General features: G+C 60.1%; 182 protein-coding genes, 3 tRNA genes, 1 other RNA gene and 4 pseudogenes. 117 read left to right on the forward strand and 73 right to left on the reverse strand.

All coding sequences use genetic code 11. The features are described from left to right. The first annotated feature begins 220 nt into the window (after positions 1-220). The 6 genes from recC to EIY71_RS11870 all read left to right on the forward strand — a co-directional run bounded on the left by recC (position 221) and on the right by EIY71_RS11870 (position 11,924). On the forward strand, positions 221-3,673 hold the full coding sequence (gene recC / locus EIY71_RS11845; protein WP_134021775.1) for an exodeoxyribonuclease V subunit gamma: 3,453 nt from the start codon (positions 221-223) through the stop codon (positions 3,671-3,673). Continuing rightward, a complete protein-coding gene (gene recB / locus EIY71_RS11850; protein WP_134021777.1) occupies positions 3,670-7,359 on the forward strand; it encodes an exodeoxyribonuclease V subunit beta in 3,690 nt (1,229 codons plus the stop codon). Before recC ends, recB begins: the two co-directional genes overlap by 4 nt. Next, on the forward strand, positions 7,356-9,464 hold the full coding sequence (gene recD, locus EIY71_RS11855; RefSeq protein WP_085746834.1) for an exodeoxyribonuclease V subunit alpha: 2,109 nt from the start codon (positions 7,356-7,358) through the stop codon (positions 9,462-9,464). The genes recB and recD overlap by 4 nt, the downstream gene beginning before the upstream one ends. Before the next feature lie 119 nt (positions 9,465-9,583). After that, entirely contained in the window at positions 9,584-10,159 is a 576-nt protein-coding gene (locus EIY71_RS11860; protein ID WP_134021779.1) for a YfiR family protein, read from the forward strand. Beyond that, on the forward strand, positions 10,156-11,424 hold the full coding sequence (locus EIY71_RS11865) for a diguanylate cyclase domain-containing protein (RefSeq protein WP_085746836.1): 1,269 nt from the start codon (positions 10,156-10,158) through the stop codon (positions 11,422-11,424). The genes EIY71_RS11860 and EIY71_RS11865 overlap by 4 nt, the downstream gene beginning before the upstream one ends. Continuing rightward, positions 11,424-11,924, forward strand: coding sequence for an OmpA family protein (locus EIY71_RS11870; protein ID WP_170844893.1), 501 nt, complete (start codon positions 11,424-11,426; stop codon positions 11,922-11,924). The genes EIY71_RS11865 and EIY71_RS11870 overlap by 1 nt, the downstream gene beginning before the upstream one ends. Here EIY71_RS11870 and EIY71_RS11875 read toward each other — a convergent pair. Next, positions 11,921-12,868 (reverse strand): LysR family transcriptional regulator, encoded by a 948-nt coding sequence (locus EIY71_RS11875; RefSeq protein ID WP_039772937.1) that lies wholly within the window; start codon positions 12,866-12,868, stop codon positions 11,921-11,923. The genes EIY71_RS11870 and EIY71_RS11875 overlap by 4 nt on opposite strands. 149 nt (positions 12,869-13,017) lie before the next feature. On the opposite strand from EIY71_RS11875, the gene EIY71_RS11880 reads away from it, so the two are divergent. Together EIY71_RS11880 and mmsB are read left to right on the forward strand one after the other, a co-directional pair. Next, positions 13,018-14,544, forward strand: a complete 1,527-nt coding sequence (locus EIY71_RS11880; RefSeq protein WP_011332335.1) for a CoA-acylating methylmalonate-semialdehyde dehydrogenase — start codon at positions 13,018-13,020, stop codon at positions 14,542-14,544. 9 nt (positions 14,545-14,553) lie between these two features. Then, the gene (gene mmsB, locus EIY71_RS11885) at positions 14,554-15,441 is read left to right on the forward strand and encodes a 3-hydroxyisobutyrate dehydrogenase (RefSeq protein ID WP_134021781.1); all 888 of its coding nucleotides are present in this window, start codon (positions 14,554-14,556) and stop codon (positions 15,439-15,441) included. Between the two features lie 94 nt (positions 15,442-15,535). Here the strand turns inward: mmsB and EIY71_RS11890 are convergent, their stop codons facing one another. Next, positions 15,536-15,880: a cupin domain-containing protein gene (locus EIY71_RS11890; RefSeq protein WP_007953863.1), complete on the reverse strand. Its 345-nt coding sequence runs from the start codon at positions 15,878-15,880 to the stop codon at positions 15,536-15,538. A gap of 705 nt (positions 15,881-16,585) precedes the next feature. Between EIY71_RS11890 and EIY71_RS11895 the strand changes: the two genes are divergently transcribed. Genes EIY71_RS11895 through rfbA form a run of 5 tightly spaced genes read left to right on the forward strand, consistent with a single transcriptional unit; the run spans position 16,586 to position 22,966 of the window. After that, the gene (locus EIY71_RS11895; protein WP_256656668.1) at positions 16,586-17,416 is read left to right on the forward strand and encodes a DapH/DapD/GlmU-related protein; all 831 of its coding nucleotides are present in this window, start codon (positions 16,586-16,588) and stop codon (positions 17,414-17,416) included. Then, complete coding sequence (locus EIY71_RS11900; protein WP_007953861.1) at positions 17,413-18,663, forward strand: hypothetical protein; 1,251 nt, start codon at positions 17,413-17,415, stop codon at positions 18,661-18,663. The genes EIY71_RS11895 and EIY71_RS11900 overlap by 4 nt, the downstream gene beginning before the upstream one ends. Positions 18,664-18,685: 22 nt before the next feature. Then, on the forward strand, positions 18,686-20,863 hold the full coding sequence (locus EIY71_RS11905) for a prenyltransferase/squalene oxidase repeat-containing protein (protein ID WP_134021783.1): 2,178 nt from the start codon (positions 18,686-18,688) through the stop codon (positions 20,861-20,863). A gap of 54 nt (positions 20,864-20,917) precedes the next feature. Further along, a complete protein-coding gene (rfbB, locus tag EIY71_RS11910; RefSeq protein ID WP_218568796.1) occupies positions 20,918-22,000 on the forward strand; it encodes a dTDP-glucose 4,6-dehydratase in 1,083 nt (360 codons plus the stop codon). 42 nt (positions 22,001-22,042) lie between these two features. Beyond that, positions 22,043-22,966 carry a glucose-1-phosphate thymidylyltransferase RfbA gene (rfbA, locus tag EIY71_RS11915; RefSeq protein ID WP_085746840.1) on the forward strand — a complete coding sequence of 308 codons (924 nt, stop codon included), beginning with the start codon at positions 22,043-22,045 and terminating at the stop codon, positions 22,964-22,966. Positions 22,967-23,002: 36 nt separating this feature from the next. On the opposite strand, the gene EIY71_RS11920 is transcribed toward rfbA, so the two are convergent. Beyond that, a complete protein-coding gene (locus EIY71_RS11920) occupies positions 23,003-24,139 on the reverse strand; it encodes an LLM class flavin-dependent oxidoreductase (RefSeq protein WP_085746841.1) in 1,137 nt (378 codons plus the stop codon). A 125-nt stretch (positions 24,140-24,264) separates the two neighbouring features. On the opposite strand from EIY71_RS11920, the gene EIY71_RS11925 reads away from it, so the two are divergent. From EIY71_RS11925 to EIY71_RS11955, 7 genes are all read left to right on the forward strand, one after another. Beyond that, positions 24,265-25,170, forward strand: a complete 906-nt coding sequence (locus tag EIY71_RS11925; RefSeq protein ID WP_256590565.1) for an NAD(P)-dependent oxidoreductase — start codon at positions 24,265-24,267, stop codon at positions 25,168-25,170. Between the two features lie 230 nt (positions 25,171-25,400). Further along, positions 25,401-26,558 (forward strand): oxidoreductase, encoded by a 1,158-nt coding sequence (locus EIY71_RS11930; RefSeq protein WP_102687314.1) that lies wholly within the window; start codon positions 25,401-25,403, stop codon positions 26,556-26,558. A 135-nt stretch (positions 26,559-26,693) separates the two neighbouring features. Then, complete coding sequence (locus EIY71_RS11935; RefSeq protein WP_085607993.1) at positions 26,694-27,794, forward strand: efflux RND transporter periplasmic adaptor subunit; 1,101 nt, start codon at positions 26,694-26,696, stop codon at positions 27,792-27,794. Next, positions 27,791-30,868, forward strand: a complete 3,078-nt coding sequence (locus tag EIY71_RS11940) for a MexW/MexI family multidrug efflux RND transporter permease subunit (RefSeq protein WP_064593301.1) — start codon at positions 27,791-27,793, stop codon at positions 30,866-30,868. The genes EIY71_RS11935 and EIY71_RS11940 overlap by 4 nt, the downstream gene beginning before the upstream one ends. Before the next feature lie 9 nt (positions 30,869-30,877). Next, entirely contained in the window at positions 30,878-32,329 is a 1,452-nt protein-coding gene (locus EIY71_RS11945) for an efflux transporter outer membrane subunit (RefSeq protein WP_134021785.1), read from the forward strand. Positions 32,330-32,459: 130 nt separating this feature from the next. Continuing rightward, the gene (locus EIY71_RS11950; RefSeq protein WP_102687318.1) at positions 32,460-32,825 is read left to right on the forward strand and encodes a helix-turn-helix transcriptional regulator; all 366 of its coding nucleotides are present in this window, start codon (positions 32,460-32,462) and stop codon (positions 32,823-32,825) included. 74 nt (positions 32,826-32,899) lie between these two features. Beyond that, positions 32,900-33,457 carry a chorismate lyase gene (locus EIY71_RS11955; RefSeq protein WP_134021787.1) on the forward strand — a complete coding sequence of 186 codons (558 nt, stop codon included), beginning with the start codon at positions 32,900-32,902 and terminating at the stop codon, positions 33,455-33,457. Between the two features lie 52 nt (positions 33,458-33,509). Here EIY71_RS11955 and EIY71_RS11960 read toward each other — a convergent pair whose 3' ends face one another. From EIY71_RS11960 to EIY71_RS11980, 5 genes are all read right to left on the reverse strand, one after another. After that, positions 33,510-33,785 (reverse strand): LysR family transcriptional regulator, encoded by a 276-nt coding sequence (locus EIY71_RS11960; RefSeq protein ID WP_007953837.1) that lies wholly within the window; start codon positions 33,783-33,785, stop codon positions 33,510-33,512. Between the two features lie 59 nt (positions 33,786-33,844). Continuing rightward, positions 33,845-34,354 carry a flavin reductase gene (locus EIY71_RS11965; RefSeq protein ID WP_007953834.1) on the reverse strand — a complete coding sequence of 170 codons (510 nt, stop codon included), beginning with the start codon at positions 34,352-34,354 and terminating at the stop codon, positions 33,845-33,847. A gap of 146 nt (positions 34,355-34,500) precedes the next feature. Then, positions 34,501-34,878 carry a MerR family transcriptional regulator gene (locus EIY71_RS11970; protein ID WP_134021789.1) on the reverse strand — a complete coding sequence of 126 codons (378 nt, stop codon included), beginning with the start codon at positions 34,876-34,878 and terminating at the stop codon, positions 34,501-34,503. Between the two features lie 51 nt (positions 34,879-34,929). Next, positions 34,930-35,505: an NAD(P)H-dependent oxidoreductase gene (locus EIY71_RS11975; RefSeq protein ID WP_134021791.1), complete on the reverse strand. Its 576-nt coding sequence runs from the start codon at positions 35,503-35,505 to the stop codon at positions 34,930-34,932. Positions 35,506-35,550: 45 nt separating this feature from the next. Continuing rightward, on the reverse strand, positions 35,551-36,432 hold the full coding sequence (locus EIY71_RS11980) for a LysR family transcriptional regulator (protein ID WP_134021793.1): 882 nt from the start codon (positions 36,430-36,432) through the stop codon (positions 35,551-35,553). An 82-nt stretch (positions 36,433-36,514) separates the two neighbouring features. Here EIY71_RS11980 and EIY71_RS11985 point away from each other — a divergent pair, with 82 nt between their 5' ends. Next, positions 36,515-37,279, forward strand: a complete 765-nt coding sequence (locus tag EIY71_RS11985; RefSeq protein WP_134021795.1) for a sulfite exporter TauE/SafE family protein — start codon at positions 36,515-36,517, stop codon at positions 37,277-37,279. Here the strand turns inward: EIY71_RS11985 and EIY71_RS11990 are convergent. Then, positions 37,269-37,583: a putative quinol monooxygenase gene (locus EIY71_RS11990; RefSeq protein ID WP_129972410.1), complete on the reverse strand. Its 315-nt coding sequence runs from the start codon at positions 37,581-37,583 to the stop codon at positions 37,269-37,271. The genes EIY71_RS11985 and EIY71_RS11990 overlap by 11 nt on opposite strands. 201 nt (positions 37,584-37,784) lie before the next feature. Here EIY71_RS11990 and EIY71_RS11995 point away from each other — a divergent pair, with 201 nt between their 5' ends. The 7 genes from EIY71_RS11995 to EIY71_RS12025 all read left to right on the forward strand — a co-directional run bounded on the left by EIY71_RS11995 (position 37,785) and on the right by EIY71_RS12025 (position 44,763). Beyond that, positions 37,785-38,375, forward strand: a complete 591-nt coding sequence (locus tag EIY71_RS11995; protein WP_102687324.1) for an NAD(P)H-dependent oxidoreductase — start codon at positions 37,785-37,787, stop codon at positions 38,373-38,375. 60 nt (positions 38,376-38,435) lie between these two features. Continuing rightward, on the forward strand, positions 38,436-39,347 hold the full coding sequence (locus tag EIY71_RS12000) for a LysR family transcriptional regulator (RefSeq protein ID WP_134021797.1): 912 nt from the start codon (positions 38,436-38,438) through the stop codon (positions 39,345-39,347). A 103-nt stretch (positions 39,348-39,450) separates the two neighbouring features. Further along, entirely contained in the window at positions 39,451-40,344 is an 894-nt protein-coding gene (locus EIY71_RS12005; RefSeq protein ID WP_134021799.1) for an NAD-dependent epimerase/dehydratase family protein, read from the forward strand. 248 nt (positions 40,345-40,592) lie between these two features. Beyond that, positions 40,593-41,942 carry a GntP family permease gene (locus EIY71_RS12010; RefSeq protein WP_134021801.1) on the forward strand — a complete coding sequence of 450 codons (1,350 nt, stop codon included), beginning with the start codon at positions 40,593-40,595 and terminating at the stop codon, positions 41,940-41,942. 15 nt (positions 41,943-41,957) lie between these two features. Continuing rightward, the gene (locus EIY71_RS12015) at positions 41,958-42,818 is read left to right on the forward strand and encodes a MurR/RpiR family transcriptional regulator (RefSeq protein WP_007953817.1); all 861 of its coding nucleotides are present in this window, start codon (positions 41,958-41,960) and stop codon (positions 42,816-42,818) included. A 1-nt stretch (position 42,819) separates the two neighbouring features. Then, complete coding sequence (locus tag EIY71_RS12020; protein WP_134021803.1) at positions 42,820-44,277, forward strand: D-aminoacylase; 1,458 nt, start codon at positions 42,820-42,822, stop codon at positions 44,275-44,277. Between the two features lie 117 nt (positions 44,278-44,394). After that, positions 44,395-44,763: a glyoxalase superfamily protein gene (locus tag EIY71_RS12025; RefSeq protein WP_011332360.1), complete on the forward strand. Its 369-nt coding sequence runs from the start codon at positions 44,395-44,397 to the stop codon at positions 44,761-44,763. A gap of 221 nt (positions 44,764-44,984) precedes the next feature. Here EIY71_RS12025 and EIY71_RS12030 read toward each other — a convergent pair whose 3' ends face one another. Beyond that, the gene (locus tag EIY71_RS12030) at positions 44,985-46,016 is read right to left on the reverse strand and encodes an AraC family transcriptional regulator (protein WP_134021805.1); all 1,032 of its coding nucleotides are present in this window, start codon (positions 46,014-46,016) and stop codon (positions 44,985-44,987) included. 163 nt (positions 46,017-46,179) lie between these two features. Here EIY71_RS12030 and EIY71_RS12035 point away from each other — a divergent pair, with 163 nt between their 5' ends. Further along, on the forward strand, positions 46,180-46,407 hold the full coding sequence (locus tag EIY71_RS12035; protein ID WP_134021807.1) for an Arc family DNA-binding protein: 228 nt from the start codon (positions 46,180-46,182) through the stop codon (positions 46,405-46,407). 95 nt (positions 46,408-46,502) lie between these two features. On the opposite strand, the gene EIY71_RS28920 is transcribed toward EIY71_RS12035, so the two are convergent. After that, entirely contained in the window at positions 46,503-47,366 is an 864-nt protein-coding gene (locus EIY71_RS28920) for a methyl-accepting chemotaxis protein (RefSeq protein ID WP_371857340.1), read from the reverse strand. After that, positions 47,361-48,422, reverse strand: a pseudogene (locus tag EIY71_RS28925) (methyl-accepting chemotaxis protein); the annotation flags it as partial. The gene EIY71_RS28920 and the pseudogene EIY71_RS28925, both read right to left, overlap by 6 nt. A 244-nt stretch (positions 48,423-48,666) precedes the next feature. On the opposite strand from EIY71_RS28925, the gene EIY71_RS12045 reads away from it, so the two are divergent. After that, positions 48,667-49,338 carry a histidine phosphatase family protein gene (locus tag EIY71_RS12045; protein WP_134021811.1) on the forward strand — a complete coding sequence of 224 codons (672 nt, stop codon included), beginning with the start codon at positions 48,667-48,669 and terminating at the stop codon, positions 49,336-49,338. Further along, positions 49,335-50,156, forward strand: coding sequence for a phosphatase PAP2 family protein (locus EIY71_RS12050; RefSeq protein WP_134021812.1), 822 nt, complete (start codon positions 49,335-49,337; stop codon positions 50,154-50,156). Before EIY71_RS12045 ends, EIY71_RS12050 begins: the two co-directional genes overlap by 4 nt. A 65-nt stretch (positions 50,157-50,221) precedes the next feature. Here the strand turns inward: EIY71_RS12050 and EIY71_RS12055 are convergent, their stop codons facing one another. Beyond that, positions 50,222-51,655: a glycosyltransferase family 39 protein gene (locus EIY71_RS12055; RefSeq protein ID WP_134021814.1), complete on the reverse strand. Its 1,434-nt coding sequence runs from the start codon at positions 51,653-51,655 to the stop codon at positions 50,222-50,224. A gap of 68 nt (positions 51,656-51,723) precedes the next feature. Then, positions 51,724-52,312 (reverse strand): annotated as a pseudogene (gene rimJ, locus EIY71_RS12060) (ribosomal protein S5-alanine N-acetyltransferase). 143 nt (positions 52,313-52,455) lie between these two features. Between rimJ and EIY71_RS12065 the strand changes: the two are divergent. Beyond that, a complete protein-coding gene (locus EIY71_RS12065) occupies positions 52,456-53,034 on the forward strand; it encodes a GNAT family N-acetyltransferase (protein ID WP_134021816.1) in 579 nt (192 codons plus the stop codon). Positions 53,035-53,128: 94 nt separating this feature from the next. Here EIY71_RS12065 and EIY71_RS12070 read toward each other — a convergent pair whose 3' ends face one another. Beyond that, positions 53,129-53,497: a DUF6124 family protein gene (locus EIY71_RS12070; RefSeq protein WP_074691942.1), complete on the reverse strand. Its 369-nt coding sequence runs from the start codon at positions 53,495-53,497 to the stop codon at positions 53,129-53,131. A gap of 138 nt (positions 53,498-53,635) precedes the next feature. After that, positions 53,636-54,118, reverse strand: coding sequence for an isochorismatase family protein (locus EIY71_RS12075; RefSeq protein ID WP_134021818.1), 483 nt, complete (start codon positions 54,116-54,118; stop codon positions 53,636-53,638). Between the two features lie 574 nt (positions 54,119-54,692). On the opposite strand from EIY71_RS12075, the gene EIY71_RS28735 reads away from it, so the two are divergent. The 4 genes from EIY71_RS28735 (at position 54,693) to EIY71_RS28560 (ending at position 62,438) form a co-directional block, all read left to right on the forward strand. Next, positions 54,693-56,903, forward strand: a complete 2,211-nt coding sequence (locus tag EIY71_RS28735; protein ID WP_236676589.1) for a hypothetical protein — start codon at positions 54,693-54,695, stop codon at positions 56,901-56,903. Between the two features lie 437 nt (positions 56,904-57,340). Next, positions 57,341-59,758, forward strand: a complete 2,418-nt coding sequence (locus EIY71_RS12090; protein WP_134021884.1) for a DEAD/DEAH box helicase — start codon at positions 57,341-57,343, stop codon at positions 59,756-59,758. Between the two features lie 288 nt (positions 59,759-60,046). After that, the gene (locus EIY71_RS12095; RefSeq protein ID WP_134021820.1) at positions 60,047-62,221 is read left to right on the forward strand and encodes a Z1 domain-containing protein; all 2,175 of its coding nucleotides are present in this window, start codon (positions 60,047-60,049) and stop codon (positions 62,219-62,221) included. Positions 62,222-62,291: 70 nt separating this feature from the next. Then, a complete protein-coding gene (locus tag EIY71_RS28560) occupies positions 62,292-62,438 on the forward strand; it encodes a hypothetical protein (RefSeq protein ID WP_166673424.1) in 147 nt (48 codons plus the stop codon). A 213-nt stretch (positions 62,439-62,651) separates the two neighbouring features. Here the strand turns inward: EIY71_RS28560 and EIY71_RS12100 are convergent. The 8 genes and pseudogenes from EIY71_RS12100 to EIY71_RS12135 all read right to left on the reverse strand — a co-directional run. Then, positions 62,652-62,825: pseudogene (locus tag EIY71_RS12100) on the reverse strand (M48 family metallopeptidase); the annotation flags it as partial. 194 nt (positions 62,826-63,019) lie between these two features. Next, positions 63,020-63,409: a transfer-messenger RNA gene (gene ssrA / locus EIY71_RS12105) on the reverse strand. Between the two features lie 95 nt (positions 63,410-63,504). Next, complete coding sequence (locus EIY71_RS12110; RefSeq protein WP_007953788.1) at positions 63,505-63,783, reverse strand: hypothetical protein; 279 nt, start codon at positions 63,781-63,783, stop codon at positions 63,505-63,507. A gap of 130 nt (positions 63,784-63,913) precedes the next feature. Next, positions 63,914-66,736 carry an FAD-binding and (Fe-S)-binding domain-containing protein gene (locus EIY71_RS12115; protein ID WP_134021822.1) on the reverse strand — a complete coding sequence of 941 codons (2,823 nt, stop codon included), beginning with the start codon at positions 66,734-66,736 and terminating at the stop codon, positions 63,914-63,916. Further along, entirely contained in the window at positions 66,733-67,404 is a 672-nt protein-coding gene (locus EIY71_RS12120; RefSeq protein WP_134021824.1) for a lactate utilization protein C, read from the reverse strand. The genes EIY71_RS12115 and EIY71_RS12120 overlap by 4 nt, the downstream gene beginning before the upstream one ends. Continuing rightward, on the reverse strand, positions 67,404-68,858 hold the full coding sequence (locus tag EIY71_RS12125) for a LutB/LldF family L-lactate oxidation iron-sulfur protein (RefSeq protein ID WP_134021826.1): 1,455 nt from the start codon (positions 68,856-68,858) through the stop codon (positions 67,404-67,406). Before EIY71_RS12125 ends, EIY71_RS12120 begins: the two co-directional genes overlap by 1 nt. Continuing rightward, on the reverse strand, positions 68,855-69,679 hold the full coding sequence (locus EIY71_RS12130) for a (Fe-S)-binding protein (protein ID WP_039769136.1): 825 nt from the start codon (positions 69,677-69,679) through the stop codon (positions 68,855-68,857). Before EIY71_RS12130 ends, EIY71_RS12125 begins: the two co-directional genes overlap by 4 nt. 150 nt (positions 69,680-69,829) lie before the next feature. Next, positions 69,830-71,524: a lactate permease LctP family transporter gene (locus EIY71_RS12135; RefSeq protein ID WP_134021828.1), complete on the reverse strand. Its 1,695-nt coding sequence runs from the start codon at positions 71,522-71,524 to the stop codon at positions 69,830-69,832. A gap of 262 nt (positions 71,525-71,786) precedes the next feature. Here EIY71_RS12135 and EIY71_RS12140 point away from each other — a divergent pair, with 262 nt between their 5' ends. Then, entirely contained in the window at positions 71,787-72,554 is a 768-nt protein-coding gene (locus EIY71_RS12140) for an FCD domain-containing protein (protein ID WP_039769141.1), read from the forward strand. Between the two features lie 49 nt (positions 72,555-72,603). On the opposite strand, the gene smpB is transcribed toward EIY71_RS12140, so the two are convergent. Next, complete coding sequence (gene smpB / locus EIY71_RS12145; RefSeq protein WP_007953781.1) at positions 72,604-73,086, reverse strand: SsrA-binding protein SmpB; 483 nt, start codon at positions 73,084-73,086, stop codon at positions 72,604-72,606. A 119-nt stretch (positions 73,087-73,205) separates the two neighbouring features. On the opposite strand from smpB, the gene EIY71_RS12150 reads away from it, so the two are divergent. Genes EIY71_RS12150 through EIY71_RS12160 form a run of 3 tightly spaced genes read left to right on the forward strand, consistent with a single transcriptional unit; the run spans position 73,206 to position 75,358 of the window. After that, positions 73,206-74,609: a sodium-dependent transporter gene (locus tag EIY71_RS12150; RefSeq protein WP_134021830.1), complete on the forward strand. Its 1,404-nt coding sequence runs from the start codon at positions 73,206-73,208 to the stop codon at positions 74,607-74,609. A gap of 7 nt (positions 74,610-74,616) precedes the next feature. Next, positions 74,617-75,051, forward strand: coding sequence for a type II toxin-antitoxin system RatA family toxin (locus EIY71_RS12155; protein ID WP_129972375.1), 435 nt, complete (start codon positions 74,617-74,619; stop codon positions 75,049-75,051). Then, on the forward strand, positions 75,044-75,358 hold the full coding sequence (locus tag EIY71_RS12160; protein WP_085746877.1) for an RnfH family protein: 315 nt from the start codon (positions 75,044-75,046) through the stop codon (positions 75,356-75,358). The genes EIY71_RS12155 and EIY71_RS12160 overlap by 8 nt, the downstream gene beginning before the upstream one ends. Positions 75,359-75,418: 60 nt before the next feature. Here EIY71_RS12160 and EIY71_RS12165 read toward each other — a convergent pair whose 3' ends face one another. Beyond that, on the reverse strand, positions 75,419-75,946 hold the full coding sequence (locus EIY71_RS12165) for an outer membrane protein assembly factor BamE (protein WP_085746878.1): 528 nt from the start codon (positions 75,944-75,946) through the stop codon (positions 75,419-75,421). A 97-nt stretch (positions 75,947-76,043) separates the two neighbouring features. Between EIY71_RS12165 and fur the strand changes: the two genes are divergently transcribed. After that, a complete protein-coding gene (gene fur, locus EIY71_RS12170) occupies positions 76,044-76,448 on the forward strand; it encodes a ferric iron uptake transcriptional regulator (RefSeq protein ID WP_039769149.1) in 405 nt (134 codons plus the stop codon). 75 nt (positions 76,449-76,523) lie between these two features. Here the strand turns inward: fur and recN are convergent, their stop codons facing one another. Beyond that, positions 76,524-78,197 (reverse strand): DNA repair protein RecN, encoded by a 1,674-nt coding sequence (gene recN / locus EIY71_RS12175; protein ID WP_085608031.1) that lies wholly within the window; start codon positions 78,195-78,197, stop codon positions 76,524-76,526. A 239-nt stretch (positions 78,198-78,436) separates the two neighbouring features. On the opposite strand from recN, the gene grpE reads away from it, so the two are divergent. The 8 genes from grpE (at position 78,437) to EIY71_RS12215 (ending at position 88,910) form a co-directional block, all read left to right on the forward strand. Beyond that, on the forward strand, positions 78,437-79,006 hold the full coding sequence (grpE, locus tag EIY71_RS12180; RefSeq protein WP_085746879.1) for a nucleotide exchange factor GrpE: 570 nt from the start codon (positions 78,437-78,439) through the stop codon (positions 79,004-79,006). Between the two features lie 102 nt (positions 79,007-79,108). Then, positions 79,109-81,025: a molecular chaperone DnaK gene (dnaK, locus tag EIY71_RS12185; RefSeq protein WP_129972373.1), complete on the forward strand. Its 1,917-nt coding sequence runs from the start codon at positions 79,109-79,111 to the stop codon at positions 81,023-81,025. A gap of 297 nt (positions 81,026-81,322) precedes the next feature. Further along, positions 81,323-82,447 (forward strand): molecular chaperone DnaJ, encoded by a 1,125-nt coding sequence (gene dnaJ, locus EIY71_RS12190; RefSeq protein WP_102687344.1) that lies wholly within the window; start codon positions 81,323-81,325, stop codon positions 82,445-82,447. A 9-nt stretch (positions 82,448-82,456) separates the two neighbouring features. Continuing rightward, the gene (gene dapB / locus EIY71_RS12195) at positions 82,457-83,263 is read left to right on the forward strand and encodes a 4-hydroxy-tetrahydrodipicolinate reductase (protein ID WP_085746881.1); all 807 of its coding nucleotides are present in this window, start codon (positions 82,457-82,459) and stop codon (positions 83,261-83,263) included. 256 nt (positions 83,264-83,519) lie between these two features. Beyond that, positions 83,520-84,656 carry a glutamine-hydrolyzing carbamoyl-phosphate synthase small subunit gene (carA, locus tag EIY71_RS12200; protein WP_007953761.1) on the forward strand — a complete coding sequence of 379 codons (1,137 nt, stop codon included), beginning with the start codon at positions 83,520-83,522 and terminating at the stop codon, positions 84,654-84,656. A gap of 126 nt (positions 84,657-84,782) precedes the next feature. After that, positions 84,783-88,004 carry a carbamoyl-phosphate synthase large subunit gene (gene carB, locus EIY71_RS12205; RefSeq protein ID WP_039769162.1) on the forward strand — a complete coding sequence of 1,074 codons (3,222 nt, stop codon included), beginning with the start codon at positions 84,783-84,785 and terminating at the stop codon, positions 88,002-88,004. Beyond that, entirely contained in the window at positions 88,001-88,477 is a 477-nt protein-coding gene (greA, locus tag EIY71_RS12210) for a transcription elongation factor GreA (protein WP_007953757.1), read from the forward strand. The genes carB and greA overlap by 4 nt, the downstream gene beginning before the upstream one ends. A gap of 28 nt (positions 88,478-88,505) precedes the next feature. Beyond that, complete coding sequence (locus EIY71_RS12215; RefSeq protein ID WP_085746882.1) at positions 88,506-88,910, forward strand: MFS transporter; 405 nt, start codon at positions 88,506-88,508, stop codon at positions 88,908-88,910. A gap of 9 nt (positions 88,911-88,919) precedes the next feature. On the opposite strand, the gene EIY71_RS12220 is transcribed toward EIY71_RS12215, so the two are convergent. After that, the gene (locus EIY71_RS12220) at positions 88,920-89,228 is read right to left on the reverse strand and encodes a YhbY family RNA-binding protein (RefSeq protein WP_007953753.1); all 309 of its coding nucleotides are present in this window, start codon (positions 89,226-89,228) and stop codon (positions 88,920-88,922) included. A 101-nt stretch (positions 89,229-89,329) separates the two neighbouring features. Here EIY71_RS12220 and rlmE point away from each other — a divergent pair, with 101 nt between their 5' ends. The 17 genes from rlmE (at position 89,330) to EIY71_RS12305 (ending at position 105,377) form a co-directional block, all read left to right on the forward strand. Continuing rightward, on the forward strand, positions 89,330-89,959 hold the full coding sequence (gene rlmE, locus EIY71_RS12225) for a 23S rRNA (uridine(2552)-2'-O)-methyltransferase RlmE (protein WP_007953751.1): 630 nt from the start codon (positions 89,330-89,332) through the stop codon (positions 89,957-89,959). A 202-nt stretch (positions 89,960-90,161) separates the two neighbouring features. Beyond that, the gene (gene ftsH, locus EIY71_RS12230; protein ID WP_011332403.1) at positions 90,162-92,069 is read left to right on the forward strand and encodes an ATP-dependent zinc metalloprotease FtsH; all 1,908 of its coding nucleotides are present in this window, start codon (positions 90,162-90,164) and stop codon (positions 92,067-92,069) included. 8 nt (positions 92,070-92,077) lie between these two features. Next, positions 92,078-92,929 carry a dihydropteroate synthase gene (gene folP / locus EIY71_RS12235; RefSeq protein WP_085746883.1) on the forward strand — a complete coding sequence of 284 codons (852 nt, stop codon included), beginning with the start codon at positions 92,078-92,080 and terminating at the stop codon, positions 92,927-92,929. Between the two features lie 16 nt (positions 92,930-92,945). Beyond that, the gene (glmM, locus tag EIY71_RS12240; RefSeq protein ID WP_085746884.1) at positions 92,946-94,283 is read left to right on the forward strand and encodes a phosphoglucosamine mutase; all 1,338 of its coding nucleotides are present in this window, start codon (positions 92,946-92,948) and stop codon (positions 94,281-94,283) included. A 65-nt stretch (positions 94,284-94,348) separates the two neighbouring features. Continuing rightward, on the forward strand, positions 94,349-95,104 hold the full coding sequence (gene tpiA, locus EIY71_RS12245) for a triose-phosphate isomerase (RefSeq protein ID WP_007953744.1): 756 nt from the start codon (positions 94,349-94,351) through the stop codon (positions 95,102-95,104). Positions 95,105-95,108: 4 nt separating this feature from the next. Further along, complete coding sequence (secG, locus tag EIY71_RS12250) at positions 95,109-95,492, forward strand: preprotein translocase subunit SecG (protein WP_011332406.1); 384 nt, start codon at positions 95,109-95,111, stop codon at positions 95,490-95,492. 22 nt (positions 95,493-95,514) lie between these two features. Next, positions 95,515-95,600, forward strand: a tRNA-Leu gene (locus EIY71_RS12255). 97 nt (positions 95,601-95,697) lie between these two features. Beyond that, positions 95,698-95,774: transfer RNA gene (locus EIY71_RS12260), tRNA-Met, on the forward strand. 138 nt (positions 95,775-95,912) lie between these two features. Beyond that, complete coding sequence (gene rimP, locus EIY71_RS12265; protein ID WP_039769696.1) at positions 95,913-96,371, forward strand: ribosome maturation factor RimP; 459 nt, start codon at positions 95,913-95,915, stop codon at positions 96,369-96,371. Between the two features lie 47 nt (positions 96,372-96,418). Continuing rightward, the gene (nusA, locus tag EIY71_RS12270) at positions 96,419-97,900 is read left to right on the forward strand and encodes a transcription termination factor NusA (RefSeq protein WP_003221546.1); all 1,482 of its coding nucleotides are present in this window, start codon (positions 96,419-96,421) and stop codon (positions 97,898-97,900) included. A 27-nt stretch (positions 97,901-97,927) separates the two neighbouring features. After that, positions 97,928-100,444, forward strand: a complete 2,517-nt coding sequence (gene infB, locus EIY71_RS12275) for a translation initiation factor IF-2 (RefSeq protein WP_007953742.1) — start codon at positions 97,928-97,930, stop codon at positions 100,442-100,444. A gap of 159 nt (positions 100,445-100,603) precedes the next feature. After that, the gene (gene rbfA / locus EIY71_RS12280; protein WP_007953741.1) at positions 100,604-101,005 is read left to right on the forward strand and encodes a 30S ribosome-binding factor RbfA; all 402 of its coding nucleotides are present in this window, start codon (positions 100,604-100,606) and stop codon (positions 101,003-101,005) included. A 4-nt stretch (positions 101,006-101,009) separates the two neighbouring features. Beyond that, positions 101,010-101,927 (forward strand): tRNA pseudouridine(55) synthase TruB, encoded by a 918-nt coding sequence (truB, locus tag EIY71_RS12285; protein WP_129972371.1) that lies wholly within the window; start codon positions 101,010-101,012, stop codon positions 101,925-101,927. Positions 101,928-102,068: 141 nt separating this feature from the next. Beyond that, the gene (rpsO, locus tag EIY71_RS12290; protein WP_011332409.1) at positions 102,069-102,338 is read left to right on the forward strand and encodes a 30S ribosomal protein S15; all 270 of its coding nucleotides are present in this window, start codon (positions 102,069-102,071) and stop codon (positions 102,336-102,338) included. Positions 102,339-102,532: 194 nt separating this feature from the next. Next, positions 102,533-104,638 carry a polyribonucleotide nucleotidyltransferase gene (gene pnp / locus EIY71_RS12295; protein ID WP_011332410.1) on the forward strand — a complete coding sequence of 702 codons (2,106 nt, stop codon included), beginning with the start codon at positions 102,533-102,535 and terminating at the stop codon, positions 104,636-104,638. A gap of 129 nt (positions 104,639-104,767) precedes the next feature. After that, positions 104,768-104,843 (forward strand) — tRNA-Thr (locus EIY71_RS12300). A 234-nt stretch (positions 104,844-105,077) separates the two neighbouring features. Beyond that, on the forward strand, positions 105,078-105,377 hold the full coding sequence (locus EIY71_RS12305; protein WP_134021832.1) for a DUF6388 family protein: 300 nt from the start codon (positions 105,078-105,080) through the stop codon (positions 105,375-105,377). 88 nt (positions 105,378-105,465) lie between these two features. Here the strand turns inward: EIY71_RS12305 and nadC are convergent, their stop codons facing one another. Further along, positions 105,466-106,314, reverse strand: coding sequence for a carboxylating nicotinate-nucleotide diphosphorylase (nadC, locus tag EIY71_RS12310; RefSeq protein ID WP_007953729.1), 849 nt, complete (start codon positions 106,312-106,314; stop codon positions 105,466-105,468). A gap of 255 nt (positions 106,315-106,569) precedes the next feature. Between nadC and EIY71_RS12315 the strand changes: the two genes are divergently transcribed. The 4 genes from EIY71_RS12315 to EIY71_RS12330 all read left to right on the forward strand — a co-directional run bounded on the left by EIY71_RS12315 (position 106,570) and on the right by EIY71_RS12330 (position 112,402). After that, a complete protein-coding gene (locus EIY71_RS12315) occupies positions 106,570-108,759 on the forward strand; it encodes a DUF1631 domain-containing protein (protein ID WP_134021834.1) in 2,190 nt (729 codons plus the stop codon). A 64-nt stretch (positions 108,760-108,823) separates the two neighbouring features. Continuing rightward, positions 108,824-109,384 carry a 1,6-anhydro-N-acetylmuramyl-L-alanine amidase AmpD gene (gene ampD / locus EIY71_RS12320; protein ID WP_011332414.1) on the forward strand — a complete coding sequence of 187 codons (561 nt, stop codon included), beginning with the start codon at positions 108,824-108,826 and terminating at the stop codon, positions 109,382-109,384. Further along, positions 109,381-110,214 carry a regulatory signaling modulator protein AmpE gene (ampE, locus tag EIY71_RS12325; protein ID WP_134021836.1) on the forward strand — a complete coding sequence of 278 codons (834 nt, stop codon included), beginning with the start codon at positions 109,381-109,383 and terminating at the stop codon, positions 110,212-110,214. The genes ampD and ampE overlap by 4 nt, the downstream gene beginning before the upstream one ends. 157 nt (positions 110,215-110,371) lie before the next feature. Next, positions 110,372-112,402: a methyl-accepting chemotaxis protein gene (locus EIY71_RS12330; protein ID WP_134021838.1), complete on the forward strand. Its 2,031-nt coding sequence runs from the start codon at positions 110,372-110,374 to the stop codon at positions 112,400-112,402. A 17-nt stretch (positions 112,403-112,419) separates the two neighbouring features. On the opposite strand, the gene EIY71_RS12335 is transcribed toward EIY71_RS12330, so the two are convergent. Continuing rightward, positions 112,420-113,196 carry a TatD family hydrolase gene (locus EIY71_RS12335; protein ID WP_102687351.1) on the reverse strand — a complete coding sequence of 259 codons (777 nt, stop codon included), beginning with the start codon at positions 113,194-113,196 and terminating at the stop codon, positions 112,420-112,422. 3 nt (positions 113,197-113,199) lie between these two features. Then, complete coding sequence (cra, locus tag EIY71_RS12340) at positions 113,200-114,195, reverse strand: catabolite repressor/activator (RefSeq protein WP_108559555.1); 996 nt, start codon at positions 114,193-114,195, stop codon at positions 113,200-113,202. 306 nt (positions 114,196-114,501) lie between these two features. Between cra and ptsP the strand changes: the two genes are divergently transcribed. The 4 genes from ptsP to EIY71_RS12360 are packed head-to-tail and all read left to right on the forward strand — an operon-like array spanning position 114,502 to position 121,650. Then, positions 114,502-117,363 (forward strand): phosphoenolpyruvate--protein phosphotransferase, encoded by a 2,862-nt coding sequence (gene ptsP, locus EIY71_RS12345; RefSeq protein WP_102687352.1) that lies wholly within the window; start codon positions 114,502-114,504, stop codon positions 117,361-117,363. After that, entirely contained in the window at positions 117,363-118,304 is a 942-nt protein-coding gene (pfkB, locus tag EIY71_RS12350) for a 1-phosphofructokinase (RefSeq protein WP_102687353.1), read from the forward strand. The genes ptsP and pfkB overlap by 1 nt, the downstream gene beginning before the upstream one ends. An 11-nt stretch (positions 118,305-118,315) precedes the next feature. Beyond that, on the forward strand, positions 118,316-120,049 hold the full coding sequence (locus tag EIY71_RS12355; protein WP_134021840.1) for a PTS fructose-like transporter subunit IIB: 1,734 nt from the start codon (positions 118,316-118,318) through the stop codon (positions 120,047-120,049). A 59-nt stretch (positions 120,050-120,108) separates the two neighbouring features. Continuing rightward, positions 120,109-121,650 carry an alkaline phosphatase gene (locus tag EIY71_RS12360; protein WP_085746894.1) on the forward strand — a complete coding sequence of 514 codons (1,542 nt, stop codon included), beginning with the start codon at positions 120,109-120,111 and terminating at the stop codon, positions 121,648-121,650. 54 nt (positions 121,651-121,704) lie between these two features. Here the strand turns inward: EIY71_RS12360 and EIY71_RS12365 are convergent, their stop codons facing one another. Beyond that, on the reverse strand, positions 121,705-124,233 hold the full coding sequence (locus EIY71_RS12365) for a sulfite reductase flavoprotein subunit alpha (protein ID WP_134021842.1): 2,529 nt from the start codon (positions 124,231-124,233) through the stop codon (positions 121,705-121,707). A gap of 132 nt (positions 124,234-124,365) precedes the next feature. After that, entirely contained in the window at positions 124,366-126,687 is a 2,322-nt protein-coding gene (locus EIY71_RS12370) for a TonB-dependent siderophore receptor (protein WP_134021843.1), read from the reverse strand. A 207-nt stretch (positions 126,688-126,894) separates the two neighbouring features. Here EIY71_RS12370 and EIY71_RS12375 point away from each other — a divergent pair, with 207 nt between their 5' ends. Continuing rightward, positions 126,895-127,575, forward strand: coding sequence for a Fe2+-dependent dioxygenase (locus EIY71_RS12375; protein ID WP_085746897.1), 681 nt, complete (start codon positions 126,895-126,897; stop codon positions 127,573-127,575). Next, on the forward strand, positions 127,576-128,334 hold the full coding sequence (locus tag EIY71_RS12380) for a tetratricopeptide repeat protein (RefSeq protein ID WP_256661089.1): 759 nt from the start codon (positions 127,576-127,578) through the stop codon (positions 128,332-128,334). 60 nt (positions 128,335-128,394) lie between these two features. Here the strand turns inward: EIY71_RS12380 and EIY71_RS12385 are convergent, their stop codons facing one another. The 5 genes from EIY71_RS12385 to EIY71_RS12405 form a co-directional block, all read right to left on the reverse strand. After that, positions 128,395-129,558: a type III PLP-dependent enzyme gene (locus tag EIY71_RS12385; RefSeq protein WP_007953693.1), complete on the reverse strand. Its 1,164-nt coding sequence runs from the start codon at positions 129,556-129,558 to the stop codon at positions 128,395-128,397. 846 nt (positions 129,559-130,404) lie between these two features. Continuing rightward, complete coding sequence (locus EIY71_RS12390) at positions 130,405-131,559, reverse strand: betaine/proline/choline family ABC transporter ATP-binding protein (protein WP_039769215.1); 1,155 nt, start codon at positions 131,557-131,559, stop codon at positions 130,405-130,407. Then, positions 131,556-132,209 carry an ABC transporter permease gene (locus EIY71_RS12395; protein WP_007953690.1) on the reverse strand — a complete coding sequence of 218 codons (654 nt, stop codon included), beginning with the start codon at positions 132,207-132,209 and terminating at the stop codon, positions 131,556-131,558. Before EIY71_RS12395 ends, EIY71_RS12390 begins: the two co-directional genes overlap by 4 nt. A gap of 13 nt (positions 132,210-132,222) precedes the next feature. Next, a complete protein-coding gene (locus EIY71_RS12400; protein WP_134021845.1) occupies positions 132,223-133,116 on the reverse strand; it encodes a glycine betaine ABC transporter substrate-binding protein in 894 nt (297 codons plus the stop codon). A 20-nt stretch (positions 133,117-133,136) separates the two neighbouring features. Continuing rightward, entirely contained in the window at positions 133,137-133,826 is a 690-nt protein-coding gene (locus tag EIY71_RS12405) for an ABC transporter permease (protein ID WP_172667905.1), read from the reverse strand. 356 nt (positions 133,827-134,182) lie between these two features. Between EIY71_RS12405 and EIY71_RS12410 the strand changes: the two genes are divergently transcribed. Continuing rightward, positions 134,183-135,766, forward strand: coding sequence for a peptide chain release factor 3 (locus EIY71_RS12410; RefSeq protein ID WP_011332431.1), 1,584 nt, complete (start codon positions 134,183-134,185; stop codon positions 135,764-135,766). 257 nt (positions 135,767-136,023) lie between these two features. Next, positions 136,024-136,284 carry a hypothetical protein gene (locus EIY71_RS12415; protein ID WP_134021847.1) on the forward strand — a complete coding sequence of 87 codons (261 nt, stop codon included), beginning with the start codon at positions 136,024-136,026 and terminating at the stop codon, positions 136,282-136,284. Positions 136,285-136,391: 107 nt separating this feature from the next. On the opposite strand, the gene EIY71_RS12420 is transcribed toward EIY71_RS12415, so the two are convergent. The 9 genes from EIY71_RS12420 to EIY71_RS12460 all read right to left on the reverse strand — a co-directional run bounded on the left by EIY71_RS12420 (position 136,392) and on the right by EIY71_RS12460 (position 149,034). Then, a complete protein-coding gene (locus EIY71_RS12420; RefSeq protein WP_085746899.1) occupies positions 136,392-137,372 on the reverse strand; it encodes a peptide ABC transporter ATP-binding protein in 981 nt (326 codons plus the stop codon). Beyond that, a complete protein-coding gene (locus EIY71_RS12425; RefSeq protein WP_011332433.1) occupies positions 137,372-138,340 on the reverse strand; it encodes an ABC transporter ATP-binding protein in 969 nt (322 codons plus the stop codon). The genes EIY71_RS12420 and EIY71_RS12425 overlap by 1 nt, the downstream gene beginning before the upstream one ends. Before the next feature lie 10 nt (positions 138,341-138,350). Continuing rightward, positions 138,351-139,277: an ABC transporter permease subunit gene (locus tag EIY71_RS12430; RefSeq protein ID WP_039769224.1), complete on the reverse strand. Its 927-nt coding sequence runs from the start codon at positions 139,275-139,277 to the stop codon at positions 138,351-138,353. 11 nt (positions 139,278-139,288) lie between these two features. Then, entirely contained in the window at positions 139,289-140,299 is a 1,011-nt protein-coding gene (locus tag EIY71_RS12435) for an ABC transporter permease subunit (protein WP_007953665.1), read from the reverse strand. 74 nt (positions 140,300-140,373) lie between these two features. Continuing rightward, positions 140,374-141,969, reverse strand: coding sequence for an ABC transporter substrate-binding protein (locus tag EIY71_RS12440; protein ID WP_134021849.1), 1,596 nt, complete (start codon positions 141,967-141,969; stop codon positions 140,374-140,376). Positions 141,970-142,048: 79 nt separating this feature from the next. After that, entirely contained in the window at positions 142,049-143,470 is a 1,422-nt protein-coding gene (locus EIY71_RS12445) for an OprD family porin (RefSeq protein ID WP_038357507.1), read from the reverse strand. Positions 143,471-143,647: 177 nt separating this feature from the next. Further along, on the reverse strand, positions 143,648-145,246 hold the full coding sequence (locus EIY71_RS12450; RefSeq protein WP_085746902.1) for an ABC transporter substrate-binding protein: 1,599 nt from the start codon (positions 145,244-145,246) through the stop codon (positions 143,648-143,650). A 300-nt stretch (positions 145,247-145,546) separates the two neighbouring features. Then, the gene (locus EIY71_RS12455; RefSeq protein WP_129972358.1) at positions 145,547-147,172 is read right to left on the reverse strand and encodes an ABC transporter substrate-binding protein; all 1,626 of its coding nucleotides are present in this window, start codon (positions 147,170-147,172) and stop codon (positions 145,547-145,549) included. A 260-nt stretch (positions 147,173-147,432) separates the two neighbouring features. Continuing rightward, on the reverse strand, positions 147,433-149,034 hold the full coding sequence (locus EIY71_RS12460; RefSeq protein ID WP_134021851.1) for an ABC transporter substrate-binding protein: 1,602 nt from the start codon (positions 149,032-149,034) through the stop codon (positions 147,433-147,435). 970 nt (positions 149,035-150,004) lie between these two features. Between EIY71_RS12460 and EIY71_RS12465 the strand changes: the two genes are divergently transcribed. Beyond that, positions 150,005-150,364, forward strand: a complete 360-nt coding sequence (locus EIY71_RS12465) for a DUF6124 family protein (RefSeq protein WP_134021853.1) — start codon at positions 150,005-150,007, stop codon at positions 150,362-150,364. 73 nt (positions 150,365-150,437) lie between these two features. Here the strand turns inward: EIY71_RS12465 and EIY71_RS12470 are convergent, their stop codons facing one another. Next, on the reverse strand, positions 150,438-151,154 hold the full coding sequence (locus EIY71_RS12470) for an SIMPL domain-containing protein (protein WP_134021855.1): 717 nt from the start codon (positions 151,152-151,154) through the stop codon (positions 150,438-150,440). A gap of 278 nt (positions 151,155-151,432) precedes the next feature. On the opposite strand from EIY71_RS12470, the gene EIY71_RS12475 reads away from it, so the two are divergent. From EIY71_RS12475 to EIY71_RS12490, 4 genes are all read left to right on the forward strand, one after another. Next, entirely contained in the window at positions 151,433-152,695 is a 1,263-nt protein-coding gene (locus EIY71_RS12475) for an ATP-binding protein (RefSeq protein ID WP_064593366.1), read from the forward strand. Further along, on the forward strand, positions 152,688-153,248 hold the full coding sequence (locus EIY71_RS12480) for a response regulator transcription factor (protein ID WP_003221630.1): 561 nt from the start codon (positions 152,688-152,690) through the stop codon (positions 153,246-153,248). The genes EIY71_RS12475 and EIY71_RS12480 overlap by 8 nt, the downstream gene beginning before the upstream one ends. Before the next feature lie 96 nt (positions 153,249-153,344). After that, positions 153,345-155,072 (forward strand): ABC transporter ATP-binding protein/permease, encoded by a 1,728-nt coding sequence (locus EIY71_RS12485; RefSeq protein ID WP_134021856.1) that lies wholly within the window; start codon positions 153,345-153,347, stop codon positions 155,070-155,072. Positions 155,073-155,192: 120 nt separating this feature from the next. Continuing rightward, the gene (locus EIY71_RS12490; protein WP_134021858.1) at positions 155,193-155,939 is read left to right on the forward strand and encodes a FadR/GntR family transcriptional regulator; all 747 of its coding nucleotides are present in this window, start codon (positions 155,193-155,195) and stop codon (positions 155,937-155,939) included. A 7-nt stretch (positions 155,940-155,946) separates the two neighbouring features. Here the strand turns inward: EIY71_RS12490 and EIY71_RS12495 are convergent, their stop codons facing one another. Beyond that, complete coding sequence (locus EIY71_RS12495; protein ID WP_085746908.1) at positions 155,947-156,297, reverse strand: hypothetical protein; 351 nt, start codon at positions 156,295-156,297, stop codon at positions 155,947-155,949. Positions 156,298-156,545: 248 nt separating this feature from the next. Here EIY71_RS12495 and EIY71_RS12500 point away from each other — a divergent pair. Beyond that, a pseudogene (locus EIY71_RS12500) lies at positions 156,546-156,809 on the forward strand (FadR/GntR family transcriptional regulator); the annotation flags it as partial. A gap of 22 nt (positions 156,810-156,831) precedes the next feature. Here the strand turns inward: EIY71_RS12500 and EIY71_RS12505 are convergent. The 4 genes from EIY71_RS12505 to EIY71_RS12520 all read right to left on the reverse strand — a co-directional run bounded on the left by EIY71_RS12505 (position 156,832) and on the right by EIY71_RS12520 (position 159,292). Then, positions 156,832-157,179, reverse strand: coding sequence for a hypothetical protein (locus tag EIY71_RS12505; protein WP_085746909.1), 348 nt, complete (start codon positions 157,177-157,179; stop codon positions 156,832-156,834). A 134-nt stretch (positions 157,180-157,313) separates the two neighbouring features. Continuing rightward, positions 157,314-157,688: a hypothetical protein gene (locus EIY71_RS12510; protein ID WP_085746910.1), complete on the reverse strand. Its 375-nt coding sequence runs from the start codon at positions 157,686-157,688 to the stop codon at positions 157,314-157,316. 102 nt (positions 157,689-157,790) lie between these two features. Continuing rightward, positions 157,791-157,982 carry a hypothetical protein gene (locus EIY71_RS12515; RefSeq protein ID WP_085746911.1) on the reverse strand — a complete coding sequence of 64 codons (192 nt, stop codon included), beginning with the start codon at positions 157,980-157,982 and terminating at the stop codon, positions 157,791-157,793. Between the two features lie 11 nt (positions 157,983-157,993). Further along, a complete protein-coding gene (locus EIY71_RS12520; protein WP_134021860.1) occupies positions 157,994-159,292 on the reverse strand; it encodes a phospholipase in 1,299 nt (432 codons plus the stop codon). A 236-nt stretch (positions 159,293-159,528) separates the two neighbouring features. Here EIY71_RS12520 and kdgD point away from each other — a divergent pair, with 236 nt between their 5' ends. From kdgD to EIY71_RS12545, 5 genes are all read left to right on the forward strand, one after another. Then, positions 159,529-160,440 carry a 5-dehydro-4-deoxyglucarate dehydratase gene (gene kdgD / locus EIY71_RS12525; protein ID WP_011332448.1) on the forward strand — a complete coding sequence of 304 codons (912 nt, stop codon included), beginning with the start codon at positions 159,529-159,531 and terminating at the stop codon, positions 160,438-160,440. Positions 160,441-160,501: 61 nt separating this feature from the next. Beyond that, on the forward strand, positions 160,502-161,941 hold the full coding sequence (locus tag EIY71_RS12530; RefSeq protein WP_085746913.1) for an aldehyde dehydrogenase family protein: 1,440 nt from the start codon (positions 160,502-160,504) through the stop codon (positions 161,939-161,941). 99 nt (positions 161,942-162,040) lie between these two features. Beyond that, positions 162,041-163,405, forward strand: a complete 1,365-nt coding sequence (locus EIY71_RS12535; protein WP_039769701.1) for an MFS transporter — start codon at positions 162,041-162,043, stop codon at positions 163,403-163,405. Positions 163,406-163,416: 11 nt separating this feature from the next. Further along, positions 163,417-164,970 (forward strand): galactarate dehydratase, encoded by a 1,554-nt coding sequence (garD, locus tag EIY71_RS12540; protein WP_134021862.1) that lies wholly within the window; start codon positions 163,417-163,419, stop codon positions 164,968-164,970. A 179-nt stretch (positions 164,971-165,149) separates the two neighbouring features. Beyond that, positions 165,150-166,091, forward strand: a complete 942-nt coding sequence (locus tag EIY71_RS12545; protein ID WP_007953620.1) for an AEC family transporter — start codon at positions 165,150-165,152, stop codon at positions 166,089-166,091. 9 nt (positions 166,092-166,100) lie between these two features. Here EIY71_RS12545 and EIY71_RS12550 read toward each other — a convergent pair whose 3' ends face one another. From EIY71_RS12550 to gatC, 6 genes are all read right to left on the reverse strand, one after another. Beyond that, positions 166,101-166,481, reverse strand: a complete 381-nt coding sequence (locus EIY71_RS12550) for a carboxymuconolactone decarboxylase family protein (protein WP_011332452.1) — start codon at positions 166,479-166,481, stop codon at positions 166,101-166,103. Then, positions 166,478-167,539, reverse strand: a complete 1,062-nt coding sequence (locus EIY71_RS12555; protein ID WP_134021864.1) for a calcium/sodium antiporter — start codon at positions 167,537-167,539, stop codon at positions 166,478-166,480. Before EIY71_RS12555 ends, EIY71_RS12550 begins: the two co-directional genes overlap by 4 nt. Positions 167,540-167,585: 46 nt before the next feature. After that, positions 167,586-167,960 carry a septal ring lytic transglycosylase RlpA family protein gene (locus EIY71_RS12560; RefSeq protein WP_039769262.1) on the reverse strand — a complete coding sequence of 125 codons (375 nt, stop codon included), beginning with the start codon at positions 167,958-167,960 and terminating at the stop codon, positions 167,586-167,588. A 145-nt stretch (positions 167,961-168,105) separates the two neighbouring features. Continuing rightward, a complete protein-coding gene (gatB, locus tag EIY71_RS12565; protein ID WP_039769265.1) occupies positions 168,106-169,551 on the reverse strand; it encodes an Asp-tRNA(Asn)/Glu-tRNA(Gln) amidotransferase subunit GatB in 1,446 nt (481 codons plus the stop codon). 10 nt (positions 169,552-169,561) lie between these two features. Then, positions 169,562-171,013 (reverse strand): Asp-tRNA(Asn)/Glu-tRNA(Gln) amidotransferase subunit GatA, encoded by a 1,452-nt coding sequence (gene gatA / locus EIY71_RS12570; RefSeq protein WP_134021866.1) that lies wholly within the window; start codon positions 171,011-171,013, stop codon positions 169,562-169,564. A gap of 16 nt (positions 171,014-171,029) precedes the next feature. Next, positions 171,030-171,317, reverse strand: a complete 288-nt coding sequence (gatC, locus tag EIY71_RS12575; RefSeq protein ID WP_085698446.1) for an Asp-tRNA(Asn)/Glu-tRNA(Gln) amidotransferase subunit GatC — start codon at positions 171,315-171,317, stop codon at positions 171,030-171,032. Positions 171,318-171,528: 211 nt separating this feature from the next. Here gatC and mreB point away from each other — a divergent pair, with 211 nt between their 5' ends. From mreB to tldD, 8 genes are all read left to right on the forward strand, one after another. Next, a complete protein-coding gene (gene mreB, locus EIY71_RS12580) occupies positions 171,529-172,566 on the forward strand; it encodes a rod shape-determining protein MreB (protein ID WP_002555108.1) in 1,038 nt (345 codons plus the stop codon). Between the two features lie 140 nt (positions 172,567-172,706). Beyond that, positions 172,707-173,831, forward strand: coding sequence for a rod shape-determining protein MreC (gene mreC, locus EIY71_RS12585; RefSeq protein ID WP_085746918.1), 1,125 nt, complete (start codon positions 172,707-172,709; stop codon positions 173,829-173,831). Beyond that, a complete protein-coding gene (mreD, locus tag EIY71_RS12590) occupies positions 173,831-174,322 on the forward strand; it encodes a rod shape-determining protein MreD (RefSeq protein ID WP_064593386.1) in 492 nt (163 codons plus the stop codon). The genes mreC and mreD overlap by 1 nt, the downstream gene beginning before the upstream one ends. Before the next feature lie 63 nt (positions 174,323-174,385). Continuing rightward, positions 174,386-174,982 (forward strand): nucleoside triphosphate pyrophosphatase, encoded by a 597-nt coding sequence (locus EIY71_RS12595; RefSeq protein ID WP_134021868.1) that lies wholly within the window; start codon positions 174,386-174,388, stop codon positions 174,980-174,982. A 57-nt stretch (positions 174,983-175,039) separates the two neighbouring features. Continuing rightward, a complete protein-coding gene (gene rng / locus EIY71_RS12600; protein ID WP_007953605.1) occupies positions 175,040-176,497 on the forward strand; it encodes a ribonuclease G in 1,458 nt (485 codons plus the stop codon). Positions 176,498-176,572: 75 nt separating this feature from the next. Beyond that, positions 176,573-180,376 (forward strand): YhdP family protein, encoded by a 3,804-nt coding sequence (locus EIY71_RS12605; protein ID WP_134021870.1) that lies wholly within the window; start codon positions 176,573-176,575, stop codon positions 180,374-180,376. Between the two features lie 58 nt (positions 180,377-180,434). Further along, complete coding sequence (locus tag EIY71_RS12610; protein ID WP_085746921.1) at positions 180,435-181,295, forward strand: carbon-nitrogen hydrolase family protein; 861 nt, start codon at positions 180,435-180,437, stop codon at positions 181,293-181,295. A gap of 5 nt (positions 181,296-181,300) precedes the next feature. After that, positions 181,301-182,743 (forward strand): metalloprotease TldD, encoded by a 1,443-nt coding sequence (gene tldD, locus EIY71_RS12615; protein WP_085711794.1) that lies wholly within the window; start codon positions 181,301-181,303, stop codon positions 182,741-182,743. 51 nt (positions 182,744-182,794) lie between these two features. On the opposite strand, the gene yjgA is transcribed toward tldD, so the two are convergent. Next, positions 182,795-183,319, reverse strand: coding sequence for a ribosome biogenesis factor YjgA (gene yjgA, locus EIY71_RS12620; RefSeq protein WP_007953598.1), 525 nt, complete (start codon positions 183,317-183,319; stop codon positions 182,795-182,797). 108 nt (positions 183,320-183,427) lie between these two features. Here yjgA and pmbA point away from each other — a divergent pair, with 108 nt between their 5' ends. The 6 genes from pmbA (at position 183,428) to EIY71_RS12650 (ending at position 188,706) form a co-directional block, all read left to right on the forward strand. Continuing rightward, positions 183,428-184,774, forward strand: coding sequence for a metalloprotease PmbA (pmbA, locus tag EIY71_RS12625; protein WP_085746923.1), 1,347 nt, complete (start codon positions 183,428-183,430; stop codon positions 184,772-184,774). A 162-nt stretch (positions 184,775-184,936) separates the two neighbouring features. Then, positions 184,937-185,344, forward strand: a complete 408-nt coding sequence (locus tag EIY71_RS12630; RefSeq protein WP_085711791.1) for a FagA protein — start codon at positions 184,937-184,939, stop codon at positions 185,342-185,344. After that, on the forward strand, positions 185,325-186,701 hold the full coding sequence (locus EIY71_RS12635; protein ID WP_134021872.1) for a lyase family protein: 1,377 nt from the start codon (positions 185,325-185,327) through the stop codon (positions 186,699-186,701). The genes EIY71_RS12630 and EIY71_RS12635 overlap by 20 nt, the downstream gene beginning before the upstream one ends. 27 nt (positions 186,702-186,728) lie before the next feature. After that, entirely contained in the window at positions 186,729-187,169 is a 441-nt protein-coding gene (locus tag EIY71_RS12640; RefSeq protein ID WP_085711789.1) for a hypothetical protein, read from the forward strand. A 1-nt stretch (position 187,170) separates the two neighbouring features. Next, a complete protein-coding gene (locus EIY71_RS12645; protein ID WP_102686870.1) occupies positions 187,171-187,782 on the forward strand; it encodes a superoxide dismutase in 612 nt (203 codons plus the stop codon). Positions 187,783-187,812: 30 nt separating this feature from the next. Continuing rightward, entirely contained in the window at positions 187,813-188,706 is an 894-nt protein-coding gene (locus tag EIY71_RS12650; RefSeq protein ID WP_102717158.1) for a ZIP family metal transporter, read from the forward strand. Positions 188,707-188,743: 37 nt separating this feature from the next. Here the strand turns inward: EIY71_RS12650 and EIY71_RS12655 are convergent, their stop codons facing one another. From EIY71_RS12655 to EIY71_RS12700, 10 genes are all read right to left on the reverse strand, one after another. Continuing rightward, positions 188,744-189,019: an HPr family phosphocarrier protein gene (locus tag EIY71_RS12655; protein WP_085711786.1), complete on the reverse strand. Its 276-nt coding sequence runs from the start codon at positions 189,017-189,019 to the stop codon at positions 188,744-188,746. A gap of 15 nt (positions 189,020-189,034) precedes the next feature. Then, positions 189,035-189,892, reverse strand: coding sequence for an RNase adapter RapZ (gene rapZ / locus EIY71_RS12660; RefSeq protein ID WP_085746928.1), 858 nt, complete (start codon positions 189,890-189,892; stop codon positions 189,035-189,037). A 2-nt stretch (positions 189,893-189,894) separates the two neighbouring features. Next, the gene (ptsN, locus tag EIY71_RS12665; RefSeq protein ID WP_007953580.1) at positions 189,895-190,359 is read right to left on the reverse strand and encodes a PTS IIA-like nitrogen regulatory protein PtsN; all 465 of its coding nucleotides are present in this window, start codon (positions 190,357-190,359) and stop codon (positions 189,895-189,897) included. 11 nt (positions 190,360-190,370) lie between these two features. Continuing rightward, on the reverse strand, positions 190,371-190,679 hold the full coding sequence (gene hpf, locus EIY71_RS12670) for a ribosome hibernation-promoting factor, HPF/YfiA family (RefSeq protein ID WP_011332471.1): 309 nt from the start codon (positions 190,677-190,679) through the stop codon (positions 190,371-190,373). Positions 190,680-190,752: 73 nt separating this feature from the next. Then, positions 190,753-192,246 (reverse strand): RNA polymerase factor sigma-54, encoded by a 1,494-nt coding sequence (locus tag EIY71_RS12675; RefSeq protein ID WP_085746929.1) that lies wholly within the window; start codon positions 192,244-192,246, stop codon positions 190,753-190,755. A gap of 186 nt (positions 192,247-192,432) precedes the next feature. Continuing rightward, positions 192,433-193,158 (reverse strand): LPS export ABC transporter ATP-binding protein, encoded by a 726-nt coding sequence (gene lptB / locus EIY71_RS12680; RefSeq protein ID WP_007953572.1) that lies wholly within the window; start codon positions 193,156-193,158, stop codon positions 192,433-192,435. After that, positions 193,158-193,703, reverse strand: coding sequence for a lipopolysaccharide transport periplasmic protein LptA (lptA, locus tag EIY71_RS12685; protein ID WP_074691817.1), 546 nt, complete (start codon positions 193,701-193,703; stop codon positions 193,158-193,160). The genes lptB and lptA overlap by 1 nt, the downstream gene beginning before the upstream one ends. Further along, complete coding sequence (gene lptC / locus EIY71_RS12690; protein ID WP_007953568.1) at positions 193,690-194,262, reverse strand: LPS export ABC transporter periplasmic protein LptC; 573 nt, start codon at positions 194,260-194,262, stop codon at positions 193,690-193,692. The genes lptA and lptC overlap by 14 nt, the downstream gene beginning before the upstream one ends. Positions 194,263-194,270: 8 nt before the next feature. Continuing rightward, the gene (locus tag EIY71_RS12695; RefSeq protein ID WP_039769294.1) at positions 194,271-194,795 is read right to left on the reverse strand and encodes an HAD family hydrolase; all 525 of its coding nucleotides are present in this window, start codon (positions 194,793-194,795) and stop codon (positions 194,271-194,273) included. Then, positions 194,796-195,770: a KpsF/GutQ family sugar-phosphate isomerase gene (locus EIY71_RS12700; RefSeq protein WP_064593399.1), complete on the reverse strand. Its 975-nt coding sequence runs from the start codon at positions 195,768-195,770 to the stop codon at positions 194,796-194,798. A gap of 276 nt (positions 195,771-196,046) precedes the next feature. Between EIY71_RS12700 and EIY71_RS12705 the strand changes: the two genes are divergently transcribed. The 10 genes from EIY71_RS12705 (at position 196,047) to hisC (ending at position 203,999) form a co-directional block, all read left to right on the forward strand. Continuing rightward, entirely contained in the window at positions 196,047-196,859 is an 813-nt protein-coding gene (locus EIY71_RS12705) for an ATP-binding cassette domain-containing protein (RefSeq protein WP_085746930.1), read from the forward strand. After that, positions 196,859-197,656 carry a lipid asymmetry maintenance ABC transporter permease subunit MlaE gene (gene mlaE, locus EIY71_RS12710; RefSeq protein WP_007953561.1) on the forward strand — a complete coding sequence of 266 codons (798 nt, stop codon included), beginning with the start codon at positions 196,859-196,861 and terminating at the stop codon, positions 197,654-197,656. Before EIY71_RS12705 ends, mlaE begins: the two co-directional genes overlap by 1 nt. Further along, a complete protein-coding gene (mlaD, locus tag EIY71_RS12715) occupies positions 197,656-198,123 on the forward strand; it encodes an outer membrane lipid asymmetry maintenance protein MlaD (protein WP_085746931.1) in 468 nt (155 codons plus the stop codon). Before mlaE ends, mlaD begins: the two co-directional genes overlap by 1 nt. 11 nt (positions 198,124-198,134) lie before the next feature. Then, positions 198,135-198,785 carry a phospholipid-binding protein MlaC gene (locus EIY71_RS12720; RefSeq protein ID WP_085608079.1) on the forward strand — a complete coding sequence of 217 codons (651 nt, stop codon included), beginning with the start codon at positions 198,135-198,137 and terminating at the stop codon, positions 198,783-198,785. Further along, positions 198,782-199,087 carry a lipid asymmetry maintenance protein MlaB gene (locus EIY71_RS12725; RefSeq protein ID WP_085698468.1) on the forward strand — a complete coding sequence of 102 codons (306 nt, stop codon included), beginning with the start codon at positions 198,782-198,784 and terminating at the stop codon, positions 199,085-199,087. The genes EIY71_RS12720 and EIY71_RS12725 overlap by 4 nt, the downstream gene beginning before the upstream one ends. A 115-nt stretch (positions 199,088-199,202) precedes the next feature. Then, entirely contained in the window at positions 199,203-199,442 is a 240-nt protein-coding gene (locus EIY71_RS12730) for a BolA family protein (protein WP_039769303.1), read from the forward strand. 22 nt (positions 199,443-199,464) lie between these two features. Further along, positions 199,465-200,730, forward strand: a complete 1,266-nt coding sequence (gene murA, locus EIY71_RS12735; protein ID WP_085746933.1) for a UDP-N-acetylglucosamine 1-carboxyvinyltransferase — start codon at positions 199,465-199,467, stop codon at positions 200,728-200,730. 127 nt (positions 200,731-200,857) lie between these two features. Beyond that, a complete protein-coding gene (hisG, locus tag EIY71_RS12740; protein WP_085746934.1) occupies positions 200,858-201,493 on the forward strand; it encodes an ATP phosphoribosyltransferase in 636 nt (211 codons plus the stop codon). Positions 201,494-201,618: 125 nt separating this feature from the next. Then, the gene (gene hisD, locus EIY71_RS12745; RefSeq protein ID WP_007953552.1) at positions 201,619-202,944 is read left to right on the forward strand and encodes a histidinol dehydrogenase; all 1,326 of its coding nucleotides are present in this window, start codon (positions 201,619-201,621) and stop codon (positions 202,942-202,944) included. A 2-nt stretch (positions 202,945-202,946) separates the two neighbouring features. Beyond that, complete coding sequence (gene hisC, locus EIY71_RS12750; RefSeq protein WP_134021874.1) at positions 202,947-203,999, forward strand: histidinol-phosphate transaminase; 1,053 nt, start codon at positions 202,947-202,949, stop codon at positions 203,997-203,999. Between the two features lie 48 nt (positions 204,000-204,047). On the opposite strand, the gene EIY71_RS12755 is transcribed toward hisC, so the two are convergent. The 3 genes from EIY71_RS12755 to algW all read right to left on the reverse strand — a co-directional run bounded on the left by EIY71_RS12755 (position 204,048) and on the right by algW (position 208,130). After that, complete coding sequence (locus tag EIY71_RS12755; RefSeq protein ID WP_134021876.1) at positions 204,048-204,767, reverse strand: DUF4198 domain-containing protein; 720 nt, start codon at positions 204,765-204,767, stop codon at positions 204,048-204,050. A 12-nt stretch (positions 204,768-204,779) separates the two neighbouring features. Further along, positions 204,780-206,885 carry a TonB-dependent siderophore receptor gene (locus EIY71_RS12760; RefSeq protein WP_134021878.1) on the reverse strand — a complete coding sequence of 702 codons (2,106 nt, stop codon included), beginning with the start codon at positions 206,883-206,885 and terminating at the stop codon, positions 204,780-204,782. Between the two features lie 87 nt (positions 206,886-206,972). Next, positions 206,973-208,130: a Do family serine endopeptidase AlgW gene (gene algW, locus EIY71_RS12765; protein ID WP_085746938.1), complete on the reverse strand. Its 1,158-nt coding sequence runs from the start codon at positions 208,128-208,130 to the stop codon at positions 206,973-206,975. 103 nt (positions 208,131-208,233) lie between these two features. Here algW and EIY71_RS12770 point away from each other — a divergent pair, with 103 nt between their 5' ends. From EIY71_RS12770 to cysN, 4 genes are all read left to right on the forward strand, one after another. Continuing rightward, entirely contained in the window at positions 208,234-208,992 is a 759-nt protein-coding gene (locus EIY71_RS12770; protein ID WP_085746939.1) for a Nif3-like dinuclear metal center hexameric protein, read from the forward strand. 148 nt (positions 208,993-209,140) lie between these two features. Next, positions 209,141-210,058 carry a sulfate adenylyltransferase subunit CysD gene (cysD, locus tag EIY71_RS12775; RefSeq protein ID WP_007912374.1) on the forward strand — a complete coding sequence of 306 codons (918 nt, stop codon included), beginning with the start codon at positions 209,141-209,143 and terminating at the stop codon, positions 210,056-210,058. 104 nt (positions 210,059-210,162) lie between these two features. Next, positions 210,163-210,504 (forward strand): four helix bundle protein, encoded by a 342-nt coding sequence (locus tag EIY71_RS12780; RefSeq protein WP_039769318.1) that lies wholly within the window; start codon positions 210,163-210,165, stop codon positions 210,502-210,504. A gap of 53 nt (positions 210,505-210,557) precedes the next feature. Further along, on the forward strand, positions 210,558-212,456 hold the full coding sequence (gene cysN / locus EIY71_RS12785; RefSeq protein ID WP_085666894.1) for a sulfate adenylyltransferase subunit CysN: 1,899 nt from the start codon (positions 210,558-210,560) through the stop codon (positions 212,454-212,456). Positions 212,457-212,768: the final 312 nt, after the last annotated feature.

A 212,768-nucleotide genomic window follows, 5' to 3' on the forward strand; every position in this document is an offset into this window, starting at 1 on the left:
AGTGAAACGATGCATCGCCGATGGTAGTGTGGGGTTTCCCCATGTGAGAGTAGGTCATCGTCAAGATTAAATTCCGAAACCCCAATTGCGAAAGCAGTTGGGGTTTTGTTTTGCCCGCAGGAAAGTTCTTACAGCATTCTCAGCCGCCTTGCGGCTGTCGCCGCCGGCCGACAATGCTAAGGTTCAGCCCTAGCTTTTGTACTTTTCCAAGGAAGCCTTCATGCCGGACACCCAGTCCCTCAACGCTGCATTCATGGTCGTTCAGAGCAACAGCCTGGATGAACTGCGCAGCCTTGTGATCAGCATCATGCGGCGCTATCCACTGGCTCCCCTGGAGAACGAAATCGCGCTCGTACAGAGCAACGGCATCGCTCAATGGCTCAAGCTGGCACTGGCTGAGGACCCTGAAGAGGACGACTCCGGCGGCTGTGGTATCGCCGCTGCTATTGATGTGCAACTGCCGGGCAGTTTCATGTGGCAGCTTTACCGGATGGTTCTGGGACGAGAGGAAATTCCGGCAAAGTCGCTGCTCGACAAGGCACCGTTGACCTGGCGTCTGATGCGCCTGTTGCCACAGGTCATCACCCGTCCGCATTTCGAACCGCTACAACGCTTTCTCACCCATGACAGTGATCTGCGCAAACGCTACCAGTTGTCCGAACGTCTGGCAGACCTCTTCGACCAATACCAGGTTTACCGCGCTGATTGGCTTGAGGACTGGGCAGAGGGGCATCATCAACTCCGAAATGTAAGAGGTGAAGCGAAGCCGCTCTCGCCGACCAGTTGCTGGCAGGCAGAATTGTGGCGCGCTCTGCTGGACGATGTGGGCGAGCAAGGCATGGCCCAGAGTCGCGCGGGCGTGCACCAGCGGTTCATGGAGCGCATCAACAGTCTTGAACGCGCACCGACCGGACTTCCACAGCGAGTGATCGTTTTCGGAATTTCCTCGTTGCCCGCCCAGGTACTGGAAGCATTGGCCGGGTTGTCTCGTTTCAGCCAGGTTTTATTGTGCGTCCATAACCCCTGTCGTTATCACTGGGCCGATATCGTTGCCGACAAGGATCTCTTGCGTCATCAGTACAAGCGGCAGGCCCGAAAAAACGGCATGCCTGTGGTGCTGGATTCGGAATCGCTCCACCAACATGCTCACCCGCTCCTCGCAGCGTGGGGCAAGCAAGGTCGCGATTACATCAACCTTCTCGACAGCTACGACGAGCCGGACAGCTATCGCGCAGCATTTCGCAACGGACGTATCGATCTGTTCAGCGAAAACCAGCCGAAGAACATGCTCAATCAGTTACAGGACGACATTCTGGAGCTGCGGCCGCTCAGCGAGACTCGAACGCTCTGGCCGGCAGTCGATCTGACTCAAGACGATTCGATCCGCTTTCACATAGCTCATAGCGCCCAGCGCGAAGTGGAGATTCTCCACGACCAACTCCTGGCCCGTTTCAGTGCCAACCCTCAATTACGCCCTCGCGATGTGATCGTGATGGTGCCTGACATCGATAGTTATGCGCCGCATATCCGCGCCGTATTTGGCCAACTGGATCGTCAGGATCCACGCTTCATTCCTTTCACCATGGCCGATCAGGGGCAGCGCGGACGGGATCCATTACTGATCGCTGTCGAGCATCTGCTCAAGCTGCCGGACAGTCGTTTCCCCGTCAGTGAAATTCTCGACCTGCTCGACGTTCCTGCGTTACGCGCCAGGTTTGGTGTGCAGGAGCGAGACTTGCCGACTCTGCATCGCTGGATCGAAGGGGCCGGCGTACGTTGGGGCATCGATGCCGGGCAACGGGCCGAACTGGGATTGCCCGACGAACTGGAGCAAAACAGTTGGCGCTTCGGCCTGCGTCGGATGCTGCTCGGCTATGCCGTCGGCAGTTCCGGAGCCTGTGGGGATATCGAACCCTACGATGAAATCGGTGGTCTCGATGCCGCGTTGATCGGCCCGTTGGTAGCGTTGCTGGATGCACTGGAACTCTCGCATCAGCAACTGATGAAACCCGCGCAACCGCAGGAATGGGGACATCGGCTTCAGGCGTTGATGCAGCTGTTTTTCAAGCCTGAAGATGAGCATGACGACTATCTGCTGGCTCAACTCGAGGAGTTGCGCGAAACCTGGCTGGAAACTTGTGAAACCGTCGCTCTGCTGGACGAGCTGCCACTGACCGTCGTCCGCGAGGCCTGGCTGGCGGGACTGGATCAGGGGCGTCTGTCGCAGCGCTTCCTGGCCGGTGCCGTGAACTTTTGCACACTGATGCCGATGCGCGCGATCCCGTTCAAGCTGGTTTGCCTGTTGGGAATGAACGATGGCGATTATCCACGCGCTCAACCGCCGCTGGACTTCGATCTCATGGGCAGCGACTACCGGCCGGGAGATCGATCCCGTCGGGAGGATGATCGCTATCTTCTGCTCGAAGCGCTCTTGTCCGCCCGTCATCAGCTTTACATCAGTTGGGTGGGCCGCAGCATTCGCGACAACAGCGAGCGGCCAGCCTCTGTGTTGATCGGCCAGTTGCGCGATCATCTCGCCAATGGATGGCGATCGGTCGACGACAACGAAGATCTTCTGATTGCCATGACTCAGGAGCATCCGTTGCAGCCATTCAGTTCGCGCTACTTCCATGAGGAAGACAAACTGTTCAGCTATGCCAGCGAATGGCAAGTGCTGCATCAGCATCACGAGCAGAATGACGTCGCAACAATGCTTGCCCCCCATGTTCAGGAGGAACCGTTGAGTCTGGAGCTGCTGCAGGACTTCCTGCGCAATCCGGTTCGACACTTTTTCACTCAGCGACTCAAGGTTTACTTTGAAGCGGCGCAGGTACCTCAGGCTGACGAGGAACCCTTTGTGCTGGATGCGTTGCAGCGATACATGCTCAGCGACAGCTTGCTCGGGGCAGCCTTGAGACACCCGGACAATGTTGATCAGGCGCTCGAGTCTCAAGCCCGACGCCTGCAGAACAGCGGACTGCTGCCCATGGCCGGGTTCGGTGAATGCCTTCAACGAGAGTTGATCGAGCCTTTGCCAGACTTGTTGCAACGATATCAACAGCTGTTGGCGTTATGGCCGACACCGCTAACCAACGCGCTACCGATCAATTTTGAATGGCAGGAACTGCGCCTTGAAGGATGGCTAGGCGGTTTGCACCGGCGCGCCGATGGCGGCGTACTGTCGGTCACAACAATCCCCAACAGCATAGGCTCGATCAAGAGCCGCAAATGGCATCGCATGACCAAGCCCTGGGTCAGCCATCTCGTCGCGTGCGCCAGTGGACTCTCCCTGACGACCGCACTGGTGGCCAGTGATGACACGCTCCTTCTTGAACCTCTGGAACAGACTCGAGCGGGGCGAATTCTCGAGGATCTGCTGCTCGCCTGGCAGACGGGCATGTGCCAGCCACTTCCGGTCGCGGTGAAAACGGCTTTTGCATGGCTGGCCCAGACCGATCCGGTCAAGGCTGAAGCGGCTGCCCGTAAAGCCTATGAGGGCGATGGTCAGACCAGCGAAGGCGAGCGGCGTGAAAGTCCGGCTCTGTCCCGACAATTCGCCGACTTCGATGCACTGCAGGCGGATGAAACCTTCTCCGGTTGGTGTGATGCACTGTATCGCCCTCTGCTTGAGGCACCGTGGCGCTCATGGATCCACGAGGAGGCAGGCGCATGAGTAACCAGCCGCCACTCGCCCTGGCATTCCCGTTAAAGGGCAGCCAACTGATTGAAGCCAGTGCGGGCACTGGCAAGACGTTTACCATTTCGGCGTTGTATCTGCGGTTGATCCTCGGCCACGGAGGCGAGGCGAGTGGTTTCGGTCGAGAGCTGTTGCCCCCGCAGATTCTCGTGGTGACCTTCACCGACGCGGCCACCAAAGAACTGCGCGAACGTATACGCACGCGTCTGGCCGAGGCCGCCCGTTTCTTTCGTGACGAGACGCCTCCCCCTGATGCGCTGATCGATGAACTGCGTGCAGAGTTCGATCCGCAACAATGGCCCGGTTGCGCGAACCGCCTGGATATCGCCGCGCAATGGATGGACGAAGCCGCCGTTTCGACGATCCACAGTTGGTGTCAGCGAATGTTGCGCGAGCATGCGTTCGACAGCGGCAGTCTGTTTACCCAGACCCTGGAAACCGATCACAGCGACCTGCTCGGCGAAGTGCTGCGCGATTATTGGCGGCTGTTCTGCTATCCGATGCAGGGCGATGCATTGAGCTGGGTCCGCAGTCACTGGGGAGGTCCGGCGGCCCTGTTACCGCGAGTGCGTGGGCTGTTTGGCACCGAGCGCGAAGCGGACTCTGACAAGACCCCCTCCGAGCTGATCGAAGAATGCCTGCAGGAACGCCGTGCGGCATTGGTGGAGTTGAAGGGACCATGGCGGCAGTGGGCCGATGAGTTGCTCGCGATCTGTCATCAGGGCGTCGCCAACAAAACCGTGGACGGGCGCAAGATGCAAGCCCGCTATTTCGAACCCTGGTTCGAAAAGCTCAAGGCCTGGGCCGAGGACGAGTCGTTCGAGCAACTGGATATCGGCACCGGGTTCGCCAGGCTCACGCCGGAGGGCATGGCTGAAGCCTGGAAGGGCGAGCCGCCGAGTCACCCGGGCCTGGGTGCCATGCCTGTGCTCAAGTCGAGCCTCGACAATTTGCCGACGCCCGATGCGGCCGTGCTGCAGCATGCTGCCAAATGGGTCGGTGCCCGCTTTGAAGACGAGAAGCGCCGTCGAGCCGAAATGGGTTTCGACGACATGCTATTGCGTCTGGACTCGGCCTTGCAATCCGACGGTGGGGAGCGGCTCGCCACGCTCATCCGCGAGCAGTTCCCGGTCGCACTGATCGATGAGTTCCAGGACACGGACCCGGTGCAGTACCGGATCTTCGAAAGCATCTATCGCATTGAAGAGAATAACCCCGAGACCGGGCTGTTCCTGATTGGCGACCCCAAGCAGGCGATCTATGCCTTCCGTGGCGCGGACATCTACACCTACCTGCGAGCCCGCCAGGCCACAACCGGACGCCTGCATACCCTGGGCACCAACTTCCGTTCCAGTCACGGGATGGTCAGTGCGGTCAACCATGTTTTCGAACGTGCCGAGTCCCGTGAGCAAGGGCGCGGAGCATTTCTGTTCCGAGAGAAAAGTGGCGATAACCCAGTACCGTTCCAGCCTGTGGAGGCTCAGGGTCGTAAAGAACATTTGCAGGTATCCGGGCTGGACGTACCGGCGCTGAACATCTGGCATTTATCCACCGACAAACCACTGTCCGGGGCGGTTTATCGCCAGCAGTTGGCGGCGGCCTGCGCCAGTGAGATCACGACTCTGCTCAATGGCGGGCAAACCGGTCGTGCCGGGTTTGCGCAGGACGGCAAGGATTGGCGTGGGCTGCGGCCAGCGGACATTGCGATCCTGGTGCGCGATGGTAAAGAGGCGCAGGCGGTACGCGGTGAGCTTGCGGCGCGCGGAGTCCGCAGCGTTTATCTGTCGGACAAGGACTCGGTCTTTGCCGCACAGGAAGCCCATGACCTGTTGTCGTGGCTCAAGGCGTGCGCCGAGCCGGATGTCGAACGCTCCCTGAAAGCGGCGCTGGCGTGCATCACGCTGAACCTGCCGCTGGCTGAGCTGGAACGTCTGAATCAGGACGAGTTGGTCTGGGAAACCCGGGTCATGCAGTTCCGAGGTTATCGTGAGCTCTGGCGCAAGCAAGGGGTGCTGCCGATGTTGCGGCGCCTGCTGCACGACTTTCAACTGCCGCAGATGCTCATCGCCCGCAGTGATGGCGAGCGGGTGCTGACCAACCTGTTGCATCTGTCGGAGTTGTTGCAACAGGCCGCGTCGGAACTCGATGGCGAGCAGGCACTGATCCGTCATCTGGCCGAGCATCTGGCGCTGTCAGGGCAGGCAGGTGAAGAGCAGATCCTGCGTCTTGAGAGCGACGAGCAACTGGTCAAGGTCGTGACCATTCACAAGTCCAAGGGGCTTGAATACCCGTTGGTGTTCCTGCCTTTCATCTGCTCGGCCAAACCCGTGGATGGCAGTCGATTGCCGCTGCATTACCACGATGAGTCCGGCAAGGCCCGCATCAGTCTGAAGCCCGACGCCGAACTGATCGCCCTGGCGGACAACGAGCGCCTGGCGGAGGATCTGCGTTTGCTCTACGTCGCGCTGACTCGCGCACAACATGCGTGCTGGCTCGGGGTGACGGATCTCAAGCGCGGTAACCACAGCAGCTCGGTACTGCATCTTTCTGCGCTGGGCTATCTGTTGGGCGGTGGCGCAACGTTGGGTGAATCCAGCGGATTGGCCCGTTGGCTGGACGATCTGCAACAGGGTTGTTCGGCGCTGAGCGTTGTTGAAATGCCGGCGGCCACCAGCGAGGAGTATCAGCCTCCGCGTAACGAAGCCATGCTACGTGCCACCCTTTTACCGAGCCGCAGGGCCAGCGAAAACTGGTGGATCGCATCGTACAGCGCCTTGCGCATCAGTGACGTGCTGAGCGTCGGCAATGACGAAGCTCCTGACAGTCCGCAAGCGCAAAAACTGTTCGACGACGAACGCCTCGATCCTGAAGCTCCGCGCGAGATCATCGCCGGCGGGGCCGATATTCACCGCTTCCCTCGCGGGCCGAATCCGGGAACGTTTCTTCACGGTTTGCTGGAGTGGGCAGGGGAGGAAGGGTTCGCGGTCACCCGCGAGTCGCTGGACGATGCGATCGCCCGGCGTTGCAATCGGCGGGGTTGGGAAGGCTGGATCACCACCCTCGGCGACTGGTTGCAACACTTGCTCAAACTGCCACTGCCCGCAGGGCTCGACCAACCGCCAGTGGTGCTTGAGCAATTGAAGCAGTATCGGGTCGAGATGGAGTTCTGGTTTGCCAGCCACAAAGTCGACGTGCTCAAGCTCGACGAACAGGTGCGTCAGTTCACCCACAACGGCGTGGCCCGGGTCGACGCCGAAGCGGTGCAGCTCAATGGCATGTTCAAAGGCTTTATCGACCTGACGTTCGAGCACGAGGGTCGTTACTACGTGGCCGATTACAAATCCAACTGGCTGGGCGTCGATGACGCTGCGTACACCGAGCGGGCCATGGAGCAGTCGATCCTCGACAACCGTTATGACCTGCAATACGTGCTGTACCTGTTGGCACTGCATCGTCAGCTCAAGGCGCGGCTCGCCGATTACGACTACGACCGGCATATCGGCGGCGCGTTGTATCTGTTCCTGCGCGGGACACGGGCCCCTGGCGGTGGCGTTTACTTCGCGCGACCACCAAGGGCGCTGATCGAGCGTCTGGACTTGATGTTCCAGGGCAAACCGCAACCCAAGGCCGAGCCCGCGTGGGAACAGGGAGTATTGCTATGAACCGGACATTCGCCGACCTGCTGCCAACGCCGCTGACCGCCGACAGCCTCGCGCAACTGACGCCCCTGACCCGTGCCGATGATCTGTTGCTGTTGCTGACCCAATGGGTCGAGCGTGGCTGGTTGCGGGCACTGGACAAGGCATTCGTGGCCTTTCTTCATGAGTTGGCACCCGATGTCGATCCGCTGGTGTTGCTCGCCGCCGCATTGACCAGTCACCAGCTCGGCCATGGTCATGTCTGTCTGGATCTGTTCGAAACCCTCAAGGCGCCGGATTTCGCTTTGTCCCTACCGCCAGAGGGGGATGCACAACCCGGCGTGTTGCTGCTGCCATCGCAACTGCTCGAAACCCTCGACGGAGCGCACTGGTGCAAGGTACTGGCCGGCAGTTCGCTGGTGGCACTGGCCGCCGACGAAAGTGCGTCGTCGCAGGAACGCCCGCTGGTGTTGTCCGGCAAGCGCTTGTACTTGCGGCGCTATTGGGCCTACGAGCGGCGTATCGACAGCGCATTGCGTCAGCGGCTCGCGGAGCAGGAAGCGACACCATCCGATCTTGCACGGCGGCTGGACGAGCTGTTCGATCCAGCGCAGCGTGCGGATGTCATCGACTGGCAGAAACTCGCCTGCGCCCTGGCCACCCGAAGTGCCTTCAGCATCATCACGGGCGGTCCAGGTACCGGCAAGACGACGACGGTGGTCCGTTTGCTGGCGTTGCTCCAGGCACCTGCGGTCGAGGCGCATCAACCATTGCGCATTCGGCTCGCGGCGCCTACCGGTAAAGCGGCGGCGCGGCTGACCGAGTCCATCAGTCAGCAGGTGCAATCGCTGAAGGTCGCTGACAGCGTCCGGGAAAAAATCCCGACCGAGGTGACCACGGTGCACCGCCTGCTCGGCAGTCGTCCCGGCACGCGGCACTTTCGCCACCATGCCGGTAACCGTCTGCCCCTGGACGTTCTGGTGGTCGATGAAGCGTCCATGATCGACCTGGAAATGATGGCCAACCTGCTCGATGCCTTGCCGCCTCATGCCCGATTGGTGTTGCTGGGCGACAAGGATCAACTGGCCTCTGTGGAGGCGGGGGCGGTGCTGGGAGATTTGTGCCGCGATGCCGAAGCCGGTTGGTACAGTCCGCAGACTCGCCAGTGGCTGGAACAGGTGAGCGGCGAATCCCTGCAGGACAGCGGCTTGCACGAAGGCTCTGACGGCTCGCATCCGCTGGCCCAGCAAGTGGTGATGTTGCGTCACTCGCGGCGTTTCGGCGAGGGCAGCGGCATCGGCCAACTGGCGCGGCGGGTGAATCAGCAACTCCCGGACGAGGCTCGGCAGTTGCTGGAAGCCAAGACTCATGGAGATGTGTTTTCGTTGCCGCTTCAGAACGAGCACGACCGGAAACTTGAGCACCTGGTGCTCGATGGACACGGCGAAGGCCCTCACGGTTATCGACATTATCTGAGCGTTTTGCGCGATCGACGTCCGGCGATTGGAACGCCGCTCGAACATTCAGGCTGGGTCGACTGGGCGCGTGACGTCCTGCGGGCCTTCGATACCTTCCAGTTGTTGTGCGCAGTGCGCAAAGGGCCGTGGGGTGTCGAGGGGCTGAACCAGCGCATCACCGACGCGTTACTCAAAGCGCGGCTGATCGAAAGCGATCAGCAATGGTACGAAGGCCGGCCGGTGCTGATGACCCGAAATGACTACGGTCTGGGGCTGATGAACGGTGACATCGGTATCGCCCTGAAATTGCCCGAGCGCGATGGCCCGGATGCCGGCAAGTCGGTGTTGCGAGTGGCGTTCCCGCGTAACGACGGGCGCGGAGGGGTGCGTTTCGTGCTGCCGAGCCGGCTCAACGATGTCGAGACCGTCTATGCGATGACCGTGCACAAGTCGCAGGGCTCGGAGTTTGCCCATACCGCGTTGATCCTGCCGGACGCCCTGAATCCCGTGTTGACCAAGGAGCTGATCTACACCGGAATTACCCGGGCCAAGGACTGGTTCACCTTGATCGAACCTCGGAGCGGCGTGTTTGAAGAAGCGGTGCAGCGCAAGGTGAAGCGCCTGAGTGGACTGATGCTGGAACTGGAAGAAGGGGTGCCGCATAAAGGATGAAGGTGCCTTCGATTGCCGCCGATAATTGATCGACCGGTCAGAGGTCGCTGTATCGCTGGTGTTCCAACCCTGTGCTATCGTTGCGGCATCATTTCGTAACGATCCAAGAGAATCCCTGCATGAAGGTGGCTGTCTGGGCGACAGAGCGCGTAGTTGGCTGCAAGCAGGCGTTGCTTGCCGGTGTGCTCTGTTTGCTCACGGGTGTGGCCGCTGCCCAGGCTCAACCCTCGACGGGCATGGCCGAACAGCGGGCCAAATCCGTCACCCAGGTTGTCCTCGGTATCCTCAGTTACGCGCGCTGGCCGGTAGAACCGGCGCAATTGCGCCTGTGCATCGTCGGCCCGACCGAATACACCGACGACCTGGTCAAGGGTACGACCCAGGCCACGGGGCGTCCGGTCATCGTGCGTCGACTGTTGGCCGACAATCCGGCCATCGTCAGCGAGTGCGACGCAGTCTACATCGGTAAGCTTACGACCGACGAACGCAGCCGGCTGTTCGCGTCCCTGATCGGCCATCCGGTGCTGAGCATCAGCGAAGGCGGCGATCAATGCACGGTCGGCAGCCTTTTCTGCCTGCGGGTCGGCGATGAACAAGTGTCGTTTGAGGTCAATCTCGACTCCGTCGCCCGCAGCGGCGTGCGCATTCATCCCAGCGTGCTGCAGTTGTCGCGCCGCAAACCGGCGGTGCCATGAGACGCGACAAATCCACAGGGCGCCCGACCCTCGGCTCGGTCATCGGCCGTGGCAACCTGATTGTGGCGCTGGTCGCCGTGGCAATGGCCAGTGTGTCGCTGACGCTGCTTGGGGTGCTGGCGCTGCGGGTCTATGCCGATCACAACCTGCACTTGATCGCCCGCTCGATCAGTTACACCGTGGAAGCCGCCGTGGTGTTCAACGACAAGGCCGCCGCGACCGAAGCGCTGGCGTTGATCGCCTCGACCGAAGAGGTGGCGGATGCCCAGGTGCTGGACACTCAGGGCCAATTGCTCGCGCGCTGGCAGCGTCCGGAGAACGGCCTGATTTCCGAGCTGGAGATGCAGGTCGCGCGAGTGATTCTGGAAAAACCCATCAACCTGCCGATTCAGCATCAGGATCGCGAGATCGGGCGCATTTTGCTGATCGGCCACGGCGGCAGCCTGATGCGCTTTCTGTTGAGCGGTCTGGCGGGGATCATTCTCTGCACGGCGATCAGCGCCTGGGTCGCGCTGTACCTGGCGCAGCGTCAGTTGCGCAGGATCATCGGCCCGTTGCACAGCCTGGCGGCGGTGGCGCATGCGGCCCGCAGCGAGCGGGCACTGGATCGACGGGTGCCACGGGCGAAGATTGCCGAACTGGACAACCTCGGCAATGACTTCAATGCCTTGCTCGATGAACTCGAAGACTGGCAAACCCACCTGCAAAGCGAGAACGAAACCCTCGCCCACCAGGCCAGCCACGACAGTCTCACCGGCTTGCCGAACCGGGCCTTTTTCGAAGGCCGCCTGATCCGTGCGCTACGCAGCGCCCACAAACTCAACGAGCGCGTGGCGGTGCTGTTTCTCGACAGCGACCGCTTCAAGGACATCAACGACAACTTCGGTCATGCCGCCGGTGACGCGGTGCTGGTGGCGGTGGCTAATCGGGTGCGGGCGCAGTTGCGTGAAGAGGATCTGGTGGCGCGTCTGGGCGGTGACGAGTTCGCCGTTCTGCTCACGCCCTTGCACAAGACCGAAGACGCCGAGCGCATTGCCGACAAGATCCTCGCCAGCATGGACACCCCGATTGCGCTGCCGGGCGACAGCAGTGTCGTGACGTCGCTCAGTATCGGCATCGCGGTTTACCCCGATCATGGCGTCACGCCCGGCACCTTGCTCGATGCGGCCGATGCCGCGATGTATCAAGCCAAGCGTTTGTCGCGCGGCGCCCAATCCACGGCCGGGTCGGAGCACCCGGTCGATCCCGTTCAAACCAGGAGCTGATGCCCGTGTTCTCACTTTCCTTTCGACTGTTTTCCACCCTGTTGCTGACGGCCATGCTGGCCCTGACCGGTTGCCAGACCGCCCCGCAAAAAGGCCTGACGCCCGCCCAGGTTGCGGTCCTCAAGCAGCAAGGCTTCGAGTTGACCGATGATGGCTGGGAGTTCGGCCTGTCGGGCAAAGTGCTGTTTGGCAGCGATGTCGAAAGCCTGAACCAGCAAAGTACCGAAATCGTCGAGCGCATCGGCAAAGCGTTGCTGGGTGTCGGCATCGAGCGCGTGCGGGTCGATGGCCATACCGACGCTTCGGGCAAGGAAACCTACAACCAGCAGCTGTCTCTGCGTCGCGCGAAAAGCGTCGGCAAAGTGCTGACCTCGGTCGGCATGAAAGAAGAGAACATCCAGCTGCAAGGACTCGGCAGCCGCGAACCGGTCGCCTCGAACGACACCGCCGCCGGCCGCACCGAAAACCGCCGGGTGTCGATTGTGGTCAGCGCCGATTAATCGGCGAATTGCATTTCGCGGGTCTCACCCATCAACAGCGCCTGATTGCGCTCTGTCACCTCACGGATGTAATCCCACAGCAACGTGATCCGCTTCAACTTGCGCAGATCCTCCCGGCAGTACATCCAGAACTGCCGGGTGATGTCGATTTCCTCCGGCAGCACCGGCAACAGGCGCGGATCCTGTGCTGCGAGGAAGCACGGCAGAATCGCCAGCGAGCGCCCCTGCTGCGCTGCGACGAACTGCGCAATCACGCTGGTGCTGCGCAGATTGGCGCTGGCGCCGGGCAACACGTTCGCCAGATACAGCAGCTCCGAGCTGAACGCCAGATCATCCACATAACTGATGAATTGATGCTTGCCCAGGTCGGCGGGGCGGCGGATCGGCGGGTGCTTGTCCAGGTATTCCTGGGTTGCGTAGAGCTGCAAGCGGTAGTCGCAGAGTTTGCAGCACACGTACGGCCCGTGTTCCGGGCGTTCGAGGGCGATGACGATGTCGGCCTCGCGTTTGGACAGGCTGATGAAGTGCGGCAGCGGCAGGATGTCCACCGAGATCGCCGGGTAGGCGTCGACGAAGTGGCTCAGTTGCGGGGTGATGAAGAAGCTGCCGAAACCTTCGGTGCAACCCATGCGCACATGCCCGGACAGCGCGACGCCGGAGCCTGAGACCTGCTCGCAGGCCATGTGCAGCGTGCTTTCGATCGACTCGGCATAACTCAGCAGGCGCTGGCCTTCGGCAGTCAGTACGAAACCGCTGGTACGCGACTTTTCGAACAGCAAAGTGCCGAGCGCCGCTTCCAGCGAACTGATCCGCCGCGACACGGTGGTGTAGTCGACCGCCAGGCGCTTGGCCGCCGTGCTGGCCTTGCGGGTACGGGCGACTTCGAGGAAAAACTTGAGGTCGTCCCAGTTCAGCGAACCTAGAGACGTGATGTTTTTTTGCATGATGGACGGGCTTATATGTGCGTTCTTATTAGAAGTTTGCACATCTATACTCCAAAAACAGTCCGACAACCAATTCGTGACACACGCCTCATCTCAAGGCGAACCTTTCGCCTTGGCTCCTAAGATAAAAACAAGTTCTGGAGACCAGCATGAACGCATCGCTTACGCCCAACGAAACCACGATCCAGAAGGTCAAGCTGCTGATCGACGGCGAGTGGGTCGAGTCGCAGACCACCGAGTGGCACGACATCGTCAACCCGGCGACCCAGCAGGTGCTGGCCAAAGTCCCGTTCGCCACCGCCGCTGAAGTCGACGCTGCCGTCAGTGCCGCCCAGCGCGCCTTCCAGACCTGGAAACTGACCCCGATCGGCGCGCGCATGCGCATCATGCTCAAGCTGCAGGCGTTGATCCGTGAGCATTCCAAACGCATCGCCGTGGTGCTGAGCGCCGAGCAGGGCAAGACCATTGCCGATGCCGAAGGCGACATTTTCCGTGGCCTGGAAGTGGTCGAGCACGCCTGCTCCATCGGCAGCCTGCAAATGGGCGAGTTCGCCGAGAACGTGGCCGGCGGCGTCGACACCTACACCCTGCGCCAGCCGATCGGCGTTTGCGCCGGCATCACCCCGTTCAACTTCCCGGCAATGATTCCGCTGTGGATGTTCCCGATGGCCATCGCCTGCGGCAACACCTTCGTCCTCAAGCCATCCGAACAGGATCCGCTGTCGACCATGTTGCTGGTGGAACTGGCGATTGAAGCGGGAATTCCGGCCGGTGTTTTGAACGTCGTCCATGGTGGCAAGGACGTGGTCGATGGCCTGTGCACCCACAAGGACATCAAGGCGGTTTCGTTCGTCGGTTCGACCGCCGTCGGCACCCACGTTTATGACCTGGCCGGTAAGCATGGCAAGCGCGTGCAATCGATGATGGGCGCGAAGAACCACGCGGTGGTGCTGCCGGATGCCAATCGCGAGCAAGCGCTCAATGCGCTGGTCGGCGCCGGTTTCGGTGCGGCCGGTCAGCGTTGCATGGCCACCTCGGTGGTGGTGCTGGTGGGTGCGGCCAAACAATGGTTGCCGGATCTGAAAGCGCTGGCGCAGAAACTCAAGGTCAACGCCGGCAACGAGCCGGGCACCGATGTCGGTCCGGTCATTTCGAAAAAGGCCAAGGCGCGGATTCTCGATCTGATCGAAAGCGGCATCAAGGAAGGCGCCAAACTCGAGCTGGACGGTCGCGACATCAGCGTGCCGGGCTACGAGAAAGGCAACTTTGTCGGCCCGACCCTGTTCTCCGGGGTGACCACCGACATGCAGATCTACACCCAGGAAATCTTCGGCCCGGTGCTGGTGGTGCTGGAAGTCGACACCCTCGATCAGGCCATCGCGCTGGTCAACGCCAACCCATTCGGCAACGGCACTGGCCTGTTCACCCAGAGCGGTGCGGCGGCGCGTAAGTTCCAGACTGAAATCGACGTTGGCCAGGTCGGCATCAACATCCCGATTCCGGTGCCGGTACCGTTCTTCAGCTTCACCGGTTCGCGCGGTTCGAAACTCGGCGACCTCGGCCCGTACGGCAAGCAAGTGGTGCAGTTCTACACCCAGACCAAAACGGTCACGGCGCGCTGGTTCGATGACGACAGCGTCAACGACGGTGTGAACACCACCATCAACCTGCGCTGAGGAATGGCCATGAAAATCGCATTTATCGGTCTGGGCAACATGGGCGCGCCGATGGCGCGCAACCTGATCAAGGCCGGGCATTCGCTGAATCTGGTGGACCTGAACAAAACCGTGCTGGCGGAACTCGAGCAACTGGGCGGCACTATCCGCGCTTCGGCTCGCGAGGCCGCTGAAGATGCAGAACTGGTGATCACCATGCTGCCGGCGGCGGTGCATGTACGCAGCGTCTGGCTCGGTGAGGACGGTGTGCTGGCCGGGATCGGCAAAGGCGTGCCGGCGGTGGATTGCAGCACCATCGATCCGCAGACCGCACGCGATGTGGCAGCGGCGGCCGCCAAACAAGGCGTGGCCATGGCCGATGCCCCGGTGTCAGGCGGTACCGGCGGCGCCACTGCAGGTACGTTGACCTTCATGGTCGGCGCCACTCCTGACCTGTTCGCCACCTTGCAACCGGTGCTGGCGCAGATGGGCCGCAACATCGTGCATTGCGGTGAGGTCGGCACCGGTCAGATCGCCAAGATCTGCAACAACCTGTTGCTCGCCATTTCGATGGTCGGCGTCAGCGAGGCGATGGCCCTGGGCGACGCGCTGGGGATCGACACCGGCGTGCTTGCCGGGATCATCAACAGCTCGACCGGGCGTTGCTGGAGTTCGGAAATGTACAACCCGTGGCCGGGGATCGTCGAAACGGCGCCGGCCTCGCGCGGTTACACCGGTGGCTTCGGCGCCGAGCTGATGCTCAAGGATCTGGGGCTGGCCACCGAAGCGGCGCGTCAGGCCCATCAGCCGGTGGTGCTGGGCGCGGTGGCGCAGCAGTTGTATCAGGCGATGAGTCAGCGCGGGGAAGGGGGCAAGGACTTCTCGGCGATCATCAACAGCTATCGCAAGCCGCAGTAATCGTCGTCAGGCCTGCGCTCGTCGCAGGCCTGCACATCCAATGCAGTAGGTGTTGCCGGGAAATCACGTCGGGTGGTTTCCCGGCTTTTTTGTATCAGGCGAACACGAAATATTTGCGCACGGTCTCGACCACTTCCCAAGTGCCCTTCATGCCTGGCTCGACCACGAAGATGTCGCCGGCGCGCAGGTGAATCGGCTCCATGCCGTCCGGGGTAATCACGCAGTAGCCTTCCTGGAAATGGCAGTACTCCCACTTCACGTAATCCACCCGCCACTTGCCCGGCGTGCAGATCCACGTGCCCATGATCTTGCTGCCGTCTTCGCTGGTGTAGGCGTTGAGGTTGACGGTGTGCGGGTCGCCCTCGAGTTTTTCCCATTTGCAGGCGTCGAGTACGGGCAGGGGATGGGTGTCGCGCAGAACGGTGATAGGTGCGGGCATGACGGCTCCAGGCCAAAGGGAGTTGGAGCCGTCACCGTAGCCTTCGCGGGTGCTGTTGGAATGTCTTGGGTCGACCTCCAGATGCCTGTAAGCGCTGAGGAGATCTGCGCATCTACCGAATTGCACCAACGCTGTGCATATAAGAAGGTTTTGGTACAAGCGTGCACCATAAAAGTTCAATAAATTTTTAGACTAAAACGAGATAACCATTCTGACACCTATTGCAAAACAAAATCGTCTGTACTATAACATTCGTACTAAAGAACTATTCCTCCAAAGGGAGCTTAACCTGAGTCACGGACAGACTTGAATCGGCTTTTTCTCATCTCGAAACTGACTTGGCTTTTGGCTCAAGTGTGAACTTCTACCTGTTGTTAATGAATAATGACAGTTGAATGAACCGGACAGTTAATAAGCGGCGCGGACGCAATGTCTCGCGTGCTTTGAGTAGAAGCCTTAAATAAACAGTTAATTATTATTTGTGCGCTGGCGGATTTATATCTGCGGGATACGCACGCCTATCGAATTTTTATGTGCCCGGCATCAATGGAATGAGGCTTTATTGTGGACGACATAAACGTAATTGAAGTTTCGACAATTGTTGATAGTGCGAGTGAACTTGGTCGGCACGTCTGGGTGCGTGTCGGCAGTCGCCTGACAAATGTGCAGATAAGCGATGACTGCTTCATCGGCTTCAGGTGCGATTTGCAGCACGCGTCCATCGGTAAATCCAGCATGTTCGCCACCGGTGCCCAATGCCTGGGGACGGCGCAGTCGCCGGTTCGGATTGCCGAAAACGTCTGGCTGGGCGCCAAGTCCACCGTGGCTGCCGGTGTCTCCATCGGTGCCGGGGCCGTGGTGGCGGCTGGCGCGTTGGTGACAGCGGATGTGCCGCCGGACGCAATCGTCGTCGGTCGTCCGGCGCGGGTCATTGCCCGGCGCACCGTGGTCGAGGACGGCCGACCGAGCCCGGAACCGGTGCTGGCCAAAGTCCGGGACCGGGCGCGCCAAGGCTTGCCGTCAATGCTCGATCGGTCCACGCAGTCGGTCGCGCGGCTCAAGTCGCTGAACCCCGACACCCAGACCTGGGACATCAGCGACGACGCCCTGATCGATGCCGAATTGCGCGGCGGGGCGTCGGTGGAAATCGCCCGGGACTGCATCCTGATCGGGCGCAGCAGCCGTCAGGGCGGTATGTCGCAACTGGGTGGCATCGAATTGGGCACCGGCGCGCGACTCGCGGCCGGTGTGGTTATCGAGGCGGCCGGCGGCGTATCCGTCGGTGCTTTCAGCGAGTTGTCCGAGGGGGTCACGATCGTTGCCTCCACCCATGATCATTCATTCCGCTCACTGCCTTGGGAGGAGGCACCGGTGCGCATTGGAAGTCGTTGCGTTATTGGCGAGGGCGCCATCTTGGTAGGTCCACTGAATATTGGTGACGGTGCCGTTATCAAGCCGTACTCGGTGGTTATAAGGGATGTATTGGAAAACACTGTGGTTCATGGCGTTGTTCAACTAATGGAGATTCAGGAATGATTTTATTTGCCCCCAATCCAACCGGTTCCGGTCACAACATGCGCGCGCTGTCCATCGCTCAGGCGATCAAGAAACAGCGTCCGGACATGCCATTGACCGTTGCACTGGCTTCCTTGCAGCCAACCTTCACGCCGATGTTCGAAAAGTCTGGCGTAGAAGTTGTGGATATTGCCGGTCGTTTGGTCGATTACTCGAAAAAGAGCAACTTGTCGAAAGAACTCGACTGGAATAATTACATTGGCGGTTATATCGCCAATACCTTCTTGTCCGGCGAGCGGATTCTGTCTTACCTGGCCCTGATCGCCGAGTACAAACCGACCGCTCTGGTGTCGGACTACAACATGGCCGCCTGCCTGGCCGCGATTTTCAGCGGTACGCCGCTGGTGTTCGTCACCGAGCGCTACGACTTCACCCTGTGCCAGCTCGAAGACCATGATCTGGCCGACGGCGGTTTCGAAGTCAACGCGCTGGAAATGGCCCGGGCCCGCACCGCGCTGCACAGCCAGTTCAACTGGATGATCAATCAGAGCCAACTGGTGCTGACCGACAAACCGTACGTGGCTTCCCTCGATCAGGGCACGCCGGTGGCCGAAGCGCTGGTCAGCGGCAAGGCGCATTTTGTCGGCCCGATGATCCGCGACATCAATGTGCAGACCGGCTTGAACGTGCGCGAGCAACTGAACCTCGGCGACTCGCCGTTCATTGTGGCTTCGATCAGCGGCACCACGATGTTTGCCCAGAACAAGGATGCGCTGCTCGCTGCGTATCTGGACAGCTTCAAGATCCTGCGCGAGCGCAATCCGGAACTGAAACTGGTGTTACTCGGCCGTCAGGATATCCAGGCTCAGGACGGCGTCGTCTGCGTGCCGTACTACCCCGACTGGATGGGCCTGCTGCGCGAAGCCAGCCTGCTGATTTCGGCGCCGGGCTGGATCACCGTGACGGAAATCGCCGCACTCCAGATTCCGACGCTGTTCGTGCTGCCGTCCAAATCCGAGTACCACGAACTCGAAGCGCTGCGCCGTCTGGAGCTGCTGGGTTTCCCGACGCATCTGGGCCACGACCGCGATGCGATCGTCGAACTGATCCAGGGCGAACTGGAAAAAGACACCGACGCATCGACCTACTACGCGCCGCATCAGCAAGTGGCCGCGCCGGATGGCGAAGGTGCCGCCCGCGCCGCGACGCGCATCATCGAGTTGTGCCAGGGCAGCGTTGTGTCGCTGACCGAAAGCAAAGCCGCTTAACCTCAAGGAAGAGGGATTCACCATGTCACTGCATCCGCAGTTTCTATTTGATCAAGGCCTCAAGGACATCGACCACGGCGGCTTTTTCGCCGTGACCGATGCCAGTGGCGAGGTTGCGATTTCCAGCGACAAGCAATTGCAGGATCAGGTCGCGGCGACGCTCTACCAGGCTGAACACGGCGACGATGTCGAACTGCGTTTTGCCCATGACGGGCTGATGCGTTTGCATGATGCGTCGAATGGCGGTTTCCATGAGCTCGCCGACCGCTACTGGACGCCGCACGGCTCCGGACGCTGCCGCACGCTGGCGCTGCAACTGGACGCGCTGGCGGCGTTGATTGCCTATCAGCGCCGGGTGCCGCAGGACGCGGCGAACAATGCTGCGATCCACGGCCTGCTGGAAAAGGTCGAAGCGCTCTACGCCCGTTCCACGGTCGCCGGCCTGTACAGCAGCGACTGGTCGACTCCGCTGGAGCTCGCGACCTCGATCGATCTCGACATCAGTGCCACGGCCTTGCTGGCGCGTATCGACAATCAGCCGTTGGGTCTCGGCTTGGTCGGGCACTTGCAGATTCATGCGGAAAACCTGATCGGCCGGGTGGCCGGCAGCGACAGCCAATCCTGTGTCGATGTGGCGCTGACCCGTTGCGGTGTGCGGGCTCAGGTAAGCCTGGTGCTGGCGCAACTGGCTGACGCGCGCGACGATAATGCGTTGTCGAATCTGGCCCGTTCGTTCCTGCTGCAAACCCTGGCGCTGTTCCGCGATCCGGCGTACGGCGGGTATTGGGATCGGGTCGGGATCAACGGCAAAGTGCGTTGCGACTGGCACACCTCGTACAAACATCACGAGTCGCCATTCCCGATCAAGACCGCCTATGACGTGGCGTTGCTGTTGCAGGCGATTCAAGCCTTGCCGTCCGGCGCGAGCGAAGCCGACCGGGCTTCGGTGACGGCAGCGTTGCTGGAGTTTCACGACGCGTGCAATGGCGGGCTGTTCATGGGCAAGGGCTATTTCTGGTCGACGCCGGATGACCCGACCGTGCCATTCATTCGGCAGTTCTGGGCGCCGCCGCGTCAGCCGGGGATCTTCAGCATCGGCAACCTGACGTACCTGCCGTTGCACCTGAAAAGCCTGAAAACCCAGCTCGCCGCCGCCCACGCCTTGCAGTCCATCGAACCGGCCGCTGCCGTCACTCATCATGACGATGCGGCGTTGGTAAACCGTGAGCTGCAAGTGATCGATGGCGGTGGTGATGTGCAGCGCATTCATCCGAACGGCGTGCCGACCATCAATGTCGATCTGCAGCGTTATCTGGCTTGGCTGGCCAAGGCTCGGGCATCGAATGAAACGCCTTACGGGCTGACTGCCGAAACCGCGCCACTGGGGTTCCGTGCCGACAAGACCTGGCAGGTGTTCTCCGGGTTGCACGTGATCTCGGACTTGCATGCGCTGGGTCTGCAAATCGAAAACAAGGCCAGCCTGATCGATTGCATCAGGGCTTCACAAAACACCGACGGTGGATTTGCCGAGCAACCGGGGCATCTGAGCGATGTGTTCGCGACCTACTGCGCGGTGCTGTCGCTGCGAGTGCTGGGCGCGTTGCCGAACGATATCGGCGGTTGCGTGCGTTACCTGCAAGCGTGTCAGAACCCCGATGGCGGGTTCGGCGATGTGCCGGGTTTCGGCTCGGACATCTGGCACACCAATCTGGCGGTGCTGTCGCTGCATGCGCTTGAAGCCAAGGCACCGGACGAGCAGGGCGTGATGGCGTTTGCCTTGCGCTGCCGCTCGGCCGATGGCGGTTTCGCCAACAAGCCGGGATATCCGCCGGACGCGTTTTCGGTGTACCGCGTGGTGTCGACGCTTTTCATTCTCAACCGACGCATCGTCGATGCCGAACAGACCGTCGCCTGGCTGCAAAAGCTGCAACTGGTCAACGGCTCGTTCCACTACCGGCCGGGCAAAGCGGTCAGCCTGGTGGGTACTTACATGGCCATCGCGGCGATGTACCTGCTCGACGCGCAGCCGACGTATTTGCAGGAATCGAAAGACTGGATCGCTGCCCATCAGAAGCAGGACGGTGGATTCGGCCCGCTCAACGCGACCTCGGCGACCACCGACGAAAGCTTCGTCTGCATCCAGACGCTGCTGATTCTCGAACAAGGGCTGTCGCCATACTGGGTTGCGTTGTTGAACTGACCCGCACACAGCATCGAAGGACGTTCAATCATCATTTTGCCAGGGGAGGCGCTGATGAAAATTTTAGTGACAGGGGGCGCGGGCTTCATTGGCTCGGCCGTGGTGCGGTTTCTGATTGAAGAGACCGAATGTGAAGTGATCAACGTCGACAAACTGACCTACGCCGGCAACCTGGAATCGCTGGCCGATGTGTCCGATTCGCCGCGTTACCGTTTCTGCCAGGTCGACATCTGCGACAAGCCGGCGCTGGACGAACTGTTCGCGCGCCTGCAACCGGATGCGGTGATGCACCTGGCCGCCGAGTCCCACGTGGACCGCTCGATCGATGGCCCGCAAGCCTTCATCGAAACCAACATCGTCGGCACCTACACGATGCTCGAAGCGGCGCGTGGTTACTGGAACCGACTGGACGCGGCGCGACAGGCGGCGTTCCGTTTCCATCACATTTCCACCGACGAAGTGTATGGCGATCTGGAACCCGAAGATCCGGCGTTCACCGAGCGCACGCCGTATGCGCCAAGTTCGCCGTACTCAGCGACCAAGGCCGGTTCCGATCATCTGGTCCGCGCCTGGCATCGCACCTTTGGCCTGCCTGTGGTGATGAGCAATTGCTCGAACAATTACGGGCCGTATCACTTCCCGGAAAAACTGATTCCTCACGTCATTCTCAATGCGCTGCAAGGCAAGCCGTTGCCGGTGTACGGCGATGGCGCACAAATCCGCGACTGGCTGTTCGTCGAAGATCACGCCCGCGCCCTGTACGCGGTGGTCACGCGCGGTGAGGTCGGGCAGACCTACAACATCGGCGGCCACAACGAGAAGACCAACCTGGAAGTGGTGCAAACCCTGTGCGATTTGCTTGAGGCACGCGGCGCGGAAAAACCGGCGGGTGTTGCGCACTTCCGCGACCTGATCACCTTCGTCAAGGATCGTCCTGGCCACGACAAACGCTACGCCGTCGATGCCGGGAAAATCCACACGACGCTGGGCTGGACGCCGCAGGAAACCTTCGAAAGCGGCATGCAGAAAACCGTCGACTGGTATCTGGACAACCGCGCCTGGTGGGTGCGGGTGATGTCCGGTGCCTACGCGCTGGAGCGCCTCGGCGAGCAACGCGACGAAGCCCTCGTGGCTTGAACATTCAGTCATTCAAATCTCACTGCTTGAAAGGAAAAAAGCATGGCCAAGTACAAAGGAATTCTGCTGGCGGGCGGCGCCGGTTCGCGTCTGCACCCGATCACCCTGGGCGTCTCGAAACAGTCGCTGCCGGTGTATGACAAACCGATGATCTACTACCCGCTGTCGGTGCTGATGCTGGCGGAAATCCGCGAGATCCTGATCATCTCCACCCCGGAAGATCTGCCGGGCTTCCAGCGCATGCTCGGCGATGGCAGCCAGTTGGGCCTGAGCCTGAGCTACGCGGTACAACCGAGCCCGGACGGTCTCGCTCAAGCATTCATCATCGGTCGCGAATTCGTCGGTGAAGACAACGTCTGCCTGGTGCTCGGCGACAACATTTTCTACGGCGCCGGCTTCGGCGAAACCCTGCTGCTAGCGGCGGCGCGTGATGAAGGCGCTACGGTGTTCGGTTACTACGTGGCCGATCCCGAGCGCTTTGGCGTGGTGGAATTCGATGCTGCCGGCAAGGCCCTGAGCATCTGCGAAAAACCGAGCGATCCGAAGTCCAACTATGCCGTCACCGGCCTGTATTTCTACGACAACGAAGTGCTGAAGATTGCCGCCGACATCAAGCCATCGCCGCGAGGTGAACTGGAGATTACCGATGTCAACAACGTCTATCTGCAACGCGGGAAATTGAACGTATCGGTGATGGGTCGTGGGATGGCCTGGCTGGATACCGGAACCCACGATGCGTTGATTGAGGCCGGCAATTTCGTGCAGGCCATCGAGAAACGCCAGGGCCTGAAAATCGCCTGCCTCGAAGAGATCGCTTACAACAAGGGCTGGATCGACGACGCGCAATTGCTGGTGCACGCGGGCAGCATGAGCAAGACCGGTTACGGTCAGTATCTGGCGCGTTTGATCCACGATGACGTGGTGGTGGCGATGGATGCACAGCGCCCGTTGAAAGGCGCTGCCTGATCAAGTGTGGGAGCGAGCGTGCTCGCTCCCACAGGTTCAGTGGCCGGTCACGCTGTCGAGTTGTGCAGCTTTGGCCGTGGCGTGCGGATCGGCCGACAGGGTTTGCAACCGGGCCAGGCGATTGGCATGTGTCGGCGCTTCGGCCGCCAGCGGCGAGCGGCGTTTGCGGGTTTCTTCACGCAGCACCGGCAACACTTCCTTGCCGAACATGTCGAGTTGTTCCAGCACGGTCTTCAGCGGAATGCCGCCATGGTCGAACAGGAACAGCTGGCGCTGATAGTCGCCGAAGTACTCGCGGAAGGTCAGGGTCTTGTCGATGATTTCCTGGGGGCTGCCAACCGCCAGCGGGGTCATCTCCATGAACTCTTCCAAGGATGGACCGTGGCCATACACCGGGGCGTTGTCGAAGTAGGGGCGGAATTCACGGCGTGCATCCTGCGAGTTGCGACGCATGAAAATATGCCCGCCGAGACCGACGATCGCCTGCTCCGGCGTGCCGTGACCGTAATGGGCAAACCGCGCGCGGTAGAACTCGACCAGCGCCATGAAATGCTCACGGGGCCAGAGGATGTGGCTGGCGAAAAAACCGTCGCCGTAATACGCGGCCTGCTCGGCGATTTCCGGGGTGCGGATCGAGCCGTGCCAGACGAAGGGCGGCAGGTCATCGAGGGGCCTCGGGATCGAGGTGAAGTTTTTCAGCGGAGTGCGAAAGCGTCCACTCCAGTTGAGGTCTTCTTCGCGCCAGAGCCGGTGCAGCAGGCGATAGTTTTCCATCGCCAGTGGCAGACCGTCGGCGATGCTCTTGCCGAACCAGGGATAGACCGGCGCGGTGTTGCCCCGGCCGAGCATCAGGTCCATACGGCCGCCGCAGAGGTTTTGCAGCAGCGAATATTCTTCGGCCAGACGCACCGGATCGTTGGTGCTGATCAGGGTGGTAGACGTCGAGAGAATGATGCGTTGGGTCTTGGCTGCGATGTAGGCCAGCAGCGTGGTGGGAGAGGAGGTGATGAACGGGGGATTGTGGTGCTCGCCGGTGGCGAACACGTCCAGTCCGATGTCTTCGGCCTTCTGCGCAATTTGCAGGGTGGCCTGGATGCGCTCGGATTCGCTGGGGGTACGGGCGTTGGTAGGGTCTTGTGTGACGTCGCCAACGGTGTAGATCCCGAATTGCATAAAGCCTCCTTGCCTTGGGTAAAGGTGTGTTTGAAACCCTTGCCGCGAAGAATGAATCATCGCGGCACTTGAAATGTACGCCTGTACACGTACAATCGCAATTCTGCATCATCGTCTGAACGGCTTTGAACACCTCATCGAGAGAGGAACGCGATATGGAACTGGGATTTATCGGTCTGGGCACGATGGGCGCACCGATGGTGCTGAACCTGCTGAAAGCCGGGCATCGGGTCCGCGTGTGGAATCGTTCGTCGGCACCGCTGGAAGCACTGGCCAAGGCCGGCGCCGAACCTGTCGAGACACCGGCGCTGGCGGCGAAGGCCGAGGTGCTGATTTCCATGCTCGGCGATGACACGGCAATCCGCTCGGTGTTCTTCGACGCCAAGGCGCTGGACGGTCTGCGGGCCGGCAGCGTTCACGTCAACATGTCCACGGTGTCCGTGTCGCTGGCCAGGGAACTGGCGACCGTGCATGAAACACGCGGCGTCGGTTACGTGTCGGCACCGGTGCTGGGGCGGGTCGATGTGGCGGCTGCCGGCAATCTGAATATTCTCGCCTCCGGGCCCGCCGAAGCACTGGCCCGGGTGCAGCCGCTGTTCGATGTGCTGGGGCGCAAGACCTGGACGCTCGGCGACACGGCTGAAGTGGCCTGCGCCGCCAAACTGTCGGCCAATCTGATGATCGCCTCGGCAATCGAATCCATGGCCGAAGCCTCGACCCTGGCCGGCGGCTACGGTATCAGTCGCGAGGCGTTCATCGAGATGATCACCTCGGCCCTGTTCGCCATGCCGGTCTATCAGGGCTACGGCAAGCTGATGGTCGATGAGAAATTCGAGCCGGCCGGTTTCAAATTGTCGCTGGGTCTCAAGGATGTACGCCTGGCGCTGGAGGCCGGTGAAGCGGCCCAGGTGCCCCTGCCGTTTGCCAGCGTGTTGAGGGACAACCTGCTGGACGGCATGGCCCATGGTCAGGCCGATCAGGACTGGGCCTCACTGTCGAAAGTCAGTGACCGGCGTGCCGGCGTGAAGTAATCAAAAGATTCAAGCAACGTAACTTGTTCGCAAGTTACGTGGCCTCTTGCGCCTCGCGTTATTGTCGGACAGTAATTGCTCTTTTATTTGGGAAATGAAAGAAGTCTGATAATAGTGCTTGTCAAATGTACGACTGTAGACGTACATTTTTATCGGGGTTTAACAACAATAAAAAGTTCTGTCTGTTTTTTCGTCTGCTGATCGTAAATAAATAATAGCTAGGAGCCGTTATGAAAAATCTAATGCAATGGAACAGCCTTCCCTCCGAATCCAATGAATGGCTCGAGAAGGTGCGTGCACTGAATCCGCTGATTATTCAGCACCGCGATTACAGCGAGCAGACCAACGCGACGCACAAGGATGTGATGTCCCGATTCTTCAAGGAAGGTTTTGGCCGTACCTCGGTGTCCAAGGCGTTCGGCGGATCCCAGGTCGATATCCAGACCACCTCGGCCCTGCTGCTGGAATTCGCCCGGTTTGACGCTTCGCTGTCCTGGCAGCTTGCGGTGCAAGTGGCGATGGGGCGCCTGTCGGATTACCTGCCGGAAGCCACTTCCGAAGCGATCTACAACCACTGCGACGGTTTCGTGATCGGCGCCATCCACTCCGGTGGCGAAGCGCTGCCGATGGGCGACGAGTACCTGCTGAGCGGCAAATGGGCGTTCGCCAGCGGCTCGGCCCACGCCGACTGGCTGGTCTGCACCGCCACCGTCAAAGGCACCGAAAACAACACCACTCCGGAAGTGCGGATGTTCTTCGTGCCCGCCAGCCAGTGCACCATCCTGCCGACCTGGGACACCCTGGGCATGCGCGGCACCGGCAGCCATCACTTCCAGTGCTCCAGCGTGATCGTCCACAAGTCTTTCTCGCTGGATGTCGAAACCCTCAAACAATCCCCCGAAGCGCGCAGCACCCGGGCCTACGCCACCGGTTACTACGAGTTCGGCACCCTGGCGGCGATGTCCACCGTGCTGGGCGTGGCCCGGGCTGCGGTCGATCACTTCCGCAATGACCGCGCCGTGAACACCGACCCGGGCCTGGAAGGGGTGATCTTCGAGAAGACCGGTCGCGCCATCTCCGCGGTGCACACCGCACAACTGCTGCTGGAAGATGCGATCCATCAGGTCATCAACCGGGGTGAAACCATCGGCGAACCGGTCAGCGCCCGCGTCGGCCTGGCAGCCTCGGTGCTGACCGAGAACTCGGTCAATGCGGTCAACCAGATCTACTCGATGGCCGGTTCCAAAGCCGTCTACAAGTCGCACTTCCTGGAGCGTTGCTTCCGCGATATTCACACCGGTTCGAAGCACTTCACGTTGTCGCCTTTGAACTTGCATGGTATCGGCAAGTATTACCTGGATAAAACCAACGTACTGGCCGCGGCGTAACAGCGGATAAATAAAGCGGGCGCGTTTACAAGTGAAAGTTCACAGGGATCGATAACGCGCCCGCCTTAAGTTGCACCTTTATTTTCTTAAAACTCAAACTTTTGTGCTCGCAGCAAAGAGTCAAGGGAGTGCCACATGCTTGCTCGAAACATTATCAAGTCGCTGATCTTTATTATTCTTGTGGTGGTGTTGTCTGCTGCACTGGGCTGGCGTTTCTGGTCGCCGCCACCGGCGGCGGCCGAGCAACGGATCCCCAGCACCCGGGTCGGTCTGGCCGTGGTCAAGAAACAACCGTACACCTACTACCTCGAAGCCATCGGCAAACTCGAAGCCCAGCGTCAGGTGCTGGTGTCGGCTGAAGTCAGCGGCAAAGTGGTGGACATCGATTTCGAGTCCGGCGATGAAGTGAAGGCGGGGCAAGTGCTGCTCAAGCTCAACGATGCGCCGGAGCAAGGCGAACTGGTTCGCCTGAAAGGCGAGTACGAATCGGCCAAGGCCCAGTTCGCCCGGGTCCAGGAACTGGCCAAGACCGGCGCCGAAAGCCGTCGCGCCTTCGACAGTGCCCGCGCTCAATACGACGCGGCCAAAGGCGACATGGAGCGCATGCAGGCGCAGATCGCTCAACGGCATATCCGCGCGCCGTTCGCCGGCACCCTCGGCATTCGCCAGGCGCACCTGGGCCAATACCTGCAGGCCGGCAGCGCGGTGGCAACCCTGACCGATCCGGGCGTGCTGCGCGTCAACTTCACCCTCGCCGAGCGCGATGGCTCGCAAGTGCAACTGGGCCAGACCGTGCAGGCCAAGGTCGATGCGTGGGGTGATGTGACCTTCGCCGGCAAGATCGTCGCGGTCGATCCGCAGATCAACCAGTCCCACACCATCAACGTGCAAGCGGTCATCACCGACACGCAAAAACGCCTGCGTCCCGGCATGTATGCACGGGTCTCGGTGACCCTTCCGCAGACCGCCGAGCTGCTGATTCCGGAAACCGCGATCACCTACAACGCCTACGGCGAAAGCGTGTTCTCGGTCTACACCGACGAGGCCGGCGTGCAGAAGGTCAAGCGCGAAAGCATCAAGGTCGGCGAGCGCCGCGATGGCTGGGCGGTGGTCGACAAGGGCCTGACCGAAGGCGTGCAAGTGGTGACGTCCGGCCAGCTCAAGCTCCACGACGGCGTGGCGGTGGAAGGCGTGCCGGACACGATTGCTCTTAAACTCAGTGGGCTGGAAAAATGAATTTCACCGACCTCTTTCTTCGCCGCCCGGTGCTGGCCGTGGTGGTCAGCACGCTGATCCTGCTGTTCGGGGTGCGCGCGCTGATGAACCTGCCGATCCGCCAGTACCCGATGCTGGAGACGTCGACCATCACGGTCACGACCCAGTACCCCGGCGCCTCTTCGGAACTGATGCAAGGCTTCGTCACGCAGCCGATCAGCCAGGCCGTGGCCTCGGTCGAAGGCATCGACTATCTGTCGTCGGCCTCGACCCAGGGCCGCAGCCAGGTGACGATCCGCATGGCACTCAACAGTGACTCCATCGCGGCGCTGACCGAGGTCATGGCCAAGGTCAACCAGATCAAATACCGCTTGCCGAAGGACGCGTACGACCCGGTGGTGGAACGCACGTCCGGCGGCTTCACCAGCGTGGCCTACGTCGCGTTCGCCAGCTCCAACCTGACCATTCCGGAGATGTCCGACTACATCTCCCGCGTCGTCGAGCCGATGTTCGCCGGCATCGAAGGCGTGGCCAAGATCAACATCATGGGCGAGCAGAAACTGTCCATGCGCCTGTGGCTCGACCCGCAGCGTCTGGCCGGTTACGGCATGACCGGGCAGGACGTTTCGGCGGCCATCGAGGGCAACAACTTTCAGGCGGCTCCGGGTCAGGTCAAAGGCCTGTACGTGGTCAGCAACCTGCGGGTCAATACTGACCTGAACAGCGTCGAAGATTTCCGCGACATGGTGCTGCGCAACGACAACGGCCACATCATCCGTGTGCGTGACGTCGGCACCGTGGAGTTGAACGCCGCCTCCACCGACACCAGCGGCGCGATGAGCGATGTGCCGGCGCTGTTCCTCGGTCTGGACGCGGCACCGACCGGCAACCCGCTGGTCATCGTCAAACGTGTGCGTGAATTGCTGCCGCAGATCCAGGAAACCCTGCCACCGGGCGTGACCGTGCAGATCCCGTTCGAAGTGGCGCACTTCATTCAGTCGTCGATCGACGAGGTGAGCTACACCCTGCTCGAAGCGTTGGTGATCGTGGTGCTGGTGATTTACCTGTGCCTGGGCACGTTCCGCACCGTGCTGATTCCGCTGGTGACCATCCCGCTGTCGATGCTCGGCGCGGCGATGCTGATGCAGATGTTCGGCTTCAGCCTCAACCTGCTGACCTTGCTTGCCATGGTGCTCGCCATCGGGTTGGTGGTGGACGACGCCATCGTCGTGGTGGAAAACGTCCACCGTCACATCGAAGAGGGCAAGACGCCGTTCGACGCTGCGCTGATCGGCGCCCGTGAAGTGGCGGGGCCGGTGGTGGCGATGACCTTCACCCTGGCGGCGGTGTACGCGCCGATCGGTCTGATGGGCGGCCTCACCGGCACGCTGTTCAAGGAGTTCGCGCTGACCCTGGCCGGCGCCGTGGTGATTTCCGGCATCGTCGCCCTGACCCTGTCGCCGATCATGAGTACCCGCTTGCTGGACGCGAAAACCAGCGAAGGTTTCATGGCGGTGAAGGCAGATCGGTTCTTCCAGTACCTGTCCCGTCGTTATGGCGCACTGCTCGGCGGTTCGCTGGCGCGTCGCTGGATCAGCCTGAGCGTGGCGCTGGTGATCTTCTTCAGCCTGCCGTTCCTCTATCGCTCGGCGCAGACCGAACTGGCGCCGCTGGAAGACCAGAACATCCTGCTGACCGCGATCAAGGCACCACAGCACGCCAACCTGAACTACCTCGAAGCCTACGCACACGAGCTGTACAAGACCTTCAACGAAATCCCCGAGGGTTACAGCAACTGGGTGGCGAACGGTTCCGACGGTCTGTCCAACAGCGTCGGCGGGATCAACCTGGTGGACTGGGAAAAACGCGGCCGCGATGCCAACACCATCCAGCCTGACTTGCAGGCGCGGGTGAACCAGATCGAAGGCACGAGCATTTTCGTGTTCCAGATGCCGCCGTTGCCGGGCTCTACCGGTGGACTGCCGGTGCAGATGGTGATCCGCAGCGATCAGGAATATCTGGCGCTGTACAACGTGATGGATCAGCTCAAGCAGGCGGCGCAAGCCAGCGGTCTGTTCGCGGTGGTCGACAGTGATCTGGACTTCAACAACCCGGTGGTGGAAATCCAGGTCGACCGGGCCAAGGCCAACGCTCTGGGCATCCGCATGCAGGACATTGGCGAAACGCTGAACAGCCTGATCGGCGAGAAGTACGTCAACCGGTTCTCGTTCCACGGCCGTTCCTATGACGTGATTCCGCAGTCGGTGTCGGCGGATCGCCTGACCCCGGAAACCCTGAAGCTGTATTACGTGAAGGATCAGAAGGGCAATCCGGTCCCGCTGTCGACACTGGCCACCCTCAGCGTCAAGGTCGAGCCGAATCGCCTGACCCAGTTCAACCAGCAGAACTCCGCCACGTTCCAGGCCATTCCGGCGCCGGGCGTGACCCTGGGTGATGCGGTGGGCTTCCTGCAAAAACAATCGGAAGGCTTCCCGGCCGGCTTCAGTTTCGACTGGCAGTCGGACGCCCGCCAATACGTGCAGGAAGGCAACAGCCTGGCGTTCACCTTCGGCCTGGCCCTGGTGATCATCTACCTGGTGCTGAGCGTGCAATACGAGAGCTTCCGCGACCCGTTCATCATTCTGATCAGCGTGCCGCTGTCGATCTGCGGGGCCCTGGTGCCGCTGGCGCTGGGCATGACCTCGATGAACATCTACACCCAGATCGGCCTGATCACGCTGATCGGTCTGATCAGCAAGCACGGGATCCTGATGGTTGCGTTCGCCAACGAGTTGCAGCGCCAGCAAGGCATGGACCGCGTGCAAGCGATCCAGCACGCCGCGCAGGTGCGTCTGCGGCCGATCCTGATGACCACTGCGGCGATGGTGGTCGGCCTCGCGCCGCTGTTGTTCGCCAGCGGTGCCGGCGCCAACAGCCGCTTCGGCCTGGGCCTGGTGATTGTGGTGGGGATGCTGATCGGCACCTTGTTCACCCTGTTCATTCTGCCGTCGGTGTACACGCTGCTCAGTTCGATCAAGCAGCCGAGCCACGCACCCGAAGCCGAGCCGGCCGGCGTGCCGCAACCCATCCTGTGAGGACGTGACATGCATTCGATTACACGTTTGATGCTGGCGCCGCTGGCGGCGTCCATCCTGTTGGCGGCCGGTTGTGTGAACTACGCCGGGATCGATCATCAGGGCAAATTGCTGGCGGTCGGCGATGCGCCGTCCGACAGCCTGAAAGACAAATTGCCGCCGGCCCAATGGCCGCGTGCGGACTGGTGGACATCGCTGGGTGATCCACGTCTAGGTGCTCTTATCGAAGAGGCTTACGCCAGCAACCCGGACTTGCAGGAAGTCGCTGCCCGGGTCGCGAAAGCCAACGCATTTCTCGACCTGCGCGACGCCGAGCGTTATCCGGAAATGGACGCGTCGGCGGGTGTCACTCGCGGTCGGCTGTCGCGCTTTGAGGACTACAGCGGCGAGGGCCACAAGTATTTCACCGCACGCAATCTGGCGGTCAATTTCGGCTACACCTTCGACCTCTGGGGTGGCCAGCGTGCCGCGTGGGAGTCGGCGCTCAACAGCGCACGAGCGGCGGAAGTCGATCTGCAATCGTCGCGGCTCATTCTGGCGGTCAACGTGGTCAAGGCTTACAACCAGTTGGCGTATGCGTGGCAGGTCTCGGAGCTCAATCAACGGGATCTCGAGCGCCTGAGCAAACTGGTGGACCTGACGGATTCACGTTACGGCTCGGGCCTCGACAACCTGTCGCAACTCAAGCAGGTGCAAAGCCTCAAGGCGCGTTCGGAATCGACCCTGATCGGCGCCAACGAAGACATTGAAATTGCTCGTCTCCAGTTGTCGGCGCTGATCGGCAAAGGCGTTGATCGTGCGCACACGCTCGAGCGCCCATCGAATCTGCAAGCCAGTGTGGTGGCCTTGCCGGCGCAGTTGCCAGCCCAGTTGTTGGGCCGTCGTCCGGACCTCGTCGCCGCACGTTGGCGCGTGGAGGCCGAGACTAAAAACGTCGAGGCGGTGAAGACCACGTTCTACCCGAACATCAATCTGGTGGCGGCGGCGGGTTCTCATGCATTGACGGGAGATGCGCTGTTCGCCGGGGTCAGCAAGTTCTGGAATGTGGCGCCGACGGTGTCGCTGCCGATCTTCGATGCCGGGCGCCTGCGCTCGGATCTCAAGGCCGGCAATGCCGAACTCGACAGCTCCATCGCGCAGTACAACCGGGTGCTGAATTCGGCCCTGCACGAGGTGGCGATTTCGGTGACGCAGTTGCGTTCGTTCGAGCAGCAGATCGTCGTGCAGCGCGATGCCTGTTCGATTGCGCAGTCGTCTTACGATCTGTCGCAGTCGCGCTACAAGGCCGGGGAGGACACGTTCCTCGATGCGCTTAACATCGAGCAACAATTGATTCAGGACGAAATGCGCCTGGCCTTCCTCAACAGCAAGCACATCGACAGTTCGGTTTCGTTGATGGCAGCGCTGGGCGGCGGGTTCCAGGCGCCCGCGCTGGAGACAGCGCAGAGCAGCGATTTGTAGTTGTTTTGCGGGACGCCGCCTCCGGGGCGGCTGTCGCGGGGAAAAAACATCTTGTGTATAGTCTTACTGTTCTCGTATAGACGAATACAAGCCGGATTTTTCCCGCCTATATCATCAAGGGTACCTACCTATGAACGTCCCGAATCATCCCAATCAGGATCAGATCCTTCTGGAAAATGTGCTGAACGCATTGGGAAGCCCGCTACGCCTGACCGTGTTGAAAGTGTTGTCCGATGGCCAGGAACATCCGTGCGGCCGGATCCTCAAGGGCGCATCGAAGTCGACCATGACTCACCACTGGCGGGTTCTGCGCGACAGCGGTCTGATTTGGCAGCGCCCTTACGGTCGGGAAAACCTGCTGTCCTTGCGTCGTGAAGACATGGACGTGCGTTTTCCGGGATTGCTCGACTCGCTGCTGGCGGCGGTCAAGACCGATGAACAGACCATCAGCGTCATCAGCAAACACGAAGTGACCGAAGAAAACGGAGCCGAGTGACAGACACCGCCGGTGAAGGGTTGGCCTTCCACGGCAACCAACAATTCACCATCACCAGGAAGGTGTGAGCGGGTATGGATACAAGTCATTACTGGTCATCGCGACCGCTGTCGGAATTGACCGGCTCCGAGCATCACTGGCTGTTTTTGCCCGGGGCCTTGACCCCGCGCCTGAAAGCCATGGGCGACTATTCAATCGAAGTCGTCGAGCAGTCCCATGGCCCACTCAATCCTGAAGAAGCACAAGCGCTGAACGTTCCGCTGGCGACCATCGGCTGGGTGCGCGAAGTGGTGATGAAGCTCGACGGCGAGGCCTGCGTCACCGCGCGCAGCCTGACCAGCGTGCCGGCACTGAATGGCGACTGGGCGGATCTGAACGGTTATGGCCGTCGACCTCTGGCCGAGATTCTCTACACGTCGGAGCAGACCCTGCGCGAGCCTTTCCAATGTGCCTTGCTGCCGCCCGGTGCGCCGTTGGCCGCGCTGTCCTATCGCTACGCGCCGCAAGCCGAACGTCTGTTGGCCCGGCGTTCGCGTTTTACCCGCAATGGCTCGGCGCTGCTGGTCAGCGAGTGCTTTTTGCCGGCGTTCTGGGCACGGGTTGAATACGCTCAGGCGCTCAAGTCGGCCTGATGAAAAAAAACCTGCGGGCGTTCACGCCTGCAGGTTTTTTTTCGCCTGTTTTTCAGAGCCGGATCACCGCTTCGATCTGCTTGATTGCCGGCGTCAGTGCTTGCGCCAGTTGCTCGGCTTTCGAGGTCGGGCGCATGGTTCTCGAAGAGCGCAGAAATAACGGATCATCGAACCGCTTGCGCAACCGTGCCAGCGATCCGCTGATGGCGGGTTGTTTGACGTGCAGGCGCTCGGCCGTGCGTGACACGCTGCGTTCGCGGAACAGCACCAGGAAAATGATGATCAGGTTCAGGTCGATATCCGCGAAGTTGTCTTCATTGAATAGCATGGTTACATCCCTGTCATGACCCGCCAACCAGCGTCAGCCGAGGCCGGCGGGTGTCTGGATCACTGCTCGGGTGCCAGGCGCAGTTCGTCGTTCAGACGGTAGTAACTGCGGTTGAAATAGACCAGGCCTTCCGTGGCCTCGCTGTGCTGCTGCAGTTCGAGGATTTCACAGTAGAAGATGCTGTGGGTGCCAACCTCGTCGACCTTGCTGACCCGGCAATCGAGGCTGACCAGCGCCTCTTCGATCACCGGCGAACCGGTCTTGAGGGTCTGGCAATTCACGCTGGAAAAACGTTCCTGCATGCTCAACTGCCGATTGGCAAACGCACCGGAGGTAGACTGGTGATCGCCGGTCAGGACGTTCACGCACAGCACGCCATTGGTCTTGAAATGCTCGTGATTGGACGACGAGCGATTGACGCACACCAGCAGCGTGGGCGGTGAATCCGTCACGCTGCACACCGCCGATGCAGTAAAGCCGAATCGCCCCGCAGGGCCATCGGTCGTGACGATGGTGACGGCACTCCCCAGCATCGCCATTGCATTACGAAACTCCGTTGAATCAACCATCGCGTCACCTCATTCCATGTAGGTTTAATGGAGCCGATCCGTTCTTCCTTGTCCGTTGTCGTTGTGCGAAAACGGGTATCGGGCAACACGTTCGCTCTGGCGATATAGTACGTATGTATGCGTACCTTGCAAGCTATTCCTTGTGCTTATTTTGCGGTCGATACGCTCGACAGGCATTGCTGTTGCGCGTGTTCAAGACTTGCCTCCAGCGCGCTCAATTCCTCTTGCTGTCGGCTGAGTTTCAACAGCTGCGCCGCGATCTCCTGTTGCTTGCCGGCAATCGCGCGGCGGGCTTTTTCATAAGGCGTCAGTTCGGGCTGGCCGGCAAAGATCGCCTGCAATTCCCTGAGGCGAAAACCCAGCGCCTGCGCGCATTTGATAAAGCTCAGCAGTTCGACCGTCTGCGGGTCGTAAACCCGGTATTTGCCCTGGCGCCGGGCCTCGGGCAGCAGGCCGATCGACTCGTAATGGCGGATGGTCTTGATCGTGGTTCCCGAACGCTGTGCGGCCTGGCCGATGTACATGTGCAAATCCCTTTTCTCCGTCAGCGGGCTCACGCACCAATAGCGGAAAACTCAATGGCGGGCAATCGATCCGGCCTGCTTCAGCCAGGTTTCGCGTTGATGGTCGCTGGCGCCGAGCACTGGCCCGAAGGTCAGCGTCCGGCGCGGTTCGATCCCGCAGAACGCCAGTGTGTTCCTGCGCACTTCATGCAAGCCGGGCATGCGATAGATCCAGCGGTAATACCAGGGCGGCGTGTCCATGGTGACCAGCAAATGGGCGCTGCGACCGTGCAGGAGTTTGTCGGGAAACGCTTTGCCCTCGCGGTATTTGAAAGCGAAACCGGGAAGCAGGACCCGGTCGAAAAAGCCTTTGAGCAGCGCCGGAATCCCGCCCCACCAGATCGGGTAGACCAGCGTCAGGTGTTCGGCCCACAGCAGGTCGGCCTGAGCCTGGAGCAGATCCGCTTCAAGGGTTTGAACCTGACGGTAACCTTCGCGCAGGATCGGGTCGAAATCGAGTTGGCCGAGGGCGATTTCCCGCACTTCGTGCCCGGCCTCGCGGGCCGATTTTGTGTAGCGTCCGGCCAGTGCCGCGCAGAAACTTTCGCTGGATGGATGGCCGAGAATCAGCAGAATCCGCTTGCCCATAATCACTGTCCTTGAAGAAGAAACCCCAAGGGTAAAGTCTGCCCCTCAGGGCAGAGTCAAGGCGTCGAGCAAGGCGCGGGCATAGGCGGGGAGGGCAGTGAAGTCGCGGGCGCACAGCAACAGTTTGCGCCTGGCCCAGCCTTCATTCATCGGCAAGGTCTTGAAGGCTTGCGGCGCAGCGCGCTGAACCGCCGCCAGCGGCACGATGCCCAGCCCGGCACCTCGGGCCACCATGCGCATCACGCCGTCGAAACCATCAGCACGGATGCGGATCTGCATCCGCGAGCCGTTGTGCAGCGCCTGCTCTTCCAGGTAAATCGCCAAAGCGCTGTCGGCTTGCAGCCCGACGAAGTCATGGCGCAGAGCGTCGCTGAAACTGACTTCGGTCGCGTAAGACAGCGGATGTTCCAGCGGCAGAATCAGCACCAGCGGATCATCGCGAAAGGCTCGGGTCTGCAAGTCGGTGGTGTCGATCGCGTCGGAGACAATGCTCAGATCCGCTGCGCCCTGACGCAAGGCATGCGTGATGCGGGCGCTGGGCAGTTCCTGCAGATCGATGTCGAGATTGGGATGCTTACGCAGGAAATCCGCCAGCACCTCCGGCAGGTATTCGCTGAGCGCCGTGGTGTTGCACAGCAACCGCACCTGACCTTTGACGCCGCGGGCGTACTCGGCCAGATCCTGTTGCAGGCGTTCGGCCTGTTGCAGCAACACCCGCGCATGTTGCGCCAGGGCTTTGCCGGCCGGCGTCGGCGTGACACCACGGCGCCCGCGCTCAAGAAACTCGGTGCCCAGCGACGCTTCCATCGCCCGAATCCGCGCACTGGCCGCCGCCAGCGACAGATGGCTGCGGGCGGCGCCGGCGGTGATGTTGCCGCTGTCGAGGATGTGCAGGTACAGGCGCAGGTCGGTGAGGTCGAAGTGCATGACGCGTGGCTCTTGCTGAGAGAGAGGCTGCCTCAGTGTATGACAGATTTTCAGTTCATCCGCGCAGGCGCACAGTATCGCCATGAACGCACTCGCAGATTTCTATCAAAACCTCGGTCTGGCCCTTTCATTGCTGGTGATTGCGACCTTCGTCGTCGCCGGCATGATCAAGGGCGTGATCGGTCTCGGCCTGCCCACCGTCGCCATGGGTTTGCTCGGTCTGGCTATGGCACCGTCGCAGGCTGCGGCGTTGCTGATCATCCCGGCGACGCTCACCAACGTCTGGCAATTGGCGTTCGGCGGGCATTTGCAGGGGCTGGTGAAACGGCTGTGGCCTATGCTGCTGGCGATCTTCTTCGGCACGGCGGTCGGCACTTTGTGGATCGGCATGGCCGGCGGGCATTGGGTGGTGCGCGGGCTCGGCGCGGCGCTGTTGCTCTATGCGCTGAGTGGATTGTTTCTGCCGACGCTGAGTGTCAGTCGCCGCCATGAAACGTGGCTCGGCCCGCTGTGTGGCGTGATCACCGGCGTCATCACTTCGGCTACTGGTGTGTTCGTGATTCCCGCCGTTCCGTACATGCAGGCCCTGGGCTTGAGCCGCGATGAACTGGTGCAGGCGCTGGGCCTGTCCTTCACCGTGTCGACTCTGGCGCTGGCCGGTGGGTTGCTCTGGCGCGGCTCACTTGGCGGCGCAGAACTGAGCGCCTCACTGCTGGCGCTGATCCCGGCAGTGCTCGGCATGTGGCTCGGGCAATGGCTGCGACAGCGCATCAGCGCCGTGCTGTTCAGGCGGGTGTTCTTCATCGGTCTGGGCGCGCTCGGCGCCCATCTGCTGGTCAGCGGTTAGCGGACGAGGCGCTGAGCATTTCAATCGGGCGGATATCGAAATCACGCTCCAGATACTCCATGCGCTGGGCCAGAAACTGCTGCATGTGCGGCAGGTTCGAGTGCACGTCCAGATGCGCCTGGCTTTCCCAGATCTCGTAGAAAATGAACAGGCTCGGGTCTTCCTTGTCGCGCAGCATGTGGTACTCGATGCAGCCGGGTTCGGCGCGGCTCGGTTCGACGTAGGCGCGGAAAAACGCTTCGAAAGCCTCGGCTTTTTCCGGGCGGGTCTTGGCGTGCAGGATGAAACCCTGGCGTTCGCTCATCGCAAAAAACTCCTCAGATTCAGATGGCGGCCAATCCTACGGCAACAATCGGCAATCGATTCGTGCGTTTTACTCAAATGAATTTTGCGCGACCGGTGCTTATTCCGCGCGAGGCGGATCGCTAATCTGCCGCCATTCCATTTTTCCCCTTCTCCATCCAGCGCTCTGCGCTGCGCATCGGAATCCGATCGAGGCTCTACCATGAAAAAAGTGCTGTTGCTCAATGGCGGTAAAAAATTCGCCCACTCCGACGGTCGCTACAACACCACCCTGCACGAAGCCGCGCTGAGCGTGCTGGATCGCGGCGGTGTCGACGTCAAGACCACCTTCATCGACGAGGGCTACGACGTCGCCGAAGAGGTTGCCAAATTCCTCTGGGCCGACGTGATCATTTATCAGATGCCGGGCTGGTGGATGGGCGCACCGTGGACCGTGAAAAAGTACATCGACGAAGTCTTTACCGAAGGCCACGGCAGCCTCTACGCCAGCGACGGTCGCACCCGTTCCGATTCGTCGCAGAAGTACGGCAGCGGCGGTCTGATCCACGGCAAGCAGTACATGCTGTCGCTGACCTGGAACGCACCACAGCAGGCGTTCGATGACCCGACCGACTTCTTCGAAGCCAAAGGCGTGGACGCCGTGTACTTCCCGTTCCACAAGGCCAACGAGTTCCTCGGTATGACCGGCCTGCCGACGTTCCTCTGTGTGGACGTGATGAAACGCCCGAACATCGAAGCGGATGTGGCGCGTTACGAGCAGCATCTGACCGAGGTGTTTGGCCTCAAGGCCTGACGCTCGGCTACTATCGAAGGCCTGAGCTTGCGCAGCAGGCCTTTCGATTCGAGGACACCCGTGAAAGCCAGATCCGATGAGTTGCAGATTTTCGTCTGCGTGATCGAATGCGGTTCGATCTCCGCCGCCGCCGAGCAGGTCGGACAGACGCCGTCGGCGGTCAGCCGCACGCTGTCGCGGCTGGAAGCCAAGCTCGACACCACGCTGATCAACCGCACCACACGGCGCATGGACCTGACCGAGGAGGGCAAGTATTTCTTCGAACAGGCCAAGCTGATCCTCGACCAGATGGACCAGCTCGAAGAGCGCCTGTCTTCGCGCCAGCAGACGCCATCAGGGCGACTGCGGATCAACGCCGCGTCGCCGTTCATGCTCCACGCCGTCGTGCCGTACATCGACGAATTCCGTCGGCTGTACCCGGACATCCAGCTCGAACTCAACAGCAATGACCTGATCATTGACCTGCTGGAACAAAGCACCGACGTCGCCATCCGTATCGGCACCCTCGCCGATTCGACGTTGCATGCCCGCTCGCTGGGTTGCAGTCCGCTGTTGATCGTCGCCAGTCCTGCGTATGTGGAAAAACACGGTGCACCGCTGGAAGTGGCCGATCTCAATGAACACACCTTGCTCGGCTTCACCCAGAACGAAGGCCTCAACCAGTGGCCGCTGCGTTACGTGCACGGCGACCGCTGGCCGATCACTCCGGCGATCAGCGCCTCCAGCGGCGAGACGGTTCGCCATCTCGCGCTGGAAGGCCAGGGCATTGCCTGCCTCTCGCACTTCATGACCATCGACGACATTCGCGCCAGGCGCCTCAAGGTGTTGCTGGCGGAATTCAACAGCGGTTATCGCCAGCCGATCAACGCGGTGTACTACCGCAACTCGCAACTGGCGCTGCGCATCCAGTGTTTCCTGGATTTCATCCAGAGCAAACTGGCGGCTTACGCCAGCGCCGATTTCAAAGGCTGATTCGTGACCCCTGCGCAACAGTGATTTGGTTATGGGCGGGTTTTTCTACCGGGCTCGCCGGTCGATACTCGTTGCATCACTTACTCACGCAGGGAGTTTCTCCATGAACGTATTCGTCACCGGCGCTGCCGGCTTTATCGGCGGCTCCATCGCCACCGGTCTGGTCCAGGCCGGCCACACCGTCACCGGTCTGGTGCGCAGCGCCGAACAGGCCAATGAGCTGAAAGCACTGGGCATCACCCCGGTAATCGGCACCCTCGACGACAACGCATTGCTGGCCGAACAGGCCCGCGCCGCCGATGCCGTGATCAACGCCGCCAGCAGCGACCATCGCGGCGCGGTCGAAGCCTTGCTCGATGCCCTGCGCGGCTCGAACAAAGTATTCCTGCACACCAGCGGTTCGAGCATCGTCGGCGATGCATCCGGCGGCAAATCCAGCGAGGTCATCTACTTCGAAGACAACCTGCCGGAGCCAACCGTCGACAAGGCCGCACGCGTGGCCATCGACAATCTGATCCTCGCCGCCGCGCAGGACGGCGTGAACTCGGCCGTCATCTGCAACACCCTGATCTACGGCCACAGCCTGGGCGTCAATCGCGACAGCGTGCAACTGCCGCGCCTGCTGAAACAGGCGCGCAAAAGTGCTGTGGTGCGCCACGTCGGCACCGGTCAGAACATCTGGTCCAACGTGCACATCGAAGACGTGGTGGCGCTGTACCTGCTGGCCCTGACCAAAAACGTCCCGGGCACCTTCTACTTCGTCGAAAGCGGCGAAGCGTCGTTCATCGACATGACCACCGCCATGGCCGAAGCCCTGAACCTCGGCGAGCCACAAGACTGGCCGCTGAAAGACGCCGAAGCCGAGTGGGGCTACGAAATGGCCAACTACGGCCTCGGCTCCAACAGCCGCGTACGCGGCAAACACGCCCGCGAACTGCTGGGCTGGGCGCCGAAGCGTACGTCGGTGGTTGAATGGATTCGTAACGAAATGGTGTGAGTTCACGCTGAAAAGCTGACGCCTCCGAGACCGGTGGAAACAAGCTTGCTTGTTTCCACCGGTTTTTTGTGCCCGAAAACCATGAAAATCCCACCCCGCGATTTTCATTATTCGCGACAAGACATACCCAAAAACGACAACCATTATCCCTCCACGAAAATTACTTTCACTTGGTTTGAAAACTCGATCTCGAAATGATTTATGAGTTTCACAACCCATTCGAACGTGACCCTTTCGAGGAGTACCGCATGACACCGTCCTTCGGCTATTGGCTGCTGGTGTACGCCGCCGTTGCCATCATCGCCCTGATCGTTCTGATCGCCCGTTACCGGCTCAATCCGTTCATTGTCATCACCCTGATTTCCATCGGCCTGGCGCTGGTGGCAGGGATGCCGCCGTCGGGCGTGGTGGGGGCGTATGAGGCCGGGGTGGGCAAGACGCTGGGGCACATTGCGCTGGTGGTGGCGCTGGGGACGATGCTCGGCAAGATGATGGCCGAGTCCGGTGGCGCCGAGCAGATGGCGCGCACGTTGATCGAGCGCTTTGGCGAGAAGAACGCGCACTGGGCGATGGTGTGCATTGCGTTTCTGGTGGGGCTGCCGCTGTTTTTCGAAGTCGGTTTCGTGTTGCTGGTGCCGATTGCCTTTACCGTGGCGCGGCGGGTCGGCGTGTCGATTCTGATGGTCGGTTTGCCGATGGTCGCGGGGTTGTCGGTGGTGCATGCGCTGGTGCCGCCGCACCCGGCGGCGATGCTGGCGGTGCAGGCGTATCAGGCGTCGGTCGGGCAGACCTTGCTGTACGCGATTGCCATCGGCATTCCGACGGCGATCATTGCCGGCCCCCTGTACGCCAAATTCATCGTGCCGCGCATTCAGTTGCCGGCGGATAACCCGCTGGAAAAACAATTCCTCGAACGCGAACCCCGCGACAGCCTGCCGGGTTTCGGCATCACCATGGCGACCATTCTGTTGCCGGTGGTGCTGATGCTGATCGGCGGCTGGGCCAACCTGATTTCCACCCCGGGCAGCGCTTTCAATCAGTTCCTGTTGTTCATCGGCAACTCGGTGATCGCGCTGTTGCTGGCGACGCTGTTGAGCTTCTGGACGCTCGGCATTGCCCAGGGTTTCAACCGCGAATCGATCCTCAAATTCACCAACGAATGTCTGGCACCGACCGCCAGCATTACCTTGCTGGTGGGCGCCGGTGGCGGTCTGAACCGGATTCTGGTGGACGCCGGCGTCACCGATCAGATCGTCGGCCTCGCTCACGAATTTCACCTGTCGCCGCTGATCATGGGCTGGCTGTTCGCCGCGTTGATGCGCATCGCCACCGGTTCGGCCACCGTCGCCATGACCACGGCTTCCGGCGTAGTGGCGCCAGTGGCCATCGGTCTGGGTTATCCCCACCCGGAACTGCTGGTGCTGGCGACCGGCGCGGGCTCGGTTATCTTTTCCCACGTCAACGACGGCGGCTTCTGGTTGATCAAGGAATACTTCAACATGACCGTAGCCCAGACGTTCAAGACCTGGACGGTGCTGGAAACCCTGATCTCGGTTGTCGCTTTCGCCCTGACCGTCGGTCTTTCTTACCTGCTGTAGTCGGAGTTATCCGCCATGGACATCCTTTATCAGATCCGCGCCCGTCAGGATTCCTTCAGCGCCGGTGAAGGACGCATCGCCCGTCTGATGCTCGACGACGTAGGATTTGCCGCCTCCGCCAGCCTCGAAGAGTTGGCGCAGCGGGCCGAAGTCAGTACCGCCACGCTGTCGCGCTTCGCCCGCACCGTCGGCTGTCGCGACCTGCGCGATCTGCGCCTGCAACTGGCCCAGGCCAGCGGCGTCGGCAGCCGTTTTCTCGACCCGGCGGGCACGCCCGAACAGTCGGCGTTTTACGGGCAGATCGTCGGCGATATCGAAACCACTCTGCGCCAGCATCTAGCGGCGTTCGATGAATCACGCTTCGCCGATGCGGTGAAACTGCTGGGCCAGGCGCGGATGATCCACGCCTTCGGCATCGGTGGTTGCTCGACCCTGTGCAGCGACGAATTGCAGGTGCGACTGGTGCGCCTCGGCTACCCGATTGCGGTGTGCCACGACGCGGTGATGATGCGCGTCACCGCCGCCAGCCTCAGCGCCGAGCAGGTAGTGATCGTCTGTTCGCTGACCGGCATTACCCCGGAGTTGCTGGAGACCGTGGCGCTGGCGCGCAACTACGGCGCACGGATTCTCGCCATCACCCGCGCCGACTCGCCGCTGGCGGAACTGGCCGATATCGTCCTGCCGCTGCAAGGCGCCGAGACCTCGTTCATCTACAAACCGACGGCGGCGCGCTACGGCATGCTGCTCGCCATCGACGTGCTGGCCACCGAGCTGGCGCTGGCCAATCCTGAAGACAATCAAGAACGTCTGCGGCGGATCAAACTCGCCCTCGACGAATACCGTGGCGGCGACGATCACCTGCCGCTGGGAGACTGACATGCTGTACGACACCCTGATTCGCAACGCCTTGGTTATCGACGGCAGCAACCGCCTCGGTTACGCCGCCGACGTGGCGATCCTCGATGGCCGCATCGCGCGCATCGGCGACTTGGGCGATGCCCGCGCCACCGATGAAATCGACGCCGCTGGCCGTGTGCTGGCGCCGGGTTTCATCGACGTGCACACCCACGACGACACCGTGGTGATCCGTCAGCCGCAGATGCTGCCCAAGCTCAGCCAGGGCGTGACCACGGTGATTGTCGGCAACTGCGGGATCAGTGCGGCGCCGGTCAGTTTGCGCGGCGATCCGCCGGATCCGATGAACCTGCTTGGCACTGCGGCGGCCTTCGTCTATCCACGTTTTCGCGATTATCGGGCGGCGGTGGAAGCGGCCAATACCACACTGAACGTGGCGGCGCTGGTCGGGCACACGGCGCTGCGCAGCAATCACCTCGATGATCTGTTCCGCACCGCGACCGACGCTGAAATCAGCGCGATGCGCGAGCAGTTGCGTGAAAGCCTGGAGGCGGGCGCCCTTGGGTTATCCACCGGGCTGGCGTATGCGAGCGCGTTCTCGGCATCCACCGACGAAGTCATGCAATTGACCGAAGAATTGAATGCATTTGGCGCGGTGTACACCACCCACCTGCGCAGTGAATTCGAACCGGTGCTGGAAGCAATGGACGAGGCCTTCCGTATCGGACGCCACGCCCGATCGCCGGTAATCATTTCCCACCTCAAATGCGCCGGTGCCGGTAACTGGGGCCGCAGTCCGCAGTTGCTCGCCTCGCTGGAAGAGGCGGCGAAAACCCACCCGGTCGGCTGCGATTGCTACCCGTATGCGGCGAGTTCTTCGACCCTGGATCTGAAGCAGGTCACCGACGCCCACCGCATCACCATCACCTGGTCGACGCCGCATCCGGAAATGGGCGGTCGCGACCTGATGGACATCGCCGCCGAATGGAACCTGTCGTTGCTCGACGCCGCCAAACGCCTGCAACCGGCGGGCGCGGTGTATTACGGGATGGACGAGAACGACGTGCGCCGGATCCTCGCTCATCCGCTGTCGATGGTCGGCTCCGATGGCCTGCCGGAAGACCCGTTCCCGCATCCACGCCTGTGGGGCGCTTTCCCACGAGTGCTCGGACATTTCAGTCGCGATGTCGGGCTTTTTCCGCTGCATACCGCGGTGCACAAGATGACCGGTCTGTCGGCGGCGCGTTTCGGCTTGAAGGAAAGAGGCGAGATTCGTGAAGGCCACTGGGCGGATCTGGTGTTGTTCGACCCGGCGACCGTGCGTGACGTGGCGGACTTCAACGACCCGCAACGTGCCGCCCAAGGCATTGATGGCGTGTGGATCAATGGCGTGTTGAGTTACCGCGACGGTCAGGCCAACGGCCAGAGACCAGGGCGGTTCCTCGCGCGCCAGGGCGATCTGCGCGACGGCTTTCGCTGAATTTTGCTGACTGCGTCACGGTGATGGCACATTGCAATTAAAGAAAGCCATCACCAAGCCGAATTGCTGACATCCACCCCGGCTACACTCTGGGGCCAATCAGTCAGGGAGCAACCCATGAGCTTCGGCAAAACCACCCCGATCCTGCGGATTTTCGATGAAGCCAAGGCCGTGGAATTCTACGTCGACTTCCTCGGCTTCAAGATCGATTGGCAGCATCGTTTCGAACCCGGTTTCCCGTTGTACCTGCAGGTCTCGCGCGGCGAGTGCGTGCTGCATTTGTCCGAACACCACGGCGATGCGACACCGGGTTCGGCCCTGCGGATCGAGACCGATGAGCTGGAGGCGTTTCAGCAGCAGTTGCTGGCCAAGGAATACAAGTTTTCGCATCCACAGATTCAGGCCATGCCGTGGGGCAGCCAGGACATGACCATCGCCGATCCGTTCGGCAATCGTCTGGTGTTCACCAACGCGATCAGCCTCTGAGCCAAAAGCCCCCTCACCCTAACCCTCTCCCAAGGGGAGAGGGGACTGACCGAGGTGTCTATCGTCATGCATCGACCTGAAAGATCGTGGCGATTATGGATTCACAGAAGCGTTTTCAGTTCGGCGTAGATCGTGAGTATTTCGCGGTCGGCTCCCTCTCCCTCCGGGCGGTCCGACGTTTCGGGAGGGCTGGGGTGAGGGGACTGCTGTGAGCCGTACTCTTACTCGCCACCACCACTAACCCGGTGAGTCTGCCGAAACTCACCGGGCGGCATCCCGCGTCGGCTCTTGAAGGCGCGGTGAAAGGAGCGTGATTCGCTGAAGCCCAGATACTGGGCAATGTCCTGAATCGGCAGGGTGCTGTTGAGCAGGTAATGCTCGGCCAGTTCCTGGCGCAGTTCATCGAGAATCTGCTGATACGACGTGCCGGCCTGATGCAACTGGCGTTGCAGCGTGCGCACCGAGACGGCGAGATGTTCGGCCACTTGTTCCTTGCGCGGCAGGCCTTCCTTGAGCAACTGGCGCAGGATGCTTTTGACCCGCTGCTCCAGCGACGCATCCTCCAGCGTCGCCATCAAACTCTGCGCGTGTTCTTCCAGGGTGCGCAGCAAATGCGCATCGGCCTGGCGCAACGGCAACTGCAAATACGGCAACGGCACGATCAGCGCTGAATACGCCTGATCGAACAGCACCGGGCATTCGAAAAACTGTTCGTACTGCGCCAGCGTCGTGCTCGCCGGGAGTGAGTGTTGCAGCCACACGGCGGCCGGCGACAGTCGGGTATCGGCGATCCAGCGTGCGTATTGCAGCCAGGAGCCGAGTACGTTTTCCACCAGATGCCGGCGAATCCGCGGCCGCTCAAAGCGACAGCTCCAGATCAGGTGTACGTGGCTGTCGTGTACCTCGGCGCGGCTAACACCCATATCGCCCACCAGTTTTTCGAACGGCATGATCCGGCTCATGGCGTCGCCCAATGTCGCGCAGTTCATGGTGATGTAGCCGAGCACGCTCCACGAGTTGGGCAGCACGAAATTCGCGGCGTTGAGGCCGAACAGCGGATCGCCCGAGTGTTCGCAAAAGTAATCGAGCAACCGCTCATGGGTTTCACCCGGAAGGCGCAGGCTGTTGTCGCTCAACTGCTGCGCCTGCAACCCGGCCGCCGCCAACGCAGGCTCGATGGCCAGGCCCAGATGTTCGGCATGGCGCAGGTACTTGAGCAGCGGTGGGACGGAGGTGAAGCCGAGCGATTGCATGACCGAATCCTCTTGATCGAGGCCGCCGTGGGCGGATGAGCGCTCTGAAAGGTAATTTGAATCCGCGAATAAAGTAAATGGCTGGCCTTGGGACCATACAGAGATCTTCGAACTGGTTTGTTAGTCTGCGATCACTCATTTCAAAGATTGCGGGGGAAGCCTCATGACCAGCATCACTATTCGACTCGATGAGCAGGTGACAGAGCAATTGCGTATCGCCGCCGTCCAAAACGGTCATTCCATGGAAGACGAAGCGCGGCAGATTCTGGAGAACGCGTTGGCTACGGTTGATCGAGCCGGCGGATTAGGTACTCGGATACGCAATCGATTCGGCGCCATGGGTGGCGTCGAACTTGATCTGCCATCACGTTCAGAAAACCTCAGCGGTTGATAAACATCGCTCAAAAAAGCCCGCAATTTCAGGACAAAAAAGAAGGGCAGCTTTTCAGCTGCCCTTCTTTGTATGTCGGCTTTCGTGTGCAGGGTTTACACGCGGAAGTGGCTCACCATCTGCTGCAACTGCCCACCCAACCGCGCCAGTTCAACGCTGGACTTGGCGGTCTCATCACTCGCCGCAGCAGTTTGCTCCGACACGTCACGGACGTTGATGATGCTGCGGCTGATTTCTTCGGCCACGGCGCTTTGCTGTTCGGCGGCTGCGGCGATCTGCTGGTTCATCGACTGGATGTTCGACACCGTGCGGGTGATGTTTTCCAGCGAGTCGCCAGCCTTGCGGGTCAGGGCGACGCTGCTGTCGGTCAGGGCGCGGCTGTTGTTCATCACGGCGGCCACTTGCTGCGTGCCGTTCTGCAGACCGGCCACCAGGCCTTCGATTTCCTCGGTGGATTTCTGCGTGCGCTGGGCCAGGCCACGGACTTCGTCGGCAACCACGGCAAAACCGCGACCGGCTTCACCGGCACGGGCGGCTTCGATGGCAGCGTTGAGGGCCAGCAGGTTGGTCTGTTCGGCCACAGCCTTGATCACGTCCATGACGCTGCCGATCTTGTCGCTTTCCTGTTGCAGCACGCTCATGGCTTCGGTGGAGCGCACCACTTCGCTGGCCAGACGTTCGATCTGGGCGATGGCTTCGTTCACCACTTTGTCGCCTTCGCGGGCTTCGCCGTCAGCGGCGGCTGCGGCTTGCGAGGCTTCTTCGGCGTTGCGCGCGACTTCCTGCACGGTGGCAGTCATCTCGTGCATCGCGGTGGCGACCTGATCGGTCTCGACCTTCTGGCTGTTCACGCCGGCGCTGGTCTGTTCGGTCACGGCCGACAGTTCTTCGGCGGCGCTGGCGATCTGGGTCACCCCGTCGCGGATGCCGCTGATCAGGTCGCGCAGGGTCACGCCCATGCGCGCGATGCCTTGTTGCAGCACGCCGAGTTCGTCGCGGCGGGTGACGATCACGTTCTGGCTCAGGTCGCCGCTGGCGATGCGGTCGACCACAGCCATGGTTTCCTGCAGCGGACGGGTGATCTGACGGGTGATGATGAAGGCAGCGATGATGCCGACCAGCAACGCCAGCAGGGTGCTGATCAGTTGCAGGGTGCGGGCCTGGGCGCTTTCTGCATCACGGCGATCGAGCTGGATCTGATACAGCTGCTCGCTCAGGGTCACGATGGTCGCGCCCTGATCGGTCATTTCCTTGCGCGCCTGCACCGCATCGGTGTTGGCGTTCTTGAACGCCTGCAAGGCGCTGCGGTAGTTGGTCAGTGCGGTTTCCAGCTGACGCAGGGCGTCCTGTTGGGTGCTGGCGAAATGCGTGTTCAGTGGCTTGAGGCTGGCGATGGCCACGTCCAGTTGGCCGACGGCTTTCTGCTCGGTCTCGGCGTTGGCGGTGGCGGTGTAGCCGCGCACTTCGTAGCGCGCCAGGATGAACGCTTCCTTGGCGGCGGTGACGGCCTGGAACTGCTCGAAACGCTCATCGCTCAGCGGCATTTGCTGAACGCGGTTGCTCAGCGCTTCGATCAGGCCGTAAGCCGTCGCGGCACTGGTGGCCATCGAGTCGCGCGCCGTGTTGCCGGTGCGGTAGGCGTTACGCATCTTGTTCAGCGAAGTCTGGTAATCGGCGATGGTCGCCGCCTGCTCCTTGAGCAGCTTGACGTTTTCCGGGCTCTTGAAGCTGCTGATCAGCTTCTGCTGTTGGGCGGCGAACCCGTCGAGGGTGGTCTGCACGTTCTGCGCGGCGGTTTCATCGCCGTTGGTCAGCATGTATTGCAGGCGCACCACGCGCAGTTTGGTCAGGCCAGCGTTGAGCTGGGTGATGTCGCTCATCCAGTTGCTGCGGTCAATCAGGCCGCCCAGGCTGGTCCAGCCAGTGAGCGCCAGGATGCAGGTCAGGGCCAGGACGAGGCCGAATCCGAGCCCCAGTTTCAGGTTCACGCTGATGTTGCCGAACCAGCTATTCATCAAAAATCCTCCAGAAAAACGTTGTGCGTCTTGATCGTCGGTCAGGCTGGAAGATTGTTGTTTTTTTGCGCCAGCAAGGGTGTAAGCAGGACTGTATCGGCCGCAAATCCGAGAGCTGAAAGGTTTTTGTCCTACGGAATTTGTAACAAGCGCCTCCAAGACTTTTTTCACATGGGTTTCACTGGCTGCCCACGCCGTGCTCTCTAACCTCGCCGCATCGAATGACACGTGATGGCGGCTTTTTGTGGAATTGAGACTGAGTCTGTTCGGCGTCAAACGCTCGATTGATCTGAGCGGTCTGACCCGTTTTCGAAACACCTGGGTGGTATTGGCGGCCTCGGTGCTGGTGATCCCTTTGACCCTTTGGCTGCTGGCCCCGGCGGCGGTGCCTGACCTTGCCCATGGCAATGTGGCCGGGGCTCAGGCGCTGAAGGAGGGCTGGAACAAAGGCGACATCATCGTGCTGGTGCGCCACGTCGAGCGATGCGACCACTCGAAAGCGGCTTGTCTGAGCGGCCACGATGGCATCACCGATCGCTCGCGCAGTGTCGCGGTGAGCGTCGGCGCGCAGTTCGAGCAGTTGGGCCTGGACAAGGCCGACGTCTACAACAGCCCGATGATGCGCACGGTGCAGACCGCCGGCTACATGTTCAACAAGGCCGCGACCGGCGAAGACTGGCTGATCAGCTGCAAGGGCCGGATGCTGCAGGACGCGCTCGCGCACAAAGTACCGGGACGCAACCTGATTCTGGTGACCCACAGCGAATGCATGGCGCAGCTGGAAAAGGACCTCAAGGTGCCGGCCTCGACTCTCGGGTACGGCGCATCGCTGTTTGTTTCCGCCGCCAGCCCGGCGGCCCCACAGATGCTCGGCTTCATTGAAGCTTCCGACTGGCGCACGGTGACCACCCGATGAAATCACGCTTTTACGCTTACAACTTCGGCATCCCGCTGCTATGTGCCGCGCTGGTGTTCCTGATGTTCGACATGACCCGTATCGACATCGCGTTCAGCAATCTGCTGTTCGATCCGCTGAGCCAATCGTTCCCGCTCGACAAGATTCACTTCTTCGAAAAACTGACCCACAAGTGGGCACGGATCATTCCGAACTGGACCGCCGAAATCGCCTTGATCGGCGCGATGTTGTCGTTTGTCTGGCCGTTAGTGAAACCGCAAAAGCATCCGCGTCTGGGCGGTTTTCTCGAGCGCTGTAAAGTCGCGCCGGTGCTGCGTTTTGCCGCCGATCACCGTAGGGATTTTCTGTTTGTGGTGGTGGCTTTCGCGGTCTGCACCGGGGTGATCCATTTCCTCAAGTCGCACACCAGCGTTTACTGCCCGATCGAGACCACGCTGTACGGCGGAAAGATGCCGCACATCGAGTGGTACAACAATTTCCAGCTGTTCCACGAAGCGGGCGAAGGGCGTTGCTGGCCGGGCGGTCATGCTTCCGGTGGCTTCACCATGCTGGCGCTGTATTTCGTGGCGCGTCGTTACCAGTGGCGTTTCTCCAGCGCGTTGTTGTGGGGCTCGCTGCTGCTCGGTTTTGTCTACGGCACTACGCGAGTCCTACAGGGCTGGCACTACATGTCCCACACATTCTGGGCCGGGATCTTCGTGTGGCTGGCGTGTTTGCTGACGGCGCTGGCGTTTTACGGGCGGGCTCGTCTGGAATTGCCGATGTTGAGCAAGCGTGAGCGGAAGGTGTTCGGCGCACAGCCTGAGGTTTCTCTCTGAGGCCTCGCCGCTGAAATGAAAAACCCGCCATCACCGGCGGGTTTTTCGTTTGTGCTGTTGTGGTTTCAATAGCCTACGAAGTAATACGCCTGGCGCCCGACCATCATGGTCTTGTGGACTTTCAGCGGTGCGGCGGGTTCGCTGTCTCCCGACATCACGGCGATGTGCGAGGGCGATGCGCTGAGAAATTCCCGTAGCTGCGCATCGGTGTCCAGGCCCTTGAGTACGCTCTGGGTGTAGAACACGCTGGCGCCGCCGACCCGTTCGTTGGCTTGAAATAGTGCGACCTGACTGCCGCTCGCTTGCAGCGACTGGATGTGTTCGGTCAGCGGCAGGAACGACAGGTGTTTATCGGCGTTCGGCAGTGCCCATTGCGCGGCGCCAAGGTAGCTGGCGATGACCACCGTCAGTATCCCCGCCGCCACTGTCTGACGATGACGGGCGATTCGTCCGACAAAACCATTCTTGTGATCCTTCAACTTGTCGAACAGTACGCCCGCATATTCCGCCGCGATCACTGCCGCTGCGGGTGTCATCGACATCAGGTACACGGTGCGTTTGCTTGAGGCCAGGGTCAGCAGGATGAATTGCGCAATGATCCACAGGCTGAAAAACAGCAGGTAACGGTTGGCCTTCAGATCCTTGCGAAAATGCCACAGGCCCAGGTACACCAGAATGTTCCAGGGCAGAAACGCCTGCGGCAGTTTGGCGAGGTAGTAGTAAAACGGCTCGTAGTGGCCGGCTTCGACGAACGATCCGCTGAAGCGTCCGACGCTGTTGGTCAGCAACACTTCGCTGACCGCCTGGACGCCGCCGCGCTGATAGAGCACGGCGAGCCAGATCAGCAGCGGGATCAGCCCGAGCGCTGTCAACAAACCGGGCCGCAGCCAGTCCGTCAGTTTGAAGCGCTTGTCCATCAGATTGTCGGCCAGCAGATAAGCGAAAATCACCACCCCCGGCATCGCCAGGCCGAGCACGCCTTTGCTCAGCGTAGCAATCGCAATCCCGACTACAAACAGCAACGAGTTGCCCGGGTTCGATGCTCGCTGCGCCTGAAAAAAGGCCAGCAAAGTCATGGTCACGCCGAGGGCAAGCAGAGCATCCTCGCCGACCCCGCGCACGTTGCTCCAGTAACTGGCCATGGTCGCCAGCAGAATCCCCGCCGTCCAGGCGATGGCCTTCGGGCGTTCAAATCGACGCAACATGGCGTACAGCAGCATCACGCTGAGCAACCCGGCCACCGCCGACGCCAGTCGCACCGCCCAGGGCGAGACACCGAAAACCCGCAGGGCGCCGGCGTCCAGCCACAGGCTCAGTGGCGGCTTTTCCAGAAAGGGCTCGCCAAACAGACGCGGCGTCACCCAGTCGTTGTCCAGGTGCATCTCCATCGCAATGCCCGCCACCCGGGCCTCGGTGGAACCTTGCAGTTGATGGCTGCCGAGGGCGAAAAAGAACAGCAGAGCGGCAAGCAGAAGCAGGGAAGAGGCGGCACGCGACATGGGTTCAGGCAACCGGAAGTGAGCGGAAACCCGAGCTTACGCGGCCATTCCTTAATAATTTGTGAACGTCACGACAGCGGCCGCGACCAGCGTTGCTCCGGCGCTTCAAAACGCGGATTGACCCGCGCCGTCAGCACATGATCCTGCCAGCGCCCGGCGATGTTCAGGTACGCCTTGGCATAACCTTCACGTTCAAAACCGAGGCGCTCCAGCAACCGGGCGCTGCGCTCATTGCCGGGAATGTAGTTGGCCATGATCCGGTGCAGGTTCTGAGTGTCGAACATATAGGCGATGGCCGCCTCCAGCGCTTCCTGCATCAACCCCTTGCCCTGATGCGCCTCGTCGATGTGATAACCCAGATAACACGCCTGAAACGCACCGCGAATGATCCCGCTGAAATTGCAGGCGCCGATCATCTGCTCACCATCCGGGGGTCAGCAACGCCATATGCACCGCGAGCCCGGCTTCGAAGGCGCTGGCCTGTATCTCAAGGCGCCGCCGGATCTGTTCAGTGGAAAAGTAATCGGTGGTACGAATCGGCGACCACGGGGCGAGGTGGCGTTGATTGCGCTGGTAGAACGCGCTTTCCAGCGCCGCTTGATCCGGGTCGAGTACCGCGAGCGTCAGGCGTTGACAGGGCAGGGTCAGCAGCGGCATCGGGTGCTCCGGAAGCAGGGAATGATTGACAGAATTGTCCGGCCGGACGGAAAACACAACTGGATCGCCGAACGCAGAGCACTATAAATTTCCCTGATTCACTTCACATCCGGTTATGAGATTCGTCGTTCAAGGAGGACATGATGGAATGGGCATTCAAGGCGGGGGAGCAGTCGCTGCGACTGATACCGGCGGATCCGGCGTTTTACTCGTTGTTTCAGCAGGCGCTGAATGCCAGCTACCTCGATCATTCGGAATTTCTGCCCTGGCCGCGTGAGTACACCAACGCGGAGCAGGCGCTTGAGTTCCTGCTGAAGGCCCGAAAAGAGTTCAACAGTGAAACCGGCGAGCGACGATGGCTGATCGTGACCGAGGACGGGCAAGCGCTGATCGGTTGCATCGGACTCAAGCCCCGCTCGCGCAACCGCTACGTCGTGGGTTATTGGGCCAACACCGAGCAATCGGGCAAGGGCTACATGCGCGCCGCCCTCACGCACCTGCCCAACAACCTTCCTGAATTCACCTTTTACCTGACGGCGTCCTCTGCCAATGCGCGAAGCCGGCGTCTGGCCGAGGCTGTCGGGTTTGTGTTGATCAGGATCCACCCAGGGGCCCGGCAATCGGAACGGCACGGCGAGCAAGACACCTGCGTCTATCGCCTGCCAGGCAAAACGCAGGCGAAAAAAAGCCCGCAGGAGCGCGGGCGAACCGTAGTTTCTTGAATGAGCGAGGCCAATGTACACGGCCATCACCGCCGCCGGGGTGAAGAAAAGTTCATGTCGATGAACGACTTGCGCCATCGACGAACGGTCGTTTTCAGTGCACGACAGGCGCCGTCGTACGGGGCACCAGATTCACCGGATCCAGGTTCTCCACGGCGCGATTGACCAGCATTTCGGTCATGATCGACAGCTGCCGGATCGCCAGTAACCGGCTGCGCTGAGAGCCAGTGAAATCATCCGCAATGTTCGCCGTCATCATGTTGAGCGCCGCCAGGGTTTCACAGGCATGGGTCAGCAGAGTGGCCGTGTCCACGTCGGTGCGCACGGAGAAAATCTCGTTGAAAGGCAGGGTGCGACGCGGCTTTCTCACGTATTCCTGAGGCTGGGCAAGTACAGCCGGTTCTTTCGATTCGGTTTCGTGAGGCGGTGTTTGATCAGGCAGGCTTGGGGTGTCTTTTTTCATGACAAGGCTCCATGGTTTCAGGCTCCCGGCGAATTCCTTTGGTAAACCATCTGCCGGGTTGCAGCGGAGCGCGAAGACTAGCGTTTGGAAGCATCTTGAACCAGTTCATGGAAGTCGACGCGGGTTGCGGGAAATTTCCTAGGACGCCTGCAGGCAGGAGCGAAGTTCACTCGACGTCAGCGTGTGTTTGAAGTGATGTTCCCACAACCGCACACCCAGACCACCTGAACGATCCAGCGACGAGCCCACCGTCAGATCCGTGAGCAACGTCGGCTGCAAACCGGCATCGAACAGCGCAAACCCGGCGGCAAGGCAGCAGGTTTCGGTTTGCAGACCACAGACCAGCACGCGATCCAGATTCAGGTTTTTCAGGTATTCGAGGGTGTCCGGGGAGGGCGCGTAGCCGTATTTGATGAAGATGCGGTCTGCGGCGATCAGGCTGTCATCGTCCGCCGCTGGGTGCCAGCCGAGCTGGCGCTGGAACGGTGTGCGGGTTTCATCATGGCGCTCGACCGTGGCGACGCTCGGCAGTTTGCCGATGAGCGATTGAATGCCGTCGATCAGCCATTGCGGCGGGGAGAAACCGGGTTGGACGTCGATGATCAGCAGTGCCTGGCGCATGAGGTCTCCCGGGATGAATCTCCAGATGCGACAAGGCCCGCACTGGGCGGGCCTTGTCGTTGAGAGTTGGTGGGCCGGGGAAAGTTGAATTGGTTTCTTAGGTGTTTGATCTAATTGATTAATTTGTTCTTGTAAATTTCTCTGGGATACCGACTGGAATACCTCGAGAGCTGGATTGAGCGAGATGCTTCATAACCGTCCTGCAGGTATGGCCGAAAAGATCATCTGTTCATCCGAAAGTGGGCATGCTGAGTAGGCCGTTTGTAGCGAGTTTGCCAAACCCAGCTCAGCACGCTACTCAGGTGCGCATTAGGCTGAACACGATAGCGCTGAGCTGGAAACTAAGTTCATATTCCATAAAACCAAGTTTAAGCAGCGCACGATGGGCCTTGATTCCACGTGTCGGTGCGTGCTGATCGGATAATTAATTAGCGCTCCGCTGGCTTTTTGCCTTTACCCGCACAGTCGGTCTGGATAATGTGACACACGGCACAGAACTCAGCAGCGATGGGGCGGTCTCGCTGCTATCGCTCCAAGACCATAAAAATCTAAGCTGTGTCGTCACGGAGTCGGTATGGGAATGGATTGGGAGTCGCTGTTGGACGAACTGTGGGGGCATGCCTCATCGGATCCAGCTGAGTTTGAGGCGAAGATACGTGTGTGCCTGAACGGCTATTCCTCAGAGGGACTGCTTCAAGCCACTACGCTTCTGATTACTCAAAAGCAGCATGCCACCGCCCGAACGCTTCTCAGCGAATTCCTAAGGAACCACCAAGCGGCGGGCGACATAAAGCATCGCCTTGAACGCATTCTACATTTCAAACAAAGTCGCACTCCTCAAGCGCTTTCGCTCAAGTGCAAGCAACGTAGCAAAGAAGTCCTGCTCAAAGACGTCAATGACCTCGTTGCCTCAGGCAATCTTCGAGCGGCAGAGACGATCCTATTCGAAGCCAATGAGTCCATTGAGGAGCCGGACTACCTAAGTTTACTTGGCCGCATTTATATGCTTCAAAAACGCCCGCTTGATGCGGCCAAGGCGATTAAGAGGGGGCTACTGCTTAGGCGACAACAGCGTGCCTTTGTTGAAACAAACCTAGTAGAGTCAGAGGATGACGATCTGCCTAGGGCTAGCGACTTGGCCTATCTCAACGACTCCGCTACATCGCTGGCTACACTTGGGCCCTCATCTGCAACAGCTGGCCAGGCCTCTTCGGTGGAAGCCGAAAACTCACTTGATTTCAGTCAGCAAGCAACCGCTCAGTTCCCCCCTTTGAGCCAGGAAGGCTGGTGGGAAAATCATGTGGAACTGGCCTCCAAAGAATCATCGACATTAGCCGATGAGACCGATGCAGTGGACGAGCTTGAGACATCCCTAGCCGCAACACATGACTCTGAAGAACGTGCTAGTGAAGATGAGGCCACTTCACCAACTCCAAAAAAGTCCATTCTTAAGCTTGCAATACCGCGAAAAATCACTTCCTCCGGCGAAACGCAAGCTAGCGTCCATGTAATCAAGAAGTCGGGGCGATCACTAGGCGTCATACATACTTTGTCCTCGAGTTCACTAGAGGCTGACACTGATGCCGTCCCTGCTCACTCAGACTTGTCTCAATTGTCTGAGCCGCTAGCCGCCGGTTTTCGGATTCACGATGATATTTTTGACGAACATGATGACGACCTTCCCTACGCTTACCCTGAGTTAGGCGCGCCTTATGGGCTGGGGATTGAAGATCCGGAAAATGGAATCGATTTCGACCATGACTTGCATGATCTGACCTTCATTGATCTTGGGAAAGAACACGAAGGGGACACCAGTACTGTCCTAGATGATTTCCGCGATCTAGATGATGACTATGCGGCCTATGCCTTTGATCCGGATGAAGTCTTCGACAGTCAGGAAGCGGTAGATGTCGAATGCAATGACTGGATTGCAGACACGCTTTCCCGCGAAGATCGCGCACTTCAGAAAGCAGCAGAGTTGATTGTAAACGCTAACTGGCCGCTAAGCACATTACGTTTGGTTCAACAAATTTTTGTAATTAGCGGGTGGGGGGCAACCCGCCTAGCGTTGGAGAGAGAGATCGAAAAGGGGCTGACTCCTGACGAACTTATCTTGGCAGCGCACATCAAGGTGATGTGGGCGGAAAACGATATCTACTGGATCGCGTTCGATAAAACCGGCAGTAGTCGCCTGTCCTACTACGTATTATCCTGGCCGACGGCACTCCTGATTGTGCGCTCCTTTGATTCGCTTCCCCAAGTGGAAGAAATTGAATTTTTCCTCGAGAATTTATTTACTTCCTGGTACGAAAACCACACGTTGCGTCGCGTGTTCAAAGCCTTTATTCGGTATGTATGGTTCAGGTTCGCCAATCTTGAGGGCTGCTTGCCTGCCAATCAGCACTTTGATTTTTGTGATCCTAGGGAGTTACCGGCGGAGGAGTACAGCGATCTTGGACTTTGCGACACTCTAGATATTGAGAAGACCGAGCGTCTAAGGGTATTCGGTGTTTATCAAAACAAGCATCCCCAGGAGCCCAGCTGCTACTTCAGTGACAAGCCCCTTGTCATAGAGGAAGAGCTGTGCCTCAACGCCTCTGGAAAAAGAAAGCGTGGAGAAAATGGGCCTGATGCCACAGAACCAGGGTTAAAGAGTGAGGATGACACGAGCAGAGTCGACGATGTTGTTGATGATGAGGACGCGCCTCAATGGTCAGGGGCGCCGCTCGCATCTGCCTTGAATACACAGACTACCGATCAACCCTCGCCAAGCATCGAGTCGTAAGGATAAAGGATTAGTCCATGAAGCCTCTCAAGCTTACCCATGTTCCTGGTTGCTGGGTCAGTCAAACACTACCCAGCGGCCAAGGGGAACGCCGTGGCATCGTCAAAATGACCATTTCTAAAGAGGTCGAGGATCAGCTTCAGGTTCACTGGTTCAGTCCGGAGAAGAAGCTGGCCTACGTTGATGCATCTGCGGTTCGCTCGGGCTTTCAAAATGGCATGGATGTGGTCGATGCCACTCCTGGCAGCGGCGTTCGCTCCCTAGGACAGGGTGTGATCATGCAGCAACGCACCTTGGCAGGCAGTGAGCAAGTGTTGGTCGACTTTCCCGATCGAGGAGAGCGCCATTGGTTGCCCTATCAGTATTTACGCCAGGTAAAGGGGGTTAAACATCGGTTTGTCACCGCTAGCAAGAGTGAGCCAAACGATGCCGAACGTATGCGCCTACGCATGCTTGCCTACGCAATTAAGGTGTGGAATGAAAATACAGGTGCCCTTTCTCACCTGGGAATTGATCCTTTGCCCCACCAAATTAATTTGGTGCACCACATCCTAGCCTCCGGCAATCTCAGCTGGCTGATTGCAGACGATGTAGGCCTAGGCAAGACCATTGAAACCGGCATGTTACTGCATGCCCTTCGGCAACGTGACCAAGTTAAGCGAATCTTGCTGATCACCCCAGCTGGGCTCACCAAGCAATGGAAAGAAGAACTCTTCGATAAATTCCAGCTAGATGAATTCAGAATCTATGGAGAGGATTTCTTTATCGATGAGCCTCGCGAATGGGGCATGTATAAATTCGTCATTGGCTCGATGGATCGACTCAAGCAAGAGGGCCATCTGGAAAGCCTACTTCAAGCAGATCCCTGGGATCTGGTGATTTTCGACGAAGGCCATCGACTCAGCCGCCGCCAGTACGGACAAAAGCTGGACAGCTCGGAGCGCTATGACCTGGCGAAAAGCTTACGCAGCCAGACTAAGCATATGCTATTGCTGAGCGCGACCCCACATCAGGGCATGCAAGACAAGTTCGTGGCGCTGCTAGAGCTTCTTCGTCCTGAGCGCCGTAACGAGCTAATGGCGCTCAGCGTCAAGCCCGAGATTTTGCATGACATGGTTTTTCGCAACCATAAAGCGGACGTCACGGATGCTGAAGGGAATTTCATCTTCCAGGGCAAGATTACCAGCGCGTTACAAGTGCCTAGCAGCGTTGAATCCATTGATTTCGATAAAACACTTCAGAACTATTTGCGCAAAGGCTATGAAGCGGGAGAAGCACTAGGCCGCACCGGTAACGCCATTGGATTCGTAATGACTGTCTATCGCAAGCTTGCAGCCTCAAGCGCAGCAGCTATTCACAGGGCTCTCTGCAACCGCCTCCAGCGCCTGCTCGACGACCAGATCAATGATCTCTCAGAAGAAGAACCTAGAGATCAACGTTACTTGGGCGAGTGGGAAGAGCAGTTCACCAGCGATGCCCGTGAGTTCTTTGCTGGTGAAGTCAGGCTGCTGAAAGATCTTATCGAAGAGGCTGCCTTGCTAAAAGCCAACGACCTCAAACTTAAGCTGTTCATCGAGGACATCATAGGCAAAATCCACGCTGCCGATCCTGACGAGAAGGTGCTCATCTTTACCGAATACCGCACCACTCAAAATTACCTTCGTGAAGCTTTGACCGACCGCTATGGCAGCGACCAAGTCGAGCTCATCAATGGTTCGATGCAACATGCTGAACGACGTGAGGCTATCAAGCGCTTCGAGGAGCTAGGTCGCTTTCTGATCTCGACTGAGGCAGGCGGGGAAGGCATCAACCTGCAGAGCAAATGCCACGTCATGGTCAACTATGATTTGCCCTGGAACCCGATGCGCCTCGTACAGCGTATTGGTCGCTTGTATCGCTATGGGCAGCAGAAGAAAGTTGTCGTATTCAATATCCAGCAAGCCGATAGCCTGGATCAAAACATCGTCGACCTGATGTATGAGCGAATCGACAATGTGGTGACTAACTTGGCTGAGGTTCAGCGGCATGAGTTTAACGAAGGCCTCAAGGACGAAATCCTGGGTGAGCTTGCCGAGTTGATTGATGTAGAAGATATCTTGCAACAGGCTACAAAACTCGGCATAGATCGTACTCGCGAACGTATTGACGAAGCGTTAAAGCAGGCACGAACTGCTGCAGCTAACCAGCGCGAGTTATTTGCACACGCCGCTACTAGTGATCCAAATGAACTGCGTGATGAACTTGAAATTACTGTCGGTCATCTCTATAGCTTCGTTTTGGGAATGTTCAATCAACTCGGTATCGAGGTTATCGATCGCAGCCATAAAGAACGGCTGCTGCGCATCCGATTATCTGAGCAAGTGATGCGCGATATTGGGTTATCTCCGAATGCCTCACCGCGCATGGATGCGACTTTAGATCGCACGCTAGCGGCCCATCGCCCGGATACCCACATACTTGATCTCAATTCCAAGCTGATGCAGTACCTTCTGGCCAAAGCCTGCGAGTACGACTTTGGCGGTTTGGCGGCGATGCTCCAAGCACCAGAACTTGAGGAAGGCGCATTGCTAGGAGCCATGCTCCGCTGGCAAGGTTCCCAGGGTAAACGCATGCGCCAGGAGTTTGTGGTGGTTCAGGTTCATGATGGCCAAGCCAAATTGAATCCCGCGACGGCTAGCCAATGGCTATTGACTCCAGCCGAGCACAGTACCCAAAGCCCCCATGTGGAGGCCTCTAAGTTGCTGTTCAAAGCCGCAGAAGAAGTGGCTAACAATCGGCTGGCCGACGCTAGTAATCGTTATCTGATGCCAGAGAATTTGGATTGGGCTGCCGCAGGCTGGACACGGCAGTACTGAATTTGCAAGTTCTAGGGCGAAATACCGCTCATTTATACATAAAAAACTGCCAAAGCTGAGCAAAGTGTGTCCGCTGGTGCTTCACTTGGCCTGGAACAACGGTAGTGATGGCAAGTGGCCGCTTCGGCCGGCACAATTTGCCCAAATGATCCAACACCTATGCAGCAGGTACCTGCTTGTTTGTGAGGAAAGTTCGCCACCTAATGCCTCACATGTGCAAGCAGCCGCTGCCTGAGCACTTAAAATCTGCAGTGGACTAGCACTTACTAGACGATTTGAGGAACAAGCATGAACAAGCAGGGTGATTTCTACCCGTCTTTTATCAAAGACGATGTACGTTACTCCAAGGAAGACTGCAAATGCATCGAGTCAGTCGTCGAACGTCTGATGCTGAGCCAGACCAGTGAAGACCACCCCGGTATGCTGCTTGGTAAGATCCAGTCGGGTAAGACGAAAACCTTTCTGGCAGTAATGGCGTTGGCCTTCGACAATGATTTCGATGTGGCGGTGGTGCTGACGAAGGGCACCAAGGCTCTAGCTAAACAGACCTACGAACGTATCAAGAGCGAGTTCCGTGCGCACGACGAGAACGACCTGCTCAAGGTCTTCGACATCATGACCATGCCTGGTCATCTCACCGGTTTCGAACTTAACCAGAAGTTGGTGCTTGTGGTGAAGAAGCAGACTGACAACCTCAACCGCCTTATAGATCTGTTCAAAAGCAAATACCCACAGCTCAAAGCTAAGCGCGTGCTGATCATCGATGACGAGGCGGATTACGCTAGCGTAGGCTTCAAGCGCGACAAGGGCGAATTGGACATCAACGTCACCGCTCGTCAGCTCGAGCATTTGCGCGTTATCGTCGAGCGTGCAGCTTTTCTGCAGGTTACTGCGACCCCCTATTCGCTTTACCTGCAGCCTGCCGATGTGCAGATTAAAGGCGACAGCTTCAGGCCGATCCGCCCGGCCTTTACTGAGCTGGTTCCCGTCAACGCCGCCTACGTGGGTAGCGAATACTACTTTGAAGATAGTCAGGATGAAGGCCACCTGGCCAAATTTCTCTATCAGCCGGTAGATTTGGACGAGCTGCAGGTTTTGCGCAAAAAAGATGGTCGTCGCCTGAAGTTGGAGGAGGTACTGACTAGCAAGGCGATCCCGACCCTGCGTGATGCAATTTGTAACTTCATCATCGGTGGCTGTATCCGTCGCTTGCAGGACAAGAAGGCAGGGAAGACTGCGAAAAAGTTCAGTTTCCTTGTGCATACCGAGGCCAATACTACCGCACATGCCTGGCAGGAGGAGTTGGTCGAGAAGATCAAGGAAAAACTCAGTGCAGCAGTTAGCGAAGAGCCGCAGATGTTGAGCAGCCTTATCCAGCGTGCCTACCTAGAGCTGCAACCTTCGGTGGAGCTACAGGGAGATTATCTGCCCCTACTTGAGGAGGTCGCCCAAGAGGTGAAAATAGCACTCAAGCAGGACTGGCTGATGATCACCAAGGTCAACTCCGAGAAACAGGTCGAGGAGCTGCTCGATGATGATGGACAGCTGAAACTACGCACTCCGCTGAATATCTTCATCGGTGGGCAGATTCTCGACCGTGGGGTCACTATTGCTAACCTGATCGGCTTTTACTACGGTCGCAAACCCAACGTGTACCAGCAGGATACCGTGCTGCAGCACTCGCGCATGTTTGGCTTCCGCCCGCGGCAGGATCTCGCTATCACTCGGTTCTACACTGAGCCGACCATCTATACCGCCATGCAACGCATGCACGAGAGCGATGTGGCTCTGCGCGAGTCCTTGGCCAAGAACCCTGAACAGCCGGTCGTCTTCATCCAAAAGGCGCCTGGCAATGGCGTACAGCCCTGTAGTCCGAATAAGATCGCCTTATCACGCACCACCACGCTCAAGCCGTTTAAGCGCATCCTCCCGGTAGGCTTTCAGGTGTTGCCCAAATCCTATTTACGCCCGATCACTGAAAAGTTAGACCAGCAGCTTGATAAGCTCGCCGGTAAAGGCAGCTTTGATGAGCCGTCCCTGATCCCAGTAGCGATGGCGATTGAGCTGTTGAACGCCTTGGAGCCCACTTTCAAGATGGAGGAGGACGAGGGCTACAGCTTCGATTGGGAGGCAGCACGCTCTGCGCTACAGTACCTAGCCAGCCTGCCGAATGACTCCAGCGCGCAAGGCAAGGTTTGGTGCATGGTGCGTGTTGACCGGGAAATCCAGCGCATTGTCAGTGCAGGCTCGCACGCCCTTTATGCCGACGCACCGGATAGCACCAAGACCGAAGGGCAGATTCGTAAGAAGTACGCCATCGACAATCCCATGCTGATTTTAATCCGGCAGAATGGCCGGGAAGAAAAGGGCTGGACCGGGGCTCCCTTTTATTGGCCGGTGATCTCTGCCCAGCAGAACACACCGACAGCCATTTTCGCCCATGAAATTTTGAACAACGATTGAAAAACACGAAAAACTCCGTGAGCCAGTAAGCTTCTCAATTGTTCGACTTGATCCTTGTGCCGGAGAGGACATGTGGCAGGTACTTGATGAAACTGAGGTAAATGCACTAGTGGAAATAATTGCCGAGCGTGACGGCTACTGGCCGGATAACTACGACAGCATGACTGATCAGTTATTCGTCACCTTCAACGGTGAAGCAAATAGGTCGGGAGTCTGATGGGGCGCAACAGCGGCTAAGCGTCCGGCTGAATGACTAAGCCGGACCTCACTTGCGCTGATGTTGCCGCATATTCACTGGCTCGCTCCGTTGGCAGACTTGTTAGCACATCCTTGAGATAAACATACGGGCAATGCCCGTCGTTCCAAGCCTACTGATCGCAGCCTTGTGATTACCGCTACGAGCGACCCAGCAAATGCCAGTGGAAGCGATTTAGACTCCTTCAACTTCGATCCCATGTTCTGCCAACCATGTTTTGCGCTGGGCGTAGTCAGGCATGACACGCTCCAAGCGGAGCCAGAATTCTGGGGTGTGATGTGGCTCTTGCAGGTGCACCATCTCATGCACAACCACATACTCCGCAATGGGCTTGGGCAGCAGGAGGCTCGGGCTCCCATGGGTACTCCAACGCTGTTTGTGTATTCCAAAATTTACCAGTCACTGGCTTGGAATACGCCTTGGAATACATTTCAAAATGGATCTGCCTGAAGCGCTGTGAAGCTCAATGGCCCTGAACCCCCCGTATTTACTGGATTTCAGGCACAAAAAAAGACGTCCGTGGACGTCTTTAGATGATGAAATGGTGGAGCCGGGGGGATTTGAACCCCCGTCCGCCAGTACTCCGCTGTCGGTACTACATGCGTAGCCGTGTCTATTAAGTTAACCCTCAGCGACCCGACGGGCAGGGTGCTTTGGGCGAGTTGTGTAAGTTTTAGCCGCTTCGTCCACAACGTACTGCACGGCGATTCTGTTCTATATGACAATCATTTTGGGTTTACAGACATCCCCTGATGATTGCTGGACCCGAAGGTACCAGGAGTGCATGTCAGCTGCAATTAAGCAGCGAGAGCAGCACCGTATTGGTCGTCATTGGCAACTATAAGTAGTTGCAACAGTGGATTTACGACTTCTGTTACCAAGTCGGCATGCACCTAGAGTTTCGCAACCGGCGTCGAATCCTAAACGGCCCCGAGCCTGGTGCTCTGTGTATCTTGTGAGCAACAAGCCTGCGCAGTGTACGCCAAACGGCTCACAAGGCCAACCCGAAGGTTGGCCTGAGCTTCGATCAGTTGTTGGTTCCGCTGGTTTTGCGGATTTCCAGAATGGTTTGCTGGGTTTCAGCCACGCATTCGTCGATCTTGCCCTGGGCCTTGAGTGCCTGGGCCTTTTGCACGCTGGCTTCTACCCGTTGATTCAGGTCGGGTGAGGCCATTGCCTGCGCCTTGGCGTTGTTGATGGTTTGCAGATTGGCATCACACAGGTCAGCGGGCTTGTCGGCAGCGAACGAAGCCGACGCCATCATCGAGGCAGTAACGAACAGACCTAACAGTACAGAACGTTTCATATGAATCTCCTTGAACTGAGGGATCCAGACTTCGCTGGCCGTCAGGACGGGCAACCGAATGGAGGACAAGCCCCGATTGTTCGGGGCCTGTTCTGTGGACTGCGGTCGCTCGCAAGGGTTCTATTTTTCTTCAGACGGCGGTTGCGGGGGCTTTGGCCCGGGTCACCCGGTCCACCAGATACACCAGGCCGTGGTAGTCGATTCCACCGTGTTGCGTCAGACCGATCTCACAGGTGCGGCTGGTGGAAATCCCTTCGCTGCACTGTTGCACCGCATCCTTGAGCGTTCGCAGTGAGTGGCTATTGAGCTCCGGAGTGGTGAAACCCTTGTCGCCGGCGAAACCGCAGCAGTGAATGCCTTCCGGGATCACCACGTTCTTGCTGCATTTGCGGGCCAGGTCGATCAGCGCCTGGCTTTCCCCAAGGTGCTGAGTGCTGCAGGTCACGTGAACCGCAATCGGTGCTTCCTGCGGGGTGAAGTCGAGCCGATCCATCAGATGCGTACGGATGAATCGCACAGGGTCATACAGATCCAGGCGAACATTTCCCACATCCTGCACCAGCCGCAACGTGCAGGGGCTGGTGTCGCAATAGATCGGATCGAGCCCGCCGCGACTGGCCTGAAGCAATGCGCCGATCAGCTCCTGACGCTTGTGCTCGGCCTGTTCGGCATAGCCTTTGGACGCGAAGGGCTGGCCGCAGCAGAGGTTGTCCAGATTGTCCGGGAACACCACCTGATAACCGGCCTTCTCCAGCAGACCACGGGTTTTGTCGTAAAGCGACATCTGCTCCTTGTCGCCCGCCGCCGGCCCCATTACTCGCGACACACAGGCCGCCAGGTACACAACGCGCGGGCGTTCGTCCGACACGGCCGGGCTGAAGCGAATGGCTTTTTCCGGCTGCGGCATCGCGTTGGTCCACAGCGGCACCTGACCCTTGGACAGCCGCGTCAGGGTCGCTGAAAGCTTCGCAAGCCGCGGTGCCCCTAACAACATCCGTGCACCGTTGGCCACATGCAGGGTGAAACGCGCACCTTGCAGGGTGGTGGCGAAATTTCCTTCGATCAGGTTGGCGGTTTTCGTATGCGTGGCGTGAAGGCTGCGAAGCTTTTTCACCAGCTCGCCGGTGTTGATGCCTACAGGGCAGCGTTGCGCACACAAACCGGTCGCGGCGCAGGTATCGATGCCCTGGTACTCGTAGGCTTTTTCCAGTTCGGTGGTGTCGATTCCGGCGCGTTTTCTTGCCTGGATGTCGCGCCAGATCACGATGCGCTGGCGCGGGCTCAGGGTCAGGCCTTTCGAAGGGCAGACCGGCTCGCAGAAACCGCACTCGATGCATTTATCCACAATCTCGTCGGCCGCCGGCAGCGGTTTCAGGTGCTTGAGGTGAATCTGCGGGTCTTCGCTGAGCACCACGTCCGGATTGAGAATGCCGTTGGGGTCGAGCAGGCGTTTGAGTTGCCACATCAATTGATAGGCGTCGCTGCCCCATTCGAGTTCGACGAAGGGCGCCATGTTGCGTCCGGTGCCGTGTTCCGCCTTCAGCGAACCGCCAAACTCCACGGCCACCAGTTGCGCCACGTCGTCCATGAACGCCTGATAGCGTGCGACTTCTTCCGCGCTGTTGAAGCCTTGGGTGAAGACGAAGTGCAGATTACCTTCCAGCGCGTGTCCGAAAAGGATCGCTTCGTCGTAGTTATGTTTGTCGAACAGCTCGATCAGACGGTTCACGCCGATCGCCAGTTGCTCCACCGGGAAGGTGACGTCTTCGATGATCACCGTGGTGCCGGTCTTGCGTACGGCGCCGACGGCGGGGAAGGTGTCTTTGCGGATCGCCCAGAGGCGGGCGTTTTCGACCGGGTCTTCGGTGAAGTCGACCTGCTTTTCCACCGGAAAGGCGCTGAGCGACGCCATGATCTGGGCCAGTTGTTCCTGCAGCAAAGTGGAAGAGGCAGCGCGGGATTCGATCAACAGCGCGCAGGCATTGTTCGACAGCTGCTGTACGAAAGCCGGCATGCCGGGTTTGTCCTGCACCGAGCGCAGACTGCGGCGGTCGAGCAGTTCCACGGCCGACACCGGTTGGCTTTTCAGCACGGTGACGGCGTTGCAGCAGGTTTCCACATCAGGGAATACGATCAGCGCCGAGGCCTTGTTCGGATGGTCGATAACCGTGTCGTAAGTCACGGCGCTGATGAAACCGAGAGTGCCTTCGGAGCCGACCAGCAAGTGGCTCAAAATATCCACAGGCTCATCGAAATCCACCAGAGCGTTGAGCGACAGGCCGGTGGTATTTTTCAGACGGTATTTGTGGCGGATTCGTGCGGCCAGTTCGGCATTGGCGCGGGTCTCACGGCCCAATGTCGCCAGACGTTCCAGCAATTCACCGTGGCTGACTCGAAACGCCTCGACGCTGGCGGCATCTTCGGTGTCGAGACGTGTGCCGTCGGCCAGCACCAGACGAATCCCGGCCAGCGTGTGATAGGTGTTTTGCGCGGTTCCGCAGCACATGCCGCTGGCGTTGTTGGCGACAATGCCGCCAATCTTGCAGGCGTTGATCGACGCCGGATCCGGACCGATCTTGCGTCCGAATGGCGCCAGCCATGCATTGGCCTGGGCACCGATCACGCCCGGTTGCAGGCGGATTTGCGTGCCTTGCCCTCGGATCTCCCGGGCGTTCCAGTTATCCCCCAGCACGATCAGCACCGAATCGCTGATCGCCTGTCCGGACAGGCTCGTGCCGGCGGCGCGGAAGGTCACCGGGACCTGATCGCGCTGGGCCAGTTTCAGCAGCGCTACCACTTCGTCTTCGGATTCGACGCGGATCACCAGTTGCGGAATCAACCGGTAGAAACTGGCATCGGTGCCGAAGGCCAGGGTCGACAGCGGATCGTCGAAACGCCGTTCGGCTGGAATCAGTTGCTGCGCATCGCGCAGGAAAGTCGCCGGTAAGGTCATTGGTCCTCCAGGATCAACACCACCAGGTCTTTCGGGCCGTGGGCGCCGTAAGCCAGCACTTGTTCAATGTCGGCGGTTTTCGATGGGCCGGAGACCAGCAATGCATTGGTCGGCATGCCCTGTGCCCACTCGAATTCCTGTTGCACCTGATAGAAGTTGTCGCGGATCTGGCTGGCCTTGAGCAGGGCGAAATGCACCGGAGGCACCAGGCTCATCAGCCGTGGTTCTTCGCGGGTCGGCCACAGAATCAGGCTGCCGGTGGCGGCAATCGCGCCGAGAGTGCCGGTCAGGCTGGCCGGGGTGTCGTTGAACAACTCGGCTTTCCACTCTTCCATTGGGCGGTCGTAGGACTTCAGCGCCGGCAGATCAGGATTGTTCGCCCAGTGCTGTGTGATGCGCTGCCCGTGAGGTGTAGTCGGTGCGATCAGCAGGCTCGGCAACTGGCGGTCGCGCAGCAATTGCGCCAGCAGCGCCGGCCACCCATCAGCGGAACTCAGGTGGATTTCGGTGTGCACCGCTTCCATCAATTTGCGCAGTTGCGGGATCCGTTGTTCGGCGCTGTAGGTGTAAGGCTGGGTCACCAGATCGACGTCAAAGTTGTCGGCAATCGGCGTGGTGCCGGTCAGACTTTTACGCAACTTGCCGAGGATATTTTGCTTGGCGCTCATCAACGGTCTCCTTGTTTGGCCAGGTGTTCGCGAGCCATGTCATGCAATGAGCGGGCGGCGGGTTTCGGCGCGCTGTGATTCTGCGTCCACGGGCCGACATTGTTAGGCACCAGCGCGCGCAGGCGTGTGGCGAAAAACGCAAACAGTCGATACAGGGTTGGTGAGCTGTTGAGCTTCGCCCAGGCGTTCCAGATGACGCGTTCCTTCCGCGAGTATTTGCTGCCCTGACCGCGCATCACTTGATGAGGGCTGTCGGGGGCTTTGACGTTCTCTTCGCGTAGGCGGCGCAGCAGTGCGGGAATAGGAATTTTTACCGGACACACTTCACCGCAGGCGCCGCATAACGAAGACGCGCTCGGGTGATCCGGGACTTTCGCCAGGCCGACCATGTGCGGGGTGATGATTTTGCCGATCGGGCCAGGGTAAACCTCGCCGTAGGTGTGGCCGCCGACACGGGTGTAGACCGGGCAATGATTCATGCAGGCGCCGCAGCGGATGCAGTTCAGCGTCTGGCGCAGTTCGCTGTCGGCAAAGGCCTGGCTGCGACCGTTGTCGAGCAGCACCAGATGCACTTCCTGCGGACCGTCGAGTTCATGTTCCTTGCGCGGGCCGGAGATCATGTTGACGTAGGTGGTGATCGGAATGCCCAGCGCCGAGCGGGTCAGCAATGACAGCAGCGGCACCACGTCGCGCAGGTTTTCCACGACTTTTTCGATGCCGGTGACGGCGATGTGCACCGGTGGCACGGTGGTGGTCATGCGGCCGTTGCCTTCGTTTTCCACCAGCAGCAGTGTGCCGGTTTCGGCCACCGCGAAGTTGACACCGGAGACGCCGATGTCCGCTTCGAAGAATTTCTGCCGCAGGACCCTGCGACCGATCTGAATGAGTTGGTCAACGTCCTTGGTGTATTCCACGCCAAGTTTGTCGTGGAACAAGGACGCGACCTGACCGGCATTCTTGTGGATTGCCGGCATGATTATGTGAGAAGGCTTCTCGTGGTCGAGCTGGACGATGTACTCCCCCATGTCGGACTCCAGACACTCAATGTCCCGAGCCTCGAGGAAATGGTTCATCTCCATCTCTTCGCTGACCATCGATTTGCCCTTGATCACTTGCCGCGCCTCGTGAGCGCGGATGATCGAAAGGACGATGCCATTGGCCTCGTCCACCGTTTCCGCCCAGTGCACTGTCACACCGTTGCGGGTCAGGTTCTGTTCCAGTTGCTCGAGCAGGTCGGGCAACTTGGAGAGCGCACGCGCCCTGATCGAGTTGCCCAGGGCGCGTAAGTGTTCTCTTTCGTGGGCATCGCTGAAAGCCGCTGCCCGCTTGGTCATCAGTGAATCCATCGCGGTGCGGAAGTTGTTCCGTAACTGCGAATCGCCCAGGGCGTTGTGCGCCCGGGTGCGGAAGTCTTCTTCTACGGCAACCGTAGGAATAATCGTGGAAGTGCTCATCGCGCACCTCCGGTTCGTTGCCAGAGGAAGCTCGCCAGGTGTTGCCCGCGCAGCGCTTCCTGCTGTTTTTCCAGCGAGCCGTTGATGTTCATCAAGCAGCCGCAGTCGGCGCTGAGTACCTGATGCGCGCCGGATTCCTTCAACGCCCGGGTCTTGTCAGCCACCATCGCGCCGGAAATGTCTGGCATACGGACGCTGAATGTCCCACCGAAGCCACAGCATTCGCTTTCGTGATCGTGGTTGACCCGTTCCACGTTGCTCAGCTGCGCCAACAACTCGCGGCCGTGCAGGTGGGTGTTCATTTCCCGTCGCGCCGAACACGAGGTGTGCAGCGCCACTTTCACCGGCTCGCCACTGTCCTTGAGCTGCACCTTGCAGACGAACAGCAGAAACTCGGCCAATTCATAGGTGCGGGCCGCGAGGGCCTGAACCTGTTTCAGCGTTTCCGGCTCGTCCTTGAACAAGTCGGCGTAATGCTCGCGGATCATTCCGGCGCACGAACCCGACGGCACCACCACCGGATAGTCCCCGGCAAACAGCGCCAGTTGCGAGCGCGCCACCGTCCGTGCCTGCTCGGTGTAACCCGAGGTGTAGGCCGGTTGTCCGCAGCAGCTCTGCCCTTGCGGGTAGTCGACCCGGATGCCTTCGCGCTCCAGCAAGTGGATCGCGTCCATCCCGGCTTCCGGATAGAACAGGTCGACCACGCACGTGCCGAACAGGTAGACCCGCGACGGTTTCTCGCTGGGGTATTGCCGGGGTTCGGGCAGTGGCGGTGCGACGCGAGTGGCGTTGGGCACAGCGTTGTAAAAAAGCTCGCTCATCAGGCGTGTCTCCGGGTGGGCCCGGTTATCCGTCTGTTGAGGCTGCCGAATATAGAGCGCGTTGCTTTCAGCAGCCTTACAGACCGGGTTGTGAATTGCTGACGCCGGAATCACGAACCGGCGTCGGTTTTTTCCATGTCGCTTGTAGTCTTAATGCACCAGCATGCCGGTGAACCAGTAGGCCTGGGCCAAAGTGATCAGGCCGACGATCGTGGCAAAGAATAGGCTGTGCTTGAGGGTGAAGCGGAACAGATCGGACTCCTTGCCCACCAGACCGGTCGCGGCGCAGGCCACGGCGATCGATTGCGGGGAGATCATCTTGCCGGTCACGCCGCCGCTGGTATTGGCCGCCACCAGCAGGGTGTCGTTGACCCCGATCTGGTGTGCGGTGGTCGCTTGCAGCGAACTGAACAGGGCGTTGGACGAGGTATCGGAACCGGTGAGGAACACGCCGAGCCAGCCGAGGAATGGCGAGAAAAACGGGAACGCTGCGCCAGTTCCGGCAAGCACCAGAGCCATGGTCGAGGACATGCCGGAATAGTTGGTGACGAAGGCAAACGCCAGCACCATGCCGATCGACAGGATCGGCCAGCGCAGTTCGTAGAAGGTTTCTTTCAAAGTGGTCAGACCAGTTTTGAAATTGATCTTCAGCACCAGCATCGAGATCAGTGCGGAGAAGAAAATCGCCGTGCCGGTCGCGGAAATCGGGTCGAGTTTGAACACGGCCGGAATCGCGGTCGGGGCGGCAACGATCGGCGCGGTCTTGATCACCAGTTGATCCAGGTGCGGAATCGCGAAGTTGAACACCCAGGCGTACATCGAACCGCCGGCAGCGAACATGGCTTTGAAAGGCTTGAGGGTCCAGATGGTCACCAGTACGGTGAGGATCAGGAACGGCGACCACGCCTTGAAGATTTCCCCGAGGCTGTAGGGCGAAGCGACGGTGGTGCGCTTCTGGCCGAAACCGCCGACGCTGGCGGAGACCACCGAAGCGGATACGGCGCCGACGATGTGCTGGCCGGCGGCACGTTTCGGTTGCCAGACCTTCAGGAACAGGGTCAGCGAAATCAGACTGGCCAGGGCCGACGTGATGTCCGGCAGTTCCGGGCCGATGAAGTTCGAAGTGAAGTATTGGGTGACAGCGAAGCTCAGGCCGGCAACCAGTGCGGCTGGCCAGGTTTCACGCACGCCGCGCAGGCCGTCCATCATGAACACCAGCCAGAACGGCACGAACAGCGACAGCAGCGGCAGTTGGCGGCCGGTCATGGCGCCGATCTTGAACGCGTCGATGCCGGTGACTTGTCCGGCCACGATGATCGGAATCCCCAGCGCGCCGAACGCCACCGGTGCGGTGTTGGCAATCAGGCACAGGCCGGCGGCGTACAGCGGGTTGAAACCCAGGCCAACCAGCAGCGCAGCGGTAATCGCCACTGGCGCGCCGAAGCCGGCGGCACCTTCGAGGAAGGCGCCGAAGCAGAAACCGATCAGCAGCACCTGCAGGCGTTGGTCGTCAGTGATCGACAGCACCGAGCTGCGGATGACCTCGAACTGGCCACTCTTGACCGTCAGTTTGTACAGGAACACCGCCGCCACAATGATCCAGGCAATCGGCCACAGACCATAGGCGAAGCCATATCCGGCAGCGGCGAACGCCATGTCGACCGGCATCTGGAACGCGAAGATCGCCACAAGGATCGCCAAGGCGAGCGTGATGCTGCCGGCCACATGACCTTTGAGGCGGAACACCGCCAGGGCGAGGAAGAAGAAAACGATGGGGATGACGGCCGCGAGTGCGGACGCGCCAAGACTGCCGAGCGGGCTGTAGAGCTGTTGCCAGGTTTGCATATGGGGTGGCCCCTAATTGTTGTTGGTCAGGCACTGTCAGCGTTCTTGGTTAATTGGTAAGACCAATTTACAATCGCTGTTGGCTAGGGTAAAAGCCTTGATATCGGTGTGTCAATTTGCCGCCCTAAAACTTTTGTCGAACAACCGGTGCAGAGCTCGATCTGATCCGGTCGCCCAAGTGTCATCTGGCAGGTGTCGGCAACGCGCCGATAGGCCAGAATAGAGAGCCCGGCGAGCGGTCGGGATGGTGGAGAGTTGAGTGATGGGGTTTGATCAGATACGTCAGCGCCGTTTGTCTGACGACATTGTCGAGCGACTGGAAGGGATGATTCTCGAGGGCACGCTGAAGTCTGGCGAGCGTCTGCCGGCCGAGCGGACTCTGGCGGAACAGTTCGGCGTTTCCCGGCCCTCGTTGCGCGAAGCGATTCAGAAACTCGCGGCCAAGGGCTTGCTGGTCAGCAAACAGGGCGGCGGCAACTATGTCGTGGAAAGCCTCGGTTCGACGTTCAGCGATCCGCTGCTGCAATTGCTGGAAAGCAATCCCGAGGCGCAGCGCGATTTGCTGGAATTTCGCCACACGCTGGAGGCATCGTGCGCCTATTACGCGGCATTGCGCGCCACGGATGTGGATCGTGAACGGCTGACGGCTGCGTTTGAAGAATTACAGGACTGCTATTCGCGTCATGACGAAGTGAGCCGGGCGGAAGAGGGCGCGGCGGATGCGAAATTCCATCTGGCGATTGCCGAAGCCAGTCACAACGCGGTGTTGCTGCACACCATTCGCGGGCTGTTCGATCTGCTCAAGCGCAACGTCGTGACCAACATCGGTGGCATGTACAAGCAGCGCACGGAAACCCGCGATATGCTGATCACCCAGCATCGGGAGTTGTATCTGGCGATTATCGAGGGGCGCGCGGAACAGGCGCGTGAGGTGTCCAGCCGACACATTCTCTATGTTCAGGAAGTGCTGGAAGAAGTGCGACAGGAAGTACAGCGCATGGCTCGCGCCGAGCGACGCAAAGGGATGTAGGCATGACCGTTCCCGTGCCGGGCGCGGAACGGTCATCAGGGCAGAGAAATCAGTCTTCCTTGCCCTTGTTGCGCACCGCACGCTGCAACTCGCGACCGGCGTCGCGTTCGCGTTCGGTATCACGCTTGTCGTATTCCTTCTTGCCCTTGCCCAGTGCGATCTCGCACTTGACCATGTGCTTGCTCCAGTACCAGGACAGGCACACGCAGGCGTAACCCTTCTGCTGCACGGCGGCGGCGAGCTTGTCCAGCTCGCGGCGGTTGAGCAGCAGCTTGCGGGTACGCACCGGGTCGGCAATGACGTGGGTGCTGGCGGTCATCAGAGGCGTGATGTGGCTGCCGAGCAACCAGGCTTCGCCATCCTTGAGCAACACGTAACTGTCGACCAGTTGCAGTTTGCTTGCCCGCAGACTTTTTACTTCCCAGCCGGCCAGGACCAGACCAGCCTCGAACTTGTGCTCGATGAAGTAATCGTGTCGCGCCTTTTTGTTTTGCGCGATGGTCCCTGTTGGGTGTTTCTTCTGTTTAGCCATAGGGGCGGCATTATATGGAGATAAACGGCTGTCGGCTACGGTGATGCTGCGTGCTTGAGCAGGTTGAGTGAATCCCGGACAATGCGGCCTCTTTTTCTAACGCTTGGGCGTGATAAACGATGTCGACAGACAAGGTTTCTGTCCACGGCAGTTGGGCTAGCCGCTGGGTTTTCATATTCGCCGCGACCGGTTCGGCCGTGGGACTGGGCAGCATCTGGAAATTCCCCTACATGGTCGGGGTCTACGGTGGCGGCGCCTTCGTGCTGATGTTTCTGGCGTGTATCGCGCTGATCGGCATCCCGGTGATGCTCGCTGAAACCCTGATCGGCCGGCGTGCCCGTCAGAGTCCGGCAAATGCCCTGAAGGTGCTGGCGCGTGAAGCCGGGCACTCGGGCAAGTGGTCGTGGGGCGCGTTCGCCGGGATGATCACGGCGTTGCTGATCCTGTCTTTTTACAGTGTGGTCGGCGGCTGGTCGCTGGATTACATCATTGATATGGGGCGCGGAGACTTCCAGGGCGCTACGGCCGATCAGGTCGGGGCGTATTTCGGTAATGTCATCTCCGATCCGTGGCGTATCACGCTGTGGCACACGGTTTTCATGCTGTTGTCTGCAGTAGTGATCGCCAAGGGCGTGGTCGCCGGGCTCGAGCGCAGCCTGCGGATCATGATGCCGCTGCTTTTCGTGATGGTGCTGGTTCTGCTGGGCTACAGCATGACTACCGGGCATTTCATGGAGGGCGTGCATTTCATGTTCGACTTCCATCCGGAAAAAGTCCTCGACGGCTTGCTGCCGGCCATGGGCCACGCGTTCTTCTCCCTGAGCGTGGGCGTGGGCTCGATCATGATCTACGGCGCCTACATGACCAAGGAAGCCTCGCTGTCCGGCACGGTCGTCGGTGTGGCGCTGCTCGATACCTTTGTTTCGCTGGTGGCCGGTCTGGCCTTGTTTCCGATTGTGTTCGCCGGTGGTTTGAACCCGAGCGAAGGCCCGGGGCTGATGTTTGTCAGCCTGCCATTTGCTTTCGGTAACGTGCTGTTCGGCCAGTTGATGGGCGTGGTGTTCTTCGTTCTGGTGGCCATTGCCGCCTGGAGCTCAGCGATTTCCCTGCTGGAGCCGATGGTCGCCTATCTGGTCGAGCGGACTAAAGTCAGTCGTGCCTGGGTGACATTCTGGTTGGCGTTCACCTGCTGGTTCGTCGGATTGGGCACGGTGTTTTCCTTCAATATCTGGAAGGAAGCCAAATTTTTCGTGAACGATGGCGGGGTGTTCCATCTCTACCAATGGGGTGCGGCCGGTGGCCTGGACTTCTTTGGGGTGATCGACTTCTTCACCTCGCGGATCATGTTGCCGCTCGGCGGGCTGTGCTTCGTGCTGTTTGCCGGTTGGGTGATGGGGCGTGAGGCGGTGCGTGATGAATTGTCGATTCGCAGCCCGGCGCTGTTCGCCCTGTCTTTGTTCTTGATGCGCTATGTGGCGCCCATCGGCATTCTTGTAGTGTTTGCCGCCCAGCTCTGGAAGTGACGCTTACATGACGACACATATTCAACGATCGGCGCTGCTGCCTTACCCGGCGCAATTTCTCTACGACCTGGTCAATGACGTGGCGCGTTACCCCGAGTTTTTGCCGTGGTGCGCGTCTGCTGAAGTCCTGGAAAGCTCGCCTGAGCACATGCGCGCCAGTGTCGGCGTGGCCAAGGGCGGCCTCAGTCAGCATTTCGTGACGCGCAATACGCTGGTGCCGGGTCAGTCGATCGAGATGAACCTGGAAGAGGGGCCGTTCAATCAGCTGCACGGCGTCTGGGTGTTCAAGGCGCTGAACGAGAAGGCCTGCAAGATCAGTCTGGATCTGTCCTTCGACTACGCCGGGCCGCTGGTCCGCGCGACGCTCGGGCCTTTGTTCAATCAGGCAGCCAATACGCTGGTGGATGCGTTCTGCCAGCGCGCCAAGCAGATGCATGGTTGAGCCGGTGATCGAAATCGAAGTGGTGTATGCGGCGGTTGATCGGCAGGTGTTGCGTGTAACCAGTGTTGCCGAAGGTACGACGGTGCGTGCGGCGCTGATGGCATCCGGGATTGATGCTGAATTTCCGGAGCTGGATCTGAAGAGCTGTCCTTTGGGGATATTCGGCAAAGTGATTGCTGATCCGGATACTCGACAGGTTCAGGAAGGTGATCGCATCGAGATCTATCGACCACTGTTGGCTGATCCGAAAGAGGTGCGCCGATTGCGTGCCGCCAAGGCTGCCGAGGCTAAAGCCAGAAATCAGTGATGCGCTGATCTGCAGGCAATAAAAAACCCGGAATTTCCGGGTTTTTTATTGCGTCGCAAATTATTGCGGCGAGGTGTCCAGCGGTTCTGGCGTTGGAACCGGAACGGTTTCCACACCATCGACGTCCTTCTGGATCTGATCCAGCAAGGAGCCTGGCTTGGCCGGTTTTTCCGGTTTCGGCTGCTCGGCGTTTTCAGCAGGAGTGGTCACGCTGGTGCCACTGTCCTTGCCGAGAATGGCTTCATCACGGCTGACGCCCGGCATGAAGTCACCGGACAGGCTGACAAGACGGTCATTCGAGTCGAAAATGACACTCATGCGTTCCTGCTGACGTTCACCGCCACCAGGTTGCAGGCTGTACAGATAATCCCAGCGGTTGGCATGGAACGTGTCGGCAAGCAGAGGGTTGCCCATGATAAACCGTACTTGCGGCCGGGTCATTCCCGGGCGTAACTGGTCTATCATGTCCTGCGTGACGACATTGCCCTGCTGGATGTCGATTTTGTAAACCCCGGGGAATGAACAACCGGCGAGTGCGAGCAGTCCCACAAAGGTGAAACTGGTTAGCAAGAGCTTGGTGTTTTGCATCGGTGGGCGACTTCCACTATCTTGGCTGGGACAACGTAAACGCCGATCATACCCGCATTAAGAGAAGCTGCGAAGCAGCATCGCGAGAAAGCTGACCATGGTTGAAAATAGCGAACTACGCAAAGCCGGCCTCAAAGTGACCCTGCCACGGGTCAAGATCCTGCAAATGCTCGACTCTACAGAGCAGCGTCACATGAGTGCCGAGGACGTCTACAAGGCGTTGATGGAAGCTGGTGAGGACGTCGGTCTGGCCACGGTTTACCGTGTTCTGACCCAGTTCGAAGCGGCTGGCCTCGTGGTCCGTCACAACTTCGACGGCGGCCACGCGGTATTCGAATTGGCCGACGGTGGCCACCACGACCATATGGTTAACGTGGAGTCGGGCGAAGTCATCGAATTCTTCGACGAAGAAATCGAAAAACTTCAGAAGGCGATCGTCGAGAAGCACGGTTACGAGATGGTTGATCACAATCTCGTACTGTACGTACGCAACAAAAAGTAAGCATGTCGCGCGAATTTCAGGTTCGCGAAACGAGCGAAGGCGACCCAAGGGTCGCCTTCGTGCTTTCTGGCGTGCTTAAACCTTTGCGGTAACGACCATCTTTTTCGCGTGCGCCAAAGACTCTTTGGTCAGATCGATGCCGCCAAGCATCCGCGCGACTTCTTCTATACGGTCATTCTTGCTCAGCTTCGAAACGGCCGTGTGAGTCGCCTGCTCGCCGCGCACTTTATGCACGAACAGGTGCTGATGTCCCTGGGCCGCGACTTGCGGCAAGTGTGTGACCGTCAGTACCTGTCCGCGATCCCCGAGGCGGCGCAGCAACTGGCCGACGATTTCGGCCGTCGGACCGCCAATGCCCACGTCCACTTCGTCGAACACCAGCGTCGGTACGCGAGAGGTCTGGGCAGTAATCACCTGGATGGCCAGGCTGATCCGTGACAGCTCACCGCCGGAGGCCACTTTGGCTAGGGCCTTCAGGGGTTGGCCAGGGTTGGCGCTGACCAGCAGTTCAACTTGCTCCAGGCCATTGGGTTGCAGTTCGCTGCTGTTGTTGGCGCGCAATTCGATGGTGAAGCGACCGCCGGGCATGCCCAGGCGCTGTATCTCCTGCTCCACCGCGCTGGCCAGGCTGCCGGCCGCCTGATGACGCAGCTCGCTCAGTTCCCGGGCCTTTTCCTGATAGTGTCGGGCATAGGATGCGAGTTCTTCGGCAAGACGCTCGATGGATTCATCGTTGGCGTCGAGGGCTTCGATTTCGTCGAGCAGCTTCTGCTGCATCTCTGCCACTTCCGTCGGCTGAATGCGGTGTTTGCGTGCCAGTGTGTAGATGGAGTCCAGACGTTCTTCCAGATATTGCAGGCGCGCCGGATCGGCGTCGAAGTTGTCGAGAAAACGATTGAGCTCGCCGACGGCTTCTTCGACCTGGATCTGCGCGCTGGTCAGCAGGCTGCTCGCCTCACCCAGCGCGCCGACCGAATTGTTCACGCTCGACAGGCGATTGAGGCTGGCCGTCAGGGCATTCAGCACGTTGCCGGAATCGCTTTCGCTGCATTGCTCGACCACTTGTCGGCAGATGCCGAGCAGGGTTTCGGCATTGGTCAGGTTCTTGTGTTCCTGCTCCAGTTCTTCCAGCTCGTTTTCGCCGAGGCCGAGGTTTTCCAGTTCTTCGAGCTGGTAGCTGAGCAGCTGATGGCGCGCGCGCTGTTCGTCGCCGGAGTTGGAAAGGCGCTCCAGCTCCTGACGGGTCTGGCGCCAGCGCTGGGCGGCCAGGTGAACCTGGCGCGCCAGATCGGTGGCCCCGGCGTACTCGTCGAGCAGGCGCCGGTGGGTGTCGGTCTTGAGCAGGGATTGGTGTTCGTGCTGGCTGTGGATATCGATCAGCAGCTCACCGAGAGCCTTAAGGTCGCCGAGCGGGCAGGGCGTGCCATTTATATAGCCGCGTGAGCGACCTTCGGACGTGATGACCCGGCGCAGGATGCACGGGCCGTCGATTTCCAGGTCGCGTTCCGCGAGCCAGGCGCTGGCCTCGGGAATGTCGGCCAGATCGAAGGTCGCCAGGATATCGGCCTTGTCGGCGCCCGGTCGAACCACGCCGCTGTCGGCGCGATCACCGAGCGTCAGGCCCAGGGCGTCGAGCATGATCGACTTGCCGGCGCCGGTTTCCCCGGTAATCACGCTCATGCCGCGATCGAGTTCGAGATCGAGATGTTCAACGATGGCGTAGTTGTGTACGGACAGGTGCACCAGCATAAAGGCCGCTCCCAGGCTTCAGGTCTGGTTATTTATACAGTGTTTTGTTTCGAGCTGACAATGCCCTCGCTCAGGTCGATGGGGATGATCCGATCAAATGCCTATCGCGCAGGAAATGGCAATGCAGCACTTTTTTGTAGGGTTAATCGTTGTCAGCCCTTGAAGCCTGATTTTGCGGCCCCATATACCTGGGCAGAAGCGCGAATCGAACTCGCGGACGATATTGAAAGGAGAATTCTATGGCTGACGAACAGACAGTAGATACGCAAAACCCAGAAGCCAATCAGGCGCCCGAGACTTCGGGTGATGACCTGGCGACCCGTGTACAAGTGCTCGAAGAGCAATTGGCCGCCGCGCAGGATCAATCGCTGCGCGTAGCTGCCGATCTGCAGAACGTCCGCCGCCGTGCCGAGCAGGATGTCGAAAAGGCGCACAAGTTTGCGCTGGAAAAATTCGCCGGCGATCTGCTGCCGATCGTCGACAGCCTGGAGCGTGGTCTCGAGCTGTCGAGCCCTGATGACGAAAGCATCCGTCCGATGCGCGAAGGCATCGAGCTGACCCTGAAAATGTTTCACGACACCCTCACGCGCTATCAGCTTGTCGCTGTAAGCCCGCAGGAAGGCGAACCGTTCAATGCCGTGGAGCATCAGGCGATGGCCATGCAGGAAAGTGCTGATCTGGAGCCGAACAGCATTCTGAAGGTGTTCCAGAAGGGCTACCAGCTCAACGGTCGCCTGCTGCGTCCGGCGATGGTCGTGGTCAGCAAGGCGCCGGCGCCAGTTTCGCCTTCGATTGACGAGAAGGCTTGAAATTAGCCGCAAGGCCCCCATTTACAAGTCAAGCGTTTAAGTATTACCGCAGTCAGCCACCACTGCTGCGGCAAAAAAATCCAAAGTTTCGGGAGAGTGAACATGGGCAAAATTATCGGTATCGACCTGGGGACTACCAACTCCTGCGTCTCCGTGCTGGAAAACGGCGTAGCCAAAGTTATCGAGAACGCCGAAGGCGCGCGTACCACGCCGTCGATCATCGCTTACGCCAACGATGGTGAAATTCTGGTGGGTCAGTCCGCCAAGCGTCAGGCTGTGACCAACCCGCACAACACACTGTTCGCGGTGAAGCGTCTGATCGGTCGCCGCTTCGAAGAAGAAGTTGTACAGAAAGACATCAAGCTGGTGCCTTACAAGATCGTCAAGGCTAACAATGGTGACGCCTGGGTCGAGGCCTCCGGCAAGCAGATGGCTCCGCCGCAAATCAGCGCCGAAGTCCTGAAAAAGATGAAGAAGACCGCCGAAGACTATCTCGGTGAGGCTGTGACCGAAGCGGTGATCACCGTTCCGGCGTACTTCAACGACAGTCAGCGTCAGGCGACTAAAGATGCTGGCCGCATCGCCGGTCTGGACGTAAAACGTATCATCAACGAACCGACCGCAGCTGCTCTGGCTTACGGTATGGACAAGGCCAAGGGCGATCACACCGTGATCGTTTACGACCTGGGTGGTGGTACCTTCGACGTTTCCGTGATCGAAATCGCCGAAGTTGACGGCGAGCACCAGTTTGAAGTTCTGGCCACCAACGGTGACACCTTCCTGGGCGGCGAAGACTTTGACATGCGCCTGATCGACTACCTCGTCGACGAGTTCAAGAAAGAGTCCGGCATGGACCTGAAGAACGATCCTCTAGCCCTGCAGCGTCTGAAAGAAGCCGCTGAGAAAGCCAAGATCGAGCTGTCTTCTTCGCAGTCGACCGACGTCAACCTGCCGTACATCACAGCAGATGCGACTGGTCCTAAGCACCTGAACGTGAAGATCTCTCGTGCCAAGCTCGAGTCGCTGGTCGAAGATCTGGTGAACCGTACCATCGAGCCGTGCCGTATTGCTCTGAAAGACGCCGGTATCGACGCCAGCAAAATTGACGACGTGATTCTGGTTGGTGGTCAGACTCGTATGCCACTGGTGCAGAAGGCAGTTACCGATTTCTTCGGTAAAGAAGCACGTAAAGACGTGAACCCGGACGAAGCCGTTGCCATGGGTGCTGCCATCCAGGGCGCCGTTCTGGCCGGTGACGTGAAAGACGTTCTGCTGCTCGACGTCAGCCCGCTGACCCTGGGTATCGAAACCATGGGTGGCGTGATGACCGCGCTGATCGAGAAAAACACCACGATTCCTACCAAGAAATCGCAAGTGTTCTCGACGGCCGACGACAACCAGGGCGCCGTGACCATTCACGTCCTGCAAGGCGAGCGCAAGCAAGCCGCACAGAACAAGTCCCTGGGCAAGTTCGACCTGGCCGACATTCCACCTGCTCCACGTGGTGTGCCGCAGATCGAAGTGACCTTCGACATCGACGCCAACGGCATCCTGCACGTAGGTGCGAAGGACAAGGCGACTGGCAAAGAGCAGAAGATCACCATCAAGGCCAACTCTGGTCTGTCGGATGAAGAAATCCAGAAGATGGTGCGCGACGCCGAGCTGAACGCCGAGGAAGACCGCAAGTTCGAAGAGCTGGCCGCTGCCCGTAACCAGGGTGATGCACTGGTTCACTCGACTCGCAAGATGATCGCTGACGCTGGCGACAAAGTGACTGCAGAAGAGAAGACTGCAATCGAAGCGGCCGTGGTTGCCCTGGAAGCCGCCGTCAAAGGCGACGACAAGGCTGCCATCGACGCCAAAGTTGAAGAGTTGTCGAAAGTCTCTGCGCCGGTTGCCCAGAAAATGTACGCCGAACAGGCTCAGCCTGCTGAAGGCGCGGCACCGCACGACGAGAAAGCTGAAAAGGCTGACGATGTTGTCGATGCCGAGTTCGAAGAAGTCAAAGACCACAAGTAAGTTGTTGGTCGCCCGGTTGACTGCCTTGCGGCGGTGACTGGTAGGATGTCGCCGCGCGGGAGCTTGCTCCCGCGTTGGCGTATCTGGAATACGCGAATTTTTACAGCATGCGACAAGGTTCGGGTGCTGGCGGTATGGCCGGGAATGCTCCTGCTTTTCGCGCCGCAAATACCGCATGAACCAAAGACCAGGATCGTTGAATTGACGTGAGTTGGGTCCGGGCCTGTATTGGGGCTCAACGAGTTTGGCGAAGCTCAGGAGGGGTTTGCCGAACGTCCTCAAGAGTATGAAGAACTTATGGCTAAGCGTGACTATTACGAAGTGTTGGGTGTTGAGCGCGGCTCAAGCGAAGCAGACCTGAAAAAGGCCTATCGCCGTCTGGCGATGAAGCATCACCCGGACCGTAATCCCGATGACAAAGCGTCGGAAGAACTGTTCAAAGAGGCCAACGAAGCCTACGAAGTGCTGTCCGATTCCAGCAAGCGTGCAGCGTACGACCAGTACGGTCATGCCGGCGTCGACCCGAGCATGGGTGGCGGCGGTGCAGGCTTCGGCGGTCAGAACTTCTCCGACATCTTCGGTGATGTCTTTAGTGACTTCTTCGGTGGCGGTCGCGGCGGTTCCCGTGGCGGCGCCCAGCGTGGCAGCGATTTGCGCTACACCCTGGAGCTGAACCTGGAAGAAGCGGTACGCGGTACCACCGTGAATATCCGCGTTCCGACACTGGTCAACTGCAAGCCTTGCGATGGTTCGGGCGCGAAGAAAGGCTCGTCGCCTTCGACTTGCCCGACTTGCGGCGGCATCGGTCAGGTGCGCATGCAGCAAGGCTTCTTCTCGGTGCAGCAGACCTGCCCGCGCTGCCATGGCCAGGGCAAGATCATTTCCGATCCATGCGACTCCTGCCACGGTGACGGTCGCGTTGAAGAGTACAAAACCCTCTCCGTCAAAGTGCCGGCCGGTGTCGACACTGGCGACCGCATTCGTCTGTCCGGCGAAGGCGAGGCGGGCACTCAGGGTGGGCCGACCGGCGACCTGTACGTGGTGATCAACGTCCGCGAACACGACATCTTCCAGCGTGACGGCAAGCACCTGTTCTGCGAAGTGCCGATCAGCTTCGTCGACGCAGCCCTGGGCGGCGAGCTGGAAATTCCGACCCTCGACGGTCGCGTAAAACTGAAGATTCCGGAAGGGACGCAGACCGGCAAGCAGTTCCGCGTACGCGGCAAGGGTGTTGCGCCAGTGCGTGGCGGTGGGGCGGGCGATCTGATGTGCCGTGTGGCCGTCGAAACGCCGGTCAACCTGACCCGTCGTCAACGTGAACTGCTGGAAGAGTTCCGCAGCTCCCTGGCGGACGACAACAGCCACTCCCCGAAAACCACCGGTTGGTTCGACGGTGTGAAACGCTTCTTCGGCGATCTGTAAGGAGTCGGCATGCGACGTATAGCTGTGATGGGCGCTGCCGGGCGCATGGGCAAGATTCTGGTCGAGGCGGTGCAGCAGCGCGCGCCGCTGACCGGTCTGACGGCCGCGATTGTCCGCCCTGGCAGTACGCTGATCGGTGTGGATGCCGGTGAGCTGGCTTCGCTCGGTCGAATCGGCGTGCCGCTGTCCGGGAATCTGGAATCAGTGGCGGAAGAGTTCGATGTGTTGATCGACTTCACCCTGCCGGAAGTGATGCTGAAAAACCTGGCCTTCTGCCGCAAGGCCGGCAAGGCGATGGTGATCGGCACGACCGGGCTGGATGCTGCGCAGAAGCAATTGCTGGCCGACGCGGGCAAGGATATCCCGATCGTCTTCGCCGCCAACTTCAGTGTCGGCGTCAATCTGTCGCTGAAGCTGCTCGACATGGCGGCACGGGTGTTGGCGGATGATGCGGACATCGAAATCATCGAAGCCCATCACCGGCACAAGATTGATGCGCCGTCGGGTACGGCCCTGCGCATGGGTGAAGTGATCGCCAATGCGCTGGATCGTGATCTGCAGAAAGTCGCGGTCTATGGTCGTGAAGGCCACACCGGTGCTCGTGAGCGCGAAACCATCGGTTTCGCCACTGTTCGCGGTGGTGATGTGGTGGGTGATCACACGGTGTTGTTCGCCTGCGAGGGCGAGCGACTGGAGATCACGCACAAGGCTTCGAGTCGCATGACGTTCGCCAAGGGCGCGGTGCGTGCGGCGTTGTGGCTGGATGCTCGTGAGCCTGGTTTGTACGACATGCAGGACGTGCTCGACTTGCATTGAGATGTTCTGAAGCCGGCGCAAACGCCCTGTTTGCGCCGGTTTTACTCCGCCGAGCGACGCCCTGTCGCATTCTCCGGCCTTTCGGCCTCATTGGCGGTAGACCAAAAAACCCTTTTTCTGTAAGCTACAGCTTTAGTGTGTCCACTAAAAGCGCGCAGAATAATTCAGTGAAGAAGCGGGGTGACGTGTCCATACGTCACTCCGCTTTTTTACAACCTGCGATTGCCCTTTCATGCGTTATTTACGGGAGGTCTTCTTGACTAAGCCAGCCATACTCGCCCTTGCTGATGGCAGCATTTTTCGCGGCGAAGCCATTGGAGCCGACGGTCAGACCGTTGGTGAGGTGGTGTTCAACACCGCAATGACCGGCTATCAGGAAATCCTTACCGATCCTTCCTACGCCCAACAGATCGTTACCCTGACTTACCCGCACATCGGCAACACCGGCACCACGCCGGAAGATGCCGAGTCCGATCGCGTCTGGTCCGCTGGCCTGGTCATCCGTGACCTGCCGCTGGTAGCGAGCAACTGGCGTAACACGATGTCCCTGTCCGATTACCTGAAAGCCAACAACGTTGTGGCGATCGCCGGTATCGACACCCGCCGCCTGACCCGCATCCTGCGTGAAAAAGGCGCACAGAACGGCTGCATCATGGCCGGCGACAACATCTCCGAAGAAGCGGCCATCGCCGCGGCGCAAGGCTTCCCGGGCCTGAAGGGCATGGACCTGGCGAAAGTCGTCAGCACCAAGACCCAATACGAATGGCGCTCCACTGTCTGGGATCTGAAAACCGACAGCCACGCGACCATCGAAGCCTCCGAGCTGCCTTACCACGTGGTTGCCTATGACTACGGCGTCAAGGTCAACATCCTGCGCATGCTGGTCGAGCGCGGCTGCCGCGTCACTGTTGTTCCAGCGCAAACTCCGGCTGCCGACGTACTGGCTCTGAAACCGGACGGCGTGTTCCTGTCCAACGGCCCTGGTGATCCGGAGCCTTGCGACTACGCGATCAAGGCGATCAAGGAAGTACTGGAAACCGAAATTCCGGTCTTCGGCATCTGCCTCGGCCACCAGCTGCTGGCTCTGGCCTCCGGTGCCAAGACCCTGAAAATGGGCCACGGCCACCACGGTGCCAACCACCCGGTGCAGGATCTGGACACGGGCGTCGTGATGATCACCAGCCAGAACCACGGCTTCGCGGTTGACGAAGAAACCCTGCCAGCCAACGTCCGCGCGATCCACAAATCGCTGTTCGACGGCACCCTGCAAGGTATCGAGCGCACCGACAAGAGCGCGTTCAGCTTCCAGGGTCACCCTGAAGCGAGCCCGGGCCCGAACGATGTGGCCCCTCTGTTTGACCGCTTCATCAACGAGATGGCCAAGCGACGCTAAGCGCTCGCCTTGAGACTGTAGCGAGAAGCCCCTCGAGGGCGGCCCCGGAACCGGCGGCCCCCTCGGGACTTCAGAAATCGATCAAGACGGCTTGCCGACTGACCTGCGGATTTGAGTGACAAACCCATGCCAAAACGTACAGACATTAAAAGCATCCTGATTCTCGGCGCTGGCCCGATCGTTATCGGCCAGGCCTGCGAATTCGACTACTCCGGCGCCCAGGCCTGTAAAGCCCTGCGCGAAGAGGGTTACCGCGTCATCCTGGTGAACTCCAACCCGGCCACCATCATGACCGACCCGGACATGGCCGACGCCACCTATATCGAGCCGATCAAGTGGCAGACCGTTGCCAAGATCATCGAAAAAGAGCGTCCGGATGCCGTGCTGCCAACCATGGGCGGCCAGACTGCTCTGAACTGCGCCCTGGACCTGGAGCGCGAAGGCGTTCTGGAGAAGTTCGGCGTAGAGATGATCGGTGCCAACGCCGACACCATCGACAAGGCTGAAGACCGTTCGCGTTTCGACAAGGCGATGAAGGCCATTGGCCTGGAATGCCCGCGTTCCGGTATCGCCCACAGCATGGAAGAAGCCAACGCGGTGCTCGAGCGCCTGGGCTTCCCGTGCATCATCCGTCCGTCCTTCACCATGGGCGGCACCGGTGGCGGTATCGCTTACAACCGTGAAGAGTTCGAAGAAATCTGCGCCCGTGGTCTGGACCTGTCGCCAACCAAGGAACTGCTGATCGACGAATCCCTGATCGGCTGGAAAGAATATGAAATGGAAGTTGTCCGCGACAAAAAGGACAACTGCATCATCGTCTGCTCGATCGAAAACTTCGACCCGATGGGCGTGCACACCGGTGACTCGATCACCGTTGCCCCGGCTCAGACCCTGACTGACAAGGAATACCAGATCCTGCGCAACGCCTCGCTGGCCGTACTGCGCGAGATCGGCGTCGAGACCGGCGGTTCCAACGTTCAGTTCGGTATCTGCCCGGACACCGGCCGTATGGTCGTGATCGAGATGAACCCGCGTGTATCCCGCTCGTCGGCTCTGGCCTCGAAAGCCACCGGTTTCCCGATCGCCAAGATCGCGGCCAAGCTGGCCGTTGGTTACACCCTCGACGAACTTCAGAACGACATCACCGGCGGCCGTACCCCGGCGTCCTTCGAGCCGTCCATCGACTACGTCGTGACCAAGCTGCCGCGCTTCGCCTTCGAGAAGTTCGCCAACGCTGACGCGCGCCTGACCACCCAGATGAAGTCAGTCGGTGAAGTCATGGCCATCGGCCGTACCTTCCAGGAATCCCTGCAGAAAGCCCTGCGCGGTCTGGAAGTGGGCGTTTGCGGTCTGGACGAGAAAGTCGACCTGAGCAACCCGGAAAGCATGAGCGTGCTCAAGCGCGAACTGACCGTGCCGGGCGCCGAGCGTATCTGGTACGTGGCGGACGCCTTCCGCGCCGGCATGACCGTCGAAGAAATCTTCGGCATGAACATGATCGATCCGTGGTTCCTGGTGCAGATCGAAGACCTGATCAAGGACGAAGAGAAGGTCAAGACCCTCGGTTTGTCCGCTATCGACCGCGATCTGATGTACAAGCTCAAGCGCAAAGGTTTCTCCGACCAGCGTCTGGCCAAGCTGCTGGGCGTCACCGAGAAAAACCTGCGCACTCACCGCCACAAGCTGGAAGTGTTCCCGGTCTACAAGCGCGTGGACACCTGCGCGGCCGAGTTCGCCACCGACACCGCCTATCTGTACTCGACCTACGAGGAAGAGTGCGAAGCTGCGCCGTCCGGTCGCGACAAAATCATCATCCTCGGCGGTGGCCCGAACCGTATCGGTCAGGGCATCGAGTTCGACTACTGCTGCGTTCACGCGGCACTGGCGCTGCGCGATGACGGTTACGAGACCATCATGGTCAACTGCAACCCGGAAACCGTTTCCACTGACTACGACACTTCCGATCGTCTGTACTTCGAACCAGTGACCCTGGAAGACGTGCTGGAAATCTGCCGCGTCGAGAAGCCGAAAGGCGTGATCGTCCAGTACGGCGGCCAGACGCCTCTGAAGCTGGCTCGTGCTCTGGAAGCGGCCGGCGTGCCGATCATCGGCACCAGCCCTGACGCCATCGACCGTGCGGAAGACCGTGAGCGCTTCCAGCAAATGGTCGAGCGCCTGAACCTGCGTCAGCCACCAAACGCCACCGTGCGCAGCGAAGACGAAGCCGTTCGCGCTGCCGCGAAGATCGGTTACCCGCTGGTGGTGCGTCCGTCCTATGTACTGGGCGGCCGGGCGATGGAAATCGTTTACAAGGAAGAAGAACTCAAGCGTTACCTGCGTGACGCGGTGCAAGTGTCGAACGACAGCCCGGTGCTGCTCGACCACTTCCTCAACTGCGCCATCGAGATGGACGTGGATGCGGTCTGCGACGGCAAGGACGTAGTGATCGGCGCGATCATGCAGCACATCGAACAGGCGGGCGTTCACTCCGGTGACTCCGCGTGCTCGCTGCCGCCGTACTCGCTGCCGGCGCACATCCAGGACGAGATGCGCGAACAGGTCAAGAAAATGGCCCTGGAGCTGGGCGTGGTCGGCCTGATGAACGTTCAGTTGGCGCTGCAAGGCGAAGACATCTACGTCATCGAAGTCAACCCGCGTGCTTCCCGTACCGTACCGTTCGTGTCGAAGTGCATCGGTATTTCCCTGGCAATGGTCGCGGCTCGCGTGATGGCCGGTAAAACCCTGAAGGAAATCGGCTTCACCAAGGAAATCATTCCGAACTTCTACAGCGTGAAAGAGGCGGTGTTCCCGTTCGCCAAGTTCCCAGGTGTTGACCCGATCCTCGGCCCAGAGATGAAGTCCACCGGTGAAGTGATGGGCGTCGGCGACACCTTCGGCGAAGCCTTTGCCAAAGCCCAGATGGGCGCCAGCGAAGTGCTGCCGACCGGCGGTACCGCATTCATCAGCGTGCGCGACGATGACAAGCCACTGGTTGCAGGCGTGGCCCGTGATCTGATCAACTTGGGCTTCGAAGTCGTCGCCACTGCCGGCACTGCCAAGCTGATCGAAGCCGCAGGTCTGAAAGTGCGTCGCGTGAACAAGGTGACCGAGGGTCGTCCGCACGTGGTCGACATGATCAAGAATGACGAAGTCACCCTGATCATCAACACCACCGAAGGTCGCCAGTCGATCGCCGATTCCTATTCCATTCGCCGTAACGCCTTGCAGCACAAGATTTACTGCACCACCACCATTGCTGCTGGCGAAGCTATCTGCGAAGCGCTGAAGTTCGGTCCCGAGAAGACCGTACGCCGCTTGCAGGATCTACACGCAGGATTGAAGGCATGAATAAATACCCAATGACCGTCCAGGGCTCCAAGGCCCTGGAAGAAGAGCATGCTCACCTGACCAAGGTCGTTCGTCCGAAGCTCAGCCAGGACATCGGTACGGCCCGCGAGTTGGGTGATTTGAAAGAAAACGCTGAATACCATGCTGCGCGCGAACAGCAAGGCATGGTCGAGGCGCGGATCCGTGACATCGAAGGTCGCCTGCAGAACGCGGTGATCATTGACGTGACGACCATTCCGCACACCGGCAAAGTGATTTTCGGCACTACCGTCGAAATCGCCAACGTCGAGACTGATGAAAGCGTGACTTACCAGATCGTGGGTGAGGATGAGGCGGACATCAAACTCGGCAAGATTTCGGTCGGCTCGCCGATCGCTCGCGCCTTGATTGCCAAGGAAGAGGGCGATACGGTCGTCGTGAAAACGCCAGGTGGCGATATCGAGTACGAGATTGTCGAAGTCCGTCACATCTGAGGGTGGGCGCCCGCTGCATGCGGGCGCGATGCTCTGGCAACTGGCCCAGATGTTGTGGGTCGGTGGCCTGTGGTTGGTACATCTCGGTCTGCGGCCGGTGCTGGGTCGGATTGGCCTGGCTCCGCTGCTGATCGACGAAGTTGCAAGTACGTTTGAAGTGGCGGTAGTGGGTTTTGCCGTCGCGTGTGTGATATTTCAGGCTTTGGTGCTGGTACAGGCCGAGGGCCTTGCCAGTCTATGGCGGGATTTTCGCGGGCAGGTGTTGCTGATGGCGTTGTATGCGTGTGCGATGTTTGTCGCAGTGCGTGTCGGCTGGCCGGATGCGCAGCGCTGGCAGGTGTTCAGCTTTCTTGTGTTGGGTTTTTCCGGGTTGGTGCTGGTATTGCAGCCGGTGCCGGGATGGAGTGGCAGGGTGCGCGAAGCACACCCTTGACCCTCGCCATCACTTGAAGCGATGGACGTTCGACAGCTGCTTGTTGACGCTGAAGTTCTTGCGGTAAATCAGTGCCATCTTGCCGATGACTTGCACCAGATCGGCCTTGCCGGTCTTGCACAGCTCTGCAACGGACGCCAGGCGCGCCTCGCGATCGAGGATGTTGAGCTTGATCTTGATCAGCTCGTGATCTGCCAATGCGCGTTCGAGTTCGGCTAGAACACCCTCAGTCAAACCGTTGTCAGCCACAGTCAGAACTGGTTTCAGGTGGTGGCCAATGGATTTGTACTGTTTCTTCTGCTCTGGAGTGAGCGGCATAATCTGACCCTTTCGTCTGGATTCTGTAAAATGGCGGCCATTTTACCCGAGGGCTCGTGGATCCGCCCAATTAATCACGACCCTAATCAACGAGGTGCCCAATGGCGCGTTCCAAGACAAGCCTTGGTTGGCTGAAAAGACATGTCAATGATCCCTATGTGAAGCAAGCGCAGAAGGATGGCTACCGCTCGCGTGCGAGTTACAAGCTTCTGGAGATCCAGGAGAAATACAAACTGATCCGTCCGGGCATGAACGTCGTCGACCTCGGCGCGGCGCCTGGCGGCTGGTCGCAGGTCACCAGCCGGCTGATCGGTGGTCAGGGGCGATTGATCGCCTCGGACATCCTGGAAATGGACAGCATTCCGGACGTGACTTTCATTCAGGGTGACTTCACCGAGGATGCAGTGCTCGCTCAGATCCTTGAGGCTGTGGGTAATTCGCAGGTGGACCTTGTGATTTCCGATATGGCCCCCAATATGAGTGGTACGCCTGAAGTGGATATGCCAAAAGCCATGTTCCTTTGCGAGCTGGCGCTTGATCTGGCGGAGCGGATTCTCAAGCCGGGTGGCAATTTCGTGATCAAGATTTTTCAGGGCGAAGGGTTCGATGTTTACCTGAAGGATGCTCGAAAGAAGTTCGACAAGATCCAGATGATCAAGCCGGACTCCTCTCGTGGCAGCTCTCGCGAGCAGTACATGCTGGCTTGGGGCTATCGCGGTCGTAGCGAGTAAAACGAGGTTTTTTGGCGGGGTGATAGGTTTTTCGTATTTCGCCCCGCGCGCATAAGCGAATATTGTGTAGAAAGTGTTTCACAAAGGGTTACAGACGGCGCCTGCCAGAGCTGTAGGTAATGTAGTAAGTTAGGCCGGTGAATATCATGCGAAGCGCGCGCCAGTAGCGGAGCTTGCTTCAGAGGGTAGTTAATTGAACGATATGGCAAAGAATCTGATCCTGTGGTTGATCATCGCGGCTGTCCTGGTGACGGTGATGAACAACTTCTCCAGCCCTAACGAGCCGCAGACCCTCAACTATTCCGACTTCATCCAGCAGGTCAAGGATGGCAAGGTCGAGCGCGTGGCCGTCGACGGCTACGTGATTACCGGCAAGCGCAACGATGGCGACAGCTTCAAGACCATTCGTCCGGCAATCCAGGACAATGGCCTGATCGGCGATCTTGTCGACAACCACGTTGTAGTCGAAGGCAAGCAGCCTGAGCAGCAAAGCATCTGGACCCAGCTTCTGGTGGCCAGCTTCCCGATCCTGGTGATCATCGCGGTGTTCATGTTCTTCATGCGCCAGATGCAGGGCGGTGCGGGCGGCAAGGGCGGGCCGATGAGCTTTGGCAAGAGCAAGGCGCGTCTGCTGTCCGAAGATCAGGTGAAAACCACCCTGGCTGACGTTGCCGGTTGCGACGAAGCCAAGGAAGAAGTGGGCGAACTGGTCGAGTTCCTCCGTGATCCGGGCAAGTTCCAGCGCCTGGGCGGCCGCATTCCTCGCGGCGTGCTGATGGTCGGCCCTCCGGGTACCGGTAAAACCTTGCTGGCCAAGGCGATTGCCGGCGAAGCCAAAGTGCCGTTCTTCACCATTTCCGGTTCCGACTTCGTCGAAATGTTCGTAGGTGTCGGTGCCAGCCGCGTTCGTGACATGTTCGAACAGGCCAAGAAACACGCTCCGTGCATTATCTTCATCGACGAGATCGACGCCGTTGGTCGCCATCGTGGTGCGGGCATGGGTGGCGGTCACGACGAGCGCGAACAGACGCTCAACCAGTTGCTGGTCGAGATGGACGGTTTCGAAATGAATGACGGCATCATCGTCATCGCTGCGACCAACCGTCCTGACGTGCTGGACCCTGCGTTGCTGCGACCTGGTCGTTTCGACCGTCAGGTGGTGGTTGGTTTGCCGGACATCCGTGGTCGTGAGCAGATCCTCAAGGTTCACATGCGTAAAGTGCCAATGGGTGACGACGTTGCTCCGGCCGTTATCGCACGTGGTACTCCGGGGTTCTCCGGTGCCGATCTGGCGAACCTGGTCAACGAGGCTTCGCTGTTCGCCGCCCGTGCCGGCAAGCGCATCGTCGAAATGAAAGAGTTCGAACTGGCCAAAGACAAGATCATGATGGGCGCCGAGCGCAAATCCATGGTCATGTCCGAGAAGGAAAAGCAGAACACCGCTTATCACGAAGCAGGCCACGCCATTGTTGGTCGCGTCGTGCCCGAGCATGATCCGGTCTACAAGGTGTCGATCATCCCGCGCGGTCGTGCGCTGGGTGTGACCATGTTCCTGCCGGAAGAGGATCGCTACAGTCTGTCCAAGCGTGCGCTGATCAGTCAGATCTGCTCGCTGTACGGCGGCCGTATTGCTGAAGAGATGACTTTGGGCTTCGACGGTGTGACCACAGGTGCATCCAACGACATCATGCGCGCGAGTCAGATTGCGCGGAACATGGTGACCAAGTGGGGTCTGTCGGAAAAACTCGGTCCGTTGATGTACGCCGAAGAAGAGGGTGAAGTATTCCTCGGTCGCGGCGGTGGCGGTCAGAATGCGAGCTTCTCCGGTGAGACAGCCAAGCTGATCGACTCCGAAGTGCGCAGCATCATCGATCAGTGCTATGGCACCGCCAAGCAGATCCTTACGGACAATCGCGACAAGCTCGATGCCATGGCGGATGCCCTGATGAAGTACGAGACGATCGATGCCGAACAGATCGACGACATCATGGCCGGTCGTACACCTCGCGAGCCTCGCGACTGGTCGGGCGGTACCGGTACTGGTACGCCTCCTGTCATTCAGGGCGAGCGTCCGGAAACACCGATTGGCGGTCCGGCTGCCGACGTTTAAGGTTTGAAATGACTTCTGTACAGTCCCTGACCCGGTTGCCTTGCGGCAACCGGGTTCTTGATTTGGCCCGGACGCATGTCATGGGCATTCTCAATGTCACTCCCGATTCATTTTCCGACGGTGGCCGATACAGCCAGCTCGATGCGGCCTTGCGTCATGCCGAAACCATGGTTGCGGCGGGTGCAACGCTGATCGATGTGGGTGGGGAGTCAACCCGGCCCGGCGCGCGGGCGGTTTCTCCATTGGAGGAGCTGGAACGTGTCGCTCCTGTCGTTGAGCTGATCAACCGCGAGCTGGATGTGGTCATATCGGTCGATACGTCCACTCCGGCGGTCATGCGCGAAACAGCGCGGTTGGGTGCCGGTTTGATCAACGACGTTCGTTCGCTACGGCGGGATGGCGCGTTGGATGCTGCTGCTGCCACCGGGTTGCCTGTATGTCTCATGCATATGCTCGGCGAGCCTGGCGACATGCAGGATGATCCGCGTTATCAGGATGTCACCCGGGAAGTGGGCGAATTTCTCGCCGAGCGCATGGCTCAGTGTGAGGTGGCAGGTATTCCGGCCGAGCGGATCATTCTTGATCCGGGCTTCGGCTTCGCCAAAACCCTGCAGCACAATCTAAGCTTGTTCAAGCATATGGAAGCCCTGCATGCGCTGGGGCGGCCACTGTTGGTGGGCGTTTCGCGCAAAAGCATGATCGGTCACGCATTGAATCGCCCGGTGGGCGAGCGTCTATACGGTGGTTTGGCACTGGCTGCACTGGCGTCGGTGAAGGGTGCGCGTATATTGCGCGTCCATGATGTGGCGGAAACGGTGGACGTGGTGCGAATGCTCGCAGCCGTGGAATCAGCCGAATAAGAATGATGGAGCACTTATGAGCAAGAAATATTTTGGTACTGACGGCATTCGTGGTCGTGTCGGGGAATATCCGATTACTCCTGACTTCATGCTCAAGCTCGGCTGGGCTGCCGGCATGGCCTTTCGCAAGATGGGCGCCTGCAAGGTGCTGGTCGGCAAGGACACGCGGATTTCCGGCTACATGTTCGAGTCGGCCCTTGAGGCCGGCCTGACTTCCGCAGGTGCTGATGTGATGCTGCTCGGTCCGATGCCGACTCCGGCCATCGCCTATTTGTCGCGTACATTCCAGGCCGAGGCCGGAATCGTGATCAGCGCATCGCACAATCCGCATGACGACAACGGCATCAAGTTTTTCTCCGGCAGAGGTACCAAACTGCCTGATGAGCTGGAGCTGATGATCGAAGAGCTGCTCGATACGCCGATGACGGTCGTTGAGTCGAGCAAGATCGGCAAGGTTTCGCGAATCAATGATGCGTCCGGTCGCTATATCGAGTTCTGCAAGAGTTCTGTACCGACGGGTACCAGTTTTTCTGGCCTGAAAATTGTCATCGACTGCGCACACGGAGCAACCTACAAGGTCGCACCGAGCGTTTTCCGTGAGCTGGGTGCCGAAGTCGTGGTGCTGTCCGCGCAGCCCAATGGTCTGAATATCAACGACAACTGTGGCTCCACTCACATGGGGCAGTTGCAGGCGGCGGTGCTGTCGGAGCACGCTGACCTGGGGATCGCATTCGACGGCGATGGCGACCGGGTGTTGATGGTTGATCACACGGGTGCGATTGTTGATGGCGATGAGCTGATCTTCATTATTGCGCGCGATCTGCATGAGCGAGGCAAGTTGCAGGGGGGGGTGGTCGGTACGCTGATGAGCAATCTGGGTCTGGAGCTGGCTCTGGCGGATCTGGGTATTCCTTTTGTGCGTGCAAATGTCGGCGACCGCTATGTGATTGCCGAATTGCTGGAGCGTGATTGGCTGGTCGGGGGCGAGAACTCCGGACATGTCGTCTGCTTCAATCACACGACGACTGGCGATGCGATCATCGCGGCGTTGCAGGTGTTGATGGCGTTGAAAGCCCGTAACGAAGGTTTGGCGCAAACGCGCCAGGCCCTGCGCAAGTGTCCTCAGGTGCTGATCAATGTACGTTTCGGCGGTGGCGACAGCCCGCTTGATCATCCGGCTGTCAAGGAAGCCAGCAAGCGTGTGACCGAGGCGATGGCGGGTCGTGGCCGTGTGCTTTTGCGCAAGTCCGGGACAGAGCCTCTGGTGCGTGTGATGGTCGAAGGTGAGGACGAAACCCAGGTTCGTGGCTATGCCGAAGAACTGGCAAAACTGGTAACTGAAGTTTCTGCCTGATTCGGCTTGCCAGCCTTGATTGTGTTGGGTAACATCTGCGCCCACTTTGACCGACGAGGTACAGCATGCGTCGCCCTATGGTAGCTGGTAACTGGAAGATGCACGGTACCCGCGCCAGCGTCGCTGAGCTGATCAACGGCCTTCGTCATCTGGCCTTGCCAAGCGGTGTTGATGTCGCGGTATTCCCGCCTTGCTTGTATATCAATCAAGTGATTGATGGCTTGAAAGGCAAATCGATTTCGGTCGGTGCGCAGAACTCTGCGGTGGAATCCATGCAAGGTGCGTTGACGGGCGAGATTGCGCCGAGTCAGTTGGTGGATGCAGGTTGTTCCCTGGTGCTTGTCGGGCACTCCGAACGCCGTCAGATCATGGGCGAGCGAGACGGAATGCTGAATCGCAAGTTCGCAGCGGCACAGGCATGTGGCTTGATTCCGGTGTTGTGCGTAGGGGAGACCCTGGAGCAGCGTGAAGCCGGAAAAACTCTTGAGGTTGTCGGGCGTCAGCTGGGCAGTATCATCGAGGAGCTGGGTGTCGGTGCTTTTGCCAACGCAGTGATCGCTTACGAGCCGGTCTGGGCGATTGGTACTGGACTGACTGCAACGCCGCAACAGGCTCAGGATGTGCATAAAGCCATTCGCGAGCAGTTGGCGGCAGAGAATTCTGAAGTGGCACGAGGTGTGCGGCTTCTATACGGCGGCAGCGTGAAGGCGGCCAATGCGGTCGAACTGTTCGGCATGCCGGATATCGATGGGGGGCTCATTGGTGGAGCTTCCCTGAATGCAGATGAGTTCGGTGCGATTTGTCGCGCCGCGGGAAACTGAAAAAATGCTGGAAACAGTCGTAGTCGTTTTTCATCTGCTGGGTGCATTGGGCGTAGTTGCTCTGGTTTTGCTGCAGCAGGGTAAAGGTGCGGATGCTGGCGCGTCTTTCGGAGCAGGTGCTTCAAATACTGTGTTCGGAAGCCAAGGTTCCTCTACCTTTCTTAGTAAGTTTACTGCTATACTTGCCGCCGGTTTCTTCATAACCAGCTTGGGGTTAGGATACTTTGCTAAAGAGAAGGCTCATCAGCTGACTCAAGCAGGTTTGCCAAACCCGGCAGTGTTGGAAGTTCCAAAGCAACAACCGGCTTCTGATGATGTCCCGGTGCTTCAAGAGCAAAAGTCGGCTACTCCAGCGACTGACGTACCTCCAGCTCAAGAGCAGAAGTAAGAAGAGTTTCAAACGTAGTATTGCCGAGGTGGTGGAATTGGTAGACACGCAACCTTGAGGTGGTTGTGCCCATAGGGTGTAGGGGTTCGAGTCCCCTTCTCGGTACCAATTAGTCAGGAGAGCCCGCTGTTGCGGGCTTTCTTGCAGGTGGAAGGTTACATTGACCCTATAAGGGATCGGTCGTATACTTCCGCCCCAGCTTTGTCGCGGGGTGGAGCAGTCTGGTAGCTCGTCGGGCTCATAACCCGAAGGTCGTCGGTTCAAATCCGGCCCCCGCAACCAGTTTAAGGAGCCCCTTTTAAGGGGCTTTTTGTTAGCTGGACACTTTCGACGCCGCTGTTCGACGGCGTTTCAAGGATGGGCGTTTCGCCCATTTTTTTATTTTGCATAGCATGCACATACATGCACGAGGGGGTTCAGGTGTCGAGCAAGCTAGAAGAGTTGCAGGCCTTGCTGGCCCCGGTGGTCGTGGCCCTAGGCTATGAATGCTGGGGTATTGAGTTTTCGGCTCAAGGTCGCCACTCAATGTTGCGCGTTTATATCGATAAGGAAGGCGGCGTACTGGTGGACGATTGCGCCATCGTCAGCCGTCAGATCAGCGGTGTGCTGGATGTTGAAGATCCGATCTCCGTTGAATACACCCTTGAAGTTTCCTCGCCAGGCATGGAACGCCCACTGTTCACTCTTGAGCAGTTTGCCAAATATGTCGGTGAACAAGTGAAGATCAAGCTGCGCTCGCCTTTCGAAGGTCGACGCAACTTTCAGGGCCTTCTGCGCGGTGTAGAAGAGCAGGACGTCGTGGTGCAGGTAGATGACCATGAGTTCCTGTTGCCGATCGATATGATCGACAAGGCCAACATTATTCCCAGTTTTGACTGAGACGCGGATCCCGCGGATCCAATGGCTTGCGAAAGGCGAGGCGTACGATGAGCAAAGAAGTACTGCTGGTTGTTGAGTCGGTATCCAATGAAAAGGGTGTACCGGCAAGCGTAATTTTTGAAGCGCTGGAGCTGGCTCTAGCCACTGCTACCAAAAAGCGTTTTGAAGACGAAGTTGATCTGCGTGTGGAAATCAACCGCCACACCGGTTCTTACGAAACTTTCCGTCGCTGGACGGTCGTCGAAGAGAATGATCTCGATGATCCGGCCATCGAAACCTGGCCGAGCAAGGTTGCTGAAACGCACCCTGGCGCCAAGGTTGGCGACGTCGTTGAAGAAAAGATCGAGTCCATCGAGTTCGGCCGCATCGCTGCGCAGACCGCCAAGCAGGTCATCGTGCAGAAAGTGCGCGAAGCCGAGCGCGCTCAAGTGGTTGACGCTTATCGCGAGCGCCTGGGAGAAATCATCTCCGGCACCGTGAAGAAAGTGACCCGCGACAACGTGATCGTCGACCTGGGTAATAACGCTGAAGCGTTGCTGGCCCGTGAAGACATCATCTCTCGCGAAACCTTCCGTGTTGGCGTGCGTCTGCGTGCGCTGCTCAAGGAAATCCGCACCGAGAACCGCGGCCCTCAGCTGATCCTGTCGCGTACCGCGCCGGAAATGCTGATCGAGCTGTTCCGTATCGAAGTGCCGGAAATCGCTGAAGGCCTGATCGAAGTCATGGCCGCATCCCGTGATCCGGGTTCGCGTGCCAAGATCGCTGTCCGCTCCAAGGACAAACGCATCGACCCGCAAGGCGCGTGCATCGGTATGCGCGGTTCGCGCGTCCAGGCCGTGTCGGGCGAGTTGGGTGGCGAGCGTGTCGATATCGTCCTGTGGGACGACAACCCGGCTCAGTTCGTGATCAATGCCATGTCGCCGGCAGAAGTGGCGGCCATCATCGTTGACGAAGATGCCCATGCCATGGACATCGCCGTTGGCGCAGACAATCTGGCTCAGGCCATCGGTCGTGGTGGTCAGAACGTGCGTCTGGCGAGCCAGCTGACTGGCTGGACCCTGAACGTGATGACCGAATCGGACATCCAGGCTAAGCAACAAGCGGAAACCGGCGACATCCTGCGCAACTTCATCGACGAGCTGGAAGTCGACGAAGAGCTGGCTCAGGTGCTGGTAGACGAAGGCTTCACCAGCCTGGAAGAGATTGCCTACGTACCGTTGGAAGAAATGCTCAACATCGACGGCTTTGACGAAGACATCGTCAACGAGCTTCGCGCTCGTGCCAAGGATCGCTTGTTGACCAAAGCCATCGCTACTGAGGAAAAGCTGGCAGACGCCCATCCGGCCGAAGACCTGCTCTCGCTTGAGGGTATGGACAAGGATTTGGCGATGGAACTGGCGGTGCGCGGCGTAATTACCCGCGAAGACCTGGCCGAGCAGTCTATTGACGACCTGCTCGACATCGACGGCATTGACGATGATCGTGCCGGCAAGTTGATCATGGCCGCCCGAGCCCACTGGTTCGAGTAATTAGGCGCGGCCTGAGGAGAGAAGTGCATGACGCAAGTCACGGTGAAACAACTGGCCGATGAGGTCAAAACACCGGTAGAGCGCCTGTTGCAGCAGATGCGTGAGGCAGGTCTGCCGCACACCGCCGCCGAAGAAAATGTGACTGACAGTGAGAAGCAATCCCTGCTGACCCACTTGAAAAGCAGCCACAAGGCGAAAGTGGAAGAACCACGCAAGATCACGCTGCAGCGTAAAACCACCAGCACCCTGCGTGTGGCTGGCAGCAAAAGCATCAGCGTTGAAGTCCGCAAGAAGAAAGTTTTCGTACAGCGTAGCCCGGAAGAAATCGAAGCCGAGCGCAAGCGTGAACTGGATGAACGTCGCGCAGTAGAAAATGCTGCCCGTCAGAAGGCTGAAGAAGAAGCCCGCGTTCGCGCCGAAGAAGAAGCGCGTCGCCAGCCTGCTGCGCCGTCCGCTCCTGCCGAAGCCGTCGCTGCACCTGCGCCAGTGGCCGAACCAGTGCGCGAAGCCGCGCCGGTTGTGGCTGCTGCCCCAGCTGCCGACACTCGCAAGCGTGACGAACAGCGCCGTCCGGACAAACCACGTGCCGACGACAACAACCGTCGTGGCGGTGGTGATGGCGAGCGCAAAAACGCTCCGCATCGCGCATCGGTCAAGGAAAAGGCTCCGGCTCCACGTGTGGCGCCACGCACTACCGATGAAGAAAGCGATGGCTTCCGTCGCGGCGGTCGCGGCAAGGCCAAGCTGAAGAAACGCAACGCCCACGGTTTCCAGAGCCCGACCGGCCCTGTCGTGCGTGAAGTGAAGATCGGCGAAACCATCACTGTTGGCGATCTCGCCCAGCAGATGTCGGTCAAGGCTGCCGAAATCATCAAGTTCATGTTCAAGCTGGGCACCCCGGCCACCATCAACCAGGTACTGGATCAGGAAACTGCCCAGCTGGTCGCAGAAGAACTGGGCCACAAAGTGACCCTGGTCAGCGACACCGCTCTGGAAGATTCCCTGGCCGAGTCCCTGAAGTTCGAAGGTGAAGCAGTTCCTCGTGCGCCGGTTGTGACCGTAATGGGTCACGTTGACCACGGTAAGACCTCGCTGCTCGACTACATCCGTCGTGCCAAGGTAGCTGCTGGCGAAGCCGGCGGTATCACCCAGCACATCGGTGCATACCACGTTGAAACCGAACGCGGCATGGTCACTTTCCTCGACACCCCTGGTCACGCCGCGTTTACCGCCATGCGTGCCCGTGGTGCCAAGGCGACGGACATCGTGATCCTGGTGGTTGCGGCGGACGACGGCGTGATGCCACAAACCATCGAAGCTGTTCAGCACGCTGTTGCTGCTGGCGTTCCGCTGGTAGTTGCGGTGAACAAGATCGACAAGCCGGGTGCAGATCTCGATCGCATCCGTAGCGAACTGTCGGCCCACGGCGTGACCTCCGAAGACTGGGGTGGCGACACTCCATTCGTTCCGGTTTCCGCGAAGATGGGTACCGGCGTCGACGAACTGCTTGAAGCTGTATTGCTGCAAGCCGAAGTCCTCGAACTGACTGCCACTCCATCGGCTCCTGGCCGTGGTGTCGTGGTTGAATCGCGTCTGGACAAGGGCCGTGGCCCGGTGGCGACTGTTCTGGTTCAGGACGGTACGCTGCGTCAAGGCGACATGGTGCTGGTCGGCTCGAACTATGGCCGCGTGCGCGCCATGCTCGACGAGAACGGCAAGCCGATCAAGGAAGCGGGCCCGGCCATTCCGGTCGAGATCCTCGGCCTGGACGGTACGCCTGACGCTGGCGACGAGATGAGCGTGGTTGCCGACGAGAAGAAAGCCCGTGAAGTGGCTCTGTTCCGTCAAGGCAAGTTCCGCGAAGTCAAACTGGCTCGCGCTCACGCCGGCAAGCTGGAAAACATCTTCGAAAGCATGGGTCAGGAAGAGAAGAAGACGCTCAACATCGTCCTCAAATCCGACGTCCGTGGTTCGCTGGAAGCCTTGCAGGGCGCTCTGAACGGCCTGGGCAACGACGAAGTGCAAGTGCGCGTGGTCGGTGGCGGCGTCGGTGGTATCACCGAATCCGATGCCAACCTGGCACTGGCTTCCAACGCTGTACTGTTCGGCTTCAACGTGCGTGCCGATGCCGGCGCACGGAAGATCGTCGAGCAGGAAGGTCTGGACATGCGTTACTACAACGTGATCTACGACATCATCGAAGACGTCAAGAAAGCCCTGACCGGCATGCTTGGCAGCGACGTTCGCGAGAACATCCTCGGTGTGGCCGAAGTCCGTGACGTGTTCCGTTCGCCTAAGTTCGGCGCCATCGCCGGCTGCATGGTGATCGAGGGTACTGTTCACCGTAACCGTCCGATCCGTGTACTGCGTGAAGACATCGTTATCTTCGAAGGCGAGCTGGAATCCCTGCGCCGCTTCAAGGATGACGCTTCCGAAGTACGTGCCGGCATGGAGTGCGGTATCGGCGTGAAGAGCTACAACGACGTCAAAGTCGGCGACAAGATCGAAGTCTTCGAGAAGGTTCAGGTTGCTCGCAGCCTCTGACTCGCGCACTTCAAGGGCCACGTCGGGCCGCCGCATGCAAGTGCGCGGCACGGCGTCAGGACTCTAAACGCAACGCCCGGTCTGGCTTTTGTCAGGCCGGGCGTTTGCCGCTTTCAGACCTTGCGGGTTTCACCGCGGGGCAGTAACAGGTAACAAATCATGGCAAAAGAATACAGCCGTACCCAACGTATCGGCGATCAGATGCAGCGTGAGCTGGCCCAACTGATCCGTCGTGAAGTCAAAGACCCGCGCGTCGGTCTGGTCACCATTACCGCTGTGGAAGTCAGCCGTGACGTCGGTCACGCGAAGATCTTCATCACCGTGATGGGGCAGGACAACGCTGAAGACATCGCGCAAAGCATCAAGGTGCTCAACGCTGCCGCCGGTTTCCTGCGCATGCAGCTGGCCCGCGAAATGAAGCTGCGCAGCGTGCCGCAATTGCACTTCCACTACGACGAAAGCGTCGTGCGGGGTGCGCACCTGTCGGCCCTGATCGAGCGCGCCGTGGCTGAGGACAATCAGCACGTGGCTGCGGCAGAACCCGAAGACACCAAGGAGTAACTCGGTGGCTCAGGTCAAACGTATCCGTCGTAACGTCAGCGGCATCATCCTGCTCGACAAGCCGCTGGGGTTCACCTCCAACGCCGCGTTGCAGAAGGTCCGCTGGTTGCTCAACGCCGAGAAGGCCGGTCACACCGGCAGTCTCGATCCCCTGGCCACCGGCGTTCTGCCGCTGTGCTTTGGCGAGGCGACCAAGTTCTCGCAGTATCTGCTCGATTCCGACAAGGGTTACGAAACCCTGGCGCAACTGGGCAAGACCACCACCACGGCGGACGCCGAAGGTGAGGTTTTGCAGGAGCGTCCGGTGACCGTTGGTCAGGCCGAAGTTGAAGCGGTTCTGCCGAAATTTCGTGGGCAAATCAGTCAGATACCGCCGATGTACTCCGCTCTCAAGCGTGATGGCCAGCCGCTGTACAAGTTGGCCCGTGCAGGCGAAGTAGTGGAGCGCGAACCGCGTTCTGTTACTATTGCGCGCTTGGAATTGCTGGCCTTCGAAGGCGATACTGCGCGTCTTGCGGTGGATTGCAGCAAGGGCACCTATATTCGCACCCTGGTGGAGGATATCGGTGAGCAACTCGGTTGTGGTGCGTACGTCGCTGAACTGCGTCGTACCCAGGCCGGGCCTTTCACCCTGGCGCAGACCGTGACCCTCGAAGAGCTGGAAGCGGTACATGCCGAAGGCGGCAACGAAGCGGTCGACCGCTTCCTGATGCCATCGGACAGCGGCCTGCAGGATTGGCCGTTGCTGCAGTTCTCGGAAGCGAGCGCGTTCTACTGGCTCAACGGCCAGCCGGTGCGTGCCCCGGATGCTCCGAAGTTCGGCATGGTGCGGGTACAGGATCACAACGGTCGCTTCATCGGTATCGGTGAAGTGAGCGAAGACGGGCGCATCGCGCCGCGTCGACTGATTCGGTCAGAATGACCGGAAACCGGTCTGTGTAACAGCAGGCCGGCGAGTGTGGCTGTCAACAGGCACGGTCACTACTCATTTATAGATACAGGGATTTGTCCCTGGCCTGTTGAAACTGTTTTTGAAACGGTTTCCTGATAAAAGGATTGCCTCATGGCTCTCGACGTTCAAGAAAAAGCTCAAATCGTTGCCGACTACCAGCAAGCTGTTGGTGACACTGGTTCGCCAGAAGTGCAAGTTGCACTGCTGACCGCCAACATCAACAAACTGCAAGGTCACTTCAAGGCCAACGGTAAAGACCACCACTCCCGTCGTGGTCTGATCCGCATGGTTAACCAGCGTCGCAAGCTGCTGGACTACCTGAAAGGCAAGGACGTGAGCCGTTACAGCGCTCTGATCGCTCGCCTGGGTCTGCGTCGCTAATCAGCGATTGCGCTATGAGGTTGGTTGTCTGTCAGATGTCAGCGGGTTTCCGCCGGCGTCCGGCAGGCTCCCAGCCTCAAGTTTTATCTGGATACACGTTTTACCCTGGACAGGCGTCGGGCCGATTCCCGGCATTGCCCAAGAATTTCGCAAGAAACCAGTTCCCCCAAGAGCCACAAAGAAGGTAGGACACCGTGAACCCGGTAATCAAAAAATTCCAGTTCGGTCAGTCGACCGTTACCCTCGAGACTGGCCGTATCGCCCGTCAGGCCTCCGGCGCAGTATTGGTCACCGTTGACGACGACGTCAGCGTATTGGTGACCGTAGTCGGTGCCAAGCAAGCCGATCCGGGCAAGGGCTTCTTCCCTCTGTCCGTTCACTACCAGGAAAAGACTTACGCTGCCGGTAAGATCCCTGGCGGTTTCTTCAAGCGTGAAGGCCGTCCTTCCGAGAAGGAAACCCTGACTTCCCGACTGATCGATCGTCCGATCCGTCCGCTGTTCCCGGAAGGTTTCATGAACGAAGTGCAGGTTGTCTGCACCGTCGTTTCCACCAGCAAAAAGACCGATCCGGACATCGCTGCGATGATCGGTACCTCGGCAGCCCTGGCGATCTCCGGTATTCCGTTCGACGGCCCGATCGGCGCCGCTCGCGTGGCTTTCCACGAAAGCACCGGCTACCTGCTGAACCCGACCTACGAGCAGCAAGCTGCCTCGAGCCTGGACATGGTTGTTGCCGGTACTTCGGACGCCGTGCTGATGGTTGAATCGGAAGCCAAAGAGCTGACCGAAGACCAGATGCTGGGCGCGGTACTGTTTGCTCACGACGAGTTCCAGGTCGTAATCAACGCGGTTAAAGAACTGGCTGCCGAAGCTGCCAAGCCAACCTGGACCTGGGCACCTGCTCCAGAAGCCACCGAGCTGCTGGCTGCTATCCGTTCCGAGTTCGGCGAAGCGATCTCCCAGGCTTACACTATCACCATCAAGGCCGACCGTTATGCGCGTCTGGGCGAGCTGCGTGACCAGGTTGTTGCCAAGCTGTCCGGTGAAGAAGGCCAACCTTCGGCTGCCGACGTCAAAGCCGCTTTCGGCGAAATCGAATACCGCACCGTTCGCGAAAACATCGTTAACGGCAAGCCACGTATCGACGGTCGCGACACCCGCACCGTACGTCCGCTGAACATCGAAGTCGGCGTTCTGCCGAAGACCCACGGTTCGGCACTGTTCACCCGTGGCGAAACCCAGGCTCTGGTAGTCGCGACGCTGGGCACCGCCCGTGACGCACAACTGCTGGACACCCTGGAAGGCGAGAAAAAAGACCCGTTCATGCTGCACTACAACTTCCCTCCGTTCTCGGTGGGCGAGTGTGGTCGCATGGGTGGCGCCGGTCGTCGTGAAATCGGTCACGGCCGTCTGGCCCGTCGTTCGGTTTCGGCCATGCTGCCAGCCGCTGACGTGTTCCCGTACACCATCCGTGTGGTATCGGAAATCACCGAGTCCAACGGTTCGAGCTCGATGGCTTCCGTTTGCGGCGCTTCCCTGGCCCTGATGGACGCTGGTGTTCCGATGAAGGCGCCGGTTGCCGGTATCGCCATGGGTCTGGTTAAAGAAGGCGAGAAATTCGCTGTTCTGACCGACATCCTGGGTGACGAAGACCACCTGGGCGACATGGACTTCAAAGTTGCCGGTACCGCCAAAGGTGTGACCGCGCTGCAGATGGACATCAAGATCAAGGGCATCACCGAAGAGATCATGGAAATCGCTCTGGGCCAAGCCCTGGAAGCGCGCCTGAACATCCTCGGTCAGATGAACCAGATCATCGGCCAGTCGCGTACCGAACTGTCGGCCAACGCTCCGACCATGATCGCGATGAAGATCGACACCGACAAGATCCGTGACGTTATCGGTAAAGGTGGCGCGACCATCCGTGCGATCTGCGAAGAGACCAAGGCTTCGATCGACATCGAAGACGACGGTTCGATCAAGATCTTCGGTGAAACCAAGGAAGCGGCTGAAGCAGCACGTCAGCGCGTTCTGGGGATCACCGCAGAGGCCGAGATCGGCAAGATCTACGTCGGCAAGGTTGAGCGCATCGTCGACTTCGGCGCATTCGTCAACATCCTGCCGGGCAAGGACGGTCTGGTTCACATCTCGATGCTGAGCGACGCTCGCGTAGAGAAAGTGACCGACATCCTGAAAGAAGGCCAGGAAGTGGAAGTGCTGGTACTGGACGTGGACAACCGCGGCCGTATCAAGCTGTCCATCAAAGACGTGGCAGCTGCCAAGGCTTCGGGCGTTTAATCACCCCGCAGTCCTAGCGCAATGAAAATGCCCCGCCGTGAAAACGGCGGGGCATTTTTTTGTCCGTGAAATATCGAGTCATTCGACGAAGTTGCCGACCTGCAAGACCAGTGCTAGGTTTAGCCCACCGCCCGTGTAGCTCAGCCGGTAGAGCAGCGCACTCGTAACGCGAAGGTCGCAGGTTCGATTCCTGTCTCGGGCACCACCTCTCCCCAATCCTTTTGAACCGGCATTTATGTTCCACAGGTCAACTTTTTGTGGGAGAGATGTAAAGAGCCGTGTAATTCGTCATGCAAACGTCCTATATTCGGTGCCTGCATGAGCATCGCTTAGCAGTTTTCAGATGATCCCGAATGGTTCCGAAGGCCGGACAGTCCGCGTCAGAGAGATCCTTGATGATCCACATCCATCTTCCATTCTTATGATCAGCGAGAACGCCATGACCGAGTTAACTCAAGAGCAACGCCACGAACAAGCGCTGGAAAAGTACAAGCTTGATGCGTCTGAGCTGATGGACGAGATCAAGGATCTGAGTCCCGATGAGCAGAAGGACCAGATCCAGAGGGCGTTCGAAGACGAAGCCGAAGCCCAGGGCCTGCAACCCTGGGAATTGACCCTCAAGTACACCAGCACCCCTGAAGAGTTCGAAGCCAAGCGCCTGGAGCTGCACAAGGAAGCGGCCGAAGTGTTGGGCGTCGAGTGGGGAGAGTACTGCGAGATGAACAATCTCGTCGTTTGACGAGAGCTGCCAGCTACAAGCCGCAAGCTACAAGTAAAAGCACAACCGCTTTGGCTTGCAGCTTGTAGCTCGCATCTTGCCGCTGCCCTTAAATGCTCAGGCGCATCGACAGGTCCACGGCTTTCACATCCTTGGTCATCGCGCCGATCGAGATGTAATCCACCCCGGTCTGTGCGATCGGCAGCAGCGTGCTTTCGTTGATGCCGCCACTGGCTTCCAGTTTTGCCTTGCCGCCGTTCAGGCGTACGGCTTCGCGCATGTCATCGAGGCTCAGTTCGTCGAGCATGATGATGTCGGCACCGGCGGCCAGCGCCTCCTTCAGCTCCTCCAGACTTTCCACTTCGATTTCCACCGGTTTGCCCGGGGCGATCTTGTGTGCAGCGGCAATGGCCTGCGGGATGCCACCGCTGGCGGCGATGTGGTTTTCCTTGATCAGGAACGCGTCGTACAGGCCGATGCGGTGGTTATGGCAGCCGCCGCAGGTGACCGCATATTTCTGCGCCAGACGCAGGCCCGGCAGGGTCTTGCGGGTGTCGAGCAGTTTCACCGAAGTCTCGGCAACGAAGTCCGCCAGGTACTGCGCGCGGGTCGCTACGCCTGACAACAATTGCAGGAAGTTCAGGGCGCTGCGCTCACCGGTCAGCAGCGAACGGGCAGGGCCTTCCAGATGGAACAGCGGCTGATTCGGCGAAACCCGTTCGCCATCGCGCACCTGCCAATGCACCGCCACCCGTGGATCGAGCTGACGAAACACCGCATCGACCCAGGCTGTGCCACTGATGACGGCGGCGTCGCGGGTGATGATGGTGGCTTTGGCCAGGCGTTCGGCCGGGATCAGTTGCGCGGTGATGTCGCCGCTGCCGATGTCTTCGAGCAACGCACGGCGCACGTTGGCTTCGATTTCGGCGGTCAAATCGGCGAGACGTAGATTCGGCATAACGGGCTCCACAAACTAAGTGGCCCGATTATAGGGGCATGGCGTCGGCCAACCCAAGGCGAGAACAGCCACGCAGCGCTGCATCCGGTCGATTTTCTTTGAGCAAACCCGTTTCTGTCGTGGTCACTGCAAGGTGTCGGCGCATAGGGGAAACCCTGACGGCTCTGGCGCCGGGGACATCTTTTGCAAGATAATCCGCCTTGCATTTGACGCCATGAGTTTGACGTCGGCAAATCACCGTTTCAGGAGGCTTGGATGCACAACGACGGGAATGTAGTGCCTCTGCACAAGGCCACTACCGATCAGGCGACTCACTCGCCGCTCGCCCGCCTGCCTGTGATTCTGCTTCAGGTTCGCGACAAGGCTGCCCAGCGCCTGCGCAACGGTTTGCAGGAACTGTTCGATAACGCCGACGACACCCTGTTCGAAATGGCCGACCGGGCACGCAACGACGTCGAACAGAACATTTTCTTCGAAGCCATGCGCGACCTGCGCCTCAAGCGCAAGAACATCGAGCGCGGCTTTCTCGAGCAATTTTTCGAAGCCTTTGTCGGCCTCACTCAATTCGATCCCGTCCCCACCGTCCTTTCTCACGCCTTGCAGCATGAGGACACTACCGCGCGCACCGATGACATGGAGCGCAACGTCGCGGTCGAGACCATGGTCGGCCGCGTGCTGAATCGCGACGGGTTCGCCCTCGATCAACTGACCGCGCGATTCAATGCGCTGTTGGGCAAGACCCTGGACGATCAATACAACCCGCTGGGCCCGGCGATGCTTTGCGAATACTTCCTGCAGGCCGGGCGCAATCTGGGGGTGGAGATCAAGGTCAAACTGATCCTGCTCAAACTGTTCGAGCGGTATGTGCTGGCCGATACCGATCAACTCTACGCCGAAGCCAATCAACTGCTGATCGCCACGGGCGTGTTGCCCGAGCTCAAGCCGGCACCGGCCCGTCGCGCCATCGATCAGGCCGTGGCTAGCGTGCAGAGCGAATTCGAGGGCGTCGACAAAACCCAGACCGATGCGGGCGTGCAGGAGGTATTCGCCGCGTTGCAGGAGTTGCTGCTGCACGTGCGCGGCACCGTTGCGCCGACCCTGGAACCCAGCGCTCCGGCGCAGCCGATTTCCACCCGCGACCTGCTGCGCCTGCTCTCGCACCTGCAGCAATACGTGCCGGCGCTGGCGGTGCAGGACGATTTCGATCTGCGCCATCAGCTTGAACAGTTGCTGACCCGGGTCAGCGTGCGCAGCGGCAAGTCACGAATCGTCGGCGGGGCGGACGAGGACGTGATCAATCTGGTGGCGATGGTCTTCGACTGCATCCTCGATGATCGCAATCTGCCGGATTCGCTCAAGGCACTGATCGCCCGGTTGCAGATCCCGATGTTGAAGGTCGCGGTGATCGACAAAAGCTTCTTCAGCCGCAGCAGCCACCCGGCGCGTCGCCTGCTCAATGAAATCGCCGAAGCGGCGATGGGCTGGGGCGAGTGTGACGGCAATGCGCGCGACAGCCTGTACCTGCGCATCGAGCAAGTGGTGCAGCGCCTGCTGACGGATTTCGACGATGACCCGGCGATTTTTTCCGAGTTGCTGGCGGACTTCCTCGCGTTCACCAGTGACGAACGCCGTCGCAGCGAATTGCTTGAACAGCGTTTACGCGATGCCGAAGAGGGCCGGGCGAAAACCGAACTGGCCCGCCAGCGTGTCGAGCAGGCGCTGAACCAGGGCCTGCTGGGCAAAGTCCTGCCACCGTCGGTGGTGACGTTCGTGCAGGAGGCCTGGAGCAAGGTTTTGCTGCTGACCTGCCTCAAGCACGGCGATCAGTCTGCCGAGTGGCAGGCCGACGTGCAGACCATGGAGCAATTGATCTGGAGCGTGCAGCGCCACGACGACGCCGAAGCCGGTCTGCGTCTGCTGGCGCTAGTGCCGGGGTTGCTCAAGTCATTGCGCGACGGCCTGAGCAGTTCGGCCTTCGATCCGTTTGCCACCAGCGGCTTCTTCAGTGAACTGGAAGCGCTGCATGTGCGCCTGCTCGAACCGTCCAGCGAGCCGGATCAAACCGCATTGCCGGAAATGATTGAAGTGTCGCAGGCGATTGTCTTGCAGATGGCCGACGATGGCCTTCAGCCACGCACGCCGGCGCGTTTGCCGGCCGACGACGCAGGTTTGCGTCAGGTCGATCAGTTGCGCCTGGGCAGTTGGGTGGCGTTCGAAGAAGACGAAGAACACACCCTGCGCTGCAAGCTGGCGGCGATCATCGAGGCCACCAACAAGTACGTGTTCGTCGACCGCACCGGGATGAAAGTGCTGGAGCGCGACCGCACTGAACTGGCCCTGGCATTCCGTCGCGGCGCGGTGCGGACGCTGGACGACACCTTGTTGTTCGACCGTGCGCTGGAGTCGGTAATCGGCAATCTGCGGCGGCTCAATCGCGGCAAGTGATCGCGCGCCGGGGGCCGATCACGGCATACTGGTCGCCAACACAGTCGGCGTTGAAGGAATCGGTATGCAGTTGGATCCCGCAAGCGGGTGGTGTCACGGGGTGCAGGTCTGCCCTTCGCCCAACTTCAATGAACGCCCGGCGGGCGAAGTCTCCCTGTTGGTCATCCACAACATCAGCCTGCCACCGGCGCAGTTCGCCACCGGCAAGGTGCAGGAATTTTTCCAGAATCGTCTGGATGTCACGGAACATCCCTACTTTGCCGGGATCGCCGACCTGCGCGTGTCTGCGCATTTTCTGATCGAACGTGACGGCAAGGTCACCCAGTTTGTCTCCTGTCTTGAGCGTGCCTGGCATGCCGGCGTTTCGGTGTTCGAGGGACGGGAAACCTGTAACGATTTTTCCGTAGGCATCGAGCTGGAAGGCACCGATGATCTGCCGTTCACCGATGCGCAGTACCAGGCGTTGACCGTGCTGACCCGGCAGATACAGGCGGCGTTCCCGGCGATCACCGTCGAGCGCATCTGCGGGCACAGCGACATCGCCCCGGGACGCAAGACCGATCCCGGACCCGCATTCGACTGGGCACGCTACCGCGCCGCCCTGGCACAAGAGGAAGGACAATGAGTTTTCTGGTGTTACTGCTGGCGGTATGGATCGAGAAGTTCTCGGCCCTGCGCCAACGGGTTCAAGGCGATGGCGGATGGATCCGCGAACTGCACAAGCTTGAAACCGGTGGGCTGGCGAAACAGCCGTGGCTGGTGCTGATTGTTCTGGTGCTGCTGCCGGTGGCGTTGCTGGGCTTGCTGCTGTTGGTACTGGAGCCGGTGGCCTATGGTCTGCTGGCGTTGCCGGTGCATTTGCTGGTGGTGATTTACAGCCTGGGGCGCGGCGATCTGCTCGGCGAACTAGGGCCGTTTCGCGACGCCTGGCGCCGTGAGGATCTGCAGGCCGCCGGCCATGTGGCCAAGCGTGATCTGAACATCTGCGCCGAAAGCGGCGAGCAATTGCTGGAGCAAGTGCAACGGCATCTGTTGTGGCAGGCCTACCAGAGTTTCTTTGCGGTGATTTTCTGGTACTTCCTGCTCGGCCCGGTCGCGGCGCTGAGCTATCGCTTGCTGGCGCTGGCGGAAGAAAACGCCCAGAACCCGGCGGTGGCGGAACGGGCAGGGCAACTGCGCCACGCCTTCGACTGGGTGCCGGTACGCCTGCTGGCGGCGAGTCTTGCTCTGGTCGGCAACTTCGTCGCTGTCAGCCGGGTGATGCTGCACGAACTGCTGAACTGGAACATCAGCGCTGCGCAACTGATCAACAAGGTCGGGCTGGCTGCCGGGGAAATCCCGCCGGCCGCTGTCGGTCCCGAAGGCATCAACACCCTCGACTGCCTGTGGGAACTGCTGCTGCGGGCGGCGGTGCTTTGGTATGCCGGCTTTGCCCTGTGGACAGTGCTGGCGTAGGCCGTTCAAGTGACGAGGGGGGCAATCCTCCTCGTTAACCTTAAGTTACAAAACCTCCCTTCGATTTGAGCTATACAGAGATGGCGCCCGATAGTGGCTATCTGCTGTCGCCCCGCGCCTGCCAATAAAAACAAGAAAAAACCAAGGGAGACTTCCAGTGAAGAGCTTGCTCTATCCCGCCGTCTCGTTGATGAACCGCTTGAGCTTCGGCATGAAGTTCAGCCTGATCAGCGTGCTGTTCCTGGTGCCAATGCTGGTGACCAATTTCTATCTGGTGCGCGATTCCTACCGTGAATTCCAGGGCACCCGGGTGGAGCTGCAGAGCCTAGATCTGCTGGGCAGCAGCCTGAACCTGCGCCGGGATCTGGAAACCCTCAACAATCTGGTGCAGATCAACGTCACCCTCGGCCAGTCCGGCAAGGCCGGCAATGTCGAGGCGCAGATCACCAGCCTTGAGCAAAACGTCCTGGCGCGCCTGCAAGGGCTGACGCCCATGACCGAGGATCCGGAGCAGATCAAGTTCTTCGAGACCAAGCGCGATGAAATGATCGCCGCCTTCAAGGCCCAGCAAGCGGAAAACTCCCTGCAAAGCAAAAGTGCGCTGATCGGCAAACTGCTGGGCAATGCGCAGATTTTCAGCCAGATCGTGGCCAGTCAGGCCGGATTGAGTCGCGACAATCAGAGCGACATACGCCAGCTCAGCGAGCTGATCACCGCGACCACGCCGGCCGTCACCCAGGCCTTGGGCGAAGGTCGGGCGATGGGCTCGTATTCATTGGGCCAGGGCTTTCTCAACAGTTCGTCGAGCACCCGCTTCGACGAGTTGCTGGTGCAGATCGAAAAACTTCAGGCCGAATATGGCCTGAAATTGCAGGACGCGCTGGGCTCCAGCAAAGCCGCCCGTGATTCCCTGAGTGCACCGGCCGATGCCAGCAAGGCATCGCTGAAACAGGCCGGCACACTGATCGAAGAACAAGTGGTGATGGCCGAAACCCTCGACGCTCCATGGCAGGGGTTTTATGACCAGGTCACCGGGCTGATGGACCAGACCTATCAGCTCAACGACGCCACCCTGAAATTCCTCGACACCCAATTGCAACAGCGCCTGGGGCAAAATCGTACGCACATGGTGCTGCAAGCCGTGGCGTTGTCGGTGGTGTTCGTGTTGATTTTCTATCTCTACGGCGGGTTCTACGCCTCGACTCGCGCCACCCTGAAAAACCTCGGCGCCATGATGGATAAAGTCGCGGCAGGCGACATGACAGTGAATTTCCGCGCCAACAGCCGCGATGAACTCGGCGAGTTGGGCGAAGTGTTCAACGGTACGGTGAGGAAGATCCATGACCTGATCGAACGGGTCGGCCACACCGTTGGCGAGGTCGAGCGGCAGGCGGGGCAGGTGGAAAACGTTTCGGCGCAAAGCAATCAGGCGGTCGCCGGGCAACGCACACAGATCGAACAAGTGGCGACGGCGATGAACCAGATGTCGGCAACGTCGCTGGAGGTGGCACGCAGTGCGGCGGCCGCGGTCAGCAGCGCCCACAGCGTGAACGACGAAACCATCAGTGGTCGCGGACTGGTGGAATCGCAGCAGGGCAGCATCGCGGCACTGGCGAGCGAAATCGATCAGTCGGTGCTGGTGATCAACCAGTTGGCCAGCGACAGTCAGTCGATCAGCCGCGTTCTGGAAGTGATCAAGAGCATCGCCGAACAGACCAATCTGCTGGCGCTCAATGCCGCGATCGAGGCTGCGCGGGCGGGCGAACAGGGGCGCGGTTTTGCCGTGGTCGCTGACGAAGTCCGGACGCTGGCCAAACGCACTCAGCAATCGACCGAAGAAATCGAGCAGATGATCGCCAAGCTTCACGGTGGCGTCGGTGCGGCGGTGAAGGCCATGGGCGTCAGCCATCAGATGGCCAACGGCACGGTGGGGCAGTCAGAAAAGGTCCAGCAGGCGCTGGAAAACATCCTCGGCGCTGTCGGCATGATCGTCGACCAGAATCAGCAAATCGCCGCCGCCGTCGAGCAGCAGACCGCCGTGGCCCACGACATTGACCAGAACATCGTCGAGATCAACCGTGCCGGCGAGCGCACCGCAGAAGGTGCGCATCAGACCGAAGATGCCAGCCGCGCGTTGTCGGCGCAGGTGGTCGAGTTGAAGCAGTTGATCAGCGCGTTCCGGGTTTGACGTGTCCTGCCGACTGTTTACCAGTGAAACAGTTGGCAAGCGTTAGCCGTACTGGCGGCGGCCAGTTGTTCCGGATCGATGTTCATCAAAGCGGCGAGTGACGTGCAGATCGCCGGCAAATGCGCCGGCGTATTGCGCACGCCGGGGAACATGGCGGGTGCCATGTCCGGTGAGTCGGTTTCCAATACCACCGAATCCAGCGGCAAGTCGGCCAGCACCCTATGCATGCGCAACGCCTGCGGCCAGGTCGGTGCACCTCCGAGGCCGAGTTTGAAACCGAGCTTGATGTATTCCCGCGCTTCTTCACGGCTGCCTGCGAAGGCGTGAATGATGCCGGCGCGTTTGAGCTTGAAGCGCTTGAGCGTGGCGATCACCGCCGCATGGCTGCGCCGCACATGGATCAATGCCGGCAGTTCAAAATCTGCCGCCAATTGTAGTTGTGCCTCGAAAAGCGCTTGCTGGCGTTCGCGGTCGAGGGTTTCGATGAAGTAGTCCAGGCCGATTTCGCCGACCGCACACAGCTGCCGATGACCCTTCAGCCGTGTCAGCCAATCGCCCAGTGCATGCAGGTCTTCAGGCCGATGCTGATCGAGATAGACCGGATGCAATCCGAACGCAGCGTACAAATCGGCGTCGCTTTGCACCAGATCCCACACCCGCTGCCAGTTCCCCTCGTAGACCCCGAGCACCACCATTCGCCGCACCCCGAGGGCGCGGCTTTCGGTGAGCAGCGCCGCGCGGTCGGCGTCGAAGTCGGGGAAGTCCAGATGGGTGTGGCTGTCGATCAGCTCCACGGCTCAATCCCGGTGAATACGCTGCTTGAAGGTACGGGCAATGGCTTGCACGCCAGGCTGATAGTCCGATTGCTCGACCGCTGCGAGTGCCAGTTCCAGCGCCTTGTCGGCGATCAACTGGTGCTGCTGGGCCATGGCGTTGACCGGCAGCGGCAGGAAGTCGAGCAACTGGGTGTCGCCGAATGTGCCGAGGCGCAGCGGGCGGTTTTTTAACGGGAAGTCATGCAGCGCGTCGAACACGCCCTGCAACAGTACGTAGGACGTGGTCACCAGCGCATCCGGCAAATGCCCGAGGCGTTGCAGGAGTTCTTCCATCAACTGCTTGCCGCACTCGCGGCTGAAGGACTCGGCGTGTTCGATCAGCACTTCGCCCTTGAACCCGGCCAGGGCTTGCTTGAACCCGGCTTCACGTTCCTGGCTGATGCTCAGTTCCGGGCGGGCGCCCAGCAGCACGATCTGTTTCGGCTGCGGGTCGAGCAGGCTTTCGGTCAGGTGCAGGCTGGCTTCGCGGTCATCGCTGACCACCGAACAGAAATGCTCGGCATCCATCACCCGGTCGATGGCAATGATCGGCAGACCCTTGGCCTGCAACTGGCGATAACTGTCGTCACCGGCCGGCAGACAACTGGCGACGATCAACGCATCGCAGCGTCGGGCGCGGAACAGTTGCAGCAGTTGCCGCTCGCTGTCCGGTGCATCGTCGGAGCTGGCGATCAGCAGCTGATAGCCCCGCGCACGGGCGCCTTGCTCCAGCAGTTTGGCGATCCGCGCGTAACTGGGGTTTTCCAGATCCGGCAGGATAAAACCCAGGGTCCGGGTGTGCCGACTGCGCAGCCCGGCCGCCTGTGGATTGGGGGTAAAGCCGTGCAGATCGACCACCGCCCGCACCCGCTCGACGGTGGCGGTGCTGATGCGTTGCTGTTCGGCCTTGCCGTTGATGACGTAGCTGGCGGTGGTCACGGACACTCCGGCCAACCGCGCGATATCACTGAGTTTCAACCCGGGATTTCCTTGTTTTTTCGAGCTTGCCGCGACATTTTCGCCAATCCTACCCGATTCAGGCAGGCGACCATTGTCGCAGCGCATCCGACAAGTTGGACTTCAAGGATGGGACATTATCGAGTAACGTGCCGATCAATCTAGATTAAACGTTTCAGCAAGCGTATTTTCTACGTTTTAGACGCCTTTGGCCGGTTCTGCCGTGAAACCGCCAAAACTGCCTCCTGAAAAGGATGGCCTACAGCGCCTAAGCTGCAACCATTCAAAACAATACCTGGCGCACCACCGCGCCAAAAAGGAGATCGCATGCTCGAGCTCACTGTAGAGCAGATATCCATGGGCCAGTCGGCTGTGGATAAACCCGCCGCTTTGCAATTGCTGGCCAGTCATCTGGTCGCCGATGGTCTGGTCGCCGACGGATACCTCGCCGGCCTGCAGGCCCGGGAGGCTCAGGGTTCGACCTTCCTCGGCCAAGGCATTGCGATCCCCCACGGCACGCCCGAAACCCGCGATCAGGTGTTCGCCACCGGCGTGCGCCTGATGCAGTTTCCCGACGGCGTGGACTGGGGCGATGGCCAGATCGTTTATCTGGCCATCGGCATCGCCGCCAAATCCGACGAACACCTGCGCCTGCTGCAACTGCTGACCCGCGCCCTCGGCGAGACCGATCTGGGTCAGGCCCTGCGCCGCGCGAGTTCGCCCGAAGCGCTGCTGAAACTGCTGCAAGGCGCGCCGCAAGAGCTGGCGCTGGATGCGCAGATGATTGGCCTCGGGGTTTCCGCCGACGATTTCGAAGAATTGGTCTGGCGCGGGGCACGTCTGCTGCGCCAGGCCGATTGCGTGAGCAACGGTTTCGCCGGGGTGTTGCAGCAAGTTGAAGCGCTGCCGCTGGGCGATGGCCTGTGGTGGCTGCACAGCGAACAGACCGTGAAGCGTCCAGGGCTGGCGTTCGTCACGCCGGACAAACCGATGCGCTACCTCGGCCAGCCGCTCAGCGGTCTGTTCTGTCTGGCCAGTCTGGGTGAAGCGCATCAGGCGTTGCTTGAGCGGTTGTGCGCGTTGCTGATCGAAGGTCGCGGCCATGAACTGGGCCGCGCCACCAGCAGCCGCAAAGTCCTCGAGGTGCTCGGCGGTGAGTTGCCGGCGGACTGGCCGAGCGCACGTATCGCATTGGCCAACGCCCATGGTCTGCACGCGCGGCCGGCGAAGATCCTCGCGCAACTGGCGAAGAGTTTTGACGGCGAAATCCGTGTGCGCATCGTCGACGGTCAGGACAGCGCGGTATCGGTGAAAAGCCTGAGCAAACTGCTGAGCCTCGGCGCCCGTCGCGGGCAGGTGCTGGAAATTATCGCCGAACCGAGCATCGCCGCTGACGCATTGCCGGCGTTGCTGGCCGCCATCGAAGAAGGCCTCGGCGAAGAAGTCGAACCGTTGCCCGCGGTCAGTCAACAGCGTGAAGTGATTACGGACATTGCAGAAGTGCTGACTGCCCCGGCCTCCGGCAGTCTGCTGCAAGCGATCCCTGCCGCCCCCGGCATCGCCATCGGCCCGGCGCACATTCAGGTCCAGCAAACCATCGATTACCCGTTGCGCGGCGAGTCCGCTGCCATCGAGCGCGAGCGTCTCAAGCAAGCGCTGGCCGACGTGCGTCAGGACATTCAGGGCCTGATCGAACGCAGCAAGGCCAAGGCAATCCGCGAGATTTTCATCACCCACCAGGAAATGCTCGACGACCCGGAACTCACCGACGAAGTCGACACTCGCCTCAAGCAGGGCGAAAGCGCCGAAGCAGCCTGGATGGCCGTGATCGAGGCCGCCGCGAAACAACAGGAAGCGTTGCAGGACGCGTTGCTCGCTGAACGTGCCGCCGATCTGCGTGACATCGGTCGCCGGGTGCTGGCGCAACTGTGTGGCGTGCAGACGCCCGCCGAGCCCGAGCAACCGTACATTCTGGTCATGGACGAGGTCGGCCCGTCCGACGTGGCGCGTCTGGATCCGGCGCGGGTGGCGGGGATTCTCACTGCCCGTGGTGGCGCCACCGCTCACAGCGCCATCGTGGCCCGCGCGCTGGGGATTCCGGCGCTGGTCGGCGCGGGCGCTGCGGTATTGCTGCTGAAACCGGGCACGCCGCTGCTGCTCGACGGCCAGCGCGGTCGCCTGCATGTGGACGCGGATGCCGCGACCCTGCAACGCGCCAGCGAAGAACGCGACACCCGCGAACAACGCCTGAAAGCCGCCGCCGAACAACGTCATCAACCGGCGCACACCACCGACGGCCACGCCGTGGAAGTGTTTGCCAACATCGGTGAGAGCGCCGGTGTGATCAGCGCGGTGGAGCAGGGCGCCGAAGGCATCGGCCTGCTGCGCACCGAACTGATTTTCATGGCCCACCCGCAAGCGCCGGACGAGGCGACTCAGGAAGCCGAATACCGCCGCGTGCTCGACGGCCTCGCCGGTCGCCCGCTGGTGGTGCGCACCCTCGACGTCGGCGGCGACAAACCGCTGCCGTATTGGCCGATCGCCAAGGAAGAAAACCCGTTCCTCGGCGTACGCGGGATTCGCCTGACCTTGCAGCGTCCGCAGATCATGGAAGCGCAGTTGCGCGCCTTGCTGCGTTCGGCGGACAACCGTCCGTTGCGGATCATGTTCCCGATGGTCGGCAGCGTCGAAGAGTGGCGTCAGGCCCGCGACATGACCGAACGGCTGCGCCTGGAAATCCCGGTTGCTGACCTGCAACTGGGGATCATGATTGAAGTGCCGTCCGCCGCGTTGCTGGCGCCGGTCCTGGCCAAAGAAGTGGATTTCTTCAGCGTCGGCACCAACGACCTGACCCAGTACACGCTGGCGATCGACCGTGGTCATCCGACCCTGTCCGCCCAGGCTGACGGCCTGCACCCGGCAGTGCTGCAACTGATCGACATCACCGTGCGCGCGGCCCATGCCCACGGCAAATGGGTCGGTGTGTGCGGCGAACTGGCGGCGGATCCGCTGGCGGTGCCGGTGCTGGTCGGCCTCGGTGTGGATGAACTGAGCGTCTCCGGGCGCAGCATCGCCGAGGTCAAGGCGCGCATCCGCGAACTCAGCCTGACGCAATCGCAAACCCTTGCTCAACAAGCCCTGGCCGTGGGCAGCGCCAACGAAGTGCGCGCATTAGTGGAGGCCCTGTAATGGCCAAGATTCTCACCCTGACCCTCAACCCGGCGCTGGACCTTACGGTGCAGTTGCCACGTCTGGAGGCCGGTCAGGTCAACCGCAGCGACGAGATGCACACCCACGCCGCCGGAAAGGGTGTCAACGTCGCACAAGTGCTGGCCGACCTCGGTCATGAACTGACGGTCAGCGGCTTTCTCGGCGAAGACAATCTGCAAGCCTTCGAAACCCTGTTCGCCAAACGTGGCTTCACCGATGCGTTTATCCGGGTGCCCGGCGAAACCCGCAGCAACATCAAGGTCGCTGAGCAGGATGGACGCATCACCGACATCAACGGCCCGGGGCCGGTGGTCGGCGTAGTGGCGCAACAGGCGTTGCTGGATCGACTGGTGCAGATCGCGCCGGGGCATGACGCGGTTGTAGTTGCGGGCAGCTTGCCGCGCGGAGTCACTGCACAGTGGTTGCGCGAACTGGTCGGACGCTTGAAAACGTTGGGCCTGAAAGTCGCTCTGGACACCAGCGGCGAAGCTTTGCGCGCAGCGCTCAAGGCCGGTCCATGGTTGATCAAACCGAATACCGAAGAGCTGGCCGATGCGCTGGGTTGTGAAGTGGTGTCCCACGCGTCTCAGGCTGAAGCGGCCAATCGGTTGCACGCCCAGGGCATCGAGCATGTGGTGATTTCCCACGGCGCCGACGGTGTGAACTGGTTCAGCGTCGGCTCGGCGCTGCATGCGACGCCGCCGAAAGTCAGCGTCGCCAGCACGGTCGGGGCCGGCGATTCGTTGCTGGCCGGCATGCTCCACGGTCTGCTCAGCGCCGACACGCCGGAGCAAACCCTGCGCACGGCCACCGCGATTGCGGCGCAGGCGGTGACCCAGATCGGTTTCGGTATTCACGATGCCGCGCAACTGGCGCAGCTCGAACAGGGCGTGCGCGTGCGCCCCCTGACAGAACAATAAGAGGGTTTGTCATGAAGTTAGCCATTGTCACGGCCTGCCCGAACGGCATGGTCACCAGTGTGCTGTGTGCCCGGTTGCTGGATGCCGCGGCCCAGCGTCAGGGCTGGAGCACCAGCGTCGAAGTGGTGGATGCGGCGCACCCGGAACGCGAGTTGTCGGCGGCCACCATCGAGGCCGCCGAGTGGGTGTTGCTGGTGGCCACGGGACCGGTGGACATGACCCGGTTCATCGGCAAGAAAGTCTTTCGGATCGCGCCGGCGCAAGCCCTGCAGGATGTCGAAGAAGTGCTGCGGCGTGGCGCGGTCGAGGCCGAGGTTTACGTCGCTGACGAAACCCCGCCCGTGGTTGCCAGTGCCAATGCTCCGCGTCTGGTCGCTGTCACCGCCTGCCCGACCGGCGTCGCCCACACGTTCATGGCCGCCGAAGCCTTGCAGCAAGCCGCCAAGCGTCTGGGCTACGACCTGCAAGTCGAAACCCAGGGCTCGGTCGGCGCACGAAATCCGCTGAGCGCGGCAGCCATCGCCGAGGCTGACGTGGTGCTGCTGGCGGCTGACATTGAAGTCGCCACCGAGCGTTTCGCCGGCAAGAAAATCTACCGCTGCGGCACCGGGATTGCGTTGAAACAGTCCGAAGCCACGCTGAAAAAAGCCCTGGCCGAAGGTGTCGTGGAAAGCGCTGCCGGCGACGGCAAGGCCCCGGCCAAACAAGAGAAAAGCGGCGTCTACAAACACCTGCTGACCGGTGTGTCGTTCATGTTGCCAATGGTGGTGGCGGGCGGTCTGATGATCGCCTTGTCGTTCGTGTTCGGCATCACCGCGTTCAAGGAAGAGGGCACGCTGGCGGCGGCGCTGATGCAGATCGGTGGCGAGACCGCGTTCAAGTTGATGGTGCCTTTGCTGGCCGGTTACATCGCCTGGTCGATTGCCGACCGTCCCGGACTCGCGCCGGGCATGATCGGCGGTTTGCTGGCGAGTACCCTGGGCGCCGGCTTCATTGGCGGGATCGTTGCCGGTTTTATCGCAGGCTACGCGGCCAAGGCGATCAGTCGCTATGTGGCGCTGCCGCAAAGCCTTGAAGCGCTGAAACCGATTCTGATCATCCCGTTGCTCGCCAGCCTGTTCACCGGGCTGGTGATGATTTACGTGGTCGGCAAACCGGTGGCCGGAATGCTCGCGGCGCTGACGCATTTTCTCGACAGCATGGGCACCACCAACGCGATCCTGCTGGGTGTGCTGCTGGGCGGCATGATGTGCGTCGACCTCGGCGGGCCGATCAACAAGGCCGCGTATGCGTTCTCCGTGGGGCTACTGGCCTCGCAGAGTTACGCACCGATGGCCGCGACCATGGCCGCCGGCATGGTGCCGCCGATCGGTCTGGGTATCGCCACGTTCATCGCGCGACGCAAGTTCGCCCAGACTGAACGCGAAGCCGGTAAAGCGGCGCTGGTGCTCGGGTTGTGCTTCATCTCTGAAGGGGCGATTCCGTTTGCCGCGAAAGACCCGCTGCGGGTGATTCCGGCGAGCATTGCCGGCGGTGCGCTGACCGGTGCGTTGTCGATGTACTTCGGCTGCAAGCTGATGGCGCCCCACGGTGGGCTGTTCGTGCTGGCGATTCCGAACGCGATCAACCATGCGCTGTTGTACCTGCTGGCAATTGTCGCGGGCAGTCTGCTGACGGCGGTGGTGTATGCGCTGGTCAAGCGGCCGGAGGCCGTGGAACTGGCGCTGGAGCCCGCGAAGGCGTGAGGTGTCACACCCCTTTCATCTAGCGGTGCTTAAGTTTTCCTTTTTTCAGGGAGAACACCATGAGCGATTTCAATCCCGGTCGCCGGCGCGTGATGCAAGCCGTCGGCGCCGGACTGCTGATGCCGGGGCTGGCCCCGGCCGTGATCGCGTCGGTCAAGGATCGACCGCAACTCACTGACGGCGTGCAATCCGGCGACTTGCAGGGCGACCGCGCGATGATCTGGAGCCGCGCCGACCGCCCCGCGCAGATGGTGGTGGAGTGGGACACCCGCAGCCAGTTCCGCCATCCACGTCGTGTCGTTTCCGCGCTGGCTGATGCCCGCAGCGATTTCACCGCTCGCGTCGAACTCACCGGGTTACCCGCCGATCAGGCGATTTTCTACCGCGTGTATTTCAAGGACGCCCGCACCGGCGTTGCCAGCGAGCCGTGGCTCGGTCACTTGCGCAGTGCACCGACCGCGCGGCGCAATATCCGCTTCGTGTGGAGCGGCGACACCGTCGGCCAGGGCTTCGGCATCAACCCCGATATCGGCGGCATGCGCATCTATGAAGCCATGCGCATGCGCCTGCCGGACTTCTTTATCCACAGCGGCGACACCATCTATGCCGACGGCCCGGTGCCGGCGCAACTGACCACGGAGGGTGGCCGGATCTGGCGCAACCTTACCACGGAGGCCAAGAGCAAAGTCGCCCAGACCCTCGACGATTATCGCGGCAATTACCGCTACAACCTGATGGACGAAAACGTCCGCCGCTTCAATGCCGAAGTGCCGCAGATCTGGCAGTGGGACGACCATGAAGTGGTCAACAACTGGTCGCCGGGCAAACAGCTCGACGAGCGTTATCAGGAAAAAAATATCCACACCCTGGTCGGGCGCGCACGTCAGGCCTGGCTCGAATATTCGCCGATGCGTTTGCAGGCAGCCGATGGCGGCGGGCGGATCTATCGCAAGCTGAGCTACGGGCCGATGCTCGATGTGTTCGTGCTCGACATGCGCAGTTATCGCGGGGCCAACGATGACAATCTCGGGGCGGAAAAACCGTTCCTCGGGCGCGAGCAATTGAACTGGCTCAAGCACGGACTGAAGGCGTCGAAAGCCCAGTGGAAGGTCATCGCCGCCGACATGCCGATTGGTCTTGGCGTGCCGGATGGCGAGGTCAGTCCCGGTGTTGCGCGCTGGGAAGCGGTGGCCAACGGCGACCCCGGCCCGGCGCAGGGACGTGAGCTGGAAATCGCCGAACTGCTGGGCTTTTTGCGCGCGCAGCAGGTGCGCAATTTCGTGTTCCTGACGGCGGACGTGCATTACTGCGCGGCGCATCACTATCACCCTGATCGCGCGGCGTTCCAGGATTTCGAACCGTTCTGGGAGTTTGTCGCAGGACCGTTGAACGCCGGCAGTTTCGGACCCAATCCGCTGGACAAGACCTTTGGCCCGCAAGTGGTGTTCGAGAAGGCGCCGGCGGTACAGAACGCCTCGCCGTTTGCCGGTTTTCAGTTTTTCGGTGAGGTGAACATTGACGGGCAGAGCGGGGAGATGAGCGTGGTGTTGCGGGATCTGGAGGGTGTTGCGGTGTTCGAGCAGAAGTTGCAGCCGGTCTGAATGCAGCGCTGAACCTGTGGGAGCAAGGTTGCTCCCACAGTGACCCAAGGTGAATCAGTAAACGTCGCGGCGATAGCGACCCTGTTCGATCAGGCGTTCGACTTCAGCGGCGCCCAGCACTTCATTGAGCACCTGATCCACGCCCGACGCCATGCCTTGAAGGCTGCCGCAGATGTAGATCACTGCACCGTCCGCCAGCCATTTCTTCAACTCGCCGGCCGATTCGCGCAGACGATCCTGCACGTAAATCTTCTCGGACTGATCCCGCGAGAACGCCAGATCGAGGCGTTCCAGATCGCCATTGATCAACCACTCTTCCAGCTCCGCACGGCAGAGGAAATCGTGCTCGCGATTGCGCTCGCCAAACAGCAGCCAATGACGCTGCTGATTGTCGGCGATCCGTGCCTTGAGCAAGCTGCGCAGCCCGGCGAGGCCAGTGCCGTTGCCCAGCAGGATCATTGGCACCGGAGCGTTCGGCAGATGGAAACCGCTGTTGCGGCGGACCCGCAGGCTGATGCTGCCGCCGACCGGAGCATGCTCGGTCAGCCAGCCGGAACCGATGCCGAGGCTGCCGTCGGCGTGTTGTTCCTGACGCACGATCAGCTCCAGCACGCCGTCGGCGGCAATCGAGGCGATCGAGTATTCGCGCATCGCCAGCGGCACCATTGCATCGACCAGCGCCTGGGCATGCAGGCCCACCAGATGTGCGCGATGCTCGGGCAGCTGGCGGGTGGCGAGGGCGACCTCCAGCGACTCTTCCAGGCCGTTGACCTTGACGCTGGTTTCACCACGGATGCCGAGGCCGTCGAGGAAATGCTCGATCGCCCACGGGCAGTTGCGTGGCAGTACTTCCACCAGATCGCCGGCCAGCCAGCTGCGGGAGGTCGGCGCGGTCAGGCCGAGCAGGAAGACCGGAGAGCCGCTGCTGTCCGGGTTCATCAGCTCGCGGCGCACCAGCGTCCAGTTCTCGTAGCTCGGCGCTTGCCAGGTGTCGACCGGTGCTTGCCCGGTGATCAGGCCGAGCTGGGTCTGCCAGTGACGCAGGGCGTAAGGATCGCCGCTGTCGACTTCCACCGGGGCGAACAGGGTTTTGCCGCCGTGCTCGCCGAGCCATTGATGCAGGCGTCGGGCGAAACCGCAGAAGTGCTGATACTGACGGTCGCCGAGGCCGAGGACGGCATAGTTGAGGCTGTCGAGGGTCGAGGCGTTCTTCAACACCTTGCGCTCGAAACCGCGAGCGCTGTCCGGCGCTTCGCCGTCGCCGAAGGTGCTGACCACGAACAGCGCGTTGTTCGATTCGCGCAGATCCTGCTCGCTGACATTCGCCAGCGGCTGCACCTTCACCGGCAATCCGGCCGCCTGTAACTGGCCGGCGGTCTGCCACGCCAGTTGCTCGGCAAAACCGCTCTGGCTGGCGAAACCGATCAGCCACGCCGGTGTATCGCCGGCCGGTTGGTCGAGACCCTTGCGGGCATCCTTGATCTGCTTTTTCTTGCGGCGGCGATCCAGATACAGCAACCAGCCGGTGATGAAGAACAGCGGCATCAACACCGCCGCGACGGTGACGATGATCCGTCCGACCAATCCGAAATAGCTGCCGACATGCAGCGCGTAAATGCTGGTCAGCAATTGCGCCTTGAAGCTCTTGTCGGCGTAGCGGTCGACGCGTTTGACGACGCCGGTGGCCGGGTCGAGGGTGATCTGGTTCAGCGCGCGGTCATGGGGCGAGCTGTCGAGCAGATAGAACACGGTCGCCGGTTGGCCGGCCACCGGCGGCATGCGGATGTTGTAGGAGGCGAGGCCCGGGCCTGCGGCGCTGTAGATGCTGACCCACATCGCGGCGTAATCGGCAGTCGGCGCCGGACCTTCGGGGGCCGGGCCACGACCGCCGCGCACGCGCTCGTTTTGCGGCGCATCGGAAAGCAATTTGGTCAGGCCCTTGTTGTACCACTCGTAGGACCAGGACAGTCCGGTCAGCGCCAGCAGCAGGTAAACCAGCATGCACCAGGTGCCGAACACCGAGTGCAGATCCCAGTTGAAGCTGCGGCCCTTTTTCTTCCAGTCGAGGGTCAGCCACACGCGCCAGCTGTTCCACTGGCGCGGCCAGCGCAGGTACAGGCCGGACAGGCAGAAGAACAGCAGCATCAGGGTGCAGGCGCCGGTGATGTTGCGACCGGTATCGCCCATGGCGAGAAACCGGTGCAGTTGCAGCATCAGGCCGAAGAAGTCCTGGCCGGTGGCATCGCCCTTGAACTCGGCGGTGTAGGGATCGAAGTAGCGCATCTCGCCCCGGCGCTCGCCTTTGGGCGGGGTGAACCAGACGCGGCCGGCGCTGCCGCTTTCGGTCTCGACCGAGAGCATCGAGACTTTCTTGCCCGAGGCCGCTTCGATCTGCGCCACCAGGTCGGCGGGCGGCAGGACGCCAGCGACCTGCTTCTCGACCTGCAACACGGAAGGGTTGAGGGCTTTGAGGATTTCGTCCTGAAACGAATAGGCAGCACCGGTGATGCCCATCAGGGCCAGCACCAGCCCGGCAGTGATGCCAAAAAACCAGTGCAACTGGAACAGGGTTTTCTTCAACACGTCGCTTGCCTTGTCCGTTCGGAAATTGTGTTCACGGCGTGCATTATGCCGTGGCCTATCGAGAAACGTTCTTTATTACGCACAAAAGCCCCGCTCAAATGAATGAACGGGGCCCGGTACTTCCCTCTTCGATCAGAAGTGGAAGTTGGTGCTCAGCAATGCCGTACGGCCCGCCGCCTGGTTGGCGAAGTGAGTCGAGAAGGCCTTGTCGTAGTAGGTTTCGTTGGTCAGGTTCTGCACGTTCAGTTGCAGGTCGACGTTCTTGCTCAGCTTGTACGCAGCCATCGCGTCGTAGCGAACGTAGGAGTCGACCATGGTGGTGTTGGCCACGCTGCCGAACACGTCATCCACGTAGAACGCACCGCCACCGATAGTCAGCTTCGGCGTGACCTGGTAAGTGGTCCACAGGCTGGCGCTGTTTTTCGGCGTGTTAGGCAGCTCGTTACCGTTGTTGGCCTTGTTGGCCGGCAGGTCGCCACCGTCAATCTGTTCGCTGTCCATGTAGGCGTAACCGGCGAACACTTGCCACTTGTCGGTGATCTTGCCGCTGGCGGACAGCTCGATACCTTGAACGCGGGTCTTGCCGGCGTTTTCGTACGAGGTGGTATCCACCTGGACACGCGCGTTTTCTTTCTCGGTGCGGAAGATGTCGGCGGTCAGCGACAGGCGATCGTTCAGCAGATCCCACTTGGTGCCGATTTCGTAGTTCTTGGTGGTTTCCGGCTCCATGTCGCTCTTGAGCAGGTTGCCGTTGCGATCCGGCGTGCCGCCCAGCGGGTTGCCTTCCTGACCTTCACCCAGGGTGTTGCCCGGGGGTGTGGCGGAGGTGGCGTAGGACGCATAGATGCTGCCGTTCTCTGCCGGTTTGTAAACGACGCCGAACTGGCCGGTGACGAACTCGCTGGTGTCAGAACCTTTGGAGGTGGTGTTGCCGGCGGCGGTGTAGGTCTTGTAGCCGGTTTCGAAGTGGTCGTAACGCAGACCCATGTTTACCAGCCATTGCTCGGACAGCTCCAGGGTGTCGAACGCATACAGCGCGTAGGTATCGGACTGGGTGTCGGTGCCGGCGTAGTTGCGCGAGATTGCGCCGTTCCACGGATCGTTCGGGTTCGGGTTCGACAGCGAGGTGCAATTGTAGCCGCTGGCAGCACCGATCAGGCTCGGGTTGCAGTTGGTGGTCACGGCCGAGGTGCGCGGCGTGGTGTCGGTGTTGACGTTGTACGAGGATTTGCTGCTTTCCTCACGGGTGTATTCGACACCGGTGGAGAAGCTGTTCTTGAAGCCGGCAACGTAGAAGTTGCCGAACAGGTCGGTCTGGTTGGTGGTGGTCTCGGTGTTGCTCACGCGAGTGTTCGCACGACGCCAGACGCTGCCGTTGTTCACGTTGCCTTTGCTGTCGTCGGGCTGGGTCAGGATGTAATCCTGCATGCTGGTGCCGTGACGCAGGGTGTTCTTGATCGTCAGCGAGTCGCTCAGGTCATGCTCGATGGCGAAGGTCGCGGTGTCGGTGCGGCCCTTGCGGAAGTCGCGATCCAGACCGTAGAAGTTGCTGTGATCGCCGCCGGCGTACGGCTTGTCCGGGTTGGACTTGGTGCGCGCCGCCGAGCCACCGGCCGGAATCGTGTAAGGGATGCCCGAGTCCGGCGTGTCGTTGCTTTCGAGATGGTAGTAGTCGAGGTTGACGCGGGTGTCGGTGCCCAGGCCGAAGGCCAGGGACGGCGCGATGCCCCAACGGTCGTAGTCGACTTTGTCGCGACCGGCGACGTTGCTCTCGTGGCTCATCAGGTTCAGACGGCCGGCAGCGGTGTCGCTGAACTGGTAGTTGCCATCCATCGTGTAGCGTTGGGTCTGGTCGGAGCCCCAGGTGAAGCCACCGTCGAACGAGTTGCCCAGGTGCGCTTTCTTGCTCACCAGGTTGATGCTGCCGCCAGCTGCGCCGCGACCGCCGATGGCGGAGTTCGGGCCCTTGCTGACTTCGATGTTTTCCACGGCGAAGATTTCGCGGCTCTGGGAACCGGTGTCGCGCACGCCGTCTAGGTAGGTGTCGCCTTGGGCGTCGAAACCACGGATGAACGGACGGTCTCCCTGCGGGTTGCCGCCTTCACCGGCACCGAAGGTGATGCCCGGTACGGTGCGCAGCGCATCCTGCATGTTCAGGGCGCCGGTGTCCTTCAGGACTTGTTGCGGGATAACGGTGACCGAGCGCGGGGTATCAACCAGTGGCGCGGTGTACTTGGGCGAGGAGGCTTTCTCGACCTGGTAGGACGTCGAGTCCTGGGCTTCGCCGGTGATGGCGGTGGCGTCCAGGGCGATGGCATTGCCGGTGGCTTTGCTGTCGGTTTTTTCGGCGGCGAACACCATGTGGCCTGCGGAGCCGGCGGTAATTGCCACGCCGATGGCGGAAGCGAGCAGACGCGGTGAACTGACCGGTAATTGTGCGAGTTGACGTGCCATTTTTATTCCCCTCCCCAAGGATTTGAGGCGGCGGAATATAGGGTAAACAGGTATTCGTATCAATTGCGAAACATTACTATTCGCGACAAATTTACATTCTTTACAATTTAACCTTACGGTTTTTACCAGTTCATTCGTCTAGCGGGTTTTACACAGTCAATAAGAATCAATACCATTGCCGCCTCTTTGCCATCAGGTGACATTGCCATGCTGCTGCACATCCCCGGGCTGTTCGCGAAAGACGAAGTGCAGCGTATTCGCGAGGCGCTGGAACAGGCCGACTGGGCCGATGGCAAGATCACCGCCGGCTATCAATCGGCCAAGGCCAAGCACAATCTGCAGCTTCCGGAAGGCCATCCGCTGGCGAAGGAAATCGGCGCGGCGATGCTCGAACGCCTGTGGAAAAACCCGCTGTTCATGTCGGCCGCGCTGCCGCACAAAGTATTCCCGCCGTTACTCAACTGCTACTCGGCGGGCGGCAGTTTCGATTTCCACATCGACAACGCGGTGCGCCAGCCCAAGGGCAGCATCGAGCGGGTGCGCACTGATCTGTCGGCCACGCTGTTCTTCAGCGAGCCAGAGGATTACGACGGCGGCGAGCTGGAGATTCAGGACACCTTCGGCACCCAGCGAGTGAAGCTTCCCGCCGGCGACATGGTCTTGTATCCCGGCACCAGCCTGCACAAGGTCAACGCAGTCACTCGCGGCGCGCGTTATGCCTCGTTCTTCTGGACCCAAAGTCTGGTGCGCGAAGACAGCCAGCGAGCCTTGCTGTTCGAGATGGACGGGGCGATCCAGCAACTCACCCAGGACATGCCCGATCACCCTTCGCTGATCCGCCTTACCGGCACTTACCACAACCTGTTGCGTCGCTGGGTCGAGGTGTAAGTGGCGGATTTTCGGTTACGTCGCGAAGAAGTCCTCGACGTCGAACGCCTCACCGCCATGCTCGAAGAGAGTCCTGCCCGCGCAGCGCAGGCAATTCTGCTGGCGGCGGGTGAGGGCGTGCTGGAAGCGCAGGCGCTGCTCGGGCAGATCCTGCTCGATGGTCACGGGATCGCTCAGGACCAGCCGCTGGCCTTGCGCTGGTTTGAGATTGCCGCCGGGCAAGGTCATCTGATGGCGCGCAACATGCTCGGCCGCTGTCATGAACACGGTTGGGGTTGCGTGGCGGACGCAGCGGTTGCCGCCCAGCAATATCGCGTTGCAGCGGATGCCGGGTTGGATTGGGCGATGTATAACCTCGCCAATCTTCTGGCGACCGGGCGCGGTGTAGCGGTCGATCATCTTCAGGCCATCGCGCTGTATCAAAGCGCGGCCGAGGTCGGGCATGCCAAGTCGATGAACCTGCTTGGGCGTTATCTGGAGGAAGGGCAGGTGTGTGCGGCGGATCCCGCAGCGGCTCGTGACTGGTATCGACGTTCGGCCGAGGGCGGGGACTTTCGCGGGCAATTCAGCTATGCAGCGGTGTTGGCAGATGAGGGGCGGATCGATGACGCGCTCACCTGGCTGGAGAAAGCGCTGGCCGGCGGCAACCTGAATTTCCTGCGCGTGGCCAGCCAGACGCTGGCGAGCGCAACCGATCCGCGAATCCAGGCGCTTGCGCAGGCCTACGCTCACCGTTGCACCGAGTTACAGAGTGCCTGAATCGCAGCCGTAAAAAAGCCCATGACACGTCATGGGCTTTTTGCATTACGCCAGCATCGCTTACACGTAGAACGATTTCAGCGGTGGGAAACCATTGAACTCTACGGCGCTATAACTGGTGGTGTACGCACCGGTCGACAGCCAGTACAGGCGATCACCGATCGCCAGGTTCAGCGGCAGGCCGTACTTGTAGTTTTCGTACATGATGTCGGCGCTGTCGCAGGTCGGGCCGGCGATCACGACTTCTTCCATCTCGCCTTTCTTCTCGGTCCAGATCGGGAACTTGATTGCTTCGTCCATGGTTTCGATCAGGCCGGAGAATTTGCCCACATCGGTATAAACCCAACGCTCGACGGCGGTGCGGGATTTACGCGCGACCAGCACCACTTCACTGACCAGGATGCCGGCGTTGGCAATCAGCGAACGACCTGGCTCCAGGATGATTTCCGGCAGGTCATCACCGAAGTCTTCCTTCAGGAAGCGGATGATTTCTTCGGCGTAGGTTTCCAGGCTGTTGGTGCGGGTGATGTAGTTGGCCGGGAAGCCACCGCCCATGTTGATCAGCTTCAGGTGGATGCCGTCTTCTTCTTTCAGGCGTTCGAAGATCACTTTGACCTTGGCGATCGCCGCGTCCCAGACGCTGATGTCACGCTGTTGCGAACCGACGTGGAACGAGATGCCGTATGGCACCAGACCCAGGTCGCGGGCGAGGATCAGCAGATCCATGGCCATGTCGGTCTGGCAGCCGAACTTGCGCGACAGTGGCCAGTCGGCCGTGGTCGAGCCTTCGGTCAGGATGCGCACGTAAACTTTGGCGCCCGGTGCGGCTTTGGCGATGTTGCGCAGGTCGGCTTCCGAGTCGGTGGCGAACAGACGCACGCCCTTCTCATAGAAGTAGCGAATGTCCTTGGACTTCTTGATGGTGTTGCCGTAGCTGATCTGATCCGCGCTGACGCCGCGGCTCAGCACTTTGTCCAGCTCATAGATCGAGGCGATGTCGAAGCTCGAACCTTTCTCTTTGAGCAGGTCGATGATCTCGACGGCCGGGTTGGCCTTGACCGCGTAGTAGACCTTGGCGAATTCGAAACCGGCGCGCAGGTCATCGTAGGCCTGGGCGATCATCGCGGTGTCGATCACCACGAACGGGGTTTCCTGTTTGTCGGCGAACGCCTTCATTTTCTGAAAGGTTTCGCGCGCGAAATAGTCTTCGACCTGGATCGACATACTTGGGAGCTCCTATTGGCAAACTCGTAAAAACAATGGGTGCGAGGGTGTGTCATCAATGAATTCGCGAGTGCGTTGCGCCTGAGCGCGTGCCAGGCAAGGCGCAGGCCGCCGCTAATGGTCGCTCCCTTCGCAAGGCCTGCAACGCAGCATGGCGCGCGCTCAGGCACAACCCGAAGGGCCGGGCCTGCTTTTGCGCAGGGCAGCGTTGCTCGTCCCTTATTTGGAACAACCAAACTGCGGGCCTCGCGCCTTGCCCTGCGCAAAAGCAGACCCGGCGCACTCGTGAATTCATTGATGACACACCCTCCTGAACGCCCTCCGTATCCCCACTTTGGTTCGCCTACTTCCCAAGGCATGTCGCCGAAAGCAAAAAGGCCATGGGTCGCTGCCCTTGGCCTTGCTGTCTCGTCGTCAGTACTTGAGCCGGATGGATCGTTTCCAGCATGGACGTTCGGCGCGAACTTTAGGGCGTGAGGGGCCTGAGATCAACTAAAAATGTCGCGTTTGTGCACGCTTCTGACGTGCGTCTCGGATATCACTCTTTGTAGCCGACCGAGATGACGGTCAGATGTTCCGCAATAATTTTCAGGTGTTAAAAATACCTGCACGTTCGACGCTGATGTGTGCCAAGTCTTCGATAAGTGCGTTCACTTCAACATCGGCGACGTTGGCGGCGAGAAGGGGAAATGAGGGGGAAGTTGCTGGTTAATGCTGACATTCGCGGACAGGGTCAGCTTTCTCACGTGTTGATATTTCTTGTCGGCACTTCGCTTGCAAAAAAATCACGGCTTTCAGGTTCCGGTGGTCGAAAAAAGGGCTGTCGAACAGCCCTTTTGCGTTTGATCAGGCCACCGCTTCGGCTGGTGACACGATATTGGTCTTCATTCCGCGCGATCGACCCGAACTCAGGTATGCCGCAATCGACTCCTGGGTGACTTCTCCGAGGAACACTCGCTCGGCATCCATTACCGGCAGCCATGAGCGATTGAACTCGTACATGCGCGACAACAGGATGCGCAAATGCTCGTCGTATGCCGCCGTGGCGTTGAACTCGCGCAGGAATTGCGCACAGGTGCCGGTCTGACGATGCAGATCACGACGGCGCACATAACCCAGCGCCTTGTTCTCCGCGTCAGTGACGACGACATAACGACGGTCATGCTCGTCCATCAACTCCAGCGCATCGGCCACCGGGGTTTCCGGGCTCACCGACGGCGCGTTATCCGCCGCATCTTCAGCCTTCACCAGCAGTAGACGCTTGAGGGTGCTGTCCTGACCGACGAAGTTGCTGACAAAGTCGTCCGCCGGATGGGCGAGCAGGGTGTCCGGGTGGTCAATCTGCAACAGTTTGCCGGCGCGGAAGATTGCGATCTTGTCACCGAGCTTGATCGCTTCGTCGATGTCGTGGCTGACCATGATCACGGTCTTGTTCAGCGCACGCTGCATCTCGAAAAATTCGTTCTGGATCATCTCGCGGTTGATCGGGTCGACCGCGCCGAATGGTTCGTCCATCAGCAGCAGCGGCGCATCCGCCGCCAGCGCGCGGATCACGCCGATCCGTTGCTGCTGGCCGCCGGACAATTCACGCGGGTAACGATGCAGGTATTGCTTGGGTTCAAGCTTGATCATGCTCATCAGTTCGCGGGCGCGGTCGTGGCATTTCTGTTTGTCCCAGCCGAGCAGTTTCGGCACCACGACGATGTTCTCTTCGATGGTCATGTTCGGGAACAGACCGATCTGCTGGATCACGTAACCGATGTTGCGGCGCAGGGTCACTTCGTCGAGGTCGGTGGTGTCTTCGCCGTTGATCAGGATCTTGCCCGAGGTCGGCTTGATCAGGCGGTTGATCATTTTCAGCGTGGTGCTTTTGCCGCAACCCGATGGCCCGAGGAACACACAGATTTCGCCTTCATTGACGGTCAGGCTTACCGAGTCCACGGCTTTCACATCCTTGCCGTTGCTTTGGAAGGTCTTGCTGAGGTTTTGAAGTTCGATCATTTGAGGAGTCCTTTTGGAGTCAGCGAACGTTGCAGCCACTGCAAAATAAGGTCGGCGAAGATCGCCAGAAGACTGACCAGCAGCGCGCCGACGATGAGCATCGACATGTCGCTGCGGCTGATGGAGGCGAGGATCAGCACGCCGAGGCCGCCGGCGCCGATGGTCGCGGCAATGGTCATCACGCCGATGTTCATCACCACGGCGGTGCGCACGCCGGCGAGGATCACCGGCACTGCGATTGGCAACTCGACCATGCGCAGGCGCTGGCCGAAGGTCATGCCGATGCCGCGTGCGGCTTCACGAATGCCCGGTTCGACGCCGGTCAGGGCGAGGTAGGTGTTGCGCATGATCGGCAGCAGTGAATAAAGGAACACGGCGGTGATCGCCGGCATCGGGCCAAGGCCCTGGCCGAATTTCGAGTAGAACGGCAGCAGCAGGCCGAACAGGGCAATCGACGGCACGGTGAGTAATACCGTGGCGCTGGCCTGCAAGGGGCCGGCGAGGCTCGGGAAGCGCGTCATCAAAATGCCCAGCGGCACGCCGATGAGGATCGCCAGGCTGACGGCGATGCCGACCAGGGTGATGTGCTGCCAGGTCAGGTGCATTACCTGCTGCCAGTCGAGGTGGGAAAAGGCGTTCAAAAATTCCATGACTTTTCCTCCTTTAGTTCAGTGGATGCTGGCGCAGGAAATCGGCAGCGACTTTCGACGGGCTCTCGTGATCGACATCGACCCGCGCGTTGAGCTGGCGCATGGTTTCGTCGTCGAACAGTTCGGCCAGCGGCTTGAGTTGCTCGGCCAGTTGCGGGTGGGCGTCGAGGTAGGCCTGACGCACCACTGGCGCGGCGGTGTAGTCCGGGAAGTAATGCTTGTCGTCTTCCAAAAGCTTCAGGCCGAAAGCATTGAGGCGGCCGTCGGTGGTGTAGACCAGACCGGCGAACACCTGGCCGTTACGCAGCGCGGTGTAGACCAGGCCCGCGTCCATCTGCCGGATGTTCTTGCGGGTCAGGTTCATGTCGTAGAGCTTGACCATGCCGTCCAGACCGTCGGAGCGGTTGGCGAACTCGGTGTCCAGCGCCACCAGGTGGTTGGTCTTGACTTCAGCCTTCAACACGTCGTTCAACTGGCTGATGGTGTGGATTTGCGGGTATTGCTCGGCCACTTTTTTCGGCAGGGCGAGGGCGTAGGTGTTGCTGAATTTCGACGGCGTGAGCCAGACCAGGCCTTTCTTCGCATCGAGTTCTTTCACCCGGGCGTAGGACTGTGCGCTGTCGAGTTTTTCGGTGACATGGTTGTAGGCCACCAGCGACACACCGGTGTATTCCCAGAGCATGTCCAGTTGCCCGGTTTCGTGGGCGCTGCGGGCCAGGTTACTGCCCAGGCCACCGGTGATCTGCGCGTCGTAGCCTTTGCTGCGCAGGTATTGCGCGGTGATTTCCGCGAGCAGGGTCTGCTCGGTGAATACCCGGGCGCCAAGGCGAATCACCGGTTTGTCAGCGGCTTGGGCGATGCCTGCGAAGAGCAGCACGCAGCCCAGAATCAAACTAAGTCTTTTCATAAATATTCCTTCGCAAAGCCTCAAGACGGGCGCAAACCGCGTTCCAGCCAGAGACGGCTGGCGAGGGTGACCACGCCATCGAGCAGCAGGGCCAGCAGCGCAGTGCACGCGGCGCCGAGCAGCAGTTGCGGCTGATTGTTCAGGGCGATGCCGGGGAAGATCAGGCTGCCGAGGCTGTTGGCGCCGATCAGGAAGGCCAGCGGCGCCGTACCGACGTTGATCGCCAGCGCGACCCGCACACCGCCGACGATGATCGGCACGGCGTTGGGCAATTCGACTTTCCACAGCACCTGACGCGGCGTCATGCCGATCCCGACTGCGGCTTCTTTCAGCGAACCCTGAACGTTTTTCAGGCCTTCATAGGTGTTGCGCACAATCGGCAACAGTGAGGCGAGGAACAAAGCGAAGATCGCCGGGCCGCTGCCGATGCCGAGAATCCCCAGGGCAATCGCCAGCACGGCCAGCGGCGGCACGGTGTTGCCGATGTTGAAGATCTGCATGAAGCGTTCGGCGCGGCCGACCATGGTCGGGCGGCTCAGGAAGATGCCGGCGGGAATGCCCACGACCAGGGCGGCCAGCATTGAAGCGAGGACGAGAATCAGATGAGCTTGCAGGTAAAACAACAAATCGTCGCGGTAGTGTTCGATCGTGTTGATGCCGATCCAGTGGACCAGCAGGGCCAGGAGCGCGATCACCACCGCACCTCCCATCAGCCCTTTGCCATAGCGGATAGCCACAGGCGGACTCCTTTTTTTAGTCGGCGAACGCAGTCCCGTGTGGCATGCCAAGCCTTGGCTGCCGGGAGAGTCGTTCGCGAGAAGCAGCTTTTTTTCAGCCCGGCAAAAGCGGTCTGAAAGCCAGCCATGAGCGCAGCCTCGTCAGGCTAACTTGCTGATTTTTCAGCCCCTGACGAAATGTCGTTACAGGGGATGGACGTCTCCGTGCTTTAAAAGGTTCCCATCTGAGGCAGCATTTGGCCACCCTTAATGTGCTCAACGGTTCGGTTATTGAATCGAGTTGGGCTATAATCGCCGCCCTTTTTTGAATCACCGCCAGGCGATTTCCCATGACCAGACAGGCCGCCGAAGTCGCGAAACGCCGCACTTTCGCCATTATTTCCCACCCCGATGCCGGTAAAACCACCATCACCGAAAAGCTCTTGCTGATGGGCAAGGCGATTGCTGTGGCCGGTACGGTGAAATCCCGTAAATCCGACCGCCACGCGACATCCGACTGGATGGAGATGGAAAAGCAGCGGGGCATCTCGATTACTACGTCGGTCATGCAGTTCCCGTATCGCGAACACATGATCAACCTGCTCGACACCCCGGGCCACGAAGACTTCTCCGAAGACACCTACCGCACTCTGACTGCGGTGGACTCGGCCCTGATGGTTCTCGACGGCGGTAAAGGTGTTGAGCCACGTACCATCGCGCTGATGGACGTCTGCCGTCTGCGTGACACGCCGATCGTCAGCTTCATCAACAAACTCGACCGTGATATCCGCGACCCGATCGAACTGCTCGACGAGATCGAAGCCGTCCTGAAGATCAAGGCTGCGCCGATCACCTGGCCGATCGGTTGCTACCGCGACTTCAAGGGCGTGTACCACCTGGCGGACGACTACATCATTGTCTACACCGCCGGTCACGGTCACGAACGCACCGAAACCAAGATCATCGAGAAGCTCGATTCCGACGAAGCCCGCGCACACCTGGGCGATGAGTACGAGCGTTTCCTCGAACAGCTGGAACTGGTGCAGGGCGCTTGCCACGAGTTCAATCAGCAGGAATTCCTCGACGGTCAACTGACCCCGGTGTTCTTCGGTACTGCATTGGGCAACTTTGGTGTCGACCACGTGCTCGACGCTGTAGTCGACTGGGCCCCGCGCCCGCTGCCGCGCGTAGCCAACGAGCGCACGGTGGAGCCGGTGGAAGAGAAGTTCTCGGGCTTCATCTTCAAGATCCAGGCGAACATGGACCCGAAACACCGCGACCGCATTGCGTTCATGCGTATCTGCTCCGGCAAGTACGAGAAAGGCATGAAGATGCGCCACGTACGTACCGGCAAGGACGTGCGCATCGGCGACGCCCTGACGTTCTTCTCCTCCGAGCGTGAACAGCTGGAAGAGGCGTACGCCGGCGACATCATCGGTCTGCACAACCACGGCACGATCCAGATCGGCGACACCTTCAGCGAAGGCGAAACCCTGGGCTTCACCGGTATCCCGCACTTCGCCCCGGAACTGTTCCGCCGCGTACGCCTGCGCGATCCGCTGAAATCCAAGCAACTGCGCCAGGGCCTGCAACAGCTGGCCGAAGAAGGCGCGACCCAGGTGTTCTTCCCGGAACGCAGCAACGACATCATCCTCGGCGCCGTCGGTGTGCTGCAGTTCGATGTGGTCGCCAGCCGTCTGAAAGAGGAATACAAGGTCGAGTGCTCCTACGAGCCGATCACCGTGTACTCCGCGCGCTGGATCGAATGCAGCGACAAGAAGAAGCTCGAAGAATTCTCCAACAAGGCCGTGGAAAACCTGGCACTGGACGGCGGCGGTCACCTGACCTACCTCGCGCCGACCCGCGTCAACCTGGCCCTGATGGAAGAGCGCTGGCCGGACGTGAAATTCCGTGCGACGCGCGAGCATCACTAAGCGCTGAGCTGTTCCCCCCCAAAGCCCCCGTTGCGTAAGCCTCGGGGGCTTTTTATTGGCTGCCCATCAATCGTTCGAAAGAGGCGACCTCGCTTAGCCGATCCGGTTATGGACGTTATTCGAAAGCGGTCTGTACACGCATGGCATTTCCGGGCATTGGTTAGCGTCCTATCTGGTGAACCCGGCGGATCGGAACTAGATTTCAATCAGCGTCAGGTCAGCATGAATTTCTCACCTGGAACAGGATGGACTCGGCTATGAAAAACAGGTTGCTACGGGTTTTGCTGCTGTTGAAAGTGATGGTGATGCTGTCCCTCGGCACCGCGACGGCCTGGGCCGAGTGCGAGGATCACGAGACCCAGGCCTCCAGCGGGCAGGTGGGGCACAGCGCGCTGATGCTGGCCAAGTCCGAATCCGAGCCCGGCGATCAGGGCCAGGGTGGCAGCGCCGACGATGACGATTCGACCACCGATGAGCCGGACTCCGACGATGCGGACGAAGGCGACAGCCAGACGTAGATTCCGCGCAAAAGAAAACCCCTTCTTTCCCGATCGATGCGCAATCGGGGCAGAAGGGGTTTGGTCAACTCATCAACAACCCGCCCCGGGAAACGGGGCGGGTTTTTTCATGCCGCGCCGTCGAGGAACTGCTCGGCGTAGTGGCATGCAACCTGACGCGTGTCGAGCTGGCGCAGGACCGGCTCTTCGCTGCTGCAACGCGCGGTGGCGTACGGGCAGCGCTTGTGGAACGCGCAGCCAGGCGGCGGGTTCAGCGGGTTGGGCAGCTCGCCGACGATCTTGATTTTCGGCTTGTCCGGATCCGGGTGGATGGTCGGGGTCGCCGACAACAGCGCCTGGGTGTACGGGTGCAGAGGACGGGCATAGATGTCGTGTTTCGGACCGATTTCCACCGGGCGACCGAGGTACATCACCATCACGTCATCGGCCACGTGCTGCACCACCGCCAGGTTGTGCGAGATGAACACGTAGCCGGTGTTGAACTCCTGCTGCATGTCCATGAACAGGTTCAGCACCTGCGCCTGGATCGACACGTCCAGCGCCGAGGTCGGTTCGTCCGCCACCAGCACTTTCGGTTGCAGCATCATGGCGCGGGCCAGCGCGATACGCTGACGCTGACCGCCGGAGAACATGTGCGGATAACGCTGGTAGTGCTCGGGACGCAAGCCGACCTGCTTCATCATCGCCTGGACTTTCTCGCGACGCTCGGCAGCTGACAGGTTGGTGTTGATCAACAGCGGCTCGGCCAGCTGATCACCGATTTTCTGCCGTGGGTTCAACGATGCGTACGGGCTCTGGAACACCATCTGCACGTCTTTGCGCAGTTGCTTGCGCTGGGCCTTGTCGGCGCCGGCCACTTCCTGCCCGGCGATTTTCAGCGAGCCGGATGACGGCTCCTCGATCAGGGTCAGGGCGCGGGCGAGGGTGGATTTGCCGCAGCCCGATTCACCGACGACGGCGAGGGTCTTGCCGGCTTCCAGCTCGAACGACACGCCGTTGAGGGCGCGCACGGTGGCGTGGCCCTTGAACAGGCCACGGGAGACTTCGTAGTGACGGGTCAGGTCGCGGGCGGTAAGTACGACGGCCATTACGCCACCTCCTGGTTCAACGGATAGAAGCAGCGGGCGAGGCTGTGGCTTTTCGGGTCAAGGGTCGGACGCTGCGCGCGGCAGCTGTCCTGCACGTACGGGCAGCGCGGCGACAGCAGGCAGCCTTGCGGGCGGTCGTAACGGCCGGGAACGATGCCCGGCAGGGTGGCCAGACGCTCGGCACCCTGGCTGTGTTCCGGAATCGCCTTGAGCAGCGCTTCGCTGTACGGGTGGGCGGGGATGTCGAACAGTTGCGGCACCTGTCCGACTTCAACGGCTTGACCGGCGTACATCACGCACACGCGCTGGGCGGTTTCGGCCACCACGGCGAGGTCGTGGGTGATCAGCACCAGGCCCATGTTCTGTTCTTTCTGCAACGCCAGCAGCAGATCCATGATCTGTGCCTGAATCGTCACGTCGAGTGCGGTGGTCGGCTCGTCCGCGATCAGCAGTTTCGGCTCGCCGGCAATCGCCATGGCAATCGCCACACGCTGGCTCATCCCGCCGGACAGTTGGTGCGGGTAGGCATCCATACGGCTGGCGGCGCCCGGGATTTCAACTTTTTCCAGCAGCTCGATCGCACGCTTGCGCGCTTGCTTGCCGGACATTTTCAGGTGCAGGCGCAGCACTTCTTCGATCTGGAAACCGACGGTGTAGCTCGGGTTCAGCGCGGTCATCGGGTCCTGAAACACCATCGCCAGGTCTTTGCCGACGATCTGCCGACGCTGACGATTGTTCAGCTTGAGCATGTTCTTGCCGTCGAAGCTCAGCGAGTCGGCGGTGACGATCCCCGGGTGCTCGATCAGGCCCATCAGCGCCATCATGGTCACGGACTTGCCGGAACCCGACTCGCCCACGATCGCCAGGACTTCGCCCTTGTCGACTTTCAGGTCGAGGCCGTCGACGACCGGGGTGGCGTTCTTGTCGCCGAAGCGAACATTGAGATTCTTGATTTCTAACAGTGACATGGGAATCTCCTCAGGCGGCGTTCTTGAGTTTCGGGTCCAGCGCATCGCGCAGGCCGTCGCCCATCAAGTTGATTGCCAGCACGCTGAGCAAAATGGTCAAACCAGGCAGACTCACCACCCACCAGGCGCGTTCGATGTAGTCGCGGGCCGAAGCCAGCATGGTGCCCCACTCAGGGGTTGGCGGCTGAACGCCGAGGCCGAGGAAGCCCAGGGCGGCGGCATCGAGGATCGCCGAGGAGAAGCTCAAAGTCGCCTGAACGATCAGCGGTGCCATGCAGTTCGGCAGCACGGTGATGAACATCAGGCGTGGCAGACCGGCACCGGCCAGGCGCGCGGCGGTCACGTAGTCGCGGTTCAGCTCACCCATCACGGCGGCACGGGTCAGACGCACGTAGGACGGCAAGGACACCACGGCAATCGCGATCACGGTGTTGATCAGGCCTGGGCCGAGGATGGCGACGATCGCCACGGCCAGCAGCAGCGACGGCAGGGCCAGCATGATGTCCATCAGACGCATGATGGTCGGGCCGACCACTTTCGGGAAGAAACCGGCGAACAGACCCAGCAGGATCCCCGGGATCAGCGACATCACCACCGACGACAGACCGATCAGCAGCGACAGGCGCGAACCCTGGATCAGACGCGACAGCAGGTCGCGACCCAGTTCATCGGTGCCGAGCAGGAACTGCATCTGCCCGCCTTCGAGCCACGCCGGCGGCGTCAGCAGGAAGTCGCGGTATTGCTCGCTCGGGTTATGCGGGGCGACCCACGGCGCGAAGATCGCGCAGAAAATCACCAGCAGCATGAACAGCAGGCCGGCGACGGCGCCCTTGTTCTTGGCGAAGGCCTGCCAGAACTCTTTGTACGGGGACGGGTACAGCAGACTTTGATCCACGGCGGTGGCGGCGGTGACTACTGAGGAAGTTGGAGTGCTCATGGGTATTGACCTCAGCGCTGATGACGGATGCGTGGGTTGGCAAAGCCGTAGAGGATGTCCACCACGAAGTTGACCAGAATCACCAGGCAGGCGATTAACAGGATGCCGTTTTGCACAACCGGGTAGTCCCGGGCGCCGATGGCTTCGATCAGCCATTTACCGATGCCGGGCCAGGAGAAGATGGTTTCGGTCAGGACCGCACCGGCCAGCAGGGTGCCGACTTGCAGGCCGACCACGGTCAGTACCGGGATCAGCGCGTTGCGCAGGCCGTGCACGAACACCACGCGCGACGGCGACAGGCCTTTGGCCTTGGCGGTGCGGATGTAGTCTTCACGCAGTACTTCGAGCATCGACGAACGGGTCATCCGCGCGATCACCGCCAGCGGAATGGTACCCAGCACGATGGCCGGCAGGATCAGGTGGTGCAGGGCATCGAGGAAGGCGCCCATGTCATCGGCCAGCAGGGTGTCGATCAGCATGAAACCGGTGCGCGGCTCGATGTCGTAAAGCAGGTCGATCCGCCCGGACACCGGGGTCCAGCCCAGGCTCACCGAGAAGAACATGATGAGGATCAGACCCCACCAGAAAATCGGCATCGAATAACCCGCGAGGGAGATGCCCATCACCCCGTGGTCGAACAGGGATCCTCGCTTGAGGGCCGCGATCACCCCGGCCAGGAGGCCCAGGATGCCGGCGAACAGCAGGGCGGCCATGGACAGTTCCAGGGTCGCCGGGAAGAGGGAGGTGAACTCGGTCCATACGCTCTCACGGGTGCGCAGGGATTCGCCGAGATCGCCGTGGGCCAGTTTGCCGATGTAGTCCAGGTACTGGGCGTACAGCGGTTTGTTCAGACCGAGGCGTTCCATTGCCTGAGCGTGCATTTCGGGGTCGACCCGACGTTCGCCCATCATCACTTCCACGGGGTCGCCGGGAATCATGCGAATCAACGCGAAAGTCAGCAAGGTGATGCCGAAAAACGTGGGGATCAACAACCCCAGTCGGCGGGCAATAAAACTAAACATCGTGTGTGGTACCTCATCAGCCGGTTAGGCGTGCCCGGTTTCCCTGGGGTCAGGGAAACCGGGAGTTTTCTTATCTACTTCACCTGGGTGGTGGCGAAGTTATTGGTTGTCAGAGGGCTGATGTGATAACCCTCTACGTTGTTGCGCATTGCGGTGAACATGCGGGTGTGGGCCATGCTGATCCACGGTTGGTCCTGATTGAAGATGACTTGCGCCTCTTCATACAGCTTGGCGCGTTCGGCCGGATCTACTTTAGCCCGTGCTTCGTCGAGCAGGGCCTGGAATTTCTCGTTGCACCAGCGAGCGTAGTTTTCGCCGTTCTTGGCGGCTTCGCAACTGAGCATAGGCGTCAGGAAGTTATCCGGGTCGCCGTTGTCGCCCGCCCATCCGGCTGAAACCATGTCGTGCTCGCCGGCCTTGGCGCGTTTGAGCATCTCGCCCCATTCCATCACGCGGATGTCGATCTTGATCCCGACTTTCGCCAGGTCAGCCTGCATCATCTGCGCGCCGAGCATCGGGTTCGGGTTGGTCGGGCCGCCGCCGTTGCGGGTGAACAGAGTGAACGTGGTGCCTTCCGGTACACCGGCTTCCTTGAGCAGGGCGCGGGCCTTGTCGAGGTCTCGTGGCGGGTTTTTCAGCTCGTGGTTGTAGCCCAGCAGGGTCGGCGGGTACGGGTTGACCGCCACGCTGGCGTTGCCTTTGCCGAACAGGGCGTTGACGTAGGCTTCCTTGTCGAAGGCGATGTCGATCGCTTTGCGCACCCGCACGTCGCTGATGTACTTGTGCTGGGTGTTCATGGCGATGTACGAGACGGTCATCGCGTCCATTTCATCGACTTTCAGGTTGCTGTCTTTCTTGATGCTCGGGATGTCATCCGGTTTCGGATACAGCGCGATCTGGCACTCATTGGCCTTGAGCTTCTGCAAACGCACGTTGTTGTCGGTGGCAATCGCCAGGATCAGCGCGTCAGCCGGCGCCTTGCCGCGGAAGTAGTCCGGGTTGGCCTTGAAGCGTACCTGGGCGTCCTTGGCGTAACGCTGGAAGATGAACGGGCCGGTGCCGACCGGTTTGCTGTTCAGGTCGCCGGTCTTGTTGGCCTTGAGCAACTGGTCGGCGTATTCGGCCGAATAGATCGAGGAGAACGCCATGGCGATGTCGGCCAGGAACGGCGCTTCGCGACGGGTCAGGGTGAACTTGACGGTGTTGTCGTCGACTTTCTCAACGCCTTTCAGCAGTTCCTTGAAGCCCATGCTTTCAAAGTACGGAAAGCCCACGCTCGACAGCTTGTGCCACGGGTGATTCGGGTCCAGCTGACGCTGGAAACTCCAGACCACGTCGTCGGCGTTCATGTCGCGGGTCGGCTTGAAATATTCGGTGGTGTGAAACTTGACGCCTTTGCGCAGGTGGAACGTGTAGGTCAGGCCGTCTTCGCTGATGTCCCAGGACTCGGCCAGCGCCGGAATCACTTCGGTGGTGCCGGGCTTGAAGTCCGCCAGACGGTTGAAGATGGTTTCGGCCACCGCGTCGGCAGTGACTGCAGTCGTGTACTGGACCATATCGAAGCCTTCCGGACTGGCTTCGGTGCAGACCACCAAGGGTTTGGCCGAGACGCCGATAGCGACACTCAGCAACGCAGCCGCGATGGCCGCACGTAGGGGAAGCATTTTCATCAAGAACCCTCTGCAATCGGTTGAAGACAAAAAGCCGAACGGCCGACTCGTCACTGAGTCAGCCGTCGGCTGGCGGTTTTTACAGGATGTTGAATGGAATGGTGGTCACGAGACGGAACTCGTTGATGTTGCCGTCAGCCTGGTGTTCGCTGGCGCGGTGAGTGGTGTACGTCGCGCGAATCGCAGTGGCCTTGAGCGGGCCGCTCTGCACGGCGTAGGAAGCACCGATGCCGTATTCGTAGTGCGATTCGCCGTCCATCAGGCTCAGGTCGCCGCGCTTGTCATCTGGAATGGTGTAAGCCGTGCCACGGTAGTGAGTACCGTCAATGCCCCAGCCGCGAGCCTGATAGATGTTGAACTTCAGGCCTGGTACGCCGTATTCGGCCATGTTGATGCCGTAGGCGATCTGGAAGGATTTCTCGTTCGGGCCGTTGAAGTCCGACAGCAGGGAGTTGGCCAGGTAGATGCCGTTGGTTTCATGCAGGTAGTCGAAGTACTCGTTACCGTTCACTTGCTGGTACGAGAAGGTCAGGCTGTGGGCCTGGTGAGTCAGGCCGAGGGACAACGAGTAGGTATCGTTGTCGATGTTGCCCATCAGTTTTTTGCCTTCGTCGACGGTCTTGTAGTAGTTCAGACCGGTGGTCAGGCTCAGGACCTGGCTGTCACCCAGTTCGTGGGTACCGCCGAAGTAGTACTGATTCCAGAAGTCTTCGACGTTGGCGACGTACAGGCTGGTTTTCAGGCTTTTGAGCGGCTGATAGTTCACGCCCGCGGTGTAGACCTTGTCGGTTTCTTCGCCGTTGGCGCCGTATTCGGAACGGAATTTCGACAGGCTCTGCTCGGTACGTGGCGAGACGCGGTCGAAACCGGCGAGGTCGAACGACAGGTTGTTCAACTCCTCGCTATGCAGACTGATCCCTTCAAAGCTCGAAGGCAGCGGACGGTTGCCGATAACATCGACAATCGGCGTGCTGAAGTTCTGACGACCGGCGGTCAACGTGGTGTTCGACACGCGGAACTTGACGTTGGCCAGACCCAGTTTGCTCCACTGGTCGACCGCATCTCCGTCGGAGTGAGCCAGGGTGCGGTTGGAGCCACCGGCGATGTCCTTGCGGTCGCGATCCAGCACGATGGCGTTGTAAGCGGCCACTTCAGTGCTGACGCCCACGGTGCCCTGGGTGAAGCCCGAGGTGTAGTTGACGATGGTGCCCTGAACCCAGTTGATACGACGCGGGGTCTTTGTTCTGACCACTGGCGAGGTGTCTTTGTCGCTGTTTTTCACGTAACTGAAACTGTCGTCACGACGACGCAGTTCGTTGGCATACCAGTTACGCGTTGTGCCGCCCAGGCTTTGTCCATCGATAAAGCCTTTGGCCTCGCTTTGGGCGCTGCTGCCGGCCAATGTGGTAGGGACGAACTCCTGACTTGCAGGTTCTGCGTACGCCGTGGCGGTGATGCTGCTGATGGCCAGGGCCAGTATCGCGGTGCTGCTCAGTTTCATGGGTGAAGCTCCTTTACTTTCTTTTTATGCCGGCTTTTTTGGGTTGGCCGGTTATTGGTTTAGAACTCATTCACACATCGCAAACGTTTGCAAAAGGCCTGATAGGCGAGTTTCGGCAAAGCGCTTGCGTGAGGGGGTAGACGGCCCCCTCAGCATTGCGGCTAATCGGTTTTTTGTTTAATCGATGCTGACACCCGAAAAAACGTTGCGACCGAACGGGCTCACCTTGAACCCTTCGACTTTGGTGCTCAGTGGCTGGTTGACCGTCGAGTGAGCGACAGGCGTGATCGGCACTTGCTGCTTGAGCAGTTGCTGGGCCTGTTTGTAGAGCACGGTGCGCTGGTCGCGGTCGGTGACGACCTTCGCCTGTTTGATCAGCTTGTCGTAAGCCGGATCGCACCACATGGAGTAGTTGTTGCCGCCGATGGCGTCGCAGCTGTAGAGCGTGCCGAGCCAGTTGTCCGGATCCCCGTTGTCACCGGTCCAGCCGATCAGGCTGATGTCGTGCTCGCCATTCTTGGTGCGCTTGATGTACTCGCCCCATTCGTAGCTGACGATTTTCACTTTCAGACCGATCTTGGCCCAGTCGGCCTGGAGCATCTCGGCCATCAGTTTGGCGTTCGGGTTGTACGGACGTTGTACCGGCATCGCCCACAGGGTGATCTCGGTGCCTTCCTTGACGCCGGCAGCCTTGAGCAGCTCTTTGGCTTTTTCCGGGTTGTAGGCGGCGTCCTTGATGGTGTCGTCGTAGGACCATTGGGTCGGCGGCATGGCGTTGACGGCCAGTTGGCCGGCGCCTTGATAAACAGCGTTGAGAATCCCCTGTTTATTCACCGCCATATCCAGCGCCTGACGCACTTCGAGCTGGTCGAACGGCTTGTGGCGCACGTTGTAGGCGATATAGCCGAGGTTGAAGCCTGGTTTCTCGATCAATTGCAGTTTCGGGTCGTTCTTCAGTGCCGGCACATCGGCCGGACGCGGGTGCAGGGTGACCTGACATTCACCGGCCTTGAGCTTCTGCACACGTACCGAAGCGTCGGTATTGATCGCGAAAATCAGGTTCTTCAGCTTCACCCGGCTCTGATCCCAGTAATGCGGGTTGCCGGTGTAGCGGATGTTCGAGTCTTTCTGGTAGCTCTTGAACACGAACGGCCCAGTGCCGATCGGCTTCTGGTTGATGTCGCTCGGCTTGCCCTCGGCCAGCAGCTTGTCGGCGTATTCGGCAGACAGGATGGCGGCGAAGCTCATGGCGATGTTCTGGATGAACGCGGCGTCGACGCTGTTGAGCGTGAACTGCACGGTCAGCGGCCCGGTCTTTTCGACCTTGGCGATGTTCTTGTTGAGGCTCATCCCGTTGAAATACGGGAACTCGGTCGGATAAGCCTTACGGAATGGCTGTTGCGGATCGAGCATGCGGTTAAACGTGAACAGCACGTCGTCGGCGTTTAGATCGCGTGTAGGTTTGAAGTATGGCGTTGTATGAAACTTCACACCTTCACGCAGGTGAAAGGTGTACTTGAGACCATCCTCGGAAATATCCCAGCTGGTTGCCAGGCCCGGTACGACATTGGTCGCGCCTTTTTCGAACTCGGCCAGTCGGTTGTACAGCGGTTCGGCGGCGTCGTTATCGGTCGCTGTCGTGTACTGCGCGGTATCGAAACCGGCCGGACTGCCTTCGGAGCAGAACACCAGACTGTTGCTGGCGGCGTCACTGGCGGACGTGGCGGCCAACAGGCCGGCGCCCAGCAATGCGGAAAAAACCAAGGTATGGCGCATGACGCTCCCTCTTTTTTTAGTGTTTTTCAATGCGCCGCGATCCCGTCCAGGGATGTGGTGGCGGCATTGAGCTCAAACCAATACGGCAGCAAAACCGATAGCCCACGCAGTCACTGGTCAGAACCCGACGGTAGGGGCCGTGGGTCTGGCAGTAAATGCGCTGAGTCCTAAAGACTCGTAGGAAAAGGCAACACGTCCTGAACCAACCCAGTAAGACGGGGCGGAAAAGGTTGTAGGCAAATTCCTGACTTCTCGGCAAAAAAAACAGCGGCGACGCTGAAAACGTCGCCGCTGCTTCTTTTATTTGCTGACGCTGACGCCGTAGAAGGAGTTCAAGCCGAATGGGCTGATCTTGAAGTCCTGCACGTTGGCGCGCATGGGTTGATACACCGTCGAGTGAGCGATAGGTGTCATAGGGACTGCATCTTTGAGGACGTGCTGCGCCTCTTTGTAGAGTTCGGTGCGCTTGGCCTGGTCAGTGGTGCGCTTGGCTTCTTTCACGAGGCCGTCGAATTTCTTGTCGCACCATTTGGAGAAGTTGTTGCCACTCAGGGAGTCGCAACCAAACAACACGTTGAGCCAGTTGTCCGGATCACCATTGTCACCGCTCCAGCCAATCAGCATGCCCTGGTTCTCGCCACCTTTGGAACGCTTGATGTACTCGCCCCACTCGTAGCTCTGAATCTTCACGTTCAGACCGATTTTCTTCCAGTCGGACTGGAGCATTTCGGCCATCAGTTTGGCATTCGGGTTGTACGGACGCTGAACCGGCATCGCCCACAGGACGATCTCGGTACCTTCCTTGACGCCGGCTTCCTTGAGCAGCTGTTTGGCTTTCTCAGGATCGTACTTGGCGTCCTTGATGGTGGTGTCGTAGGACCACTGGGTCGGCGGCATGGCGTTGACGGCCAGTTGGCCCGCACCCTGGTAAACCGAGTCGATGATCTGTGGCTTGTTCACCGACATGTCAAGTGCCTGACGCACGCGCAGGTCAGCCAGCGGGTTCGGCTCGTTGCTGCCCTTGACCTTGTCCATCACGTTGTAGGCGATGTAGCCCAGGTTGAAGCCAGCCTGGTCAGGCATCTTCAGCGCAGGATCGGCTTTCAGTGCCGCGAGGTCGGCCGGACGAGGGAACAGGGTGACCTGGCACTCGTTCTTTTTCAGCTTCTGGATACGTACCGACGGGTCGGTGGTGATGGCGAAGATCAGGTTGTCGATCTTCACGTCTTCAGGCTTCCAGTAGTCCTTGTTCCCGGTGTAGCGGATGTTGGAGTCTTTCTGGTAGCTCTTGAACACGAACGGACCAGTGCCGATCGGCTTCTGGTTGATGTCGGCAGCCTTGCCTTCTTTCAGCAGCTGGGCTGCGTACTCGGCGGACTGGATCGACGCGAAGCTCATGGCCATGTTCTGGATGAACGCGGCGTCGACTTCTTTCAGAGTGAACTTGACGGTGTGGTCGTCGACTTTATCGATCTTGGTGATGTTGGTGTCCATCCCCATGTCGGTGAAGTACGGGAATTCGGTCGGGTACGCCTTACGGAACGGGTCATCCTTGTTAATCATGCGATTGAAGGTGAACAGCACGTCGTCGGCGTTGAACTCACGAGTCGGCTTGAAATACGGGGTGGTGTGGAACTTGACGCCTTCACGCAGGTGGAAGGTGTAAGTCAGGCCGTCATCAGAAATGTCCCACTTGGTCGCCAGACCAGGAATCACGGCGGTACCGCCACGCTCGAACTGGGTCAGACGGTTGAACATGGTTTCGGCTGAGGCGTCGAAGTCGGTTCCGGTGGTGTATTGGCCTGGATCGAAACCGGCCGGGCTGCCTTCGGAGCAGAACACCAGGTTAGTCGCAGCGGTGGCGAAAGGTGCGGAGGCTAACAAGCCTGCGCCGACTAAAAACGGAATGACCGCGTGTTTAAGCATGTTGGCCTCATGATTTGTTGTCATTTTTTAGTTGTGAGGTACGACCTCGTGAGTCGTGCCTGCGGATACTTATGCAGGGCCCATACCCAATGCAAGATCCAGAGCGCTCGGCGGCGTCAAAGCGTGGCACGAACGTACCTTAATGTCGCATCCGTATAACTTCTGACGCATTTGACCGTTTGCGGACGGTTTTTACGGTGCAAACGAAGCCCCAAAACGGTGCGTTGGTCACGTTGTGCGCGCCGGATTGGGGCCGGGTGTTACTTATTTATACCCACGCCATAGAAGGGGGTTAGACCGAACGGGCTGATCTTGAAGTCAGTGACTTCCTTGCGCAGCGGCTGGAACACCGTGGAGTTGGCGATCGGCGTGATCGGTACCTGCTGTTTAAGGATCAGTTGCGCCTGTTGATACAGTTTTACCCGCTGCGATTTATCGGTGGACACCTTGGCCTGCTGCACCAGCTTGTCGTAGGCCGGGTCGCACCATTTGGCGTAGTTGCTGCCCTTCACCGCCGCGCAGCTGTAAAGCACGCCAAGCCAGTTGTCCGGGTCGCCGTTGTCACCAGTCCAGCCGTAAATCATCGCGTCGTGTTCGCCGTTCTTGGCGCGTTTGATGTATTCGCCCCATTCATAGCTGACGATGTTGGCCTTGATGCCGATCTTCTCCCAATCCTGCTGGATCATCTGGGCCGACATCCGCGCATTCGGGTTCGAGGCGCGTTGCACGGTCATGGCCCAGAGGTTGATGGTTGTACCGGGTGCAACCCCGGCTTCCTTGAGTAGCGCCTTGGCTTTTACCGGGTCGTGCGGCGCGTCTTTTATGTTCGGATCGAATGACCATTGCGCTGGCGGCAAGGCGTTTTGCGCGAGCTGCCCGGCACTCTGGTAAACCGCTTTGATGATTGCCGGTTTGTCGATGGCCATGTCCAGCGCCTGGCGCACTTTGAGCTGATCCAGCGGCGGGTGGGTGGTGTTGTAGGCGAGGAAGCCGAGGTTGAAACCGGCCTGCTTCAACACCCGCAGGTTCGGGTCTTTTTCCATCACTTCGATGTCGGCCGGGCGCGGGTAGCCGCTGACCTGGCATTCGCCGGTCTTGAGCTTTTGCAGGCGAACGGCGGCGTCCGGGGTGATCGAGAACACCAGGTTATCGAGCTTCACGTCCTCGGGTTTCCAGTAGTCCCTGTTCGCTGCGTAGCGGATCTGCGCGTCCTTCTGGTAGCGCTTGAACACGAACGGGCCGGTGCCGACCGGTTTCTGGTTGAGGTCGGCGGCGTGGCCTTCCTTCAACAGTTGGGCGGCGTATTCGGCCGATTGCACCGAGGCGAAGCTCATGGCGAGGTTTTGCACGAAGGCGGCGTCGACGTTGTTCAGGTTGAAGCGCACGGTGTTTTCGTCGAGCTTTTCCACGGATTTGATCGTGGTGTTCAGGCCCATGTCGGTGAAGTACGGGGATTCGGCGGGGTAGGCCTTGCGGAAGGCGTTCTCCGGATCGAGCAGGCGCTGGAAGGTGAACAGGACGTCGTCGGCGTTGAAGGTGCGGGTGGGGGTGAAGTAGTCGGTGGTGTGGAATTTTACGTTTTGGCGCAGGTGGAAGGTGTATTGGAGGCCGTCCGGGCTTACGTCCCAATTGGTCGCCAGGCCGGGTTCGATTTCGGTGCCGCCGCGTTTGAATTGGGTTAGGCGGTTGAAGACTGTTTCGGCGGAGGCGTCGAAGTCGGTGCCGCTGGTGTATTGGCTGGGGTCGAAGCCGGCGGGGCTGGCTTCTGAGCAGTAGACGAGGGTTGTTGCGGCGTTGGCGATTGGGGTTATGGCGGTCAGGGCCAGGGTTATTAGAAGTGGTTTGAAGGTGAATCGATCCATGGAGTCCCCGGGTGCACTGGAGGTAGTTGTGGGGAGGAGGGTAGCCGGGGTTTCGGTGGGCGCGGAAATATCGTTTTTCTAGGTGAGGTGTCTATCTCGGTATATCTGGGGTGATTGTGTGCATATCCGATGCTGCGGTAACGGCTTCTTATGGTTCCGCCCTTACGGCGGGTCACTTTTTACAAACGCCTAAAAAGTAACCAAAAACGCTTGCTCCTGCGTTCGGCCCCTCGCTAAGGCTCGGGGTTCCTTCGCTCCGGGATTCATCCGGGGGGCATCGCCTACGGTTTGCTTCGCTGCACCTCCTCTCGATGTGTTTGGCTTCGCCAAACGGTCGCTGCGCTCCCACCCCCGGATAAATCCCTCCACTCAGCCTTCCGACGTCGCCCGTGGATCAAGATCAAAAGCTGCAGCCGAGCTAACGCTCATCCTGTTGAGTGGTGGTGGGGCAACAGCTAGAGCGGTTTGTGTGCTTTTCGGATTTTGAATTCACCTTCGATATCTCACGTCGGCGTATTTCATTTAGACGACGCGGTCAGTTCCCTCTCCCTCCGGGAGAGGGCTAGGGTGAGGGCAGCTTTTGGTCGTTCCCACGCTCCGCGTGTGAATGTAGCCGGGACGCTCCGCGTTCCATTTTCGAATGTTTAAAGATGTGTGGGATTCACCGAACCTTCCCACAAGGTTTTCAGGTTGTCCGTCGGAAGCACGATCCCTAGTCTTTGGTTGTCGCAGAAGACTCTGCGATCGGGAGGTGAGATTCCCGGTTACTGAATTTGGAAACCAGAGCAAGCCGCCCCATAATCGCCGCCAGTTCATGCTGTCGGCAGTTCTTTATGGCGGCTATGTACGGGCGGACTTCGGTCCGGCCGGGTTGGTTTCCTTACCGGTAATCTCACTCCGTACATAGTTGCCACCTCATTTCTCGAGTGAGATCGGAAATGAGTGGCGCAAATTCATAAGGAAATGCTCCATGAACAAGCCCGTACCCGACCCACCCCTCGAAACACCCACGCCCCTCGAAGAAGCCATGCGCGCCGAAGACCTCGCCCGCAACCGCGAAGCCATCAAACGCGCCCTCGACTATTACCTGTGCCCCAATCCTTCCAAACCGCGTCCGAGCACCATGTACATGGTCACACCCAACGTCGACACCGAAAGCCTGCTGGCCAATGCCTGCGAATCCCTGGCCTCGGCCAGTACCATCGCGAGCAATTTCGCCAATGAGCTTTCGGGCCCGCAGCGCAGTACGGCGCTCGGTATCCAGCAGATCGTCATGCTGGCCGAGCTTGCAGTGAACTGCGCGCTGGACCGGGTTGATCCGCAAACCTGACAACACAAATCCCAGGTATAAAAAAACCGGCGATCATCACTGATCGCCGGTTTTTCATTCAGTCGTCATTCAATCACTGCATCAACACTTCAATCGAGCCATCAGCGGTCAGGCTGACCTGGCTGGTGCCGGCTTCGACTTCAGGCGTGACCGGTGCTGCGTCCATGCCGGCGGCTTTCATCATCATCGGGGCGCGCATGTACGGTTGTGGGAAGCCGTTGCTGTTGAGGTTCAGGCTGACGATTTTGTAACCCTTGCCGCCCAGGGCGTCGGTGGCCAGTTGGGCGCGGGCCTTGAAGGCGGTGACGGCTTCTTTCAGCAGTTGGTCCTCGCTGGCCTTGCGGGTCGGGTCGGCGATGGCGAAGTCCATGCCGCCCATTTTCAGGTCGGTCAGCAGCTCGCCAGTGAGTTTGGACAGGGCGGCGAAGTCGGCGCTTTCCAGGCGCAGTTCGGCGCGTTCGCGCCAGCCGGTGATTTTCTGGCCCTTGGTGTCGTAGATCGGGTAGCTGTTGCGGCTGCCCTGGCGCAGGGTGATGTCTTTGACCTGCTTGGCCTGGGCCAGGGCCTTGTTCATGGTGGTGCTGACGTCGGCGGCGAGTTTGGCTGGGTCGGTGTTCTGTTCTTCGGTGTAGAGGGTCACGATCATCAGGTCGCGGGCCACTTCCTGGCTGACTTCGGCGCGCAGGGAAATCTGGTTGTAGTGCAGCTCATCGGCGGCCAGGGCCGGAAGGCTGGCGACGCTGCCGACGGTCAGGGCGAGAAGGGCGGCGCTGCGGCGAAATGTGTGCATGAAAGCTCCTTGATGAGGGCGCAGGTGATGGTTCGGGGGCCTGCGTGAAACCATCAGACTCTAGCTTTTATGATCCGGTTCGCCCAGTTACAACTTCTATACAGATGACAAGGCCAGCGACGAGATTCAAGCTGCAAGCCGCAAGCTTTTGCTCGTAGCTTGAAGCTCGCAACTTGCAACTGCTTTTGGGTGTGGTTGTTTGCCGCACTTTCGCCTCTCAAGCCCGCGCCTTGGTTATACTCCGTGCGATCCGCCTGGAGCGCTCATCAGGAGAGCTCATGCTCGCCCCCGTACAACTGACTTCCGCCACTCGCCAGAACCTCTGGCGGCTGACTTTCATCCGCACCCTGGTGCTCGCCGCGCAGGCCGGCTCCGTGGGCCTGGCCTACTGGCTGGATCTGTTGCCGTTGCCGTGGGTGCAACTGGTGATGACCCTCGGCTGTTCGATTCTGCTGTGTGTGTTCACCGCCGTGCGCCTGCGCACTTCGTGGCCGGTCACCGAGCTCGAATATGCGTTGCAACTGGCCTGCGACCTGGTTATCCACAGTGCCTTGCTGTATTTCTCCGGTGGTTCGACCAACCCGTTCGTTTCGTATTATCTGGTGCCGCTGACCATCGCTGCGGTGACGCTGCCATGGCGGTATTCGGTGGTGCTGTCCGGTATTGCGCTGGCCTTGTACACATTGATGCTGACGCACTTCTATCCGCTGGAAACCCTGCCGGTGGCCCGGGAGAACCTGCAGATCTACGGCATGTGGCTGAGCTTCGCTCTTGCAGCAGCGGTGATTACGTTTTTCGCCGCGCGGATGGCTGAAGAGCTGCGGCGGCAGGAAGAATTGCGCGCGATCCGCCGGGAAGAAGGCCTGCGCGATCAGCAATTGCTGGCCGTCGCGACTCAGGCTGCCGGTGCCGCCCATGAGCTGGGCACGCCATTGGCGACCATGAGCGTGTTGCTCAACGAAATGCAGCAGGATCACCCCGATCCAATGCTGCAGGAAGACCTGAAGGTGTTGAAGGATCAGGTGAAGCTCTGCAAGGAGACTCTGCAACAACTGGTGCGCGCCGCCGAGGCCAATCGCCGGATGGCGGTGGAGATGCAGGACGTTACCGAGTGGCTCGACGAGGCGCTCAATCGCTGGCACCTGATGCGCCCGGAGGCCAGTTATCGCTTCCAGCGTCTTGGCCAGGGCCCGTTGCCGCGTGTAGCGCCGCCGCCGGATCTGACCCAGGCCTTGTTGAATCTGTTGAACAACGCCGCCGACGCCTGCCCGGAAAACCTTCAGGTGACCCTGGACTGGACCGCCGAAGACCTGACCATCAGCATCCGCGACCATGGCGCCGGTGTGCCGCTGGCCATCGCCGAGCAGATCGGCAAACCGTTTTTTACCACCAAGGGCAAAGGTTTCGGCCTTGGCCTGTTTTTGAGCAAGGCCAGCGTGACACGCGCCGGCGGCTCAGTGAAACTCTATAGTCATGAGGAAGGCGGCACGCTCACCGAGCTGCGCCTGCCCCACGGCGCCCGAGGAGAGCAACATGAGTGACGAAATCCAAGTCGAAGGCGAAGAACTGCCGCATTTGCTGCTGGTCGATGACGATGCGACCTTCACCCGGGTGATGGCCCGCGCCATGGCCCGCCGTGGTTTCCGCGTCAGCACCGCCGGTTCAGCCGAAGAAGGCCTGACCATCGCCCAGGCCGATCTGCCGGACTACGCCGCGCTGGACCTGAAAATGGACGGCGACTCCGGTCTGGTCCTGCTGCCGAAGCTGCTGGAGCTGGACCCGGAAATGCGCGTGGTGATCCTCACCGGTTACTCGAGCATTGCCACCGCGGTCGAAGCGATCAAGCGCGGCGCCTGCAACTATCTGTGCAAACCGGCCGACGCCGACGATGTGCTGGCAGCGCTGCTGTCCGAACACGCCGACCTCGACAGCCTGGTGCCGGAAAACCCGATGTCGGTGGATCGCCTGCAGTGGGAGCACATCCAGCGTGTGCTGACCGAGCACGAAGGCAACATCTCCGCAACGGCCCGCGCCCTGGGCATGCACCGCCGCACCCTGCAGCGCAAATTGCAGAAGCGCCCGGTTCGTCGCTGAACCTGCGCTGAACGACCATCGCCAGCCCTCGCGATAAAGCGCACCGATCATCTATGATCGGTGCGTGTCTGTTCTTTTCTTTATCGAGCCTTTTCCATGAATCAGAACGCTGAATATTCCGCGGTCAACGATACTGTGCGCGGGCAGTTTTTTCGCAAGGTGTGGGCCATGACCACGCCTTACTGGCGCAGCGAAGAGAAGGGCAAGGCCTGGACGTTGCTGATCGCCGTGATCGCGCTGACGTTGTTCAGCGTGGCGATCTCGGTGTGGATCAACAGTTGGTACAAGGATTTCTATAACGCCCTGCAAAAGAAGGATGAGGCGGCATTCTGGCAGTTGATCCTGTATTTCTGCGGCATTGCGGCGGTGGCAATCCTCGGCGCCGTGTATCGCCTGTACCTGACGCAGATGCTGACCATCCGTTGGCGGGCATGGCTCACCGAGAACCATTTCAAGCGCTGGCTCGGGCACAAAAACTATTACCAACTGGAGCAGGGCGGTTACACCGACAACCCTGACCAGCGGATTTCCGAAGACCTCAACACCTTCACCAGCAACACCTTGAGTCTCGCGTTGGGCCTGATCCGCACGGTGGTCAGCCTGGTGTCGTTCTCGATCATTCTGTGGGGCGTGTCCGGCAGCATCGAGGTGTTCGGCATCGAGATTCCCGGCTACATGTTCTGGTGTGCGCTGCTGTATGCGGCGGTCGGCAGCTGGTTGACGCACCTGATCGGTCGACGCCTGATCGGCCTGAACAACCAACAACAACGCTTCGAGGCTGACCTGCGCTTCTCCATGGTGCGGGTACGTGAGAATGCCGAGAGCATTGCGCTGTACAACGGCGAGCCGAACGAGAATCGTCGCCTGAGCAACCGCTTTGGGCTGGTTTGGCACAACTTCTGGGACATCATGCGCGTGTCCAAGCGCCTGACGTTCTTCACCTCCGGTTACGGCCAGATCGCAATCATCTTCCCGTTCATCGTCGCGGCCCCGCGTTACCTGACCGGCAAGATCGAGCTCGGTGAGCTGATGCAGATCAACTCGGCATTCGGCAACGTGCAGGAGAACTTCAGCTGGTTCATCAACGCGTATTCGGATCTCGCCGCATGGCACGCCACGTGTGATCGTCTGCTGAGCTTCCGCCAGGCCATGACCGACAACGAAGAACGCGCACCGGCCATCGATGTGCAGAATCAGGGCGATGAGCTGAAGGTTCATAACCTGGGCCTCGATCTGGCTGACGGTCGTCACCTGCTGACCAGTGCAGACATGACCGTGGAGCAGGGCGAGCGGGTGATGCTCAGTGGCCGCTCCGGCAGCGGTAAATCCACGCTGCTGCGGGCGATGGGCCATTTGTGGCCGGCCGGGCACGGCAGTATTCGATTGCCGGCTTCGCGTTATCTGTTCTTGCCACAGAAACCGTATCTGCCGATCGGCACCCTGCGCGACGCCTTGAGTTATCCACAACCGGGCGACACCTACGCGCCCGAGCGTTATGCACAAGTGCTGGAAACCTGCCGTTTGCCGCATCTGGTGGCTCGACTGGACGAGGCCAATCACTGGCAGCGCATGCTCTCGCCGGGTGAACAGCAACGTCTGGCCTTCGCCCGCGCGCTGCTCTATGCACCGCAATGGCTGTACATGGACGAAGCGACGTCGGCGATGGATGAAGAAGACGAAGCCACGCTGTATCAGGCGTTGATTGACCAGTTGCCGGGCCTGAGCATCGTCAGCGTCGGCCATCGCAGCAGCCTCAAGCGTTTCCATCCACGGCATGTGCGGATCGATGGCGGGCACTTGGTGGAACAGACCGTCACGGCCTGATAACACATCATCCTGTGGGAGCGAGCAAGCTCGCTCTCACAGGATGATGCACTAAGTGATCGTACAACCCGCTTGCGCTATGATGCCCCTCAAGCCGATTTTTCGAGACAAACGCAGATCATGGAAAACCCGATCGACACCCCGCGCTTCCCCCGCAAGCGTCGCAGCCTGGCTCAGGAACTGGTGACGGTGCTGACCGAGCAGATCCGCGACGGTCTGCTCAAGCGCGGCGACAAGTTGCCCACCGAGTCGGCGATCATGGAAGCCCATGGCGTCAGCCGCACCGTGGTGCGCGAGGCGATTTCCCGTTTGCAGGCGGCGGGGCAGGTGGAAACCCGTCATGGCATCGGCACCTTCGTGCTCGACACCCCGAGCCCGAGCGGCTTCCGGATCGACCCGGCCACCGTGGTCACCCTGCGTGACGTGTTGGCCATTCTCGAATTGCGTATCAGCCTCGAAGTCGAATCCGCCGGCCTTGCCGCGCAGCGCCGCAGCACCGAGCAACTTGCTGCGATGCGCGCGGCCCTTGATGCGCTGAATGACAGCGTGGCCCACGCCAGCGATGCAGTGGCGTCGGACTTCCAGTTCCATCTGCAAATCGCGCTGTCCACCGGCAACCGCTATTTCACCGACATCATGACCCACCTGGGCACCAGCATCATTCCGCGCACGCGGCTGAATTCGGCGCGACTGGCCCATGACGATCAGCAGCACTACATGAATCGCCTGAGCCGCGAGCACGAGGAAATCTACGACGCCATCGCCCGTCAGGATTCCGATGCCGCCCGCGCGGCCATGCGCCTGCACCTGACCAACAGCCGCGAACGGCTGCGTCAGGCCCATGAAGAGGCGCAGGCTCAGGGTTGAGGGTTGATTACGGTTCGAGGCGTACTGTCAAAGTCGGGGAGGTGACTACATCCGGGCTGCCGGTTTTAGCAATCGTGTAGCGCAAATTAGCCGTAGCTCCCGACACCAGGTTATTGGCAAACGTGCTTTTTGGAATGTCAAAGGTGACAGGGAATAATGGCTGGCTCAGTGTGTATTTAGAACTCCAATTGCTTCCGGTCGAGGTGCTGACGAGCATCTCGATCACGTCGCCGATTGCTGCTTCAAAGTATTGGGACACTGAAGCGGGAGTTGGATCACTCAGCTTCTCAATGTAAGCGACTCCTTTAACTGCCTCTTCCAAGTCAGGTGCGGCTACGACACTTTGTTGTGCGGTCATGATGTAAGTCCTTTTGTCATTGCAATCGAAAAGTGTATGTTCCGGCTCTTGGCCGTTGGCGTCGGGTGATGACGCCAAGAGTATTAGGGCTGGATTGGTTGGTGGCCGCACCTGTAAGAAATAACAGTTTCGACGAGTGGTTGATGGTGATTCAGCTTTCGATGTGCAGAAGCAGTGGTTCCGAGCAAGGCTCAAGACTGGCCTCGTCTGCAAACTTGTAGCGCAGCTCAACGGTACGGTTCAGGTAATTGTCCACCGGCAACCGCTACTTCACCGACATCATGACCCACCTGGGCACCAGCATCATTCCGCGCACGCGGCTGAACTCGGCGCGCCTGGCCCATGACGATCAGCAGCACTACATGAATCGCCTGAGCCGCGAGCATGAGGAAATCTACGAGGCCATCGCCCGTCAGGATTCCGATGCCGCCCGCGCGGCCATGCGCCTGCACCTGACCAACAGCCGCGAACGGCTGCGTCAGGCCCATGAAGAGGCGCAGGCGCAGGGTTGAACTCCGAAGGGGCGGGAAAACGTCATATGGTGTCGACGATAGACAGCTCTAACGTGTCTGACTGTTGTGGAGTTCCGTTTATTGTTGCGATGAAGTGGATAACTGCGGACCCATTTTTGAATTGATAGTCGAACAGGCTTTTTGAACCCAGAGAGAACTGTTCCTTTTCGGCTATGAACGTCGTAAATCTAGCGTGCTTTTCTATAGGGATGCTAAAACGGTCAGGCTTAACTTCAATTGTTATGTCGATCTGTTGGTTTGCTGCTTTCTCTTCATAAAAGAAATCGAGGAGAAAAGCACCACTCAGTTTCTGGGTGTCCAGCACTCCATTCGGCGCCTGAGGTGCTTCTGCTGCGGCAAGTTTTTGCATGACAAACTCTCCTGGTAGGGGTAAGTGCAATCGTTTTTTACTCCGTAAGTTGAGCGTTCTTGAGGGGCGGAGCGCCACTGTCAGAAATGACAGTGGCGACAAGCGGTCGTAATTGATTCCGCCGCGCGTCACGATCAGGCTTCGATGTAGAGTTTCAACGGCTCCGAACACGGCTCCAGACTGGACTCATCAGCAAACTTGTAGCGCAGCTCAACGGTACTGTTCAGGTACTTTTCCAGTTCGAATCTGGGGATGCTCAGTTCAATCCCGGTCAGGCCGACCATGTCATCCAGTGCGTCATCCCAGACGCCGGTCGGCTCCGACAAACCCTGCCATTCAGGCTCTTCCGGATCATCGCCGAGGATCGGGTACACATCCCAGTTCGGCGGTGTGTTCTGGCCATCGGGTACCTGAACGATCAGGTCGTCATCCAGCGTCGACAGCCGCAGGATGATCGAGTCGCTGGCATGGTCGGGGAATTGCGGAAGGTGTGCAGCGGCAAACGTCATGCTTTGTTCTCCTTGAAAGATCTGCCGCGATCCTTCGCGGCAGTCGTCGCACTTTACCCGGCGAATCGGTGAGGCGCGCCGGGGCAATCTTGTCCGGGCATTTCAACTGCGGGGCAGAATCGAACGATCCACCCTGACCGCGAGTTTGCCTGGGCCGGGCCTGACGTCGAAGGTCGCCTGGCCCTGAGCATCCACCGACGTGCGGGCGATGGCCACGCCGTCGCGCAGCAGTTGCAGCGGCGCACCTTTCATCGATTGGCCCGAGGCCAGTTCCAGTTTCAATTTAATCGTCATCGAATCGCTCCTTAATTCGTGTTGCCGCTTGGGTGATAGTCCTTGAGCAGCAGGTAAGTGCTCCAGCCCCACCAGTCGTCGACGGTGGCATTGTCGTTGAGGTTGTTGACGTCCTTGCGCCGCAGCACTTTGTTGCCTTGAAGGCGGAACAGTGGCGAGAAGTTGTTGGCCGGATCCAGCACGGCCGTCAGATCCGGCAGCCGTTGCAGCGCGTTGAAGGTGGTTGGCACATTACCGCTGGAATACGCGGCATACACCTCGTCTGCCGAATCCTGCACCGCGAGAGTCACCTGATTGCGGTTGTCGGCGTCCGTGGCGTCGAAGTAGCGCTTGTCGCCGAACGCCCGCCATTGCTCGCCATGGCCATTACGCACCTTGAGGCCAAACTTGCTGTCTTCGTCGTGCATGAAGCGAGTGATGAGTGAACCCAGGTCGCTAGGTGTCACGGCGGCGGCCATGGCCTTGCGCGGCACCCGCAAATGCCCGGAAGAAAAAAGGTCGGTGAGGTAGTGGTCGGCGAACGCGTTCATCGCGTAGGCCCGTTCCAGTCGCAGTTCGTCCTGACTGGCGTGGGCGGCTGCAGCGGTTTGCAGGGCGGCGGTGTGGCCGGCGATGTAGGCTTGGCGAGCCCATTCGCCGAAGTGGTCGGCGTTGTTCGCGGCCAGTTTCAGGTAGCGACCGAGCGGGAACAGCGCCGAAACGAAACTGCCGCCGCCGGTGATCTTGTTCCACTCTTCCGACAACGTATCTCCCAAAGCGTCATAAGCCTCATGGGGTTGCTTGCCGTCCTTGATCGCCTGTTTAACCGCGTCGATCTCTTTTTGCATGATCGCGAGAATTTGCGTCGCCTCGGTCTTCGAGGCCGTCAGCGCGGCGAGGCTGTCGAAGGCCGCCGTGAAGCGCTGAAGGCGATCGGCCGAAGTCGACCCTTCATTGATCGGACGGTCGACGATTCCATAGAAATCACCACCCAGCGCCAGCACCTGGCCGTAGGTCAGCGCCAACCCGTTCGGCAGATGCAGCGGCACATTTTGCGCGAGCACCGGCTCGGCGCTTTCAATAAAGCGCAGCCGGGTGTTGTCGCCGATAGCCGTGTGTTCTGCGCCTTCGAAGCGTAACTGCGGTTTGCCTTTCAAGGCTTGAGCGGTCAGGGCGGTCACGGGTTCGACATCGCTGTGCGAGTCGGCGATGTGCAGCAACAGATGCGGATTTTCGGCACTGAAGGCGATGCCGCCGGGGGTGAAAAGGTCATCGAAACGGGCGATGACCGGTGTGGGTTTTTCAAGGCATTTTGTTAGTTGACCGGACATTTCTTTCTCCTTGATATGTCGTCGGTGGGTTCCTATTTAACTGTATGCATATACAGTTAAATCGAGCCTAGTCGAGAAATCTCCTACGTCAAAAAGAAATCTTGTCCGACAAAAAATGCCCTCCAGCGATGAAATGCAGTTGACGGTTATCTTTTAAGTTGTACGATGACCTACAACTTCGGCGAAGGCTGAACGGTCCACTCACAAAAAAACGTTGCTACCAGGGTGTTCGAATAATGAATCCACAAGAACTGAAGTCCATCCTCTCCGCCGGCCTGCTGTCGTTCCCGGTGACCGATTTCAATGCCCAGGGCGATTTCAACCGCGCTGGCTACATCAAACGCCTGGAATGGCTGGCCCCGTACGGTGCTTCAGCCCTGTTCGCCGCCGGTGGCACCGGTGAATTCTTCTCCTTGGCTGCCAGCGAATACTCGGAAATCATCAAGACTGCCGTCGACACCTGCGCCAGCAGCGTGCCGATCCTCGCCGGTGTCGGTGGTTCGACCCGCCAGGCCATCGAATACGCTCAGGAAGCCGAGCGTCTGGGCGCCAAGGGCCTGTTGCTGCTGCCGCACTATCTGACCGAAGCCAGCCAGGACGGCGTTGCCGCCCACGTTGAAGCCGTGTGCAAATCGGTGAACATCGGTGTGGTCGTCTACAACCGCAACGTCTGCCGCCTGACCGCGCCGCTGCTGGAGCGTCTGGCCGAACGCTGCCCGAACCTGATCGGTTACAAGGACGGTCTGGGCGATATCGAACTGATGGTGTCGATCCGTCGTCGCCTTGGCGATCGCTTCAGCTATCTCGGTGGTCTGCCGACCGCCGAAGTCTATGCCGCTGCCTACAAGGCCCTGGGCGTGCCGGTCTACTCGTCGGCGGTGTTCAACTTCATCCCGAAAACCGCGATGGACTTCTACCACGCGATTGCCCGCGAAGATCACGCCACCGTCGGCAAGATCATCGACGACTTCTTCCTGCCGTACCTGGACATCCGCAACCGCAAGGCCGGTTACGCCGTGAGCATCGTCAAGGCAGGCGCCAAGATCGCCGGCTATGACGCAGGCCCGGTGCGTGCGCCGCTGACCGACCTGACCGGCGAAGAGTACGAAATGCTCGCCGCGCTGATCGACAAGCAAGGTGCGCAGTAACACAACTCTATAAACAAGGCCGCTGAGCGATCAGCGGCCTTTTGCGTCAGGAGAATGATTCGTGACCAAGCGCTATGACAACTACATCAACGGTGAATGGGTCGCCGGTAACGATTACTCGGCGAACATCAACCCGTCCGAACTGAGCGACACCATCGGCGATTACGCCAAGGCTGACCTGGCTCAGGTCAACGCCGCCATCGACGCCGCCCGCGCCGCGTTCCCGGCGTGGTCGACCTCGGGCATTCAGGCCCGTCACGACTCGCTGGACAAAGTCGGCACTGAAATCCTCGCCCGCCGCGAAGAGCTCGGCACCCTGCTGGCCCGGGAAGAGGGCAAGACCCTGCCCGAAGCCATCGGCGAAGTGACCCGCGCCGGCAACATCTTCAAGTTCTTCGCCGGTGAATGCCTGCGTCTGTCCGGCGACTACGTGCCGTCGGTGCGCCCGGGCGTCAACGTAGAAGTCACTCGCGAAGCGCTCGGTGTGGTCGGCCTGATCACCCCGTGGAACTTCCCGATTGCCATCCCGTCGTGGAAAATCGCCCCGGCCCTGGCCTACGGCAACTGCGTGGTATTGAAGCCAGCAGATCTGGTACCGGGTTGCGCCTGGGCCCTGGCTGAAATCATCTCCCGCGCAGGTTTCCCTGCCGGCGTGTTCAACCTGGTCATGGGCAGCGGTCGCGTGGTCGGTGAAGCGCTGGTCAACAGCCCGAAAGTCGATGGCATCAGCTTCACTGGCTCCGTCGGTGTGGGCCGTCAGATCGCCGTCAACTGCGTGTCGCGCCAGGCCAAGGTTCAGCTGGAAATGGGCGGCAAGAACCCGCAGATCATTCTCGACGACGCTGACCTCAAGCAGGCGGTCGAGCTGTCGGTGCAGAGCGCGTTCTACTCGACCGGCCAGCGTTGCACGGCTTCGAGCCGACTGATCGTTACCGCCGGGATTCACGACAAGTTCGTCGAAGCCATGGCCGAGCGCATGAAGTCGATCAAGGTCGGCCACGCGCTGAAGGCCGGTACCGACATCGGTCCGGTGGTCTCGCAAGCGCAGCTTGAGCAGGATCTGAAATACATCGACATCGGTCAGTCCGAAGGTGCGCGCGTAGTCAGTGGCGGTGGTCTGGTGACCTGCGACACCGAGGGCTACTTCCTCGCGCCGACTCTGTTTGCCGACAGCGAAGCGTCGATGCGCATCAGCCGCGAAGAGATCTTCGGCCCGGTGGCCAACATCGTTCGCGTGGCCGATTACGAGGCTGCGCTGGCCATGGCCAACGACACCGAATTCGGTCTGTCGGCGGGTATCGCCACCACGTCGCTGAAGTACGCCAACCACTTCAAGCGTCATTCCCAGGCCGGGATGGTGATGGTCAACCTGCCGACCGCCGGTGTCGATTACCACGTTCCGTTCGGTGGCCGTAAGGGTTCATCCTATGGCTCACGTGAGCAAGGCCGCTATGCGCAAGAGTTCTACACGGTCGTGAAGACCAGCTACATCGGTTCGTAAATCGCTGCACCCGCGCCGGGCCTTCGCCTGAGGCCCTGCGCGGCACAAGACCAAAGAATGTTTTACCCGCATAAAAATAATCAGTGGGAGTACATCTACATGCAATCGTCCAAGCCGACTCACGTCCGCTATTTGATCCTGCTCATGCTGTTTCTGGTGACCACGATCAACTACGCCGACCGCGCCACCATCGCGATCGCCGGTTCCAGCTTGCAAAAAGACCTCGGTATCGACGCGGTCACCCTCGGCTACATCTTCTCTGCTTTCGGTTGGGCCTACGTGGCCGGGCAAATTCCCGGCGGCTGGCTGCTCGATCGCTTCGGCTCGAAAAAAGTCTATGCCCTGAGCATTTTCACCTGGTCGCTGTTCACCGTGCTGCAAGGCTTCGTCGGTGAATTCGGCATGTCCACGGCCATCGTCGCGCTGTTCATGCTGCGCTTCCTGGTGGGTCTGGCCGAGGCGCCATCGTTCCCCGGCAACGCACGCATTGTGGCGGCCTGGTTCCCGACCGCCGAGCGCGGCACCGCTTCGGCGATCTTCAACTCGGCGCAATACTTCGCCACCGTGTTGTTCGCGCCGCTGATGGGCTGGATCGTGTTCTCCTTTGGCTGGGAGCACGTGTTCATCGTGATGGGCCTGCTCGGCATCGTGTTCTCGCTGGTCTGGCTCAAGGTTATCCACAGCCCGCGCCAACACCCGATGGCCAACGAAGCGGAAGTGAAGTTCATCGCCGACAACGGCGGCATGGTCGACATGGACCAGAAACAAGGCAAAAAGGCTGACGGTCCGAAGTGGGATTACATCCGCCAGTTGCTGACCAATCGCATGATGCTCGGCGTTTACCTGGGCCAGTACTGCATCAACGGCATCACCTATTTCTTCCTGACCTGGTTCCCGGTGTACCTGGTGCAGGAACGCGGCATGACCATCCTCAAGGCCGGTTTCATCGCCTCGTTGCCGGCGATCTGCGGCTTTATCGGCGGCGTGCTCGGCGGGGTGATTTCCGATTACCTGCTGCGCAAGGGCCATTCGCTGACCTTCGCCCGCAAGGCGCCGATCATTGCCGGCCTGCTGGTTTCGAGCAGCATCGTGGCGTGCAACTATGTCGACGTTGAATGGATGGTGGTCGGCTTCATGGCCCTGGCATTCTTCGGCAAAGGCGTGGGGGCTCTGGGCTGGGCAGTGGTGTCCGACACTTCGCCGAAACAGATCGCCGGTCTGAGCGGTGGCCTGTTCAACACCTTCGGCAACATCGCCTCGATCACCACTCCGATCGTCATCGGTTACATCATCAGTTCCACCGGCTCGTTCAAATGGGCGCTGGTGTTCGTCGGTGCCAACGCACTCGTGGCGGTGTTCAGCTACCTGGTGATCGTCGGCCCGATCAAACGTGTGGTCCTTAAAGAGCCGCCAACCCAGGGCGGTTCCGAAGCCACCGGCAAATTGTCTCAAGCGCATTCCTGAGGAGCGGCGTCATGCAGTTGATTGAACATTCCGACTCGCCGCGCTACATCCGCCTGCACGAGCGGGACAACGTAGTGGTAGTGGTCAACGACCAGGGCGTGCCGGCCGGCACCGCATTTGCCGATGGCCTGGTGACGGTGGATTTCGTGCCGCAGAGTCACAAGGTCAGCCTCGTGGATATCCCCGAGGGCGGCACGGTGATTCGCTACGGCCAGATCATCGGCTACGCGTTGCAGCCGATTCCCCGTGGCAGTTGGGTCAGGGAAGATCAACTGCGCATGCCGACCGCGCCGCCGCTGGACAGCCTGCCGCTGTCCACCGAAGTGCCGGACGCCCAGGCGCCCCTGGAAGGCTTCACGTTCGAGGGATATCGCAACGCCGACGGCACTGTCGGCACGCGCAACATCCTCGGGATCACCACCACCGTGCAATGCGTCACCGGGGTGCTCGATCACGCGGTGAAGCGGATCAAGGACGAACTGTTGCCCAAGTATCCGCATGTCGATGACGTGGTGGCACTGACTCACAGTTACGGTTGCGGCGTGGCCATCACGGCCACCGACGCCTACATCCCGATCCGCACCGTGCGCAATCTGGCGCGCAACCCGAACCTCGGTGGCGAGGCGCTGGTAATCGGTCTGGGCTGCGAGAAATTGCAGGCGGGGCAGGTGATGCACGAGGACGATGCGTCGGTGGATCTGAGCGAGCCGTGGCTGTATCGCTTGCAGGATTCCAGTCACGGTTTCACCGAGATGATCGAGCAGATCATGGAACTGGCCGAAGTCCGCCTGAAGAAACTCAACCAGCGTCGCCGCGAAACCGTCCCGGCGTCCGAGCTGATCCTCGGCATGCAGTGCGGCGGCAGCGATGCGTTTTCCGGGATCACCGCCAACCCGGCGCTCGGTTATGCCTCGGACTTGCTGCTGCGGGCGGGGGCGACGGTGATGTTTTCCGAAGTCACCGAAGTGCGTGATGCGATTTACCTGCTGACCTCACGGGCCCAGACCAAAACCGTTGCCGAGGAACTGGTGCGCGAGATGGACTGGTACGACCGTTACCTGGCCAAGGGCGAAGCGGATCGCAGCGCCAACACCACGCCGGGCAACAAGAAGGGCGGGCTGTCGAACATTGTCGAGAAGTCCTTGGGCTCGATCGTGAAGTCCGGCAGCAGTGCGATCAGCGGCGTGCTCGGCCCTGGGGAACGTTTCAGGCAGAAGGGGTTGATTTTCTGTGCAACGCCGGCGAGTGATTTTGTCTGCGGTACGTTGCAACTGGCGGCGGGGATGAATCTGCATGTGTTCACTACCGGTCGTGGCACGCCTTATGGGTTGGCGATGGCGCCGGTGGTGAAGGTCTCGACCCGTACGGAGCTGGCTCAGCGTTGGCCGGATCTGATCGATATCGATGCCGGGCGGATTGCTACCGGTCGCGCATCCATCGAGGAGTTGGGCTGGGAGTTGTTCCACTACTACCTGGATGTGGCGAGCGGCAAGCAGCAGACGTGGGCGGAGAAGCACAAGCTGCATAACGACATTACGTTGTTCAATCCGGCGCCTATCACCTGAGACCACCCCGTTGATCGTTCCCACGCTCCGCGTGGGAATGCAGCCGGGGACGCTCCGCGTCCCAACAGCGTGACGCGGAGCGTCACAGGAGACGTTACCACGCAGAGCGTGGGAACGATCAGGGTGAAAGTGGCTTATCATTAGCCCCCTAACGACGCTCACCTCCAAGGCTCCCCGGCATGCTGGCAATCTTCCTCGAAACCCTGAACATCACCGCGCCGGTGTTTGCCATGCTGTTTCTCGGTGTGCTGCTCAAGCGCATCGACTGGATCAACGACAACTTCATCCACACAGCCTCGTCGCTGGTGTTCAACGTCACCATGCCGGCGCTGCTGTTTCTCGGCATCCTGCACGCCGACCTGCACGCGGCACTGCAACCGGCGCTGCTGATCTATTTCGCCCTCGCCACGCTGGTCAGTTTTGCCGTGGCCTGGGGCTGGGCGATTTTCCGTTGTCCGCGTGAAGATCGCGGCATCTACACCCAAGGTGCGTTTCGCGGCAACAACGGGGTGATCGGCCTGGCGCTGGCGGCGAGCATGTACGGCGACTACGGGATTTCTCTCGGGGCGATTCTCGCAGCGCTGGTGATCCTGTTCTACAACACCCTGTCGACCATCGTGCTCGCGGTCTACAGCCCGGTGATCAAGTCCGATCCGTGGAGCATCTGCAAAAGCGTGGTCAGCAATCCGCTGATCATCAGCGTGATCGCGGCGGCGCCGTTCGCTTATTTCAAGATCGGTCTGCCGGGGTGGCTGGAAACCTCCGGTCAGTACCTGGCACAGACCACGCTGCCGCTGGCACTGATCTGCATTGGCGGCACGCTGTCGCTGGCGGCGCTGCGCAAGAGCGGCAACATGGCGCTCAGTTCGAGTCTGGTGAAGATGGTCGGCCTGCCGGTGATCGCCACGCTGGGTGCATGGCTGTGGGGTTTTCGCGGGGCGGAGCTGGGGATTCTGTTTCTGTACTTCGGCAGCCCGACTGCCGCTGCCAGTTTTGTCATGGCCCGTGCGGCGCAGGGCAATCATGAACTGGCGGCGGCGATCATTGTGCTGACCACGCTGATGGCGGCGATCACCACCAACATCGGGATCTTCTTCTTGCAGTGGGGCGGGTGGATCTGAGGCCGGCGGTTACTCGGGCTTCTGGTAACTGTCGATCACTTCCTGCGCCGCGCGGAACGCATCGATCGCCGCCGGCACGCCGGCATACACCGCGCAATGCAGCAGCGCTTCACGGATCTCATCGACCGTGCAGCCATTGTTCAACGCGCCGCGCACGTGACCCTTCAATTCCTGCGGGCACTTCAATGCGGTCAGCGCGGCAAGGGTGATCAGGCTGCGGGTTTTCAGCGGCAAACCTTCGCGATTCCACACGCCGCCCCAGGCGTGTTCGTTGACGAAATCCTGCAGCGGTTGGGTGAACTCGGTGGCGTTGCCCAACGCGCGGTCGACAAACGCGTCGCCCATTACCTGACGGCGGACTTCAACCCCGGATTTCTTCGATTCGGTCATGGCACATCCCTCTTGTGGTGTTGGCGGCGCCAGGCGCGCACGGACGTGAAAAACAGAAACGTCAGCAGCGTCGGCAGCACATAAAACAGCATCAATCGCTCGAGCTTGCCGGCCAGTGGCATGCCGGTGGTGAACGACACCACGTGCAGCCCGTACGCCAGATACAAACCCAGGAGCAGGAGACCTTCGGCGCGGGTCACGCGGTAGCCGGAATAGAACACCGGCAGGCACAGCAACGCGACGCCGAGCATTACCGGCAGGTCGAAATCCAGCGCATTGGGCGAGACCGACAGCGGTGTCGGTGCGATCAAAGCGGTGAGGCCCAGCACCCCAAGCAGGTTGAACAGGTTGGCACCGATCACGTTGCCCACGGCGATGTCCCGCTGACCGCGCAGCGCGGCGATCAGCGAGGTGGCGAGTTCCGGCAGCGAAGTGCCGACCGCGACCACGGTCAGACCAATCACCCGTTCGGAGAACCCCAGGTCAGTGGCGACGACCACGGCCGCCCCCAGCAGCAAGTGTCCGGCGAACACCAGCATGCCCAGGCCGCCGACAATCATCAGCAGGCTGGTGAACCACGGGGCCTGCGGATCGTGGGGTTGATCGGAATGCGGGCGGGTCGAGTGCCGCGACTGGCGCAGCAGTAATCCAAGATAAAGCGCCAGGGCGCCGAGCAACAGAATGCCGTCGAAGCGCCCGAGTTCTTCATTCCACGCCAGCACGAATACCAGCAGGCTGGCGCCGATCATCAACGGGATGTCGAGGCGTACCAGTTGCCGCGACACCCGCAGCGGAATGATCAGCGCCGACAGGCCGAGGGTGACAAGAATGTTGAAAATGCTGCTGCCGATCACGCTGCTGACCGCGATGTCCGGCGTGTGCGCCTGCACGGCTTGCAGGCTGACGGCCATTTGCGGAGCGCTGCTGCCGAGGGCGACGATGGTCAGGCCGATGATCAGCGGTCGGACATGCAGACGCGCGGCCAGGCGCACGGCGGCGCGCACCATCAGCTCGGCGCCGGCGATCAGCAGGAACAGCCCGCTGAGCAATTCGATCACACTGATCAGGGGTAAGTCGGTCAGTCCGAAAATAGTGGACGCTCCATCAGTCGTCGAGGGCCTGGACCCGAACGCGGGCGGTTCCACTGCGCAGCATACCGAGCTGTTCGGCCGCCGCACGTGAAACATCGATCAGGCGACCACGGGTGTGCGGGCCGCGGTCGTTGATGCGGACCACGACGGATTCATCGTTTTTCAGGTTGGTGACCTTCACCCGGGTGCCGAACGGCAACTGGCGGTGGGCGGCTGTCAAAGAATTCTGGTTGAACGCTTCGCCGCTGGCGGTGCGTTTACCGTGGTGCTTGGCACCGTAATAGGAGGCGACGCCGGTCTGGTCGTAACCGTGCGGGTCGATGGTGTCGGTGCTGGCGCAACCGGCCAGCAAGGAGAGCAGGGCGCAGGCGCCGAGCAGACGTTTCATTCATAAGCTCCCAAGTGATCGTTCCCACGCTCCGGCGTGGGAATGCACCCCGTGACGCTCTGCGTCACACCGCAATGGACGCGGAGCGTCCGAGGCGGCATTCCCACGCAGAGCGTGGGAACGATCCTCAGGCGCGGGGCCATCGTCAGCCTTCGAGCTTGCTTTTCAGCAGTTCGTTCACTTGCTGCGGGTTGGCCTTGCCCTTGGAGGCTTTCATGGCCTGACCGACGAAGAAGCCGAACATCTTGCCGCGCTTGGCTTCGTCTGCCGCGCGGTATTGCTCGACCTGCTCGGCGTTGGCCGCGAGCATTTCGTCCAGCACCGCCGAGATCGCGCCGGTGTCGGTAACCTGCTTCAGGCCGCGCTTTTCGATGATCTCGTCTGCGCTGCCTTCGCCGTTGGCCATCGCTTCGAACACCACCTTGGCGATCTTGCCGGAGATGGTGTTGTCCTTGATGCGCTGCAGCATGCCGCCCAGTTGCTCGGCGGAAACTGGCGAATCCTCGATGTCCAGGTTCTGCTTGTTGAGCAGGCTGCCCAACTCGACCATCACCCAGTTCGCCGCCAGTTTGGCGTCGCCGCCGATGCTCGCGACTTTCTCGAAGTAGTCCGCCTGCTCACGGCTGGTGGCCAACACGTTGGCGTCGTAGGCCGACAGACCGAAGGCACTCTGGAAGCGCTCGCGTTTCTGCGGTGGCAGCTCCGGCAGGGTGGCGCGCACGTCGTTGAGGAACGAATCCTCGATGACCACCGGCAGCAGGTCCGGATCGGGGAAGTAACGGTAGTCGTTGGCTTCCTCTTTGCTGCGCATCGGACGGGTTTCGTCCTTGTTCGGATCGTACAGACGGGTCTGCTGGATCACTTTGCCGCCGTCTTCGATCAGGTCGATCTGACGCTGGATCTCGGAGTTGATCGCCTTCTCGATGAAGCGGAACGAGTTGACGTTCTTGATTTCGCAGCGGGTGCCGAACTCGACCTGGCCTTTCGGACGTACCGACACGTTGCAGTCGCAACGCAGCGAGCCCTCGGCCATGTTGCCGTCGCAGATGCCCAGGTAACGTACCAGCGCGTGGATCGCCTTGACGTAGGCCACCGCTTCCTTGGCGCTACGCATGTCCGGCTCGGACACGATTTCCAGCAGCGGCGTGCCGGCACGGTTCAGGTCAATGCCGGTGGCACCGCTGAATTCTTCGTGCAGGCTCTTGCCGGCGTCTTCTTCCAGGTGCGCACGGGTGATACCGACGCGTTTGACCGTGCCGTCTTCCAGGGCGATGTCCAGGTGGCCCTTGCCGACGATTGGCAATTCCATCTGGCTGATCTGGTAGCCCTTCGGCAGGTCCGGGTAGAAGTAGTTTTTACGGGCGAACACGTTGTGCTGACCGATCTCGGCGTCAATCGCCAGACCGAACATCACCGCCATGCGCACTGCTTCCTGGTTGAGCACCGGCAGCACGCCGGGCATGCCCAGGTCGATCAAGCTGGCCTGGGTGTTCGGCTCGGAACCGAACTGGGTGGAACTACCGGAAAAGATTTTCGACCGGGTGGTGAGCTGGGTGTGAATCTCCAGACCGATCACGACTTCCCATTGCATGTGTGTCTCCTCAGAAGCCGGTTGGGGTGCGAGTGTGCCAGTCAGTGTTCAACTGATACTGGTGGGCAACGTTCAACAGGCGACCTTCCTGGAAATACGGCGCGAGCAGTTGCACGCCAACCGGCAGACCGTCGACAAAACCGGCCGGCATCGACAGACCCGGCAGGCCCGCGAGGTTGGCGGTGATGGTGTAGACGTCTTCCAGGTAGGCAGCGACCGGGTCGCTGTTCTTGGCGCCCAGTTTCCAGGCCGGGTTTGGCGTGGTCGGGCCGAGGATGACGTCGACTTCATTAAATGCGGTCATGAAGTCGTTCTTCACCAGGCGACGGATCTTCTGGGCTTTGAGGTAGTAGGCATCGTAGTAACCGGCGGACAGCGCGTAGGCACCGACCATGATCCGGCGCTGTACTTCAGGCCCGAAACCTTCGCCACGGGAGCGCTTGTACAGGTCTTCCAGGTTCTTCGGGTCTGCGCAGCGGTGGCCGAAGCGCACGCCGTCGAAACGTGACAGGTTGGAGGACGCTTCTGCCGGGGCGATCACGTAGTACGCAGGAATCGCGTGCTGCATGTTCGGCAGGCTGATTTCCTTGATTACGGCACCGAGCGTCTGCAGCTCTTTGATGCTGTTCTGGATCAGGTCGGCGATGCGCGGGTCGAGACCTGCACCGAAGTATTCCTTCGGCACACCGATGCGCAGGCCTTGCAGCGAACCGTTCAGGCCGGCGGCGTAGTCTGGCACTGGCTCATCGATGCTGGTGGAGTCGTTCGGATCGAAGCCGGCCATACCTTGCAACAAAATCGCGCAGTCTTCGGCGGTGCGAGCCAGAGGGCCGCCCTGATCGAGGCTGGAGGCGTAGGCGATCATGCCCCAGCGCGAAACGCGACCGTAGGTCGGTTTCAGGCCGGTGAGGTTGGTGAACGCGGCTGGCTGACGGATCGAACCGCCGGTGTCGGTGGCCGTTGCGGCAGGCAACAGACGAGCGGCAACCGCCGCCGCCGAACCACCGGACGAACCGCCCGGTACGTGTTCCAGGTTCCACGGGTTTTTCACCGCGCCGTACCAGCTCGACTCGTTGGCCGAACCCATGGCGAATTCGTCCATGTTGGTCTTGCCCAGGGTCACGGTGCCGGCGGCGGCCAGCTTCGACACCACGGTGGCGTCGTATGGAGCCTTGAAGTTGTCGAGCATCTTCGAGCCGCAGCTGGTGCGAATGCCCTGGGTGCAGAACAGGTCTTTATGGGCGATCGGCGCACCCAGCAGGGCGCCACTCTCACCATTGGCCCGGCGCGCGTCGGCGGCTTTCGCCTGCTCGAGGGCCAGCTCTTCGGTGAGGCTGATGAAACTGTTGAGCTGCGGATCGAGCTGGGTAATGCGCGCCAGCAGGACTTTGGTCAGCTCTTCGGAAGAAAACTTTTTATCGGCGAGACCGCGGGCGATCTCGGCCAGAGTCAATTGATGCATTGCAGGCTCTTTCCCTTTAGTCGATGACTTTCGGAACCAGGTACAGGCCGTTTTCGACCGCTGGTGCGATGGACTGATAAGCCTCGCGGTTATTGCTTTCGGTCACGACGTCGGCGCGCAGGCGCTGACTGGCTTCCAGCGGGTGGGCCAGCGGCTCGATACCGTCGGTATCGACCGCCTGCATTTCGTCGACCAGCCCGAGAATGCTGTTGAGGGCCGAAGTGATGTGTGGAAGATCGGCGTCATTAAGGCCAAGGCTGGCCAGATGAGCGATTTTTTCCACGTCGGAGCGTTCTAGCGCCATCGGGTTTCTCCAGTGGAAAACAGGACGGACGGCGTCCGTGTGTTAGATTGTCGGAACACTACCGCACTTCTACGGTCATAAGGCCGCGATTGTGGGGCTTGGTGCACAGAAAAGCGGCCAATTTAACATATTGGCGCCTTGCCCAAAATCCCTGTCGTTGTTAGAGTTTGCCGCACTTTTTTACCCACGCGTTGCCTAGGGTCCCTTTCCCATGTTCAAGAAACTGCGTGGCATGTTTTCCAGCGATCTTTCCATTGACCTGGGCACTGCCAACACCCTTATTTACGTGCGCGAGCGCGGTATCGTCCTGAATGAGCCATCGGTTGTGGCCATTCGGACACACGGTAACCAGAAAAGTGTCGTCGCTGTCGGCACCGAGGCCAAGCGCATGCTCGGCCGTACGCCGGGCAACATTGCTGCCATTCGTCCGATGAAGGACGGCGTGATCGCCGACTTCAGCGTCTGCGAAAAGATGCTGCAATACTTTATCAACAAGGTTCACGAAAACAGCTTTCTGCAGCCCAGCCCTCGTGTGCTGATCTGCGTTCCATGCAAGTCCACCCAGGTTGAGCGTCGTGCCATCCGTGAATCGGCCCTTGGCGCCGGTGCCCGTGAAGTGTTCCTGATCGAAGAGCCGATGGCCGCTGCGATCGGTGCCGGTCTGCCGGTTGAAGAAGCACGCGGTTCGATGGTCGTGGATATCGGTGGTGGTACTACCGAAATCGCGCTGATCTCCCTGAACGGTGTGGTCTATGCCGAATCCGTACGCGTTGGCGGCGACCGCTTCGACGAAGCGATCATCACCTACGTGCGCCGCAACTATGGCAGCCTGATCGGTGAATCCACCGCCGAGCGCATCAAGCAGGAAATCGGTACGGCCTACCCGGGCGGCGAAGTTCGCGAAGTCGACGTTCGCGGTCGCAACCTGGCCGAAGGCGTTCCACGCGCATTCACCCTGAACTCCAATGAAGTGCTGGAAGCTCTGCAAGAGTCCCTGGCAACCATCGTTCAGGCCGTGAAAAGCGCCCTGGAGCAATCACCGCCGGAACTGGCTTCCGACATCGCCGAGCGTGGCCTGGTGCTGACCGGTGGTGGCGCGCTGCTGCGTGACCTCGACAAGCTGCTGGCCCAGGAAACCGGTCTGCCGGTGATCGTTGCCGAAGATCCGCTGACCTGCGTCGCTCGCGGCGGTGGCCGTGCATTGGAAATGATGGACAAGCACACCATGGACCTGCTCTCCAGCGAATAATCGCCGGATGCAATACGTGGGTGAGCGCACAGGCAGCACTTTGCAGTGCTGCCTGTTGGCGTTTATCTTCTGTCAGTCTTCATCCAGGCCGGTTTGATGCCGTATGAATAAACAGAACATTTGCCTGGGAGGAGCGGCTTATTAAACCGCTTTTCGCCAAGGGCCCCTCACTGGGCGTGCGCTTGTTGGTGCTGGCCGTACTGTCGGTCGCGCTGATGGTCGTTGACGCGCGCTTCAGCCTGCTTAAACCCGTACGCAGCCAGGCCTCGCTGGTGCTGATGGACGCCTACTGGATTACCGACCTGCCCGGACGGTTGTGGGAAGGTATCGCCAGCCAGTTCGGCAGTCGCACCGAGCTCGTCGCCGAAAATGAAAAACTCAAGTCGGAAAACCTGCTGTTGCAGGGTCGCATGCAGAAGCTTGCCGCCCTTACCGAGCAGAACGTCCGTCTGCGCGAGTTGCTCAATTCCTCCGCGCTGGTCAACGAGAAGGTCGAAGTGGCCGAGCTGATCGGCATGGATCCCAACCCTTTCACCCATCGCATCATCATCAACAAAGGTGAGCGTGATGGCGTGGTGCTCGGTCAGCCGGTGCTCGATGCTCGCGGTCTGATGGGGCAGGTGGTCGAACTGATGCCGTACACCTCCCGTGTGCTGCTGCTGACCGACTCGACCCACAGCATTCCTGTGCAGGTAAACCGAAACGGTCTGCGGGCGATTGCCAGCGGCACCGGTAACCCCGAGCGTCTGGAACTGCGCCACGTGGCGGACACTGCTGACGTCAAGGAAGGCGATCTGCTGGTCAGCTCCGGCCTGGGTCAGCGTTTCCCGGCCGGTTATCCGGTGGCGACGGTCAAGGAAGTGATTCACGATTCCGGCCAGCCATTCGCCATTGTTCGCGCCGTGCCGACCGCCGCACTGAACCGCAGCCGTTACCTGTTGCTGGTGTTCAGTGACAACCGCACCGCGGAAGAGCGTGCCAACGATGCTGCGCAGGCTCAGGAAAACCTTGATGCCTTCGGTGGCGGTCCGGTGATTCCGTCTACGGTGCCGAAGATCGTCACCCCGCCTGCCGCAGCTGCGACTCCTGCCACGGCGGCGTCGCCGGCTGCGCCTGCTGCCAGCACTACACCGGCCAAACCCGCTGCAAGCAAACCGCCTGCAGCCACACCAGCGGCCAGCAAACCACCGGCGAATCAGCCGGCGGCTCGACCAGCGGTCAAACCGCCTGTCACTGCGCCGGCGACCACCGGGAGGCAAGAATAATGGTCGGGGCTACCGCATCGCGTAACGGCTGGATTGTCTGGCTGACATTTATTGTCGGCATTCTGCTCAGCGTATCGCCACTGCCCATTTTCATGGAAATCCTGCGCCCGCTTTGGCTGGCCTTGCTCCTGACTTTCTGGGCTTTGTATTTGCCGCACACCGTCGGCATGGTCACAGCTTTCTGCCTGGGATTGGCCGAAGACGTGCTGCAGGGCGATCTGCTCGGTCAGAATGCCTTGATCCTGACTTTGATCACGTTCCTGGTGCTGTCATTGCAGCAGCGCCTGCGAATGTTCCCGATGTGGCAGCAGAGCTTGGTGATCCTGGTGATCTTCGGCCTCGCCCAGCTCGTACAACTCTGGCTCAGTGCCTTGACCGGCAACCGTCAGCCGACCCTCGCGCTGGTCCTGCCGGCACTGGTCAGTGCCTTGCTCTGGCCTTGGGTCAGCTTCGCTTTGCGTGGATTGCGCCGGCGCTACAAAATCAACTGATTCGGTCAGGCATGGGCCCCCACTGGTGCCATGAGGCAGGGCACTCAACAGGGAGATGTTTGGATGAAGCCGCTTTACCTCGCCTCAGGATCGCCGCGTCGGCGTGAGTTGCTCACGCAGATCGGCATCCCGTTTACCGCCATCAGCGCGGATATCGATGAAACCCCTCTCGCCAATGAATCCCCATCGGCCTACGTCGAGCGCCTGGCGCGCGGCAAGGCCGAGGCCGGACGGCGCACCGTCGTCTGCGACGTAGCGTTTTGCGTACTGGGCGCCGACACCGCCGTGGTGCTGGACGGCAAAATTCTTGGCAAACCGGTGGACGAAGCCGACGCATGCGCCATGCTGATGATGTTGTCCGGCAAGGAGCATGAAGTGCTGACGGCGATTGCCGTGCTCGACGGCGAGCGCTGCGAGTCGCGGGTGGTGCGCAGTCTGGTGCGGTTCCGGTCGATCAGCCGCGAAGAAGCTGCCGCCTACTGGGCCAGCGGCGAACCCCGGGACAAGGCGGGTGGCTACGGCATTCAGGGGCTCGGCGCGGTGTTCGTTGCCAGCCTCAATGGCAGTTACTCGGCGGTCGTCGGCTTGCCGGTGTGCGAAAGCGCAGAACTGCTCGGCCATTTCGGCATACCCTGTTGGCAAACCCTGAACGCGCAATGAGCGTCGAACGGACAAGATGCGGCCTTTATCGTGAACATGCCTGAACGAGACCCTGCCATGAGTGAAGAGATTCTGATCAACATCACGCCGATGGAATCGCGCGTGGCGGTGGTCGAAAACGGTGTGCTGCAAGAAGTGCACGTCGAGCGTACGCAAAAACGCGGGATCGTCGGCAACATCTATAAAGGCAAGGTGGTGCGGGTCCTGCCGGGCATGCAGGCGGCCTTCGTCGACATCGGCCTGGATCGCGCAGCCTTCATTCATGCCTCGGAAATTTCCCTGCGCGAAGGTCCTGCGGTGGAAAGCATCAGTGCGCTTGTACACGAAGGCCAGAGCCTGGTGGTGCAAGTCACCAAGGACCCGATCGGTTCCAAAGGTGCGCGGCTGACCACGCAACTGTCGATCCCGTCGCGCTATCTGGTGTACATGCCGCGCACCGCCCACGTCGGCATTTCCCTGAAGATCGAAGACGAAGCCGAGCGCGAACGCCTCAAGCAGGTGGTCAGCGATTGCGTGGCCAAAGAAGGCATCAAGGAGGCCGGCGGCTTCATTTTGCGTACCGCCGCCGAAGGTGCCGGGGCCGATGAGATCCTCATGGACATCCGCTACCTGCGCCGCCTGTGGGATCAGATCAACGAACAGATCAAGACCATCGGCGCACCGAGCGTGATTTACGAGGACTTAGGCCTGGCGCTGCGCACCCTGCGCGATCTGGTCAGCCCGAAGATCGAGAAGATCCGCATCGACTCCCGGGAAACCTTCCAGAAAACCACGCAGTTCGTCGCCGAACTGATGCCGGAAATCGCCGATCGTCTGGAACACTACCCAGGTGAACGACCGATTTTCGATCTGTATGGCGTCGAAGACGAAATCCAGAAAGCCCTGGAACGCAAGGTTCCGCTGAAGTCTGGCGGCTACCTGGTGATCGATCCGGCGGAAGCCATGACCACCATCGATGTGAACACCGGGGCGTTCGTCGGTCATCGCAACCTTGAAGAAACCATCTTCAAGACAAACCTCGAAGCCGCGACCGCGATTGCCCGGCAGATGCGCCTGCGCAACCTGGGCGGGATCATCATCATCGACTTCATCGACATGGAAGACGAAGAGCACCAGCGTCAGGTGCTGCGCACCCTGGAAAAACAACTGGAGCGCGATCACGCCAAGACCAACATCATCGGCATTACCGAGTTGGGCCTGGTGCAGATGACGCGCAAGCGCACCCGCGAAAGCCTCGAGCAAGTGCTGTGCGAACCGTGCAGCAGCTGTCAGGGCCGGGGCAAGCTGAAGACCCCGGAAACCATTTGCTACGAGATTTTCCGCGAGATCCTGCGTGAAGCCCGGGCCTATCAGGCCGAGGGTTATCGGGTGCTGGCGAACCAGAAAGTCGTGGATCGCCTGCTCGATGAAGAGTCCGGTAACGTGGCCGAACTTGAAGGTTTCATCGGGCGCACCATACGTTTCCAGGTAGAAACCATGTATTCCCAGGAACAATATGACGTGGTGCTGCTCTGAACCCCTGCATCACCCTTTTCCTGAAACGGCTGGCCTCAGCTTTTTGCAGTATTTTTGCCATGGGAGCCAACTGACATGGAACGTCTGACACGCATTTTGGCCGCACTGACCCGCTGGGGTCTGGGCCTGTGCGCGTTGGTTCTGGTATTGATGGCGTTGTACGTCAGTCTTGGCCGGGAACTCACGCCACTGGTGGCCGAATACCGCACCGATATCGAAGACAAGGCCAGCGCCGCCCTGGGTCTGCCGCTGCAGATCGGCGAGCTGGAAGGCAACTGGAGCGGATTTGCACCGATCCTGCTGGCCCACGATGTGATGGTCGGCAGCGGCGCCAATGCCCTGCGCCTGGATCGGGTGCGTGCAGTGCCTGATCTGTGGGCCAGCCTGATGGCCCGCGAAGTGCGCATCGCCCATCTTGAACTCAGCGGTTTGAAGATCAGCCTCAAGGAAGGCGAGGACGGAAAGTGGGCGCTGGAAGGCTTGCCGGTGCAGCAGGATCAGCCCATGGATCCCGAGCAACTGTTCAACCGCATGCAAATGATTCAGCAACTGTCGGTGCTCGACAGCCAGGTGACCTTGCAGCCGCGGGAGCAGGCACCGCTGACCTTCACGTATGTCGGCCTCAATCTCAAGACCGGCACCAGCCGCCAGCGCCTCGATGCACGATTGACCTTGCCTGACGGCCAGCCCGTGGCGCTTAGCCTGCGCACGCGGATTCGTCCGAGTCAGTGGCAGAGCAGCGAAGTGGAAGGTTATGTCAGCCTGCCGCAGAGTGACTGGTCGAAATGGCTGCCCGAGCGCCTGACCCAGCAATGGAATTTCTCCGAGATCAAGGCCGGCGGCGAGCTGTGGGTCAACTGGCGCGAGGGGGCGTTGCAGAGTGCTGCGATCCGCCTCAATGCGCCGCAACTGACCGGTGCCTACGCCGAACGCAAGCCGATCCAGATCAACAATCTGGCGCTCAACGGCTATTTCCAGCGCGGTCCCGAGGGGGCCACTGTCACGTTTGATTCGCTGGCGATGAATTTCGGCGAAACCCGTTGGGAATCGCATGTGCAGATCAAACAGACTGCCGCCACCGACAAGAACGAAGAGCTCTGGCATCTGCAGGCCGACCGGCTCGACCTGACCCCGATCACTCCTTTGCTCAATGCCCTCGGCCCGTTGCCCCAAGGCTTCGCCACCGTGGTCGAGCGCCTGAAAGTCACCGGCGGGCTGCGTAACGTGCTGCTGGATTTCCGGCCGAACGCCACCGACGACAGCAAATTCGGCTTTGCCGCCAACCTTGATCAAGTCGGCTTCGACGCCTACCACGGCGCGCCCGCGGCACGGAATGTCAGCGGCAGCCTTACCGGCAATCTCGGCGGCGGCGAGCTGCGCATGGACAGCAAGGACTTCGTCCTGCACCTTGATCCGATCTTCGCCAAGCCATGGCAATACATTCAGGCCAACGCCCGGTTGACCTGGAAGCTCGATAAAGAAGGTTTCACTCTGATCGCACCGTACCTGAAGGTGCTCGGCGAGGAAGGCAAGATTGCCGGCGACTTCCTGATCCGCCTGCATTTCGATCACAGCCAGGAAGACTACATGGACCTGCGGGTCGGCCTGGTGGATGGCGACGGTCGCTACACCGCCAAGTACCTGCCGGAAGTCCTGAGCCCGGCCCTCGACGAGTGGCTGCGCACGGCGATTCTCAAGGGCGCGGTGGATCAGGGCTTCTTCCAGTATCAGGGTTCGCTGAACAAGAACGCCGGGGAAGCGGATCGCAGCATCAGCCTGTTCTTCAAGGTGCACGACGCCGAGCTGGCGTTCCAGCCGGGCTGGCCGCACGTGAGCAAGGTCAGCGGTGACGTGTTCATCGAAGACAGCGGTGTGCGGATTCTCGCCAGCAAGGGCCAATTGCTCGACACCCAGGTCAGCGATGTCTTCGTCAATATTCCCCATGTGCCGAGCGGCGAGCACAGCCATATGTTCCTCGACGGCACCTTCGCGGGTGGGTTGGGCGATGGCCTGAAGATTCTTCAGGAAGCACCGATCGGCACCGCCGATACCTTCGCCGGCTGGGAAGGCGCGGGTGATCTGCAGGGCAAGCTCAAACTCGATGTGCCGTTGGCCAAGGGCGATCAGCCGAAAATCCTCGTCGACTTCAAAACCGCCAATGCGCGATTGAACCTGGCGGAGCCGAAGCTCGAACTGAGCCAGCTCAAGGGTGATTTCCGCTTCGACAGCGCCAAGGGCCTGAGCGGGCAGAACATCAGTGCCCGGGCCTTCGACAAACCGGTCACTGCGCAGATCTTCGCCGACGGCGGCCCCGGCAAACTCAAGACCCGGGTGGCGGCGTCGGGGCAGGTCGAGGTCAAGAAACTCACCGACTGGCTGGGCGTGACTCAACCGTTGCCGGTGTCCGGGACTATCCCTTATCAACTGCAATTGAATCTGGACGGTGCCGACAGCCAGTTGATGGTCAGTTCAAGCCTGAAGGGCGTGGCAGTGGATCTGCCGGCGCCGTTCGGCATGGCGGCCGATGTCGGGCGTGACACTGTGTTCCGCATGACGTTACAGGGGCAGGAGCGGCGTTACTGGGTCAACTACGATCAACTGGCCAACCTCACCTTCGCCGCGCCACCAGGCAATTTCGCCGATGGCCGTGGCGAGTTGTTCCTTGGCGCCGGCGAAGCGGTGTTGCCGGGTAACAAAGGCTTGCGGATACGCGGCGTGTTGTCCGAGCTGGATGTCAAACCCTGGCAGGATCTGCTGGACAAGTACGCCGGCCAGGATCCAGGCGGCAACGCCAAGCAGTTGCTCAGCAGCGCGGACTTCAAGATCGGCAAGCTTACGGCTTTCGGCACCACGCTGGATCAGGCGGCAGTGCAGGTTAATCGCAAGCCTGGAGTCTGGGCTTTGGCCCTCGACAGTCAGCAGGCCAAAGGCACGGCCGGCATTCCCGACGCCAAGGGCGCGCCGATTGCGGTGAACCTGCAATACGTGCGGTTGCCGGCACCGGACCCTACGGTGCAGGCCGACGAGAATGCGCCGGACCCGCTGGCCTCGGTCGATCCGAGCAAGATTCCGGCGCTGGATATCACCATCAATCAATTGTTCCAGGGCCAGGATCTGGTCGGCGGCTGGTCGCTCAAGGTTCGGCCGACCGCCAAGGGCATCGCCCTGAACAACCTCGATCTGGGCCTCAAGGGCATTCTTTTGCAGGGCAGCGGCGGCTGGGAAGGCACGCCCGGTGCCACGACCAGTTGGTACAAGGGGCGGATCGGCGGCAAGAACCTCGCCGATGTCCTCAAGGGATGGGGTTTTGCGCCGAGTGTGACCAGCGAAGAATTCCACATGGATGTCGATGGCCGCTGGCCGGGCTCGCCGGCGTGGCTGGCGACCAAGCGCTTCTCCGGTACCCTCGATGCGTCCCTCAACAAAGGCCAGTTTGTTGAAGTGGAGGGCGGCGCTCAGGCCTTGCGCGTGTTCGGACTGCTCAACTTCAACTCGATTGGCCGGCGTTTGCGCCTCGACTTCTCCGACCTCTTCGGCAAGGGCCTCAGCTATGACCGGGTCAAGGGATTGCTGGAGGCGACCAACGGCGTTTATGTGACGAAAGAACCGATCAAGTTGACCGGTCCTTCGAGCAACCTGGAACTGGACGGCACGCTGGATCTGGTGGGCGACAAGGTGGATGCCAAATTGCTGGTGACTTTGCCGGTGACCAACAACCTGCCGATTGCCGCGCTGATTGTCGGCGCGCCAGCGGTCGGCGGCGCATTGTTTCTGATCGACAAGCTGATCGGCGATCGCGTGGCGCGGTTCGCCAGCGTCAAATACACCGTCAAAGGCCCATGGAAAGAGCCGAAAATCACCTTCGACAAGCCTTTTTGAACAGCCAGCCCCTGAACCGATGGAGTAGCATGGCCGCATACCTCTTGCGGAGTGCGCCATGTCTTTAGCGGTGATTCAAATGGTCAGCCAGAGCGATGTGCTGGCCAATCTGCGCGATGCCCGACGTTTGCTCGAACAGGCGGCCAACGCCGGTGCGAAGCTGGCCGTGCTGCCGGAAAACTTCGCCGCCATGGGCCGTCGCGACATCGCCGACATCGGCCGCGCCGAAGCGCTTGGTGAAGGCCCGATCCTGCCTTGGTTGAAACAGACCGCCCGCGACCTCAGGTTATGGATTGTGGCCGGCACGTTGCCGTTGCCGCCTGTGGGACAGCCCGAGGCGAAGTCCCGTGCCTGCTCGTTGCTGGTGAACGATCAGGGCGAAATCGTTGCTCGCTATGACAAGTTGCATCTGTTTGATGTCGATGTGGCGGACAATCGCGGCCGTTACCGCGAATCCGATGACTATGCTTATGGCAGTGGCGTGGTGGTTGCGGACACGCCGGTCGGCCGAATCGGCCTGACGGTGTGCTACGACCTGCGCTTCCCGGAGCTGTACAGCGAATTGCGCGCAGCCGGGGCCGAACTGATTACCGCACCGTCGGCCTTCACCGCGGTGACGGGGGCGGCCCACTGGGATGTACTGATCCGCGCGCGAGCCATTGAAACCCAGTGTTACGTGCTGGCGGCAGCCCAGGGCGGGACGCATCCGGGGCCGCGGGAAACCTTTGGCCACGGGGCGATTGTCGATCCGTGGGGCCGCGTGCTGGCACAGCAAGAGCAAGGCGAAGCCGTGTTGCTGGCCGAACGCGACAGCAATGAACAAGCGTCCATCCGGGCGCGAATGCCGGTGACCGGTCATCGGCGGTTTTTTTCGCAGGGCGCACAGCGACCTGCTTCAGAACACGAATTTAAGGCGTAAAACCTATGAGCGAGTTGTTGTCCTCAGTCAGTGATCACCTGTTGGCGCCCGGCGGCGTGACGATCGAGAGCCTGCAAGGCGTACTCGGTGATCTGGCGGGTCCAGGCATCGATGCGGCCGACCTGTATTTCCAGGGGCAGATATCCGAGTCCTGGTCGCTGGAAGACGGCATCGTCAAGGAAGGCAGTTTCAACCTCGACCAGGGTGTTGGCGTGCGGGCGCAGTCGGGTGAGAAAACCGGTTTCGCCTACAGCAATGCGATCACCCTCGAAGCTCTCGGCGCAGCGGCCCGTGCGGCCCGTTCGATTTCCCGCGCCGGGCAGAACGGCACGGTGCAGGCGTTCAGCACCCAGGACGTCGCCCAGTTGTATGCGCCGGACAACCCGCTGGAAGTCCTGAGCCGCGCTGAAAAAGTCGAATTGCTAAAGCGCATCGACGTAGCGACCCGCGCCCTCGATCCGCGTATCCAGCAGGTCAGCGTAAGCATGGCCGGAGTCTGGGAACGTATTCTGGTGGCCTCGACCGACGGCGGCCTGGCTGCCGATGTGCGTCCGCTGGTGCGCTTCAACGTCAGCGTGATCGTCGAGCAGAACGGCCGTCGCGAGCGTGGCGGTCATGGCGGCGGCGGGCGTACCGACTACCGTTATTTCCTCGCCGAAGACCGCGCCATGGGTTATGCCCGTGAAGCGTTGCGTCAGGCGTTGGTGAATCTGGAAGCGATTCCGGCACCGGCCGGCACCTTGCCGGTGGTTCTGGGTTCGGGCTGGTCCGGCGTGCTGCTGCACGAAGCGGTCGGTCACGGTCTGGAGGGCGATTTCAACCGCAAGGGCAGTTCGGCCTACAGCGGGCGCATGGGCGAGATGGTTGCATCAAAACTTTGCACCATCGTCGATGACGGCACGTTGGCCGGTCGTCGCGGTTCCCTGAGCGTCGACGACGAAGGTACGCCGACCGAGTGCACCACGCTGATCGAAAACGGCGTACTCAAGGGTTATATGCAGGACAAGCTCAATGCGCGGCTGATGGGCGTGGCCCGCACCGGCAACGGTCGCCGTGAATCCTATGCGCACCTGCCGATGCCACGGATGACCAACACCTACATGCTTGGCGGCCAGAGCGATCCGGCGGAAATCATCGCGTCGGTGAAGAAGGGCATCTACTGCGCCAACCTCGGCGGCGGTCAGGTCGACATCACCAGCGGCAAGTTCGTGTTCTCTACCAGTGAGGCGTATCTGATCGAGGACGGCAAGATCACTGCGCCGGTCAAAGGCGCAACGTTGATCGGCAACGGTCCGGAAGCGATGAGCCGGGTGTCGATGGTCGGTAACGATCTGGCGCTGGACAGCGGTGTGGGGACTTGCGGCAAGGATGGGCAGTCGGTGCCGGTGGGTGTCGGTCAGCCGACCCTGAAAATCGATGCGATCACCGTGGGTGGCACGGGCGCGTAAGAAGGGATGGAGCTTCGGGTGGCGCGCGGTGCGGCCACCCGGTGGCGAATATCAACGCAGGCCGCGTTGAGTCTCGTCCAGCTCACGGATGTATTTGAAGATCTTGCGGCTCGAGGCAGGAGGTTTGTTTTGCGCAACCTCGTGCTGGGCCTGACGGATCAGGGAACGCAGTTGCTGGCGGTCGGCGTCCGGGTAATCGACGACGAATTTCTCCAGCACGGCATCGTCACCGGCGATCAGGCGGTCACGCCAGCGTTCGAGGTTGTGGAAACGCTCGTTGTACTGACGGGTAGAGGCATCGAGTTGATCGAGCAAGGTGAGAATCGCGTCAGTGTCCTGATCGCGCATCAGTTTGCCGATGAACTGCAAGTGCCGTTTACGCGCGATGTTCGCGGTGTGCTTGGGCGCATCGGCCAGGGCCCGGCGCAGGGCGTCGGTCAATGGCAGTTTTGCCTGCAAGTCGGGCTTGAGCGTTGTAAGGCGCTCGCCAAGGTCAACCAGAGCATGCAGCTCGCGTTTGACCTGGGATTTGCTTTTTTCTCCCGTATCGAGGGAGTCGTCGTAAGAATCAACCATGGTGGCAGTCCGCAAAGAAACGCCGCCATGATAACCAGTCGGGGGCCGCTTGTCCGGCCCGGTCGCTCGAAGGCCCCAGCCGAAAGCAGAATTTGAGTGGAGATGAGCATGAGTGCAGTTGAAAGCGTCGGCCCACAGGCATTGCCGGCACTGCAGGAACAGGTCGAGCAGATCATCGCCGAAGCCAAGCGTCAGGGGGCCAGTGCCTGTGAAGTAGCGGTATCGCTGGAGCAGGGCCTGTCGACGTCGGTTCGTCAACGTGAAGTCGAAACGGTCGAGTTCAACCGCGATCAGGGTTTTGGCATCACGCTGTACGTCGGCCAGCGCAAGGGCTCGGCCAGTACGTCCGCCACCGGGCCGGATGCGATTCGCGAAACCGTCGCTGCGGCGCTGGCGATTGCCAAGCACACTTCCGAAGACGAGGCCTCGGGGTTGGCCGATGCCGCGCTGATGGCCCGGGATGTCCAGGATTTCGACCTGTTCCACCAATGGGACATCACCCCGGAGCAGGCCATCGAGAAGGCGCTGCTCTGCGAAGCCGCCGCGTTCGATGCCGATGCGCGCATCAAGAATGCTGATGGCACCACGTTGAGCACCCATCAGGGCTGCCGCGTGTACGGCAACAGCCACGGTTTTATCGGCGGTTACGCTTCGACCCGACACAGTCTGAGCTGCGTGATGATCGCCGAGGCCGATGGCCAGATGCAGCGCGATTACTGGTATGACGTGAACCGTCAGGGCAGCTTGCTGGCGGATCCGGTGAGCATTGGCCAGCGCGCGGCACAGCGCGCAGCGAGCCGTCTGGGTGCGCGTCCGGTGCCGACCTGCGAAGTGCCGGTTTTGTTTTCGGCGGAACTGGCGGGTGGGTTGTTCGGCAGCTTCCTGTCGGCGATTTCCGGCGGCAGTCTGTACCGCAAATCGTCTTTCCTCGAAGGCACCCTGGGGCAGAAGCTGTTCCCGGAATGGCTGACCATCGACGAGCGTCCGCACCTGATGCGCGCCATGGGCAGTGCTTCCTACGATGGTGACGGCCTGGCGACCTATGCCAAACCGTTCGTCGAGAAAGGCGAGTTGGTCTCGTACATCCTTGGCACCTATTCCGGTCGCAAACTGGGCATGCCGAGCACCGCCAACGCGGGCGGCGTGCACAACCTGTTCGTCACCCATGGCGATGAAGACCAGGCTGCCTTGCTGCGGCGCATGGGGCGTGGACTGCTGGTCACCGAACTGATGGGCCATGGCCTGAACATGGTGACTGGTGATTACTCGCGCGGTGCGGCGGGTTTCTGGGTCGAGAACGGTGAAATCCAGTTCGCGGTGCAGGAAGTGACCATCGCCGGCAACATGCGTGACATGTTCAAGCAGATCGTCGCGGTGGGTAACGATCTGGAACTGCGCAGCAACATTCGCACTGGTTCGGTGTTGATCGAGAAGATGACTGTCGCGGGCAGCTAAGCCCCAGGCAGGTACAAAAAAAGGCGTGTCATCCGATTGGGTGGCGCGCCTTTTTTGTGTCCGCAAACTTTTCGGGTTGATCAGGGCAGCAAAAAAGCCACTCTTGTTTTGGTTCTCATTATCATATAATAATAAATCTCATTATCGGATGAGCCCAGAATCATGAGTTCTGCCTTGCACGAGCAGCCGTACCTCGAAAGCTGGCGCTGGATGAGTCGCCAGATCCGTTGCGCGATGGATCCCGACGAACCGCGCCTGATCGAACACTACCTGGCTGAAGGCCGGTATCTGGCCTGCTGCACGGCGACCTCGCCCTGGACGGTCGCCGAAACCTCTTTCCGTCTGCTGCTCGACACGGCCACCGACATCGCGTTGCCGTGGCACTGGCGCAGCCTCTGCCTCGATCAAGCCTGGCGCCCGCTGCGTGAAATGGAGCGCCTGTCACTGTGCAAATGCCGGCTCAAACGCTGGCAAAGCTACACCTGGCAGCTCGCCACCTGCGAGTTGCAACCCTCGATTCCTCTTATTGAACTGGTGCAAGGATTTTCAGATGACCAAGACACGTATTGAGCGCGACAGCATGGGCGAACTGCAGGTGCCGGTGGACGCTCTCTACGGCGCGCAGACCCAGCGCGCAGTGGATAACTTCCCGATCAGCGGCAAGCCGATGCCGACCCAGTTCATCCGCGCCCTGATTCTGGCGAAAGCGGCTGCCGCACGCGCCAACGTCGAACTTAACCAGCTCAGCGCCGCGCAAGGCAAAGCCATCAGCGATGCCGCCCAAGGTCTGCTGGAAGACGACTTCATGCAGCATTTCCCGGTGGATATCTTCCAGACCGGCTCCGGCACCAGTTCCAACATGAACGCCAACGAAGTGATCGCCACCCTGGCCAGCCGCCTGCTCGAAGAGCCGGTGAACGCCAACGACCACGTCAACTGCGGGCAGAGCAGCAACGACATCATTCCGACCACCATCCACGTCAGCGCGGCGTTGGCCCTGCACGAACAACTGTTGCCGGCGTTGCTGCATCTGGTGCAAGTGATCGAGCGCAAGGCCGAGCAGGTGCATCACCACGTCAAGACCGGCCGCACCCACTTGATGGACGCCATGCCGGTGCGCATGAGTCAGGTGCTCAACGGTTGGGCGCAGCAACTCAAGGCCAATATCGGTCACCTGCAGGATTTGCTGCCAAGCCTGCAATCCCTGGCCCAGGGCGGCACGGCGGTCGGTACCGGGATCAACGCGCATCCGGAATTTGCTGCGCGTTTCAGCCGCCAATTGAGCCAGTTGACCAACGTCCAGTTCACGCCGGGCAAGGATCTGTTCGCTCTGATCGGCTCGCAAGACACTGCCGTGGCCGTGTCGGGCCAGCTCAAGGCCACCGCCGTGTCGCTGATGAAAATCGCCAACGACCTGCGCTGGATGAACTCCGGCCCGCTCGCCGGTCTCGGTGAAATCGAACTGGAAGGCCTGCAGCCGGGCTCTTCGATCATGCCGGGCAAGGTCAATCCGGTGATTCCGGAAGCCACTGCCATGGTCGCCGCGCAAGTGATCGGCAACGATTCAGTGATCACCATCGCCGGTCAGTCGGGCAATTTCGAACTGAACGTGATGCTGCCAATCATCGCCCAGAACCTGTTGAGCAGCATCGAGTTGCTGGCCAACTCCAGCCGTCTGCTGGCTGACAAGGCCATCGCCAGCTTCAAGGTCAACGAGTCACGCCTCAAGGAAGCGCTGTCGCGCAATCCGATTCTGGTCACCGCGCTCAACCCGATCATCGGTTACCAGAAAGCCGCCGAAATCGCCAAACAGGCCTACAAACAGGGTCGCCCGGTGATCGACGTTGCGCTGGAACACACCGATCTGTCGCGCAGCCAGCTGGAAGAGTTGCTCAATCCCGAGAAACTCACCGCCGGTGGCGTGTAAGCACCGCAACCGCTTTGGAGGTTCACCATGGAGCACTGGAAACGCACGATCGAACGGGCCAATCGCTGCTTCATGCTGGGCGAGCTGATCGATGCCCGCGAGGCTTACCTGCAAGCCCTGGCTTTGGCACAGGTGTTGTTCGAGCGCTGGGCCGATGCCGACGAAGCGGTGGCGGCCTGCGTCATTTCTCATCACAACCTGGCCGACCTGCATCTGCGCCTGAACCAGCCGGAGGAGAGCGCCGAGTACCTGTGCGCGATCCATCAACGACTGTTGCAGACCATGCAGGACGAGCGCCTGCGCCCGGCGCTGCGTGAAGCGGCCCTTCGCCAGAGCAGCAAGACCTACGTCGAGCTGCTCAATTTCATCAGCGAACACGGCGAATACCCGCGCACCCAACGCTTGCTGCACCCGGATACCGGCAATGCGCGCCGCGTGCCTGCCCAACATCACCATGGAGTCCACTGAAATGGCTTTTACCCTGCCAGTCTTGCCTTACGCCTACGACGCACTGGAACCGCACATCGATGCGCAAACCATGGAGATCCACTACACCAAGCATCATCAGACTTATATCAACAATCTGAACGCTGCGGTCGAGGGCACCGAATTCGCGGACTGGCCGGTGGAGAAGCTGGTCGCCAGCGTCCAGCAACTGCCGGAAAAGCTTCGTGCGGCGGTGATCAACCAGGGCGGCGGTCATGCCAACCATTCGCTGTTCTGGGAAGTGATGGTGCCCAACGGCGGTGGCAAACCTGACGGTGCGCTGGCCAAGGCGATCGATGAGCAACTGGGCGGCCTCGACAGCTTCAAGGAAGCCTTCACCAAAGCCGCGCTGACCCGCTTCGGCAGTGGCTGGGCGTGGCTCAGCGTCAACCCGGAAAAGAAACTGGTGGTGGAAAGCAGCGGTAACCAGGACAGCCCGCTGATGAACGGCAACACGCCGATACTCGGCCTCGACGTGTGGGAGCACGCCTACTATCTGCGTTATCAGAACCGTCGGCCGGAATACATCAGCGCGTTCTACAACGTGATCAACTGGCCGGAAGTCGCTGCGCGCTATCAGGCCGCGCTGGTTTAAGTCTCCTATAAAAACAATCCAAGGGTGACTATGGGCACTGAAACACTGGCGATCGGAAGTGGGCGTATGTTTCGTTACGCAATCGGTTCGCTGTTGCTGTTGGCGGGCATGACCTTGCTGGTCGCCCACGGACTGGAATGGCTGAATCTGGAACCGAAGTTGTCGCGGGCATTGCAGGGCGGCGCGATCTGCGCCCTCGGCACCGCACTCGGCGCGGTTCCGGTGCTGGTGATCCGCAACATGCCCCAGGCGCTGGGCGATACGCTGCTGGGTTTTGGCGCCGGCGTGATGCTGGCAGCGACCGCGTTTTCGTTGATCGTCCCGGGAATCGCTGCCGCCGAAAGTCTGGGTCTGAGCCCGTGGGGTGCCAGCGGTCTGATCTGCTTCGGCATCATGCTCGGAGCATTCGGCCTGTATCTGGTTGATCGCAAGGTGTCCGGGGCTTCGCCGGAAATGCTCATCGGCACTGTCGAGCATCCGGTGATTCCGCCACGTATCTGGTTGTTCGTGTTTGCCATCATTGCCCATAACATCCCGGAAGGCATGGCCGTCGGTGTTTCCGCTGGCGGCGGCATGCCGGACGCTGACAGCCTGGCGATGGGCATCGCCTTGCAGGATGTGCCGGAAGGACTGGTCATTGCGCTGGTGTTGGCCGGAGCCGGGATGTCGCGGGTCAAGGCGTTTCTGATCGGGGCGGCATCGGGCCTGGTCGAGCCGGTGTTTGCACTGCTGTGTGCATGGCTGGTCAGCCTGGCGGAACTGTTATTACCCCTGGGACTGGCGCTGGCGGCCGGGGCAATGCTGTTGGTGGTGACTCACGAAGTGATCCCGGAGTCGCGGCGCAATGGTCACGACAAGCTGGCGAGCCTGGGATTGTTGATCGGGTTCTGCCTGATGATGGTGATGGATACGGCGTTGGGATGAGAGGGAGGCTTGCTCCCTCCCTCGACACTAAAGGCTTTCAACCGCCTTCGTCGAAGTAGTTGTTGATCAGCGCGACCAGCGCATCCATGGCTTCCTGTTCCTGATGACCCTCAGTACTCAGGTGGATTTTGGTGCCCTTGCCGGCGGCGAGCATCATCATCGCCATGATACTTTTGCCATCAACCGTGGTTTCCGGGGTGCGACCCACTCTGATCGTGCAGTCGGGATATTGACCCGCCACGCCAACGAACTTTGCCGACGCCCGGGCATGCAGGCCCAGCTTGTTGATGATTTCGATTTCCAGAGCAGGCATCGCGGTGTGAATCCTTTAGCTGAGGTCGCGGTGGCGAACCTGGACGTTCTTCAGGGTTTTCTGCAGGGCCTGACCCAGGCGTTCGGTCAGGTAGACGGAACGGTGGTGTCCGCCGGTGCAGCCAATGGCAATGGTCACATAAGCGCGATTGCTCGCAGCGAAGCGCGGCAGCCATTTGAACAGGTACGCATAGATGTCCTGGAACATCTCTTCGACCTCCGGCTGCGCCGCCAGGTATTCCGCCACAGGCTCATCGAGCCCGGATTGTGCGCGTAATTCCGGTTTCCAGTACGGATTGGGCAGGCAGCGTACATCGAACACCAGATCCGCATCCACCGGCATGCCGCGTTTGAAACCGAACGACTCCACCAGAAATGCAGTCCCCGGCTCCGGTTGGTTCAACAGTCGCAGCTTGATGGTATCGCGCAGCTGGTAGAGGTTCAGATTGGTGGTATTGACCTTCAGGTCGGCCAGATCGGCGATCGGGCCCAGCAGCGCGGTTTCGTCGTTGATGGCTTCGGCCAGCGAGCGATTGGCATTGCTGAGCGGGTGGCGACGACGGGTTTCCGAAAAACGTTTGAGCAACGTTTCGTCATCGGCGTCCAGGTACAGGACATCACACTGGATGTGCCGGCTGCGCACTTCCTCGAGCAACTCTGGAAAGCGTGACAGATGGCTCGGCAGGTTGCGGGCGTCGATCGAGACCGCCACCTGTGGCTGGAGCATTTCGGTATGAACCAGCGCGCGCTCGGCGAGGTCTGGCAACAAGCCGGCTGGCAGGTTGTCAATGCAGTAGTAGCCGTTGTCCTCAAGGACATCCAGGGCGGTACTTTTACCCGAGCCGGAACGGCCACTGACAATGATCAAGCGCATGGTTACGGCCTGTTCTGTTCTTCCAGTACAACCTGGTACAAGGCTTCGTTGCTTGGCGCGCTGCGCAGTCTGTCGCGCACGTCCTTGCGGTCGAGCATGCTGGCAATCTGGCGTAACAGCTCCAGGTGCGCATCGGTGGCGGCTTCCGGCACCAGCAGGACGAACAACAGGTCCACAGGCGCGCCGTCGATAGCGTCGAAATCGATAGGGGCATCAAGGTGCATCAGCGCACTGATCGGCGCTTCGCAGCCCTTGAGGCGGCAGTGAGGAATGGCGATGCCGTTGCCAAAACCGGTGGAACCCAGTTTTTCACGGGCAATCAATGCCTCGAAGACATCTTGCATCTCCAGATCCGGAACTTCCCGGGCGATCAGGTTGGCAATTTGTTCGAGGGCTTTCTTTTTACTGCCGCCCGGCACGTTCACCAGGGAACGGCCGGGGGTCAGGATACTTTCAAGTCGGATCATGGGGGTGGGGGTTATCGACCGGTAGCGCCCTGAAGCAGGCTCTGGGTCTTTTCCTTATGCTTTTTGAGTTGTTTATCAAGCTTGTCGGTCAACGCGTCGATCGCAGCGTACATATCGGTATGTTCCGCGTTTGCGACGACCTCGTTACCGGGAATATGCAGCGTGGCTTCGATTTTCTGCTTCAGCTTTTCGACGCACATCGTGACCTGTACGTTGGTGATCTTGTCGAAATGCCCTTCGAGCTTCTTGAGCTTGAGCTCGATGTACTCGCGCAGAGGCTGGGTAACTTCCAGTTGGTGTCCACTGATGTTGACTTGCATACAGCTTCTCCTTCGTTGCCAGTGCATAAAGCGGCAGGCCGAAAAGCCTGCCACTGGAACGCTGTAACGTGGCTTACATCAACCGCTTGCGTTCGCTCGAAGGCGCGATCCCGAGGGATTCGCGGTACTTGGCGACGGTGCGGCGAGCCACCTGAATGCCTTGTGCCTCCAGTAAACCAGCGATCTTGCTGTCACTCAACGGCTTTTTCTGATTTTCCGCGGCAACCAGTTTCTTGATGATCGCGCGGATCGCCGTGGACGAGCATTCACCGCCTTCTGAGGTGCTCACATGGCTGGAGAAAAAGTATTTCAGTTCATATATGCCCCGTGGGGTATGCATGAATTTCTGCGTGGTCACCCGCGAAATCGTCGACTCGTGCATGCCAACCGCCTCAGCAATGTCGTGCAGGACCAGCGGCTTCATGGCTTCGTCGCCGTACTCCAGAAAGCCGCGCTGATGCTCGACGATCTGGGTGGCTACTTTCATCAGGGTTTCGTTGCGGCTCTGCAGGCTCTTGATGAACCAGCGAGCTTCCTGCAACTGATTGCGCATGAAGGTATTGTCGGCGCTGGTGTCGGCACGGCGCACGAAACCGGCGTATTGGGCGTTGACCCGCAGGCGCGGTACCGATTCCTGGTTCAGCTCGACCAGCCAGCGCTCGTTGTCCTTGCGCACGATGACGTCAGGCACCACGTACTCGGCTTCGGTGGATTCGATCTGCGAGCCTGGGCGCGGATTGAGGCTCTGCACCAGTTCGATGACCTGGCGCAGTTCATCTTCCTTGAGCTTCATGCGCCGCATCAGCTGGCTGTAGTCGCGGCTGCCGAGCAGGTCAATGTAATCGGTGACCAGACGTTTGGCCTCGGCCAGCCAAGGGGTCTTGGCCGACAGCTGGCGCAATTGCAGCAGCAGGCATTCGCCCAGGTTGCGTGCGCCGATGCCTGCCGGCTCGAATTGCTGGATGCGGTGCAGGACGGCTTCGATCTCGTCCAGCTCGATGTCGAGCTCGGGATCGAAGGCTTCGAGAATTTCTTCGAGGGTTTCGTCCAGGTAGCCCTGATTGTTGATGCAATCGATCAGGGTGACGGCGATCAGGCGATCGGTGTCGGACATCGGTGCGAGGTTCAACTGCCACAGCAGGTGGCTTTGCAGGCTCTCGCCGGCGGAGGTGCGGGTGGTGAAGTCCCACTCGTCATCGTCGCTGCTCGGCAGGCTGCTGGCGCTGGTCTGGTAGACGTCTTCCCAGGCGGTGTCAACGGGCAGTTCGTTGGGGATTCGCTCGTTCCATTCGCCGTCTTCGAGGTTGTCGACTGTCGGCGCGGTCTCCTGATAAGAAGGTTCCTGGATCTCGGTGTTGGGCTTCTGTTCGGCGTTGTCGGCCATGGGATCGGAGTTGTCGAAGTCGTCGCCGTCTTCCTGGCGTTCGAGCATCGGATTGGATTCCAGAGCCTCCTGGATTTCCTGTTGCAGATCCAGGGTAGACAATTGGAGCAGGCGGATGGCCTGTTGCAGCTGCGGTGTCATCGTCAGCTGCTGGCCCATTCTCAAGACTAGCGATGGTTTCATGGCAGGGGCTTAACACCTTATTCGCCGGCGCTATGCGCCATCCACTACAGGGCGCCGGAGCGCCAAACTTAAGCAAATTATATGCCTGAAACTGTCGTGTTTGCCTAGAGCGCTGTAACAATAAAAGCGTATAAAAAAGCGCTTCAACGTTACAGCACCCGGACGGCTGGTCGAATACCGTCGAGCTTACAGGCGGAACTCGTGGCCCAGGTAGACTTCCTTCACCAGATCGTTGGCGAGGATGGTCGCGGAGTCGCCTTCGGCGATCAACTGGCCATCGTTGACGATGTAGGCGGTTTCGCAGATATCCAGCGTCTCACGGACGTTGTGGTCGGTGATCAGTACACCGATGCCCTTGGCCTTGAGGTGGTGGATGATCTGCTTGATGTCGCCGACAGAGATCGGGTCGACACCGGCGAACGGTTCGTCGAGCAGGATGAATTTCGGTGCCGTGGCCAGTGCACGGGCGATTTCCACCCGGCGGCGCTCACCACCGGACAGGCTCATGCCGAGGTTGTCGCGGATGTGGCTGATGTGGAATTCCTGCAGCAGGCTTTCCAACTCCTTGCGACGACCGGCCTTGTCGAGCTCCTGACGGGTCTCAAGGATGGCCATGATGTTGTCGGCTACCGACAGTTTGCGGAAGATCGACGCTTCTTGCGGCAGATAGCCGATACCGGCCTTGGCGCGGCCGTGCATCGGCTGGTGGCTGACGTCCAGATCGTCGATCAGTACGCGACCCTGATCGGCCTGGACCAGACCGACGATCATGTAGAAGCAGGTGGTCTTGCCGGCGCCGTTAGGGCCGAGCAGGCCGACGATCTGACCGCTGTCGATCGACAGGCTGACGTCGCGCACGACCTGGCGGCTTTTATAGGCCTTGGCCAGGTGCTGAGCTTTCAGAGTTGCCATTACTGGGTTTTCTCGTCGGTTTTCTTCTTCGGCTGGATCACCATGTCAATGCGCGGACGCGCTTCGGTGACCTTGTTGCCGGTGGCACGACCAGCGCTGGCCAGTTTTTTCACCGTGTCATAGACGATTTTCTCGCCCTGAGTGGTGTTGTTGTCCTTGTCGACGACTTTCGCCTTGTCGATCAGCACAACGCGGTTTTGCGCGGCGTGGTACTGAATGGTCACGCCCCAGCCCTGTACAGGCTTGGTGTCGCCCGCCGTCTGCAACTGCTCGAAGTAGGCAAGGTTGCCCACCGAGGTCACGACGTCGATATCGCCGGTCTGGGTGCGGGTGATGGTCACGGTGTTGCCTTTGACGATCATCGAACCCTGAGTGATGATCACGTCACCTTTATAGGTAGCAACGCCGTTCTTGTCGTCCAGCTGGGCATCGTCGGCCTGAATACGGATTGGCTGCTCTTGATCGTTCGGCAGAGCCCAGGCGCTCACGCTTCCCAGTGCTGCGCCCAGACTGAGCAAAATAGGGAGGGTTTTAACGAGCCTCATACTGTCCTCTTACGTTCGATAGCAGGTGTATCCTGCTTTCCTTCAAATACGCTTTCATTCCTACGCCAGTCGATACACCGCCAGCGCCGTCGATTCTAACGGGTTGCTGGGTCTGCGCATATTGCTGCTGCGGGAACACCGTCATGCGAGTGGAGGTGATCAGGGTGTCGCGGTTCTTTTCGTCGGTGCGCTTGACGCGTACCGAGTCGATCAGCTCGACCTCGGTGCCACCGGAGTTCACTTCACCGCGTTCACTGGTCACGTGCCATGGGAAATCGGTGCCACGGAACATGTTCAGATCAGGCTTGGTGACCAGTGTAATGTCGGTCGCCTTGACGTGCTCAGCCTTGTCGGACGTCATTTCGTACTGCACTTTGCCGTCTTCGAGGTACTGGATCGTGTGGGTATTGGTCGCATACCAGTCGATCGGGCTTTCCTCTGCCGAAACCGGCGGTTTGTCGAGGAAGCGTTCCGGGCTGATGTTCCAGTAGCCGACCGCACCGAATATCGCTGCGATGCAACCGAACAGCAGGATGTTGCGAAACTTTTTGCTAAACATGGTTGGACTCACAGGTACGCGTTGTTGGCGGCGTCGAGGCTGCCTTGGGCGCGCAGGATCAGTTCGCAGAATTCGCGGGCGGCACCTTCGCCGCCACGGGCCTGGGTGACGCCATGGGCGTGCTCGCGCACAAAGGGGGCGGCGTTGGCCACGGCCATGCCCAGCCCTACACGGCGGATCACCGGCAGGTCCGGCAGGTCGTCACCGAGGTAAGCCACTTGCTCATAGCTTAGGCCCAGTTGCTCCAGAAGACCGTCGAGCACGACCAGTTTGTCTTCGCGGCCCTGAAACAGGTGCGGGATCCCCAGGTTTTTTGCCCGGCGTTCGACCACCGGGGTCTTGCGACCACTGATGATGGCGGTCTGTACACCAGCATTCATCAGCATCTTGATGCCCTGGCCATCGAGTGTATTGAAAGTCTTGAACTCGCTGCCGTCTTCAAGGAAGTACAGGCGACCGTCGGTGAGGACGCCGTCGACGTCGAAAACCGCCAGTTTGATGGCTTTGCCGCGTTGCAGCAGATCGGTGCTCATTTACATCACTCCTGCGCGCAGCAGATCGGAGAGGTTGAAGGCGCCGATCGGGCGATCCTCTTCATCTACGACAACCAGCGCGTTGATTCGGTGGTCTTCCATGATTTTCAGGGCTTCGGCCGCGAGCATCTCGGCGCGGGCGGTCTTGCCGTGCACGGTCATTACCTGGTCGATGGTGGCGCTATGGATATCAATGCTGCGATCCAGGGTGCGGCGCAGGTCGCCGTCAGTGAAGATCCCGGCCAGTTTGCCGTCCGTTTCAAGAATGACGGTCATGCCCAGACCCTTGCGGGTCATTTCCATCAGCGCGTCCTTGAGCAGGGTGCCGCGCTGTACCTGCGGCAGTTCCTGACCGGCGTGCATGACATTTTCCACTTTCAGCAGCAGGCGTCGGCCCAGTGCGCCGCCCGGGTGGGAAAAGGCGAAATCTTCGGCAGTGAAGCCGCGCGCTTCCAGCAGCGCCACGGCCAGGGCGTCGCCCATGACCAGCGCAGCGGTGGTCGAGGAGGTCGGTGCGAGGTTCAGCGGGCAGGCTTCGTGTTCGACGTGAACGTTGAGATTGACCTCGGCAGCCTTGGCAAGCGGCGATTGCGGGTTGCCGGTGACGCTGATCAGCTGGATGCCCAGGCGCTTGATCAGTGGCAGCAGGGTGACGATTTCGTTAGTGGAGCCGGAGTTCGACAGGGCCAGAATCACGTCATCGCGAGTGATCATGCCCATGTCGCCGTGGCTGGCCTCGGCCGGGTGCACGAAAAACGCCGGGGTGCCGGTGCTGGCCAGGGTCGCGGCAATCTTGTTGCCAATGTGCCCGGACTTGCCCATACCGACCACGACAACACGGCCCTTGCTGGCCAGAATCATCTCGCAAGCGCGTACGAAATCGGCGTCGATATGGGGCAACAAGCCTTGTACGGCTTCCACTTCGAGGCGGATGGTGCGTTGTGCCGATTGAATCAGGTCGCTGGTTTGGCTCATGTCAGAAATCGTATAGCCCGATGAAAAGGCGGCGATTATAGCGGTTATGTTGAAAAGCCTCACGCAAGTTCGTCGTGCTTTGTCATTCCTCGTTACCAAAACTCTGTAAATAAGGCCTGAAGCCCTTCAACTCGCCGAATGCGGGCCGGTGCAGGCCTTGGGCGCTTGCCCTTTGCAGTGATATAGTTCGCCGCCAGTTCGGCCTGCCCGGGATGTAGGGGCTTTCTTCCAGGAAGCCAGGCGTCCGAGTGAGAGGCTGCATCGCAAGGAGTTTAGATGAGTGCCGATAACGCCTACGCGGTCGAGCTGAAGGGAGTCTCCTTCAAGCGCGGTGCGCGGAGCATTTTCAATAACGTCGATATCCGCATCCCGCGCGGCAAGGTCACCGGCATCATGGGGCCTTCCGGGTGTGGCAAGACCACGCTGCTGCGCCTGATGGGCGCGCAGTTGCGGCCATCCAAAGGCGAGGTCTGGGTCAACGGCCAGAACCTGCCGAAGCTGTCGCGCAGCGATCTGTTCGATGCGCGCAAGCACATGGGCGTGCTGTTTCAGAGCGGTGCGCTGTTCACCGATCTCGATGTGTTCGAGAACGTCGCCTTCCCGCTTCGTGTTCATACCGACCTGCCGGACGAGATGATCCGCGACATCGTGCTGCTCAAATTGCAGGCGGTGGGGCTGCGCGGGGCGATCGAACTGATGCCCGACGAGCTGTCTGGCGGCATGAAGCGCCGCGTTGCCCTGGCCCGGGCCATTGCCCTCGATCCGCAGATTCTCATGTACGACGAACCGTTCGTCGGCCAGGATCCGATCGCCATGGGCGTTCTGGTTCGCCTGATCCGTCTGCTCAACGATGCCCTGGGGATCACCAGCATCGTGGTGTCCCACGATCTCGCCGAAACCGCGAGCATCGCCGACTACATCTATGTGGTCGGTGATGGGCAGGTATTGGGGCAGGGCACGCCGGACGAACTGATGAACTCGGACGATCCGCGTATCCGCCAGTTCATGACCGGTGAACCCGACGGCCCGGTGCCGTATCACTTTCCAGCGCCGGATTACCGCGCAGATCTTCTGGGGAAGCGCCGCTGATGCGCAGAATTACATTAATGGAGCGTGTACGTCGCTTCGGCCTCGCCGGAATCGACAGCGTCGCAGTGTTCGGGCGTTCGACCCTGTTCCTGTTTCATGCCTTGCTCGGTCGTGGCGGCATCGGTGGCGGTTTTGGCCTGCTGGTCAAGCAGCTGCACTCCGTCGGTGTGATGTCGCTGGTGATCATCGTGGTGTCCGGGATTTTCATCGGCATGGTGCTGGCGCTGCAGGGCTTCAACATCCTGTCGAGCTACGGCTCGGAGCAGGCTGTCGGGCAGATGGTGGCGCTGACCCTGCTGCGTGAACTGGGGCCGGTGGTGACCGCGCTGTTGTTCGCCGGTCGTGCCGGTTCGGCGCTGACCGCGGAAATCGGCAACATGAAATCCACCGAGCAGTTGTCCAGCCTGGAAATGATCGGGGTCGACCCGCTCAAGTACATCATCGCTCCGCGTCTGTGGGCCGGCTTCATTTCCCTGCCGGTGCTGGCGATGATCTTCAGCGTGGTCGGCATCTGGGGCGGTTCGTGGGTCGCCGTCGACTGGCTGGGCGTCTACGAAGGTTCCTACTGGTCGAACATGCAGAACAGCGTGAGCTTCGGTGACGATGTGCTCAACGGCATCATCAAAAGTGCAGTATTCGCTTTTGTCGTCACCTGGATCGCCGTATTTCAAGGCTATGACTGCGAACCCACTTCCGAGGGGATCAGTCGTGCCACCACCAAGACCGTGGTTTACGCCTCGCTGGCAGTACTCGGCCTGGACTTTATTCTGACCGCTTTGATGTTTGGAGATTTCTGATGCAAAACCGCACCCTGGAAATCGGTGTCGGCCTGTTCCTGCTGGCAGGGATCCTGGCCTTGTTGCTGCTGGCCCTGCGGGTCAGTGGCCTGTCTCCGACTTCGACCACCGATACCTACAAGCTTTACGCGTATTTCGACAATATCGCCGGTCTGACGGTCAGAGCCAAAGTGACCATGGCGGGTGTGACCATTGGCAAGGTCACCGCGATCGATCTGGACCGCGACAGCTTCACCGGTCGGGTGACCCTGCAAGTGGATAAAAGCGTCGACAATCTGCCGACCGACTCCACAGCATCTATCCTGACTGCGGGTCTGCTGGGCGAGAAGTACATCGGTATCAGCGTGGGCGGGGAAGACACTCCGCTCAAGGATGGTGGAACCATCCACGACACACAGTCGTCTCTGGTACTGGAAGACCTGATCGGTAAATTCCTGCTCAATACCGTTAGCAAAGACGCCAAATGAGGAGCTTTTGAATGATCTCTACCTTGCGACGTGGCCTGTTGGTGTTGCTTGCGGCACTGCCGCTGGTGGCTAACGCCGTGGCGGCACAATCGGCGCACGATCTGGTTCAGGACACCACGAACCGGATGCTCGCCGATCTGTCGGCCAATAAAGAGAAGTACAAGCAGGATCCGCAGGACTTCTACACCGCGTTGAACACCATCGTCGGGCCGGTCGTGGATGCCGAGGGCATTTCCAAGAGCATCATGACGGTCAAGTATTCGCGCAAGGCAACCCCGGCGCAGATGAAGACCTTTGAGGAAAACTTCAAGCGCGGCCTGTTCCAGTTCTACGGCAACGCCTTGCTCGAGTACAACAACCAGGGCATCACCGTCGATGCGCCAAAGGATGAGTCGGGCGACCGCACCAGCGTCGGCATGACCGTCAAGGGCAACAACGGCGCGATCTATCCGGTGTCGTACACCCTGGAGAAGATCAACGGCGAGTGGAAACTGCGTAACGTGATCATCAACGGCATCAACATCGGCAAGCTGTTCCGTGACCAGTTCGCCGACGCCATGCAGCGCAATGGCAACGACCTGGACAAGACCATCAACGGCTGGGCCGGTGAAGTCGCCAAGGCCAAGCAGTCGGCCGAGCAGAATGAGAAGCCTGCGCAATGACCGAGTCGGCCATTCGTCTGGACGAAGCCAGTGAGCTGCAACTCAGCGGCGTGCTGGATTATCGCACCGCCCCTGACCTGCGCGAGCAGGGCAGGGCGCTGATCAAGTCGTGCAATGCCCCGGCATTGGTGATCGATTGTTCGGCGGTGGAGAAGTCCAGCAGCGTCGGTCTGTCGCTGCTGCTGTGCTTCATTCGCGATGCCAAGGCCGCCGGCAAGGCGGTCAGCATCCGCGGGATGCCCGAAGACATGCGTGAAATTGCTCAGGTCAGCGAACTGACCGAGCTGTTGGCGCAACCCTGAACCCGCATCTATAGAGAAGCCCCCCGTCAGAGTCCTGCGCAGCGGGGTTCGCAGGCGCGGGGCTTTTTTGTATGATGTCCGACCCGTGCGCACAGGGCGCCGATTGAGGTTGAGCATGCAGGCCGTAGAAGTGAAGAGCTTCCTTGAAGGAAAGCTGCCAGGAACGCTGGTGGAAGTTGAAGGCGAAGGCTGCAACTTCCAGCTGAACGTGATTAGTGATGAACTGGCGGCGTTGAGCCCGGTCAAGCGTCAGCAAAGCATCTATGCCCATTTGAACCCTTGGATCGCCGATGGCAGCATCCACGCGGTCACTATGAAATTTTTCAGCAGCGCGGCCTGGGCCGAGCGCACCTGAGCCCTAGGGCGTCGAGATTCTTATGGATAAATTGATTATTACCGGTGGCGCTCGTCTTGATGGCGAGATCCGCATCTCCGGGGCGAAGAACTCCGCCCTGCCAATCCTGGCCGCCACCCTGCTGTGCGATGGCCCGGTTACCGTTGGCAACCTGCCGCACCTGCACGACATCACCACCATGATCGAGCTGTTCGGTCGCATGGGCATCGAGCCTGTGATCGACGAAAAGCTCAGCGTCGAAATCGACCCGCGCACCATCAAGACCCTGATCGCTCCGTACGAACTGGTGAAAACCATGCGTGCCTCGATCCTGGTGCTGGGCCCGATGGTCGCACGTTTCGGTGAAGCCGAAGTCGCACTGCCTGGTGGCTGCGCCATCGGCTCGCGTCCGGTCGACCTGCACATCCGAGGTCTGGAAGCCATGGGCGCGGTCATCGACGTCGAAGGCGGCTACATCAAGGCCAAGGCCCCTGAAGGCGGCCTGCGCGGCGCGCACTTCTTCTTCGATACCGTCAGCGTGACCGGTACCGAAAACATCATGATGGCTGCTGCTCTGGCCAAGGGCCGCAGCGTACTGCAGAACGCCGCTCGCGAACCTGAAGTGGTCGACCTGGCGAACTTCCTGAACGCCATGGGCGCCAAGGTATCCGGTGCCGGCACCGACACCATCACCATCGACGGCGTCGAGCGTCTGGGTTCGACCTTCTACAAAGTCATGCCTGACCGTATCGAAACCGGTACCTACCTGGTGGCCGCTGCGGTTACCGGTGGCCGTGTGAAGGTCAAGGACACCGATCCGACCATTCTCGAAGCCGTTCTGGAAAAGCTGCGTGAAGCCGGCGCCGAAATCACCAGCGGCGAAGACTGGATCGAGCTGAACATGCACGGCAAGCGCCCTAAAGCGGTCAACGTGCGCACCGCGCCGTACCCGGCGTTCCCGACCGACATGCAGGCGCAGTTCATCTCGCTCAACGCGATTGCCGAAGGCACTGGTGCGGTCATCGAGACGATCTTCGAAAACCGTTTCATGCACGTGTACGAACTGCACCGCATGGGCGCCAAGATCCAGGTCGAAGGCAACACGGCCATCGTTACCGGTACTGAAATCCTCAAGGGCGCGCCGGTGATGGCTACCGACCTGCGGGCTTCGGCAAGCCTCGTGATTTCGGCCCTGATGGCTGAAGGCGATACCCTGATCGACCGCATCTACCACATCGACCGTGGTTACGAGTGCATCGAGGAAAAACTGCAGATGCTGGGCGCCAAGATCCGTCGCGTTCCGGGCTAGTCGCTGCATCTGGACACAGGGAAGTGTCCGTTGAATTCGTTTTGATCGGGGGTGGTAACGCCCTCGATGTATGTCCGGCGCCGATTGCGACCGGACATGAGTACCTTGATAAGGACTGACGTTTCCCATGTTGACCATCGCACTGTCCAAGGGCCGCATCCTTGACGACACCCTGCCGCTTCTCGCCGAAGCGGGCATCGTGCCGACCGAGAATCCGGACAAGAGCCGCAAGCTGATCATCCCCACGACCCAGGAAGATGTTCGCCTGTTGATCGTGCGTGCCACCGACGTGCCGACCTATGTCGAGCATGGCGCGGCCGACCTCGGCGTTGCCGGTAAAGACGTGCTGATGGAATACAGCGGCCAAGGCCTGTACGAGCCGCTGGATCTGCAGATTGCCCAGTGCAAGCTGATGACCGCCGGCAAGGTCGGCGCGGTCGAGCCCAAGGGCCGCCTGCGCGTCGCCACCAAATTCGTCAACGTCGCCAAGCGTTACTACGCCGAGCAGGGCCGTCAGGTCGACATCATCAAGCTGTACGGCTCGATGGAACTTGCACCGCTGATCGGTCTGGCCGACAAGATCATCGACGTGGTCGACACCGGCAACACTCTGCGTGCCAACGGCCTGGAACCCCAGGAACTGATCGCCACGATCAGCTCGCGTCTGGTGGTCAATAAAGCTTCGATGAAAATGCAACACGCCCGAATCCAGGCGTTGATCGACACCCTGCGCAAGGCAGTGGAGTCTCGACACCGCGGCTGATGTACCTGCGCGACGTTAAGTCGCGCCCGTCTATCCGCCTCATAGCCAGAATCTCAGGTGCCCAAGCGGAAACGACTGCTAAGTTAGGGCGCCTGAGTTTTTGCCATTCCTATGAGGCTCTCGCTATGACCGCACCGACTGCAATTCGCCGACTCAACGCTGCTGACCCGGATTTCGCGCATCATCTGGATCATCTGCTGAGCTGGGAAAGTGTGTCTGACGACTCGGTCAATCAGCGGGTGCTGGACATCATCAAGGCTGTGCGCGAGCGCGGTGACGCGGCGCTGGTCGAGTTCACCCAGAAATTCGATGGCTTGGAAGTCGCTTCGATGGCGGACCTGATCCTGCCGCGCGAGCGTCTGGAACTGGCCCTGACCCGCATCACTGTCCCGCAACGCGAAGCGCTGGAAAAAGCCGCCGCCCGCGTGCGCAGCTATCACGAGAAACAGAAGCAGGACTCCTGGAGCTACACCGAGGCCGACGGCACGGTGCTGGGCCAGAAAGTCACGCCACTGGATCGTGCTGGCCTGTACGTACCAGGCGGCAAGGCCTCGTACCCGTCGTCGGTGTTGATGAACGCGATTCCGGCCAAGGTCGCCGGCGTGACCGAAGTGGTCATGGTGGTGCCGACCCCGCGCGGTGAGGTCAACGAGCTGGTGCTGGCGGCGGCGTGCATCGCCGGCGTCGACCGGGTGTTCACCATCGGTGGCGCGCAAGCCGTTGCCGCATTGGCCTATGGCACCGAAAGCGTGCCGCAGGTGGACAAGGTCGTCGGCCCGGGCAATATCTACGTCGCCACGGCCAAGCGTCACGTATTCGGTCAGGTCGGCATCGACATGATCGCCGGCCCGTCGGAAATCCTCGTGGTGTGCGACGGCCAGACAGATCCGGACTGGATCGCCATGGACCTGTTCTCCCAGGCCGAGCACGACGAAGACGCCCAGGCGATTCTGGTCAGCCCGGACGCCGAATTCCTCGACAAGGTCGCCGCCAGCATCGACAAACTGCTGCCGACCATGGATCGCGCGACCATCATCGAAACCTCGATCAACGGCCGTGGTGCCCTGATTCACGTGCGCGACATGGCCCAGGCCATCGAAGTCGCCAACCGCATCGCGCCGGAACACCTTGAACTGTCGGTCGCAGACCCGCAGGCCTGGCTGCCGCAGATCCGCCACGCCGGCGCGATCTTCATGGGCCGCCACACCTCCGAAGCGCTGGGCGACTACTGCGCAGGTCCGAACCATGTGTTGCCGACCTCCGGCACCGCGCGTTTCTCCTCGCCGCTGGGCGTGTATGACTTCCAGAAGCGTTCGTCGATCATCTTCTGCTCCGAGGCCGGTGCTTCGGAACTCGGCAAGACCGCATCGATCCTGGCCCGTGGCGAATCGCTGAGCGCCCACGCGCGCAGCGCCGAATACCGCATCAAAGACGAAGTGAAGGGGAACTGAACATGAGTAAATTCTGGAGCCCGTTCGTCAAGGATCTGGTGCCGTATGTGCCGGGCGAGCAGCCGAAGCTGACCCGTCTGGTCAAACTCAACACCAACGAAAACCCGTACGGCCCGTCGCCAAAAGCCCTGGCGGCGATGCAGACCGAACTCAACGACAACCTGCGTCTGTACCCGGACCCGAACAGCGATCTGCTGAAAAACGCCGTCGCCAAGTACTACGGCGTACAAAGCAATCAAGTGTTCCTCGGCAACGGTTCGGACGAAGTGCTGGCGCACATCTTCCACGGTCTGCTGCAACACGATCAGCCGATCCTGTTCCCGGACATCAGCTACAGCTTCTATCCGGTCTATTGCGGCCTTTACGGCGTCAAGTTCGACGCGGTGTCGCTGGATGCGCAGTTCCAGATCAACCCGGCGAACTACGCCAAGCCGAACGGCGGGATCATCTTCCCCAACCCGAACGCGCCTACCGGTTGCCTGCTGGCGCTGGAAGCGGTCGAGCAGATCCTCAAGGCCAGCCCGGATTCGGTGGTGGTGGTCGACGAGGCCTACATCGACTTCGGCGGCGAAACCGCGATCAGCCTGGTCGATCGCTATCCGAACCTGCTGGTGACCCAGACCCTGTCCAAGTCCCGTTCGCTCGCGGGCCTGCGGGTCGGTCTGGCGGTCGGCCATCCGGACCTGATCGAGGCGCTGGAGCGGATCAAGAACAGCTTCAACTCCTACCCGATCGATCGCATGGCGAATGTCGGCGCGGCGGCGGCGTTCGAAGATCGCGAGTACTTCGACAAGACCTGCGCATTGGTCATCGAGAGTCGCGAGTGGGTGGTTGCGCAGTTGCAGGCCAAGGGCTTTGAAGTGCTGCCGTCAGCGGCGAACTTCATCTTCGCCCGGCATCCGCAACACGATGCGGCGGGGCTGGCGGCCAAACTGCGTGAGCAGGGCGTGATCGTGCGCCACTTCAAGCAGGAGCGGATTGCCCAGTTCCTGCGGATCTCGATCGGCACGCCGGAGCAGAATCAGGCGTTGATCGACGGTCTGGGCGAACTCTGAAACGACGCTGGTCCCTGTGGGTTTCGTCCCACAGGGATCAGCGTTGGTTCATTCGTGATGCGGTTCGCCCAGGAACGTCAACGAACTGAATAACCCCCGACTGCTCACCTCTGCATTGTCCTTCACCGGCACCTCCACCTGCGCCGCAATCACATTCAATCCCTCGTTACGCACCCGCACCTGAGCGCGGCCGTCCTTGTCGGTTTCAGTGCTCAAGGTATTCGGCGCGCTGCGGTAGTCACCGATCAACTTCACGCCCGCTGCCGGTTTGCCATCCAGCAACACCCGCACCGGCAATGATTTCCCTGGGCCGACGGTCAGAGGATCGACCTCCGGCAAAATCAGCAATTTGATCTGATTGAGTTTGGGCAGCTTCGCTCCCGGCTGATAAATCGCCAGGCTGTACTTGAGGGTCTCGGTCGACTCGATGGCGCCCGGTACCTTGCTGCGTCCCTCATTGATCCATTTCTTGTCGGCGGTTTGCGACCACATGCCGTTGTTCAGGGCCACGGCCATTACCGCCGGCGGTTTCAGCGGTTGCAGTCGCGCATGATCGGTCAGGCGTTGCACGTTGACCGGGATCATCTTGCCGCTGACGTCATATGCCCATGCACCGCTGATTTTCTGCGCTTTGAAAGCGTTGTCTTCTGCGCCGTGGCCGTAGATCACTTCGATATTGCCGCGTCGTTGTTCGGTCCACAGACCATGCGCTGATGCTTGGCCAGCGAACAGCGCAGCGATGATCAATAAGAGTTTGCCGTAATGCATGGTGACGTCCTTTTACAGGTTGAATGTCAGGCTGACCGTGAAATTGCGCGGCTCGCCGGGGTTGACCCAATAGTTGCTGTACGAGCGCTCGTAGTACTTTTCGTCGAACAGGTTGTTCAGGTTCAGGCCGAGAGTGACGGTGTCGCTGGCCTTGTAATGGGCCAGCAGGTCGACGGTGTGATAGGCCGGCAGCTCGAAATCGCTGCCGGACTCACCTGAGCGGTCACCGACGTAAGTGAACGCCGCGCCGATATCCGAGCCGCGCAAGCGACCGTCCTGAAACTCGTAGACACCCAGCACGCTGCCGCTGCGTTTGGCGACCCCGAGGATGCGGCTACCGGCGGGGATCGCGGTATCCCCCTTGGTCACTTCGGCGTCGATCCAGGCGAAAGCGCCGATCACCCTGACGGCGTCGGTGACTTGCCCGGTGACCTGCAGATCGAAACCCCGGCTGCGGGCCTTGCCCATGGCGCGGCTGGTATCGGTGCCCGGGTCGAGGGCGAGGACGTTTTCCTTGTCGATATGGAAGAAGGCGAGGGTGCTGCTTAAACGTTCGTCGAACAGCTCGTTCTTGATCCCGATTTCGTAACCCACGCCTTCTTCCGGATCGAAGGATTTGCCAGCCGCATCGAGGCCGTTGTTCGGTTTGAATGAGGTCGAGGCGTTGGCGAACAGGCCGGTGTCCGGTGTCAGTTGATAGAGCAGGCCGGCACGTTGGGTGAGCGCGTCGTGGGTCTGGCGGCTGGTGGTGTTGCGGCTGTGGTCATCGATGGTTTGCTCGAAGTGCTCGAATCGCGCCCCGATCATCCCGCGCAGTTTTTCGCTGAAGACGATTTGATCCTGCAGGTTCAGCGCATGGCTTTCGACGTGTTCGAAGAAGTCAGTACCAGAGCGTGCGCCGTTGGGTTTGGGCTGGCCGTACACCGGGTTATAGATATCGATGGCGTAAGGCCCGCCGGCGATGGTGGTGACGCGCTCGTTCTTGCGGAAGTTCTCGTACTCGCTGCCGATCAGCAGTTCGTGCTGCCAGGTGCCGAGGTCGAACAGACCGCGCAGTTCCAGTTGGGTGATGCTGTCGTGCCAGTTGGTATCGCGTTCGCGATAGCGGCGGTTGACGGTGTGGCCATCGGCATTCAAGGGACGGTTTTCGGAGGCGAAACCCCAGAGTTTGCCTTCCTTGTAATGGCTGGCCAGGCGCAGTTTCCAGGCATCGTTGAGGTGGTGCTCAAGTGTGGCTTGCAGTCTGTTGTTGTGGTTGTCGATGTTGCCGTCGTTCGGCTCACCCAGGAATGTCGAGCGCGAGACGCCGCTCCATTTATTGTTTGGCGCAACGATGCCGCGGTCGAAGGTCGAGCTATGACGCACGAATTCGCTCTCCACCAGCAGGCTGGTGTCCGGGTTCAACTGCCAACTGAAAGAGGGGGCAACGAATACACGTTTACTGTCGACGTGGTCGCGAAAACTGTTGTTGTCCTCGACTGCGAGGTTGATCCGCGACAGCACATCACCCTGATCATCCAGCGGCGTGTTGACGTCCAGCGCGGTGCGATAGCGATCCCAACTGCCAGCGCTGGTTTGCAGGGTGGTGAAGGGCTCGGGCTGCGGTTTTTTGGTGACGATGTTTACCGTGCCACCCGGATCACCTCGGCCATACAGGCTGGCGGCCGGTCCTTTTAGCACTTCGATGCGCTCGATGTTGGCGGCGTCCGGTGTGCTCGGATAACCACGGTTGGCGCTGAAGCCGTCCTGGTAAAACTCAGAGGTGGTGAAGCCGCGCACGCTGTATTCGTAAAGCGTCAGGCCACCGAAGTTGTTTTGCTTCGACACGCCACCGGCGAAATCCAGCGCGCGTTCTACGCTGGTGCTGCCCAGATCCTTGAGCACGCTGGCGGGCACCACGCTGATGGCCTGCGGAATATCGCGGATCGCGGTGTCGGTTTTGGTGGCGCTGGACGAGCGGGTAGCGCGATAGCCTTCGACCGGGCCGGCAGGGGATTCGTAATCGGAGATGACGCTGATGGCGTCGAGTTCAAGCGTTTGCGGTTCATCGGCAAACGCAGGATCGCCCAGCAGGCCAAGGGTAAGGCCGAGGAGGGAGGCCTTTTTTCGAGACGACATGTTATGTTGTTCCAATGTGCTAATTGAAACAATATAACATGCCTGTTGAGAATGTCTGTTATTCGCGTCAGTGACGCGAACAAAGTCTTACTCTTCTTTTTCCTTCACCGGCGCCGGCGGCGGACGCAGACCGATTTCAGCCGTGAGCTTGATCTCCTTGCCGTTGCGCATCACCTGAATCGTGACCTTGTCGGTCGGCTTGATCCGCGCCACCTGGTTCATCGATTTGCGGCCATCACCGGCCGGTTCGCCGTCAATGCTCAGGATCACGTCACCCAGTTGCAGACCGGCCTTCTGGGCCGGGCCGTCGCGGAAAATCCCCGCCACCACGATTCCCGGACGTCCGGACAGGCCAAACGATTCGGCCAGTTCCTGAGTCAGCGGTTGCACTTCAATGCCCAGCCAGCCGCGAATGACCTGACCGTGCTCGATGATCGACTTCATCACTTCCATCGCCAGTTTCACCGGGATCGCGAAGCCGATGCCTTGCGAGCCGCCGGACTTGGAGAAGATCGCGGTGTTGATGCCGGTGAGGTTGCCGTTGGCGTCGACCAGCGCACCGCCGGAGTTGCCCGGGTTGATCGCCGCGTCGGTCTGGATGAAGTCTTCGTAGTTGTTCAGGCCCAACTGGTTGCGGCCGGTGGCGCTGATGATGCCCATGGTCACGGTCTGGCCGACGCCGAACGGGTTGCCGATGGCCAGTGCGACGTCGCCGATGCGGATGTTGTCGGAACGGCCGACGGTGATCGATGGCAGGGTTTTCAGGTCGATCTTCAGGACCGCGAGGTCGGTTTCCGGGTCGCTGCCGATCACTCGGGCCAGGGTTTCGCGACCGTCCTTGAGCGCCACGACGATCTGGTCGGCGCCGCTGGTGACGTGGTTGTTGGTCAGGATGTAGCCTTCCGGGCTCATGATCACGCCGGAGCCGAGGCTCGATTCCATGCGCTTCTGCTTCGGCGAATTGTCACCGAAGAAACGGCGGAACTGCGGGTCTTCGAACAGCGGATGGCTTGGCTTGTTGATGACTTTGGTGGTGTAGAGGTTCACCACCGACGGCGCGGCGATGGTCACCGCGTCGGCATAGGACACCGGCCCCTGCTGCACGCTGGTGGTCTGCGGGGCCTGTTGCAGGTTGACGTCGAGGCTCGGAAGCCCGACCCACTGCGGGTAACGCTGAATAATCAACAGAGCGATAAGCACGCCGGCCAACAGCGGCCAGCCGAAAAAACGCAGCGCCTTGAGCATTAAGCACGTCCTGGAAAAGTTGCAGGCGGGGTCAGACCGCCCATAATGTCGCGCATTATACGAGGCCGCGCGTGCCTCTGAACGGGATATTTAGGAGTCTTTCATGGCCGTCGCCCTGAGCACCCTGGTCGAAGAAGCCGACCGTTACCTCGGCAGTGCGAAAATTGCCGATTATTGCCCCAACGGCCTGCAGGTCGAGGGCCGTCCGCAGGTGATGCGCATCGTCAGCGGCGTCACTGCCAGTCAGGCGCTGCTCGATGCCGCCGTCGAGGCCGAAGCCGATCTGGTGCTGGTGCATCACGGTTATTTCTGGAAGGGCGAGAACCCGTGCATCACCGGCATGAAGCAGCGCCGACTGAAGACGCTGCTCAAGCACGACATCAGTCTGCTCGGTTATCACCTGCCGCTGGATCTGCACCCGGACGTCGGCAACAACGTGCAATTGGCCCGTCAGCTGGACATCACCGTCGAGGGGCCACTGGATCCGGACAACCTGAAGATCGTCGGTCTGGTCGGTTCGCTGAGCGAGCCGATGACCCCGCGTGACTTCGCCCGCAAAGTGCAGGAAGTCATGGGCCGCGAGCCGCTGCTGGTCGAAGGCAGCGCGATGATCCGTCGGGTCGGCTGGTGCACTGGCGGCGGCCAGGGTTACATCGACAACGCCATCGCCGCCGGCGTCGATCTGTTCATCAGCGGTGAAGCCTCCGAGCAGACATTCCACAGCGCCCGGGAAAACGACATCAGCTTCATCGCCGCCGGCCACCACGCCACCGAACGCTACGGCGTGCAGGCGCTGGGCGACTATCTGGCGAAGCGTTTCGCCCTCGAGCACATCTTCATCGACTGCCCGAATCCGATCTGACTTTTGCCTGAAAGCACCCGAACGGGCGGGCATATTCATATACCCTTTCGATCTAGTTGGCGTCCTGATTAGAAGAGGTCGCTGTGCTAGGATTCCTCGCTCGAACACGGCCCGCTGGCCGTTCATAAGAAAGCTTTCGTGAGTAGCCATGGTCGACAAACTGACGCATCTGAAACAGCTGGAGGCGGAAAGCATCCACATCATCCGCGAGGTGGCCGCCGAGTTCGACAACCCGGTGATGCTGTACTCCATCGGTAAAGACTCCGCCGTGATGCTGCATCTGGCACGCAAGGCGTTCTTCCCGGGCAAACTGCCGTTTCCGGTGATGCACGTCGACACCCGCTGGAAATTCCAGGAAATGTACAAGTTCCGCGACAAGATGGTCGAAGAGCTTGGCCTGGACCTCATCACTCACATCAACCCCGATGGCGTGGCGCAGAACATCAACCCGTTCACCCACGGCAGCGCCAAGCACACCGACATCATGAAGACCGAGGGCCTGAAGCAGGCGCTCGACAAGCATGGTTTCGACGCCGCTTTCGGCGGTGCCCGTCGCGATGAAGAGAAGTCCCGCGCCAAGGAGCGCGTCTACTCGTTCCGTGACAGCAAACACCGCTGGGACCCGAAGAACCAGCGTCCCGAGCTGTGGAACGTCTACAACGGCAAGGTCAACAAGGGCGAATCCATTCGTGTGTTCCCGCTGTCGAACTGGACCGAACTGGACATCTGGCAGTACATCTACCTCGAAGGCATCCCGATCGTACCGCTGTACTTTGCGGCAGAGCGCGAAGTGATCGAGAAGAACGGCACGCTGATCATGATCGACGACGAGCGCATCCTCGAGCACCTGTCCGACGAGGACAAGGCGCGCATCGTCAAAAAGAAAGTGCGTTTCCGTACCCTTGGCTGCTACCCGTTGACGGGCGCGGTGGAGTCCGAGGCCGAAAGCCTGACGGACATCATTCAGGAAATGCTCCTGACGCGAACTTCCGAGCGCCAGGGCCGGGTCATCGACCACGATGGCGCAGGCTCGATGGAAGACAAGAAACGTCAGGGGTACTTTTAAGCTTCGAGTTACAAGCCGCAAGCTGCAAGTTAAAGGCGGTATGCGTAACTTTGCAGTTTGGTGCTTGCAGACGGTTGCTGTGAGCCGGAATCGGATGGCTCGTAATGGATTTCGAGAAGCTGGTTGTTTGGCAGCGAAGCAAGTGTCTGGCAGTGGGGATCTACAGAGAGTTCGCACGATGTGGGGATTTTGGATTCAAGGACCAAATCACCCGCTCAGCACTTTCAGTGCCTTCCAATATCGCCGAAGGCATGGAGCGTCGTAGTACCAGAGAAAAAATTCATTTTCTTTGGGTTGCGAAAGGCTCTTGTGGGGAGTTGCGAACCCAGGTCCTTATTGCTCGAGACATTGCATACATCGCAGATCCGCTGGCTGAAAACTGGATTATGGAAACTCGCGAGCTTTCTCGAATGCTGGGCGGGTTGATTAACAAAATTTCTGACTAGCTGTACGCCGACAAGCTTGCCGCTTGAAGCTTACAGCTCGGAGCTTGAATGCAATGAGCCACGCATCTGATTTGATCAGCGAGGACATCCTCGCCTACCTGGGCCAGCACGAACGTAAAGAGCTGCTGCGCTTTTTGACCTGCGGTAACGTCGATGACGGCAAGAGCACCCTGATCGGGCGCCTGCTGCACGACTCGAAGATGATCTACGAAGATCACCTTGAAGCCATCACCCGCGATTCGAAGAAAGTCGGCACCACCGGTGACGACATCGACCTGGCATTGCTGGTCGACGGCCTGCAGGCCGAGCGTGAGCAGGGCATCACCATCGATGTCGCCTACCGCTATTTCTCCACCGCCAAGCGCAAATTCATCATCGCCGACACCCCCGGCCATGAGCAGTACACCCGCAACATGGCCACCGGTGCGTCCACCTGTGACCTGGCGATCATCCTGGTCGACGCCCGTTACGGCGTGCAGACCCAGACCCGTCGCCACAGCTTCATTGCCTCGTTGCTGGGCATCAAGCACATCGTCGTGGCCATCAACAAGATGGACCTCAAGGGCTTCGATCAGGGCGTGTTCGAGTCGATCAAGGCCGACTACCTGAAGTTCGCCGAAGGCTTGAAGATGAAGCCGACGAGCATGCACTTCGTGCCGATGTCCGCTCTCAAGGGCGACAACGTGGTGAACAAGTCCGAGCGTTCGCCGTGGTACACCGGCCAGTCGCTGATGGAAATCCTCGAGACCGTAGAAGTGGCGGGCGACCGCAACTTCACCGATCTGCGTTTCCCGGTGCAGTACGTCAACCGTCCGAACCTGAACTTCCGCGGTTTCGCCGGCACCCTGGCCAGCGGCATCGTCAAGAAGGGCGACGAAGTCGTGGTCCTGCCGTCGGGCAAGAGCAGCCGCGTGAAATCCATCGTCACCTTCGAAGGTGAACTGGAACACGCCGGTCCTGGCCAGGCGGTAACGCTGACCATGGAAGACGAAATCGACATCTCCCGTGGCGACCTGCTGGTACACGCCGATAACGTTCCGCCAGTGACCGACAGCTTCGAAGCGATGCTGGTGTGGATGGCTGAAGAGCCAATGCTGCCGGGCAAGAAATACGACATCAAGCGCGCCACCAGTTACGTGCCGGGCTCCATCGCCAGCATCGTCAACAAGGTCGACGTCAACACCCTCGAAGAAGGCCCGGCGAGCGCGTTGCAGCTCAACGAAATCGGCAAGGTGAAGATCGCGCTCGACGCGCCGATCGCCCTCGACGGTTACGACAGCAACCGCACCACCGGCGCGTTCATCGTGATCGACCGTTTGACCAACGGCACCGTCGGCGCCGGCATGATCGTCGCTCAGCCGGTGACCCATGGCACGGCTACGCACCACGGCAAACTGGCCCATGTAGCGACCGAAGAGCGCGCTCAGCGTTTCGGTCAGCAACCGGCCACCGTGCTGTTCAGCGGCCTGTCCGGTGCGGGCAAGAGCACCTTGGCGTATGCGGTCGAGCGCAAGCTGTTCGACCTCGGTCGTGCGGTGTTTGTGCTGGATGGTCAGAATCTGCGTCATGACCTCAATAAGGGGCTGCCGCAGGATCGCGCGGGTCGCACCGAGAACTGGCGTCGTGCCGCGCATGTGGCGCGTCAGTTCAACGAGGCGGGTCTGCTGACGCTTGCGGCGTTTGTGGCGCCGAGTGCTGAAGGTCGTGAGCAGGCGAAGGATCTGATTGGCAAGGAGCGTTTGCTGACGGTTTATGTTCAGGCTTCGCCGACTGTGTGCGCCGAGCGTGATCCGCAAGGGTTGTATGCTGCGGGTGGCGATAACATTCCGGGTGAGTCGTTCCCGTATGATGTGCCGCTGGATGCTGATCTGGTGATTGATACCCAGTCGTTGTCGCTGGATGAAAGCGTGAAGCAGGTGTTGGATCTGTTGCGTAAGCGTGGTGCGATTTAAGCGTTAGCTGCGAATGAAAAAGCCCGCCGATGAGTGATCATTGGCGGGCTTTTTTTTGGGTTGTTTGGGGTGAATATCCGTTTTTTCTGGTGCTGCGGCTGGCGGTTCCGCTCTTACAGCGGGTCACTTTTTCAAACGCCAAAAAGTAACCAAAAGGCTGGGCCCCGGCGTTCGGCACCTCGCTGTGGCTCGGTGTTCCTTCGTTCCGGGATTCATCCGGGGGCATCGCCTACGGTTTGCTTCGCTGCACCTCCTCTCGATGCATGCGGCTGCGCCGCACGGTCGCTGCGCTCCCACCCCCGGATAAATCCC

This window comes from Pseudomonas sp. CH235, from assembly GCF_004368175.1.
GTDB lineage: Bacteria > Pseudomonadota > Gammaproteobacteria > Pseudomonadales > Pseudomonadaceae > Aquipseudomonas > Aquipseudomonas paraglycinae.

Excerpts from the sequence above, each read along its gene's own strand:
- recC (WP_134021775.1), top strand. The coding sequence starts at position 221 with ATGCCGGACACCCAGTCCCTCAACGCTGCATTCATGGTCGTTCAGAGC.
- recB (WP_134021777.1), top strand. The coding sequence starts at position 3,670 with ATGAGTAACCAGCCGCCACTCGCCCTGGCATTCCCGTTAAAGGGCAGC.
- recD (WP_085746834.1), top strand. The coding sequence starts at position 7,356 with ATGAACCGGACATTCGCCGACCTGCTGCCAACGCCGCTGACCGCCGAC.
- EIY71_RS11860 (WP_134021779.1), top strand. The coding sequence starts at position 9,584 with ATGAAGGTGGCTGTCTGGGCGACAGAGCGCGTAGTTGGCTGCAAGCAG.
- EIY71_RS11865 (WP_085746836.1), top strand. The coding sequence starts at position 10,156 with ATGAGACGCGACAAATCCACAGGGCGCCCGACCCTCGGCTCGGTCATC.
- EIY71_RS11870 (WP_170844893.1), top strand. The coding sequence starts at position 11,424 with ATGCCCGTGTTCTCACTTTCCTTTCGACTGTTTTCCACCCTGTTGCTG.
- EIY71_RS11875 (WP_039772937.1), bottom strand. The coding sequence starts at position 12,868 with ATGCAAAAAAACATCACGTCTCTAGGTTCGCTGAACTGGGACGACCTC.
- EIY71_RS11880 (WP_011332335.1), top strand. The coding sequence starts at position 13,018 with ATGAACGCATCGCTTACGCCCAACGAAACCACGATCCAGAAGGTCAAG.
- mmsB (WP_134021781.1), top strand. The coding sequence starts at position 14,554 with ATGAAAATCGCATTTATCGGTCTGGGCAACATGGGCGCGCCGATGGCG.
- EIY71_RS11890 (WP_007953863.1), bottom strand. The coding sequence starts at position 15,880 with ATGCCCGCACCTATCACCGTTCTGCGCGACACCCATCCCCTGCCCGTA.
- EIY71_RS11900 (WP_007953861.1), top strand. The coding sequence starts at position 17,413 with ATGATTTTATTTGCCCCCAATCCAACCGGTTCCGGTCACAACATGCGC.
- EIY71_RS11905 (WP_134021783.1), top strand. The coding sequence starts at position 18,686 with ATGTCACTGCATCCGCAGTTTCTATTTGATCAAGGCCTCAAGGACATC.
- rfbB (WP_218568796.1), top strand. The coding sequence starts at position 20,918 with ATGAAAATTTTAGTGACAGGGGGCGCGGGCTTCATTGGCTCGGCCGTG.
- rfbA (WP_085746840.1), top strand. The coding sequence starts at position 22,043 with ATGGCCAAGTACAAAGGAATTCTGCTGGCGGGCGGCGCCGGTTCGCGT.
- EIY71_RS11920 (WP_085746841.1), bottom strand. The coding sequence starts at position 24,139 with ATGCAATTCGGGATCTACACCGTTGGCGACGTCACACAAGACCCTACC.
- EIY71_RS11930 (WP_102687314.1), top strand. The coding sequence starts at position 25,401 with ATGAAAAATCTAATGCAATGGAACAGCCTTCCCTCCGAATCCAATGAA.
- EIY71_RS11935 (WP_085607993.1), top strand. The coding sequence starts at position 26,694 with ATGCTTGCTCGAAACATTATCAAGTCGCTGATCTTTATTATTCTTGTG.
- EIY71_RS11940 (WP_064593301.1), top strand. The coding sequence starts at position 27,791 with ATGAATTTCACCGACCTCTTTCTTCGCCGCCCGGTGCTGGCCGTGGTG.
- EIY71_RS11945 (WP_134021785.1), top strand. The coding sequence starts at position 30,878 with ATGCATTCGATTACACGTTTGATGCTGGCGCCGCTGGCGGCGTCCATC.
- EIY71_RS11950 (WP_102687318.1), top strand. The coding sequence starts at position 32,460 with ATGAACGTCCCGAATCATCCCAATCAGGATCAGATCCTTCTGGAAAAT.
- EIY71_RS11955 (WP_134021787.1), top strand. The coding sequence starts at position 32,900 with ATGGATACAAGTCATTACTGGTCATCGCGACCGCTGTCGGAATTGACC.
- EIY71_RS11960 (WP_007953837.1), bottom strand. The coding sequence starts at position 33,785 with ATGCTATTCAATGAAGACAACTTCGCGGATATCGACCTGAACCTGATC.
- EIY71_RS11965 (WP_007953834.1), bottom strand. The coding sequence starts at position 34,354 with ATGGTTGATTCAACGGAGTTTCGTAATGCAATGGCGATGCTGGGGAGT.
- EIY71_RS11970 (WP_134021789.1), bottom strand. The coding sequence starts at position 34,878 with ATGTACATCGGCCAGGCCGCACAGCGTTCGGGAACCACGATCAAGACC.
- EIY71_RS11975 (WP_134021791.1), bottom strand. The coding sequence starts at position 35,505 with ATGGGCAAGCGGATTCTGCTGATTCTCGGCCATCCATCCAGCGAAAGT.
- EIY71_RS11980 (WP_134021793.1), bottom strand. The coding sequence starts at position 36,432 with ATGCACTTCGACCTCACCGACCTGCGCCTGTACCTGCACATCCTCGAC.
- EIY71_RS11985 (WP_134021795.1), top strand. The coding sequence starts at position 36,515 with ATGAACGCACTCGCAGATTTCTATCAAAACCTCGGTCTGGCCCTTTCA.
- EIY71_RS11990 (WP_129972410.1), bottom strand. The coding sequence starts at position 37,583 with ATGAGCGAACGCCAGGGTTTCATCCTGCACGCCAAGACCCGCCCGGAA.
- EIY71_RS11995 (WP_102687324.1), top strand. The coding sequence starts at position 37,785 with ATGAAAAAAGTGCTGTTGCTCAATGGCGGTAAAAAATTCGCCCACTCC.
- EIY71_RS12005 (WP_134021799.1), top strand. The coding sequence starts at position 39,451 with ATGAACGTATTCGTCACCGGCGCTGCCGGCTTTATCGGCGGCTCCATC.
- EIY71_RS12010 (WP_134021801.1), top strand. The coding sequence starts at position 40,593 with ATGACACCGTCCTTCGGCTATTGGCTGCTGGTGTACGCCGCCGTTGCC.
- EIY71_RS12015 (WP_007953817.1), top strand. The coding sequence starts at position 41,958 with ATGGACATCCTTTATCAGATCCGCGCCCGTCAGGATTCCTTCAGCGCC.
- EIY71_RS12020 (WP_134021803.1), top strand. The coding sequence starts at position 42,820 with ATGCTGTACGACACCCTGATTCGCAACGCCTTGGTTATCGACGGCAGC.
- EIY71_RS12025 (WP_011332360.1), top strand. The coding sequence starts at position 44,395 with ATGAGCTTCGGCAAAACCACCCCGATCCTGCGGATTTTCGATGAAGCC.
- EIY71_RS12030 (WP_134021805.1), bottom strand. The coding sequence starts at position 46,016 with ATGCAATCGCTCGGCTTCACCTCCGTCCCACCGCTGCTCAAGTACCTG.
- EIY71_RS12035 (WP_134021807.1), top strand. The coding sequence starts at position 46,180 with ATGACCAGCATCACTATTCGACTCGATGAGCAGGTGACAGAGCAATTG.
- EIY71_RS28920 (WP_371857340.1), bottom strand. The coding sequence starts at position 47,366 with ATGGGCGTGACCCTGCGCGACCTGATCAGCGGCATCCGCGACGGGGTG.
- EIY71_RS12050 (WP_134021812.1), top strand. The coding sequence starts at position 49,335 with ATGAAATCACGCTTTTACGCTTACAACTTCGGCATCCCGCTGCTATGT.
- EIY71_RS12055 (WP_134021814.1), bottom strand. The coding sequence starts at position 51,655 with ATGTCGCGTGCCGCCTCTTCCCTGCTTCTGCTTGCCGCTCTGCTGTTC.
- EIY71_RS12065 (WP_134021816.1), top strand. The coding sequence starts at position 52,456 with ATGGAATGGGCATTCAAGGCGGGGGAGCAGTCGCTGCGACTGATACCG.
- EIY71_RS12070 (WP_074691942.1), bottom strand. The coding sequence starts at position 53,497 with ATGAAAAAAGACACCCCAAGCCTGCCTGATCAAACACCGCCTCACGAA.
- EIY71_RS12075 (WP_134021818.1), bottom strand. The coding sequence starts at position 54,118 with ATGCGCCAGGCACTGCTGATCATCGACGTCCAACCCGGTTTCTCCCCG.
- EIY71_RS28735 (WP_236676589.1), top strand. The coding sequence starts at position 54,693 with ATGGGAATGGATTGGGAGTCGCTGTTGGACGAACTGTGGGGGCATGCC.
- EIY71_RS12090 (WP_134021884.1), top strand. The coding sequence starts at position 57,341 with ATGCGCCTACGCATGCTTGCCTACGCAATTAAGGTGTGGAATGAAAAT.
- EIY71_RS12095 (WP_134021820.1), top strand. The coding sequence starts at position 60,047 with ATGAACAAGCAGGGTGATTTCTACCCGTCTTTTATCAAAGACGATGTA.
- EIY71_RS28560 (WP_166673424.1), top strand. The coding sequence starts at position 62,292 with ATGTGGCAGGTACTTGATGAAACTGAGGTAAATGCACTAGTGGAAATA.
- EIY71_RS12110 (WP_007953788.1), bottom strand. The coding sequence starts at position 63,783 with ATGAAACGTTCTGTACTGTTAGGTCTGTTCGTTACTGCCTCGATGATG.
- EIY71_RS12115 (WP_134021822.1), bottom strand. The coding sequence starts at position 66,736 with ATGACCTTACCGGCGACTTTCCTGCGCGATGCGCAGCAACTGATTCCA.
- EIY71_RS12120 (WP_134021824.1), bottom strand. The coding sequence starts at position 67,404 with ATGAGCGCCAAGCAAAATATCCTCGGCAAGTTGCGTAAAAGTCTGACC.
- EIY71_RS12125 (WP_134021826.1), bottom strand. The coding sequence starts at position 68,858 with ATGAGCACTTCCACGATTATTCCTACGGTTGCCGTAGAAGAAGACTTC.
- EIY71_RS12130 (WP_039769136.1), bottom strand. The coding sequence starts at position 69,679 with ATGAGCGAGCTTTTTTACAACGCTGTGCCCAACGCCACTCGCGTCGCA.
- EIY71_RS12135 (WP_134021828.1), bottom strand. The coding sequence starts at position 71,524 with ATGCAAACCTGGCAACAGCTCTACAGCCCGCTCGGCAGTCTTGGCGCG.
- EIY71_RS12140 (WP_039769141.1), top strand. The coding sequence starts at position 71,787 with ATGGGGTTTGATCAGATACGTCAGCGCCGTTTGTCTGACGACATTGTC.
- smpB (WP_007953781.1), bottom strand. The coding sequence starts at position 73,086 with ATGGCTAAACAGAAGAAACACCCAACAGGGACCATCGCGCAAAACAAA.
- EIY71_RS12150 (WP_134021830.1), top strand. The coding sequence starts at position 73,206 with ATGTCGACAGACAAGGTTTCTGTCCACGGCAGTTGGGCTAGCCGCTGG.
- EIY71_RS12155 (WP_129972375.1), top strand. The coding sequence starts at position 74,617 with ATGACGACACATATTCAACGATCGGCGCTGCTGCCTTACCCGGCGCAA.
- EIY71_RS12160 (WP_085746877.1), top strand. The coding sequence starts at position 75,044 with ATGGTTGAGCCGGTGATCGAAATCGAAGTGGTGTATGCGGCGGTTGAT.
- EIY71_RS12165 (WP_085746878.1), bottom strand. The coding sequence starts at position 75,946 with ATGCAAAACACCAAGCTCTTGCTAACCAGTTTCACCTTTGTGGGACTG.
- fur (WP_039769149.1), top strand. The coding sequence starts at position 76,044 with ATGGTTGAAAATAGCGAACTACGCAAAGCCGGCCTCAAAGTGACCCTG.
- recN (WP_085608031.1), bottom strand. The coding sequence starts at position 78,197 with ATGCTGGTGCACCTGTCCGTACACAACTACGCCATCGTTGAACATCTC.
- grpE (WP_085746879.1), top strand. The coding sequence starts at position 78,437 with ATGGCTGACGAACAGACAGTAGATACGCAAAACCCAGAAGCCAATCAG.
- dnaK (WP_129972373.1), top strand. The coding sequence starts at position 79,109 with ATGGGCAAAATTATCGGTATCGACCTGGGGACTACCAACTCCTGCGTC.
- dnaJ (WP_102687344.1), top strand. The coding sequence starts at position 81,323 with ATGGCTAAGCGTGACTATTACGAAGTGTTGGGTGTTGAGCGCGGCTCA.
- dapB (WP_085746881.1), top strand. The coding sequence starts at position 82,457 with ATGCGACGTATAGCTGTGATGGGCGCTGCCGGGCGCATGGGCAAGATT.
- carB (WP_039769162.1), top strand. The coding sequence starts at position 84,783 with ATGCCAAAACGTACAGACATTAAAAGCATCCTGATTCTCGGCGCTGGC.
- greA (WP_007953757.1), top strand. The coding sequence starts at position 88,001 with ATGAATAAATACCCAATGACCGTCCAGGGCTCCAAGGCCCTGGAAGAA.
- EIY71_RS12215 (WP_085746882.1), top strand. The coding sequence starts at position 88,506 with ATGCTCTGGCAACTGGCCCAGATGTTGTGGGTCGGTGGCCTGTGGTTG.
- EIY71_RS12220 (WP_007953753.1), bottom strand. The coding sequence starts at position 89,228 with ATGCCGCTCACTCCAGAGCAGAAGAAACAGTACAAATCCATTGGCCAC.
- rlmE (WP_007953751.1), top strand. The coding sequence starts at position 89,330 with ATGGCGCGTTCCAAGACAAGCCTTGGTTGGCTGAAAAGACATGTCAAT.
- ftsH (WP_011332403.1), top strand. The coding sequence starts at position 90,162 with ATGGCAAAGAATCTGATCCTGTGGTTGATCATCGCGGCTGTCCTGGTG.
- folP (WP_085746883.1), top strand. The coding sequence starts at position 92,078 with ATGACTTCTGTACAGTCCCTGACCCGGTTGCCTTGCGGCAACCGGGTT.
- glmM (WP_085746884.1), top strand. The coding sequence starts at position 92,946 with ATGAGCAAGAAATATTTTGGTACTGACGGCATTCGTGGTCGTGTCGGG.
- tpiA (WP_007953744.1), top strand. The coding sequence starts at position 94,349 with ATGCGTCGCCCTATGGTAGCTGGTAACTGGAAGATGCACGGTACCCGC.
- secG (WP_011332406.1), top strand. The coding sequence starts at position 95,109 with ATGCTGGAAACAGTCGTAGTCGTTTTTCATCTGCTGGGTGCATTGGGC.
- nusA (WP_003221546.1), top strand. The coding sequence starts at position 96,419 with ATGAGCAAAGAAGTACTGCTGGTTGTTGAGTCGGTATCCAATGAAAAG.
- infB (WP_007953742.1), top strand. The coding sequence starts at position 97,928 with ATGACGCAAGTCACGGTGAAACAACTGGCCGATGAGGTCAAAACACCG.
- rbfA (WP_007953741.1), top strand. The coding sequence starts at position 100,604 with ATGGCAAAAGAATACAGCCGTACCCAACGTATCGGCGATCAGATGCAG.
- rpsO (WP_011332409.1), top strand. The coding sequence starts at position 102,069 with ATGGCTCTCGACGTTCAAGAAAAAGCTCAAATCGTTGCCGACTACCAG.
- EIY71_RS12305 (WP_134021832.1), top strand. The coding sequence starts at position 105,078 with ATGACCGAGTTAACTCAAGAGCAACGCCACGAACAAGCGCTGGAAAAG.
- nadC (WP_007953729.1), bottom strand. The coding sequence starts at position 106,314 with ATGCCGAATCTACGTCTCGCCGATTTGACCGCCGAAATCGAAGCCAAC.
- EIY71_RS12315 (WP_134021834.1), top strand. The coding sequence starts at position 106,570 with ATGCACAACGACGGGAATGTAGTGCCTCTGCACAAGGCCACTACCGAT.
- ampD (WP_011332414.1), top strand. The coding sequence starts at position 108,824 with ATGCAGTTGGATCCCGCAAGCGGGTGGTGTCACGGGGTGCAGGTCTGC.
- ampE (WP_134021836.1), top strand. The coding sequence starts at position 109,381 with ATGAGTTTTCTGGTGTTACTGCTGGCGGTATGGATCGAGAAGTTCTCG.
- ptsP (WP_102687352.1), top strand. The coding sequence starts at position 114,502 with ATGCTCGAGCTCACTGTAGAGCAGATATCCATGGGCCAGTCGGCTGTG.
- pfkB (WP_102687353.1), top strand. The coding sequence starts at position 117,363 with ATGGCCAAGATTCTCACCCTGACCCTCAACCCGGCGCTGGACCTTACG.
- EIY71_RS12355 (WP_134021840.1), top strand. The coding sequence starts at position 118,316 with ATGAAGTTAGCCATTGTCACGGCCTGCCCGAACGGCATGGTCACCAGT.
- EIY71_RS12360 (WP_085746894.1), top strand. The coding sequence starts at position 120,109 with ATGAGCGATTTCAATCCCGGTCGCCGGCGCGTGATGCAAGCCGTCGGC.
- EIY71_RS12370 (WP_134021843.1), bottom strand. The coding sequence starts at position 126,687 with ATGGCACGTCAACTCGCACAATTACCGGTCAGTTCACCGCGTCTGCTC.
- EIY71_RS12375 (WP_085746897.1), top strand. The coding sequence starts at position 126,895 with ATGCTGCTGCACATCCCCGGGCTGTTCGCGAAAGACGAAGTGCAGCGT.
- EIY71_RS12385 (WP_007953693.1), bottom strand. The coding sequence starts at position 129,558 with ATGTCGATCCAGGTCGAAGACTATTTCGCGCGCGAAACCTTTCAGAAA.
- EIY71_RS12390 (WP_039769215.1), bottom strand. The coding sequence starts at position 131,559 with ATGATCGAACTTCAAAACCTCAGCAAGACCTTCCAAAGCAACGGCAAG.
- EIY71_RS12395 (WP_007953690.1), bottom strand. The coding sequence starts at position 132,209 with ATGGAATTTTTGAACGCCTTTTCCCACCTCGACTGGCAGCAGGTAATG.
- EIY71_RS12400 (WP_134021845.1), bottom strand. The coding sequence starts at position 133,116 with ATGAAAAGACTTAGTTTGATTCTGGGCTGCGTGCTGCTCTTCGCAGGC.
- EIY71_RS12405 (WP_172667905.1), bottom strand. The coding sequence starts at position 133,826 with ATGGGAGGTGCGGTGGTGATCGCGCTCCTGGCCCTGCTGGTCCACTGG.
- EIY71_RS12410 (WP_011332431.1), top strand. The coding sequence starts at position 134,183 with ATGACCAGACAGGCCGCCGAAGTCGCGAAACGCCGCACTTTCGCCATT.
- EIY71_RS12415 (WP_134021847.1), top strand. The coding sequence starts at position 136,024 with ATGAAAAACAGGTTGCTACGGGTTTTGCTGCTGTTGAAAGTGATGGTG.
- EIY71_RS12420 (WP_085746899.1), bottom strand. The coding sequence starts at position 137,372 with ATGGCCGTCGTACTTACCGCCCGCGACCTGACCCGTCACTACGAAGTC.
- EIY71_RS12425 (WP_011332433.1), bottom strand. The coding sequence starts at position 138,340 with ATGTCACTGTTAGAAATCAAGAATCTCAATGTTCGCTTCGGCGACAAG.
- EIY71_RS12430 (WP_039769224.1), bottom strand. The coding sequence starts at position 139,277 with ATGAGCACTCCAACTTCCTCAGTAGTCACCGCCGCCACCGCCGTGGAT.
- EIY71_RS12435 (WP_007953665.1), bottom strand. The coding sequence starts at position 140,299 with ATGTTTAGTTTTATTGCCCGCCGACTGGGGTTGTTGATCCCCACGTTT.
- EIY71_RS12440 (WP_134021849.1), bottom strand. The coding sequence starts at position 141,969 with ATGAAAATGCTTCCCCTACGTGCGGCCATCGCGGCTGCGTTGCTGAGT.
- EIY71_RS12445 (WP_038357507.1), bottom strand. The coding sequence starts at position 143,470 with ATGAAACTGAGCAGCACCGCGATACTGGCCCTGGCCATCAGCAGCATC.
- EIY71_RS12450 (WP_085746902.1), bottom strand. The coding sequence starts at position 145,246 with ATGCGCCATACCTTGGTTTTTTCCGCATTGCTGGGCGCCGGCCTGTTG.
- EIY71_RS12455 (WP_129972358.1), bottom strand. The coding sequence starts at position 147,172 with ATGCTTAAACACGCGGTCATTCCGTTTTTAGTCGGCGCAGGCTTGTTA.
- EIY71_RS12460 (WP_134021851.1), bottom strand. The coding sequence starts at position 149,034 with ATGGATCGATTCACCTTCAAACCACTTCTAATAACCCTGGCCCTGACC.
- EIY71_RS12465 (WP_134021853.1), top strand. The coding sequence starts at position 150,005 with ATGAACAAGCCCGTACCCGACCCACCCCTCGAAACACCCACGCCCCTC.
- EIY71_RS12470 (WP_134021855.1), bottom strand. The coding sequence starts at position 151,154 with ATGCACACATTTCGCCGCAGCGCCGCCCTTCTCGCCCTGACCGTCGGC.
- EIY71_RS12475 (WP_064593366.1), top strand. The coding sequence starts at position 151,433 with ATGCTCGCCCCCGTACAACTGACTTCCGCCACTCGCCAGAACCTCTGG.
- EIY71_RS12480 (WP_003221630.1), top strand. The coding sequence starts at position 152,688 with ATGAGTGACGAAATCCAAGTCGAAGGCGAAGAACTGCCGCATTTGCTG.
- EIY71_RS12485 (WP_134021856.1), top strand. The coding sequence starts at position 153,345 with ATGAATCAGAACGCTGAATATTCCGCGGTCAACGATACTGTGCGCGGG.
- EIY71_RS12490 (WP_134021858.1), top strand. The coding sequence starts at position 155,193 with ATGGAAAACCCGATCGACACCCCGCGCTTCCCCCGCAAGCGTCGCAGC.
- EIY71_RS12495 (WP_085746908.1), bottom strand. The coding sequence starts at position 156,297 with ATGACCGCACAACAAAGTGTCGTAGCCGCACCTGACTTGGAAGAGGCA.
- EIY71_RS12505 (WP_085746909.1), bottom strand. The coding sequence starts at position 157,179 with ATGCAAAAACTTGCCGCAGCAGAAGCACCTCAGGCGCCGAATGGAGTG.
- EIY71_RS12510 (WP_085746910.1), bottom strand. The coding sequence starts at position 157,688 with ATGACGTTTGCCGCTGCACACCTTCCGCAATTCCCCGACCATGCCAGC.
- EIY71_RS12515 (WP_085746911.1), bottom strand. The coding sequence starts at position 157,982 with ATGACGATTAAATTGAAACTGGAACTGGCCTCGGGCCAATCGATGAAA.
- EIY71_RS12520 (WP_134021860.1), bottom strand. The coding sequence starts at position 159,292 with ATGTCCGGTCAACTAACAAAATGCCTTGAAAAACCCACACCGGTCATC.
- kdgD (WP_011332448.1), top strand. The coding sequence starts at position 159,529 with ATGAATCCACAAGAACTGAAGTCCATCCTCTCCGCCGGCCTGCTGTCG.
- EIY71_RS12535 (WP_039769701.1), top strand. The coding sequence starts at position 162,041 with ATGCAATCGTCCAAGCCGACTCACGTCCGCTATTTGATCCTGCTCATG.
- garD (WP_134021862.1), top strand. The coding sequence starts at position 163,417 with ATGCAGTTGATTGAACATTCCGACTCGCCGCGCTACATCCGCCTGCAC.
- EIY71_RS12545 (WP_007953620.1), top strand. The coding sequence starts at position 165,150 with ATGCTGGCAATCTTCCTCGAAACCCTGAACATCACCGCGCCGGTGTTT.
- EIY71_RS12550 (WP_011332452.1), bottom strand. The coding sequence starts at position 166,481 with ATGACCGAATCGAAGAAATCCGGGGTTGAAGTCCGCCGTCAGGTAATG.
- EIY71_RS12560 (WP_039769262.1), bottom strand. The coding sequence starts at position 167,960 with ATGAAACGTCTGCTCGGCGCCTGCGCCCTGCTCTCCTTGCTGGCCGGT.
- gatB (WP_039769265.1), bottom strand. The coding sequence starts at position 169,551 with ATGCAATGGGAAGTCGTGATCGGTCTGGAGATTCACACCCAGCTCACC.
- gatA (WP_134021866.1), bottom strand. The coding sequence starts at position 171,013 with ATGCATCAATTGACTCTGGCCGAGATCGCCCGCGGTCTCGCCGATAAA.
- gatC (WP_085698446.1), bottom strand. The coding sequence starts at position 171,317 with ATGGCGCTAGAACGCTCCGACGTGGAAAAAATCGCTCATCTGGCCAGC.
- mreB (WP_002555108.1), top strand. The coding sequence starts at position 171,529 with ATGTTCAAGAAACTGCGTGGCATGTTTTCCAGCGATCTTTCCATTGAC.
- mreD (WP_064593386.1), top strand. The coding sequence starts at position 173,831 with ATGGTCGGGGCTACCGCATCGCGTAACGGCTGGATTGTCTGGCTGACA.
- EIY71_RS12595 (WP_134021868.1), top strand. The coding sequence starts at position 174,386 with ATGAAGCCGCTTTACCTCGCCTCAGGATCGCCGCGTCGGCGTGAGTTG.
- rng (WP_007953605.1), top strand. The coding sequence starts at position 175,040 with ATGAGTGAAGAGATTCTGATCAACATCACGCCGATGGAATCGCGCGTG.
- EIY71_RS12605 (WP_134021870.1), top strand. The coding sequence starts at position 176,573 with ATGGAACGTCTGACACGCATTTTGGCCGCACTGACCCGCTGGGGTCTG.
- EIY71_RS12610 (WP_085746921.1), top strand. The coding sequence starts at position 180,435 with ATGTCTTTAGCGGTGATTCAAATGGTCAGCCAGAGCGATGTGCTGGCC.
- tldD (WP_085711794.1), top strand. The coding sequence starts at position 181,301 with ATGAGCGAGTTGTTGTCCTCAGTCAGTGATCACCTGTTGGCGCCCGGC.
- yjgA (WP_007953598.1), bottom strand. The coding sequence starts at position 183,319 with ATGGTTGATTCTTACGACGACTCCCTCGATACGGGAGAAAAAAGCAAA.
- pmbA (WP_085746923.1), top strand. The coding sequence starts at position 183,428 with ATGAGTGCAGTTGAAAGCGTCGGCCCACAGGCATTGCCGGCACTGCAG.
- EIY71_RS12630 (WP_085711791.1), top strand. The coding sequence starts at position 184,937 with ATGAGTTCTGCCTTGCACGAGCAGCCGTACCTCGAAAGCTGGCGCTGG.
- EIY71_RS12635 (WP_134021872.1), top strand. The coding sequence starts at position 185,325 with ATGACCAAGACACGTATTGAGCGCGACAGCATGGGCGAACTGCAGGTG.
- EIY71_RS12640 (WP_085711789.1), top strand. The coding sequence starts at position 186,729 with ATGGAGCACTGGAAACGCACGATCGAACGGGCCAATCGCTGCTTCATG.
- EIY71_RS12645 (WP_102686870.1), top strand. The coding sequence starts at position 187,171 with ATGGCTTTTACCCTGCCAGTCTTGCCTTACGCCTACGACGCACTGGAA.
- EIY71_RS12650 (WP_102717158.1), top strand. The coding sequence starts at position 187,813 with ATGGGCACTGAAACACTGGCGATCGGAAGTGGGCGTATGTTTCGTTAC.
- EIY71_RS12655 (WP_085711786.1), bottom strand. The coding sequence starts at position 189,019 with ATGCCTGCTCTGGAAATCGAAATCATCAACAAGCTGGGCCTGCATGCC.
- rapZ (WP_085746928.1), bottom strand. The coding sequence starts at position 189,892 with ATGCGCTTGATCATTGTCAGTGGCCGTTCCGGCTCGGGTAAAAGTACC.
- ptsN (WP_007953580.1), bottom strand. The coding sequence starts at position 190,359 with ATGATCCGACTTGAAAGTATCCTGACCCCCGGCCGTTCCCTGGTGAAC.
- hpf (WP_011332471.1), bottom strand. The coding sequence starts at position 190,679 with ATGCAAGTCAACATCAGTGGACACCAACTGGAAGTTACCCAGCCTCTG.
- EIY71_RS12675 (WP_085746929.1), bottom strand. The coding sequence starts at position 192,246 with ATGAAACCATCGCTAGTCTTGAGAATGGGCCAGCAGCTGACGATGACA.
- lptB (WP_007953572.1), bottom strand. The coding sequence starts at position 193,158 with ATGGCAACTCTGAAAGCTCAGCACCTGGCCAAGGCCTATAAAAGCCGC.
- lptA (WP_074691817.1), bottom strand. The coding sequence starts at position 193,703 with ATGAGGCTCGTTAAAACCCTCCCTATTTTGCTCAGTCTGGGCGCAGCA.
- lptC (WP_007953568.1), bottom strand. The coding sequence starts at position 194,262 with ATGTTTAGCAAAAAGTTTCGCAACATCCTGCTGTTCGGTTGCATCGCA.
- EIY71_RS12695 (WP_039769294.1), bottom strand. The coding sequence starts at position 194,795 with ATGAGCACCGATCTGCTGCAACGCGGCAAAGCCATCAAACTGGCGGTT.
- EIY71_RS12700 (WP_064593399.1), bottom strand. The coding sequence starts at position 195,770 with ATGAGCCAAACCAGCGACCTGATTCAATCGGCACAACGCACCATCCGC.
- EIY71_RS12705 (WP_085746930.1), top strand. The coding sequence starts at position 196,047 with ATGAGTGCCGATAACGCCTACGCGGTCGAGCTGAAGGGAGTCTCCTTC.
- mlaE (WP_007953561.1), top strand. The coding sequence starts at position 196,859 with ATGCGCAGAATTACATTAATGGAGCGTGTACGTCGCTTCGGCCTCGCC.
- mlaD (WP_085746931.1), top strand. The coding sequence starts at position 197,656 with ATGCAAAACCGCACCCTGGAAATCGGTGTCGGCCTGTTCCTGCTGGCA.
- EIY71_RS12720 (WP_085608079.1), top strand. The coding sequence starts at position 198,135 with ATGATCTCTACCTTGCGACGTGGCCTGTTGGTGTTGCTTGCGGCACTG.
- EIY71_RS12725 (WP_085698468.1), top strand. The coding sequence starts at position 198,782 with ATGACCGAGTCGGCCATTCGTCTGGACGAAGCCAGTGAGCTGCAACTC.
- EIY71_RS12730 (WP_039769303.1), top strand. The coding sequence starts at position 199,203 with ATGCAGGCCGTAGAAGTGAAGAGCTTCCTTGAAGGAAAGCTGCCAGGA.
- murA (WP_085746933.1), top strand. The coding sequence starts at position 199,465 with ATGGATAAATTGATTATTACCGGTGGCGCTCGTCTTGATGGCGAGATC.
- hisG (WP_085746934.1), top strand. The coding sequence starts at position 200,858 with ATGTTGACCATCGCACTGTCCAAGGGCCGCATCCTTGACGACACCCTG.
- hisD (WP_007953552.1), top strand. The coding sequence starts at position 201,619 with ATGACCGCACCGACTGCAATTCGCCGACTCAACGCTGCTGACCCGGAT.
- hisC (WP_134021874.1), top strand. The coding sequence starts at position 202,947 with ATGAGTAAATTCTGGAGCCCGTTCGTCAAGGATCTGGTGCCGTATGTG.
- EIY71_RS12755 (WP_134021876.1), bottom strand. The coding sequence starts at position 204,767 with ATGCATTACGGCAAACTCTTATTGATCATCGCTGCGCTGTTCGCTGGC.
- EIY71_RS12760 (WP_134021878.1), bottom strand. The coding sequence starts at position 206,885 with ATGTCGTCTCGAAAAAAGGCCTCCCTCCTCGGCCTTACCCTTGGCCTG.
- algW (WP_085746938.1), bottom strand. The coding sequence starts at position 208,130 with ATGCTCAAGGCGCTGCGTTTTTTCGGCTGGCCGCTGTTGGCCGGCGTG.
- EIY71_RS12770 (WP_085746939.1), top strand. The coding sequence starts at position 208,234 with ATGGCCGTCGCCCTGAGCACCCTGGTCGAAGAAGCCGACCGTTACCTC.
- cysD (WP_007912374.1), top strand. The coding sequence starts at position 209,141 with ATGGTCGACAAACTGACGCATCTGAAACAGCTGGAGGCGGAAAGCATC.
- EIY71_RS12780 (WP_039769318.1), top strand. The coding sequence starts at position 210,163 with ATGGATTTCGAGAAGCTGGTTGTTTGGCAGCGAAGCAAGTGTCTGGCA.
- cysN (WP_085666894.1), top strand. The coding sequence starts at position 210,558 with ATGAGCCACGCATCTGATTTGATCAGCGAGGACATCCTCGCCTACCTG.